The organism is Mucilaginibacter flavidus, assembly GCF_024055575.1.
In the GTDB taxonomy this organism is placed as follows: Bacteria; Bacteroidota; Bacteroidia; order Sphingobacteriales; family Sphingobacteriaceae; genus Mucilaginibacter; species Mucilaginibacter flavidus.
On sequence record NZ_JAMXOE010000007.1, the window covers coordinates 57,672 to 241,687 of the forward strand.

180 protein-coding genes, 2 tRNA genes and 1 pseudogene (1 of these 183 only partly in view) are annotated in these 184,016 nt (G+C 42.8%); 104 read left to right on the forward strand and 79 right to left on the reverse strand.

Annotation, left to right across the window (positions count from 1 at the left end; genetic code table 11):
* Window positions 1–1,205 carry the 5' portion of a ferredoxin-like domain-containing protein gene (locus tag NAF19_RS12760; protein WP_252790444.1) on the reverse strand. 889 nt of this gene lie to the left of the window's left edge, so only the first 1,205 of its 2,094 coding nucleotides appear in the window; it begins with the start codon at window positions 1,203–1,205; the stop codon falls past the left edge of the window.
* Window positions 1,206–1,680: 475 nt separating this feature from the next.
* Between NAF19_RS12760 and NAF19_RS12765 the strand changes: the two genes are divergently transcribed.
* A complete protein-coding gene (locus NAF19_RS12765; RefSeq protein WP_252790445.1) occupies window positions 1,681–4,455 on the forward strand; it encodes a TonB-dependent receptor in 2,775 nt (924 codons plus the stop codon).
* Between the two features lie 54 nt (window positions 4,456–4,509).
* On the opposite strand, the gene NAF19_RS12770 is transcribed toward NAF19_RS12765, so the two are convergent.
* Window positions 4,510–4,947 carry an RrF2 family transcriptional regulator gene (locus NAF19_RS12770; protein WP_252790446.1) on the reverse strand — a complete coding sequence of 146 codons (438 nt, stop codon included), beginning with the start codon at window positions 4,945–4,947 and terminating at the stop codon, window positions 4,510–4,512.
* 206 nt (window positions 4,948–5,153) lie between these two features.
* On the opposite strand from NAF19_RS12770, the gene NAF19_RS12775 reads away from it, so the two are divergent.
* A complete protein-coding gene (locus NAF19_RS12775) occupies window positions 5,154–6,449 on the forward strand; it encodes a beta propeller repeat protein (RefSeq protein WP_252790447.1) in 1,296 nt (431 codons plus the stop codon).
* A 43-nt stretch (window positions 6,450–6,492) separates the two neighbouring features.
* Here the strand turns inward: NAF19_RS12775 and NAF19_RS12780 are convergent, their stop codons facing one another.
* Window positions 6,493–7,320, reverse strand: coding sequence for an MOSC domain-containing protein (locus NAF19_RS12780; RefSeq protein WP_252790448.1), 828 nt, complete (start codon window positions 7,318–7,320; stop codon window positions 6,493–6,495).
* A 79-nt stretch (window positions 7,321–7,399) separates the two neighbouring features.
* Here NAF19_RS12780 and NAF19_RS12785 point away from each other — a divergent pair, with 79 nt between their 5' ends.
* The 3 genes from NAF19_RS12785 (at window position 7,400) to NAF19_RS12795 (ending at window position 10,548) form a co-directional block, all read left to right on the forward strand.
* On the forward strand, window positions 7,400–8,263 hold the full coding sequence (locus NAF19_RS12785) for a sugar phosphate isomerase/epimerase family protein (RefSeq protein WP_252790449.1): 864 nt from the start codon (window positions 7,400–7,402) through the stop codon (window positions 8,261–8,263).
* Between the two features lie 196 nt (window positions 8,264–8,459).
* Window positions 8,460–10,181, forward strand: coding sequence for a GMC oxidoreductase (locus NAF19_RS12790; protein ID WP_252790450.1), 1,722 nt, complete (start codon window positions 8,460–8,462; stop codon window positions 10,179–10,181).
* Window positions 10,182–10,227: 46 nt separating this feature from the next.
* Entirely contained in the window at window positions 10,228–10,548 is a 321-nt protein-coding gene (locus tag NAF19_RS12795; RefSeq protein ID WP_252790451.1) for a YbjQ family protein, read from the forward strand.
* Window positions 10,549–10,574: 26 nt separating this feature from the next.
* Here NAF19_RS12795 and NAF19_RS12800 read toward each other — a convergent pair whose 3' ends face one another.
* Complete coding sequence (locus NAF19_RS12800; protein ID WP_252790452.1) at window positions 10,575–11,156, reverse strand: winged helix-turn-helix domain-containing protein; 582 nt, start codon at window positions 11,154–11,156, stop codon at window positions 10,575–10,577.
* A 125-nt stretch (window positions 11,157–11,281) separates the two neighbouring features.
* On the opposite strand from NAF19_RS12800, the gene NAF19_RS12805 reads away from it, so the two are divergent.
* The 7 genes from NAF19_RS12805 to rpmA all read left to right on the forward strand — a co-directional run bounded on the left by NAF19_RS12805 (window position 11,282) and on the right by rpmA (window position 16,759).
* A complete protein-coding gene (locus NAF19_RS12805; protein ID WP_252790453.1) occupies window positions 11,282–11,743 on the forward strand; it encodes a hypothetical protein in 462 nt (153 codons plus the stop codon).
* A gap of 94 nt (window positions 11,744–11,837) precedes the next feature.
* Window positions 11,838–13,322, forward strand: a complete 1,485-nt coding sequence (locus tag NAF19_RS12810; protein WP_252790454.1) for a serine hydrolase domain-containing protein — start codon at window positions 11,838–11,840, stop codon at window positions 13,320–13,322.
* A 150-nt stretch (window positions 13,323–13,472) separates the two neighbouring features.
* The gene (locus tag NAF19_RS12815; RefSeq protein ID WP_252790455.1) at window positions 13,473–14,867 is read left to right on the forward strand and encodes a dicarboxylate/amino acid:cation symporter; all 1,395 of its coding nucleotides are present in this window, start codon (window positions 13,473–13,475) and stop codon (window positions 14,865–14,867) included.
* A gap of 43 nt (window positions 14,868–14,910) precedes the next feature.
* Window positions 14,911–15,291 (forward strand): four helix bundle protein, encoded by a 381-nt coding sequence (locus NAF19_RS12820; protein WP_252790456.1) that lies wholly within the window; start codon window positions 14,911–14,913, stop codon window positions 15,289–15,291.
* A gap of 154 nt (window positions 15,292–15,445) precedes the next feature.
* Window positions 15,446–15,865: a hypothetical protein gene (locus tag NAF19_RS12825; RefSeq protein ID WP_252790457.1), complete on the forward strand. Its 420-nt coding sequence runs from the start codon at window positions 15,446–15,448 to the stop codon at window positions 15,863–15,865.
* A gap of 72 nt (window positions 15,866–15,937) precedes the next feature.
* Entirely contained in the window at window positions 15,938–16,246 is a 309-nt protein-coding gene (gene rplU, locus NAF19_RS12830) for a 50S ribosomal protein L21 (protein ID WP_091374057.1), read from the forward strand.
* Window positions 16,247–16,297: 51 nt separating this feature from the next.
* A complete protein-coding gene (gene rpmA, locus NAF19_RS12835; protein ID WP_252790458.1) occupies window positions 16,298–16,759 on the forward strand; it encodes a 50S ribosomal protein L27 in 462 nt (153 codons plus the stop codon).
* A gap of 204 nt (window positions 16,760–16,963) precedes the next feature.
* Here the strand turns inward: rpmA and NAF19_RS12840 are convergent, their stop codons facing one another.
* The 5 genes from NAF19_RS12840 to NAF19_RS12860 all read right to left on the reverse strand — a co-directional run bounded on the left by NAF19_RS12840 (window position 16,964) and on the right by NAF19_RS12860 (window position 21,355).
* Window positions 16,964–18,637 carry a hypothetical protein gene (locus NAF19_RS12840; RefSeq protein WP_252790459.1) on the reverse strand — a complete coding sequence of 558 codons (1,674 nt, stop codon included), beginning with the start codon at window positions 18,635–18,637 and terminating at the stop codon, window positions 16,964–16,966.
* 70 nt (window positions 18,638–18,707) lie between these two features.
* A complete protein-coding gene (gene rsmD, locus NAF19_RS12845; RefSeq protein WP_252790460.1) occupies window positions 18,708–19,241 on the reverse strand; it encodes a 16S rRNA (guanine(966)-N(2))-methyltransferase RsmD in 534 nt (177 codons plus the stop codon).
* Entirely contained in the window at window positions 19,217–20,026 is an 810-nt protein-coding gene (locus NAF19_RS12850) for a DUF3822 family protein (protein ID WP_252790461.1), read from the reverse strand. The genes rsmD and NAF19_RS12850 overlap by 25 nt, the downstream gene beginning before the upstream one ends.
* Window positions 20,027–20,113: 87 nt before the next feature.
* Window positions 20,114–21,106 (reverse strand): hypothetical protein, encoded by a 993-nt coding sequence (locus tag NAF19_RS12855; RefSeq protein ID WP_252790462.1) that lies wholly within the window; start codon window positions 21,104–21,106, stop codon window positions 20,114–20,116.
* 102 nt (window positions 21,107–21,208) lie between these two features.
* On the reverse strand, window positions 21,209–21,355 hold the full coding sequence (locus tag NAF19_RS12860; protein ID WP_252790463.1) for a hypothetical protein: 147 nt from the start codon (window positions 21,353–21,355) through the stop codon (window positions 21,209–21,211).
* 213 nt (window positions 21,356–21,568) lie between these two features.
* Between NAF19_RS12860 and NAF19_RS12865 the strand changes: the two genes are divergently transcribed.
* The gene (locus NAF19_RS12865) at window positions 21,569–22,987 is read left to right on the forward strand and encodes an ATP-dependent DNA helicase (RefSeq protein WP_252790464.1); all 1,419 of its coding nucleotides are present in this window, start codon (window positions 21,569–21,571) and stop codon (window positions 22,985–22,987) included.
* A 272-nt stretch (window positions 22,988–23,259) separates the two neighbouring features.
* Here the strand turns inward: NAF19_RS12865 and NAF19_RS12870 are convergent, their stop codons facing one another.
* Both NAF19_RS12870 and NAF19_RS12875 read right to left on the reverse strand, forming a co-directional pair.
* Window positions 23,260–24,060, reverse strand: a complete 801-nt coding sequence (locus NAF19_RS12870) for a peptidoglycan recognition protein family protein (protein WP_252790465.1) — start codon at window positions 24,058–24,060, stop codon at window positions 23,260–23,262.
* A gap of 5 nt (window positions 24,061–24,065) precedes the next feature.
* Window positions 24,066–25,208, reverse strand: a complete 1,143-nt coding sequence (locus NAF19_RS12875) for a hypothetical protein (RefSeq protein WP_252790466.1) — start codon at window positions 25,206–25,208, stop codon at window positions 24,066–24,068.
* A gap of 240 nt (window positions 25,209–25,448) precedes the next feature.
* On the opposite strand from NAF19_RS12875, the gene NAF19_RS12880 reads away from it, so the two are divergent.
* The 5 genes from NAF19_RS12880 (at window position 25,449) to NAF19_RS30765 (ending at window position 30,042) form a co-directional block, all read left to right on the forward strand.
* Window positions 25,449–25,628 (forward strand): hypothetical protein, encoded by a 180-nt coding sequence (locus NAF19_RS12880; protein ID WP_252790467.1) that lies wholly within the window; start codon window positions 25,449–25,451, stop codon window positions 25,626–25,628.
* A 207-nt stretch (window positions 25,629–25,835) separates the two neighbouring features.
* Complete coding sequence (locus NAF19_RS12885) at window positions 25,836–28,403, forward strand: ligand-binding sensor domain-containing protein (RefSeq protein ID WP_252790468.1); 2,568 nt, start codon at window positions 25,836–25,838, stop codon at window positions 28,401–28,403.
* Window positions 28,404–28,405: 2 nt separating this feature from the next.
* Entirely contained in the window at window positions 28,406–29,035 is a 630-nt protein-coding gene (locus NAF19_RS12890) for a response regulator transcription factor (RefSeq protein WP_252790469.1), read from the forward strand.
* A gap of 158 nt (window positions 29,036–29,193) precedes the next feature.
* A complete protein-coding gene (locus NAF19_RS12895; RefSeq protein WP_252790470.1) occupies window positions 29,194–29,886 on the forward strand; it encodes an AraC family transcriptional regulator in 693 nt (230 codons plus the stop codon).
* Window positions 29,887–29,892: 6 nt separating this feature from the next.
* Window positions 29,893–30,042, forward strand: a complete 150-nt coding sequence (locus NAF19_RS30765; protein WP_370362878.1) for a helix-turn-helix domain-containing protein — start codon at window positions 29,893–29,895, stop codon at window positions 30,040–30,042.
* A gap of 69 nt (window positions 30,043–30,111) precedes the next feature.
* Here NAF19_RS30765 and NAF19_RS12900 read toward each other — a convergent pair whose 3' ends face one another.
* Entirely contained in the window at window positions 30,112–30,693 is a 582-nt protein-coding gene (locus NAF19_RS12900) for a nucleotidyltransferase family protein (protein WP_252790471.1), read from the reverse strand.
* 7 nt (window positions 30,694–30,700) lie between these two features.
* On the reverse strand, window positions 30,701–31,870 hold the full coding sequence (locus NAF19_RS12905) for an XdhC family protein (protein WP_252790472.1): 1,170 nt from the start codon (window positions 31,868–31,870) through the stop codon (window positions 30,701–30,703).
* A 208-nt stretch (window positions 31,871–32,078) separates the two neighbouring features.
* On the opposite strand from NAF19_RS12905, the gene moaA reads away from it, so the two are divergent.
* The 5 genes from moaA (at window position 32,079) to NAF19_RS12930 (ending at window position 37,092) form a co-directional block, all read left to right on the forward strand.
* Entirely contained in the window at window positions 32,079–33,068 is a 990-nt protein-coding gene (gene moaA / locus NAF19_RS12910) for a GTP 3',8-cyclase MoaA (protein ID WP_252790473.1), read from the forward strand.
* A 26-nt stretch (window positions 33,069–33,094) separates the two neighbouring features.
* Window positions 33,095–34,288: a molybdopterin molybdotransferase MoeA gene (locus NAF19_RS12915; RefSeq protein WP_252790474.1), complete on the forward strand. Its 1,194-nt coding sequence runs from the start codon at window positions 33,095–33,097 to the stop codon at window positions 34,286–34,288.
* Between the two features lie 131 nt (window positions 34,289–34,419).
* Complete coding sequence (gene moaC / locus NAF19_RS12920; RefSeq protein ID WP_252790475.1) at window positions 34,420–34,890, forward strand: cyclic pyranopterin monophosphate synthase MoaC; 471 nt, start codon at window positions 34,420–34,422, stop codon at window positions 34,888–34,890.
* Window positions 34,850–36,037 (forward strand): NTP transferase domain-containing protein, encoded by a 1,188-nt coding sequence (locus NAF19_RS12925; RefSeq protein WP_252790476.1) that lies wholly within the window; start codon window positions 34,850–34,852, stop codon window positions 36,035–36,037. Before moaC ends, NAF19_RS12925 begins: the two co-directional genes overlap by 41 nt.
* Window positions 36,034–37,092, forward strand: coding sequence for a HesA/MoeB/ThiF family protein (locus tag NAF19_RS12930; RefSeq protein WP_252790477.1), 1,059 nt, complete (start codon window positions 36,034–36,036; stop codon window positions 37,090–37,092). Before NAF19_RS12925 ends, NAF19_RS12930 begins: the two co-directional genes overlap by 4 nt.
* A 59-nt stretch (window positions 37,093–37,151) precedes the next feature.
* Here the strand turns inward: NAF19_RS12930 and NAF19_RS12935 are convergent, their stop codons facing one another.
* Together NAF19_RS12935 and NAF19_RS12940 are read right to left on the reverse strand one after the other, a co-directional pair.
* Window positions 37,152–37,571 (reverse strand): molybdenum cofactor biosynthesis protein MoaE, encoded by a 420-nt coding sequence (locus tag NAF19_RS12935; RefSeq protein WP_256484286.1) that lies wholly within the window; start codon window positions 37,569–37,571, stop codon window positions 37,152–37,154.
* Window positions 37,572–37,676: 105 nt separating this feature from the next.
* Window positions 37,677–37,919 carry a MoaD/ThiS family protein gene (locus NAF19_RS12940; RefSeq protein WP_252790479.1) on the reverse strand — a complete coding sequence of 81 codons (243 nt, stop codon included), beginning with the start codon at window positions 37,917–37,919 and terminating at the stop codon, window positions 37,677–37,679.
* Window positions 37,920–38,075: 156 nt separating this feature from the next.
* Here NAF19_RS12940 and fdhD point away from each other — a divergent pair, with 156 nt between their 5' ends.
* The 10 genes from fdhD to NAF19_RS12990 all read left to right on the forward strand — a co-directional run bounded on the left by fdhD (window position 38,076) and on the right by NAF19_RS12990 (window position 48,865).
* The gene (gene fdhD / locus NAF19_RS12945) at window positions 38,076–38,939 is read left to right on the forward strand and encodes a formate dehydrogenase accessory sulfurtransferase FdhD (protein ID WP_252790480.1); all 864 of its coding nucleotides are present in this window, start codon (window positions 38,076–38,078) and stop codon (window positions 38,937–38,939) included.
* Window positions 38,923–39,279, forward strand: coding sequence for a DUF7009 family protein (locus NAF19_RS12950; protein ID WP_252790481.1), 357 nt, complete (start codon window positions 38,923–38,925; stop codon window positions 39,277–39,279). Before fdhD ends, NAF19_RS12950 begins: the two co-directional genes overlap by 17 nt.
* Window positions 39,276–41,600 (forward strand): FdhF/YdeP family oxidoreductase, encoded by a 2,325-nt coding sequence (locus NAF19_RS12955; protein WP_252790482.1) that lies wholly within the window; start codon window positions 39,276–39,278, stop codon window positions 41,598–41,600. Before NAF19_RS12950 ends, NAF19_RS12955 begins: the two co-directional genes overlap by 4 nt.
* 32 nt (window positions 41,601–41,632) lie before the next feature.
* On the forward strand, window positions 41,633–42,187 hold the full coding sequence (locus tag NAF19_RS12960; protein WP_252790483.1) for a histidine phosphatase family protein: 555 nt from the start codon (window positions 41,633–41,635) through the stop codon (window positions 42,185–42,187).
* Between the two features lie 150 nt (window positions 42,188–42,337).
* The gene (locus NAF19_RS12965) at window positions 42,338–43,201 is read left to right on the forward strand and encodes a fumarylacetoacetate hydrolase family protein (protein ID WP_252790484.1); all 864 of its coding nucleotides are present in this window, start codon (window positions 42,338–42,340) and stop codon (window positions 43,199–43,201) included.
* 7 nt (window positions 43,202–43,208) lie between these two features.
* Complete coding sequence (locus NAF19_RS12970) at window positions 43,209–44,441, forward strand: DUF6786 family protein (RefSeq protein ID WP_252790485.1); 1,233 nt, start codon at window positions 43,209–43,211, stop codon at window positions 44,439–44,441.
* A gap of 69 nt (window positions 44,442–44,510) precedes the next feature.
* Entirely contained in the window at window positions 44,511–45,770 is a 1,260-nt protein-coding gene (gene fucP / locus NAF19_RS12975; RefSeq protein WP_252790486.1) for an L-fucose:H+ symporter permease, read from the forward strand.
* A gap of 230 nt (window positions 45,771–46,000) precedes the next feature.
* Complete coding sequence (locus NAF19_RS12980) at window positions 46,001–46,789, forward strand: SDR family oxidoreductase (protein WP_252790487.1); 789 nt, start codon at window positions 46,001–46,003, stop codon at window positions 46,787–46,789.
* Between the two features lie 73 nt (window positions 46,790–46,862).
* Window positions 46,863–47,693 (forward strand): amidohydrolase family protein, encoded by an 831-nt coding sequence (locus NAF19_RS12985; RefSeq protein WP_252790488.1) that lies wholly within the window; start codon window positions 46,863–46,865, stop codon window positions 47,691–47,693.
* Window positions 47,694–47,698: 5 nt separating this feature from the next.
* The gene (locus NAF19_RS12990) at window positions 47,699–48,865 is read left to right on the forward strand and encodes a glycoside hydrolase family 172 protein (protein ID WP_252790489.1); all 1,167 of its coding nucleotides are present in this window, start codon (window positions 47,699–47,701) and stop codon (window positions 48,863–48,865) included.
* Between the two features lie 87 nt (window positions 48,866–48,952).
* On the opposite strand, the gene NAF19_RS12995 is transcribed toward NAF19_RS12990, so the two are convergent.
* Window positions 48,953–50,185 (reverse strand): PDZ domain-containing protein, encoded by a 1,233-nt coding sequence (locus NAF19_RS12995; protein WP_252790490.1) that lies wholly within the window; start codon window positions 50,183–50,185, stop codon window positions 48,953–48,955.
* Between the two features lie 481 nt (window positions 50,186–50,666).
* Between NAF19_RS12995 and NAF19_RS13000 the strand changes: the two genes are divergently transcribed.
* Entirely contained in the window at window positions 50,667–52,022 is a 1,356-nt protein-coding gene (locus NAF19_RS13000) for a hypothetical protein (protein WP_252790491.1), read from the forward strand.
* A 56-nt stretch (window positions 52,023–52,078) separates the two neighbouring features.
* Here the strand turns inward: NAF19_RS13000 and NAF19_RS13005 are convergent, their stop codons facing one another.
* A complete protein-coding gene (locus tag NAF19_RS13005) occupies window positions 52,079–54,211 on the reverse strand; it encodes a tetratricopeptide repeat protein (protein ID WP_252790492.1) in 2,133 nt (710 codons plus the stop codon).
* 334 nt (window positions 54,212–54,545) lie between these two features.
* Here NAF19_RS13005 and NAF19_RS13010 point away from each other — a divergent pair, with 334 nt between their 5' ends.
* From NAF19_RS13010 to NAF19_RS13025, 4 genes are all read left to right on the forward strand, one after another.
* Entirely contained in the window at window positions 54,546–55,634 is a 1,089-nt protein-coding gene (locus NAF19_RS13010) for an aromatic ring-hydroxylating oxygenase subunit alpha (protein WP_252790493.1), read from the forward strand.
* Window positions 55,635–55,813: 179 nt separating this feature from the next.
* Window positions 55,814–56,350: a YceI family protein gene (locus NAF19_RS13015; protein WP_252790494.1), complete on the forward strand. Its 537-nt coding sequence runs from the start codon at window positions 55,814–55,816 to the stop codon at window positions 56,348–56,350.
* Window positions 56,351–56,490: 140 nt separating this feature from the next.
* Window positions 56,491–57,276: a hypothetical protein gene (locus tag NAF19_RS13020; RefSeq protein ID WP_252790495.1), complete on the forward strand. Its 786-nt coding sequence runs from the start codon at window positions 56,491–56,493 to the stop codon at window positions 57,274–57,276.
* 119 nt (window positions 57,277–57,395) lie between these two features.
* A complete protein-coding gene (locus tag NAF19_RS13025; RefSeq protein WP_252790496.1) occupies window positions 57,396–58,016 on the forward strand; it encodes an L-threonylcarbamoyladenylate synthase in 621 nt (206 codons plus the stop codon).
* A 97-nt stretch (window positions 58,017–58,113) separates the two neighbouring features.
* Here NAF19_RS13025 and trpA read toward each other — a convergent pair whose 3' ends face one another.
* The 4 genes from trpA to trpD all read right to left on the reverse strand — a co-directional run bounded on the left by trpA (window position 58,114) and on the right by trpD (window position 61,824).
* Entirely contained in the window at window positions 58,114–58,884 is a 771-nt protein-coding gene (gene trpA, locus NAF19_RS13030) for a tryptophan synthase subunit alpha (RefSeq protein WP_252790497.1), read from the reverse strand.
* Window positions 58,885–59,027: 143 nt separating this feature from the next.
* The gene (gene trpB, locus NAF19_RS13035; RefSeq protein WP_252790498.1) at window positions 59,028–60,209 is read right to left on the reverse strand and encodes a tryptophan synthase subunit beta; all 1,182 of its coding nucleotides are present in this window, start codon (window positions 60,207–60,209) and stop codon (window positions 59,028–59,030) included.
* Window positions 60,209–60,835: a phosphoribosylanthranilate isomerase gene (locus tag NAF19_RS13040; protein WP_252790499.1), complete on the reverse strand. Its 627-nt coding sequence runs from the start codon at window positions 60,833–60,835 to the stop codon at window positions 60,209–60,211. The genes trpB and NAF19_RS13040 overlap by 1 nt, the downstream gene beginning before the upstream one ends.
* Window positions 60,835–61,824, reverse strand: coding sequence for an anthranilate phosphoribosyltransferase (gene trpD / locus NAF19_RS13045; protein WP_252790500.1), 990 nt, complete (start codon window positions 61,822–61,824; stop codon window positions 60,835–60,837). The genes NAF19_RS13040 and trpD overlap by 1 nt, the downstream gene beginning before the upstream one ends.
* A gap of 311 nt (window positions 61,825–62,135) precedes the next feature.
* Between trpD and NAF19_RS13050 the strand changes: the two genes are divergently transcribed.
* Entirely contained in the window at window positions 62,136–63,101 is a 966-nt protein-coding gene (locus NAF19_RS13050) for an ion channel (RefSeq protein ID WP_252790501.1), read from the forward strand.
* A gap of 91 nt (window positions 63,102–63,192) precedes the next feature.
* Here NAF19_RS13050 and NAF19_RS13055 read toward each other — a convergent pair whose 3' ends face one another.
* The 3 genes from NAF19_RS13055 to recR all read right to left on the reverse strand — a co-directional run bounded on the left by NAF19_RS13055 (window position 63,193) and on the right by recR (window position 65,906).
* Complete coding sequence (locus NAF19_RS13055) at window positions 63,193–64,008, reverse strand: SDR family oxidoreductase (protein ID WP_252790502.1); 816 nt, start codon at window positions 64,006–64,008, stop codon at window positions 63,193–63,195.
* A gap of 196 nt (window positions 64,009–64,204) precedes the next feature.
* A complete protein-coding gene (locus NAF19_RS13060) occupies window positions 64,205–65,035 on the reverse strand; it encodes a glycosyltransferase family 2 protein (protein WP_252790503.1) in 831 nt (276 codons plus the stop codon).
* A 253-nt stretch (window positions 65,036–65,288) separates the two neighbouring features.
* Window positions 65,289–65,906: a recombination mediator RecR gene (recR, locus tag NAF19_RS13065; RefSeq protein ID WP_252790504.1), complete on the reverse strand. Its 618-nt coding sequence runs from the start codon at window positions 65,904–65,906 to the stop codon at window positions 65,289–65,291.
* A gap of 118 nt (window positions 65,907–66,024) precedes the next feature.
* On the opposite strand from recR, the gene NAF19_RS13070 reads away from it, so the two are divergent.
* From NAF19_RS13070 to NAF19_RS13085, 4 genes are all read left to right on the forward strand, one after another.
* Entirely contained in the window at window positions 66,025–67,521 is a 1,497-nt protein-coding gene (locus tag NAF19_RS13070) for a sodium:solute symporter (RefSeq protein ID WP_252790505.1), read from the forward strand.
* Between the two features lie 92 nt (window positions 67,522–67,613).
* Window positions 67,614–68,321 carry an LOG family protein gene (locus tag NAF19_RS13075; protein ID WP_252790506.1) on the forward strand — a complete coding sequence of 236 codons (708 nt, stop codon included), beginning with the start codon at window positions 67,614–67,616 and terminating at the stop codon, window positions 68,319–68,321.
* Between the two features lie 65 nt (window positions 68,322–68,386).
* Window positions 68,387–69,625 (forward strand): TCR/Tet family MFS transporter, encoded by a 1,239-nt coding sequence (locus NAF19_RS13080; RefSeq protein ID WP_252790507.1) that lies wholly within the window; start codon window positions 68,387–68,389, stop codon window positions 69,623–69,625.
* A gap of 106 nt (window positions 69,626–69,731) precedes the next feature.
* Window positions 69,732–70,961 (forward strand): TCR/Tet family MFS transporter, encoded by a 1,230-nt coding sequence (locus NAF19_RS13085; protein ID WP_252790508.1) that lies wholly within the window; start codon window positions 69,732–69,734, stop codon window positions 70,959–70,961.
* 87 nt (window positions 70,962–71,048) lie between these two features.
* Here the strand turns inward: NAF19_RS13085 and NAF19_RS13090 are convergent, their stop codons facing one another.
* The 15 genes from NAF19_RS13090 to NAF19_RS13160 form a co-directional block, all read right to left on the reverse strand.
* Window positions 71,049–71,729: a TIGR02117 family protein gene (locus tag NAF19_RS13090; RefSeq protein ID WP_252790509.1), complete on the reverse strand. Its 681-nt coding sequence runs from the start codon at window positions 71,727–71,729 to the stop codon at window positions 71,049–71,051.
* A 154-nt stretch (window positions 71,730–71,883) separates the two neighbouring features.
* Window positions 71,884–73,131 carry a glutamate-5-semialdehyde dehydrogenase gene (locus NAF19_RS13095; RefSeq protein WP_252790510.1) on the reverse strand — a complete coding sequence of 416 codons (1,248 nt, stop codon included), beginning with the start codon at window positions 73,129–73,131 and terminating at the stop codon, window positions 71,884–71,886.
* Window positions 73,125–74,204: a glutamate 5-kinase gene (gene proB / locus NAF19_RS13100; protein WP_252790511.1), complete on the reverse strand. Its 1,080-nt coding sequence runs from the start codon at window positions 74,202–74,204 to the stop codon at window positions 73,125–73,127. Before proB ends, NAF19_RS13095 begins: the two co-directional genes overlap by 7 nt.
* 237 nt (window positions 74,205–74,441) lie before the next feature.
* Entirely contained in the window at window positions 74,442–75,203 is a 762-nt protein-coding gene (locus NAF19_RS13105; protein ID WP_252790512.1) for a phosphate ABC transporter ATP-binding protein, read from the reverse strand.
* A gap of 1 nt (window position 75,204) precedes the next feature.
* Entirely contained in the window at window positions 75,205–76,050 is an 846-nt protein-coding gene (locus tag NAF19_RS13110; protein WP_252790513.1) for a PstA family ABC transporter permease, read from the reverse strand.
* Window positions 76,047–76,940, reverse strand: coding sequence for a phosphate ABC transporter permease subunit PstC (pstC, locus tag NAF19_RS13115; RefSeq protein WP_252790514.1), 894 nt, complete (start codon window positions 76,938–76,940; stop codon window positions 76,047–76,049). The genes NAF19_RS13110 and pstC overlap by 4 nt, the downstream gene beginning before the upstream one ends.
* Before the next feature lie 86 nt (window positions 76,941–77,026).
* Window positions 77,027–78,001, reverse strand: coding sequence for a PstS family phosphate ABC transporter substrate-binding protein (locus NAF19_RS13120; protein ID WP_252790516.1), 975 nt, complete (start codon window positions 77,999–78,001; stop codon window positions 77,027–77,029).
* 11 nt (window positions 78,002–78,012) lie between these two features.
* The gene (locus tag NAF19_RS13125; protein ID WP_252790517.1) at window positions 78,013–79,146 is read right to left on the reverse strand and encodes a porin; all 1,134 of its coding nucleotides are present in this window, start codon (window positions 79,144–79,146) and stop codon (window positions 78,013–78,015) included.
* Between the two features lie 355 nt (window positions 79,147–79,501).
* Entirely contained in the window at window positions 79,502–79,930 is a 429-nt protein-coding gene (locus NAF19_RS13130; RefSeq protein ID WP_252790518.1) for a MarR family winged helix-turn-helix transcriptional regulator, read from the reverse strand.
* A 1-nt stretch (window position 79,931) separates the two neighbouring features.
* Complete coding sequence (locus tag NAF19_RS13135; protein ID WP_252790519.1) at window positions 79,932–81,017, reverse strand: efflux RND transporter periplasmic adaptor subunit; 1,086 nt, start codon at window positions 81,015–81,017, stop codon at window positions 79,932–79,934.
* Between the two features lie 4 nt (window positions 81,018–81,021).
* On the reverse strand, window positions 81,022–84,261 hold the full coding sequence (locus NAF19_RS13140) for an efflux RND transporter permease subunit (RefSeq protein WP_252790520.1): 3,240 nt from the start codon (window positions 84,259–84,261) through the stop codon (window positions 81,022–81,024).
* A gap of 6 nt (window positions 84,262–84,267) precedes the next feature.
* A complete protein-coding gene (locus NAF19_RS13145) occupies window positions 84,268–85,602 on the reverse strand; it encodes a TolC family protein (protein ID WP_252790521.1) in 1,335 nt (444 codons plus the stop codon).
* A gap of 144 nt (window positions 85,603–85,746) precedes the next feature.
* The gene (locus NAF19_RS13150; protein ID WP_252790522.1) at window positions 85,747–86,115 is read right to left on the reverse strand and encodes a hypothetical protein; all 369 of its coding nucleotides are present in this window, start codon (window positions 86,113–86,115) and stop codon (window positions 85,747–85,749) included.
* Between the two features lie 118 nt (window positions 86,116–86,233).
* On the reverse strand, window positions 86,234–86,653 hold the full coding sequence (locus NAF19_RS13155) for a hypothetical protein (RefSeq protein WP_252790523.1): 420 nt from the start codon (window positions 86,651–86,653) through the stop codon (window positions 86,234–86,236).
* A 21-nt stretch (window positions 86,654–86,674) separates the two neighbouring features.
* Complete coding sequence (locus NAF19_RS13160; RefSeq protein WP_252790524.1) at window positions 86,675–87,286, reverse strand: WbqC family protein; 612 nt, start codon at window positions 87,284–87,286, stop codon at window positions 86,675–86,677.
* A gap of 36 nt (window positions 87,287–87,322) precedes the next feature.
* On the opposite strand from NAF19_RS13160, the gene NAF19_RS13165 reads away from it, so the two are divergent.
* Both NAF19_RS13165 and NAF19_RS13170 read left to right on the forward strand, forming a co-directional pair.
* The gene (locus NAF19_RS13165; protein WP_252790525.1) at window positions 87,323–88,222 is read left to right on the forward strand and encodes a lysophospholipid acyltransferase family protein; all 900 of its coding nucleotides are present in this window, start codon (window positions 87,323–87,325) and stop codon (window positions 88,220–88,222) included.
* 97 nt (window positions 88,223–88,319) lie between these two features.
* Window positions 88,320–89,360 carry a glycosyltransferase family 2 protein gene (locus NAF19_RS13170; RefSeq protein ID WP_252790526.1) on the forward strand — a complete coding sequence of 347 codons (1,041 nt, stop codon included), beginning with the start codon at window positions 88,320–88,322 and terminating at the stop codon, window positions 89,358–89,360.
* Here NAF19_RS13170 and NAF19_RS13175 read toward each other — a convergent pair.
* Window positions 89,329–91,857, reverse strand: coding sequence for a mechanosensitive ion channel family protein (locus NAF19_RS13175; RefSeq protein WP_252790527.1), 2,529 nt, complete (start codon window positions 91,855–91,857; stop codon window positions 89,329–89,331). The two genes, NAF19_RS13170 and NAF19_RS13175, sit on opposite strands and share 32 nt — an antisense overlap.
* A gap of 13 nt (window positions 91,858–91,870) precedes the next feature.
* Window positions 91,871–92,290, reverse strand: a complete 420-nt coding sequence (aroQ, locus tag NAF19_RS13180; RefSeq protein ID WP_252790528.1) for a type II 3-dehydroquinate dehydratase — start codon at window positions 92,288–92,290, stop codon at window positions 91,871–91,873.
* A 37-nt stretch (window positions 92,291–92,327) separates the two neighbouring features.
* On the opposite strand from aroQ, the gene xerD reads away from it, so the two are divergent.
* The gene (gene xerD / locus NAF19_RS13185) at window positions 92,328–93,227 is read left to right on the forward strand and encodes a site-specific tyrosine recombinase XerD (protein ID WP_252790529.1); all 900 of its coding nucleotides are present in this window, start codon (window positions 92,328–92,330) and stop codon (window positions 93,225–93,227) included.
* Between the two features lie 46 nt (window positions 93,228–93,273).
* Here xerD and prmC read toward each other — a convergent pair whose 3' ends face one another.
* Window positions 93,274–94,149 carry a peptide chain release factor N(5)-glutamine methyltransferase gene (gene prmC, locus NAF19_RS13190; RefSeq protein ID WP_252790530.1) on the reverse strand — a complete coding sequence of 292 codons (876 nt, stop codon included), beginning with the start codon at window positions 94,147–94,149 and terminating at the stop codon, window positions 93,274–93,276.
* A gap of 33 nt (window positions 94,150–94,182) precedes the next feature.
* Between prmC and ribD the strand changes: the two genes are divergently transcribed.
* From ribD to bioB, 5 genes are all read left to right on the forward strand, one after another.
* A complete protein-coding gene (gene ribD, locus NAF19_RS13195) occupies window positions 94,183–95,229 on the forward strand; it encodes a bifunctional diaminohydroxyphosphoribosylaminopyrimidine deaminase/5-amino-6-(5-phosphoribosylamino)uracil reductase RibD (protein ID WP_252790531.1) in 1,047 nt (348 codons plus the stop codon).
* A 59-nt stretch (window positions 95,230–95,288) separates the two neighbouring features.
* Entirely contained in the window at window positions 95,289–96,164 is an 876-nt protein-coding gene (locus tag NAF19_RS13200; RefSeq protein ID WP_252790532.1) for a DMT family transporter, read from the forward strand.
* Window positions 96,164–96,778 carry an IMPACT family protein gene (locus NAF19_RS13205; protein WP_252790533.1) on the forward strand — a complete coding sequence of 205 codons (615 nt, stop codon included), beginning with the start codon at window positions 96,164–96,166 and terminating at the stop codon, window positions 96,776–96,778. Before NAF19_RS13200 ends, NAF19_RS13205 begins: the two co-directional genes overlap by 1 nt.
* Before the next feature lie 74 nt (window positions 96,779–96,852).
* On the forward strand, window positions 96,853–98,199 hold the full coding sequence (gene mgtE / locus NAF19_RS13210; RefSeq protein WP_252790534.1) for a magnesium transporter: 1,347 nt from the start codon (window positions 96,853–96,855) through the stop codon (window positions 98,197–98,199).
* A 56-nt stretch (window positions 98,200–98,255) separates the two neighbouring features.
* The gene (bioB, locus tag NAF19_RS13215) at window positions 98,256–99,263 is read left to right on the forward strand and encodes a biotin synthase BioB (RefSeq protein WP_252790535.1); all 1,008 of its coding nucleotides are present in this window, start codon (window positions 98,256–98,258) and stop codon (window positions 99,261–99,263) included.
* 48 nt (window positions 99,264–99,311) lie between these two features.
* On the opposite strand, the gene NAF19_RS13220 is transcribed toward bioB, so the two are convergent.
* On the reverse strand, window positions 99,312–100,151 hold the full coding sequence (locus tag NAF19_RS13220) for a DNA/RNA non-specific endonuclease (RefSeq protein WP_252790536.1): 840 nt from the start codon (window positions 100,149–100,151) through the stop codon (window positions 99,312–99,314).
* A 251-nt stretch (window positions 100,152–100,402) separates the two neighbouring features.
* Between NAF19_RS13220 and NAF19_RS13225 the strand changes: the two genes are divergently transcribed.
* Window positions 100,403–101,332 (forward strand): sugar phosphate isomerase/epimerase family protein, encoded by a 930-nt coding sequence (locus NAF19_RS13225; protein ID WP_252790537.1) that lies wholly within the window; start codon window positions 100,403–100,405, stop codon window positions 101,330–101,332.
* A gap of 182 nt (window positions 101,333–101,514) precedes the next feature.
* On the opposite strand, the gene NAF19_RS13230 is transcribed toward NAF19_RS13225, so the two are convergent.
* Both NAF19_RS13230 and NAF19_RS13235 read right to left on the reverse strand, forming a co-directional pair.
* The gene (locus NAF19_RS13230; RefSeq protein WP_252790538.1) at window positions 101,515–101,865 is read right to left on the reverse strand and encodes a hypothetical protein; all 351 of its coding nucleotides are present in this window, start codon (window positions 101,863–101,865) and stop codon (window positions 101,515–101,517) included.
* 24 nt (window positions 101,866–101,889) lie between these two features.
* Window positions 101,890–102,168, reverse strand: coding sequence for a hypothetical protein (locus tag NAF19_RS13235; RefSeq protein WP_252790539.1), 279 nt, complete (start codon window positions 102,166–102,168; stop codon window positions 101,890–101,892).
* Between the two features lie 202 nt (window positions 102,169–102,370).
* Here NAF19_RS13235 and eat point away from each other — a divergent pair, with 202 nt between their 5' ends.
* Genes eat through eutC form a run of 3 tightly spaced genes read left to right on the forward strand, consistent with a single transcriptional unit; the run spans window position 102,371 to window position 105,859 of the window.
* The gene (gene eat / locus NAF19_RS13240; protein WP_252790540.1) at window positions 102,371–103,720 is read left to right on the forward strand and encodes an ethanolamine permease; all 1,350 of its coding nucleotides are present in this window, start codon (window positions 102,371–102,373) and stop codon (window positions 103,718–103,720) included.
* A 13-nt stretch (window positions 103,721–103,733) separates the two neighbouring features.
* Window positions 103,734–105,107, forward strand: a complete 1,374-nt coding sequence (locus tag NAF19_RS13245; RefSeq protein WP_252790541.1) for an ethanolamine ammonia-lyase subunit EutB — start codon at window positions 103,734–103,736, stop codon at window positions 105,105–105,107.
* A complete protein-coding gene (gene eutC / locus NAF19_RS13250; protein WP_252790542.1) occupies window positions 105,104–105,859 on the forward strand; it encodes an ethanolamine ammonia-lyase subunit EutC in 756 nt (251 codons plus the stop codon). Before NAF19_RS13245 ends, eutC begins: the two co-directional genes overlap by 4 nt.
* Window positions 105,860–105,965: 106 nt before the next feature.
* Here the strand turns inward: eutC and NAF19_RS13255 are convergent, their stop codons facing one another.
* The 6 genes from NAF19_RS13255 to NAF19_RS13280 form a co-directional block, all read right to left on the reverse strand.
* A complete protein-coding gene (locus tag NAF19_RS13255) occupies window positions 105,966–106,844 on the reverse strand; it encodes a diiron oxygenase (RefSeq protein WP_252790543.1) in 879 nt (292 codons plus the stop codon).
* Between the two features lie 186 nt (window positions 106,845–107,030).
* Entirely contained in the window at window positions 107,031–107,459 is a 429-nt protein-coding gene (locus tag NAF19_RS13260) for a VOC family protein (RefSeq protein WP_252790544.1), read from the reverse strand.
* A gap of 93 nt (window positions 107,460–107,552) precedes the next feature.
* A complete protein-coding gene (locus NAF19_RS13265) occupies window positions 107,553–110,273 on the reverse strand; it encodes a carboxypeptidase-like regulatory domain-containing protein (RefSeq protein ID WP_252790545.1) in 2,721 nt (906 codons plus the stop codon).
* A gap of 105 nt (window positions 110,274–110,378) precedes the next feature.
* The gene (locus NAF19_RS13270; RefSeq protein WP_252790546.1) at window positions 110,379–111,635 is read right to left on the reverse strand and encodes an aspartate kinase; all 1,257 of its coding nucleotides are present in this window, start codon (window positions 111,633–111,635) and stop codon (window positions 110,379–110,381) included.
* A gap of 80 nt (window positions 111,636–111,715) precedes the next feature.
* The gene (locus NAF19_RS13275; RefSeq protein ID WP_252790622.1) at window positions 111,716–112,144 is read right to left on the reverse strand and encodes a GNAT family N-acetyltransferase; all 429 of its coding nucleotides are present in this window, start codon (window positions 112,142–112,144) and stop codon (window positions 111,716–111,718) included.
* Between the two features lie 148 nt (window positions 112,145–112,292).
* Window positions 112,293–112,982: a YggS family pyridoxal phosphate-dependent enzyme gene (locus NAF19_RS13280; protein WP_252790547.1), complete on the reverse strand. Its 690-nt coding sequence runs from the start codon at window positions 112,980–112,982 to the stop codon at window positions 112,293–112,295.
* Between the two features lie 44 nt (window positions 112,983–113,026).
* Between NAF19_RS13280 and NAF19_RS13285 the strand changes: the two genes are divergently transcribed.
* Genes NAF19_RS13285 through NAF19_RS13295 form a run of 3 tightly spaced genes read left to right on the forward strand, consistent with a single transcriptional unit; the run spans window position 113,027 to window position 116,905 of the window.
* Window positions 113,027–113,425, forward strand: a complete 399-nt coding sequence (locus NAF19_RS13285) for a DUF4296 domain-containing protein (protein WP_252790548.1) — start codon at window positions 113,027–113,029, stop codon at window positions 113,423–113,425.
* Complete coding sequence (locus tag NAF19_RS13290) at window positions 113,425–115,785, forward strand: endonuclease MutS2 (RefSeq protein ID WP_252790549.1); 2,361 nt, start codon at window positions 113,425–113,427, stop codon at window positions 115,783–115,785. The genes NAF19_RS13285 and NAF19_RS13290 overlap by 1 nt, the downstream gene beginning before the upstream one ends.
* A gap of 43 nt (window positions 115,786–115,828) precedes the next feature.
* Window positions 115,829–116,905 carry a GDSL-type esterase/lipase family protein gene (locus NAF19_RS13295; protein WP_252790550.1) on the forward strand — a complete coding sequence of 359 codons (1,077 nt, stop codon included), beginning with the start codon at window positions 115,829–115,831 and terminating at the stop codon, window positions 116,903–116,905.
* A 137-nt stretch (window positions 116,906–117,042) separates the two neighbouring features.
* Here NAF19_RS13295 and NAF19_RS13300 read toward each other — a convergent pair whose 3' ends face one another.
* Window positions 117,043–117,663, reverse strand: coding sequence for a hypothetical protein (locus tag NAF19_RS13300; RefSeq protein ID WP_252790551.1), 621 nt, complete (start codon window positions 117,661–117,663; stop codon window positions 117,043–117,045).
* Window positions 117,664–117,790: 127 nt separating this feature from the next.
* Between NAF19_RS13300 and NAF19_RS13305 the strand changes: the two genes are divergently transcribed.
* Together NAF19_RS13305 and NAF19_RS13310 are read left to right on the forward strand one after the other, a co-directional pair.
* Window positions 117,791–118,489, forward strand: coding sequence for a CoA transferase subunit A (locus NAF19_RS13305; protein ID WP_252790552.1), 699 nt, complete (start codon window positions 117,791–117,793; stop codon window positions 118,487–118,489).
* Window positions 118,490–118,665: 176 nt separating this feature from the next.
* Window positions 118,666–119,322 (forward strand): 3-oxoacid CoA-transferase subunit B, encoded by a 657-nt coding sequence (locus NAF19_RS13310; RefSeq protein WP_252790553.1) that lies wholly within the window; start codon window positions 118,666–118,668, stop codon window positions 119,320–119,322.
* 80 nt (window positions 119,323–119,402) lie between these two features.
* Here the strand turns inward: NAF19_RS13310 and NAF19_RS13315 are convergent, their stop codons facing one another.
* Genes NAF19_RS13315 through NAF19_RS13325 form a run of 3 tightly spaced genes read right to left on the reverse strand, consistent with a single transcriptional unit; the run spans window position 119,403 to window position 121,932 of the window.
* Window positions 119,403–120,038: a uridine kinase family protein gene (locus NAF19_RS13315; protein ID WP_252790554.1), complete on the reverse strand. Its 636-nt coding sequence runs from the start codon at window positions 120,036–120,038 to the stop codon at window positions 119,403–119,405.
* Window positions 120,031–121,152, reverse strand: coding sequence for a LysM peptidoglycan-binding domain-containing protein (locus NAF19_RS13320; RefSeq protein ID WP_252790555.1), 1,122 nt, complete (start codon window positions 121,150–121,152; stop codon window positions 120,031–120,033). Before NAF19_RS13320 ends, NAF19_RS13315 begins: the two co-directional genes overlap by 8 nt.
* A 21-nt stretch (window positions 121,153–121,173) precedes the next feature.
* Window positions 121,174–121,932 (reverse strand): DUF4905 domain-containing protein, encoded by a 759-nt coding sequence (locus NAF19_RS13325; RefSeq protein WP_252790556.1) that lies wholly within the window; start codon window positions 121,930–121,932, stop codon window positions 121,174–121,176.
* Between the two features lie 229 nt (window positions 121,933–122,161).
* Between NAF19_RS13325 and proS the strand changes: the two genes are divergently transcribed.
* From proS to NAF19_RS13345, 4 genes are all read left to right on the forward strand, one after another.
* Complete coding sequence (proS, locus tag NAF19_RS13330; RefSeq protein WP_252790557.1) at window positions 122,162–123,634, forward strand: proline--tRNA ligase; 1,473 nt, start codon at window positions 122,162–122,164, stop codon at window positions 123,632–123,634.
* 203 nt (window positions 123,635–123,837) lie between these two features.
* Window positions 123,838–124,989: a cystathionine gamma-synthase gene (locus tag NAF19_RS13335; protein WP_252790558.1), complete on the forward strand. Its 1,152-nt coding sequence runs from the start codon at window positions 123,838–123,840 to the stop codon at window positions 124,987–124,989.
* Between the two features lie 19 nt (window positions 124,990–125,008).
* A complete protein-coding gene (locus tag NAF19_RS13340) occupies window positions 125,009–125,836 on the forward strand; it encodes a TIGR02757 family protein (RefSeq protein ID WP_252790559.1) in 828 nt (275 codons plus the stop codon).
* Between the two features lie 87 nt (window positions 125,837–125,923).
* Window positions 125,924–126,694 (forward strand): hypothetical protein, encoded by a 771-nt coding sequence (locus NAF19_RS13345; protein WP_252790560.1) that lies wholly within the window; start codon window positions 125,924–125,926, stop codon window positions 126,692–126,694.
* Between the two features lie 66 nt (window positions 126,695–126,760).
* On the opposite strand, the gene NAF19_RS13350 is transcribed toward NAF19_RS13345, so the two are convergent.
* Window positions 126,761–127,045 (reverse strand): hypothetical protein, encoded by a 285-nt coding sequence (locus NAF19_RS13350; RefSeq protein ID WP_252790561.1) that lies wholly within the window; start codon window positions 127,043–127,045, stop codon window positions 126,761–126,763.
* A gap of 236 nt (window positions 127,046–127,281) precedes the next feature.
* Between NAF19_RS13350 and NAF19_RS13355 the strand changes: the two genes are divergently transcribed.
* Window positions 127,282–127,437 (forward strand): hypothetical protein, encoded by a 156-nt coding sequence (locus NAF19_RS13355; RefSeq protein WP_252790562.1) that lies wholly within the window; start codon window positions 127,282–127,284, stop codon window positions 127,435–127,437.
* 121 nt (window positions 127,438–127,558) lie between these two features.
* Here NAF19_RS13355 and NAF19_RS13360 read toward each other — a convergent pair whose 3' ends face one another.
* Together NAF19_RS13360 and NAF19_RS13365 are read right to left on the reverse strand one after the other, a co-directional pair.
* On the reverse strand, window positions 127,559–128,218 hold the full coding sequence (locus tag NAF19_RS13360; RefSeq protein ID WP_252790563.1) for a hypothetical protein: 660 nt from the start codon (window positions 128,216–128,218) through the stop codon (window positions 127,559–127,561).
* 1 nt (window position 128,219) lies between these two features.
* Complete coding sequence (locus NAF19_RS13365) at window positions 128,220–128,732, reverse strand: RNA polymerase sigma factor (protein WP_252790564.1); 513 nt, start codon at window positions 128,730–128,732, stop codon at window positions 128,220–128,222.
* Window positions 128,733–129,087: 355 nt separating this feature from the next.
* Between NAF19_RS13365 and NAF19_RS13370 the strand changes: the two genes are divergently transcribed.
* From NAF19_RS13370 to NAF19_RS13395, 6 genes are all read left to right on the forward strand, one after another.
* Window positions 129,088–130,266, forward strand: a complete 1,179-nt coding sequence (locus tag NAF19_RS13370) for a metallophosphoesterase (protein ID WP_252790565.1) — start codon at window positions 129,088–129,090, stop codon at window positions 130,264–130,266.
* 31 nt (window positions 130,267–130,297) lie between these two features.
* On the forward strand, window positions 130,298–130,609 hold the full coding sequence (locus NAF19_RS13375; protein ID WP_252790566.1) for a hypothetical protein: 312 nt from the start codon (window positions 130,298–130,300) through the stop codon (window positions 130,607–130,609).
* 3 nt (window positions 130,610–130,612) lie between these two features.
* The gene (locus tag NAF19_RS13380; protein ID WP_252790567.1) at window positions 130,613–131,230 is read left to right on the forward strand and encodes a hypothetical protein; all 618 of its coding nucleotides are present in this window, start codon (window positions 130,613–130,615) and stop codon (window positions 131,228–131,230) included.
* A gap of 98 nt (window positions 131,231–131,328) precedes the next feature.
* A complete protein-coding gene (locus NAF19_RS13385; protein ID WP_252790568.1) occupies window positions 131,329–132,318 on the forward strand; it encodes a 3-keto-disaccharide hydrolase in 990 nt (329 codons plus the stop codon).
* A 21-nt stretch (window positions 132,319–132,339) separates the two neighbouring features.
* Window positions 132,340–132,705: a VOC family protein gene (locus tag NAF19_RS13390; protein WP_252790569.1), complete on the forward strand. Its 366-nt coding sequence runs from the start codon at window positions 132,340–132,342 to the stop codon at window positions 132,703–132,705.
* A gap of 187 nt (window positions 132,706–132,892) precedes the next feature.
* Complete coding sequence (locus NAF19_RS13395) at window positions 132,893–133,552, forward strand: class I SAM-dependent methyltransferase (protein WP_252790570.1); 660 nt, start codon at window positions 132,893–132,895, stop codon at window positions 133,550–133,552.
* Window positions 133,553–133,561: 9 nt separating this feature from the next.
* Here the strand turns inward: NAF19_RS13395 and NAF19_RS13400 are convergent, their stop codons facing one another.
* Window positions 133,562–134,296, reverse strand: a complete 735-nt coding sequence (locus tag NAF19_RS13400; protein WP_252790571.1) for an AAA family ATPase — start codon at window positions 134,294–134,296, stop codon at window positions 133,562–133,564.
* Window positions 134,297–134,707: 411 nt separating this feature from the next.
* On the opposite strand from NAF19_RS13400, the gene NAF19_RS13405 reads away from it, so the two are divergent.
* The gene (locus NAF19_RS13405; protein WP_252790572.1) at window positions 134,708–135,178 is read left to right on the forward strand and encodes a hypothetical protein; all 471 of its coding nucleotides are present in this window, start codon (window positions 134,708–134,710) and stop codon (window positions 135,176–135,178) included.
* Window positions 135,179–135,214: 36 nt separating this feature from the next.
* Here NAF19_RS13405 and NAF19_RS13410 read toward each other — a convergent pair.
* Window positions 135,215–135,298 (reverse strand) — tRNA-Leu (locus tag NAF19_RS13410).
* Window positions 135,299–135,321: 23 nt separating this feature from the next.
* Window positions 135,322–135,852: a Fe-S protein assembly co-chaperone HscB gene (gene hscB / locus NAF19_RS13415; protein WP_252790573.1), complete on the reverse strand. Its 531-nt coding sequence runs from the start codon at window positions 135,850–135,852 to the stop codon at window positions 135,322–135,324.
* Between the two features lie 188 nt (window positions 135,853–136,040).
* Here hscB and kdsA point away from each other — a divergent pair, with 188 nt between their 5' ends.
* The 6 genes from kdsA to NAF19_RS13440 all read left to right on the forward strand — a co-directional run bounded on the left by kdsA (window position 136,041) and on the right by NAF19_RS13440 (window position 140,259).
* Window positions 136,041–136,817 (forward strand): 3-deoxy-8-phosphooctulonate synthase, encoded by a 777-nt coding sequence (kdsA, locus tag NAF19_RS13420; protein WP_252790574.1) that lies wholly within the window; start codon window positions 136,041–136,043, stop codon window positions 136,815–136,817.
* Window position 136,818: 1 nt separating this feature from the next.
* The gene (locus NAF19_RS13425) at window positions 136,819–137,754 is read left to right on the forward strand and encodes a KpsF/GutQ family sugar-phosphate isomerase (RefSeq protein WP_252790575.1); all 936 of its coding nucleotides are present in this window, start codon (window positions 136,819–136,821) and stop codon (window positions 137,752–137,754) included.
* A 104-nt stretch (window positions 137,755–137,858) separates the two neighbouring features.
* On the forward strand, window positions 137,859–138,641 hold the full coding sequence (locus NAF19_RS13430; protein ID WP_252790576.1) for a helical backbone metal receptor: 783 nt from the start codon (window positions 137,859–137,861) through the stop codon (window positions 138,639–138,641).
* Window positions 138,642–138,680: 39 nt separating this feature from the next.
* Window positions 138,681–139,151 carry a hypothetical protein gene (locus NAF19_RS13435; RefSeq protein WP_252790577.1) on the forward strand — a complete coding sequence of 157 codons (471 nt, stop codon included), beginning with the start codon at window positions 138,681–138,683 and terminating at the stop codon, window positions 139,149–139,151.
* Between the two features lie 7 nt (window positions 139,152–139,158).
* Window positions 139,159–139,290, forward strand: a complete 132-nt coding sequence (locus NAF19_RS30575; RefSeq protein WP_256484291.1) for a Rossmann-fold NAD(P)-binding domain-containing protein — start codon at window positions 139,159–139,161, stop codon at window positions 139,288–139,290.
* A gap of 240 nt (window positions 139,291–139,530) precedes the next feature.
* Window positions 139,531–140,259, forward strand: coding sequence for a hypothetical protein (locus NAF19_RS13440; protein ID WP_252790578.1), 729 nt, complete (start codon window positions 139,531–139,533; stop codon window positions 140,257–140,259).
* A gap of 504 nt (window positions 140,260–140,763) precedes the next feature.
* Here NAF19_RS13440 and NAF19_RS13445 read toward each other — a convergent pair.
* From NAF19_RS13445 to NAF19_RS13455, 3 genes are all read right to left on the reverse strand, one after another.
* Window positions 140,764–140,845: transfer RNA gene (locus NAF19_RS13445), tRNA-Leu, on the reverse strand.
* Window positions 140,846–141,131: 286 nt separating this feature from the next.
* Window positions 141,132–141,587, reverse strand: a complete 456-nt coding sequence (locus tag NAF19_RS13450; RefSeq protein WP_252790579.1) for a carboxymuconolactone decarboxylase family protein — start codon at window positions 141,585–141,587, stop codon at window positions 141,132–141,134.
* A 70-nt stretch (window positions 141,588–141,657) separates the two neighbouring features.
* Window positions 141,658–142,230 carry a Crp/Fnr family transcriptional regulator gene (locus tag NAF19_RS13455; RefSeq protein WP_252790580.1) on the reverse strand — a complete coding sequence of 191 codons (573 nt, stop codon included), beginning with the start codon at window positions 142,228–142,230 and terminating at the stop codon, window positions 141,658–141,660.
* A 72-nt stretch (window positions 142,231–142,302) separates the two neighbouring features.
* On the opposite strand from NAF19_RS13455, the gene NAF19_RS13460 reads away from it, so the two are divergent.
* The 3 genes from NAF19_RS13460 (at window position 142,303) to NAF19_RS13470 (ending at window position 145,644) form a co-directional block, all read left to right on the forward strand.
* Window positions 142,303–143,298 carry a Gfo/Idh/MocA family protein gene (locus NAF19_RS13460; protein WP_252790581.1) on the forward strand — a complete coding sequence of 332 codons (996 nt, stop codon included), beginning with the start codon at window positions 142,303–142,305 and terminating at the stop codon, window positions 143,296–143,298.
* Between the two features lie 109 nt (window positions 143,299–143,407).
* Window positions 143,408–144,169: a hypothetical protein gene (locus NAF19_RS13465; RefSeq protein ID WP_252790582.1), complete on the forward strand. Its 762-nt coding sequence runs from the start codon at window positions 143,408–143,410 to the stop codon at window positions 144,167–144,169.
* Between the two features lie 71 nt (window positions 144,170–144,240).
* On the forward strand, window positions 144,241–145,644 hold the full coding sequence (locus NAF19_RS13470) for a serine hydrolase (RefSeq protein WP_252790583.1): 1,404 nt from the start codon (window positions 144,241–144,243) through the stop codon (window positions 145,642–145,644).
* Between the two features lie 171 nt (window positions 145,645–145,815).
* On the opposite strand, the gene NAF19_RS13475 is transcribed toward NAF19_RS13470, so the two are convergent.
* Entirely contained in the window at window positions 145,816–147,396 is a 1,581-nt protein-coding gene (locus NAF19_RS13475) for a carboxylesterase/lipase family protein (RefSeq protein ID WP_252790584.1), read from the reverse strand.
* 125 nt (window positions 147,397–147,521) lie between these two features.
* Between NAF19_RS13475 and NAF19_RS13480 the strand changes: the two genes are divergently transcribed.
* Both NAF19_RS13480 and NAF19_RS13485 read left to right on the forward strand, forming a co-directional pair.
* Window positions 147,522–148,271, forward strand: a complete 750-nt coding sequence (locus NAF19_RS13480; RefSeq protein WP_252790585.1) for an NUDIX hydrolase — start codon at window positions 147,522–147,524, stop codon at window positions 148,269–148,271.
* A 112-nt stretch (window positions 148,272–148,383) separates the two neighbouring features.
* Entirely contained in the window at window positions 148,384–149,385 is a 1,002-nt protein-coding gene (locus tag NAF19_RS13485; RefSeq protein ID WP_252790586.1) for a hypothetical protein, read from the forward strand.
* Window positions 149,386–149,387: 2 nt separating this feature from the next.
* Here NAF19_RS13485 and NAF19_RS13490 read toward each other — a convergent pair whose 3' ends face one another.
* Window positions 149,388–150,302 carry a cytochrome c gene (locus NAF19_RS13490; protein WP_252790587.1) on the reverse strand — a complete coding sequence of 305 codons (915 nt, stop codon included), beginning with the start codon at window positions 150,300–150,302 and terminating at the stop codon, window positions 149,388–149,390.
* A 237-nt stretch (window positions 150,303–150,539) separates the two neighbouring features.
* On the opposite strand from NAF19_RS13490, the gene NAF19_RS13495 reads away from it, so the two are divergent.
* The 4 genes from NAF19_RS13495 (at window position 150,540) to NAF19_RS13510 (ending at window position 154,254) form a co-directional block, all read left to right on the forward strand.
* A complete protein-coding gene (locus NAF19_RS13495; protein ID WP_252790588.1) occupies window positions 150,540–151,037 on the forward strand; it encodes a hypothetical protein in 498 nt (165 codons plus the stop codon).
* A gap of 27 nt (window positions 151,038–151,064) precedes the next feature.
* The gene (locus tag NAF19_RS13500; RefSeq protein WP_252790589.1) at window positions 151,065–152,366 is read left to right on the forward strand and encodes an MFS transporter; all 1,302 of its coding nucleotides are present in this window, start codon (window positions 151,065–151,067) and stop codon (window positions 152,364–152,366) included.
* Window positions 152,367–152,475: 109 nt separating this feature from the next.
* Window positions 152,476–153,456 carry a hypothetical protein gene (locus tag NAF19_RS13505; protein WP_252790590.1) on the forward strand — a complete coding sequence of 327 codons (981 nt, stop codon included), beginning with the start codon at window positions 152,476–152,478 and terminating at the stop codon, window positions 153,454–153,456.
* Window positions 153,457–153,525: 69 nt separating this feature from the next.
* Window positions 153,526–154,254, forward strand: a complete 729-nt coding sequence (locus NAF19_RS13510; protein WP_252790591.1) for a (Fe-S)-binding protein — start codon at window positions 153,526–153,528, stop codon at window positions 154,252–154,254.
* Window positions 154,255–154,274: 20 nt separating this feature from the next.
* On the opposite strand, the gene NAF19_RS13515 is transcribed toward NAF19_RS13510, so the two are convergent.
* Complete coding sequence (locus tag NAF19_RS13515; RefSeq protein ID WP_252790592.1) at window positions 154,275–154,685, reverse strand: hypothetical protein; 411 nt, start codon at window positions 154,683–154,685, stop codon at window positions 154,275–154,277.
* Window positions 154,686–155,171: 486 nt separating this feature from the next.
* Here NAF19_RS13515 and NAF19_RS13520 point away from each other — a divergent pair, with 486 nt between their 5' ends.
* From NAF19_RS13520 to NAF19_RS13565, 10 genes and pseudogenes are all read left to right on the forward strand, one after another.
* Window positions 155,172–156,935: a sensor histidine kinase gene (locus tag NAF19_RS13520; RefSeq protein ID WP_252790593.1), complete on the forward strand. Its 1,764-nt coding sequence runs from the start codon at window positions 155,172–155,174 to the stop codon at window positions 156,933–156,935.
* A gap of 14 nt (window positions 156,936–156,949) precedes the next feature.
* Window positions 156,950–157,390 carry a response regulator gene (locus NAF19_RS13525; RefSeq protein ID WP_252790594.1) on the forward strand — a complete coding sequence of 147 codons (441 nt, stop codon included), beginning with the start codon at window positions 156,950–156,952 and terminating at the stop codon, window positions 157,388–157,390.
* Between the two features lie 134 nt (window positions 157,391–157,524).
* Window positions 157,525–158,163, forward strand: a complete 639-nt coding sequence (locus tag NAF19_RS13530) for a response regulator (RefSeq protein WP_252790595.1) — start codon at window positions 157,525–157,527, stop codon at window positions 158,161–158,163.
* A gap of 282 nt (window positions 158,164–158,445) precedes the next feature.
* A complete protein-coding gene (thrS, locus tag NAF19_RS13535) occupies window positions 158,446–160,371 on the forward strand; it encodes a threonine--tRNA ligase (protein WP_252790596.1) in 1,926 nt (641 codons plus the stop codon).
* Between the two features lies 1 nt (window position 160,372).
* Complete coding sequence (infC, locus tag NAF19_RS13540) at window positions 160,373–160,939, forward strand: translation initiation factor IF-3 (protein WP_252790597.1); 567 nt, start codon at window positions 160,373–160,375, stop codon at window positions 160,937–160,939.
* A 112-nt stretch (window positions 160,940–161,051) separates the two neighbouring features.
* Entirely contained in the window at window positions 161,052–161,252 is a 201-nt protein-coding gene (rpmI, locus tag NAF19_RS13545; RefSeq protein WP_094570984.1) for a 50S ribosomal protein L35, read from the forward strand.
* 75 nt (window positions 161,253–161,327) lie between these two features.
* Window positions 161,328–161,672: a 50S ribosomal protein L20 gene (rplT, locus tag NAF19_RS13550; protein ID WP_252790598.1), complete on the forward strand. Its 345-nt coding sequence runs from the start codon at window positions 161,328–161,330 to the stop codon at window positions 161,670–161,672.
* 469 nt (window positions 161,673–162,141) lie between these two features.
* Window positions 162,142–165,234 (forward strand): annotated as a pseudogene (locus NAF19_RS13555) (SusC/RagA family TonB-linked outer membrane protein).
* Between the two features lie 16 nt (window positions 165,235–165,250).
* Entirely contained in the window at window positions 165,251–166,624 is a 1,374-nt protein-coding gene (locus NAF19_RS13560; protein ID WP_252790599.1) for a RagB/SusD family nutrient uptake outer membrane protein, read from the forward strand.
* A gap of 92 nt (window positions 166,625–166,716) precedes the next feature.
* Window positions 166,717–168,687: a S9 family peptidase gene (locus NAF19_RS13565; protein ID WP_252790600.1), complete on the forward strand. Its 1,971-nt coding sequence runs from the start codon at window positions 166,717–166,719 to the stop codon at window positions 168,685–168,687.
* A 64-nt stretch (window positions 168,688–168,751) separates the two neighbouring features.
* Here NAF19_RS13565 and NAF19_RS13570 read toward each other — a convergent pair whose 3' ends face one another.
* The 7 genes from NAF19_RS13570 to NAF19_RS13600 form a co-directional block, all read right to left on the reverse strand.
* Window positions 168,752–170,083 carry a zinc dependent phospholipase C family protein gene (locus NAF19_RS13570; protein ID WP_252790601.1) on the reverse strand — a complete coding sequence of 444 codons (1,332 nt, stop codon included), beginning with the start codon at window positions 170,081–170,083 and terminating at the stop codon, window positions 168,752–168,754.
* A 132-nt stretch (window positions 170,084–170,215) separates the two neighbouring features.
* Window positions 170,216–170,614: a DUF4890 domain-containing protein gene (locus NAF19_RS13575; protein ID WP_252790602.1), complete on the reverse strand. Its 399-nt coding sequence runs from the start codon at window positions 170,612–170,614 to the stop codon at window positions 170,216–170,218.
* An 18-nt stretch (window positions 170,615–170,632) separates the two neighbouring features.
* Window positions 170,633–171,367 carry a hypothetical protein gene (locus NAF19_RS13580; RefSeq protein ID WP_252790603.1) on the reverse strand — a complete coding sequence of 245 codons (735 nt, stop codon included), beginning with the start codon at window positions 171,365–171,367 and terminating at the stop codon, window positions 170,633–170,635.
* Window positions 171,368–171,476: 109 nt separating this feature from the next.
* Window positions 171,477–172,250, reverse strand: a complete 774-nt coding sequence (locus tag NAF19_RS13585; protein ID WP_252790604.1) for a sterol desaturase family protein — start codon at window positions 172,248–172,250, stop codon at window positions 171,477–171,479.
* A 143-nt stretch (window positions 172,251–172,393) separates the two neighbouring features.
* Window positions 172,394–173,173 carry a LytR/AlgR family response regulator transcription factor gene (locus tag NAF19_RS13590; protein WP_252790605.1) on the reverse strand — a complete coding sequence of 260 codons (780 nt, stop codon included), beginning with the start codon at window positions 173,171–173,173 and terminating at the stop codon, window positions 172,394–172,396.
* A complete protein-coding gene (locus NAF19_RS13595) occupies window positions 173,170–174,192 on the reverse strand; it encodes a sensor histidine kinase (protein ID WP_252790606.1) in 1,023 nt (340 codons plus the stop codon). The genes NAF19_RS13590 and NAF19_RS13595 overlap by 4 nt, the downstream gene beginning before the upstream one ends.
* 130 nt (window positions 174,193–174,322) lie before the next feature.
* The gene (locus NAF19_RS13600; protein ID WP_252790607.1) at window positions 174,323–175,474 is read right to left on the reverse strand and encodes a DUF6515 family protein; all 1,152 of its coding nucleotides are present in this window, start codon (window positions 175,472–175,474) and stop codon (window positions 174,323–174,325) included.
* Window positions 175,475–175,701: 227 nt separating this feature from the next.
* Here NAF19_RS13600 and NAF19_RS13605 point away from each other — a divergent pair, with 227 nt between their 5' ends.
* Genes NAF19_RS13605 through NAF19_RS13615 form a run of 3 tightly spaced genes read left to right on the forward strand, consistent with a single transcriptional unit; the run spans window position 175,702 to window position 177,970 of the window.
* Window positions 175,702–176,178 (forward strand): pyrophosphohydrolase domain-containing protein, encoded by a 477-nt coding sequence (locus NAF19_RS13605; RefSeq protein WP_252790608.1) that lies wholly within the window; start codon window positions 175,702–175,704, stop codon window positions 176,176–176,178.
* Between the two features lie 20 nt (window positions 176,179–176,198).
* Window positions 176,199–177,137 (forward strand): hypothetical protein, encoded by a 939-nt coding sequence (locus NAF19_RS13610; RefSeq protein WP_252790609.1) that lies wholly within the window; start codon window positions 176,199–176,201, stop codon window positions 177,135–177,137.
* Window positions 177,137–177,970: an SGNH/GDSL hydrolase family protein gene (locus NAF19_RS13615; protein WP_252790610.1), complete on the forward strand. Its 834-nt coding sequence runs from the start codon at window positions 177,137–177,139 to the stop codon at window positions 177,968–177,970. Before NAF19_RS13610 ends, NAF19_RS13615 begins: the two co-directional genes overlap by 1 nt.
* Before the next feature lie 151 nt (window positions 177,971–178,121).
* Here NAF19_RS13615 and NAF19_RS13620 read toward each other — a convergent pair whose 3' ends face one another.
* Complete coding sequence (locus NAF19_RS13620) at window positions 178,122–178,763, reverse strand: class I SAM-dependent methyltransferase (RefSeq protein ID WP_252790611.1); 642 nt, start codon at window positions 178,761–178,763, stop codon at window positions 178,122–178,124.
* A complete protein-coding gene (locus NAF19_RS13625; RefSeq protein WP_252790612.1) occupies window positions 178,763–179,038 on the reverse strand; it encodes a CHC2 zinc finger domain-containing protein in 276 nt (91 codons plus the stop codon). The genes NAF19_RS13620 and NAF19_RS13625 overlap by 1 nt, the downstream gene beginning before the upstream one ends.
* Before the next feature lie 121 nt (window positions 179,039–179,159).
* Between NAF19_RS13625 and NAF19_RS13630 the strand changes: the two genes are divergently transcribed.
* A complete protein-coding gene (locus NAF19_RS13630) occupies window positions 179,160–179,528 on the forward strand; it encodes a response regulator transcription factor (protein WP_252790613.1) in 369 nt (122 codons plus the stop codon).
* A gap of 5 nt (window positions 179,529–179,533) precedes the next feature.
* On the opposite strand, the gene NAF19_RS13635 is transcribed toward NAF19_RS13630, so the two are convergent.
* From NAF19_RS13635 to NAF19_RS13645, 3 genes are read right to left on the reverse strand one after another with little or no spacing between them, the layout of a single operon-like run.
* Window positions 179,534–179,902: a hypothetical protein gene (locus tag NAF19_RS13635; RefSeq protein WP_252790614.1), complete on the reverse strand. Its 369-nt coding sequence runs from the start codon at window positions 179,900–179,902 to the stop codon at window positions 179,534–179,536.
* 20 nt (window positions 179,903–179,922) lie between these two features.
* Window positions 179,923–180,117, reverse strand: a complete 195-nt coding sequence (locus NAF19_RS13640) for a hypothetical protein (protein ID WP_252790615.1) — start codon at window positions 180,115–180,117, stop codon at window positions 179,923–179,925.
* A 16-nt stretch (window positions 180,118–180,133) separates the two neighbouring features.
* The gene (locus NAF19_RS13645; RefSeq protein WP_252790616.1) at window positions 180,134–180,748 is read right to left on the reverse strand and encodes a hypothetical protein; all 615 of its coding nucleotides are present in this window, start codon (window positions 180,746–180,748) and stop codon (window positions 180,134–180,136) included.
* 53 nt (window positions 180,749–180,801) lie between these two features.
* Here NAF19_RS13645 and NAF19_RS13650 point away from each other — a divergent pair, with 53 nt between their 5' ends.
* From NAF19_RS13650 to NAF19_RS13660, 3 genes are all read left to right on the forward strand, one after another.
* Window positions 180,802–181,647, forward strand: coding sequence for an N-acyl homoserine lactonase family protein (locus NAF19_RS13650; protein ID WP_252790617.1), 846 nt, complete (start codon window positions 180,802–180,804; stop codon window positions 181,645–181,647).
* Between the two features lie 79 nt (window positions 181,648–181,726).
* Window positions 181,727–182,383, forward strand: coding sequence for a peptidylprolyl isomerase (locus NAF19_RS13655; protein ID WP_252790618.1), 657 nt, complete (start codon window positions 181,727–181,729; stop codon window positions 182,381–182,383).
* Between the two features lie 157 nt (window positions 182,384–182,540).
* Window positions 182,541–183,815: a CehA/McbA family metallohydrolase gene (locus NAF19_RS13660; protein WP_252790619.1), complete on the forward strand. Its 1,275-nt coding sequence runs from the start codon at window positions 182,541–182,543 to the stop codon at window positions 183,813–183,815.
* The last annotated feature ends 201 nt before the right edge of the window (window positions 183,816–184,016 follow it).

Below are 184,016 nucleotides of genomic sequence, written 5' to 3' on the forward strand. Positions count from 1 at the left end.
GTGGTTACATCTGCAAGGCTATCAAAACCTGGTGAAGATAAATCCAGTTCGGTTAGACCGTTATATAAAGCAGGCAACGCTTCCTTGCGTACAAACTTTAAGAGTAGTCCCTGGTTTTGGGTTACCCTTATTTCATCGGCAACCAAAGGCTGCAACACGGCTACCAGTTTGCGGGCTTTATCCGATGGGATATCGCCAACTGGGACCTTTATATATACGCCGTAAAAATCTTTTTGTTTTTGCTCAAATATGTTGGTTGCAAGCCATTGCTCGTAACGGAAAGGATTGGTTACCGCCACATCGGCAAATGTTTGTTCTGCAGGTAGTGCAGGGTCTTTTAAAGCATCGCGGTTTACTTTATATTTTTTAACTTTTAAAGCAGTGCGCTCTGCATCAGCAAGCAGCAACACTTCGGTTAACCCGATTTTTTGAATAAGATATTTAAGACGGGCTTTGTTGCGGTTGTTGCGTTCGCCATGGCGATCAAAAACGCGGATGATAGCTTCTATATAAGGTATAAGTTCATCCTCGGGTAAAAACTCTTCAACAATATTAGCAAGTAATGGCTGCGCGCCAAGGCCACCGCCCAACAGTACTTTAAAACCGCGCTCACCGGCAGCATTTACTTTCGGGATAACACCGATATCATGGATGTACGAAAACGCGGTATCGGCATCGCTCGATGAAAATGATATTTTAAACTTACGGCCCATTTCCTGGCAAACCGGGTTGCGCAAAAAATACTCGAACGTTGCATGCGCATAGGGCGATACATCGAAAGGCTCCAGCGGGTCTATCCCGGCAGCAGGAGAGGCGGTTACGTTTCTTACGGTGTTGCCACAGGCTTCGCGCAGGGTAATATCGTCCTGTTCCAGTTCAGCCCATAGTTGCGGCGTACGATCAAGACTTACGTAATGTATTTGTATATCCTGGCGGGTAGTAAGGTGCAGGTTACTGCTGGCGTACTTATCAGAGATATCAGCAATCCTTAATAACTGTTTAAAGGTTACCTTGCCAAAAGGCAGCTTAATGCGTATCATTTGCACGCCGGGCTGTCTTTGCCCGTATATACCCCTGGCCAAACGCAGGCTGCGGAACTTTTCGTCGTGAATTTTACCTTCACGAAAAGCCCTTATCTTTTTTTCAAGATCAATAATGTCTTTTTCAACTACCGGATTCTCCAACTCGGTCCTAAAGCTTTGCATAATTGTGCTGTTAGTTTGTACTATAAAAAGGCCCCTTCGGCTTAATGCTAAAGAGGCTTATGTTTTTATTTACGAATACCCGTTAAGCCTCCATCAATTGCCATGCATCTGGCAATTTATCATAACCCAACAGTAACTGTAAATTCTCGTTTTCATGTTATAGTGACAAATATATATATACTATACGGAACTTGTCGTATATATTTGAAAAAAGACAGATTTTACGTTTTGGTTACATTGTCTTGCTGATATTGAGGTATCCATTGTCGATCCTCAAAGCTTATAAATATTACGACGTTTGTCGATATTTTATTAATTATATGTAAAAAATATTTATTTGTAATTTTTATTTTAATAGATAACGAACTGTTTTCTTATAAAATACTCAATAAATTATCTGGAATAATGATAAATATATAATTACTTCTTATCTTAGAAAAAAAGAAAACCTTATTTTATTATTAAATTACCCCTTATGAAGAAACGTTTACTCACTATTATTGCATTATTCTTCCTTGTTTCGGAAATTGCAATAGCACAAAAATTAAGTGTTAAAGGCACCGTGACAGATGCCCTCAGCAAAGACGCAATCCCTGGCGTATCTATCAGGATAAAAGGCACTTCGCAAGGTACTACAACTGATGCGGCCGGGCAATTTACTATCGCTGCGGCAGCAACCGACCAACTGGTATTTTCATATACCGGGTACAAGCTTTTAACGATTACGATTGGTAACAATAGTTCCCTTGACGTGAAATTGGAAAAAGATGTTAATTCGCTTAACGAGGTTGTTTTGATAGGTACGCGGTCTGCGGGGCGTGTTAAACTTGAAACAGCAGTACCGGTTGATGTGGTGAATATTGCTAAAGCATCGCTCAGCACCGGCAGGCTTGATATAACCGACATCCTAAACTATTCTGCTCCCTCATTCAATTACAACAAACAATCGGGCTCTGACGGAGCCGATCACGTTGAACTGGGAACCCTGAGGGGATTAGGCCCAGACCAGACGCTTGTACTGATTAATGGTAAGCGCAGGCATCAAACGGCATTTGTTTCGGTATTCGGGACCCGTGGCCGCGGTAATTCGGGAACCGACCTAAGCTCAATTCCTGCAGCTGCTATTGAAAGAGTTGAAATCTTGAGAGACGGTGCATCTGCCCAATATGGCTCGGATGCTATTGCGGGGGTAATTAACCTGGTATTAAAGAAAAATGTAGGCGAGTTTACCATAAACGGTGGCTATTCGGGCTATTACGATCCTGAATTTAACAGCCGTAATGCACTGGCAAAAGGCCAGTACCCGCATGGTGGCGCAATTGACGGCAGTGCCGTTACGTTTGACGCAAACTATGGCATAGCAGTAGGTAAAAACAATGGTTTCATAAATCTGTCGGCCGATTATGCAAATAATGGTAAAACCTACAGGCAAACACACGACACGGCTTTTTCAAACCCCAAGGCCCTGCCGCTTAATAATGTAAGGCGTGCAAATGGCGACGGTTCGGCTAATAGTTTTGACTTGTTTTACAATAGCGAACTGCCAATAGCCGGGAGCCGGACAACCTTTTACAGTTTTGGTGGCTATAGCCGCAAAAACTCGGATGATTATGCCTTCACCAGGAATTTTTCGGGCTCGCCGGGGCGTTTTCCAACGGACGCCGGTGGAAATATGATAGCGGTGCCGGGAATTATTTTTAATACACCTGACGGCGATAGCTACTATAACCCCATTATACAAACCCATAATACCGATCTGTCAGTAGCTTTAGGGTTAAAAGGAACCATTGGAAAAGATGTGGATTGGGACCTGAGCAACAATATTGGTAATAACTCCTTTCATTTTTTTGGCGATAAAACCTTTAACGCATCCAAGGGTGCTGACAAAACCCATTTCGACGATGGCGGCTCGCAGTTTTTACAAAATACAACCAACTTAAACTTTAGCAAACATTTAAAGGATGTGTTTGCCGGTTTAAATATTGGTGCAGGTGCTGAATACAGGTACGAGCGTTACAAAATAAATGCAGGTGAGCCAGATTCTTATTCAAATTATAACGAAGACAAAGCTACCGGTTCGCAAGGTTTTCCAGGTTATCAACCATCTGATGCTGTGAACGCTCACCGCACGGTTGAGGGGATTTATTTAGACCTGGAAGCAGATATCACTAAAAAATGGCTAATCGACTATGCTAACAGGCTGGAGCATTACAGCGACTTTGGTTTTAATTACAGCACCAAATTTGCCACCCGCTATAAAATAACCGACAATTTTAATATTCGCGGTTCGGTTGGTACCGGCTTCAGGGCACCATCGTTGCAGCAGATAAATTATAGCTCATCCTACACTAATGTGCAGGGTGGCGTTATTTCTGAAGTGAAGATTGCACCAAATTACAGCCCTATCACCAAAGCAGCTGGTATTCCAAACCTTAAACAGGAAACATCAACAAACGCGGGCATCGGCTTCACCTTTAAACCCGTACCCGAACTGAGCATTACTACCGATGGCTATTTAATTAAGGTAAAAGACCGGGTTGTTCTATCAGGCCAGTTTAGTGCAAGTGATCAAACACTTGATCCTAGTTTCTTAGCCGCTCTTAATGCATTGCATGTTTCGGCTGCGCAGTTTTTTGCCAATGCGGTAAATACAACAAATACCGGTTTGGATGTTGTTATTGAATACAACAAGAAAATAGGTGATAGCCGTATCAGGGTGCTATTTGCAGGTAATTTTCAGCATATGAAAATCAACAACATCAATTATCCCGAAAAATTGAGCGGTACCGATTTGTTGAAACAAACTTTTTTGAGCGACCGCGAACAGAAGTTTATTTTAGCTTCGGCACCACCGCAAAAGCTTTCGCTAAACCCTGAGTATAGCTACAAGAAGTTTACCGCAGGCACACGTTTTACCTATTTTGGTAAGATCGTATTGCTTGGCTACGGTGAGAACTTCGACGGTATTCACCCGGTAGTTCCGTTAGATGCTGACGCCAATACCACAGTGCCGGATCAATATACCTACAGCGGGAAAGTAGTAAGCGACCTGTACTTTACCTACAAACTAAGTAAATCGGCACACATTTCAATTGGCAGTGATAATTTATTCAATATACACCCTGTACTTGGCGCAGTAATAGCTGCAAAAGGCTATGCCTACAACAATGAAACCGGCGGACCTTTTGATGCCGTACAAATGGGGCAAAATGGACGCAGGTTATTTGCAAGAATTGGATTTAATTTTTAACGAATACCTTATAAACAAAGAAACCGCTCCATTTTTGAGGCGGTTTCTTTGTTTTTAGACATTCAGCAGGAGCGAGCTCTCGCGGCTGATAACATCGGCTATGCTTGTTTCAGATAATATTTTTACGGTAGCGTCCCTTACCTCTATAAATACATCGCGTATGCCGCAGGTGGTTTCCTGGTGGCACTCGTCGCATCTATGGTAAAAGTTAAGGCTGGCGCAGGGCACCATGGCAATGGGGCCATCGGTGATGCGCATTATTTGCACCAGGTAAATATCTTTTGGGTCTTTATTTAAGCTGTAGCCGCCGCCTGCACCTTTTTTGCTGTAAAGGAAACCAGCGTTGCGCAGGTCGAGCAATATTTGTTCAAGAAATTTTTTGGGAATCCGTTCTTCCTCAGCAATTTTTGAAATTTGCATTGGCGGTTTATCTGCATTTTTCCCCAGCACTACCAGGGCCTTAATTGCATACTTTGTTTTTTTCGATAGCATATTTAAAAATAGCGCATACAAAGATAAGTAAAAGAATTTGTGTTAAGTCCAAACAGGCTTTTACAATAGATATCCTTAAAGTAAAGGTAATGTTTTATTTAGTGTTGTTTAAATATATGTATCAAAGCTATTACATAGTTCAATGACATTGGCACAATTATGTTTGTAGTTTTATGTTATTTTCGCTGGAATTAAACTTTATCTATATGAAGCCATATTTACTTTGGTCTATTTTAATTGTTTTATTTATTATAGGGTGTTCGAAAAGCAAATCGCCCGGGCCTGTAGATAATGGTTCGAGTAATCCTAAGTTGTCTATAGTTTCCGGCAATAATCAAACCGCAAAAGTGGGTTTTTTTCCGTCGGATACTATTAAAGTAAAACTCACGGGTAATGGCATAAATACAAACAATTATTCCGTCGAATTCAGGGGTTCGGGATGTAATGCAGATTTGCCAGTTACGAGCGGATTTGAGAATAATGGGACAACCATAGCCTACTACAGGTTGGCTGGAAATACCGGGGCTCAAACATTCCAGGCGACTTTGATAGAACAGGCATCGGGCAAAAGGATAGATTCAGTTATATTTAATTTTACAGGTACGCCTTTAACCACCGGTTTAAATTACAGCGCTTGCACCCCGTCTTATACTTCCAACACTACATTTTGTAAAACAGGTTCGGGCAGATTATTCGCCGCATTTGGAGCATCAAGTAAAAATGCGATGCGTTATTCTGATGATGAAGGGGCCAGTTGGTATCCTGTAAAGGCTCTTGGTGCAAATCATAGGTTTCAAGCTGTCAGGTCGGACGGCAAAAACCAGGTCATGGCCGACGGATTTGATGAAGGCATATATTACTCGGCAGATAACGGCGATACGTGGGTTCTGCGTTCAAATGTTCCTTTTAAAGGTAAGCAATATGGCTCGATGACTTATACGTCAACCGGGAAAATGCTTTACGCAGTAAAATATGCATCTTTATATTACTCAGAAGATAACGGTTTAACATGGAGTACATTAACCCTTCCAGCAGATAATTACTGGACTCCGCAAGAGGGACCCGGAGGCGAGTTTTATATTTTTGGCGAAGCTTTGGGTTTATATAAATCCACGGATAAAGGTCAACACTGGAATCTGTTACCTGGTGTAGTGAAAGCCGGTGGTCCACATGATGGCATGTTTGCTTTTTATGTTGATGATAAGACTGGATATGTTTACAAAAGCGCGCAACAGCCAACACAACTATTTTGGATATCAAAAGACGGGGGCGATACCTATCAAACTTACCTTAGTTCCATCTCGACATTGGCAAATTATATTTATAAATTTAACGACGTATTGTACTTTCAGTCAGTCGGAGGGATATACAAAATCGATGCTCCGAACCATGCGGTTAAACTTTTTAGCGATATACAGCCTTCATTTGATGGAAACTTTATGGTTTCAGACCATAATAATTTAATATTTCCAACCACGAATTTTATTTACGTTTTAAAATAAAAAAAGCCGCTAAGCATATTGGCGGCTTTTTTTTTATTCATCATTACACTAAAAATCGCTCTTCAATATTCTCCTGTAAAACCACCACTGCATCACCAATGACAATTTTACCATCACCTTTGTGAACAAGATTTTGCCCAAAAAGTATCTTATTATTTTTGAATCGATAGGATGCAAGTTCTTTTAATGGCTCTTTTCCTTTCTTCGCTGTCTCCTGGTCAATAGTTGTTAAAACACAGCGGGCGCATAGTTTTACGCCGTAAAAATTAATGTCGCCAATTGTAAAATGGCCGTAAAGGTCTTCGTCATACGGCTCGCCGCCGGTGAAAACTATATTAGGACGGAAGCGGTTCATTGGCAAAGTCTCCGCAAGCCGGTTATTCAAATCGTCCAGGGAAGCCTGCCCGATAATTAAAAACGGGTAGGCATCAGAAAACGATGTAACTGAATTTTCAGGGGCGTAACGTTGATCAACAATTCTCTGAGTGTCGTCGGGCATATAAACAAGCCGGCAATTCAACCCAAGCATTGCCGAGAACCAACGGTCGGCTTCATCACTTACAAATTCGGCTTCGCAGATATCGTCCCAAATGGTAACAGATACTTTGCTACCTGTTGACGGGTTGTTGATAGAAATAGAAAACGATTGCTTGTTTACTTTGTGGATTACCTTTAGCACATTGTTTTCTATAGCTTGCTGCAACAACGCCATTTGCGGATGTTCGCGTTGTGTTAAAAAGCGATTTTCGGAATCAACCAGCAGCCAACGCCGGTCGTTTTCAAAACCCCTGTCGGTTATTTTTGCGCTTTTTATCGCTATGCCCGATAGTGATTTTATAGGGTAGATATACAATTCGCTTATTTGCAGCATTGTCAAATTTATAAAAATGCGATTTTAAAATCCATCATAATAGGTTATTTAGTATGTTTATGGCCTATTTAAATATCATATGACAACTAATTTTATAAAACACATCAAATTTACCGCAGCAGCCTTCGTTTGTTTGCTGGCTGTGCAAAGCGGTTTTGCACAAAACTCAACACCAGAAAAGCCGGGTGTTGTTTCTTACACGTATCGCAAGGTTTTCGAAAAAGATCCTGCAGCAGCGCTTGACATGATTAAAGCGAACGGGTTTACAGATATCGAATTTTCGAGCCTGTTTGGAAAAACTGCTGCTGAACTTAAAGCGCTGATCGACGCGCGAGGCATCAAATGCTCTTCGTTCGGGGTAAGTTATGAAGACCTTGTTAATAAAACAGATGAAGTAGCTCAAAACGCTAAAACACTTGGTGCAAGTTTTGTTCGGGTGGCTGGTATACCGCATAAAGCAGCATTCACCGAGGAAGAGGCTCAAAAAGGTATTGATAATTTTAACAAGGTTGGAAAAATATTAAAAGATAAATACAGCCTTGCCCTGGTTTACCATAATCATGGCTTTGAGTTTGAGCCTTTCAGAAACGGTTCTTTGTTCGATTTCCTGGTTGAGCAAACCGACCCGGAGTATGTAAACTTCGAGATGGATGTCTTATGGACATTTTTCCCCGGACAAGACCCTGTCGAAATACTTGATAAGTACGCCAGCCGCTTTAAGCTGATGCATTTGAAAGACCTTAAAAAAGGTGTGGAAGGCAATTTATCCGGAACTACAGCGCCGGAAAATAGCGTTACTTTGGGAACCGGTCAAATTAACATCCCGGCCGTAATAAAAATGGCAAAAACAACGGGGATAGTTCATTACTATCTTGAAGACGAAAGCGATAACGTGGCAACTCAGGTTCCGGCAAGTCTTGTTTATTTAAGCGGATTGAAGTAATAAGGGAATTATTTATAATAATTTAAAATAGGGGCAATGTAAATTGCCCCTATTTTTTTTGCCCAGCGTTTTTGTCGCATTATTAAAAACAACAGTGAAGGTGCTTTTAGCAGCAATTTGAGTTTACGCTCGTTTTGAATGAGAAACTCCCAAAACTATTTTGTTATTTTAGCTAACCAATTAGTTCCCTGAGATTATGTCATCACCCGATTTTAACTACACCGCCAATAAGAATCATACCTACGACGCCATTGTTATCGGATCGGGCATTAGTGGGGGCTGGGCGGCTAAAGAACTTTGCGAAGGCGGCTTAAAAACGCTGGTTTTGGAACGGGGGAAAAATGTGGTGCATTTAAAGGATTATCCCACAGCTACGAAAAATCCATGGGACTTTAAACATCATGGCGAATTGCCAATAAAGTTAAAAGAAGAAAATCCGGTAGTTAACCGCTGCTATGCGTTTGACGAAAGCACCGAACACTTTTTTGTGAAAGATAAAGACCATCCATACATTCAGCAGAAACCTTTTGATTGGATACGGGGTTACCAGGTCGGCGGTAAATCGCTTTTATGGGCCCGGCAAACCCAACGCTGGAGCAAGTTTGACTTTGAAGGGCCCGCTCGTGATGGTTTTGCGGTAGATTGGCCAATAAGGTATGATGATTTGGCGCCCTGGTATAGCTATGTAGAAAGCTTTGCAGGCATCAGCGGTAACCACGACGGTTTGGAAACCCTGCCCGACGGTGAGTTTTTACCCCCGTGGGAGATGAACACCGTGGAGAAAGTTATGCAGCAACGCATAATGGCCAATTATAACGACCGGAATGTTATTATAGGCCGTTGTGCTCACCTAACCAAACCTAAAGAAGTACATTTGGCGCAGGGTCGCGGGCAGTGCCAGTCCCGTAATCTTTGCCAACGGGGATGCCCGTTTGGCGGGTATTTTAGCTCAAATTCGTCAACTTTGCCAACAGCGGCCAAAACCGGCAATCTCACCATTTTACCCGACTCGGTTGTGCATTCCATCATTTATGATGATAAAAAGCAAAAAGCTACAGGTGTGCGGGTGATTGATGCCCATACTAAACAGGCGACAGAATATTATGCTAAAATTATTTTTGTAAATGCTGCTGCGCTAAACACCAACCTGATATTGCTTAACTCAACCTCGTCACGTTTTCCTAACGGGTTGGGTAATGATAATGGCTTGCTGGGCAAATACATCGCGTTCCAAAATTACCGGGGCTCGTTATCGGCCCGGATGGAGGGGTATGAGGATACCTATTATTACGGCCGCCGCCCAACTGCCGTGATGATGCCGAATTTCAGGAATGTGCACAAGCAGGAGACTGATTTTCTACGCGGCTACATGGTGTTTTATTCGGCAACCCGGGGCGGCTGGGGACACTATACACCCGGTAACCAAATAGGGGCAGAATATAAAGATGCCATATCAGAAGCCGGCGACTGGGGTGTTTATATGATGATGCAGGGCGAAACCATCCCGAAGGAAACAAATCGTGTATATTTGAGCAAAGAGCAAAAAGACGAATGGGGGATACCCTTGCTCACCGTATCGGTTGATTATGACGATAACGACGAAAAATCGATGCGTGATTTTTTACAACAGGGGGCGGAGATGCTTGAAAAAGCAGGCTGCAAAAACATCAGCCCCAACGACAGCAAGCAAGCGCCGGGTCTCGATATACACGAGGTCGGCGGCGTACGCATGGGCCACGACCCTAAAACCTCGTTATTAAATAAATGGAATCAGTTGCACTCCTGCCCAAATGTATTTGTTACCGATGGCGCCTGTATGACATCGACAGGGACGCAAAACCCATCGCTAACTTTTATGGCGATTACTGCCCGGGCAGCCAACTACGCCGTTAATGAAATAAAAAAAGGTAATCTTTAGAAACAAATTCACTTTATCAGCATCAAATAAACAAAACTTAAAGATCATGTTAGTTACAACAAGCACAAGTTTAGAAGGCTACAAAATAACCCAGCATTTGGGAATTATCAGGGGTATCACGGTTCGCTCACGCGGACTCGGCGGCAATATTATGGGCGGATTGCAAACACTGGTGGGCGGTAAAAATTCCATCTATACTGAGTTATGCGAAACTGCCCGCGAGGAAGCCTACCAGTTAATGATGCAACATGCCCAGCAACATGGAGCAAATGCCGTTATCAATATGCGTTACGATGCCAACGAGGTAATGCAGGGTGTTACCGAGGTTTTGGCCTACGGAACGGCTGTGGTGGTAGAGAAGATATAGATAATTTATTAACCGGTTACGGCCGGTTATTTCTTAACATCAGGCGATGCGTTTGGATTTTTGGCTGTATCCGGTATTTTATCAGGATTGGTGGATGGAGTTTTGCCATCACCGGGATTGTTTTGGCGGGTATTTTCAATTACGTCCGCCGGTTGCCTGTTATTTTTGGCGGGTTTGAAGATAAAATAGCCGGATACGACGAGGATTACTATCAAAATGGCAGTAATTAAGTATACCTGTTGAATTTTGGCCTTTGGAATGACCGTTTCCTTTCGTTCGTGATGCACTGTAGTTTGAATTACCGCATTTAGGACATAACCCTTTTTAGGAACGGTTTCAATCAACGTTTTATCGTTATCATTAAAAATCTTACGCAGGTACGATACTGCCTGAGTAAGCCCTTCATCGGCATTGCCATAATTATCCCATACCTCTTTTGTAAGTAATTCACGGGTTACCAATTGCCTGTTATGCTCGACCAGTACACAAAGCAAATGCATCAGCCTCGGCTCAAGCCTCGACTCTTTTGGCTGGTTACCTTGCTTTACAAGGCCAAGCAGCGGGTTTACCAGGTACAGGTCGTTTATTAGAAATGGCTGTTCAATCATCTCTCAAAAATAGCAAAAACAAGGTTGACTTTTATCCCACAGAAAACCTGAACATTTTCTGAAGCTTTTCTATAGGCATGTTTGACCGGCGGCACAATAGTTTTGAGCCATCAAATAAAAATATCATGAACAAAATAAAATTAAACTTATGGATAGCCGCCGCTGGAGTTTTGATAGCACACAGTTCATTTAGCCAGGTTAAAAAAGGTGTTTCGGCCGATGGCCGCGAAACAACCTTTTCAGCGATCGATGGGAAAAACGAAGAAAGCCCGCTGAATACAGTTGCTTCAACGGGCCCGGATGGCACCCGTTTTAAATTGATACAGATTGGCGACCTGTTGCCGAGGCTTTACGTAAACGGCAAGTTAACCCCAACCAACCGGCTTAATGATTATGCGCCCTTGCTTGACAAGCTAAATCATTTGTTATGGGCACAACAAAAGAAAGCGGCCAGCCAAAACGAAGCAAGGAACAGCGCCCAACAACAGGCAATTGTAAACGACCTGGTAAAAGACGGGTTGGTAAAAAAGCGACAAAGATGTGGTTTCGTTCCGACTGACTTCAGGCGAATTCACGGTGAACGATAAAAAACAATCTTTCGCTGTGTTTAACCGCTACACCAAAAAATATATTAACAGTGATGATAAAATTTACCAGTTTAACTATTTATCAAAATAAAACATGAAAGTATTTAATGTGTTTTTTGCGCTGATGATTACGCTAATAACTGCAGATGCACAAACACTGAAACAGTACCCGACGGAAGTAAAAAAGCGAATGAACAAAGTAGAGAACAACCTGGGCGGCTGGGTAAAAATACAAGACAGCACTGGCTGGAATATTCGCGCCAGGATGGCCTACTACCATATAAATGGCTTGAGCATAGCCATAATAAATAATTATAAAATTGAATGGGTTAAGGGTTACGGCTGGGCCGATACAGCGTTAAAAATTCCTGTAACCTCAGCAACGCTTTTTCAACCCGCATCCGTAGGTAAGTCTATACACGCTGTGGGAACCATGAAGCTGGTGCAGGACGGAAAGCTAGACTTGAACCGTGATATAAACGATTATTTGAAGCGATGGAAGTTTCCATACGATTCGATAAGTCAAGGCAAAAAAATAACAACCCTGCAACTGCTTAGCCACACGGCCGGCTTATCGGTACATGGCTTTGATGGCTATAAATGGGGGCAACCGCTGCCAAATATCATACAGATACTTGATGGCCGGCCACCGGCAAACTCCCCGGCGGTGCGGTCGTTATTTGAACCCGGGACAAAATTTGAATATTCCGGTGGCGGGTATACTATTTCTGGTTTAATGGATGAAGATATTACCGGGCAGCCATATGCCGATTACATGGCCAAAACCGTTTTTAATCCCTTGGCTATGACCAACACTTTTTATTATTCTCAGCTAACAGCCAAACAGAAAACTAACCTGGCAACGGCATATCGGTCTGATGGAAAAGATATTGGATGCAAGTATCATATTTATCCTGAAGATGCATGCGGTGCATCGCTTTGGACTACACCAACCGACCTCGCAAAGTTTATTATAGAATTGCAGTTATCACTCGAAAATAAGAGCAACAAAATACTTTCGGCTGCAACTATCAGGCAAATGTTTAGCCCGCAGGTTGGGAAGGATAACGCCGCCGGTTTTTTTATCGAACAAAAAGGAAATGATAAATATTTTCATCACGACGGGTTGAACGAAGGGTTTGTGGCTGATTATTACGCATCGGTAAAGGATGGCAATGGTGTTGTAATTATGGCAAATACCGATTTGGCTGCCTATATCGACATCACCGAAGAAATTACTAATAGCGTGGCGACGGTTTATGGATGGAAAGGTTTTTACACACCTGTTTTAAAAAAGGAAATAAACGTGCCCGATAGCATTACAAACAAGTATTGCGGCAAATATAAATTTCGCGACGACTCGGAACAATCGGTGACCATTTTTAAAAAGAATGGCAAATTATGGTTCCATGACAGCAGCTCACCATCGCCATGGCTGATGCATTTCAGCAGTAATACTGATTTCTTTTTTTATGAGGTGGTGTTCAATATCCATTCTTTTACGACCAATGCAAAAGGAACCATCGATGGATTTATGATAAAGGCGCCCGACGGTTCATTTAAAGTAAAGAAAATATAAGTCCGAAAGTCCGGAAGTCAGAAAAGACCGAAAGAAATAGTTTGATAAGATATATTTCGGCTCACCAACTAATTGCAGCTTCTTCCGGACTTCCGGACTTTCCGACTTTCGGACCAAAAATTTATTACTTTTGCAGGCTAAATTAGCTGTATGCAAAAAAGCAGACTTACGCTGTATATTTTTATCGCGCTTATATTAGGCGTGCTGGCAGGGTACCTTTATAACATTTATGTTATAGATTCTGTCAACAGAAATTTAAGCGCCGCTGAGGCCAGCATTAAAAAACTGGATGCCCGGCTGGCGCTAACCGATAGTACTACTGCAGCGTTTAAACCGCTTAAGGCCCAACGCGCCGCCCAGGCCGATTTACGGAAAGCTGCTGACACGCTTCGCGAAGACAAGCTGGAAGGCTTCACCATTTTAACAACCATCTTCCTTAACCTTATAAAAATGATCGTGGGGCTGCTGGTGTTTTCAACGCTGGTAGTAGGTGTTGCCAAGGTTGGCGATATAAAAGCGGTTGGGCGTATTGGCGGCAAAACGCTGTTATGGTTTTTAAGCGCTACGCTGGTATCACTTTTATTGGGTATGCTGCTGGTTAACCTTTTTCAACCCGGTACCGAAATGCACTTACCATTGCCCGATAGCCATTTAGCCACAGGTATTAAAAAGTCGGGTATCTCGTTTAAAGATTTTATCGACCACGTATTCCCGAAAAGCTTTTTCGATGCAATGGCTAAAAACGAGATACTGCAAATTGTAGTCTTCTCGATATTTTTTGGCATAGCGACTGCCGCAATAGGCGAAAAAGGAGAGATACTAATAAAAGCGATGGATGCACTGGCCCATGTTGTTATGAAAATAACTGGCTACGTGATGATGCTGGCACCTTTGGCGGTGTTTGGCGGTATTACTGCAGTGGTTGCTAAACAGGGGCTTGGCGTTTTATCAACCTATGCCGTTTTTATAGGCGAGTTTTATTTTTCGCTTACCGTGCTTTGGGCAGTTATTATTTTTGCCGGTTTTGTGGTGCTCCGCAAACGGGTATTCAACCTGGTTGGTAAGATAAAGGACGCCATGCTTATAGCTTTCAGCACTTCGACCAGCGAGGCTGCTTATCCGAGAGTATTGGTGGAACTTGAACGTTTCGGCTGCAGCAACAAAATTGTGAGCTTTGTTTTACCGCTGGGTTATTCCTTCAACCTCGACGGTTCTATGATGTATATGACTTTCGCCTCCCTGTTCCTGGCACAGGCATACAATATGCATTTATCCATTGGGCAACAAGTTACCATGCTACTGATATTAATGCTTACCAGCAAAGGCATTGCAGGTGTACCGCGTGCATCGCTGGTGGTGATTGCCGGTACCTTACCTTTATTTAATATACCTGAAGCCGGGTTAGCGTTAATTCTTGGTATTGATCCTTTGCTTGATATGGGGCGTTCTGCAACGAATGTTTTAGGAAATGCAATGGCGACGGCAGTTGTGAGCAAATGGGAAAATGAATTAACAGAAGAAAGAATTAGTGAATTAGTGAATTAGTGATTGTATAAGCATCTGTTTTATATTAACAAATTAATACATTATGAATGAGAATAGTTCTAAAGTCGATTTTGCGGAAATATTGCGCAATCGCACTAAGAAATTTGTGGTTGATAATATTAAGTTCTTTCGCACTTTACCAAAGACCGAGGAAGCAAAAATCATTGGCAGACAATTATTGCGGTCTTCATCATCAGTAGGAGCGAACTACCGTGCAGCCTGTCGTGCAAGGTCACAAGCCGAATTTCATTCCAAGCTATCCATTGTAGTTGAGGAAGCCGATGAATCAGTATTTTGGATGGAAATTTTGGTCGAAGCGCAAGTTGTGAAATCATCGGAACTTAACTGTTTATCAGGTGAAGCAAACCAAATTCTACAAATTGCATCAGCATCAAGAAAAACTGTATCATCAAAAAATAGATAACTTTTCAATTCATGAATTATTTCATTAAATCACTAATTCACCAAATCACTAATTCACTAACTGCTTAAATATGTCTGACAAGGCGAAAAAAATATTCTTTACTTTAACAATTGTTGTTCCGTTCCTATTGTACTGCGTTTACTATTATAGCCATATGATAAAAAATGCGCCGTACAAGTTTAGCGAGTTTAAATCATTTGTGTTTAAATATGGCACCAGCGATAGTATGGTAAATACGTATAACTCTGCAACCGGCGATTATCAATACCTGAATCGTAAAGACTCGCTAGTAAAGACTAATTTGCCGCTGCATAGCAGCGATTTGCTTTACCTGCACCGAAAAGCGGCCGAGCTTGGCTTCTGGGATTTTCCGGTACAGGAACTGGGCGATAGCAGCAAAATTAAAGGGAAGCCGTTACGCTATTATATAGAATTTAACTATCAGCGCAAAAGTAAAAAGGTGTGGTTTGATGAATCATTTGACCGTGACCTGAAGCTGAAAGATGCCAATGAGACCTTTATTAAGGAAATACAGCGTGTTTTAGGCGAAGCAGAAGAAAAGAATAAAAAGTAATTGAGGTGTTGTTTATTGCGATATGAATTCCTATATTTGCACCTCGAATTTTAAAACAATAATTAACAAACAATGTACGCAATAGTAAGTATAGCCGGACAGCAATTTAAAGTTGCAAAAGACCAGCAGATCTTTGTACACAGATTACAGGGTGATGAGGGCGCTAGTATTGAATTTGACAACGTATTGTTAGCTGAAAACGAAGGTAAATTTAAATTAGGTTCTGATTTAAAAAGTGCTAAAGTTTCTGCTAAGATAGTGTCTCATTTAAAAGGTGATAAAGTAATTATCTTCAAAAAGAAAAGAAGGAAAGGTTACAAAAAGAAAAACGGTCACCGTCAGCAATTTACCAAGATAGAGATCACTGGTATAACATTATAATTAAAGTTTAATCGAATCCGCCAGCTGGTGGATCATAAAAAATATTAAGAAATGGCACACAAAAAAGGGGCCGGTAGTTCCAGAAACGGCCGCGAGTCACATAGCAAACGTTTAGGTATCAAGATATTTGGTGGTCAACCGGCAATTGCAGGTAACATCATCGTTCGTCAGCGTGGTACAAAACACAACCCAGGCCTGAATGTAGGTATTGGCAGAGACCACACCTTATTCGCTTTGGCTGAAGGTATTGTAACATTCAAAAAGAAAGCAGACAACCGTTCATACGTATCTGTATTGCCTTTGGAAGTTGCGCCTGTTGCAGAAGATGCAGCGCCCGCACCAAAAGTAAAAGCAGAGAAAAAAGTTGTTGAAGCAAAAGCACCAGTAGCAGAAGCTGCACCGGTTGAAGCAACTGTTGTTGAAGAAGCTCCCGTAGCTGAAGAAGCTCCGAAAAAGAAAGCAGCCCCAAAAAAGAAAGCTGCTGACGCTGAAGAAGCTCCTGCCGCCGAGTAATCAACGAACCGTAAACATATTTTAAAGCCCGGATTTAGTAATAAGTCCGGGCTTTTTGTATTTAACCTCGTAGAGACGCGATGTTTCGCGTCTTAAACGATGCAGTTCTGAGCGTGTTTTATTAAAGCGACGTTATCGGTTACCTGTCAACGGGAGACGCGAAGCATCGCGTCTCTACAAAGGAAATGTCAATATGTGGGGGTGTTATAATTTCGTTGATGTGCTATCTTTCTTCAGCCCGAACGACATTAGCGTAAACGAACTGTTTTTAAATATCACTTTGTTATCGGCAAAAGATGGCGCTTTAAACCTTGCATAGTCTTTATTGGTTAACAAAACTATGCTCACATTATAATGCTGGAATAACTTTGCAGCATTTGCCGGGGCAGATGTGCTCAAATAACTTAGCATAGCGTTTCTGTCGCTTTCTCGCTGATCATAACTGATGTATGGATTTGAGAAATAGGTTTCAACAGAAACCATTTTAATAGCCGTAGGCATCACCGGAAACAATGACAAATCGTGTTCACAGAGCAATACGTTATTAAGCGGTACATTTTTGCTGATAAAATTGTAGATCTCTATTTTGTCTTTTTCATTACCCTTATCGATAGCTGCCTGCCTTAGGTCTGAAAAATCGTACCGGTTGCTGTATACCGGGAAATAGATTACTGCAAATAACAGCGATATACCGATAAAAACATTAGTTGAAATTGTGCCACTATTTTTTGTTTTACCTGCGCCTATCACCCTTTTATAAACCAATTGCAATAAAAAGATAAACCCAAAAGCGAAGAAAACAGACTGCAGCGCCTTTAAGTAAAAAAAGTAATGAAATGCCGGAATAGTATCAGGAAGGTGAATAATATTTAAGCGGTTTAATGTGGGGATCACCGATTCATACAGGTACATTATCATCGTAATAGCCAGCCAGTTAAACAGTATTTTTCTAATAATTCCGTTTTCGAATTTTAAATAGAACCAAATAACACCAACAATCGCGACCAACAGACTGACGTTGAGGTTTGCTTTTAGCAGTGCTACCGATTGTTTTCTTTCAAAAATGCCGGGTGCACATTCCAGGATTGCACGGTTAACAAAATGGAAATCATATTTACCCCATACGAAATAAAGAAACGGAAATGCGCACAATAAAAATGGTATGGCTGTAATAACACCTTGTAAGATGTATCTTGTTACCTGGTTGTATTCTTTAGCTTTAAGAGCCGCAATTGTATTTTGTAATTGTAGTATTACCAGCAACAGGATAACGATAATGGTTGGCGCCGAATGGCCAAGAAAAGTTATACCAATGGAGGCCCCAAGCGCAATAAACCAGCCCATTTGCTGAGTGGAATACGCTTTGAAGCAAAGGATTATGTTTATGTAAAATAAAAACTGTACAAACGAATCGGATATGAGCCATGGGGAATAAGTGGCCGAACCCCAACATGGTAAATTGCCATTTGTAAAAAATAAGAAAGCAAGTAACCCTGCCAGCGCCACCCTGTAATCGAATAGCTTAATCATCATTACAAGGAAGGCAATCGGGCTCAGTATATTTATAAACGCACCCGCCCTTGCCACTACAACATTAATTGGCAAACCGGTAAGTTTTACAATAAGCGTTTCGGATAAAAATAATAGGGGGTTATACCACATGTACTGGCCGGCGTAATTAGCATCCTGCCCGTAGTTGCCATTTAGGGTTGTTCGGATATATGCGATGTCACGATCAAAATCGGGCTCGCTGGCCCAGTGCAAGTCGTGTATTGTTCTGTAGCATTGTACAAGTGCGGCAATAATCATAACAATGCATGCTAACCAGTACTTGGTATTATCTTTGGGTGGCATGCTGCTGGAATCGGCTCTAATCATTAGGGGGAATGATATTTAAATGTATTTAGTGTGTGTTCTTTATACTACTAAAATTGCCTTTAAGTTACACTTAATTGTTGAAAAACGAAAAAGAAGAATGCCCATATTTGCGCTGCTCACTAAACGCCGGGTGATTGCTTAAATTTTGCATTGATTGATGTTCAACAATCAATAAACCGCCAGGCGACAGCAAGTTTTTCTCGAAAACTATTTTGGGAATCTCCGGAATTTGGTTCATATCATAAGGGGGATCGGCAAATATTAAGTCGTACTGGTCGGTTTCCAGCTGCAGGTATTTAAAAACATCGTCCTTGAAAGTTTTAATATTAGTTAAACCGTGCTGGCGGGCAGTATCTTTAAGATAATGCACACATTGGATGCTTCTGTCAACAGATATCACCTGCGCAGCTCCCCGCGAGGCAAACTCCATTGATATGTTTCCGGTGCCGCTAAACAGGTCAAGCACGCGGATGTCTTCAAATTCAATTTTATTTTGGAGGATATTGAAAAGCGCTTCTTTGGCCAAATCAGTAGTTGGACGCACGGGCAGGTTTTTCGCCGGATTCAGCCTTAACCCCCTTAAACGGCCACCGATGATCCGCATAACGATAAAGCAGCCAGTGACAGCAATTTATGTGATTGAATTTGACCGGGAAGTTCGAGCACTTTTAATCCGTTACGTTCAATTTTTGGGAAAAAGTAAGCGAGGCGTATAAGGTTCTTATCGCCGGCGGCAACATCACCACTGATAACAAGCGTAATGTTTTGGGGTTTTAAGTTGAGTTCTTCGGTAACAAATGAAGCGAAATAGGCCAGTTCATCCTCACTTCTAAAATCAAAAGTGTTATAAAAACGAAGTGTTTTCAACGAAAAATAAAGCAATTGCACTTTATCTTTACTTACATCAAGGTATAAATTGTTATTTGGCGGGTTGCTGTTAGCGATAGCTTTTATCCACCCTTTAGCTGTATAAACCGCATTTTGAAGTCCAAATCTTTCAACTGCCGATATAAGGCCGGCGTCAGTTTTATAAATTATGGCGTTAATATCGTCGAGCGGTTGAGCGAAAACTTTTTCGTTTTCTTTAACATCAAGGAAACGTGCAAAGCCCGAAACCCTTTCCTCGCGGAACAGGCTGTTAGGAATAAGCGTCAGACCTGAAGCCGGCATACCGATGATGACCTTTTTGTAAGTGGCCGACAATAAATCGTTCAGGGCCATTGGCTGAAAAAGCTCCTGCAGATCGCAGTTTTGTGCCGAAACCAGCAAGTGCGTATCATTTACAACCGCATAGCTAAATGAGGTTGGCTCAACCTGTAGCAATAGGGTGTAGCTATAAGCCTGGTACAGGTTAAAAGTGTTATCGGTATAATTGTTAGTGTCGCTCATGCAGATAAGCAAAAGTAATTATTTTTTATCATTTGCTATCTGCAATATTAACGAGGGATCGCTTTATTAAATATTAGTGGTATTTAGTTATTGTGTGGCAACCGGCGGATTTACGCACAATGGAACTGAACTAACATTAGTGTAAACTTCGCTAGCGCCGCTAATTGCTGCGGTTTGTTTGTTTTTTGTGAAATAGCGGGTTATCACTGGCTGATACGAATTTTCGAGCACATAAGTTATTAAAAGAATAACAGGTAAACTAACCAGCAGATACACCGTTACGTTGTGAATGAGTATTGAAAAAACAAAAAGGACAGTATAATGGGTAATATACAACGGATAGGAATATTTCCCCATAAAGCTGCCCGATCTGTTGATGAAACCTACAACTTTGTCTTTTATTTTTAACACATCAATAAGATAACCTACACCCATATAAACATAGGCAAGCGTACTGTATACTATTGCGTTTTTTAAGGGCATATACCTGATTGTAAGCGCTATGATAACAAAAATGGTATGTGCAATCATCACATAACCCAGTTTGATTTTTTTTCCTGACGGTGGCAATTGCAAGCAGTACCTGAAGAACGGTATGCAGAATATTGAGAAGATAAAATATTTGAGCGGGTCGTAAAAATTTGGCGAAAATTGCATACGTGAAATTAACGGCAATATGCCCAGGCTAAAAAGCACGGTATATTTTTCCGCATAGAAATAGTCGCGGTATTGGTAAATATAATATCCAACAAGCCACACTGATGAAAATGCAAATACGGCTACAATGTGGGTAAACACATCGCGATCGGTCCTTAAAAAATAAATGGGTATAGCAATAAGCGACATAGCAAACCAGCACAGTAAAGCTTTCTTTTGATTGCGGCCAATAGTAAAGGCAAACAATACATAGAAGCCAACTTCGAATGATAATGACCAAACCGGGAGGTTACTTTGGATACTTGGAACCACGTAGCCCATGTAATCTTTCATGGTGCTCACGAAAAAGAAATTACCAATAGTGGTTTTTACAGAAGGAAAGGCAGTGCCTGTAATATACAGCGCCAAAAATGCGAGCAGCATACCCACAATAAACTGCGGGTAAATGCGGGTGAACCTGTTTTTTGCAAATGCCAGGGCAGACTTTGGCTTCCTGCTTTCGGTAAGATTAATTACAAGGCCTGATCACATGAAGAACATAATTAATGCATCGGTACCCCAGTAGGCGGTAAGGTGGGTAGGGTGTCCGGTTGGCGCAAGGAATGCAATATGCCAGCCTAAGATAAATACTGTTGAGATGCCCCTGAGAAATTCGAGGTAAATTTTTTTCATGTTTTTTGACAGGCAGGCTGTAATGGTAAACCGTAAATAGTCCACTCTCAACCAGCTACCCCCACTTTTACGAAATGAGGAACTATTTGTTACGCTTTTTAATTTTTTTGAACCGCAGGCGGCGAGCGCGCACGTGGTTTTATTTTAGCCCAAGGGGGAATTGTTGTACAAGCTCAATTATTCATAAATTTACCCCTGTCAACTCTCAACTTAATGTCTGCTCATATTCAAAACGCATTTCCGCATGATCCTACGCCACAGCAGTTAGAGCTTTTTGACAAATTGCATGCTTTTTTGCTGAGCGAAGATGGCGACGAGTGCTTTATTTTGAAGGGCTATGCCGGTACCGGGAAAACCACCATTTTAGGCGCGCTGACAAAGGCTTTACGGGCCTATAATTTTAAGTATGTGCTGCTGGCCCCAACGGGTAGGGCTGCTAAAGTAATTACGGCTTACTCGGGACGCAAGGCATTCACTATTCATAAAAAAATCTACCGGAAAAAAGCTGCTTTTAATGTTGATGAGGGATTTTCGATTGGGGAAAACATAGCTGAAAATACCTTATTTATTGTTGACGAGGCATCCATGATCTCGGATGATATTGGGGTGGGGAACAAGGCATCGTTGTTGTTCGACCTTGTGAACTATACCTACAACACTAAAAATTGCAAGTTAATGCTGGTTGGCGACACGGCCCAGTTGCCGCCGGTAGGCTCGGATGATAGCCCAGCCCTTAACCCCAAACTGATGAAGGATAGGTTTGGGCTTGATATTTACAGCTATGAACTAACTGATGTATTGCGCCAGCAAAAAGATTCAGGTATTTTGTTCAATGTAACCAAGGTGAGGGACATCATCAGGCGGGGAAAGGAAAAGATGCCGCAGATAATTACAAAGGGTTATAAAGATGTTTACCGGATGGGGGGCGAGATGCTGGAGGAAGGGCTTAACTACGCCTACAACAAATACGGTAACGATAATACGCTGGTTATTTGCCGGTCGAATAAAAACGCCAATGCCTACAACCGGCAGATTCGCAACCGTATTTTATATCGCGAAGAAGAGCTGACCGGCGGCGACCAGGTGATGGTTGTGAAAAACAATTATTTCTGGATGGCGGAAAAGGAGGACAGCAGTACCGGCTTTATTGCCAATGGTGACATTGCCCGCATAAAAAAGGTTCGCCGTTTTGAAGATATGTACGGGTTTAGATTTGCCGATGTGCAAATGGAGTTTATAGATTATGCCGAAGACCCTGTTATTGATTGCAAAATAATGCTCGACACGCTGTACACGGAAGCCCCAGCCTTATTACAGGATGAGCAAAAACGCTTTTATCTTGAAGTGATGAAAGATTACGACCATATACCTGCCAAACGCGATAAATGGAAGGAACTAAAAACTAATCCCTACTACAACGCGTTGCAAATAAAGTTTGCCTATGCGATAACCTGCCACAAAGCCCAGGGCGGCCAATGGGACGCCGTTTTTGTTGACCAGGGTTTTTTAACCGACGAAATGGTAAATACCGATTTTTTGCGCTGGTTTTATACCGCTTGTACCAGGGCAGTGAATGAATTGTACCTGGTTAATTTTAACAAGCAGTTTTTTGTAAAGGGAGAGGAGGATTAAGGATTAGTCCTGAGTCTTTTGTTCTTAACCTTGAAGCTCCAAGGACATTCATCCGGGTCCAAACCTTTAAAGCGTTCAATTTTTGCACGCGGAACACCCGGAACGCTATGGAACATGCTGAATATCAGAATGTTTAAATTTTTTAAAAAAGTCAGAATCTTAGTTTATCTATAAATGACGACGGGTACGCGGTTGAAAACTATTTGCTTTGAAAAAACAAAACCCGGGATAAACCGGGTTCTGCCAACATATATCTCATAACCGGTTTAATATCACGGATCAATCATAGCCCATGTTTTCGGGCCTACAATGCCATCGCCAACTGCGCCATGTTTAATTTGAAATGCCCGTATTGCCGCTTCGGTTTTTGGGCCGAAATCACCATCGGCAGTTAAGCCAAGTTTGGTTTGTACAATTTTTACAAGGGCGGGGTCATTAGCCAGGCCACGCCGCAGAGTTGCGCGTGCAGGCTTATCACCGGCTGCCGGTGTTTCTACCGGTATAAGCACAGGATTGGCAGCGGTACCATCTAATATTTTCCCGACTGCCGCACGAAATTCGTCCATATCAAAGTTAGGGTCGGTTTTGCGGCCTTTGGGTAGTGCATATTCTTTGTGCCCGGCGCAAAACTCGGGGCCTTTTCCAATATGTTTTAATATAGCTGCTACACCGCGATGATAGGCTTCGATCTGCACGGCTGGCCACGGTGAATCGTCGCGGCCGCCGGTATTTTCAGCTTCAATGCCTATAAAACTGCTGTTGCCGCTGGTTATGCCCTGCCAGGAGCCTTCGCCTGCGTGGTAGCACCTGCCGGCAGCAACAACGTAATAGGTGCCATCGCGCCCCAATCCCAGTTGCGACAATGGGCCCTGCAGATCTGGCCTGCCCTTTATTAGCGTGTTAAGGGTCGGCATATTACCGCTGTTTTTACCAGGTGTTGCCGTGTGGTGGCAAAGTACACCTTTAACAGAACCCATATCGCCGTGGCCCCGTGTTTCCCAGCCCGGTGATTCTGCTACTTTTAATCCTGCGTTTATCAAAACGTAGGGTAACCATGTTAATGAAAATGCCATATTTTTTACATTCCTCCTTTTGATGCGGGTAAATCTTCGTCGTTAGTTAATTGTATAGGGTCGGCTTCGCAGCCATCGGGTTCTGTTGTATTGGTCTCCGCGGGTATTACGCCGGTTGTCGGTTGTGGTGCTGGGTTTATGTATACTACCTGTGGCTGCGGTTTCTGCGGGTCGCGCGAAGCCTCTTCGCCGCTTTTTTCATGTGGCTTAACGGTTGAGCGGATAATCATCACCTTGTTTAACATATCAAACCAAAACGGCGCGCCCAAAGTAGCAGCAAAAGCGGTAAGCAACCACCCTAACAGCGGGCCTAAAAGGCCGTTCCAAAACCCAAAAGGTGCCTTGGAATTTAATTCAGCAGCGGCAAGGGAACCGTCCCACCCTATAGGCAGCTTTAAATCGTTAAGTTCGGTTTTTGCGCTGTTGTAATCTTTGTTTTTGAAGGTGCTGTCTTTCGAAATCACTGAGGCCCTTTCAACCACAATCTTCCGGGCTGTGTCATTCTGCGACAGATATTTGACAATGCTTATGGTATTTACATTAAGTAACACGGTTACTGCCAGCGCTATCCAAAAAATAATCCACTGGGTTGAGCGTTTGTACCAGCCCGACACCCTGTCCATGCCGCTATTAAACCAGTCCTCAATATTCTTTTGCGCTTTATTCAGGTCGCCTTGTGCATTGTCAATAGCGTTTAACAATATGCGCTGAACAGGCAGGTTATCCATAGCGGCTACATTGTTGCGCATTGTTTCGAGGTTTATTACCGCTGCGCCTGCCGAGGAGTTATTGGCATTGGTTGGGGCGCCGTTTGCGGCAATATCCATTAATGCCATTGCGAAGTTTTTTGCCGGGATATACGATGGCAGATCACCACCTTTCGACAGTAAATCAGGGTCGGTTGTCTGTTTGCCTGCTACATAACTTCCATTAAAAAGCCCGTTAATTAATGGGTGCTGGTAAAGGGAGGCAGCAAGGCCGTTGCCATCCAAATCGTGCAGTAGCTGGCGTATGCCTTGTTCGAGGTAAGCGGCGCGGGTTTTAAAACGCGACTCAATTCCTTCACGCACAGCCGTACAAATAGTGCTCACCAGGATGTATACAAATATTATCCCAATGGCAACCTCTAAAATGTTTGATCCGAACATATAGGTTTTATTAAGTGATTAGGAAGCGAGTTAGGTTGTTTTAATTATGGGACTATAAATATCAGATAAAATATAAATATTAACAAATATTAAAGTATTTTTTTGGGTGTTGCCCGCTTATCGTTTTTTGGACGGCTATATCATATATTAATCACCCTATTAGGGTGATTTGTTATTATATTAGTTTAGCGTAATTTGAACCTGGTTAAGGTAGCCCGTAACCGTTACTAAATAATTGACTTGAATAAGCTAATACACAATATATCCCGCTCAATAATTTACATTTTGGCGCCCTGGCTGATGCTTGCATGCGATAATGCTTCGGCGCAAAAGTATGCCTTTGCACACTACGATACGGGAGATGGGCTGATACAATCGCAGGTAAATAATTTTTACCAGGATAACAGCCACCGGCTATGAATAGCAACCCTGGGTGGCATTTGCCGGTTTGATGGCAGCGATTACTACACCATATCGAAAGCCAACGGCCTTGCAAATAATTTTGCCTTTGTTGTTTATGCCGATTCGAAGGGAACTGCCTGGGTTGGTACTAACAAAGGTCTGTCGTCAATTAAAAAACAAACCGTTTATAATTACCCGGTTCCTGCTCAGGCCAACAAAGCTTTTGTGAGCAACATTGCCGAAGAAAAAAGTGGAGCTATCTGGGTGATAATGAGCAACCATTTGTACAGGGTAAACGGCAGGAAATTAGAAACTGTTAATTTGCCTGATAGCCTGGACGTGCCGGTTAGTAGTATCACCACCGACAAAGCAGGCAGCCTGTACGCAGCCTTTGTGGGTAAAGGAATATACAAACTGGATAGTGACAAATGGAACCTGATCGCGCCTGTTAACGGCGACATAGGCAGGTCTCTTATATTTAAAATACAATTCGATAAGTTTAATGGTAAAAGGCTCTTCTTGCTTACGGTTAAGGGTTTATTTGTTGCTATGGACGGCGCTATAGCCCTATGCCCTGATTTTAATATCGATAAAAACGAAGGTCCATTTATTAGCTTTGAGCAGGACTACGAGAATAATTTATGGATAGGTACCCAACGGGGTGCCTGGTTTATCAGCAAACAAAAAACAATCCACTTTACAGCGGCGAACGGGTTGACTAATATCGCCGTATCAGATATTTATTGCGACGGAGAGCACAACCTTTGGCTGGGTACGCAGGGCAGTGGTATGTACAGATACGAAGGTGCTGGTCATGTTATGTACGACCAGCTGCAAAATGCAAACGCAACCCAGGTAGTAATGAGTATTGCCCGTGATAGGCAGCATAATATTTTATTAGGTACAGCGGGCAACGGCCTGATTAAGTACAGCAATGGCGTGCTGAGTAACTTTTGGATGCCTGCAACAAACGCCGGGACCGCAATTATACAAAGCCTATATACCGACAACGATAAAAACGTGTGGATTGGCACCGACCATCTTGGAATATGGAAATACGATGGCGCGGCTTTTAGCTTGATAAAAGGTACGGAAACAAGATCGATCAACTATATAACTACTGATGATGATAAAACCTTGTGGATAGCAACCCCGCAAGGGGTCTATTACTATCAAAACAACAGCATGACTTATTTACAGGATGTTTCGTCATTCACGTCGGCGATATTGCCATTGGGAAAAGATTCGGTTTTGGTGGGCACACAGGATGGGTTAAAGCTCGTTGTAAATAAAAAACTGGATACCCGGTTTAAACCGGGTGTTTTGCCCGAACTGTCAGTTATGTGTATGTTGCGTTACCAGGATAAAATATTACTTGGTACCGACGATGGCGGGCTATATGTTTGGGACAGGCAAAACGGGTTAGTTAAAAATTACACGATAAAAGATGGTTTTAATGCAAACACTATTTACAGCCTCACCGCCGATAACAGAGACGGTGTTTGGGTGGGGACAGGCCGTGGCATAAACAGGCTTACCTTTAAACCCGGCAGCATGGCATGTGTAATAAGCCATGCAGGTATATCAAAAGATTTAATGGTTGAAACCAACCAGAATGCCAGTTTTTACGATGCAGACAAGGTTTTTTTTGGTACTGTAAAAGGGCTGGCAGTTTTAAATACTAACGATGGTGTTGTACGCGAAAATGCGCCTCATATATTGATACAGGCTGTAAAACTATTGGTTGAAGGCGAGAAAGAAACACAATTAGTAAACAATAACCCCAATGACTATTTAAAACTATCGGCCGGCCAGAACCACCTTTTAATAACATTTAAGGGGGTATATTTAAAAAAGCCGGAGGGGGTAACTTATCAATACCGGCTCACTGGTCTGGAACAACAGTTTAGTACGCCGGTGAACAGTGATGTAGTGGATTACCCGTCGTTACCGCCAGGGAAATACACGTTTGAGGTTAAAGCCCTTAGCCCCGAAGAGAAAATCTCTTCGAACGTTGCAATGTTTAAGTTTGAAATTACCCCGCCGTTTTACCAGCAGCCGATATTCAGGGTGTTGGGCGTGCTGGTGTTGGTTTTAATTGGCTTTGCGCTTCAATACTTTGTGCATAGGGCTCAAACAAATAAAAAATTGGCTCATGAAGCATTAAAGCGAGAAGAAAAGCAAAAGCTACGGCAACAAACTGCTGAAGATTTTCATGACGACCTTGGCAACAAACTAACCCGCATTACTGTGCTTTCGGACGTATTGCACACCAAACTGGACGATAACAATACCGAGCAGAAAAACCTTGTGGAACAGATACAGCAAAATGCAGTAGCTTTATACAACGGTACTAAAGATATACTTTGGGCGCTTGACCCCAAAAGCGACAATTTGTATGAAACACTTGTGCACATAAGAGAGACCGGGGTCGAGATGTTCCAGGATGTAAACATTAACTTTAGTTTTGAGGGAATTGCCGACAACTTCAGTCAAATGCGGCTTCCGATGGAATATAGTCGTAATATTACTATGATTTTTAAGGAACTGTTAACCAACATACTTAAACATGCCGGCGCCCATAACGTTGTTATTACTGTTGAGCAACCGGTTAAAAACCGCCTCTCAATAAGAATTACTGATGACGGGAAAGGATTTGACGAACACAAATTAAAGCGCGGGCACGGCCTTGTAAACATAAAGGCAAGGGCAGCACGTATTGATGCGATGTTTTCTATAAAAGGCGATTCAGGCAACGGTGCTATCGCCGAATTACAAGTTAAACTGGTATAGTTATGACAAACAGGAATATATTGGTAAGCATAATTGAAGATGATGATACAATACGCAGCGGGTATTCATTTTTGATAGGAAATACCGAAGGGTATGAAGTAGTGTCGTCATACAGCTCATATGACGCCGCTGCACATAAAATTGCAAGTGATAAGCCCGATGTTATCTTGCTTGATATTGAAATGCCCGGTACTAACGGCGTCGACGCCATACCACGGTTAAAGAAACTTTTGCCGCATGCCCATGTATTGATATTAACGGTTTACGAGTCGGAGAAGCTGATATTTGAGGCGCTTGCAAATGGCGCATCAGGCTATTTGACCAAAAATACGCCGTCGGCTAAAATTATTGCCTCGATAAAAGAGGTTAAAGAAGGAGGAGGGCCAATGAGTATTAATATTGCTAAAATGGTAATCAGGTCGTTTCAGAAAAACCAGGAATCGCCACTCTCAAAACGTGAAACCCAAATACTTGAAGAAATAAGCGTGGGGAAAAGCCGCAGCCAGATAGCCAATGAATTGTTTATTGACCTGGAAACTGTGCGGAGCCATATCAAAAATATCTACCTTAAACTCAATGTAAACTCGCGTGCCGACGCCATAAAAACCGCCCGGGAAAACCGGCTCATTTAATCTACGTTGGGCTGTTGAAGTCTTATTCACACGGCGTGCAACCGCACTTTTTATAAAAATTCACCCTATTGGGGTGATACCATAGCATTTTTTATAAAGCTAAATTTGATATGTGCTGATAGCTGATATTACTGCTCTGCATGTTAGGCAAAAGTGTTATGGAATATTTAAAAGTTTTAAAAAATAACAATATCATATACAGCGGGACCCGCAATCACAAATGCCCGCAACAGCAAACGGCCGACTTTACTATGCGGTTTGTGTTTTCGGGCAATGAAAATTATAGCATAGGGCGCCGGAACCTTACAATTTATCCCGATTCGTTCCTGGTATTAAACAAGGGGACACAATATTCCAGCATAATTGATTGCCCGTTCCCGGTTCACGCATTTTCAATAAGTTTCGACAAGAAGTTTATCGACGGTTTTATAAACAACAATGAGCCGCTGGAGCCGTTTTACGGCAACAGCCAGGATTTTGAATTTAATGAAACCATATATCCATTAAAGGGTGATATGTTTTTCAATGTAAAACAGCTAAAATATCACCTGGATAACGGGATAGATGATGAAAACCTTATAAATGAATACCTCGGTCAATGCCTTATCAGCTATTTCAAAATTTATAATGAAGAAATATCCCAAAAAACCGGGCAGCTTAATTTTTTTCACGAAAGCACGCGGGTTGAAATATTGCGCCGGTTAAATCGGGCCAAAGAATACCTGTACACCAATTATAACCGCAATATTGGCCTTGATGAACTGGCCGAGTATTCGTGTTTGTCGGTTAATCACCTTTTACGCACTTTTAAACAGGCTTTTAATTTAACGCCACACCAATTTTTAATTTAACTACGGTTGCAACGCGCGCAGGTGTTGCTGCGAAATACAAACTATCCTGTAGGCGAAGTAGTAAACCTCATAGGGTTTGAGTGCCCCAGCTCCTTCATAAGGCTTTTTCGTGAGCATTTTCAAACCACCCCGCTTAAGTACAGGCAAACTGCCTGATTTAATAAGGAACGAAGCGCCTAGCTAAAAAACGATGCCAGCATTTGGTCGTTAGTAGTCGATTTTAACTCAGGAAAAGTCCTTCAGCCGCTCAAAATCTTCTTTTGTATCTATATCGATACTGCCCAACACAAATGGCACAGTGGTTATGTTCACCTCGTGTTTTAGCATCAGTTGTTTGGCACCTTCGTTACCTTTTAGTAAAAACAATTCCGGAAAGTAATGACTGTCGAAAAGTACCGGGGGGCCAACCGCTTTGTCATATGCGCAGGCCGTGATACTTTTAGGGCCGCTTACGGCAATAAGCTGTAGCAAAAGCTCTGTCGTTACGAACGGCTGGTCGCACAACATTAATATTATCGACGAAATTTTTGCATGGTTTGTTTGCAAATGGGCGATGCCAGCACGGATAGATGAGGACATGCCTTCACTCCAGGCTCTATTATAGGCTACTTCGACTGGCAGTTTTTCGATGGTCGGCAGGATTATATCACTATTTGCGCCCAAAACAACAATAACAGGTTGGCAACCGGTAGCCAAAGCGATTTCTATATTTCGCTGTAACAGGGTTTTGTTTTGATAAACTAAATTCTGTTTTGGTGTGCCAAACCTGCTTGACGAACCCGCCGCCAGGATAACGATCCCTGTCATTTTTTATTTAGTTTTTTGCTTCTTCGGCCGTAGCGGTTTGCTGCATAACCGGCTTAATGTGCCTGGTATGTACCGCCTTTTTATCTCTTAATGAGTTAATTGTTTTTTTGTTTAATACGGCCTGTATCTCTGCAATAATTGACAATGCAATTTCGTCCGAATTTTCAGAGCCGATATCAATTCCTGCCGGGCCGAAAATACTTTCCAATTGGTCGTTTGTCACATTAATCCCTTCTTCCTTCAATTCATCCAGCATTCTTTGCAATCTTTTTTTAGGGCCCAATGACGCCACGTAAGGCAATTTTAAAGGTAACAGCTGCCTTAGCATCGCCATGTCATAGTTGTAATTGTGGGTCATCAATATCATTGCGGTCCGGTCATCCAAAACAATATTTGCAAGTGTTTTGTCTGGCTTGGCGATAACGATTTTTTTTACCTGAGGAAAGCGCTCTGGCACTGCGTAATTCGCCCTTCCATCAACCAAAGTTACCTGCCAGCCTAACACCGAAGCAAACTGAACTACAGGAATAGCATCGTTGCCCGCCCCAAAAATCACCAGTGAAACAGTTGGCTGCAAAAGCTCAATAAAACAGGTATATCCATTGCCGTAAACATAGGTTTTAGTTACCGAGTTTCCATTTTTAAGCACGTCTACAGCATCTGCAAACACCGCATCTTTAATTTCTTCGTCAACAATATTCCCCTGCGTGGTTTCATCAGCTTTCATCAATAAACAGGTACCGGGCTGCGGGGCCTGCCTGTCGGCAAGTGAAAACATGGTAACCAGCACAACGGGCTCCCTTTTGCTCAAAAACCGTTTAAACAAGGTGATAGGGGAGTTTTCTTTAGCCGCGAATATAGGTTCAATAAGAATATGGATTATACCGTTACACCCCAGACCCACACCAAACTTGGCATCGTCGTCGTCGGTGGTATCATAAGTAACCAGCATGGGTTTGCTTTGCGCCATGGCCAGCCGCGCTTTTCGCAGGGCGTCACCTTCCAGACAGCCCCCGCTTATAGCACCCGTAAGCTGCCCGTCTTCGCTAACCAGCATGCGCGCGCCTGCCCGCCTGTACGACGAACCCTCAACCAGTACAACTGTTGCCAGCGCTGTTTGTCTGCTGGCTGCGTTTGCTTTATCGAATGCGTTAATAATATCGTTTAGTTCTTTCAATGCCGATGGTTAGATAAACAAATATAATGCAATGGGTTAAAATTAGTGTTATCGGCACTTTTAAATGTGCTTTTGTAAATAATATGTTATTTAACACATAAAAAGTACAATTAACAAACAATAGGCTAACTTGTATTATTTACCTTTACAAAAGCATCGTACAATAAAATATTGGCGAAGTTGTATTAACATTTTAAAACTTTATTGCTTGTTAACAGATAATCACGGACGGAAAATTAATTACCTGCGCCTTGCGGTGACAGACCGCTGCAACCTGCGCTGTTTTTATTGCATGCCCGAGGATGGTTTGAACTGGCTGTCGCGTGCGCAGTTAATGACGTACGAAGAAATGCTGCAAACCTGCGCGCTCTTAGTTGGAATGGGTATCGAAAAAATACGCATTACCGGGGGGGAACCATTTGTACGCAAGGATATAATGAAGCTTTTAACGGCTATATCAAAACTCGATGGATTAAAGGAGCTAACGCTTACAACCAACGGTGTTTTGACAGCGCCGCACGTAAGTGAGCTGAAGCAGATTGGCGTAAAATCGGTGAATTTAAGTTTGGATACGCTTGATGCCGGTCGTTTCTTTAGCATAACTAAGCGCGACGAATTTGCCAATGTGATGGCAACTATGGACGAACTGTTGAAGCATGATATAGAGGTGAAAATAAATGCAGTGGTGATGGATGGCAAAAATACACAGGATATTCTTCCTTTGGTTGAGCTGACAAAAGAACTGCCTGTAAGCGTCCGTTTTATTGAGGAGATGCCTTTTAATGGCAATGGCCATGTATACTCGGGTATTAAATGGGACTACGTGCGCATTTTGGACGAGATAAAAACTGCTTATCCTGGTATTGTTAAATTGGAAGACCCGGAATATTCAACTTCATATAATTACCAGGTTCCGGGCTATTTAGGAAGCGTTGGCATAATTGCCGCTTATTCACGTACCTTTTGCGGTACCTGCAACCGTATACGTATTACCCCGGAAGGTGAGCTAAAAACCTGCCTGTATGATAATGGCGTGTTGAATATCAAAGACCAGTTGCGTGCCGGAATTAGCGAAATTGACTTGAAAACTATGCTGCTTACTACATTTAATACCCGAGCCAAAGATGGCTGGGAAGCAGAGCAATTACGGACCGAAAACGTAAGAATACATGAATCAATGGCCACCATTGGTGGTTAATAGTTTAACATTACAAAGCCGGTGCTATGATAACTGTTGAGGAAGCCGAAAAAATAATACTTGCACAGGCAACGGATTATGGTGCTGAAATTATCCCGTTTGAGCTGGCCCTTGGCAGGGTATTGGCCGAAAATATAAAAGCCGACCGCGACCTGCCGCCATTTAACCGGGTAACCATGGATGGCATTGCTGTGAACTATGATGCTGTTGCAGATGGTATAAGCACTTTTAAGATAAAAGCCACCCAAGCCGCCGGAGATGAACCGGTTGAAATAGAAGAGAATGACGAGTGCGTAGAGATAATGACCGGGGCAATGCTGCCTGCATCGGCCGATACGATAATCCGCTATGAGGATCTGTCGCTTCGTGCCGGTTTGGCAACGCTTGTAACGCAGGAGATAAAACGCGGGCAGAATATCCACTATAAAGGCAAAGATAAAAAGCATAACGACCAGGTGGCCGGCATTGGCCAGGTAATAACCCCGGCGCTCATCAGTATGGTTGCCTCGGTGGGCGAGACCGAGTTAAGAGTGAAAAAGCTGCCCCGGGTAGTTATTATTTCTTCGGGCGATGAACTGGTTGAAGTTGATCAAATCCCGTCGCCATACCAAATACGGCGATCGAACAATTACACAGTAAAAGCAGTTTTAAAACAGCACAATATAGAGGCCAATATGCTGCATTTGCCGGATGATCCTGATGTTATAAAAAAACAATTAAAAACCTGCCTTGAAAATTATGATGTGTTGTTACTTAGCGGCGGCATATCAATGGGCAAGTTTGACTATATGCCAAAAGCGTTGGAAGAACTGCATGTGGAGTCTTTGTTTTATAAGGTGCAGCAACGCCCCGGAAAGCCGTTTTGGTTTGGCAAGCACAACAAAGGGCCGCTGGTTTTTGCGTTCCCCGGTAACCCTGTAGCTACGTTTATGTGCCTCCACCGCTATTTTTTGCCATGGTTAAATGCATCGGTAGGGAAGGAGCCGCAAATAACAATGCGGGCTGTATTAAATAACCGGGTAAGCTTTCATCACCCATTGAAATATTTTTTGCAGGTAAAACTACATCAAAACGAACACTGCCAGTTGGTAGCTACCCCGGTTGAAGGCAATGGCTCAGGCGATTTTGCTAACCTGACGGATACTGATGCGTTTATGGAGCTGCCTGCGCAGCGCAATGAGTTTAAAAAGGGAGAGGTTTTTAAGATATATACTTTTTAGTTTTGAACCTTGATTAAAGGATTTTAGAATTTCCCGATGCTTTAAAGTTAGTAAAGTTTAATCAAAGCAAATTAACATTCAGACAAAATCGGTGAAATCACAAAGTAATCGGTGCAATCAAAATATTAAAAATGCTAACGCACATAGATAATAAAGGCAACCCTACAATGGTAGATGTATCTGTTAAACAGGTTACACACCGCACAGCAACGGCGCGTAGTATTGTATCTCTTCCCGCTGAAGTGTTGGAGTATTTAGCCAATGATGATATACAAACCAAAAAGGGTTCCGTATTTCAGACGGCTATAATTGCCGGTATTATGGCGGCAAAAAAAACAGGTGATCTGATCCCGCTTTGCCATCCACTGGGTTTGGACAACTGTAAAATAGAGATCGGCTTTAATGAAAAACAAGAAGTGGTTATTGATTGTACTGCAAGCATCACTGCTAAAACCGGAGTAGAGATGGAAGCCCTGGTTGGCGCCTCAATAGCTGCTTTAACCGTTTACGATATGTGCAAGGCTATGAGCCATGATATAATAATAAAGGAAACGAAGCTAATTGAAAAATCAGGGGGGAAACGTGATTTCAAAAGAGCATAGCAAACATACGGCCCTTGTTAGGCCCGCATTCGGAACGTTTAACCGCAAAGAGTGGGCAATTGTTGGCGCACCCTGCACCAATATTAAATTATTGGCCGGCCAGGTTATCAGCGCCTTATCGGTGAATTACAAATGCGCTTATGTTGATACCACGCACAACGACCACGTTGTTCAATTACCGGGCAAACTGGCTTCGGGTGCTGTATTCGAATATACCGACGAAATTAATTACCGCCAACTGAATTACAGCGCTGACTTTAACAGCTTTACACTACGGGAAACATTTGCAGCAGCCGATTTGGTAATAGCAAATGGCAACCATCATCAATGCAAAGCGCAGGTGGTTATCATCAGCGAAAATAAAAGGGCATCGCTACAAAAAAGAATAGACCAGCTTACCAATGTACAACTATTGCTGCTGGCCGATGGTACCGATGATGTTTTCGACTTTATTAAAGATGCAATACCAAACTGGCAGCAACTGCCGCTTTACCAGGTTAGTGACATTGAAAACATCGTTGCTTTTTTTAACGCGCAAATGGAAAAAGCTAAGCCGGTGTTAAACGGATTGGTATTGGCGGGCGGCAAAAGCCAGCGCATGGGTTTTGATAAAGGCGAAGTTAACTGGCACGGCAAGGCCCAACGTTACCACATGGCCGACATGCTGAAAGCGTTTTGTAGCGATGTTTACATTTCATGCCGTGCAGACCAACAACAGGAAATTGACGCTTCTTATACGAGCCTCCCGGATACTTTTACGGGCCTTGGTCCCTATGGCGCTATATTATCTGCATTTAGAGAAAAACCAGACAGCGCCTGGTTGGTTATAGCATCAGATTTACCGCTGATGGACGAACCCGCATTACAATATTTGACAGATAACCGCAACCCTTCATCTGTTGCTACGGCTTACAACAGTCCGCAAATTGAGTTTCCTGAGCCATTGATAACTATTTGGGAGCCAAAGAGCTATCCAGTGCTGTTGTCTTTTTTGGCGCAGGGTTATTCGTGTCCCCGCAAGGTTTTGATAAATAACGATGTTACACTTTTAAACGCACAGAACCCAGACGTGCTTACCAATGTTAATACACCCGATGAACTGGAACGGATAAAAAAAGTTCTTCATCAAAAAATAGCTGCCGAATGAATCCCGAATTTTTACGATACAGCTGCCAGATAGCTTTGCCCGGTTTTAGCGAACAAAGCCAACATCAATTACAAAACGCCAGGGTACTGGTGGTTGGAGCAGGAGGACTTGGCTGCCCGGCTGCCCAATATTTAACAAGCGCTGGCATAGGCACCATCGGAATCGCCGATTTTGATATTGTATCAGAAAGTAACCTGCACCGCCAGGTATTATATGGCCCGGCGGATTTTGGCTTAAAAAAAGTTGCAGTGGCCTGCGAACGCTTACAAAAACAAAACCCGGATGTGAAATTAGTGCCACACGATGTAAGGATAACTTCGCAAAATGTAATGGAGCTGATTGCCGGGTACGATATAATAGTTGATGGAACTGATAATTTTGAAACACGTTACCTTTTGAATGATGCCGCAGTGCTAAGAGGGATACCTGTGGTTTATGGCGCTATTTACCAGTTTGAGGGCCAGGCAGCGGTTTGGAACTATAAATGCCCAAATGGCAAACTATCGCCCAATTACCGCGACCTTTTCCCTAGCGTAAACGCTGCCCAAATTCCCAATTGTGCTGAAGGCGGTGTAATACCCACCCTTGCCGGGATAATAGGTTGCATACAGGCAAACGAGGTAATTAAATATATTACCCAAACCGGCGAACTGCTGGCCGGGAAGATCCTGGTTTTTGACGCACAAACCATGCAAAGCCGGGTCATAAAAATTGGTGAGGCAACCCAAACCCATATAACAAAGCTGGTAGAAACGATGGTGATCCCAACGCTAACGTCTGATGAATTAAAAAATGATTTAGCGCAAAGTGCGGTCAAGCTAATTGATGTGAGAACAGAGGAGGAACGCGAAGAATTTAACATAGGCGGAGAACACATCCCCATAGCTGACGTTCTTGCTAATGTAGATGCTATTGCTCAAAACAATAAAACAGTTTTCTATTGCACAACAGGTAAACGCAGCACCGAAGCGGTGAAAATCGTCAAAAATAAATACCCGGATGCAAATGTGTTTTCGTTAGAGGGCGGAACACGATTGATAGATTGGAACGATTAGCAGGATAAAACATTCGAAAGATTAAAAATCTTGTAAATCCTCAGCATCCTTAAATCGTGTTAAGGATGCGCTGCCACCCAAACTTCGCCATCTTCAAAAATTTCTTTTTTCCAGATAGGCACAGTTTGTTTCAGGGTATCTATAATGTAACGGCATGCATCAAATGCGGCAGCGCGATGTGCGGCTGATACCGCAATAACCACAGGCACCTCGCCAACGTCCAATACTCCGGTACGGTGATGTATCAACACCTTTTGCACCGGCCATTTTTCAAAAGCCTGGTTGGCGATTTTCTCCATCTCGGCAATGGCCATTGGCTCATAGGCCTCGAACTCCAGCCGGATTACGTTTTTGCCTTTGGTGGCGTTACGTACAGTGCCAATGAATACATCAATGCCGCCCGATTCCGGGGACATTATCCAATCGATGGGGGATTGGATGTTGAGGGGGGAAGAAAATATTTGGATGTTTGTGTTCAATTTATTTAAGCATTTGTCAGAACCATGATTTTCTTGATTTTAGGATTACCGCGATTGTGCAGCCGTAAATCATCAAGTAAATCTTTTAATCCTATAAATCATGGTTTACCCTCCACTCACCGGTGGAATTATCGCAATTTCATCCCGCTCATGCAAGTTATCGCCGGGTAAAGCATATTCATTATTTACCGCCACCATGTACGATGCAAGCTGCTTTAAGCGCGGGTATTGTTGCTCCAAAATGTATTTTAAATTATAAACTGTAGCGTCATTTGCCAGTTCCAAATTAACGGACGTGCCCCCGAATATATCCTTTGCAATGCCAAACGCCAGAATTTTAATGTTCATGCCTCAAAATTAGATGAAAATACTTAGAAATAATGCTCATTCGCATTGAAATATTTGAACTTACATTTAAAGCAAAACAATCTTAAATTGCATTGGTTTTTATAATATGCAAAGCGCTGAGTTTATCTCACGTCTCAAATGCAACATCTCAAATCTATGTCTTCGATAAAAAAGGTAACAGTTACAAAAGTAAACGATGCCGAAGGTGCTGCCGCAACCTTCGATGTCCTGGCCGTTGAGGAACCGCTTGAAATACGGCTTGCCTACACTTTAAACGGAGAGCCCAAAACCCAAAACGTATCGGTTACCATGCGCACGCCTGGCAACGATGCTGAACTGGCTGCGGGGTTTTTATTTACTGAGGGTATTGTGAAAAATGCTGGTGAGATTGCTGATGTTGATTATTGCTTTATCGCTTGTGCAGAAAACAAGGAGAACGTAATTCAGGTTAAACTGCGTGATGGTGTTGTTCCGGATTTGAAGAACGCAGAGCGCAATTTTTACACTACTTCCAGCTGCGGAGTTTGTGGCAAAGGTTCTATCAGCGCTATTCGTACAGTTGGCAATTTTGTTCAGCAGGACAATGATATTGCTGTAGATTCTGACCTGCTACACCAGCTACCGGCGATTTTACGGGCACAGCAAGCGGTTTTTGAAGAGACAGGCGGGTTACATGCCTCTGCGCTATTTAATTTGGATGGCGAACTGCTTCTGTTAAGCGAAGACGTCGGTCGTCACAACGCTTTGGATAAATTGATTGGTGCTGCTCTCCGGCAAGGACTACTACCTTTAAATAATCATATTTTACTGTTAAGCGGCCGAGCCAGTTTCGAGCTGGTACAAAAAGCTGTAATGGCAGGCATTAGGATTATCGCAGCAGTTGGTGCCCCATCAAGCCTGGCAGTTGAGCTGGCGGCAGAATTTGATATAACCTTAGCCGGTTTTTTACGCAACCGGCGTTTTAATATTTACACTGCGGCGCGCCGCATACTAACCCCTATACATGAAACTTCGAATTAAAAGTAATTCCATTAGATACCGGCTTACACAGTCGGACGTTGCTGCTTTGGTTAAAAACAGGCAGTTGGAAGATAGTGTGGATTTTGGCGTTAACAAGTTGCTTTATACACTGCAAATTGTTGATGACTACCAACTTTCGGCAACATTTAATAATAACACAATCACACTATTTATACCTGCAGGCATGCTAACCGAGCTGGTGGAAACAGATAAAGTAGGATTTGAAAATATAAGGCACCTGCCGCATTTGCTGGTCGAAAAAGATTTTACATGCCTGGATAATGTTGCCGAAGATCAAAGCGATAATTACCCCAATCCTTCAGCGACAAAAATATTATGAGCAGAAAGACAGATATACCGTCAGAACAAAATCCGGAAGAACTGCTGGATTTAAAAGTTACTAAGCCAAAATCATGGGCGGCAGGTATACCCGCTGTTACTGAGGCATTAGCTGATGTGCTTAAAGAAGCCGGGCCGGTTAGGGGAATGGAGGCGCTGTTCCACATGAACAAAAAGGGCGGTTTTGATTGTTCCAGCTGTGCGTGGCCCGACCCGGACGACGATCGCTCGCCCATAGCCGAATATTGCGAAAATGGCGCCAAAGCCCTGGCCGAAGAAGCCACCACCAAAAAGCTAACCGGCGAGTTTTTTGCTCAAAATTCTGTCGCCGATCTTGCTAAACTGAACGATTACGAAATCGGTAAAAAGGGGAGAATAGCCCAGCCGGTTTACCTGCCAAAAGGCGGCACGCATTATACACCAATCGGCTGGGACCTGGCCTTTAAAATAATCGCTGACCATTTAAATGCACTTGCATCGCCAAATGAAGCAACTTTTTACACATCGGGGCGCACAAGTAACGAGGCGTCATTTACCTATCAGCTTTTTGTAAGGGAGTTTGGTACCAATAACATGCCCGATTGCTCAAATATGTGCCACGAGTCTACCGGGGTGGCTTTGGCCGAGTCAATTGGGATCGGCAAAGGAACAGTAACTTTGAACGATTTTTACGATACGGATGTAATTATCATTATGGGTCAAAATCCCGGTACCAACCACCCGCGTATGCTTACGGCACTGCAAAAAGCAAAAGATAACGGCTCGAAAATAATTGCCATTAACCCCTTATTCGAAGCTGGACTGATGGGTTTTAAAAACCCTCAAACTGTTAAAGGCCTGATGGGTATTACCACTCAATTAGCCGATTTATACCTGCAGGTAAAAATAAACGGCGACATGGCGTTGTTAAAAGCGATCGAAAAATTGCTGTACGCAGCTGAATTGGAAAAACCCGGGACGGTTTTCGATCATCAGCATATTAAAAACAATACGGTTGGCTATACCGAATTTTTGCGCCACCTGGATAAATATAAAGTTGAGGATTTGGCTACTGCTGCTGGTGTGCCTGTAAGGCAGATACAGGAAGCAGCAGATATGCTTAAAAATAAAAGCCGGATAATTGTATGCTGGGCCATGGGCATTACACAGCATACTAACGGAGTGGCTACCATCAAAGAAATTGTGAACCTGGCAATGCTGAAGGGCAGTATTGGCAAGCCTGGCGCCGGGCTTTGCCCTGTGCGCGGCCACAGTAATGTGCAGGGAAACCGCACCATGCTGATTTATGATAAGCCTTTTGAAAAGCAATTGGATAAGCTGAAAGAAGTTTACGGGTTTGAGCCACCAAGGGAGCACGGCTACGATGTGGTGGAAACTATTAATGCTATGAACGAAGGCAAACTAAAGGTATTTTTTGCCATGGGCGGCAACTTTCTTTCGGCAACGCCGGATACCGCGTACACAGCCGAAGGTTTGCGAAAAATGAAACTGACCGTTAACGTATCAACCAAGTTAAATCGCGGTCATTTGGTACATGGCGAAGAATCAATCATACTGCCCACACTCGCGCGCAGTGATAAAGATGTGGTTGGCGGTGAAGTACAGTTTATTACCTGCGAAAACTCGATGGGGGTAATCCAAAGTTCAAAAGGCGTATTGAGCCCTATATCGGATAACCTGATGAGCGAGAATAAGATTGTTTGTGAACTGGCTAAGGTAACATTAGGGAGTAAGTCTGTTGTCAATTGGGATAGGTTTGCCAAAAGCTACGATGCTGTAAGGGATGATATTGAAAAGGTTATACCCGGTTTCGACGATTATAACGAACGTGTGCGCAAGCCCGGTGGGTTTTATTTGCCTAACGCAGCCCGCGAGGGTAAGTTCGAAACCAAGGAGTTCGGCAATAAAGTGCCTTTCACCATTTCGGAATTGCCCGACCATAAACTGGCCGTTGATGAATATATAATGACCACCATCCGCAGCCACGACCAGTTTAATACTACCATTTACGGGCTCAACGACCGTTACCGGGGCATTCACAATGAACGCCGGATAATATTCATGAACCGCAACGATATTCAAAAGGCGGGCTTTAAGGAAGGGGAGAAAGTAGATTTGTTTAACTATCACGGTGACAAGGAAAGGGTAGCACGCTTATTTGTAATCATACCTTACAATATCCCCGAGGGCAATACGGCCACATATTACCCCGAAACAAATGTTTTGGTGCCTATTGATAGCGTCGCCGAAAAAAGCAATACACCAACATCAAAACTGGTTATTATAAAGATAAAAAAACACGTGCCGCAAAACTTAAATTAACAACGGGCGTTGTCAACACACATCTATATTATATGAAAAACTTTTTTTTAGCGCTGGCAGTAATTATTACTATCAGCAGTTGTTCCGGGGCCAATGCCCAACAAGCAGGAAATGTAAAAATTATTTTTGTTCGCCACGGCGAAAAAGAAGCTACCGGCGATAATTTAAATTGCCAGGGCTTAAACCGTGCCATGGAACTGCCAAAGGTTTTAGTAGGCAAATTCGGTACGCCGGCAAAGGTTTTTGTACCTGCTGTTAACTCAAAAAAATCAACGGGACATGCCAGGATGTTTCAAACCGCAAGCCCGCTGGCCATAAAGTATGGCCTGAAAATAAATAGTCAATTTGATGTGGAAGATTACCCCGGTCTTGCAGCTGGCCTCGAGTCTCAATCAGGCACTGTAGTGGTTATATGGGAGCACAAAGCTATGGACAATATTTTAAAGGCCCTGGGCGTAAAAATGCACGGCACCAAATGGGGCAATGATGATTTCGACAGCATTTGGATTGTAACCATAAAAAACGGAAAAGCTGATTTAACGATGGATAAAGAAGGGCTGCATCCGGCGGGTGGGTGTGCGTTTTGATGTTCCCGTGGATATGCGCAGGGCAATACCCCGCGCATATCCGCGGAAAATAATGTAACAAACCAATTACCTGCCAACTGCCTACTCACAACTGCCAACTTTCCTCACCCCATCATACACATTTAAAGAAAATTTTCTTTAAACTTGGTCATGAAATTGTACAACACAATTAAGGGCATACTGCTTGAACATGACGAAGGTGCGTTTATAATCGATGAACCGTGGGACACCCTGGTAAACAGAGATAAACTCGAAAAGTATCTGTCAACCAAAACAAAAAACGCGAAACAATTATCCGCTGCTGAAAAAGCACAATGGCTAACCAATGAAGCAATTTTGCCGCCAATAAGCCGGCAGGAGGTTTGGGCAGCGGGAGTCACGTATTTAAAAAGTCGTGATGCACGTATGGAAGAGTCGCAGGGTTCGGGTGCGGCAAGTTTGTACGATATGGTTTACGATGCACAGCGGCCGGAGCTCTTTTTTAAAGCAGCAGCCTCGCGTGTGGCCGGACATGGACAACAGGTTTATATCCGAAAAGATTCTGCCTGGAACGTACCTGAGCCGGAGCTTACTTTGTTCATTAATTCAAAAGGCAACATACAAGGATATGCTGTTGGTAACGATATGAGCAGCAGGAGCATTGAGGGTGAAAATGCGCTTTACCTGCCCCAGGCAAAAATCTATGAAAAAAGTGCAGCAATCGGCCCATGCCTGTTTGTGAGTTCAGAACATATCGGTGGCGAAACCGCTATCAAGCTTAATATCAAGCGTAATGGTGATGTAATTTATAACGATGAAACTACTGTATCACGCATAAAACGAACGTTTGACGAACTGGTGGGCTATTTATATGCGGAGTGCGATTTTGCCTACGGATGCTACCTTATGACCGGTACCTGCCTGGTGCCGCCCGGTGAATTTACGTTGCAGGTTGAAGATGAGGTGGAAATTTCGATCGATAAAATTGGTACACTTGTAAATACTATCGCCCTTAATCCCAAACATAAATCCTGAATTTAATATGAGCGTTGTAAAGTATTCATCCATTATGCTGGCTGCGTTGTGCTTAACTGCCTGTCAGCAAAATAAAGCCCCGGAACAAAAACAGGCTGAAAGCCCTTATGCGAAAGGAACATTTGGCTATGATCTGGACTTTTTAAAGAAAAAGGACAGCGTCATCGTTTTAAACAGTAAAGACGGGAGCGGGCAAATCATCGTTTCGCCAAAATACCAGGGCAAGGTATTCACCTCAACTGCCGACGGCGCCAATGGTAAAAGCTTTGGATGGATAAACTATAAAACGTTCGACCAGCCAAAACTTGATGAGCACATGAATGCCTACGGAGGTGAGGACAGATTATGGCTTGGCCCGGAAGGTGGTAAGTTTTCATTGTTTTTTAAACCTGGCACCAAAATGGAGTTTGCTAACTGGCACACCCCGGCAGCTGTTGATAACGAGAGCTGGAAGCTGGTATCGCATACCGATAAAAAAGCTTCGCTCAGCAAATCGGCATCGCTGCTTAATTACGCGGGCACCACGCTTAGCCTTTTAATAAACCGCGATATTGAGATGCTGGAGGCAGCAGATGTAAAGAAAACGCTGGGTATCGATGTAGATAGTAAGGTAAAATCGGTGGCCTTTCATACCACTACGACGCTGACAAATACGGGTGATAAAGCCTGGGACAAACAAACCGGTGCGCCTTGCATCTGGAATTTGGATATGTTTTCGCCGTCATCAAAAACAATTACGGTGGTGCCTTATAATGATGGCCCGGGAAAAATTGCCACAACCGACTATTTTGGCGAGATACCCAAAGAAAGGATTAAAATGAACAACGGCATCTTGTTATTTAAAGCTGATGGAAAGTCGCGAGGTAAACTTGGAATGCAGGCCGCCAGGGCTAAAACCATGGCGGGTAATTACGATGGTGAGAATAATGTGCTGACCATAGTGGTATTTGACACCGACCCGAAAGCAACCTACCTTAACCAGGAATGGCGCACAGATCGTGACCCATTTGTAGGCGATGCCGTTAATGCCTACAACGATGGCCCGCTGACCGATAAAACGCAGATGGGGCCGTTCTTTGAGTTGGAAAGCGTATCGTCGGCAGCATTTTTAAAGCCAAATGAAAAGTTATCACACAATCACAGCGTGTTTCATTTTACAGGGGATAAGGAAGAATTAAATACAATCGCCTTAAAAACTTTAGGAATTTCGCTGCAGGATATACAAGCTGCGTTTAAATAATTATATTCAGCCTTTTGAAGCTGAACGCTCTTTACAGAACCAATTATTAACCGATTTTAAACCTATTTCATGTCAAAAGACCAAAAGTTTATTGCACTGGCTTTAGTTACGTCCCTGTTTTTTATTTGGGGATTTGCACTGAACCTTAATCCAATATTAATTGCGCACTTAAAAAAAGCCTGCCAGCTAACCGATTTTCAATCGTCGTTTGTTGATTCCGCGTCTTATTTCGCGTACTTCCTTTTGCCAATACCGGCCGCAATGTTTATGTATAAATATGGTTATAAGGGTGGGATATTGCTTGGTCTGGTGCTTTTTGCCACAGGGGCCATCTTATTCTTTCCGGCTGCTGCAGTCAGAAGTTACCCCTTCTTTCTATTTTCGTTATTCATTATTTTCAGCGGGGCTGCTTTTTTAGAGACCGCTGCAAATCCCTATATAACTGTGTTGGGTGACCCGGCTACGGCCACGTGGAGAATAAACTTCGCACAATCATTTAACGGTCTTGCTGCCGTCCTTGGCCCGTTGGCTGGGGGAGTCTTCATTTTATCAGGTAAAACTTTAACCAAGGCTGAGGAGGCGGCGATGACGTCGGGCCAATTGAATGTTTACCTTAACAAGGAGGCATCCTCTGTTCAAATTCCTTATCTAATAATCGGGTTGGTTGTTTTGGTGGTTGCGTTCTTAATTTTTAAGACATCGATGCCAGAAATTGTAGAGGAGGAGGAAAAGGGTTCGTTGTTAAAAAAAATAGGCGCTTTGTTGAGGATAAGCAACTTACGGAAAGGTATCATTGCCCAATTTTTTTATGTGGGCGCACAGGCGGGGCTATTAGGCTTTTTCATCAGGTACAGCGAACGAATTGCGGGCCTGGATGAGAAACCCGCTTCGTTTTATTTAACTGCCGCTACGTTTTGCTTTATGCTGGGGCGGTTTAGCGGCTCATACCTTATGAAATTTATAAACCCGGTAAAATTGCTGGCATTTTATTGCGTGATAAACGTATTGCTGCTTGTAACAATTTTTTTCCTTCACGGTAAGTTCACGGTTTTTGCTTTGATGGGCGTTACATTCTTTATGTCGATCATGTTCCCAACGGTGTTCTCCCTGAGCATCAGGGGGCTTGGTTCACGAACAAAGCTGGGGTCGTCATTGGTAATAATGGGAATAGTAGGAGGGGCCACAATCCCGCCGATAATGGGTTTGATATCTGACTTGAGCAACATCAGATTTGCATACCTGGTGCCAATTGTAAGTTTCGTTTATATATTTTATTTTGCCCGGCGGAATTTGAATGTGAAAAATGTAGAAATGGTTGCGGGGCATTAAATTTTTTGGTTGACGTTTTTACAATGCGCCGTAGGTGCAAAATGTCGGTAGAAAACCAATTTTAAATGGTTTGGCGTGCCGTTAGGTACGCAACGTCGGCGAGGTTCCGTACCTACGGCACGGATTGGGTGACATTTTCTTTCTACCGACCTTTGACCCCGATGGGGTCAGGTAGCTGCACACGAGCACCGGAAGGTAAAAGAAATAAATTACATTTCTAATTTAACATTATGGATTTAGGACTAAAAAATAAGGTAATAGTAGTAACGGGCGGTGCAAAAGGCATTGGTGCAGGCATAGTAAAAGTATTGGCTGCCGAAGGCGCCATACCCGTTATAGTAGGCAGAAGTGAAGTGGATAATTTGATAACTGTAAAAGAGGTTGAAGCAGCGGGCAGACAAGTCCATCATGTAGTGGCCGAGCTTACCGATCCGGCTGCCTGCGAAAACGCAATAAATAAAGTTCTGCAACAATTTGGCCGTATCGAAGGTCTTGTTAACAATGCAGGGGTAAATGACGGTGTTGGGCTTGAGCATGGAAATTACGAAAAGTTTATGGCATCGCTGCATAAAAACGTGGTTCATTACTATTTGATGGCTCATTTTGCTTTACCTGCCTTGAAAAAATCGAAAGGGGCCATATTGAATATAACTTCAAAGACTGCTGCCACAGGGCAGGGAAATACATCTGGGTATGCTGCCGCAAATGGCGGACGCAACGCCCTGACACGTGAGTGGGCGGTTGAATTGCTTAAATATGGCATCAGGGTAAATGCTATTGTAGTTGCCGAATGCTGGACACCGTTATATGAAAACTGGATAAACACTTTGCCCGACCCAATAGCAAAACGCAAGGATATTGAATCCAAAATCCCGTTGGAAAATAGGATGACCACTGCCGAAGAAATAGCCAATACAACCGCATTTTTATTATCAGAACGATCGAGCCATACCACCGGTCAGTTGATTTATGTGGATGGCGGGTATGTGCATTTAGACAGGGCGCTGGCTAATGCGTAACGATAAATAATATAAATAGCGATGGGCTTTAAGTCAATCGCTATAATGAATAACCGTAAACTGATTTATACCATTGAGAATAGACTCCCATCAACATTTTTGGAAATTTGACCCGGTAAGAGATGCATGGATTAACGAACCTATGGCCGCTATACAGCGCGATTTCTATCCGGAAGACCTTAGCCCAATCTTAAAAACACACAGTATAGACGGTTGTGTAGCTGTACAGGCCGACCAATCGGAAACCGAAACTAATTTTTTGCTCGGTCTTGCCGAAAATAACGATTTTATAAAAGGCGTAGTAGGCTGGGTTGATTTTATGGACCCGCATGTGCGTGAACGAATCGCACATTACAGTGAAAATAAAAAGCTGAAAGGGATGCGCCATGTATTGCAGGGTGAGCCTGACAGGGCCTACATGCTTAATCCGCAATTTATGAAAGGCATCGCCGCCCTTAAAAATTACGATTTGGCTTATGATATCCTCATCTTCCCCGACCAGTTGGGCTACACCAACCAGTTTGTAAAAAATATCTCCGGCGTCCGTTTTGTTATCGACCACATTGCAAAGCCTGATATTAAAAACCAAAATATCGAAAAATGGGCCAACAACATGAAAATTATCGCACAGCATGAAAATGCCTCGTGCAAAATATCGGGTATGGTGACCGAGGCCGACTGGCAAAACTGGCAGCAAAGTGATTTTGAGCCGTACCTTGATGTGATATTTGAGGCATTTGGCGCTAACCGTGTAATGTTTGGCTCTGATTGGCCGGTTTGTAATGTGGCGGGCGGGTATGATAAAATGATATCGATAGTCGAAAGCTATGTTTCCAAACTATCAGACAGTGAGCAGGCCCGTTTTTGGGGACTTAACGCAATTGAATTTTATAAACTTAATTAATGATAATGATGAAAAAGTCAGCTTTAATTGTTTTGATGGGTGCTTTTGTATGTTTCTCAGCCGCGGCACAGGAAAAGTTTAATGGACTGGGTGTAAACATGGGAAACCTTTACCGCATGTCGGATGCGAAGACCCGCTCTATTAGCCCGGAGAATTTTAATGGTGAAAAAGGCAAAGGCGGCATGGCTACTACAGGTACAGGTGCGGGGCCGTCACGGGAGTTGGGCCAGGGCTGGAAAGTTAGTCCCAGCGTTGTGATAAAAAAACACACTACGTACACCGTTGCAGAAATAAATGAATCAGGGGCCATACAGCATATATGGATGACGCCTACGGGCAACTGGCGCTACTCCATCATCCGTTTTTATTGGGACGATGAAACCACGCCATCAGTAGAAACGCCGGTTGGCGACTTTTTCTGTATGGGCTGGGGCAGGTATGCCGCGGTAACTTCACTGGCTGTAGTGGTGAACCCGGGCAGCGGGCTAAATTGTTACTGGCCAATGCCTTTTCGCAAAAAATGCCGCATAACAATGGAGAATATTGCTGATGAAGATATGGTGCTGTACTACCAGGTTGATTATACCCTTACCGATGTGCCTAAAGATGCGGGCTATTTCCACGCACAGTTCCGCCGGGTAAATCCTTTGCCGTTTAAGCAGGACTATACAATAGTTGACGGAATTACCGGCAAAGGACAGTATGTGGGTACATACCTTGCTTATGGCTCAAATAAAAACGGCTGGTGGGGCGAAGGCGAAATAAAATTCTTTATGGATGGCGATACCAAATTCCCAACAATTGCGGGCACTGGTACCGAAGATTATTTTAACGGTGCCTATGATTTCGACAGCCAGCATAAAAAGGCTGATGGGGCTGAAACCAGCCAATACACCGAGTTTAGCGGTCCTTACACCGGCTTGCCACAGGTATTACGCGGCGATGGCCATTATGACATAGCACAACGCTTTGGCCTTTATCGCTGGCATATTGCCGACCCGGTACGTTTTGAAAAAGATTTGAAAGTTACCCTGCAGGATTTAGGCTGGCACCACGATGGTCGTTATATGCCCTTACAGGATGATTTAGCAACCGTAGCCTTCTGGTACCAAAGTGAACCGCACGGTGTTTTCCCGGTGTTCCCGTCGAAGGATGTGCTTGAGGTAAACTAAGATTTTTAAGATTAATTGGATTAAAGGATTTACATGTTGTATAGAGTTTTAAACATCGTGTAAATCCTAAAGTCCTTTAATCCCGGTTCAGATCCTTCTCTTCAACGTTATAATCACGTTATCATACTTTTTGTCATGATAAACCTCTAATAGCAAACTGCGGTCATCCTGCGATTTAAAAAGATTGTCAACCTCTTCCAGGCTCATATTGGCAATCAGTTTAAAGTTTATCGAAACAATTTCATCGTCTTTTTCAAGGCCAACTTTATCTGCAGCGGAGCCAGGCTCTACACGGCTGATGATTATCCGCCTGAAGCCATCACCATCGGCATAATATTCCAGGCCGCTCATATCCTGTTCAAAAGGCGCTTTAAAACTGGGGCCTGGCTTAAGGTACATGGCGCCACCTGCATAGTCAAACACTATAGTAAATTTTTTAATTAGTCCAATACCCAGGTTACCGTCCCGTTTTATGTTGATGTATTTTCTTAACGAATCGTCTTGCGGAAAAGAAGAAATGATATCCTTTATTTTGTATTTGCCCATCGCAATTTCGTTCACCCGGCTGATGTACCCATTTATCGGGCCGCTAAAGCCGACCCCCAGGTTTGCATGGATACATTTTTTGGTCAACTCTGTTTTGTCGGAAACATTTTCGAGCGAAAGTGGATGACCGGCACCAAGGTCGACAATAAGCTTACTCCTTTTAATTTCGCCGCTGGGCATCACAATATTTGTTTCAAAATATGGCTTGTGATCTTCTATGGTTATTGGCACCCGTTCACCTTTTGCAAATCGTTTAGTCTCGCTGGGGCGGTATACGGTGAGGGTTGAATCGCCAAAATTTACCTTTACGGCCAGGTTATTGAAAAATTCATAACCCAATAATCCGTGTATAGGCATTCCAGCGTAATTTGACAAGCCAAACTGGTCTTTTTTTAATATCGCGGCATTAACCCCATAGCTGGTAAGGCCGGGTATACCAATATTTAAAACAGACGATGCATACGCCTCGTACGATTCGTTTTCGCCAAAACCACGGAGCTTAAGAATGCGCCTTGATGACATATCAAGCGAGTCGATCAACAACGGATCGGTAATAATCATCAGGCCGACGCCCGTATCCATCACAAAATTATAGGGGCCCTTGTTATTGATCCGCAATTTGATAATAATCATATTACGTACCAGCCTGAACGGTATAGTTACTTTATTGCGGTTGCTATTTAAATCGAATGACTGGGAGTAGGCTGTGGTGAAAATAAAGCAATTTAAATACAACAGCCACATCATAAACCGGTGTGTATTTTTACTAAACATAACAAAAAAATTAATGTACGTTAAACACTGCCGGGTTTTGCGCCGGCTAATATAAAAGCACAGCCACCCAGGCTGGCTTCTTTAAATGTATCTGTAATATAGGCGCTTATGGGCGCTTGTTTTATAATTGGTGGAATTTCTATTAAAATTACGAATAAAAATATTAGTATTCCAAAGTAAATATGCAAGCCAATTTTGCCTGCTAATCAGTACCGGGAGCCAAGAACAAGAAGTAAAGCAATTAGCCAGCTGCTTGGTGTCATTACAGTTATAATCTCCCGGCGCTTATCTTCACCGGATGATTATCGCTCATTTCTTTTTGATTCATGATTCTTAGCTCCCGAATCTGATTTATTGTATAAATTTATGCAGATATTGATTCGAAAGCTATTCAGGGCTTATACAAGTTTGTACAAGTTTGTACAAGCCCAGCTATTCGGCAGGATGTGGTATTTTTGTCTTACTATACAGGATATTGACTATGCATAACGACGAGTTTTACATCGAAAAAGCCAAAAAGTTATTTGAAATAAATACCGGTTGGGGCGATAGCGGCGAATGGACAAACCAGGATTTCGTAATATTGAGTGAGAAAATACAGGAAAAAACCAATGTAGCATTAAGCCATGTAACACTTAAACGTGTTTGGGGGAAAGTGAAATATGAAAGTCTTCCTAATACCCATACTCTTGACACGCTTGTACAGTTTTTAGGTTATGAAAACTGGCGCAGCTTTAAATCGCAAAACGGAAATGGCGTGGTACCTGCGCAGCCGATAATCCAGCCTGCCGCAATTATTCCGGCGATTGAGGCGAAAATTTCAGCTACACAAAAAAGGCCAATTGTTGTTAAATTTGCATTATTCGGTGTTTGCGTTATAGCCGTAATTGTGTCGGTGTTTTCTGTAAAGAAAAAGCCGCCAGTAATTAACAACGGCGATTATAAATTCAGCAGTAGAACAGTAGTAACGGCCGGGCTGCCTAACTCTGTGATTTTTAACTACGATGCCACCAAGTCGCCCTATGATTCAGTTGTGATCCAGCAATCGTGGGACAAACACCGGCAGGATAGGGTATCAAAAGACGACCACCAGCATACCTCAATTTACTATTATCCCGATTACTATAAAGCCAGGCTCATTGTAGGCGGAAAATCGGTAAGCGTGCACAAACTATTGATAAGATCAAACGGCTGGTTGCCGATGGTAACGCAATTGCCGGTGCCGGTATATTTTACAAAGGAAGAGGCTATTGTAAACGGTAAAATGACTATGCCGATTGAAAAAATCCAGGCAAAAAATATAAAACTGCAGCCTGTTCCGCTTGATATGTTGTATGGTAACGTGCGCGATTTTGGTGAGATCTACAGCGATAATTTCACCTTTGAAACGTCCGTTAAAAACGACTACAGGGAAGGGGCGGCAATATGTCAATTAAGCAAAATCTACATCCTGTGCGAGGGCACGGCTATTTATATTCCTCTATGCAGTAAAGGCTGCATATCCTCGCTCGATTTATTGTTTACCAATTACTATACGTCAGGAAAGCAAAATGACCTGTCGGTATTCGGGGTTGACTTTAATTCGTTTGTAAAAGTGAAGATTGAAACGGTTGACCATAAGGCCAAAATATTTTTAAACGACAAATTGGTTTACAGTATAAACCAGGATATAGTTAAATCAAAAATAATCGGGTTTGCTTTTGCCTTCCAGGGCACAGGATCGGTTGATTACGTCAAACTATCCAACGGTAAAGTAAATTATCGGGATGACTTTAACGATACATCAGGAGGAACGCTGACTCAAGATTCAAGCGCCAAGAGTCAAGAATCAAGATAGGAAATCGCAATTTAGCAATAAGCTAATTCCTGACTCTTGGTTCTTGTCTCTCTTTTTTACTTACAAAGTTTTCGTTGTTCTTCAACCGCTTCTTTCGAGCCAAGTTCAATGGCCTTGTTTAAGTCCTGGCAGCCGCTTTTGTCGTTTTCCTGTAGTTTGGCAACTCCGCGGCTAAGCCATACATCGTAGTTGCGCGGGTTTAGTTCAATCGCAGTTGCAAAATCTTTCAGGCCGCCATCATAGTCGCGCAAAAACATTTTGGCTTTTGCCCGCTGTACAAAGTTTATTTCGTCTTTAGGGCTAAGCTTTATTGCCTGTTTAAAATCGGCATTCATGGCTACCGTATCTTTCATATGCGCTTCGGCCAGGCCGCGGTAAGCATAAGTTTTAATGTTGTCGGGGTTTATCAATAATACACTGATGTAATCATAAGCTGCACCTTCGTAGTTCTTCTGGATCATTTTCAAATTACCACGAATAAAATACGCATCGTCGTTATTCTGATCTTTTTCAAGAGCTTTGCTTATGTCGGTTGTAGCACCATCGTAATCTTTAAGCATCATTTTCAGGTTAGCCCTGCTGCTGTAAGCTTGTGATATGGCGTTTGAGTCAACGGCTATTGCGCGGTCAAAATCAATTAATGCGCCCCTGGTATCACCTGTACCGGCCATTGCGGTGCCCCGTAAAACCAGTATTTTACCATTCTTGGTATACGGAGTAACTGTTTTGTTAAATAGAAGCAAGGCCTCATTATACTGCCTGTCGTCAATCAATATTTTACCAAGCCTTATATAAGCCTGTTGGTTTTTAGGATCAAGCTCAACTTCTTTTTTAAAGTCGGCAATTGCGCCGGGTTTATCGCCCATACGACTTTTGGCTATACCACGGTTAAAATAGGCATCAGCATTTGACGGTGCCATATTGATTGCGGTTGTGAAATCGGCTATGGCGCCGGGATAATCGACCAGCATTATTTTCATCTCGCCGCGACCAAAATAGCCTTCTGTACTTTTTGGATTCAGGCGAATCGCTGAGTCATAATCAGCCAGTGCACCAGTTGTGTCCTGTAAGCCACGTTTTGCCTTGGCACGGGTTATATAAGCATAACCATCAGGATTTTTAGCATAATTAACAGCATTGTTTGCGTCATCAAGCGCGCCGTGGTAATCTTTTTGATCTATTTTTAAATCGGCACGGTTTTGAAATGCTTCTGCCAGGTGGGCATCAAGTTCAATGGATTTGTTATAATCGGCCGTAGCAGCATCTTTGTTATCGCTTTTGCTTTCTGATATGCCGCGATATAAATATAACTCAGGATTTTGCGGGTCAAGTGTTATTGCTTTATTAAAATAGTCGATGGCTGCTTTATTATCCGAGCTGTTGCTGATGGCTTTAGCCAGGTAATAATACAGGTTATGCAGGCCGGGGTTCATCTGGCTTGCTTTTTTGTAATCCTCAATAGCGCCTTTATAGTCGCGCAGGTTTGTTTTTACATTGCCGCGGTAAAATACTGCCTCGGCATTGTTGGGGTTCATCCGCAACGTAGTATTGTAATCGGCAACGGCGCCGTTATAATCCCCGATTGTACCTTTTGAATTTGCACGATAGTAGTAAACGTCGGCATTGTTGGGATTGAGCCTTATGGCAACATCGTAATCCTGTATAGCCCCTTTGCTGTCATTTATATTTGATTTAGCTACGCCACGGTACTCGTATAACTCAGCATTGTTGGGTGTAAGGTCAATTGCTTTTGTAAAGTCTTCAATGGCACCTACATAGTCGGCGGAGTTCAAGCGCGCGTTTGCGCGATAGTGGAACATATCGGAATTACGTAAGCCTAAGTCGATAGCTTTGGTATAATCATCAATAGCGCTTTTGTAGGCTTTAATATTACCGTTAGCATTTGCGCGGTAGTAATAGGCGTTTGCATTGCCTGGATCGATAGTTACAACCTTTGTATAGTCGTTAACTGCGTCGTCATATTGCTGGCTGTTACTATATGCATTTCCGCGATACAGGTAGGCTTTTACATTATTTCCATTAAGCTCAATAGCTTTGGTAAATTCAGGAATTGCTGCCTTATAGTTTTTTTGTGACGACAGGTCGTTTGCCATTTTCAGATGCTGGTCTGAGGTTTGGGCAAGGGCCAGGTAAGGTATAAATGAAATGATAACTAAAAGTCTTTTCATAATTGTGTTACATCAAATTGGCAATAAACAAGCCAAACATGGTTTTTGATTTAGACTGAATGATAAAACGTTTCCTGTATAAGGTATTTTAATGCCAGTTGTATACTTAAATATCTCCGAAAATTAAACCTACAAGCAAAAATACAACCAAATGTGTAATTTTTGCCCCTGAAATCGTCCGGTGCTGTAATACGCAAATTGGCTGCAAATGGTTATAGTTTTATGAATAGGGGATTAGTTGCTCACTTTGGGGATTTAAAATCCCTGCTTAATTTTAAATGGTTTAGGTAGATTGGGGTTGATTTCCTAATTTACCCGCCGAAACCAAATGACTATGACCAAATATTTTGTCGACCCGGATATTGCAAAAGCTAAAACATTGCATGCTGATTTCTACACAGATGGCGACGTTTTTGAGCAATGCAAAGAAAAAATATTTGCCCCGTCGTGGCAGTTTATTGGCGATGAAGACCTGGTTAAGGAAAAAGGGGACGTGCATCCGTTTTTACTTTTAGAAAACTACCTTAATGAACCCTTACTAATAGCCCGGGATAAAAACGGCGATGTAAACGTATTATCAAATGTTTGCACACATCGCGGGAATTTAGTGGCCGATAAGGCTTGCAAGGTTAATAACCTGCGCTGCCGCTACCACGGGCGTATGTTTAACCTTGAGGGCAGTTTTATTTCGATGCCCGAATTTAAGGAGGTGGAAAATTTTCCGACCGGGGATGACAACCTGACGAAACTGAACGTTTTTAAATGGAGCAATTGGTTATTTACATCACTGGATGCTAAATATCCACCCGACCTCTTTTTCCGGGATATGATGGAAAGGGTAAGCTGGATGCCGCTGGAGGATTTTAAATGTGAACCTTCATTATCGCGCGTGTTTAATGTAAAGGCCAACTGGGCATTATATTGCGAAAATTATCTTGAAGGCTTCCATATACCTTTTGTGCATGCAGGCTTAAATGCTGTTATCGATTTCGGTGAATATGCTACCGAATTGTTTTTTCCTTATTCCAGTCTTCAATTGGGCTTAGCTAAAACCGATAAGGATTGTTTTAATTTACCCGAATCATCGCCTGATTATGGAAAAAATGTGGCGGCCTATTATTTCTGGGTGTTTCCAAATATGATGTTTAATTTTTATCCATGGGGATTATCAATCAACGTAGTTGAACCCGTTTCCGTTGGTGAATGCCGGGTGAAGTTTTTCTCGTATGTGTGGGATACTTCAAAGCTCGATAAAGGGGCAGGTGCAGGTCTGGATAAAGTGGAGCAGGAAGATGAGGAAATTGTGGAGAACGTTCAAAAGGGCGTGCGTTCAAGATTTTACCAGCAGGGGCGGTACTCGGTAACCCGTGAACAAGGCACCCATCATTTTCACCGTATACTAGCCGAGTTTATGAATAAGTAATACACGTTTCTGTACTATTTGGTAATATAAATTAATCAATTACTTTATAACAAAAGCCCAATTTACGTGTTGTAAAACAGCATTGTAAACGCAATGTAATAATGGATATTAAAATTATATGTTTAAACATCTATTATTTATCTTTGACCTATTAAAACAATCATAAAAAAATTAAAGTCATGGCAACAATAACAAAATGGTCGATCGACCCAATGCACTCAGAAGTACAGTTTAAAGTAAAACACCTTGTAATATCAACAGTTAGCGGTTTCTTCAAAAGCTTTGAAGGCTCACTGGAAACAGAAGGAGATGATTTCGAAAATGCAGATATCACTTTCGCATTGAATATTGACAGCATTGATACTAACCAGACACAAAGGGACGAGCACTTAAAATCAGCAGAGTTTTTTGATGCTGCCCAATACCCACAAATAACTTTCAAATCAACATCGTTTACAAAAACAGATGATGAAGAATACGAATTGAAAGGTGATTTGACAGTTAAAGGCATTACCAAGCCGGTTACATTGTCTGCGGAATTCGGCGGATCGACTGATGATTTCTACGGTAATACAAAAGCTGGTTTTGAAGTAACCGGCAAAATTAACCGTAAGGAATTTGGCTTGACCTGGGATGGCGTTACCGAAGCAGGCTCAATTGTAGTAGGCGAGGATATTAAGCTGTTGATTAACGTTCAGTTTGCAAAACAGAAATAAGTTGTATTGTGTTGAGCGGGCTCGATTAAGTTAATTAGTTTGGCCCGGATAGTTAAAGCCATTTGTTAGCGCGAATGGCTTTTTGCTTTTGATAGCAATTGCGTTATTAATGATTACTTTAGTAACACAATATCAAACGGATGAAATACAGCTTATTAATTTTAGTATCGCTTGTCGCTTTAGGCTGTAAACAGCAATCAGCAAAAAAGGATCTGTCTAAAATTGACACCGGAGAGAATACCGCCAACCTTGCCAAATATGAGCATAAGCTTGACAGCATTGGCAAAGACAGCATTAATATCAGCGCCGATCCGGAAATGCCGATTTTTTATAAGGTTACAGAGTTAAAAGATTTCATAAAAAACCGGCCGGAGCTGATCAGCGAATATACGGAAGAGCCGTCGATTGAATATGCTAAGAAAAAGTTGAACCCCGACGAACTTAACGGGCATGACGGCCCCGATTATTCATTCAGCAGCGAGGTAGGGCAGGATGATTATTACAGTTTATATGCCTATTTCCTGAGATTTAGAAACGGTGACAAACCTTTTGCAACGCAACGGATTAAGCTGATAAAACTCTACGGAAATATCAATTCGATATTCGAAAAACTTAACGGCGGTACTTATTTTGGCCACCAGGAAACCAGGATATTGGGCGATGCTGAATACGCGGTATCATTGTACCCGAAAAATAAAGACGATTATTATGTAAAAACGTATAATATTGCAGCGCAAAAACGACTTTATATTGGTGCGCTAAAGCAACGAATTGATGATGAGTTAAGCGCTAATACCGATATCCCTGGAAAAGATAAGCCTGCCACAAAAGTCAGTTTGTATAAAACAGTAAATGATATTGACGGTTTAATAACGGAATACTTTTATTTAACAATGGCACAGCAGTTTCAGTATACAAATTATTAGAAGTATCCGAACCTGGATTAAACAGATTAATGGATTTATCGGATACAGGCTATAAAAATCCTGTGAGTCAAATAATCTGTTTAATCCAGGTTCAGAAAATTAAATCCGAAATCAAAAAAATGCTAATTAAAATATACCCCGAAAACCCCAACCCGAAAGCCATTGAACAAGTGGTGGAAGTGCTGCGTAAAGGCGGGTTAATAATTTACCCTACCGATACGGTTTACGGCTTGGGCTGCGATATATCCAATCACCGGGCAATTGAAGCTATCTGTAAAATAAGGAACATTAAGCCTGACAAGGCCAACTTCTCGTTTATTTGCTACGATTTAAGCCACATATCCGATTATATTAAGCCAATTGATAACCATACCTTCCGCGTGCTTAAAAAAGCCCTGCCGGGGCCGTTTACATTTATCTTTAATGCTAACCACAATGTGCCCAAGCTGCTAAGCTCTAACAAAAAAACGGTGGGTATCAGGGTACCGGATAATGATATTGCCCGTGAAATTGTTAAACAACTCGGCAACCCAATCCTGTCAACATCAATAAAAGACGACGACGAGATAATTGAATACTCCACCGACCCGGAATTAATCCACGAAAAGTATGAGGATTTGGTTGACCTGGTAATTGATGGCGGTTATGGCGAAAATATCCCTTCAACTGTAGTTGATTGTACAAGCGGAGACTTTGAGGTTATTCGTGAAGGTAAAGGGGAGTTGGAGTTGTATTTGTAGAGACGGAATATTTGCCGTCTCGTAACGATATGGTAAATGAATTGCATGTTTGTTACCTGTCAGCTGGAGTCGCAAGTATTGCGTCTCCACCGGGAAATTACGGCCTAATCCCCTTCACAAACCCCTCAATCTTTTCTAAATATCCTTCCGTCCCCAAAAGCTTTACAAATGCACTGCCCACAATTGCCCCGGCAGCATATTCACAGGCTTTGCTGAACGATTTATTATCTGAAATACCAAAGCCAATTATCGCGGGGTTTGTCAACTGCATGGCTTTAATTCGTTTATAATAGTCCTCGATATTAACCGATAGCTGTAAATTGCCGCCTGTAATTGACGATGAGGAAAGCAGGTAGATAAAACTGTTACTCAGTTCATCAATCTTGCGGATGCGGTCTTCTGAGGTTTGTGGCGTTACCAGGAAGATGTTGCTTAGTCCATAGGTTTTAAAATAACCAGCGTACAGGGTTTCATATTCATACATCGGCAAGTCGGGCACAATAACGCCGTCAACGCCAACTTCGGCTGCTTTCTTGCAGAAACGTTCCACGCCGTATTGTATCATCGGATTGGCATAGCCCATCAGCAGAATGGGGATGGTAACCCGTTTACGCAGATCAGCCAACTGCTCAAACAACAGGTTAAGGGTCATGCCATTTTCCAGTGCTTTTTCGGAGCTGTGCTGGATAGTGGGGCCGTCAGCCACAGGGTCGGAGTAGGGGAAACCAACTTCCAGGAAATCAACCCCGGCTTTTTCCAAAGCTTCGGCAATATCAAGCGTGGTATTAAGTTCCGGGTAGCCGGCTGTATAGTATATGGACAACAGGTTATCCTTTTTGGTTGAGAATAGTTTATTAAGACGGTTCATGTTTTAGTCGATAATCCATAGACCATAGTCCATGGAAGAAAAAGTTATTTAGTCGATAATGCATAGACCGTAGTCCATGAAAGAATTATTTACTTGTGTGCTATAATCTGCTATGGTCTATGGTCCATCGACCATGGACGTTCTCAGAATCCAAAATATTTAATATACGTATCCAAATCCTTGTCCCCCCGGCCTGATATGCAGATAACCACATTGTCGGCTTTGTCAAACTTCATCTTTTCAAGCTGTGCGAGGGCGTGGGCTGTTTCAATTGCGGGGATAATGCCCTCTAACTGGCTGCATAACAAGCCGGCCTGTAACGCTTCATCATCGGTAACGCTTACATATTGCGCGCGGTTTATTTTATAAAGATGTGCATGCTGGGGGCCAATGCCGGGATAATCTAATCCTGCAGATATTGAATAAGGCTCAACAACTTGTCCGTCATCTGTTTGCATCAATATAGTGCGGCTGCCGTGTAATACGCCTTCTTTTCCGAGGAACGTTGTGGCTGCAGAATGCCCGCTGTCGACTCCTTTACCGGCCGCTTCAACTGCTACCAGTTTTACCTGTTCATCATCCAGGAAATGATAAAACATACCCATCGCATTGCTGCCACCGCCTACACAGGCCATTACGTATTGTGGTGTCTCGTTGCCGGTGTGTTCCAGCAGTTGTTTTTTTGTTTCGAATGATATCACAGATTGAAAACGGGCCACCATATCCGGGTAAGGGTAGGGGCCTACCACCGAGCCAATGATATAATGCGTATCAACCGGGTTACCGATCCAATCGCGCAGGGCCTCGTTTGTGGCGTCTTTAAGTGTTTTACTGCCGGAAACTGCGGGTACAACCGTTGCGCCAAGCATTTTCATGCGCGACACATTTGGGGCCTGCCTTGCCATATCAATTTCGCCCATATAAACTACGCACTCAATGCCCATCAGCGCACAAACCGTAGCAGTGGCCACGCCGTGCTGCCCGGCACCGGTTTCGGCAATAATGCGTTTTTTGCCAAGGCGTTTGGCTAATAAAATCTGACCAATCGCATTGTTTATTTTGTGCGAGCCGGTGTGGTTTAAGTCCTCGCGCTTAAAAAATATGTTTGCGCCGTATTTTTCTGAATACCGTTTGGCGTGATACAATGGCGAAGGCCGTCCCACGTAATCCTTCAAAAGCTGGTTAAACTCGGCTTTAAATTCGTCGCCGTTAATAATGTTTAGATATTGCTGGCGCAGTTCTTCCACGTTAGGATAAAGCATTTCGGGGATATATGCCCCGCCGAAATCGCCATAGTAACCTTGTTCATTAACCCCGTATTTCATTAGTATGTGCTTTGTTTAATGATGCTGAATGCTTTTTCTAATTGATCAATGTCTTTTAATGCCGGCGAAATTTCAAATTTGCTGTTAAGATCGACCCCATAAAGCTTTGGGTGGTCAATTTTTAAAGCTTCTTCAATATTATCCGGGGCCAGGCCGCCACTCACAAAAAATGGAACTTCCAAATCGTATTTATCTAAAACATTCCAATCGAACGTTTGCCCGGAACCGCCGTGGCTTTCTGTTTTAGTATCAAATAAAAATAAGTCGACCTTGTTTTTGTATTTATCCAATTGCTTAAAATCGAATTCGCTGTTTAGCCCGAAAGCTTTGATTACGATGGCTTCGTTTCTGAGCGCTTTACATAAATCAGGGCTTTCATCGCCATGCAATTGTATAAAGTCGAAATTGTATTTATCAACCAGTTTAGTAATATTTTCAAGGCTTTCGTTTACAAAAACCGCTACTTTGTTTATGGTTGATGGAATATCTGCCAGCACTTCGGCCTGTAGGTTGCCCACAAAGCGCGGCGATTTGTCAAAAAATATAAAGCCAAGGTAGTCGGGGTTTAAAGCCGCTACTGCTTTTATATTATCTGCATCCCGCATCCCGCAAACTTTTATCTTCATTAGTTAGCTATTAGTGTTTTAAAGCTGTTTAAAGCTTTTTTGCTGATCAATGATTCTTCGGCCTCATAAAAACAATCGGCAAAGCTGGCTTGGGGCTTTATAGTGTTTATTGCAAGCGCAGCATTGCATAAAACCACGTTACTTTGTGCAGGTGTTGCTTCGTTATTGAGCACCTTCATAAAAATATCTGCCGATTCGCTAATTGTACTGCCACCTAAAATTTCACCTGGATTAAGCTTAGTGAAGCCAAGGCTTTCAATGCTGTTTATTTTTTCTCCCCCAGCCGAAAATGTTTTAAAATCGCAGGTGAGTGAGACCTCGTCGTATCCTTCCAGGGCATTTAGTATGGTGTACTTAACATCTGATTTTTGATATAGATATGCGTATATACGGGCCAACTCCAAATTAAAAACACCTACTAATTGATTTTGGGGTTTTGCCGGGTTAACCAGCGGGCCAAGCATATTGAAAAACGTTTTGACGCCTAATTCCCTGCGAATTGGTGCTACGGTCTTCATAGCCGGGTGAAACAATGGTGCGTGTAAGAAACAAATATTGGCTTTATCAATATTAGCCTTCAGCTTATCAGTGTCGTTTGTAAACACACTGCCCAAAAACTCCATCACGTTTGATGAGCCACAGCCCGACGACACGCCATAATTACCATGTTTGGCTACTTTGTAACCAGCACCAGCAACTACAAATGACGCCAGCGTTGAAATATTAAATGTATCCTTTCCATCGCCGCCGGTGCCGCAAAGATCGATTACTTCGCCCGTTTCCAAATCAACGGGTAAGCAGAGCTCCAGCATAGCATCCCGAAAGCCTTCCAGTTCGTTAACGGTAATACTGCGCATGCAATAGGCCGTCATAAATGCAGCCATTTGCGAGTTGTTGTATTTGCCCTGCGCAATAGCCGTCAAAATTTCCTTCGATTGCTCGCGGGTAAATGTTTTGTGTTCAAAAAGGTGATTTAATATCGCTTTCATGCCCCCTGGCCCCCTAAAGGGGGAATTTTTATGGTTATAAATTATTATTTTTTCTATCCCCCACTTGCAAACTGCTCCCCCTTTAGGGGGCCGGGGGGCTTAAACGGCAGAAGGGCCGCCGTGTATGGCAACCCTTCTGTATATTTTTTAAAAAACAAAAAATGGAATTGCCTTACGATTACCCGTTAAGCCACCACCAATTGTTGTTTAATATATTTGCTTTCATTTTGTGCCACAAATATGGAAATAGTTTTTACTAAAAGCAAGCAGAATGATATTTTTACAAAAGCTGAAAAATACTGCACACTATTATGGTTAAAAAAGAGCGCAAAATAAACCCTGAAGACGACCTTGGCTTTGGCCCTCAGCCGGTTATAAAAAACCAGCCGCTGATGAATAAAGATGGCTCGCCAAATGTACGGCGGGTAGGGCTGCCCTTGTTCAATACTGCAAATAATTATCATACGTTGATAACTATGAGTTGGAGACGCTTCTGGCTGCTGGTATTGAGCGGATATTTGATACTAAACATCATATTCGCTTTTATTTATATGTCGTTTGGGTCAAACAGCCTCGACGGGACTTCGGGACATACGCAATTTTCCCATTTTATGGATGCCTTCTTTTTCTCGGCACAAACCATATCAACTGTGGGGTATGGACATATTAGTCCGAAGGGAATGGCCGCAAACAGTGTAGCAGCTTTAGAGTCGATGATGGGACTCCTTGCTTTTGCATTAGCCACGGGTTTACTGTACGGACGCTTTTCAAGGCCGTCAGCACAAATTATTTATAGTAAAAATATTATCGTTGCGCCTTACGGAGATAAAGGTAAAGGCGTTATGTTTCGCCTGGCCAACTTGCGCCGCAATATGCTGATTGACTTAGAAATTGAGATTATTTTTTCGTATAATGAGACAGTTGATGGTAAAATAGTCCGCCGTTTCTTCCCGCTCGAACTGGAGCGCCGAAACGTAAGCGTGCTAACCCTAAACTGGACAATTGTGCACCCGTTGGATGAAAATAGCCCCATGGGCGATATGACAAAGGAGGATTTGATAAAATCGGAAGCGGGTTTTGCTATCCTGTTACGGGCATTTGATGATACTTTTTCGCAAACAATTCACTCGCGCACCCAATACCAGGCCCATGAAATTGTTTGGGGAGCCAAATTTAAACCAGTCTTTGACAGGGACGAGGATGGTCGTATTGTTTTGGATTTAAGCAAAATTAGTGAGCATGCGCCTTTTGAGTTGGAGAAGATGGGGGAGGATTGACCCTGATTCACCTGATTTAAAGATTACCGCGATGCCCGTCTGTCTGCATCAAGAAATTCTTTAGTCATGCAAATCATGATTCTTGCAAAAGCTATTTCAATAAAGAATTTCGCTCTTTCTTCATCTTATTATAAACCAGCTTATCCAGCAAACCCGGAAAAAACTTTCCGATCAGCACCGTTAATTTTCCTTCGCCGGTCATAATCAACGTACGGCTGCGGTTTTCAACGCCGCTGACTATGATTTGGGCCACTTCTTCGCTGGTCATCATGCTTTGCTCGTTGAGTGTGCTTTCTCCTTGCTCCTGGCCATTTTTATCCAAGGCTGTATTACGGATGTTTGATGCAGTAAAGCCGGGGCAGGCAGTCATCACATGTACGCCGGTTTTTAAGTTCTCAATCCTTAGGGCGTCCAAAAAACCATTCATGGCAAATTTTGAAGCCGAGTAACCTGTGCGGCCAGGTAAACCTTTGTAGCCGGCAATTGACGATACGCCAACTATACTGCCTTGTGTTTTTAGTATATGCGGCAGGGCGTATTTTGTACAATAAACAGTGCCCCAAAAGTTTACATCCATTACCGATTTGAGTACTTTAACGCTGGAATCGTTAAAAAGCGCCCGCATTGATATGCCGGCGTTATTAACCAGTACATCAATGTGGTTGAACGTAATAAGGGCTTGCTTTATCAATAAATCGCAATCTTCTTCAATAGTTACATCGCACTGCACAGCTATGGCTTTAACATTATATTGTTGTTCAATCTGTTGGGCAATTGTGCATAAATTAACAAAATGCCGCGCGCCTAACACCAGGTTTGCACCGCGTTTGGCAAATTCAATGGCAAGTGATTTACCGATGCCTGAGGAGGCGCCGGTTATTACGATAACTTTGTTGGCGAGATTCATGGCGCGAAGATAATTTATCCGCTGATTATTCAAATGTAAATTTAAACAATGCTATATTTCGCCTCAAATAAGATGTTTTTAATGTAGGGACGCAATATTTTGCGTCTCTGGACTTTCAGCACGAAAAAAATATTTCGCGTGTTTACCGGAATGCGGGCGACGCAAAATATTGCGTCTCTACAAATCGGACGGAGCATTAAACCTCATACCCCGACGGAACCATTTGCGGCACCCCTTTTACCTTAATGTCAGGCACTTTTATCAGGTATTTAAAGGCAAAAAGGAACATAGCCCCGTAAAAATACTTAATGTATTCCCAACTGAATGACGCTTGTTTTTGGCTCTCGAAGTTGATGATGTATGTTTTTGGATAGTAGTAGTTTTTATAGCCCGCAAGGCGTAACCTGTGCGACAAATCGATATTGGATCCGAACATGAAAAAGCGCTCGTCAAATAAACCAACTTCGTGTAAGGCCGATAGGCGGAGCATCATACATGCACCATTTAAAATATCAATTTCTGCTTCACGGAACTCTTCAACCCAGTCTTTGCGGTTACGATCGTAAAGCCTTGTTTTTGAAAGATGTTTGGCAAAGCCGATAAGCTTTAAAAATGTGCCCCAGGCAGGGGTAAGGCCATGGATAGATTCGGGTAAAAAACGACCCTGCGGGCTTAGCATCCTGATGCTCATACCGCCTGCATCGGCATGGGTATCCATAAACGCAATCATTTTCTCAACCGAGTCTTTGATTGCCAAAGTATCCGCACTGACTAATAAAATATACTCGCCGGTACAAAGCTGCAAAGCCTGGTTATTGGCTTTCGCTATGCCCTCATCTTCGCTGTTTGCTATAACCTTTATCTTCGGAAAGCTGGTTGTAAGCATCTCCAATGAATGATCGGTTGATGCATTATCAACTACAATTAATTCATAATCAATATGCTTGCAGGCCTCAATTAAGGAAGTAATTGACTGCTTCAGCAATATGCGCGTGTTATGATTAACAACAATTATGGATAGGTTCATACCGGTTCGACAGTTAAATTATTATAAGGATTAAGCAATGCGATATTTTTTTTACACACACTTTACCTTCAAAATAATTAGCACCAAAAGCTATGCCACAGGCAATCGGGATAAACGATATGTGGAAACTTTACCTTGTTGTGTAAATTATCAGGTGTTTTTTACTGTTTATCAGTATTTTATGGGTTGGATTTCTTCGCTTTAAGATGATTTATGGCGTTGACGCTGTATGGAATTTAAAACATGTGTCGCTTTATTTCGACAATGAGTTAATGTAGGGTACGCGCGTTGCTATTGAACGCCCGAGCGTGATTTCATCCACATACTCCAATTCGCCGCCAAAAGCTATGCCCCGCGCTATGGTTGAAATAGTTATATCGAAAGACTTTAACCTTTTGTCCAGGTAAAAAATGGTAGTATCACCTTCCATTGTGGCACTTAGCGCGAATATGATTTCTTTTACATCATTTTCTTTAAGGCGGTCAAGCAGCGAGTCTACTTCCAAATCCGAGGGGCCTATTCCGTCCATTGGGGATATAAGTCCCCCTAAAACATGATATACCCCATTATATTGATTGGTATTCTCAATAGCCATTACATCGCGGGTATCTTCCACAACGCATATAATGGTGTGGTCTCGTTTGTGCGATGCGCATATCTCGCATACCGGGTGGTCGGAAATGTTTAAGCAAACCCTGCAGAACTGTATTTCGTTACGCAGTTTGCTTACACTCTTGCTAAACTTTTCTACGTCCTCCTTATCCTGGTTAAGCAGGTGTAATACAAGGCGTAAGGCGGTTTTTTGGCCCACCCCCGGCAGTTTAGCAAATTCGGCAACAGCATCTTCCAGCAACTTCGATGAAAAGTTCATGTTGCTAAATTAAAAAATAATAGGTAAATCGCTTAGAGTTCATTGTTAATAGTTCATGGTTCATATAGAACAGATGTGAGCGGGCATGAACTATGAACCATCATCTATGAATTAATCCATGTCTCCCGGAATATTACTAACATTTATCATCGGCTATTTCCTGGTACTGCTCGTCATCTCCTGGCTGACTTCCCGCAAATCAGCTGATAACGATACATTTTTCGTGGCCAACCGTAATTCCAAATGGTACCTGGTGGCTTTTGGGATGATCGGCACCGCTTTAAGCGGCGTTACATTTATCTCCGTTCCCGGCAAAGTAGGCGCACCAACCGGCGACCAATTTGAATATTTCCAATTTGTTTTGGGTAATGCAGTGGGCTTTGTAGTTATAGCTACAGTTTTGTTACCATTGTATTACCGGCTGAAACTCACATCGATATATAGTTATATTGAAGGAGCACTTGGGGTGTGGAGCTACAAAACGGCTGCTGGGATCTTTTTAATCAGCCGGGTTATCGGTTCGTCGTTCAGGCTTTATTTGGTGGTAATAGTTTTACAAAAATTTATTTTCGATAGCTATGGTGTGCCGTTTGCTGTAACAGGGCTGATATGCCTGGTACTGATATGGAGCTACACATTTAAAGGCGGATTAAAAACCATTATAATTACCGATAGCCTGCAAACACTGTTTTTGGTGTCGTCGGTATTTTTGTCGATTTACTTTATTTGCAAGAGCCTGCACTATAATGTCTTTGAAGCCATAGATGCAGTTAAAAACAGCAGCTATTCTAAAATATTTTTCGTCAATGATTTTTTGACCAGCAAATTTCACTTTAGCAAAGCGTTTCTTGGCGGTTTGTTTATTACTGTTGCCATGACCGGCCTCGACCAGGACCTGATGCAAAAAAACCTGAGCCTGAAAAATATCCGCGAAGCGAAAAAAAACATGTTTAGCTTTACTGCTGTATTTGTGGTGATCAATATTTTCTTTTTGTGCGTAGGAGCCTTGCTTTATATCTATGCGGCTAAATATGGCATCAAGGTTGAAAAAACTGATTACCTGTACCCAACAATTGCGCTGAAATATCTCGGACTTATACCGGCAATGGTATTTATGCTGGGGTTAACAGCAGCTACCTTTGCAACAACAGATTCGGCCTTGACTGCGTTAACCACTTCGTTTTGCGTAGATTTTTTAGGGTTTAACAAACGGGGCGATGTAAACGGTAAGAAAATGGTGAGTACCCGTCACTATGTGCATATTGCATTTTCTGGGTTAATGCTGCTGACGATAATTATATTTAACGCTATAACCAATACCGCAGTTGTTAACGCCATATTTAAGGTGGCATCATATACGTACGGCCCACTGCTGGGGCTTTATTCTTTTGGACTATTTTTGGGTAAAAGGCAGGTGTTCGATAAACTGGTGCCGTTTATCTGCTTAATATCACCAGCGATTTGCTACTATTTAAGCATGAACTCTGCCCAACTATTAGGCGGCTACATTTTTGATAACGAGTTGATAATAGTGAACGGATTAATTACGTTTGTTGGGTTGTGGATTACATCGTCGAAGAAGACTGAAATGAATTTAAATTATAACGGGGGCTAAAACTTATCCATACTATTTATTGTACTATATAACTAATTACTTCTTCCGGGTTTTTCGGTCTTTACCGAATTCCCGGACTTCTAACTACTACTATGACAGGTGAAGAAAAAATAAGACAAGCATTTGAGAATAAAAACTGGCAGGAAATTAAGGTAACCGACTCGTGGCAGATATTTAAAATAATGGCCGAATTTGTTGACGGCTTTGAAAAACTGGCGAAAATCGGCCCATGCGTGTCCATATTTGGCTCGGCACGCACGCATAATGATAACCCATACTATAAGATAGCCGAAGATGCCGCCCGTATTTTAACTGAACGCGGCTACGGCGTGATATCAGGCGGTGGCCCGGGTATTATGGAGGCGGCAAACAAAGGCGCCTACGAGGCCGGCGGTAAGTCGGTAGGGTTAAACATCGAACTGCCATTCGAGCAGTTCCATAATAAATATATCGACAGGGACAAAATACTGGAGTTTGATTACTTTTTTATCCGAAAAGTAATGTTTATGAAATATTCGCAAGGCTTTATTGTATTGCCCGGCGGCTTTGGTACGATGGATGAATCTTTTGAGGCCATCACCCTGATACAAACCGGTAAAATAGCCCGCTTTCCGATCATATTTGTAGGGGTTGATTATTGGAAAGGCCTTTTTAACTGGGTTGAAGAAAAAATGCTTGCCCAGGAACATAACATACATCCCGACGATTTAATGCTTTACCGCGTAGTGGATACCGCCGAAGAAGCGACAGAACATATTTTCCGTTTTTACGATAAATATGTGTTGAAACCGAATTTCTAAGAATCATAGAACGCTGCTGATTTTTGTTGTGGGGTATACAGTTATAATTATTTATTTTGCACTCTATGCACAAACCTAAAAAGCAGGCGGCGCTTGGTTTTATATTCGCCACGCTATTTATTGATGTTATGGGCCTGGGTATTATTATACCCGTGATACCCAAGTTGATTGAACATTTAATTCACGGCGATGTAAGTGATGCATCATGGTATGGGGGCTGGCTTACAACAGCCTACGCAGGTATGCAGTTTCTGTTTGCCCCACTTATTGGGAACTTAAGCGACAGATTTGGTCGTAGACCAGTGTTGCTTTGTTCTCTTTTAGGTTTTAGTGTCGACTATGCATTTTCGGCGTTTGCGCCAACTATAGGCCTGTTGTTTGTAGGGCGGATAGTAGCAGGCATAACAGGCGCCAGCTTTACTACAGCTAATGCTTATATCGCAGATATTAGCGAACCTGAAAAACGGGCAGCTAACTTTGGCCTTGTTGGTGTTGCCTTTGGGCTTGGATTTATTGTAGGGCCCGTAATAGGTGGTATGTTGGGCAAATATGATGTACATTACCCTTTTATTGCAGCGGCTGCCCTGGCACTCTTGAATGCTATTTATGGATATTTTATTCTGCCCGAATCGTTAGCACCGGAAAACAGGCGTCCGCTGGATGTTAAAAAGATCAACCCATTTACGTCGATTTTTAAGCTTAAGAAATATAAGTCTGTTATCGGCCTGGCATTTTCATTATTCCTTGTGTACTTCGCAGTACAGGCCGTACAAAGTGTGTGGACCTTTTATACGATGCAAAAGTTTGCTTGGAACGAGGCCGCTATTGGCTGGTCGCTTGGATTTGTTGGGTTGATGGTTGCAACGGTTCAGGGTGGTTTAATAAGAATAATATTACCGAAGCTTGGACAGGAGCGGAGTATATGGATCGGTTTGCTTTTATACGCAATCGGGTTGGCATTATTTGCTTTTGCTACTAAAGGTTGGATGATGTATGCCATACTTGTACCTTATTGCCTTGGAGGAATTGCAGGCCCCGCTATACAGGGTTATATGAGTAACAGTGTTCCGGCTAACGAGCAGGGAAATCTGCAGGGCGGCTTAACGGGTTTAATGAGCTTTAGCTCCATATTCGGACCGTTGGTTATGACTGAATCATTTTACTATTTTACCAAGCCTAACTCGTTTTTTCAGTTCCCGGGCGCGCCGTATATTATTGGAGCGATATTGATGTTATTAAGCGCTATATTGGCAGTGAGAAGTTTCAGGCGGGGAAGGGAAAGACTAGCTAATGAGCCCGCGTAAAATTGCAGCGTCTCCCGGACTTTCGGACTTTTTCCGACTTTCCGGACTATTTTCACCAAATAAAAACTTTTACCCCGGTTCATCCTTTTCACATTGAACTAACAATATGGCAAAACCCAAAAAAAACGCAGCGCTTGGATTTATTTTTATAACCATTTTTATCGATGTGCTGGGTTTGGGCATCATTATACCCGTGTTGCCAAAGTTGCTGCAGGTGCTCGGGCATATCGATGTAAGCAAAGCATCGACCTATATTGGCTGGTTAACTTTCGTTTATGCATCTATGCAGTTTGCATTTGCCTCGGTAATGGGTAATCTTAGTGACAGGTACGGCCGCCGGCCAATTCTGCTGATTTCATTATTTGGTTTCGGTATTGATTACCTGGTTATGGCTTTCTCGCCCACTATATTGTGGCTATTTGTAGGCCGTACCATAGCGGGTATTTGCGGTGCAAGCACATCAACGGCTACGGCTTATATCGCCGATGTAAGCACCGGGAGTAAAAGGGCCGCAAACTTTGGCCTGGTGGGCGCGGCATCAGCCGTTGGGCTTATATTCGGGATAGCATTGGGCGCATACTTGAGCGGGATTAACTTAAGGCTGCCTTTTATGGCAGCCGCGGCCTTCGCTTTTGCTAATGGATTTTATGGCTTGTTTGTTTTACCCGAATCGCTTGCGCCAAAATATCGCCGGAAATTTGAGTGGGGGCGGGCTAATCCATTTTTATCGCTATTGCGGATATATAAAAAACGCCCTGCACTTGCCAGCCTGTTAACCGCCACAGCCATTGTCTATATAGCGCAAAAGGCTGTGGAGTATTTGTTGTCGACCTATCTTTATGAAAAGTTTAACTGGACACCAGCCAGCGTCGGTACACTGGGGATTTTTGTGGGATTGGTTTTGGTGGGTATACAGGGCGGTTTGATCCGGTACACTGTTCCTAAGTTTGGTCAGCAAAAAAATATTGTTTGGGGTTTAATTTTTTATGCGATTGGTTTGGCTCTTATAGCATTTGCATCCCAAGGATGGATGCTTTACCTGTTCATGATCCCTTATTGCCTGGGGGGCTTGTCGGGGCCGGCAATGCAGGCGATTGCCACAGATGAAGTAGCCAAAAATGAGCAAGGCGAATTACAGGGGGCCTTTGCCATATTAAACAGCATCAGCCTGATAGTGGGGCCTCTATTATTAAGCTATGTGTTTTTCTTCTTTACCAAAAGCCCAAAAACTATTCATTTTCCAGGAGCGCCGTATTTGCTGGCATCAATTTTAATGCTGATAAGTACTGTTATAGCCGTCAGAAGTTTTAAAAAATCGGAGAAGACTGCAAAATAAATTTCTTGTAGACACCAGTACGTTGCGTCTCCCGCCGATAGGTAACAAGCGGGGAGGCTCGCTGCATCTGGGAAGGAGCAAAAAGAATTACTTATACTGGTTAAAGATCCCTTTATCAAAAGGTGTCCATAAGCAAGCTTTTTGACCGCAGGCTTTCAATGCGTTGTTTGCCCAGGTATTACAGGTGTAAAACAGGTTGTATTTGCCCTTGGCTTCATAAAAGGCATCGTAATTATTGTAATTAGCGTTTGTTTTTATGTTGACAAAATTATTATTTGAATCGGTTTTAAAGCCGGAGCGGATATATTTTATCAGTCTTCTGTATTGTTCGTTGCTAATGAGTATTTTTTTGCAATCATCGCCCTCCTGCAGGTTTTTGTAAAATGTGGTATGCATGGCTGATGTGCTGAGTGCAAAGGCAGCTTTAAAAGCGACGCTGAATTTCAGTTGCGCCCAGGTTTGAGTATTTAAATAAAAGCCTTTATCGCCCCAACCAAAGGCAACAAGGGTTGCGGTGGTATCTTTACTGATGGTATTTTCGAACTTAATATCCTTGCGCCAGTCGCAAAGGTTGTTTGCGATAGGCAAAACCACATCGGTATGCACCCCATTAGTATGGATGTAAATGGTAATATCGGGCGAGCTATTGGCTTCTTTATCGACAACTATTTTGGGCAGGGTATAAGCTGCCAGCGCATACAACGCAATAAAGGCGATGACACCCAACAATATGCGACCAATGATTTTGAAGATTTTTTTGAAATTCATGTGAAGGTTAATTTGGTTTCCGTTGTAGAGACGCGACGCATCGCGTCTCCCGTTGACAGGTAGCCCACATTTTCTCTTTATACACCTATCTGGCAATAGGTAACCCAAACCTGCCGCTTTTATAAGACGCAAAATATTGCGTCTCTACGAAAAATCAGGGCCTTACTTGGCCGTTTCCGCGTACCACCCATTTATAGCTCGTTAATTCTTCCAGCCCCATCGGCCCGCGGGCATGCAGCTTTTGGGTGCTGATACCAATTTCGGCACCGAGGCCAAACTGTGCGCCATCGGTAAACGCTGTTGAGGCATTTACATATACTGCAGCAGCATCAACTTCGTTTAAAAATGTTTCTATATGTTCAGCATCTTCTGATATAATAGCCTCGCTGTGCTTTGATCCGTATTTTTTGATATGTTCCAGGGCTTCCCCGAAACTCTCTACAATTTTAAGTGACATACGCATCGCCAAAAACTCAGTGCCAAAATGTTCGGGTTTAGCGTGGTTTAAGCAGCCATCAGGATAATGGCCTTTTAATATGGTAAATGCGGTTTTATCCGCATAGATAGATACTTTTTTTTCGCCCAGTTGCTTTACAAGCGTCGGCAAATCCCGCAGTCGGGTGAAATGCACAATTAAACAATCAAGTGCGTTGCATACGCTTACCCGGCGGGTTTTAGCGTTGCATATAATATTGGCGCCTTTTTTAGCATCGCCAAATTCATCAAAATAAGTGTGTACTATACCCGCCCCGGTTTCAATTACAGGTACTTTGCTGTTATTACGCACGTGTTCAATTAACTGCTGGCTGCCACGCGGTATCAGTACATCAACGTAACCTGTTGCCTTTAACAGGGCATCGCTCGCTTCGCGTTCGGCCGGCAACAGAGTGGCCACATTAACGTCGATACTATGACTCAATAAAACATCTTTTATGATAGAAATGATAGCTTTGTTTGAATAATGCGCATCGCTGCCTCCTTTTAAAATACAAACATTCCCGGTTTTAAAGCATAACGAAAAGACGTCAAAAGTTACATTCGGCCGGGCCTCGTAAATTACGCCGACAACGCCAAGCGGTACACGCACCTTTGTAATATGCAGGCCATTCGGCATGGTTTTTTCTGAAAATACATGGCCAAGTGGCGTCTCCAGGGAAGCGACATTTTTTATTTCTATGGCTATTTCGGTAATACGATCAGCAGTGAGCGTCAAACGGTCGTATTTGGGGTCTTTACGGTCCATCCGGTCCAGATCCTTTTGATTTTCTGTCAGCAGGTATTCGGTTTTGGCAATAGCTGCAGCTGCAAGGTCGGTTAAAACCTGGTTAACAACAGTTGGAGCTATGATTTTGCCGCTTGCTGCTTTTGCGTTTTCGAAATAAGTAGCGTAGTTCTTCAACATTCTAAATAAAGGTAGTCATAATGTATCAATGCTTTTTGATTTTTTTGACCGATAAATTCAACCGCACGTTCGGAGCCATATTCGGCTATGCCCAGACCGATTGGTCTATCATTTTCGTCAATCAGCTTGATAATTTCTCCTTTTTTAAACGGGGAAATTATATTGATAACACCTACAGGCAGCAGGCTTGATGCCTTTGCAGATGTTAGCGCTGCCTTAGCGCCTGCATTTACCTGTACAATCCCTTTTGCGTAATTACCTGCATGGGCAATCCATTTCTTTTTGCCGGACGCTGACTTATTGGGAACAAAATAGGTATGGGCTATTTTATCAGCCAAAACATCCAGCAAAATATTTTCGCGGGTGCCATTGGCAATATGCACAGCAATACCCAGCTGTGCCACCTTTTGTGCCATGGTGGATTTGGTTATCATCCCCCCACGGCCAAACTGCGAACGGCTGCTGCTTACAAATGAAGCAAAGTCGATATTTTTGCCGTTGACCTCTTCAATCACTTTGGTACCATCAATATTGGGGTTACCGTCATAGATCCCGTCTACGTTCGTTAAAACAATTAATGCATGGGCGTTAAGCATCGAGGCAATCAAGCCGGCCAATTCGTCGTTGTCGGTAAACATTAGTTCAGTAACCGATACCACATCATTTTCGTTTACAACCGGGATAACATGGTGCTGCAGCAATATCTTCAGGCAGTTTTTCATGTTGAGGTAATGCAGCCTGTCGCGGAAGTCCTCTTTGGTTACCAGCACCTGCGAGCAAAGGATATTATATTTTTCAAACTGCTGGGCGTAGGTGTTGATCAGCTTAACCTGGCCGATTGAGGCGAATAATTGCCGGGTAGCTATAGCATCAAATTTTTCGGAAATGGAGATTAAACTTTTGCCGGAAGCAACGGCACCTGATGACACCAGCACCACTTCGATTCCCTGCCGTTTTATTTTTGCAATCTGTTCAACCAGGTGATTGATGCGGTTTAAATCGGGTAAACCATCCGGCTGGGTTAATACGTTCGAGCCAATTTTTATGATGATTCTTTGGTAATTATAGGTCATTTTGATAATAAATGGTGCAATATACGGCGAAAGTGTGGGAGGTGTTGTTGTTTTAGTGTGATTTTTATATAATTTATATGGTTTTTATATGTAATTGACTAATTTTTGTATTTTTTTGATTGAATTTATATTGGTTTTGTGCTTTTTTGATATGTTTTTCATTTGCGATGACGCGTGGTGGTGGCCCGGCATCAGCCTATTTAAACCTTGCAGGGTCAATAAATATTACTTACGAGCTCAACTAATATACCCTTTCACATATTCTTTCGTCAATTCTTCTTTCGGATTTAACAAAACTTCTTCGGTGGGGCCAAACTCAATTATCTTACCCATATAAACAAAGATGATATAATCGGAAACGCGGCGTGCCTGCCTTAGGATGTGAGTTACCAAAACAATGGAATATTTCTCTTTGAGGCTGATAAATAAATCTTCAATAATAGCAGTCGAAACCGGGTCGAGGGCTGAAGTAGATTCATCACCTAAAATAATTTCCGGGCCTACCGCAAGGCCGCGGGCCAGGCACAAACGCTGCTGCTGACCGATAGACAGGCGGGTTGCTGAAGCATTCAGCCTGTCCTTAACTTCGTTCCACAGGCCGGTTGCTTTTAATTGCTCTTCAACTAACTGATCGAGCACCTGTTTTTTGCGGATGCCGTGTATGCGCGGCCCGTAGGCCACGTTATCGTAAATAGACATCGGCAGGGGATAGGGTCGTTGCGAAAGCAAACCCATTTTTTTGCGGATGCGGGTTACTTCGGCATCGGGGGCATAAATGTCCTCGCCATCAACCAATACCTTGCCGGTGATTTTTACATCGGCCGTATTGTCCCAAAGCCGGTTGAAGGATTTTAGCAATGTGGTTTTTCCGCAACCCGATGGGCCGATGATAGAGGTTACTTTTTTATCAGGGATATTGATATTGATATCCTTTAAAATATGTTGCGCGCCAATGTGCACATCCAAATGTTGTACGCTTATATGCGGGGTCTTGGTCATTTTAAATTTTGTGTTTCGAGAATTTTTTAATTAGTATATCTGCCAATACGGTAATGATCAGTACGATGATAGTTAGTATCAAGGCAGAAGCATAGCCGCGCCCCTGCACTTCTTCCACAGGGCTGCCCAACTGGAAAAATATGGCCAGTGGAAGGGTAGCGGCTGGTTCATGTAAGGATGTGGGTATATTATCACTAAAACCCGCAGTAAACAATACAGAGGCAACATCTCCAATCGCCCTGCCGAAGGACAGCAATATCGCGGTAAATATTCCCGGCCTTATTTGCCGCAAAACAACCTTAGCGGTTTCCAAACGGGTTGCGCCAAGAGATAATGTAGCATCCCTTAGTTCAAACGGTACAGTGCGGATAACTTCATCAAGCGTACGCACCAATATTGGGATAACCAGCAGCGTAACAGCGATGATACCACCGAGCAACGAAGCCCTGATACCAAAGTAAACCATTATAAGGAAGCCGAACGCACCGTAAACTATTGATGGGATGCCAAACAGCACGTCAAACGCCATTCGGATGGTGTTCGACAGCAAACGCTTGCCATCCATATATAAATTAATGAATATAGCAACGGGGATACTGATGATAAGCCCTAGAACTGTAGCGCCACCGGCAACATAAAACGAGCCAATAATGGCGTTTAAAATACCCCCTTCTTTACCAATGTAAAAGCCGCCACCAGGTGTTTTGGTAATCATATCCCAATTCATGTAAGGAAGGCCTTTAAAAAATATGGTGCCAACTATCAGGAAAAAACTGCCTGATACAATGATGGTGGCCAATATCATCAGCACACGGAAAAATAGTTCTTCAAATTTTCGTTTTCTCATGCGGCCAGTCTCCTTTCGAGTCGGGCAAGTATCACCCTCGAGATAATATTAAACAGTAAAATAATAATGAAAAGCAGCAGGGCCGCAAACATCAGCGCCGAATCGTACGAGGGGATGGAAAGCATCTCGCCATAGTTATTGGCAATAAGTGCGGGCAATGGATAACCCGTATCGAAAACAGAATGTGGCACGATAGCATTATTACCACAAACCATTAAGACAGCTATGGTTTCGCCAAAGGCGCGCGATATGGCGAGCACCGTGGCTGCGACTATTCCTGGCAAAGCTTTCCGCAGTATCACCTTTTTTATGGTTTCCCACTTGGTGGCGCCAAGGGCAAGCGATGCATCTTTCAGTTCCTGGGGGATTGTACGCAACACTTCGCTAATAATGCTAACAATCAGCGGAAATATCATTACCGCCAAAACGATTCCACCTGCCAGCACGCTATAACCCGTTGAAAACTCAACAAAATGCGGGGCAATATGCACCTGGATAAGCGGGATGATAAACAACACGCCCCAAACGCCAAAAATAACCGGCGGTATGCCCGACAGTAAATTTACAAAAGGGGTGAGGATGCGTTTTATCCTGGCGGGGGCATATTCAACAATGTATAATGCCGTAAGCAGGCACAAAGGCAACGCTATGATGATGGCAATTGCAGTTACCCACAACGTTCCCATTATAAACGGGAAAAAGCCGAACAGGCCTTTCAATGGTTTCCATACACTTGTAGTTATCAGTTCGGTCCAGCCCAATCGCTGTATTATCGGGATGGATTTATAGTATAAGCCGATACCGATGACCAATAATAACGAAACTGATGCCAGCGTAAACACCAGCATCAGTTTCGAGAGGATCTTATCTTTGAGTAGTCGAAAATTCATTTTTAGTTGATTGAGTTGATTAAGTTGGATTAGGTTGATTAAGTTGAAAAAGCAGCAAAACTTAATCAACTCAATCAACCAGCCACCTAATCAACTTTCTTCAGTTCCTCCTGTATTTTGGTTTTTGAAAGGGCTATGTAGCCGTTGGCGTCAACATCTTTTTGGCCCTGGGTTAATACAAATTTTACAAACTCAACCAGTTCTTTTTTCTTTGGCTTGCCCTTAAATAAAAAGCCAAGATTGCGCGCTGGGGGCGAAGGGTATTTGCCGGCCGCTATAGCATCGGTCAAATGGTCAACCGTATCATAAAAATTTTCGTCGGCATCTATTTTACCGTTGCCGTTTACATCTATAGGCAGGGCATGTACACCATCAACCTGTTTGCGTGTTTTTAAATCGTACAGGTAGGCAATGTTGTTGTAGCCTATGGCGGTTACATCTTTTTTAACGGCCTGTGCAACTCCCGGGTCGCCATAAACGCCTACACCAAGCAAGTCTTCCTGCTTTTTGCCGAAGTACTTGGCCCAGGTTTCACCTGCACCGGCAGCATCCGAGCGATTGTAAACGTGGATGGGTACGGATACTTTCCCTGCAAGCTGGTTCCAGTTTTTGATGTTGCCGGTAACAAATACATTTAAAAACTGCTCGCGTTTAACGCCTTTGGCAAGCAACGCCGTAGCGTTGGGGTTTGCAGTATTAAACGTTGGCAGTACCGCATCTTTCGTTACATAAATGGTGTATGCGCCTTTTTTAACTTCAGCCGGGTCGATGTCCCTTGAAGCAAGGCCGATATCAACCAGGCCTGATAAAGCATCGGTAATGCCTTTGCCTGCACCACCCGCTGAAATATTAAACTTTACATTTGGGTGCAGTTTTTTAAACTCGTCTGCCCATTTTACAGTAATGGGATAAAGGGCAAATGCGCCTGATATGCTGATTGTTCCTTGCAGATCATCTGCCGGTTTTGCACTGCCGGGTATAAACGATGAGCCTCCTATGGTTACCGATAGTAAAGCTATAGCGACTATCAGTGTCTGCCTTGTGAATAATTTGTTTTTCATAATAATTTATTTTAGAAAACTATTTGCAACTGCGCGTTAAGTAAGTCGTTTTTAATTTGTGTTACCTGTTCCCTGCGAATGCTGTAGTCAATTGTTAATCTTGTCCAATCGTTAAAGTAATAATTGAAGCCGCCTATGTACCAGTTCGATTTGTCGGTTAATACCGATTTGTTAGGGTCATAAGTATCATATTTGGCAGCCAGCTGTAATTTTTTAGGGATTACATAGTATGCAACCTGTGCGTACCAGCCGCTTTTTTGGATAATGCCATCGGCGCCTTTATCGTATTCAGCGGTGAGCGACAGCCCGTTAAGCACATATCTTGCATCGAAACCGGTGCGGTTGCGTTTGTGGTCGGCTGCCGGGGTGCCGTAATTACCAATGCCACTATAGAAATTTGCAGATACCGCCAGGTTTTTAACCGGGTGAACAGTTAACCTGCCGCCAACATCTTTGTGGTTGTTATTATCGGTTGTAACATCGTAGCCTGCGCCATTAAACACCCCCAAAGAGTAGTCAAAAAGGTAATAGTCGTCGTTTTTTGCAAAGCTGCCGTTTACCTGGATGCCAATGTCGCGACCATTTGAGTTACCGATAACATCTTTGGTACGGGATACTAGCGACTCAACAACTTGCGAACGGTCGGAGAATTCAAGTTGTGAGTCTGATGTTAAGCTTTCAACAGAAAATGGTATCTTAAACTGACCGGCAGAAAATTTAAGGAAGTCGCCGACTTTGTAAGCTACAAATGCATCTACCAGTTTTACTCCTGTGCCTCCAAATTCCGTATACACATCATACGACCAATTGGGAGAAACTTCGCCCCTAAGGTCAAGACGTACACGTCTTAAGTCGAAGGCATTGTTAACTCCTTTTTGCGCAAAGCCCTGGTAGCGGGCCTGTACCAGGCCACTTATCTGTAGTGCCTTACCCAGGGATATCCCATGCTGGTTGGCCGCTTTGTCTTTTTTTGCCTGTTCTTTTATAGCCTGGTCGGCACGAATGGAGTCCGCCTCCTGCTGGCTGAGTAAATTCTTTTTTATTAAGAGATTTAAAAGGTCTTCATTTTGCTGCGCTTTAACATTAATGGCGCTGAAAAGCACACTCAATACAAGTGCAGTTGCAATTACGTAAGGTAATTTCATTTTAAGTTTTTCTCGGGAAAATTGTGATTAAAAAATATTAGTTATGTGTTTGAGGGACTTAGGATCAACAGCAACAACACATACAATATTGTGGGGTGTAATGATAATGACGAGTGAAAATAAAGGTTAGCAAATAATGCTTTAAAGTTTTCATTGTTTGTTTTAATTCTATAATGTCTACCTATTTAGTAGTGTAAAGATATAGCGAATATTTTATATCGCAAATATTTAACAAGAATTAATTCTTCTAAATTGTAATAAGTATTATAAATAATTGATTTATAGGTAAATAAAAAACCGACAAATGTTAACCATTTGCCGGTTTAAAGAGTTGTAGCGATGCTGTTTTACTTATTTATACCACATTGATAAGGCTTTTTTCGATAATTGACAATGTAAAAAGACAGCTTTCAAATTCATTTTCTTTGATGTTACTGCTGATTATTCTGTCGTTTTCAATCAATGCTTCATTAATACGCGGAATGCTTTTTGCACCTTTTGCCGATAGCTTTACAAAATGTTGCCGTCGGTCCTTAGGATTTTTCTCTATATCAACATATTGCTTCTGCTGCAAGTACCGGAGCATGGCCACTATGCGCGATTTATCGATATGCATACTTGCAGCAAGTTGTTTTTGTGTAACCGGCTGATTTTGCCGTGCTAAAATCAAAAGCACATCAAAATACTTATTAATATCAAAGTTGTTTAATAAGTTGGACAGTGATACGGTATATAGGCGTGCTATCCGCCGCAACTTTGTCGAAAAAGATTCAATATCCTCCATGTTATTCATTTAATGCTTCACCGTCTTTAATTTCGTCTGAAGCATGTAGTACAATTTTATCGCCAGGCTTCATTTTTCCAAAAACCTCGGTTGAATCGTGACTTGCAAGGCCCTCTTTAATATCAACAAGCGTTGCTTTGCCGCCGGCCACAGTCACTAAATACTCCCGTTCGGTAGAGCGCACAATAGCGGTATTGGGAACCAGCATTGATTTGGCACCTGATAGCATGGGTATTTTGACTTCGGCATACATGCCCGGTTTAAGTTGCTTGTTTTTGTTGATCACGTCGATTTCTATTGCCTCGCTTCGCATACTGCTTAATGCATTAGCCGAGCGGCTTATCCGGGCAGTTTGGGTTTGGCCGGGCATGGCATTGAAGGTAAAAGCTACCGGCTGTTTTAAATCAACTTTATCCACGTAATTTTCCGGGATAAAAACTTCCAGTCGCAGCTTGCTGATGTCCTGCAAAATAAGCATTGGTTGGTCGGTGGATTTGCCGGGGGCAACCAACGCGCCCGGAGATACGTTGCGCTGGATAATCATACCATCGAAGGGCGCATAAATATTTAAATAGCCCTGCATGGTTTTTACCGAGGCCACGTTTGAATGTTCCGATTCGGCCATGGCATCATCGGCTTTCATTTTTGCGATGGCGTTGTCCAAATCGAGGGGGGATACAGAACCGGGTTCACCTGCTGCTTCTTTTAGCCGCTGGTATTTTTCCTTGCTGGCCTGGGCATTTTCCTTTGCCTGTAAATAACGCGAATTAGCCGATTGTAACTGGGATTCCATTTCAGGCGCCTCGAGGGTAATTAATAGCTGACCTTTTTTTACTATCGAGCCACGGTCTACAAGTACTTTCTTAACAAAGCCATTGACTTTCGGGAACAGATTGACTTCATTATATGGATTTAACTGCCCCGGCAACCTTACCGTGGTTGACAAGGCTTTTTCGGCAATGGCGCCAAACTGGTATTTAGTGGCTGTTTTGCCAACTGCTGACGTTAGGTCGACTGGTTTTTGGTTGCCTGAACAGCCTGCAAATAATGAGGCTAAGCCGGCTAATATGATGAGTTTAATTTTCATGATTTTATAGAGTTGCTGGTTGTATTTCAGTTGATTCATCGGGCATTAACGATGGTGATTTATAAGTGGTTTTATTTTGTACCCATGCAAATACCATAGGCAATATAAACAGGGCGGCAATTGTTGAGGCGAATAAGCCGCCGATAACCGCCCGACCAAGCGGCGCCGTTTGTTCGCCAGCCTCGCCCATGCCTGATGCCATGGGCACCATGCCCGCCATCATGGCGAAGCTGGTCATTAATATGGGACGCAACCGTATGGATGCACTCGTTATAGCCGCGCGGGTAGCGTCGCGGTATTCCAGTCGCAGCGATTCGCCGTTGGTAACAATCAATATCGCGTTAGCAACAGATACACCGGTGCTCATAATCATACCCATGTACGATTGCAGGTTAAGTGTTGAACCGGTAAGCAGCAAGGCTGTTAATGAGCCTAATATTACCGCAGGAATGGTACAAAGTACAGTAAGCGATAGTTTAAACGACTGGTAATTAGCTGCCAGCAATAGGAATATTACCAGTACCGCAAATAATAATCCGTTTTGCAGGCTGCTGAAGGTATCGGTTAGCAAACTCGACATTCCTTTTACTTCAGCAATGGCCCCCTTTGGTGGTGCGCCAACCTCTTTCAAAATCTTTTGTACTGCGGTTGTGGCGGTGCCTAAATCCTTTTTATAGATGTTTGCGCTTACGGTTAAAAATCGGCGCGGGCCGGTTCGGTCATACTCGCCAGGGGCGTAGGTGACTTTAAAGTTGGCAACATCTGCAAGCGTTGGACTGCTTTTACCTTTCAGCAACGGGATTTCCTTTAGCTCGTCCATAGTATTCATTACGTATTCAGGTATTTGCACCTGCACCTGGTATGTATAAGCCTTGTCTTCGTCAAGCCATTGGTTCTTCTCGGTAAAACGGCTTGAGGTGGTGCTGGCTGTAACGGAGCGGCCAATTTCGGTAACATTCAGCCCAAACTGTGCTACCTTGAGCCTGTCGAGCGTAATAGCAATAACGGGCACCTTTAATGGCTGGGCTATTTGAACGTCGCGCATGTAATCAATTTTTTTAAGCCTGGTAACAACACGATTGGCATAATTTTCAATCGAATCCATATCCTTACCGGCAACCCGCACTTCAATCTGGGTAGACGCCCCCTGGCTCATTATTTTTTCGGTCATGTCAATGGGCTCAAAAGTTATGCGGAGATTGGGTAAGGCTGCTGTAATGTTTTTTCGCAAAGCATCTTTCAGCTCATCCATATTCATTTTATAGCTTTCATCTACTTGTACCTGCAGCACCGCCTCGTGGGTGCCTGTGTTAAAAATATAGAGGTTGCTGCTGCCATAACTGCTCGGGATCAATCCGACATAAGCTGATGATATATCAACGTGGTGCTTCACGGTTTTATCAATTATCTGCAGCACCTGTTTGGTTGCGTCTTCGGTTCGTTCAAGGCGGGTGCCGTCCGGCTCTTTAATTCGTATTTGAAACTGCCCGTTGTTCAACTTTGGCATCATGTCTTTCCCGATAATCACAAAACACAAACCCGCCAACGCAATAACGGCAATAAGATACACCGGTATAATTATACGTTTAGCCGGCATCCAGCGCTCTAAAATTTTTATAAACCGCAACTTAACTTTTTCAAAAAAGTCATTTTTCTCCGGCTCGTTTTTTTCGTTCTCGAGGTGCCTGTTAACCTGTAATTCTTCTGATCGGTCCATGGCCTCGCCGGCATGGGCGTGTACTTTTCCATGCTCATAATGCTGGTAACGCTCAGCTTTTATCATCCAGTTGCTTAATATAGGCACCAGGGTTTGTGCAAGCAGGTACGACACAATCATAGTTAAACCAATCGATAACGAAAGCGGTAAAAACATGGCTTTCGGCACGCCGTTCATCAGGAACGATGGGGCAAACACGGCCAGGATACATAACAAAATCAGCAACAATGGGAACGAAATCTCTTCGCAGGCATCATAAATAGCTTGTTTTTTTGATTTGCCCATTTCCAGGTGCTGGTGTATGTTTTCAATCGTAACTGTCGCCTGGTCGACCAATATGCCTATCGCAAGGGCAAGGCCGCTCAACGTCATGATGTTGATAGTTTGCCCGCAAAGGCTAAGCAACAAAACCCCGATTAATATGGATACGGGAATAGTTATTACCACAACCAAACTGCTGCGCAAATCGCGAAGGAAGAGCAAAACCATTAGGCCTGTAAGCAATGCACCCAGGCCGCCTTCGGTCATTAAGCTCTTCACCGCATTCACAACGAATATAGATTGATCAAATTCATAAGATATTTTTACATCATCGGGCAGCAGGCTTTGCATTTCCGGCAATTTCTTTTTCAGGCTTTGAACTACGGACCAAGTCGAAGCATCAGCGGTTTTTACGATTGGAATATAAACCGAGCGCTTCCCGTTAATGAGTGCATAGTCTACCGTAATATCTGACGCATCAGCTACCCGGGCTATATCTTTAACATAAATTGGCACGCCATTTTTTGTTTTTATGGGGATGTCGCCAAACTCCTCAGATTTTTTCACCAGGGTGTTAACAGTAGTTGTAAACATAATGTCATTTAGCCGCAGGTTACCTGATGGCGACATGGCGTTAAACTTCGATAACGCCTCAACCACTTCATCAGCTGTTAAATTATAGCTGCGCAGCTTAGCGGGATCGACACTCACGGTTATGGAGCGTGAGTTGGCGCCAAACGGGGGAGGTGCTGATAAACCGGGCACGGTTGAAAAGAGTGGCCTGATACGTGTTGCTGCCATGTCATAAATTTCTTTAAGACTGCGGCCCTTTGCGGACATCACCAACTGACCGACCGGAAGCGACGACGCATCAAAACGTATAACTTGAGGGGGAAGCGCACCTGGCGGGAAAAATTTCATAGCGCGGTTAACCTGTAAAGCAACTTGTGCGGAAGCTTCGGCCATATTGGTGCTTTCGTAAAAGCTTAATTTAAGCAGTGTTAACCCTTGTATATTTTTGCTGGTGATGGTTTTTACACCGTTTACATACAAAAACTGGTCTTGCATACGGGTTGAGAAAAAACCTTCCATCTGCTGCGGCGACATACCGCCGTACGACTCAATTACATATATAGTGGGCAGGTTTAACTGAGGAAATATATCGATAGGGATATTTATTGCACTTAGCACTGCAAAAATCAAAAGGCTCAGTGTAACCACCACTACGGTGATGGGCCTTTTAAGTGCGGATGTGACCATTGACATAGTTGATTATTTTAAAAAGTTTAAAACTGTATTTACCTGGTTTTGGGTAATGGCCTTCTGGAACAGCGCATTAGCGTACTCGTATTTCGCCTGCATAAAATCGGTTTCGGCGCGGTAGAGGATATTTAGAGCTGCGTTAAGCTCGATAATGTCCGTTAACCCACTTTTGTACAGCGATAGTTTTTGGCGATAACCATCGCTCGCTGCTTTTAGCTGTTTGGGAATTTCCTTAAGGCGTTCAAGTGCCGTTTCCATCTCGGCATCGGCTTGGCTGGCGCTAAGTGCGAGCGCTTGTTTTTGCTCCTCCAGGTTTTTCATAGCATAGCTGGTAGCGGCTTTTTGAGTGCTTAGCTTTAACTGCCTGCGCCGTAAATCAAACAAGTTATATGATATGCCCAGCCCGACCAGGTAATTACCCCTATCGAACCCGTAGCCGTTTGAGACGTTGTTGTACTGCCCGTTCCCGTTAATGCTTGATCCACGCTCCCAAGCCGCCGCGTTGAGCGAGATTTTAGGGTTATAAAGCTTTTTAACCAGGTTTTCGCGTTCAAGATTATCCTGGTAAACAGATTTATAGAAATTTATAAGCGGATGATTGGCGGTATCAGCTGCAAACAGGTAGGCCGTTGGCTGGTTAATCAGGCTTAATTCAACTGTAGTATCGGGCACAATAGACTGGTAGGGCAGTCCGCTTATTTCAGACACACGCAGTTGCAATTGTTTAAGTTGATTTTTTAACTCGATATAATTTAACCGTGCTTTTGATAGTTCGGCTTCGGCAATACTGGTATCGACGCCGGCACGAACGCCGCTTTTTGCAAGTGACTGTATGGAGCGCCGAATTTGTTCATTTCGCTGTATGTTGCGATACTGGATGTTTAAAAAGTCTTGTAAACGCAGCAGTTGCAAATAACTGCCGATGGTATAGGCCTGTAGCTGGTACTTAGACTCGGCAAATTGGTTTTGCTCAACCTTTATGTCAGAATTGGCCACTTTATTCTGGGCGCCATATTTGCCAAAATTGTATATTTCCCAATCGAACGCGGCAATACCGAGGTTGTCGCCAACAGCCGTGGTTACACGGGTATTGCGTACTCCGCCTGAACTCGAAGGGACAATGCCGAAGCCAAAGTAGGGGCCTGTGGTGTTATTGCTGGTGCCTACATCGGCCTGGTAATTCAGCTTCAAATTGGGCAGCCAGCTGTTTTTAACTTCGACGGCCTGCGCCTGCCTAATGAGTATCGCTGCCGAATCGGTAATCAGGGCAGGTGCCTTTTGGCTTACCTGGCTCAGCAGTTGTTTTAAAGTTATTGGAGATGTTTGCTGTGCCGTTGCAGCCATCGTCATAAAAGACATCGGCAAAATGCACAAACACTTTCTTAAACTTAACATGTTGAATTGAGAAATTATTTACGAATGAATAATGTATGCAATCGGCGGAAGCCAGAAGCATAAGGGTTTCACAGGATGATTAATTCCGGAATATCAAATAGTAAGGTTGCAGTTGAGCAGGTACGAGGGCTGTGCAGGAGAGAGGCTTAATTGCAGCCTTCGTAAAATACGGTTGGATGAATTTTGCACTGCAAACGCAAAAGGTAAAATTATACCTAACAGTACAGCAAAATGCAATAAAACAAAGCCGAGCGGCTCAGCCAATTTTTTCTGAACAAAAGTTGTATCAAAATTACCATCTTCCACATACTCCTGTTTGCGTTTTGTGAACGCCTTTACGCAGATAGTTAAATGTTTCAAGTGGTTAATGTTTGCAAGAGAATTAAAACCGATAAACGGCTTGGCAACCAACATCAGCACCGCGAAGCAGAAGAAAACAATAGCCGACTTAAACAATTGCATTTTTGTAACCACGTATTAGTAACCGCAAAAGTAGGTACAAAATTGTGCGGTTTTTGTTTATATATATTACCGTAACATTAATGTTGCATTAAGGGACGCTGTCCTAAATAAGCTATTTTTAATTTGGCGGTGTTCTAAAACCGCCTAATCTGCCTTTCCAAACCTGGTATAATACCCAGCCGAAAGGAAATAGCCAAATCAAATCGTTAAATACATTTACCCATAAAAAAGACGGGTTTAGCTCACCCAGCCAAACGTAATAAATGGACCCCGGCGGGCCTAAAAGCTTGCCTAAAAACCCAACAAAAATAAGCGGCCAATATCTCACCGGGTCTTTCGAGGCGAAATAATAGGCTACGCCGTAAACGCCCACCAGCATCCCGATGCATTTTAATAAAATAATGACAAAGGCTGATGATGGATTGCCAAACAGCAGTATTTGCGGATGAAACGAAATTAATGCACCCCAAAACAGGTTGTAAAGGGCCGCAAAAAATAGTATGATCTTCGCCCATTTTAGTTTTCGTTTGTTATCCATTATTGGTATTACGATGTTGATTTACAGGTAGTTTATAGAATGCGGTCCCTGGTTAAACAGCAAATCAACAATGCTTAAATTTTTGATAAAGCCTTTACGGTCTTCAAATACTTGGAAGTACGCCATTTGGTTGAAATCTGTTTCCCGTTTTGGGTTAATTGATTCGCGGTAGTCTATGAGTTCCGGGTAGTTAGTTTCGTAGCTATCAGTATATTTAAAGTCGATCTTCATTTTCATCGCCTTCAATACAAACTGTAAAAGCTGCTCGTTATAATCGAAAAGGTAATCAAACTTTTTTTCATAAAAAGGCGCCAGTTCGTCCTCATAATATTCAAAATAAGCCGAGCGACGGTAACAGGCCTGCAGGCTAAGCCAGTGCAGGCGCTGCCAGTTGAAGTCGTAGCTTATTTTTATGTCCTTAATTTTTGTGTGATTTTTTGAACCCTTTATTACAGGTACAGTAAGCCCCAGCACGCCATCTGGTGTATAAACATTGGCACGGTTGCGGTAAGTTTGCTTAGGGAAATGTTCTTCTTTTTCAATAAGGATATTGGCCCGATAAGTATTCAATTTTACAAAATACTCTACTGGCGGAAGATAAAACATAGGTAACACAGCGCCTTTTTCAATCATATATTTTATGTTTGTACCAAAAATCGGACGAAAATAATGATAAAAAAAGGGCTTTCAAGATTAGGTACATTCTTTTTATACCTGGTTTCGCTGCTTCCCTTTTGGTTTTTATACCTAATAGCCGACCTGCTTTACGTAATACTTTACTACATAACAGGCTACCGCCGCAAAGTTGTGCAGGAGAACCTCCGCAACTCGTTCCCCGAAAAAACGGAAACAGAGCGCAAAGCGATAGAAAAAAAATACTTTATGTATATGGCCGATTTGATGATTGAAAGCATCAAGTCGGTTAGCATGTCGCGGAAGTCGGTGGAGAAGAGGATGATATGTACCAACCCGGAAATGCTGGAGCATTATTTCGGACAGGGAAGAAGCATTATAGCCGCAGCGGGGCACTATGCTAATTGGGAGATGGCTTGCTTGAGCTTTGGGTTTTTAACCACCCGCAGGCGAATGATTGTTTACAAGCCGCAATCGAACGAGGTTTTTACTGACTTTTTTAACCGGACCCGCTCAAGGTTTGGCGCTACCATGATTTCCATGAGGCAAACGCTGCGCAAAATGATTGAGTTTAAAAACGAACTGACCATTACGGTACTGGCATCAGACCAAACACCTACGAGGGAGGATGCCAAATACTTTATTGAATTTTTGAACCAACCCACCGCGGTTTTTCTCGGTGTTGAAAAATTGACCAAAGTTGTAAACAGCGTGGTTATATTTTATAGGATAGATTTAGTAAAAAGAGGGCATTATACTTATACCTTTGTGCCTTTGGTTGAAGAACCCGAAAAAACCAAGCCTTACGAGATAACAGAAATACACGTAAGGTACCTTGAACAGTTAATTAGAGAAAAACCCGAATACTGGCTATGGTCTCACCGAAGGTGGAAAATTAAGCCGCCTGAGGGGTTCAATAGTTCATTGGTTCAATAGTTCATTGGTGCCTGTCTGTTTAAGACCTGGCAGCCTGTAAGCTAACGAACTATATCACTAATGAACTAATGAACTATTGAACGAATGAACTAAATAAATGAGTAATATACCCAAAGTTGCCGTAGTTATTTTAAACTGGAACGGTATTAAGCACCTTCGTGAATTCCTGCCTTCGGTATTAAGTTCTGTTTATCCTAACCTTGACATCATTGTGGGGGACAATGCCTCAACCGATGGTTCTGTCGAATTTATACGGCAGGAATACCCAACTATCCAGGTTATCCAAAACGATGACAACTATGGCTTTACAGGCGGCTACAACCGTGTGCTGGCTAAAGTTGAGGCTGACTATTACATTTTATTAAACTCCGATGTTGAAGTTTCGTCCGGGTGGATAACACCGGTTATCGAGCTTATGGAAAGCGACCCGCTGATTGCCGCAGCAGCGCCGAAAATAAGGGCTTATAATCAAAAAGAGTATTTCGAACATGCAGGCGCAGCGGGAGGATTTATCGACATCTACGGTTACCCGTTTTGTCAGGGGCGCATTTTTTACGAGATAGAACTGGATAACGGGCAATACCAGCAATCGGGCGAGGTGTTTTGGGCTACGGGAGCAGCTATGTTTGTAAAAAGTAAATGCTGGCGCGACGCGGGTGGTTTTGACGAACGTTTTTTTGCCCACATGGAAGAAATAGATTTGTGCTGGCGCTTAAAAAATATGGGTTACAAGGTTATTTATTGCGCCGAATCTGAAGTGTTTCACTTAGGTGGCGGTACGTTAAACGTTGAGAACCCGTTTAAAACCTATCTCAATTTCAGGAACAATTTATTACTGCTGGCCAATAACCTACCGTTTTGGCGCGCCACTTTTGTTATTATTATCCGGATATGGATGGACTTGTTGGCGCTGTTCCGTTTTTTAAGCGAAGGCAAGCGCAGGGATGCCTGGGCGGTAAGCCGGGCACACCAGAACTTTGTGCTTGGCTTATTTAAAAAGAATAAAACCAAACGCCCGGAAATTAGCCACAGTGCATCACCCAATAAAAAAGGCATGTACAAAGGCAGCCTGGTGTGGGCTTTTTTTGTGAAAAAGAAACGCCACTTTACTGAGCTTGACCGGGATCTGTTTTATTAGTATCCTTCTTCTTTTCTTCAGCATGTACCTTGCTAGCGATACTTAAAACGGGGACACCATCAGGGAAACGCAGGTTTACGTCTTTTTTATCGGATGGTATTTCAACACCTTTTTCGTCAAATGCACCGTAAATTTTGGCCATTAAATCGCTCTTCAACAAAAGGGCTTTGGTATTATCAGCAATAACCCAAAAAAGCATTTTGAAGTCAACCGATTCATCACTGAATTTATCAATGAAAATTAAGGGCGCTGGAGTTTGTATAACCTCCGCATGGGTACTTATAATATCCCTTAATATACTTTCAACCTTGTTAATATCCATCCCATGGGCAACGTTTATCACCAGGTCTATACGACGGTAATTATTGCTTAACGTCCAGTTTATAACGTGTTGCGATATAAGGTCTCCATTAGGTATTATTACCTCAGCGCCATCACTGGTCATTATTTTGCTCGACCGGATACCTATTTCCTTCATCCTGCCCGTTTTGTTATCCACCTCTATCAGATCCCCGATCTGGATAGGCTTTTCAAAGGCGAGAATAATACCCGATACCAGGTTGTTTACAATATTTTGCAAACCAAAACCAATACCTACGCCAAATGCACTGATGATGATGGTCAATTTCTCGAGTGGGAAACCCGAGGCTGCCACAGCCAGCAAAAAGCCAAGTGAAAATACGCCAATTCTGATCAGCAGGGCCGAGGTCTGGTTTTTCTTTTTGGCTATGGACAAGTCGCTTACGCGCTGCGACGAAACATCATAAAAATAACTTATCACTTTTGACACGATGGATGACAGCCAAACCACCAAAATAAAAGTAACGAAGCCCGAAAACGTAAAAGAAGCGCCCCCGACAGTGCGCTGCTGGCTTAACAAATCGCTAACCACATCGGCCATCCAGTCATCAATATTTAGGTTTTGAAGCAAAAAAAACAGCCAGAGCAGGGTTGCAAGCGTAATCAGTACTTTTCTGAACTTTTTCTGTAAGAGGGCATAATCCAGGTAGGCTATAATGCTTTTGCTGTCCTTTTTCACCTGGAACTGCAAAAACAACCCCTGGATGAGTATCTGAACAACAAAAAACAGGATTACTGCAAACCACAGGTTAAACACCGCGGTAATACCAATAATTTTGGCCAAACTGAACCTCCCTGTTAAATTAAGAACCAGGGAGATAATATGGAGGGCGATAAATATCCGCAATGCGTTGCACGTGTGAGGAATATGATCGCTGGCGGTCTTTTTTGCACTTTTAAAAATTATCCAGCCCGAAATGATCGATATTATACTCAATATTAAGATCACATATCTATCTATATTGGTAATTTGAATAAACAAGTTACTGGCACCGTAAATAAGACCCAACAAAAACAGTCCGCAAAGAAAATTAAATGTTTCCGGAAGGAAGTGTCTTTTAATCAGGATAAGCGTGCAAACCATCGAAACAAGGAATAACGTCTCCAAAAAAACGACCGGCGGGTGATCATAGAAATATGGCACTATCGCCACCGTAACGAGTAATGCAGAAACTAAAGGGTTGCGCCGGATGTAATTTGCTTGTCCCAGTATCTCATCAGGGTTTTCAATACTGCGCAATGTGCGCCTGCGAACGTAAAACACCCAGCCAAGCATTATCAATAATGAGAAGAGGCATATATAGTGAATGGTCGTATCCGACTTGATGAAATAATTGTACAATATGCCATTAAGCCGAACAGTGCCTTTTAGGGCAGTTTTAAAATCAGCAACTTGTAATGATGGCTTCAGTATATTATCAGCTTCGCCGGTAAAGGCACGGGCGGCAAAGTGTCGTATTTTGAGATCTATCTGATCGGTAGCATCAAGCACGCGTGTAAATGCTACTGTTATTTTATCCTGTAGCAGGTTTACCTTTACCAGGCTGGCCCTGTTTGTGGTGTCGGTTATATAATACAGGTGCCGGGTAATGCCCCGTTGTTCAAAATATGTACTCCTGATTACACTGTCGTACGGTACGATATTGAGCGATGTATCCTTGTCAAATTTTATAAGCTCATGCTGGTTGGCGATCAATTTGGCGCTTACAGCTTCCAGGTCTTCCTGCCACCCGGTAAGTTTGTCCTGCAGGTGGTCCAAATTATCCCGGAGCACAGCCAGGTATCGCAAGGTGCTCGACTTGTGGGTTTTTGTAAGGCTATCAATTTTATTGATCCGGCGCAAAACAGCAGGGAAGCCCGCGCTCACGTCGCCCGTGTCCAGTCCTTCGGATAAGCTGTTGTTTATCTGGTTGAAAGTAGATGTGTAATGCTCAACACGCTGCAGGAAGGCATTAATTGAGGTGTCGGCTCTGTTGAATGTGCGCAGTAGCGAATCCCGCGAACGCATACGATGCTTTTCAGCGTCTCTTTTAGACCGCTCCTGTTTTTTGGTTTTGTCCTGGCCAAGGGCGTTGCCGGAAAAAAGACCTGCCAGTAAAAATATAATTAGCGGGGTTAGTTTAATTATTTTACGCATCAGGTTGATATAATTAGGGATTGATCAAATTTTCAATAGCAAGGCGGTACGAATCCATGCCAAAACCGGCAATGACGCCACGGCAGCTGGCCGCCAGCATGGAGTGGTGCCTGAATTCCTCGCGTTTATAAACATTGGATATGTGAACCTCGATAACCGGCGATTTTATGGCCGCAATGGCATCCGCGATGGCAATTGAGGTGTGGGTATATGCGCCAGCGTTGATTACAATGCCATCGTTAACAAAACCAACCTCGTGAATCTTATTTATAATTTCGCCCTCAACATTACTCTGATAATAGTCAATTTCAACTGAAGGATATCGTTTGCGTAAATCGGCAAGGTAGCTTTCAAAATCGGTATTGCCGTAAATTGATTTTTCGCGAATACCAAGCAGGTTTAAATTGGGGCCGTTTATAATTTGTATCTTCATCACCTCAAACTTAATTAAAAACATTAAAAAAAATCAATTGGATTGGCGTTCGGCAATAAAAGGTTTTCAATCGTATTTAAAATTGGAGAAATCGCTCTCGGGCAATTCTATCGAGGCTTACAGCAGGGATATAGAAAAATTGCATCAATTTGCTGAAAGGGAAGGGTTTACACGCAGTCCGGAAAAGATTACTTTAGGTGATTTGCGCCTATTTATTGTTTGGGCCGCTGAACTAGGAATGATACCTTCAAGCCAGGCCCGCATCATGTCGGGCATCAAGGCATTTTACAAATACCTCCTGATGGAGGATATGATAAAAAGCGACCCTTCCGAATTGCTTGAATCGCCCAAAATACAACGCAAACTCCCCGACACATTAAGTATCGAAGATATCAATAAACTGATCGACGCCATCGATTTATCAAAACCCGAGGGAGGCCGCAACAAAGCCATATTGGAGGTTCTTTACGGCTGCGGCCTACGGGTATCGGAGCTTACAGAACTAAAGCTATCAAATTTATACCTCGATATTGAGTTTATTAAAGTAACAGGCAAGGGTAGCAAAGAGCGGCTTGTGCCCGTAGGTGGTTCTGCTGTAAAAGCTTTAAAAATCTGGATTGAAAACATCCGTGTGCACACCCCTATAAAAAAAGGGGAGGAAGACCTGGTATTTTTAAACCGCCGCGGGGCAAGGCTTAGCCGGGTGTATATATTTATGATCATTAAACAGTTAGCCCAGCTTACCGGAATTAATAAAACAATCAGTCCGCATACTTTCCGGCACTCATTTGCTACCCATCTGGTTGAAGGCGGAGCAGATTTGCGCGCCGTACAGGAAATGCTGGGGCATGAAAGTATTACTACTACCGAGATTTACACCCATTTGGATAGGGAGTATTTGAAAGGGACGATTATACAGTTTCATCCTAGGTCGTGAGTTAGCAGAAGTAGCAGGAATCGGTAGGTGTTTTTGTTTTTGACTGCTACTCACCACTGCCACTATTTACTGCCTTCACCATCCTATCCCGCCCGCTCATATCTTTCCGTAACTCGATTCCTTTAAAACCTTTATTTTTCAATAATTCAACCGTTTCATTACCATAGCTTTCATTTATCTCAAAAAACAAAAGTCCGTTTTGAGTTAAGTTCGTTATTGCAAAATTGGCAATGGCTTTATAGAACAACAATGGATCGTTTTCCGGAACAAATAAAGCGGAATGGGGTTCAAAATCGGTTACGTTGGTATGCATCTGGGTTTTGTCGTACAGTGTAACGTATGGGGGGTTGCTTATAATTATTTCGGATTTCGGAATCTTGATTTCGGATTTGATATTCAGGATATCATGCTTAATGAATTCAATATCAACATTGTTGAGCACGGCATTTGATGCTGCAGTTTGCAATGCCTCCCCGGAAATGTCAATGGCAGAAACTTTATAACCGGGTAGATTTTTCTTTAAGCTAACGGCGATGCAACCACTGCCTGTCCCTATATCCAAAATACTGCCAACTGCCGACTGCCGACTGCCAACTGACGCCAACGCCCATTCAACTAATTCCTCTGTCTCAGGGCGCGGGATAAGTACGGATGGATTTACATTAAACGGAAAACCGTAAAACTCCGTTTTGCCTAAAATGTATTGTACAGGCTTGCCTGTTTTCAGTTCTTCGAAAATATTATTTAGTTCATTGTTTTGCTCAAGCAGTATTTCAGTTTCGGGGAAAGCCTTTATTTTTGCTTTTGATAAATTGCATATTTCATTGATTACTAAAAGTGTTATTGCTTCTATTTCGTTAGCGTCATAGATGTCTTTTAACATCCTTTTGTAATTCTCAAAAACATCCTTTATAGTTTTCATTCAACAAAGTAACATAAAAGCTACTTTTGCAGCATGGTTCAACACGAAAAATATATGCACCGCTGCTTAGAACTGGCTGCGTTGGGTCTCGGCTTCGTTAGCCCAAACCCGATAGTTGGTGCTGTTGTTGTGCTGGATGACAAAATAATAGGTGAGGGGTATCACCAAAAGTATGGCGAAGCCCATGCTGAGGTTAATGCCATCAACCAGGTAATTAATAAGTTTCCAAATTCAGCCGAACTGCTACAACAGTCCACCATTTATGTTTCGCTGGAGCCCTGTGCACATTACGGCAAAACACCACCCTGTGCCGATTTAATAATTAAGCACCAAATACCAAACGTAGTTATCGGCTGCCGCGACCCTTTTGCGCAAGTGGACGGCAAAGGAATTGAAAAATTAGAAGCTGCAGGTATTAATGTGATTATCGGTGTTTTAGAGATTGAATGTAAATGGCTTAACCGCCGTTTTTTTGCGCGTGTACAAAAGCACCGCCCTTATATCATACTAAAATGGGCGCAGACCCTCGATGTTTTTTTTGCGCCTGTCGATAACAGCCAGTTTTGGATAACCGGCCCCGAAGCGCGTAAACTGGTACACCAATGGCGTACGGAAGAGGATGCCATATTGGTTGGCAAAAACACGGCGGTCATAGATAACCCGCAATTGAACGTGCGTTATGCACAAGGCAAGGCGCCAAAAAGAGTGGTTATAGACCGACGATTAGAACTAAATCCTGATTTGAATTTATTCGACCAATCTGTCGAGACCTTTATATTTAACGAGGTAAAAACTGATGTTGACGGCAAAAACAAGTATATTGCGCTCGAAGATTTTGAAAGGTACGTACCTCAGTACATTCTATTCCAATTATATCTGCAGGACATACAATCAGTAATTATTGAAGGCGGAGCTAAAACATTAAATAGTTTTATTGAGGCTGGATTATGGGACGAAGCACGTATTTTTACAGGTGAAAAGGAATTGAAGCAGGGAATAAAAGCACCCGCAATAAACGGACATATAACTGGCGAATACTTGGTGGGTAGGGATAAGCTAAAGATTGTTGTAAATCAATAATCGAACCTAACTTAATCAATTCAATCCAACGCTGTTAACTTAATCAATCTGAAAAATAAATGCTCTACGTTTTTATAAGTATTTGCTTTAGTGTAACGGTGTCAGTAATGTTTAAGCTGGCAAAACGCTATCATATCGACGTTTACCAGGCGATAACCTGGAACTACTCTATAGCTATAGTGCTTACCTGGCTGTTTTTAAAGCCGCAGCTAAACCATCTGTCAAATGCGCCCTTCGGGTTGCTCGGCCTGCTGGGTTTGTTGCTGCCGTTGTTATTTGTAATAATTGCTGCATCTGTTAAATCAAATGGCATAGTACGCACTGATGCCTCGCAGCGTTTATCGCTTTTTATTCCAATTGCCGCGGCCTTTTTACTGTTTAACGAAGTTGCTACCACTACCAGGCTGGTTGGCTTAATAGTCGGACTTGCAGCTGTGATTTGCCTTGTTCCATGGCAAAAACAAACACGCGACAGGAAAGTCGGTGCCAGTTCATGGGTTTATTTATTGGCGGTATTTATCGGTATGGGTATTATCGATGTTTTATTAAAACAGGTTTCACAACTAACAATAGGTACCTCGTTATTTATTGTATATACCCTTGCCTTTATATTGGCTTTAATTGGCTTGTTTTACCAGGTTTTTAAAAAAACCATGCGTTTTTCGTGGCCGCATATTTTAATCGGCTGGGTGCTGGGAATAGCCAATTTCGGTAATATCCTTTTCTACATAAAAGCGCACCAGTCCCTGGCTAAAAACCCGTCGATTGTTTTTGCGTCGATGAACGTTGGCGTTATCATTGTTGGCACACTGGTGGGCGTAATTATTTTTAAAGAGAAGCTAAGCCTTTTCAATAAAATTGGGCTGCTGTTAGCTATTCTCGCCATTTTTGTGATTTATTACCCCAACTTTTTTATTAAACTATTTGCCCATTAATGCTTTTTGACGATACCTACCGTACTATAGAAAAACCAGTCGAAGGCCTGTTTCGCGACCGCGGAAGTAAATTCCTGGCATTTGCATACCCGGTGAATAATGAAACCGAACTAAAAAACAACCTGACTCAATTAAAGGCGGAGCATTCCAAAGCAAATCACCACTGTTGGGCCATGCGTTTAACCCCCGATCGTTCCATCTTCCGCATCAATGACGATGGCGAACCGTCAGGCACCGCCGGCCGGCCTATACTGAATACGTTACTCTCACGAGACTTAACAAACCTTGCTGTTGTAGTAGTCCGTTATTTTGGCGGTACGTTGTTGGGCGTCCCTGGATTAATAAACGCCTACAAAGTAGCCACCGAAGAAGCATTGCAGCAGGCTGTCATCGTCGAAAAAACGGTTAACGACATTTATAGCATTGAATTTAATTACCTGCAAATGAATGACATTATGCGTTTAATTAAAGAAGACAACCTGGCTATAATTGAACAGTCATTCGATAATAATTGCAGTATCACTGTTTCCATCCGTAAAATGCAGGTAAACCAAACGCTGGCCAAGATAAGCAAGCTGAACGGCGTGCTTGCCAAATATGTGCATAGCTCATAAATGTTAATATTTTAGTAAAATCAGGGTGTTTTTATTCCCGGTTTTTGCGCCATAAATATGTAATTTAGTCGCGTATGCAATCTTTTGAAATAGATAAGTCGGACTTACTGCGCATTGAAACCGCACTTGAGGGTGATGATGCTGAGTTAGAACTGGTTCTGAAGGAATATCACGCTTCGGAGATTGCTTTGCTTTTTGAAAAACTTCCGCAAGAGGCAAAGGAGCGCATAATAAATATCCTGCCTACCGATGTTGCCTCGGAAGTAATATCCGAAATGCACGAGGAGCAGGACCCCGGTGAGCTGCTTATCGGCCTCCACCCGGAGAAACGTTCGGAGATTATTGAGGAGTTGGATTATGATGATGCCACGGATATTATCTCGCAGCTTGACGAAGACGAGCAGCAGGAAATATTAGAAGACCTCGACCAGGACGATGCTGACAGTATCCGTGCGCTGTTAAAGTACGATGAGGATACTGCGGGCGGACTAATGAACTCCGAGATTATTAAGGTGAATATTAACCTTGATAAGAAAGACGCGCTGGACGAGATTATCCGCCAATCGGAAGAGATGGAGGAGTTTTATACCATTTATGTGGTTGATGATGCCGATATTTTACAAGGGATTTTATCTGTAAAATCAATATTAAAAGCACGGCCTGATGCTCATGTGCGCGATTTGGTAAATACCGACTTTATCTACGTAAAAGCCGAACTCGACCAGGAAGATGTGGCCAGCCTGATTTCGCAATATAACCTTACAACCATACCTGTTGTTGACGATAACATGAAACTGCTTGGCCGAGTCACGGTCGATGATATCATGGACGTAATGGAACAGGAAAGCACCGAGGATATATTGAAAATCAGCGGTGTGTCTGAGGATGAGGAACTTAGCGGTAACTGGAAGGATGCGGTAAAAAGCCGTTTGCCATGGTTGGTTATCAACCTTGCTACCGCTTACCTTGCCGCCTCGGTAATCCGGCATTTTGACTCGACGGTTGAGCGCTTACCTGCAATTGCGGCCTATATGACTATTATTGCCGGAATGGGTGGCAATGCTGCTACACAAGCCCTTGCCGTAACCGTAAGACGTATTTCATTAAGCGACCTTAGTGATAAACAAGCTTATAATACAGTTTTAAAAGAATTTTTGGTAGGCATGCTAAACGGTGCAGCTAATGGATTAATTGTATTTTTTGTAGCAATGTTTTACGATGCAAGCCCAAAGTTGGGGTTAGTATTGTTTTTGGCGATGACTGGAAATCTTATAATCGCAGGTTTGACCGGAGCTTCAATTCCACTAGTATTAAAAAGAGTTGGAATAGACCCTGCGGTGGCATCATCCATCATCATAACTACTTTTACAGACTGCGCGGGATTTTTGCTCCCTTTATGGTTCGCAACAAAACTTTTATAACCTCGTTGAAAAAATTAAGATAATTATAAAAATAGATTCAATAAACAGAATATATAATGACCGAAGTAAGATATAACTGGACAAAAGAAGAAATAGCCGAAATATATCACAGGCCGCTATTGGACCTTGTTTACGAAGCTGCAACTGTGCACCGCGAAAATGCGGACTACTCAGAAGTGCAGATCAGCTCGTTGATATCAATAAAAACTGGCGGTTGCCCCGAGGATTGTGCCTATTGCCCGCAAGCTGCACGTTACAACACTGGTGTTGATGTGCATGCCATTATGCCTGTAAACGAAGTCATACTTGCGGCCCAAAAAGCAAAAGACGGTGGTGCCTCGCGCCTTTGCATGGGCGCTGCCTGGCGCGAGGTGCGCGATAACCGTGATTTTGATAAAGTGATAGATATGGTGAAAGCCGTAAACGAGCTGGATATGGAAGTTTGCTGCACGCTCGGTATGCTTAACGAGCACCAGGCGCAACGTTTGGCCGATGCCGGCCTGTATGCTTACAACCATAACCTCGACACATCTGAAGATGATTATAAGCGCATCATCACCACCCGTACTTACGATGACCGCCTGAAAACATTGGAACACGTGCGCAAAGCAAAACTAACCGTTTGCAGCGGCGGTATTATTGGCTTGGGCGAAACAGTGGAAGACAGGATATCAATGTTGAAAACATTATCAAATCTGCCTAAGCACCCGGAATCGGTTCCAATTAATGCTTTGGTACCTGTACAAGGCACCCCGCTTGCCGACCAACCACGTGTGTCTGTGTGGGATATGGTACGAATGATTGCTACCACCCGTATAATAATGCCAAAAACAGTTGTACGCTTGTCTGCGGGCCGTACGGAAATGAGTTTGGTTGAACAAGCGTTTTGCTTTATGGCGGGAGCAAACTCAATTTTTGCAGGTGAGAAGTTGTTAACCACACCAAACCCGTCTTTTGATACCGATATGGCCATGTTTGAGTTGCTTGGGTTAAAACCACGCAAAGCATTTAAAAACGGCCGGCCGGGTAAAGTTGAGAATGTTGAAGAGGTCGTAGAAAGCTAAATTATTTCCGCGCAGGAAATGTCCTGATATCCGGGACATTTCCTGTGTTTAATTCCCTCCTGTAAATTTTCTATTTTCTAAAGTTTGCTGAACAGTTTGTGGCAGCGCCGATAATAAATTATACCCGGTAGCAGCTTCAATGCTTTTTACAGTGCAGGTATAATTCATCCAGTTATTGGTAATATTATTATCGTTTGGTGTATCTATGGCTATTACCTGCGTGGTTTCATCAATGCGGTTTAAGTCATCATCGCCTTCTGGGATAATAACAACTACTTTCCATATGTGCGCAGGCACATTTATCCGTCCGTTATCAATCGTGGTTGCATAACCACTGCGCCCTGTGCCGCCACTACCGTAAACGCCCATTATAATGTAAACCTCGTTACCGTTTTTCACTTTGCTGCGGCAATAGCTTTCCAGGTGCTCCCAGGTATGCTCGTTGTTATTTGGCGCCTGCGGGATGATGTTATCCATTAAAAAAGTAGCTGAATTGGCATCAGTGGAGCTGGTCCTGTCACCGCTTGGGCAGTTGTGGCCTTTATCAAAGCCTGTTCGTTTGTAACTCGTATTGTCGGCCTCGTACCAGCCATCGGGTAAAGTTTCGTCGGGCCTGAAATTGTTTAGCCTGTCTGTTTGGCCTAAATCGCTGCTGCACAAATGCCAGCTTACCCAGTTAGGTTCGCCCTTGTCCCTGTTATAGCTTTCAATGTAGTATTTATGATCTATCAGATAATTGTCGGCATTTGACAGGGCATTGCTGGCACCGCTGGGGTTGCCAAGTGCCATGTTGTTGTTGTCTGTTTGCTGGTGGGCATGTTGTTTACAGCCGGTAATTGAAAATAATGCTATTGCTAATAGGCCAGTTATCAGTTTATTTTGACGCATCTCGAGACCGTGGGAACTTAAAATTAAAGGCAGAAAGATAAAGAATAAGGTATTACTTTTTACCTAGACTTATAAACATTTAGCCGCCAGTTTCCATTAGTGCCCGCGACAGCAAAACCATCAACTAATTGACTATTCTCTTATCATCACTCACCATTTGCCACAATGTGTAAAAATGACACAATAAATTTCTTTATCCCATTTTAATCATTTAGTTTTACTACACCACATTAAAAAACCAATTAAACAATATGAATTACAACAGGCGTAAGTTTTTGCAAAGCACAGGTACACTGGTACTTGGCGGTTTGGCTTTATCAGGTAAGGCCGGCTCACTTCTTTCGGGCATGGCCCCGCACCCGGTAGGGCTACAGCTTTTTACTTTCTTCGGTATTATTGATGACGATGTAAAAGGTACCTTAACCAAAATTGCGGCTGTTGGTTATAAAGAAATGGAATCGGCGTTCAGCAAAAAGGGTGGCTACTACGGCATGAAACCAAAGGACTTTAAAGCCATGGTGAATGATTTGGGCATGAAATGGAAATCGCACCACGTGTTGGGCGCGCCGTTCAAAATGCCTCCGGGTGCGAAAATGCCAAACGGACCGGATGGCAAACCAATGGTTATCCCGCCAATGAAAAATCTGCGCGACAATATGCAGGAACTTGTTGACGATGCTGCCGAGGGTGGTATACAATACCTGGTTTGCGCTAATGCCCCGACAGGTACAATTGAAGAAATAAAATCATCGATAGACATATTAAACAAAACCGGCGTTGCTTGTAAGAAAGCGGGCATCCTGTTTTGTTATCATAACCACGACATGGAATTTAAGGCAGTTGACGGCCAGGTGCCATACCACATGCTGTTAACAGAAACCGATGCCAAAAATGTTAAAATGGAACTCGACCTTGCCTGGGCGGTTAAAGGCGGACAAGACCCGGTTCAATTATTTAAAGACCATCCCGGCCGCTTCCCGTTGTGGCATGTGAAAGATTTGGATGCTACACGAAACACCATATTGCCAGTTGGAAGTGGTACGATAGATTTTAAGAGGATTTTTGCGAATAAAGCAGAATCTGGCATGCAACATTTTTTTGTTGAGCACGACGGCCCTAAAGATGCATTGGCCAGTATCAAAAGCAGCTACGAATATATTTCGGGTACGCTGAAAGCCTAATGTTAAGTCGATAGCCTTTAGTCGGAAGCCCTAAGTCGAATTTTGCTTTTTCTAATTTAGAACTCAAGACCAACGGCCAATTTTTGATTGACATGACTCTAATGATCATAAAACGCAAAAGCCGCCATTTATCCATGGCGGCTTTTGCGTTTTATGTTATTGCAATATTTAAAGTATACGTTTTACGATAGTGGCGATGGTTTAATAGCCGACCTTATTGTCTTAACCCAATTTTTCATCCACTGGTAAACTGTTGAGTACTCAAGGTAATTCCTGATTGAATCATCATTTCGGATAGTGGTAACCAAATCGCGCAGTACATTTTTTAATGGTGATGATTTGCTAACCCTTGTAACCATTTCTTCAAGCTGATCGGCATAAACAACAGCCTCGTACTCATTGTCAAAAATCAAAGAGGTTTCATTGTTCCTTTTCTCTTTAATGCCTTTTGATGGGATAGGCAACTGGTAGTTCTTAAAATCAGCAAAGGTTAACCTTGTTTTACCGGTGGGTGGAATGTTGATGCGTAACATAAGATTTATTATTTTAGTAGTTTTTTATCTTGTATAACTCTGTACAAATTCGTCGTTTCGGATAGCCATAATAATGTCGCTTATTGCCACATATTGTGGAGTGTTTTTATCATTTAGTTCGTTTGATAAGTTTTCAAGCTGTGCTGCATAAATAATTGCTTCTTCCTCGTCTTCAAACTTTAATATCAAATCATTATTAATCTCAGCATCGACACCACTAAGCGGAGCAGGCAATTGATATTGCTCAAACGCTGAGAAACTTAAATTTGTATTATCGTTTTGCGAAACAGTGATATTTATCATATTCTATTATTAAATTACGGTCATCCGGTAACTGTTCAACACTGTAAAGGTAAAGGTGTTTTAACAATTTTGCATTTAATTATTGTTAAGTTTATTACATTTTTATGCACAACTACTTAACTATAACATAATACGTACCATTTTGAAATAACGTTGTCTTTAACTATTTTGAAGCGGTAATAAATTTAGCCCCATCGCCACTATGACAGCTGCCAAAACCGAACAGTTAAAAAGAGTGTTAAAGCCCATCCACCTTTGGGCAATTGCGGTAAGTTTGGTTATATCGGGCGAGTATTTTGGCTGGAACCTCGGTTGGGCAGTTTCGGGCACGGTTGGCTTTTTAATAGCTACGGTTATCATCACCGTTATGTATATAACCTTCATTTTTAGCTATACCGAGCTTACTACATCAATACCGCATGCTGGCGGCGCATTTGCTTACGCGTACAGGGCAATGGGGCCTTTTGGCGGTTTGCTGGCAGGTTATGCCACACTTATCGATTTCCTTTTTGCAACGCCTGCAATTGCATTTGCCCTCGGCGCATACCTGCATTTTCTAGATCCTGATATCCACGTGTTGTACTCTGCCATGTTTTTTAACATAGTTTTTATTTTGATAAATATTTTAGGTGTAAAGGAGTCGGCAACGTTTTCATTAATAATCACGCTGCTTGCTGTGGCAGAATTGCTTCTATTTTTGGGAATAATTTCTCCACATTATAGAAGTGAGAATTTTTTAAGTCACCCCATGCCTTTCGGCTGGTCGGGTATTTTTGCGGCACTTCCTTACGCCGTTTGGTTTTACCTTGCCATTGAAGGCGTTGCCATGGTAGCAGAGGAAGTAAAAGACCCAAAAAGGAATATTCCCAGGGGGTATATTTCGGGCCTGGCCACTTTAATATTTTTAGCATTTAGCGTGATGATATTTACCGGCGGTATTACCGACTGGCGCAAGCTTAGTACGCTCGATTATCCATTGCCGGAGGCTATTAGTATTGTACTAGGCAAGGCCAACAGCTTAACAAAGATATTTGCCAGCATAGGCCTATTTGGGTTGATTGCTTCATTTCACGGAACTATACTAGCCTCATCCCGCCAGGTGTTTGCTATGGCGCGCAGCGGGTATTTACCGCGCGGTCTATCGGTTATTAATCACAAATTTAAAACGCCACATTGGTCTATTATAGCGGGCGGGGTTATCAGTTTCATAGCACTTAGTACCGGTAAAACTGATAAAGTGCTCATCATGTCGGCAATGGGCGCGATAGTGATGTATATGATGAGTATGATCAGCCTTTTTATGCTGCGCAAAAAAGAACCTCAACTGGAACGGCCATTTACGGCACCGTTTTTCCCGATGTTCCCGGCTATAGCATTGATCATATCCACCATTACGCTAATAGCTATTGTATACTTTTATCCCATATTAAGCCTGATATTTTTTGGCGGGCTCGCCGTTGCAATAGCGATATTTGTGGCGATGGGAAAACATAAATTACAGTTAATTGAAGATTTTATGGTTGCACCGGCCATAACTCCTATAAATCATTAAATCGTGTTTAATTGTGTATAGCTTCACCGTTCGAAACCGGGTTTACAGGTTTAAAGACCTTAAGACGTTGCTCGCGAAAGCATCGCCATACCGAACAGGTGATGTATTGGCAGGTGTATGCGCCGAAACCTACGAGGAGCGGGTTGCAGCGCAAATTGCCCTGGCCGATGTCCCGTTAAAAAACTTTTTGAATGAGGCGGTAATTCCTTATGAAAAAGATGAAGTTACGAGGCTGATAATTGACAGTCATGACGTTGCCGCTTTTGGTCTGATAAGCAGCTTTACGGTTGGTGAATTCAGAGACTGGCTTTTGGGAGACGAGATTGATAGCGCTCTATTGGAATCGATAACACCTGGCATCACACCCGAGATGGTAGCGGCTGTGTCAAAACTGATGCGCAACCAGGACCTTATCACGGTAGCAAAAAAATGCGAAGTTATTACCAGGTTTCGCAATACAATAGGCTTGAAAGGACATTTTTCGACCCGGCTGCAGCCCAACCATCCAACCGATGACCCGAAAGGGATTGCAGCCAGCATAGTTGATGGCCTGTTATATGGCAGCGGTGATGCCTGTATTGGGATAAACCCGGCTACTGACAGTCCGGCGGCTGTGTTGAACCTTTTGAATTTAATTGATACGCTACGGCAACAGTTTGATATCCCCACACAATCTTGTGTGCTTAGCCATATTACCACCACGCTGGACTTAGTGAACCAGGGTGCGCCGGTTGACTTATGTTTTCAATCCATCGGCGGTACGGAGCAGACCAATACTAGCTTCGGCGTAAGCCTGTCCTTGCTCGATGAGGCCTATGACGCTACCTTATCGCTTAAACGCGGAATTGTAGGACAAAATGTGATGTATTTCGAAACGGGGCAGGGGAGTTCGCTTTCGGCAAACGCGCACCATGGCGCAGACCAACAGACTTGTGAAGTACGCGCTTATGCCATTGCCCGCAGGTACAAGCCGCTGCTGGTTAACACAGTTGTAGGCTTCATAGGCCCTGAGTATTTATATGATGGCAAGCAAATTATCCGGGCTGCTTTAGAAGATCACTTTTGCGGAAAGCTACTGGGGTTGCCTATGGGTGTGGATGTTTGCTACACCAACCACGCCGAAGCCGACCAGGACGATATGGATAACCTGCTTACTTTATTAGGAGTGGCGGGTTGTAATTTTATAATGGGGATACCGGGTTCAGATGATATTATGCTTAATTATCAATCTACATCATTTCATGATGCTTTGTATTTAAGAAAAACTTTGGGGTTGAAGCCTGCACCAGAGTTTGAACAATGGCTGATAAAACAGGGAATTATTAATGGCGAAGGAGATTTACAGCCGGTTAATTCGTCGCACAAACTGTTATCGGGGATTTTATGAAAAATGAAATAGAAATCCCACAGCAATTATCAGCGCTGCGTGAATTTACGGCGGCACGAATAGCTATTGGAAGGACAGGCAACAGCATCCCTTTAAAACAATCGATGGAATTTAAGCTGGCACATGCACATACAAGGGATGCCGTTTATTCTACACTTGATATTGATGGATTATTTACAAGGTTAAAGGTGTTCGGGTTCCCGGTATTGCACCTGCACAGCCAGGCGGCCAATCGGCATAAATATTTGAAGCGCCCCGACCTTGGCCGGCTTTTGGATGATGATTACAAATATCAACTTAACGGTAATATCGCAAAGCCAGATATAGCAATTATTATTGCCGATGGTCTTTCGGCTGAAGCTGTTAACGGTAATGCCTATAGCTTGTTGAAAATATTGATTCCAAAATTGCTGGATGCAAAATTAACAATTGGCCCGATTTGCCTGGTTGAACAAGGGCGGGTGGCGATAGGCGATGATATTGCATCGGGGTTAAAAGCCCGGTTCAGCATATTATTGATAGGAGAGCGTCCCGGTTTAAGTGCGGCAGATAGTATGGGTGCGTATTTAACCTATAACCCCCAACCGGGGTTAACAGACGAATCGCGCAATTGCATTTCAAACATCAGGAAACACGGGTTAAGTTATAAGCACGCAGCAGACAAAATATTTTATTTGGTTAGCGAATCATTCAGAAGGAAACTGTCGGGGGTGGGATTGAAGGATAACGCCGGGTTATTGGGTGAAAGCTAGAGTCAAGAACCGAGAGTCAAGAGTCAAGAACCAAGAGTCAAGAACCAAGAGTCAAGAAAAAGCCGTTCCAGATAAACCTTACTGCAAACTGCTACTTCTGACTATTTCAAACCTTCGCTCCCAACACAGCACGCCAGGCCCAGCGCGTTAGCATGTTAAACCCTTTCCAGCTATCGACAAACTTAATGATGTCCTTTATACAGGTTTCGCTGAACTTCCTCTTAAAATTAGCAGAAGCAAGTTTATAGACCTGTTCGGGATTTTCCATACCAATGCGCTGGTATATTTCCTTTTTTACATACATGGTGCGCACAAAAAAGATGTTGAATAGGATTACATAGCTGTACAGTGTGCGTTTAATGTATCCGGCTTTAGCTGCGTATTCTTTCAATAAACTTTTGGTAAACAATATATGCCGGCCTTCCTCAATACTGTGCAGATCAAACATTTTCTTGAGTACAGGATAAAGATTTGGAGACTTGCGGGCATAGTTACCATAAACATCCGTTACCAACTCAACCGATACGCTGCCCATAAACAAATAATCAGCAGGCAGGTACTTATTGCTGAATTCGCCAAAAAACTTGTGCATTCCAGATTGCTTTATAGGGCTGCCGCCAATTTTTGCAATAGCCTGTCCAAACATTTCCTGGTGGCGGAATTCCTCAATCAACTCGCGCAGCAAAAAGCGGTGCTCAACATTATCCAGGGGCAGGGTGAGAATATGCCGGGTCATAAAAAGACAAAAAAGGCATTCGCCCCAGGCGTACGATGCAATTACCTGTACCAATTCGTGTCGGCCAAGGTCCAGTTTTTGGGAGGGAGTAAGTGAGTCGTAAATTTCAAGCCCTTGCAGCGAGGTAAGCATTTCGGGCAAAAAGATGTCCCCCGGCTGAGGTTCCAGTTGCCACGGAATATACTTCTCCGGCATCAGGGGATGTTCCTTGCTTATTTTTATCAGCCGTTCAACTTCCTTTGCATCCATAATGCGCTTATTTGTTAAAGAATCAAGAACCAAGAGTCAAGAACCAAAGAAAGCAAAAGACACAAAAAATCACGTTACTTAGCACATGAGACAAACAACTTCTTTTTTATCTTGGCTCTTGACTCTTGATTCTTGGCGCTCCCCCGTTCCTATAAAAGTATACCGTTATTAATGGCTCCCGGTTGCCTATGTAGCAAATAGCTGACCAAAATCTTTAAACGATTTAAACTCGAGCGCATTGCCGGATGGGTCGAGGAAGAATAATGTAGCCTGTTCGCCGGGGAGGCCCTTAAAACGAATGTATGGCTCAATAATGAATTTTATATTGTTATCGCGCAGTCGCTGTTCAAGTTTGTGCCACTCGTCCCATTCCAACACAACACCAAAATGTGGTACGGGTACATCGTGACCGTCGACCGGGTTAAAATGATGTTTAGCTTCTTCGGCCGGACGTGGTTTTAAATGGATCACAAACTGATGTCCATAAAGGTCGAAATCTGTCCAATGGTCTGAACTGCGGCCTTCGCTGCAACCAAGTACCTCGCGATAGAATTTTCGCGCCTCTTCAAGGTCATAAACTGGTACCGCTACGTGGAATGGGGTAAGTTTGCACATTTTTTTGTTATAAAGTTGAAATGTTGTAAGGTTGAAATGTTAGTCGATGCTTTATTAACTTTACAACGTTTCAACCTTGCAACGTCGCAACAATTACTTTACATTATACCTAAACAGTTGCCTGCCTACATTACCGTCTTTGTCTATGCCTTCAACAATAACACGATAGGTTCCAACACCATCGGCATTAAAATACTCCATGGATGCGGCACCGGTTGCATCGGTTACTATGTTTGGGTTCCAGTAAATTGTACTGCGGGTGTCTACCTGGTTGGTTTGGCTTCCGCGCGGGCCACTATAGCGGGGTAAATAAAACGACCGTTTTATAGCGTAGCCCTTGGGTGTAATTGTTACCTCGTTTTTAGAACCAATCAATGCTTTAAATTCAGCCAGTGATATTTTCTGGCCTTCAGGCGCTTTTTTCATATTCACAACAATCGCCCCATTTGTGCCATATGCACTGTTTACCAGTCCAAGTTCATCTTTCAAAAACACCTCGATCGATTCTATTCCTTCACCGTTCATATTTTCCAAATAATTCACATCAACAGGCATGCCCTTTACAAACACCTGCACCGGCGTGCGATTTCCGGACGCATAGTCGCGTTGTATGTAAAAATTATTATCCTGGAAAGTCATTCCAACCGCAAATACCTTTATACAATTCAACAGGTTATTACAGCCCTGCAGCTGATTTGGAGTTATCATATGGTCGGGCAACTGGCTTAAGCTGGATAGGTTGCTATAGTCTTTATGGCTAACAGTTTTTACGATCCGGGTATCCTTGATCACCACCTCTTTTAAAATATGCGAGTTGTTTGCCTGCGCTTTACTGTTTTTTAAGTAAGCGCTAAGTGTACTGTCGATATTCATTATTTCGTCGGGTGTACTGGGGTTAACGTTTATCTTTTGGTAAGGGTCGCCATCAACGCTCAATACAATATCGGCTGAGCGCGGGTTATTACGTGCGCTTATAAATACCTGTGTCGAATCTGAAAATACAAGGTTAGGGAACCTGAACCTGCCATCTACATCAGTCACGGTATTTGCTGAGTAATTTTTATCCTTAATTTGTAAGCGGATGTTCCCCCCGGGCAACCCCATGCCGTTATAAGCCCTCAATGTACCGGTAATAGTAATACCCTGTTCAGGTAAAAAGCTTATCGGCGGGTATTTGTCCGTCATTATGCCATCATACGAAAAACGACGATACCCCTGTGTTTGTAATAATACATCCAGGTCCGCCATCTTTTTTTCATCGGGATGATTAAAGTAATAGTTGGGTTTTTCAATATACCCGGGAATGTCTGCAGTTAACAAAAGGTAGCTTAATATGGTAGTTTCGGCATTATCATCAAATGGCACTTTTGCATCGTCAACAACAGTTAACGAAAAATGACCTTCGGCCGGGGCGCCGCCATTTTTGGCTGCGATACTTAATTTAACTTTCTGCCTGGTAGTATAATCCGGGTGGTCGCTGGCTACCGAAAGATTTAATTGGTCAGGACGCATTACGTAAGCTATTCTTTCGCTTAGGGGCTCGCCGTCATCAGCAAATAACGTTACCTGCACAATACCCGTAGGGAATTTGCTTTTAGGCACAAGGGCCGAATAAACCTGGTTTTGCAGCTTGGTTTGCGCAGCGAAATAAATAATACCGGCCGATTTAGCGATAATGAAGAATGTTTTCCCTTCGTTTTCCTTTACAAATGCAGCGTCCGACAATAGTTTTATTTTCAAATTATCAGGGTCCGAGCTTTCTATATTAATGGTAGTTGCATCAGCGAGTATTTTCGGCATTTCAGGTGTTGCTGTTGTTCCGTCGGCGAAGGTTACATTGGCGGTATAAGTTTTTCCATCCTCTGGCACCAACATAAAGTACCCCATACCCAGGTGTGTCGACGAAAAATCGGCTACAACCTTGCCGGTATTGTCGGTAATAGTGCCCTTAACGTCAATACCCAACCCATCCGGCTTCAGAGCTTTGAACGCAATTTTTGACGGCACACCACCTATCAGCTGCCCGCCTTCGGGAAAAAACTGCATGTCATTCGGTTCAGATACCGGTTTTAATGAGAATTTATTTGTGCCCTGTTTCCTGTCACCCCGGTCAATAACCGTAATTAACTGTGTCGAATCAAGTGTGACGTTTTTAGTGTTTAAAAACGTTATATCCACAAAACCTTTTTTATCGGTAACACCTTTACCTTTTGCTATTTCATCGTAGTCTTTTTCAATGGTCCAGCTTACTTTTTTATCGCTGTATGGATTGCCGTCATTGTCTTTATAGGATATTCCAGCAGTTATTTTCGTCAACTTACCGGTTACCGACCGCTTTAATGAAATGTTCGTCGACAAGTTATTATTTATCGCATCGCCTACAGTGATGTTTTTATTGAAGAAATAGGCTGGGCCTGCATTGTTCATCCAGTTGGTATAAGCTACCACGCGGTAATTCCCTTTCTTAAAGGCGAATTGCGACAGCGGGATATCCGCCCAAGCCACGCTGTTTTTAACAGGTAGCTTCAATGACGTTACCAGCGAATCCTTTGCAGTTAACAGGTCAACGTAAATTACCTTGCTTATGCCCGACGGCTGGTGCTGGTCCATAGTTAAATAGGCCTTAAACCATATAGTGTCGCCAATGGCATAATAAGGCTTATCAAAATGCAGGTAAACGCGCTCGACAGGCATATCTGCGTATAGTTTGGCGGTTTTGGTCATCACTTTATTTAATACCTGCGAATCCTGGGCGGCGGCAGTTAAACAAGCAGATGTAAGCAGGAGCAAAAGTAAATTTTTAAAAAACCTCATGAATATAGTTTAATCCGGATGACAGGGCTAATATAGCCCATTGCCCGCTAAATTAAACAAGATGGTAGCGGGTTTAACATATTTTTACATTTTTAAACAGGAATGTTACCTAACTACCATTTGTATGGTATTGCGGCTTAGTTGCTCCATCAATATGGTTTTGCCGGCTTTTAAGTCGTTTAACCAATCGGTGGAATAATGTCTAACTGTGATTAAGGTTAGCCCTTCGTTATATTTTACGTTAAAATCCTGCGTTAAAGCTTTCAATAGTTTTTTAAACCGTACTTCGTAAAAATCGATACAAACCGAGAAACTGAGCGCCGATGTTTGCATCATATTCACCTTTGCCTGCGTGCCTGCAAACATGCCGAAAATATCACTTAAATGATTTTCAGAAATAAAAGAATAGTCTTTAGCGGATAACGAAACCAACACCTGGTTGTGTTTTAGTATAATCACCGGCTTTAAGAACTGGTTGCGGCCATTTTCTTTAATCACTGTGCCCGGTTCGGTTGGATTGGTAAACGGTTTAACCAATAGCGGTATTTTGGCGTTTTGCAGCGGCTTGATGGTTTTCGGGTGGATAACCGTAGCGCCATAATAAGTCATTTCGATGGCCTCAGAATAGGAAAGCTCATCAAATTTAATCGTATCCTTAAAAAACTTAGGATCGGCATTTAGCACGCCTGGCACGTCCTTCCACGTCGTCACTGACTCGGCACCCAGGCACGACGCGAATATAGATGCTGTGTAATCCGACCCTTCCCGACCCAGGGTAGTGGTAAAGTTTTCAGATGTTCCGCCTAAAAATCCCTGCGTTACCACAATGCCTTTTTGCAATAAAACAGGTATAGCAGCTTTAATACTTTCCTTTGTTTTGCTCCATTGTACTACGCCTTCGCGGTAGGTATTATCAGTGTGGATATAGCCGCGCACATCAATCCATTGACTTTTTAAGCCGGCTTTATTTAAATAGGCATTAACTATGCGCGTTGAAACCAACTCGCCGATAGACACGATCTGGTCATAAATAAAGTCGTAATCATCGTGTGGTTCTTCCTCAATTATCCAGTCAATTTCAACAAATGTGTTGGCTACGTCATTAAATATATTGTCCTGTTTATCAAATAGTTGTTCGATAATATCGTAGTGATACTTTTTTATCTCATCAAAAATGGTGTGCATTTCATCATCGCCGTCAACGTAGGCTTTGGTAAGCTTTTCCAGCGCATTGGTAGTTTTACCCATCGCCGATACCACTATCAAAAGTTCATTCTCCTGGTATAGCTTAACTACGCTGGCCAGGTTAATAATATTATCTGCATCCTTTACCGATGCACCGCCGAATTTGAATACAAGCATTATTTATTGATATTTTGTTAGGGCCCTATTTGCCCGGAATAACTACGTGATCTCTTATGGGTATTAACAATGAGCGGTGTTTATAAATCAGTCGCCATTAATTGCTCTTTCGATAACGATGCATTCAACCAGCCCGCCTCAACAGCGGCGCCATATTTCTTTTGATAAAAGGTTATCGCCGGCTCGTTCCAGTCAAGCACCTGCCAGCTCATGCCGTTAAAGCCAAGTTCGTTAGCCTCCACGATCAACTTGTCAAAAAGTAATTTGCCAATGCCTTTTCCGCGAGCCGCCTCAGTCACTATTAAATCCTCCAGGTATAATCGTTGCCCTTTCCAGGTAGAATATCGGATATAATACACCGCGAAACCTAAAATTAGCCCATCGCTTTCGGCCACAAATGCCTTCCACACGGGGTTTTTGCCAAATCCGGCGTCTTCAAATTCCTGCAGGGTAACGGTAACTTCCTCTGGCGCGCGTTCAAAAAGGGCCAGTTCATTTACCAGTTCCATTAATCGGGGACAATCTTCTTTTTTAGCTATTCTTATTAACACGATTTATATGATTTTATTGATTTACACGATATTAACACGATTTACATGATTTTACGGATTTACACGATTCTTTAGTCCTGTAAATCTTTTAAATCTCTAAATCGTGTTAATTGTTTTTCCAGTGCTTTATCACTCTTTGCCCAAAAATGGTGCTACCCAGTCTTACCATGTTGCTGCCTTGTTCAATAGCAACTTTATAGTCGGAGGACATACCCATCGATAGGGTATCGAATGATTTATCTTTCCTGAAAAAGCTTTGTTTTATACCATCGAAGAATGTTTTCAACTCGTAGTACTCGTCCTTTATTTGCTTTTCGTTATCAGTATTTGTAGCAATGCCCATCAATCCGCGGATTTTTACGTTTTTTAAAGCAGTGAATTCTTCCGAGCGCAGCAGTTCAATCACCTCATCAAACCCAAGGCCGAATTTTGTTTCTTCGTCCGCAATATAAACCTGTAACAGGCAGTCGATAACGCGGTTGTGCTTTTCGGCGTGCTTATTAATTTCCTGCAGTAATTTAAGGCTGTCAACAGATTGTATCATGCTGATAAAAGGGGCAATATACTTAACCTTGTTACTTTGCAGGTGGCCAATCAGGTGCCATTCAATATCTTTTGGTAGCTGTTCGTACTTTTCTACCAGTTCCTGCACCATATTTTCGCCAAATAAGCGTTGTCCTGTGTTGTAAGCCTCCAGCACGTCTTCAACCGGTTTGGTTTTCGATACTGCTATCAGCGTTACGTTTATAAGTTCAGTTTCTTTTTTTAAGCTTTTGATGTTCTCTGCTATGCTCATTAATCCGTAAATTTGCCTAAATGTATACGCCGCTAAATTACAGAATGCATAAATATATCGCCTTGTTTTTTTCAGTATCGCTTTTATTATTTTCGTGCAATGGTGATAACACCCCTAAAGGAATTATAAAACATAAAGAAATGACCAGCCTTTTAACCGAGGTGCACCTGGTTGACGGGCGCATGTCGGGCATATTTCAATCAGCCGACAGCCTGACGAAATATGGTTCGGTTCGCTACGATGCCTTGTTCAAACGCTATCATACCGATTCGGTTACATTTAATAAAAGCCTTAAATATTATGCCAGCCAGCCGGCTGAAATGTCTAAAATGTACGACGATATATTGGCGAACCTGAAATTTAAAACCGATTCATTAAACAAAGCGCAGCGTAAAACCGATTCGCTGAGAAGATTACAAGAACAAAAAGTTAAACCACAATAATGCTTTACCCCGACAATAGTACTGATAAGCTTGGGTTTACCGAGGTAAAGGAACTGATAAAGGCACATTGCCTGAGCGACATGGGCCGCCAGATGGTGGACAAAATACAGGTAATGAATAACTACGAGCAAATACGTAAGTTTCTTTACCAGGCCAACGAGTTTAAAAACATCCTGCAAAATGATGCGCCTTTGCCCATCCATCATTTTTTTGATATAAAGTCGCTTGCTAACAAAGCTAAAATTGAAGGCGCTTTTTTAAGCGAAGAAGAATTTTACCAGGTACAGGCTTCACTGACCACGGTATTCGCAGTCATAGGTTATTTTAATGAGCGCGAAGGTCAATATCCAAACCTGGAAGCTTTGTTCGAGCATTTGCCGATTGAAAAGGCTATCCTCAAAAAGATAGATTTGATTATCGACCAAAAAGGGAAGATGCGTCCTAATGCCTCGCGCGATCTGCTGGACATCACCTCGGGCATTGCCAAAGCCGAACAGGAGGCACGCCGCAAAATAGACCAGATATTTAAAAGCGCCACGGCAAACAACTGGACCGCCGATGGCTCGTTAACCGTACGAGACGGGCGTTTATGTATTCCTTTGCTGGCCGAAAATAAGCGTAAGCTGAAGGGGTTTATTCATGATGAGTCGGCTTCCGGCCAAACTGTTTACATGGAGCCAGAGGAAGTATTTTCGCTCAATAATAAGATCCGTGACCTTGAATTTGAGCGCCGCCGCGAGATTGTTAAGATACTGACTGCCTTAACGGGCGAATTGAGGCCATATGTCCCGTTACTATTGTCGTACCACGGACTGCTGACAAAACTTGATTTTGTACGTGCCAAAGCACTGTTTGCCATTGATATTGAAGGCACCATGCCTGAGGTTGTGAATGAAGCCAGGCTTAAGCTTACAAATGCCCGCCATCCGTTGTTACTGCTGAACTTTAAAAAAGAAGGGAAAACAGTGGTGCCCTTAAACGTGCAGATTGACGAAGGCACACGCATCGTCGTGGTATCGGGGCCTAACGCCGGTGGTAAATCTGTATGTATGAAAACCGTTGGGCTGCTGCAAATGATGGTGCAGGCAGGGTTGCTGATTTCTGCGGCTGAAGGCAGTGTTGCCGGAGTGTTTAAGCAATTATTTGTCGATATCGGTGACGACCAGTCTATTGAGAGCGATTTGAGTACTTACAGCGCGCACCTGTCAAAAATGAAAAACTTTGTGGAGCAGGCCAATGGTAAGACACTGATACTAATTGATGAATTTGGTACAGGTACCGACCCACAGTTTGGTGGCCCGATTGCTGAGGCTGTGTTGGAATCATTAAACCAGAAAAAGGTACGGGGTATGGTGACTACCCACTACTCAAACCTTAAAATATTTGCAAGCCACACCGAAGGGATTGAAAACGCATCCATGTTGTTTAACAATGTTGAGATGAAACCCCTTTACATATTGGAAGTTGGCAAACCCGGCAGCTCGTATGCTTTTGAGATTGCACAAAAAATTGGTCTACCACAAAATGTGCTTAATCTTGCGAAAAACAAAATAAGTGCCGGTCAAAAAAAGGTAGATACCTTGCTGGTTGATTTGGAACGTGAAAAAAAAGAAATTTACGACAGCAAAATAAAACTCGAACGCCAGCAGCGCCAGGTAAATACGTTACTTGCCGAAAACGAGAAGCTGAAAAGCTATTTAGAGGAAAATAAAAAGGCGCTGATCAAGGATGCTAAAGACCAGGCAAAAAATATAATTTTAAATGCCAACAAGCTGGTTGAAAACACGATATCCGAAATTAAAAGCAGCAATGCCGATAAAGAGATAACAAAAAACTTACGCGAGAACTTAAGCCGGGAGTTGCAAAAAAATACAGTTAAACCGGTTGTAGTTAAACCAGCCCAAACTGAAGATGAAGAATTAAAGCCCGGCGACTGGGTAAAACTAACCGACAGCGAAACTACCGGCCAGGTAATAGAATTGATAAAGGATAACGTGGTGATTGCCATTGGCGATTTACGCACCGTGGCTAAAAGAAAGCGGGTGATGAAGGTGTCAAAATCTGCGGTGCCGAAGGAGATACGCAAGAGTTACAGTCAAACCAATGACATGGCCAGCTTTAGCCCAGAGATTGATGTGCGCGGCATGCGGACAGAGGATGCGCTGGGCAATATTGAGCGGCTGTTTGACCGTGCGGTAATGATGGGATTTGGCAACCTGAAGATAATTCATGGAAAGGGTGATGGCATCCTCCGTAAAATGATACGCCAATATTTAAAAAAATACGAACAGGTTGACCGTATGGAAGATGAGCATTTAGACAGGGGCGGAGATGGGATTACTTATGTATATTTGAAATAGAACCTGGATTAAGCAGATTTTTCGGATTTTTCTGATTTGAAATATGAACAGTAGATTTTTAATTTTTTTTAGTGCGATTTTAATAAGTTTAAGCTCCGCTGCACAAACCGCCATTAAATTTAACGACCCGCACATCCACTATATGGGCCGGATTGCCATGCGTGATAGTGCTGCGGAGCTTTCCTGGTCGGCGAATTCAATAAAAATTAACTTTAGCGGTACCGGTGTTAGCGCCACTTTAAGGGATGAACGCTCAGATAACAACTATAATGTGATTATTGACGGCAAAGTTGTCAGTAAGCTGCATCCTGAAAAGGATAAAAAGGATTATGTACTGGCATCAGGACTACCAGTCGGCAAGCACACGCTCGAACTGTTCAAACGCACCGAATGGGCAATGGGCAAAACCTGGTTTTACGGACTAACACTTGCCAAAGGAAGCAAAATATTAGCAGCCCCGGCCACCAAAAAACATAAAATAGAATACTTTGGCGATTCGATTAGCTGTGGCTATGCAGATGAGGATACAACAGGGCAGGACAGGGGCTCCAGCCCTTATGAAAATGGATATATCAGCTACTCTGCGATAACCGCCCGCCACTATAATGCAGAGTTTTACAATACCTCAAAAAGCGGTATAGGTATAACGGTGAGTTGGTTTCCCCTGGTTATGTCTGAAATGTACGACCGGCTGGATGCCACCAATCCCGACAGTAAATGGGATTTTTCAAAATATACGCCCGACCTGGTAATTATTAACCTGTTTCAAAATGACTCATGGATTGTTAAACTGACCGACAACGAGCAGTTTAAGGCAAAGTTTGGTACAACTGCCCCAACCAATGAATTTATTATAAACGCCTACCGCAGTTTCGTAAAAAGCGTACGGTCGAAATATCCTAAAGCAAAGATTGTGTGTATACTGGGCAGTATGGATGCTACCAAGGCAGGCTCGCCATGGCCCGGGTATATTGATAAAGCTGTGGCCGGTTTAAACGATAAAAATATTTACACTCATTTTATTCCCTACAAAAATACCAACGGACATCCCAGCGTCAAAGAACAGCAAGCAATGGCTGATGATTTGATTGGATATTTGGATGGTGTAGTTAAATGGTGAGTTGTAATAAAACTATGTAATGCTGAACTTGTTTCAGCACCCCATTTACTAAGTCTGATATGCATGGCGATGACCTTTATGATGAGGTGCCGAAATAAATTCGGCATGACGATAGTCGTTTAGCCTTTCGAACTAATTCACCTTTCTGTATGCTCTGCCTCATCTTCGCCAACCTTTTGCTGGTCGGGTACTTCGTTAGAGCCGGGGATATTGGGTTCGTTTTCGTTATCGGCAGTGCCTTCCTGATAGCCGGTTTCTTCGTGCGGACGGTCGTTCTCGCCATCGCCGCGTTCTTCCGGCTTTTCCGGCTTCGGTGTTTCATTGTGCCAGTTGGCATAAGGTTGAGCTTTGGCATAATCCGGCTCGCCGTCCTGGCTTTTTAATTTAAAGTTGGTATCCTCAGGGTGCTCTTCCGACGGCTCAGTGCGGGCAAAGTAGGCATTAGAGTATCCGGCGTTTTGCGATGGGTTATTCTTATCATCACCCGCCGGTGTTTTACTGTTTTTGCCAAAACTATGGCCGCCCATAGCCTGGCCTTCCTGTACCGGCTTCATATTGTTTTCGCTTTTGCCGTATAAATTCCGCTCGAGGTGTTCTTCAGTTAAATTTTTGTCATCATTAACACGCCATGCCTTTGGTTTATCAGCCGGCTTATTTGGAGAATTGTCCCAATCATCCAAATGCTTGTTGTTGTTAAATTCCATAGTTTGTTTGTTGATGTATAGATAATTACGATTGGGGAGGAGAATTGTTTTCATTAGTTGATAGTAGCTGCGGTTAGTGTTATAAATACAACTATTTCAGCTACTCTTTTTTTAGGCTATGAACCATGAACTATCAACCATGAACTAAAAAACACTAATTTTGCCACACCAATTATAAAACATGAATAAAACAGTTAGCAATGCTGATGAAGCCGTGAGCGATATTCAGGATGGCATGACCTTAATGATGGGCGGCTTCGGCATGAGTGGTCTGCCCGAAAAATGCATAGCAGCTTTAGTTAAAAAAGGAGTTAAGGACCTTACCTGCATTTCAAACAATGCAGGTGTCGACGATTTTGGCATTGGGCTGATGTTGAAACAGCGCCAGGTTAAAAAAATGATATCGTCGTATGTTGGCGAAAACGCTGAGTTTGAGCGCCAGTTGTTGAGCGGTGAGCTGGAGGTTGAACTGATACCACAAGGAACCCTTGCCACCCGTTGCATGGCAGCCGGCTACGGTATGCCTGCAATTTTTACGCCTGCAGGAATCGGTACTGAAGTAGCTATAGGTAAAGAAATCCGCAATTTCAATGGTAAAGAATACCTAATGGAGATGGCTTTTGAAGCCGATTTCGCCATCGTTAAAGCGTGGAAGGGCGATACTATGGGCAACCTGATATACCGCGCTACAGCCCGTAATTTTAATGCAGTTATGGCCATGGCGGGTAAAATCACTATTGCCGAAGTGGAAGAGCTTGTGGAACCTGGTGAGCTTGATCCCAATTTTATTCATACTCCGGGGATTTATGTGCATAGGATATTCCAGGGTGTGAATTATGAAAAGAGGATTGAACAACGCACGGTTCGCAAAAGGACATAACCAAGCGTCATCTGAACGTGCTAATCAGGCACCGATAAACTGCGTGGTGACCTGACGGAAGCTTTTAGGCTGCCACAAACTAAAGGTCCTTGAATGTCCTGCGTAGAGGTTGCTTCGTTCCTCGCAATGACGGATGGGAAATCGGTTGATAATAAATACTATAAGTAAAAAAGCAAATGCTTGACAAAGAAGGAATAGCAAAACGTATTGCTAAGGAAATTAAAGACGGTTACTATGTAAACCTGGGCATAGGTATACCAACGCTGGTGGCTAATTACATTCCGGAAAATATTGATGTGGTGCTGCAGTCGGAAAATGGGTTGCTGGGAATGGGGCCGTTCCCGTTTGAGGGGGAAGAGGATGCTGACATAATTAATGCAGGCAAGCAAACTATTACCATGTTGCCCGGTTCGGCAGTGTTTGATTCTGCTATGAGCTTTGGGATGATACGGGCGAAGAAAGTAAACCTTACGATTTTAGGCGCCATGGAAGTATCCGAAAACGGCGATATTGCCAACTGGAAAATTCCCGGCAAAATGGTGAAAGGCATGGGCGGTGCGATGGACTTGGTGGCATCGGCAGAAAATATAATTGTGGCCATGCAGCATGTAAACAAAGCAGGTGAATCAAAGCTGTTGCCAAATTGTACCTTACCCTTAACTGGCGTTAACTGCGTTAAAAAAATCGTTACTGAATTAGCAGTACTTGATGTATTGCCAGAAGGCGGCTTTAAATTGCTGGAACGTGCTCCTGGGGTGAGTGTTGAAGAAATTAGGAAGGCGACTGCGGGGAAATTAATTATTGAGGGGGATATTCCCGAGATGATAATTTGATTTGAAGATTTGATGGTGTGCTGATTTGAAGATGACGAATGAATACTTTTTGATTTTCAAATTTTCAAATCGGCACATCTTCAAATTAAAACACGCTGCCTTAAATCCCTCGATATCTCCTCCGTAACACAAATAATATCTTCAGCTTTGTGGCTGTTATTTACGATTATCTTATCGCATTCGCCTTTATAAGGCAGCAGGAACTCTTTGTACGCAGGTGTTACATGATTTGCCCATCTGTACATCACATCCTCGTGCGAATAGCCGCGTTCCAGTAAATCGCGCTTAAGGCGGCGTTGCAGGGCGATGTCATTATCAGCTTCGATGAAGATCTTTAGGTCAAGTGTTTCGGCGATCTTTTTAAAGTGAAGAATAAACAAGCCTTCAACAATAATGATGGGTGCAGATTTTATCTCCAGTATTTTAGGGATAGCATCAGGATTATTAAAAGTGTATTCTTTTTTAACTATGGTTTGGCCGTTAATCAGGCTGTCAATGTCTGCCTCAAAATGGTCATGATCGATAGTTGAAGGGAGATCGAAGTTATAGTACATATTTTCTTCCTTGGTCATGTGATGGGCCACAGGAAAATAGTAGTCATCCTGCGATACCAGGCAAACCTCATCCGCAGAAAAATGCTCTAAAAAACACTTCAAAAAAAAAGTCTTGCCGGAGCCACTTCCCCCGGCAATACCAATTATATATGGTTTATTCATTCGGACTACCGTAGCTGATGTTTACATGAAAGCGTTTATCTAAAGCGCCTAATGAGTCGGCAACATTTTTTGTCATTACTAAAATAACATCTTTTGTTGATTCATTGTCTGTAAAGCGGCCAACTACTTTTGCAAAAGTAGTGCGGTTAGTCATTGGGTTGGTGATTTTTATCACGGTGCCTATCGGCGCAGTGCGGTGCAGTACTAATTTTTTGTTGGGATCGAGGCTTGGGTCATCAATCCAGGTTGCAGCACCTTTTTCATTTTTCTCGTAGATGCCGAACTTATTGGCGTTTAAATGGCGGTCGGCGCTGTCCTTCAAAATGGCTGACGGCTGGGTCGAGTCGCGTATCGCTGTTGCTTGTTGTGCAATGGTATTTACAACAGTTTGCTGTGGTTGAGTTTGCGGTGACGCCGGCGGTTGTACCTGTTGTGGTGCACCTGCGTTGCTTATCAATAATACCTGGCCGGGTTGCAGGCTGGTTGACGTTAGGTTGTTAAACTTTGTAAGCTGATCTACAGTAGTCCCAAAACGTTTAGCAATAGAATACAGGGTTTCACCTGCGGAAACCTTGTATTGTGTAGGAGGTGTGGTATCCTGTTGAGGCTGTTGAGCCGGTTGCTGTACAATCTGCTGCTGAGCTGGTTGTGGCGCTACCTGTTGTTGCACAGGTTGCTGAACCGGCTGTGTTGCCTCAGCCGGAGCCGACTCCTGCTCAGTAGCCTGTTCCTTATGTTTGTGTTTTTTTGCTGCCTGGCGTTCTTCTTCAGCTTCGCGCGCCAGCCTGGCCTTTTTCTCTTTTTTGGTTTCTTTGGCAGGCTTCTTTTCAGCTATTTCTTTTTTGCCTTTTTTAAATGGCATATCAGTTGGCACATTTACAATTTTACCTAATGAAAGGGTTGCTTTTTTTGCGCCGTTAAATTTCATCAATACTTCGGGCTTAATGTTATAGCGGTGCCCGATGGAATAATAGGTATCGCCTGCTTTCACCTTAAACTGCACCATTTTTTTGCCATCGTTATTTTTTACGCCGATTGAATCGACTACAGGTTTGGCAAATAATTGGGAAAATGACAATAATGAAAGGGCCAAGAATAGAATCTTAAATTTCATAATTAACTTAGGGTCAGTAATTTATAGGGATAAAACCTTTAGTTCAGTTTTATTTTTTATGTAAATTAAACAATTATTATGCATTATAAACGCCTCCGGCTGGATTTTTTGTATATCAGCATTTAATAAATCTTCATACACCACGCTGCTTCCCTCAAATATGTAGAGTGTTTGTATCAGTTGCCCCGCCTTTAGCGCGTGCAAAGATACAATTCTAAAATTATTGTACTCAAGATAATGCACCCAATTTCCATATGGATGAATGGTAATTAAGCCAGGCGGCAAAAGTTCTGCCGGCAATTGTTCGGGTACAACGATATGATTTTCGGGCTCCGGGAAAATATAGGGTTCGTAAATACGGGTGGTTGTACCGGTTTTTATCTCCGCCAAAAATAATTTGCGCGGCTGCATGCGCGTATCATAAACAACGGGTCCCTTAGCTGTTAAATGGTCGAACGCATGGGTGAAATTGTTCCATAACGTTTGGCTGGTAATGGCATCAATGGCCAGCAGGCCTTTATGGGTTGGCCCGGTTTCTGATTGGTAGTAATGTATAAGTAACACGCCCCCCCAGGCGCATTCAATGCCTGTAAGCCACTGCTCGGACGTTGTTAAATCCTTAAAGTAAAGCTGGCCGCCTTTTAAATCTATCGACCCAAAAGAAACAGACCTGTCCTCATTGTTTCTTATTTCAACAAGCAGGATCTCATTTGCGGCATCAATTTCCATACGCCAGATAGTACCGGCAAATTGCTGATCGACGTGTGGCGATAGTGTCATATTACGTGCAAATATGAAGATAAATTGCGGTGTTACCAGTCCGTTGGTGATTGAAGGGGGAACGGTTCCTGGTTTCCGAGTTCGGAACCCTGATTGGTGAGCCGTTTTTTACAGGTGCATTGTTTTAGATAGCTTTTTGCATTAAAATCCAATAATCCTATAAATCTTATAAATCTTAGTTTAAATTTGGCCTCTTTATAAATTCAAACATCACAAACTATTAATTAATATGAGCAAAGGGGTTGTAAGTAAGGACGAAGATTATTCGCAATGGTATAACGACCTGGTGTTGAAAGCCGATATGGCTGAGTATTCGCCGGTTAAGGGTTGCATGATAATTAAGCCCTATGGTTATTCAATTTGGGAACGTATGCAGGCCGTTTTGGACGGCATGTTTAAAGAAACAGGCCACGTCAATGCCTATTTCCCGATGATGATACCGAAATCTTTTTTCTCGAAAGAGGCCAGTCACGTTGAGGGGTTTGCTAAAGAGTGCGCGGTTGTTACCCATTATCGCCTTAAAAACGATGGCAACGGCAATATAGTGGTTGATGAAACCGCCAAACTGGAAGAAGAACTGATATTACGCCCAACCTCTGAAACTATTATCTGGAACACTTATAAGGGCTGGATACAATCGTACCGCGACCTGCCGATATTGGTTAACCAATGGGCCAACGTGGTGCGCTGGGAAATGCGTACCCGCCTGTTTTTACGCACCACCGAGTTTTTATGGCAGGAAGGGCATACCGCCCATGCAACCCCCGAAGAAGCGATTGCCGAAACCGAACAAATGCTAAATGTATATGCCGATTTTGTAGAGAACTGGCTGGCATTACCTGTTGTGCGTGGTAAAAAAACTGCTAACGAGCGTTTTGCCGGGGCACTGGATACCTATTGCATTGAAGCATTGATGCAGGATGGCAAGGCTTTACAGGCAGGCACTTCGCATTTTTTAGGGCAGAATTTTGCCAAGGCTTTTGATGTGAAATTCACCAATAAAGAAAATAAGCTTGATTACGTGTGGGCAACCTCATGGGGAGTGTCAACCCGTTTGATCGGCGCGTTGATAATGGCCCATTCGGATGATGCCGGACTAGTATTGCCACCAAAACTGGCGCCGATACAGGTTGTTGTTGTGCCGATATATAAGCACCAGGAAGAACTGGACAATATCTCCATGTTTGTAAAAGAACTGACAAGAGAACTGAAAGCTAAAAACATCAGGGTTAAATTTGATAACCGTGATACACATCGCCCGGGAGCTAAGTTTGCCGAGTATGAGTTGAAAGGCGTTCCATTGCGCGTAGCTATAGGCAGTCGTGATATGCAAAACGGCACCGTTGAGCTTGCCCGTCGCGATACAAAAACCAAGGAAACGGTTAACCAGGAAGGTTTGACGGCGGTTATTGAAGTTTTACTGGAAGAAATACAAAGTAATATCTACCAAAAAGCATTAAACTTTAAAGCTGAAAATACCACCGAGGTTGACACGTACGACGAATTTAAACGTATGTTGGATGAGCAGCCGGGTTTCCTGTCAGCGCATTGGGATGGCACATCTGAAACGGAGCAACGGATAAAAGATGAAACTAAGGCTACAATCCGTTGCATACCTTTGGATAATAAGCAGGAGGAAGGAAAGTGTATACTTACCGGAAAGCCGTCGACACAGCGCGTACTGTTCGCCCGGGCTTATTAATTTGAATTTAAAACTCTTTGTCATTGCGAGCCACGAACGAGCGCGGCAATCGCGAACTTTACAGAGTTGCTCTGCGTAGTTCGCGATTGCTTCGTTCCTCGCAATGACAAAGTTTGAGAGAATTTGCATGCATGATTAATATTGGAGTTGATAAATCACGGCATCTTTTCTTTTATAATTTATTGACCGTTAACTCACCAATCATGAAATTCGCAACAAAAGCAATACATGCAGGGCAGGAGCCTGATCCGTCAACCGGAGCCGTAATGACTCCCATCTACCAAACATCAACTTACTGGCAAAAATCGCCGGGAGATAATAAAGGGTTTGAATATTCACGTGGTACCAACCCAACGCGTAAGGCTTTGGAAAGCTGTTTGGCTGCTTTGGAAAATGCAGAGTTCGGCCTGGCGTTTTCGAGCGGAATGGGCGCTACGGATGCAGTAATGAAATTGCTTGCTCCGGGCGATGAAGTTATTACCGGCAATGACCTGTATGGTGGTTCATACCGCATATTCACCAAAATATTCGCAAACTACGGCATCAAGTTCCATTTCCTGGATTTATCAAACCCGGAAATTGTTCGCGAATATGCCAATGATAAAACCAAGTTGGTTTGGATTGAAACACCAACCAATCCAACCATGCAAATTGTTGATATTGCAGCGATAGGTAAAATCACCAAAGAAAAAAATATCTTATTTGCGGTAGATAATACCTTTGCCTCGCCCTACCTTCAAAACCCGATTGATATGGGCGCGGATATTGTAATGCACTCAGTAACGAAATACATTGGTGGCCATAGCGATGTGGTGATGGGTGCTTTGATGCTGAACGATGAGGATTTGTATAAAAGGCTTTGGTTCATCTATAACGCCTGCGGTGCAACGCCCGGGCCGATGGATAGCTTTTTGGTGCTGCGTGGCATAAAAACCCTGCACCTGCGGATGAAGGCCCATTGCGAAAACGGCGCGAAAATTGCCGAATACCTGAAAACGCACCCGAAAGTTGAGAAAATATACTGGCCAGGCTTTACCGACCACCCTAACCACGAAGTTGCCAAAAAGCAAATGCGCGGTTTTGGGGGTATGATCTCCATTGTGCTGAAAGGTGCCGATTTGCAGGAAACTTACCGTATAGCCTCAAACTTTAAAGTATTCGCGCTGGCGGAATCACTGGGTGGGGTAGAATCATTAATTAATCACCCGGTAAGTATGACGCATGGTTCGATACCAAAAGCCGAGCGCGAGAAAGCGGGCGTGGTTGATAATTTGTTGCGGTTGAGCGTAGGGGTAGAGGATGTGGATGATTTGCTGGAGGATTTGAAGCAAGCGCTGAGCCCCCTAACCCCCTGAAGGGGAACGATAGTTCGATATGCTAAAGTACGATATTCAAAAGCTCCCCCTTCAGGGGGCTGGGGGGCTAAAAGCTTTCCTCGATTCAAAAGTAACCCGATACAACCGTCCCGAATTTATTCCGAACGACCCGGTTTCCATTCCGCACATGTTTACCCGAAGGCAGGATATCGAAATTATGGGGTTGTGGGCGGCTGTTTTGGCCTGGGGGCAACGGGTAACTATCGTCAATAAGTGTAAAGAACTAATCACCCTGATGGATGGTGCACCCTATGATTTTATCATGAATCACCAGGAAATTGATTTAAAAAAGCTGCTACATTTTAAACACCGCACTTTTAACGATATCGACACGCTTTATTTTATATCGTTTTTCAGGTATCATTATGAGAATTACGAATCGCTGGAGTCGGCGTTTTTGCCCCCTAGCCCCCTAAAGGGGGAACAGGAACTGGGCGGACAGGAACCTATTGAGAAATACTTGAATTATTTTAGGAACTACTTTTTTTCATTGCCTGATTTTCCGCACCGTACTAAAAAACATATTTCATCGCCATCGCAAAAATCAACCTGTAAGCGGTTGAACATGTTTTTACGCTGGATGGTGCGTAAGGATAATTGCGGGGTTGATTTTGGTATCTGGAAACATATTAAGCCGTCGGAACTGATAGTACCCTGCGATTTGCACGTTGACCGCGTTGCCCGTAAACTAAGCCTCATCAGCCGCAAACAAACCGACTGGCAAACTGCAGTTGAACTAACTCAACGATTAAGGCAATTTGATTCGGCTGATCCGGTTAAATACGATTTTGCGTTATTTGGGTTGGGCATAGAGGAGAAGTTTTAGACTGGGTGTCTTTTTCAAGATTTGACCGATATAATTCCTTGAACTTTTTTTAGTTTTATCGCAATTTAAAAACACGATATCTTTGTCATGAAAGCTCCGCTGCTATTTATAATTCTTTTTGGATTCTTTATTAATATTACCAAAGCTGAAGTAATTAATGGGCCTGCAAATGTTCGCGTGAGTCCAAATAAACAAATTCTTGTTTCTTTAAATGATGGGGTAGACATAGAATGTGGTCTATTGACTAACGGTTGGTTTAAAATCTCCTTCACAATCAAAATTACGAAGCAACAATATGATAAAGGATATGAAGTAAAAAAGGGTGACATTCTGATCGATCAAAAAAATAAAATTATCGGCGCTGCCTTTGGAGATATTCCTACCGGAATGGCTATTCCAGGAACCTATGGAGGTTTAAAAAGCCCCGCTGTTTATGAAATGGAAATTTTGGGTTACGTTCATCAATCCAATATAAAGCTAAACTCAATTCCTGAAAATGTAATAGATTCAACGTTTAAACGAGGCGCGTTCAGTTTTCAATATGAGTCTTTAAGAGGTTTTATGGGGGAAAATCACTTTAAGGCTCAGGGCATCATCAAAAGAACACTCCCTAATTGCGAGGAGTATTGCGTCTATGAAAGCACCGTTATCGATCCCTCTCCACGCTATAGAATAGGGCTAATTTTCGAAAATAGCGAATTAATTGCTATTGAACATTCGAGGGGTGTTAAAATAGGGGATTATAAGGAGCACGTCACTTCTGACGGCAACAAACTTATCATTTTTAGGTCGCCAAAAAACATGGATACTAAATCGTTCCTAAACAAAATAAATATGTCAAGGGCTGGTGCCGATTAAGTAAACATTCAATTCTAAAATCAGTTATATCTTTTAAATGAAAAGCGACTCACAGGCCGCTTTTTATTATTTATCGGTATGCCGGATCACGATATCAGCAGTATTGGGCCCTGTTACATCAATGCGCACTAATTTACCATCTTTAAAATAGTAGTACTTATCCCCGGTCGATTGGAACATCGAGTGGTCGTACTTTTTATAAACCGTTGTATGTTCCGTTTGCTCAATAAGATCAGCGCCTTTGTTGTGCGCCCTGAACTCTGCTTCGGATGTTCCGATAGAATAAATTTGTGTTTTGCAGCCGGTAATAATTGAGAGGGATAGTAAGCCGAAAAATAATAGCTTTTTCATAAATAATGTGATTAGATCTTTAGTAATAAACAAAGCTTTAGCTCTTTGTTGGTTTGACCTGCATCACAGAGAAAGGTTTATCTCTTAATATGTTTTTTGGAAGTATTACATTGGCTAATTTAACAACTGTTTGTTTTTCAGGAAATTAAAATTTCAGCGATTTGATATTATAAACCCTAATCAGGATTATTCACTTGAATTGCATGAGTTAAAATGTCAATGTATTGATAATTAGCATGTTTCATAGCGTTCGGGATGTTCCGCATGTGTGTAAATGGGACGCCTTGCCGGCGTGTAACCTGCTGGCAGGTATTCTCTTTAAACGGCCTGCATCAACTACAAGCCTGCAAAATGTGTGGAAGGAATTCCCCGATAATAACTTAATTGTTTGATAGTCAATACATTAATTATTGATAAAATTTAAGTAATTGATAATCAGTACGTTACATAGTGTTCGGGGTGTTCCGTGTGTAAAAATGGAACGCTTTGGACCGCATAAAGTGAAATTATAAGTTATGCAACAACAAGCTCCTTGTCCATTTTATAGTCTTCAATCTCGTTCATAAACTCCATCGCATTTATTAGCTTTTTGCCACCAAAACCTTCTATAAAAGCCTTTACCCACTTTATGTGGATATTTTTATAAGTGAGTTTATTATACAGGTACACTGATAAGCCGATAAAAAGCGCGACTACAGTAAGGTTGATGATCCAAAAAGTACTCCCGCCATGATCAACCAGTTGCTGGCTGTACCAAAAGGTGCACCAAAATGGTGTCTGCAATATCATTATTCTGCCCGAATTACTTAAGGACGCCTGTATGGTTGCCAGCTTTTGCTGTGCAAGGGTAATGTTATCGGCAACGTTTACCTTGTCGAGCAGGGCAAGGTGCCTGATATAAGTTGCCACTGCAAAAATATTAAACAGGGCAATAATACCCATCGAGCCGGCGAAGTAAATATTGCGGTAGCCGATTATCGTCCAGAATACTAAAAATAATACCCAAAGTATGCCAAACACTACCCCGGTCACCTGGTTGCGGCGGAAAGAGTTGATGTTGCTTTCTGCCTTTTGGGCCTGAAGTTCATTCATTATTTTTTGATTAAGCTGCAGCGATTTTTCAAGCTTTAAATCGTATTTATGCCATAGTTGTTTTATATCCAGTTCTTCCATTTCATTGGGTGTTTATTTTTGAAAACCTTTGTTTTAATTGTTCTTTTATCCTGTTTATTTTGGTGCGAATGTTTGTTTCGCTTAACCCCAATATTTCTGCCATTTCTTTACCGCTTTTTTCTTCAAGGTATAGCAGCATCAGTGCCCGGTCGAACTCTTTCAATTCGCTGATGAATTGGTGTAAAAGGCTGAGCTCATATTCTTTATCGCCTTTGTCGTTCTCATCAGCAAACGCAATAATGCTGTCAGGCATAGGGGTTATCAGCTCTTTTTTTCTTTTTTCCTGCCGATAGGAAGCTATCGCCACGTTCAACGCGACCCGGTACATCCAGGTAGAAAGTTTGCTTTTTTCATCGTAGCTGGCAAAAGAGCGCCACAACTGCAGGATGATTTCCTGCATAAGGTCTTTTTTATCATCCTCGTCCTTTTTAAACGAATTGGCAATTTTGTAAATGATGCCCTTGTGCTGCTCAATTATGGATAAAAATTGTTCGTTTTGCTCAGGCGTGCCCATTTGTTTGCATATACTTTTACTAATTTAATTGTTAATTACAGGTAATTAGTAGCGCGGGGGAAAAGAATGTCACAAATAGATTTAAAATTCTTTTAAATGCAGAAGCCCAGAATATGGACCGGTCTTTTATAACCCTAGGGGACATAAAGTATTGTGTCTCTACTGCTGGGAACACGTAACGCTCATGACCTTACCTGGCGGTGGCAAAATTGGCTTTAATGAAGCGCACCACGAACTGCCATAGGAATGTAAACTATAAAAGTTTCCTGTTTTTATTTAAAATATTTGCGTAGGCCGTTCGTCATGCTAATAAAGGCGACACCAAACAATTAACGCCTGCCGCAATTTAACATACATGAAAACACGACTTCCGTTTATTTTATTGGCATGGATAGCTGCCGATTTCTACTTTTTTAAAGCTGTTGAAACACTCACAAACAATCAATTTATTTTATGGGGATACTGGCTGGTTGATTTATTGCTTGCCTTAGGGTTTGCAGTTTTGATGAGCCGTGGTCGCGGTAACAGGTCGCCAGTCAATTTGATTGCCGCCCTGATGGCCGGCACACTACTTGCTTTTGTACCTAAAATTTTGGCAATGCCGGTTTTGTTGGGGGAGGACATTACGCGGATGTTCAGAAGCTTTCCGCCACGGAGTATTTGGGCAAGCGAACTTGCTGTATTTGTCGCCCTATTTGTTTTTATAAGTTTACTTTACGGCATGACCGGCGGGCGGCACCGTTATAAAGTCCACCGCGTAACCCTAAAGTTTGATGATTTGCCAAAGGAATTTGATGGCTTCACGATAACCCAATTATCTGACATCCACGCCGGCAGTTTCAGCAGTCGAAAAGGCGTTGAAAAAGGGGTTTCGTTGGTAAATAAACACAACAGTGATTTAATTTTATTTACCGGCGACCTGGTGAACAACAAAGCAAGTGAGATGGATCCATGGATGGATACTTTTGCTAAACTGGATGCCCCATTTGGTAAGTATTCAGTTTTGGGCAACCATGATTACGGCGATTATACCAGTTGGGAAAGCGAGGAGGCAAAAACGACTAACCTTGTAAGATTAAAACAAGTACATAAAGAAATTGGGTTTAATTTATTGCTGAACAATTCCGTTCAAATAAAAAAGAACGGCGCCGCTATAGCTTTAATAGGAGTGGAGAACTGGGGCAAGGGCGGTTTTCATAAATATGGCAGCTTAACCCGGGCAGCGGCAAATGTGGGCGACGATGAATTTAAGATCCTGATGTCGCACGACCCCTCACATTGGGAGGCAAAAACACTGGAACACGAAAAGCACATTAACCTTGCGCTCGCCGGGCATACGCATGGCATGCAGTTTGGCATCGAGTTGTTTGGTTTTCAGTGGAGCCCGGTAAAATATATGTACCCCCAGTGGGCGGGTCTTTACGAACGCAAGGGCAAATACCTGTATGTTAACCGCGGCTTTGGCTTTTTGGGTTTTAAGGGCAGGCTGGGCATTTGGCCGGAGATAACTGTAATAACATTGAAAAAGAAATAACACTTTGTTATCTTTCCGCAAAAAAAATAACATGAAAGTTGTTAGGGTTATGTACACGGTGCGGCCTGAATATGTCGCAGTCAACCAGGTCAATATCGCAGGTATCGTCGCGGAATTAAAACTACTCAATCATCCCGGCATAAAGAATGGTGCATGGTTGCTACCCGATGGTAAAACATTTATGCATTTCGACCAGTTAGAAAACGAGGCTGCGCATGAGGTGCTAACCTCACTCGAATCGTTTAAAAAATTTGCTACTGAACTGGAAGCAAGTGGGATGGAAGTTGAACCAACGCTGGAACTGCTTACGCTATCTGCGTCCACCGAAACGTATTTCGACTAACCTATGCTGCAAAACCGCGTAGACCCACAAGGAAATATCATCACCACCAGCGCACGCGGCGCCTGGCTCGGCAACCGTGGCCAATTGCACGGTAAAGGCAAAACTATATTACGGCCGTTTAAGCATAAGGCCTGGATTATTTGCGTGCTGCAATTTAAAAACAGGCACAGGCAGGTAATGTCGGCAGGACTATGGACGGAATTGTTTTTCTTGGATGAGGCTACGGCCTTTGCAGCAGGCCACCGGCCCTGTTTTGAATGCCGGCGCGAACACGCCAATCGTTTTAAGTCGGCCTGGCTTAAAGGTAATCCCGGCTACGGGTTCTATAAAAAAACATCTATTAATAAATTCGACGATATATTGCAGGGCGAAAGGATTGATGCAAATAACGAAAAAGTAACCTTTGAAGCAGATATTAACGATTTGCCGGATGGGACTTTTGTACAGCTTGACGACGAACCTTATCTGATTTCAAACCATTTAATCCATCATTGGACGCCGTTTGGCTACGATAAAACCGCATCTTTCCTTTCATTATCAAAAGTAACTGTGCTCACGCCAAAATCTACAGTCGCGGCGTTCAGGGCGGGGTACAGACCACAACTAAAAATTGACAGTTAGTAAAACTGTTTTGAATTTGTTGATGTTTTTATAAAACGAAATAAAAAGCTACCTTTCAAAATCAATAACACCCTATAAAATCAACCAAAAATATTAAAATGAAAAAATTATCGATGTTCGGCCGTAAGTATGTTCCCCGTTTTCTGCAGTCGCAAATTATGTTGCTGCTGGTGCTTTGTTCGGCCACCAGGATTTTTGCCCAGCATGCAGAAATGAAAAAAGACCCGGATGTAATTGGGCGTTGGGATTTAACGATTGACAAAGATGGCAAGGGCATACCATCGTGGCTGGAAGTGCAAAAATCGGGCACACATACGCTAATCGGTCGTTTTTGCTACGCTTTCGGTAGCGCCCGGCCTGTATCAGAGGTTAAAGACAATTTTGGCAAATACAGCTTTTCTATCCCGCCGCAGTGGGAAGACGGCAAAAGTAATATGGATTTCCAGTTCGAGGTAAAAGGCAACCAAATTAGCGGCACGATGGTTTATGTTGATGGTGCGACTTATAATTGGACAGGCGTACGCGCACCGGCTTTAATTCGCTCTAAAGCCCCGGTTTGGGGGCCGGCAGTGGCACTGTTTAACGGCAAAAACACCAAAGGCTGGCATGCTGACGGCGAAAAAAACCAGTGGATAGCTGAAAAAGGCATTTTGAGGAGCCCGCATTCAGGCGCGAACCTTTTAACTGATAAAACTTACAAAGATTTTAAACTACACATTGAATTCCGTTATCCGCAGGGAAGCAACAGCGGCGTTTACCTGCGCGGTCGCTACGAGTTACAGGTTATCGATACCAAAAGCGGTGAACCTGAGCCAATAAACTGCCAGTTCAGCGCCATTTACGGATTTTTGCCGCCAAACAAAATGATGGCGAAGAACCCGGGCGAATGGCAGTCGTACGACGTTACGTTGGTTGGCCGCATGGTAACTGTTGTAGCTAATGGAACAACAGTTATAAGCAACCAAATAATACCCGGCATAACAGGTGGCGCAATAGACAGCAAGGAAGGCGAACCCGGCCCGATATTTATACAAGGCGACCACGGCCCGATTGACTACAGGAATATAACGATCAGGGAAGGGAAATAAACCTTAGATCAATAACAAAAAATGCAACACAGAGGTAAGTCGATCCGCCCGTTTATTGGTGCCGAAAATTTTGAAATATCGCGCAGTTTTTATCGTGACCTCGGTTTTGAGGAAACGGTGCTGTTTCATAATATGTCGGTGTTTAAATCAGGCGGATTGGCTTTCTATTTGCAGGACGGTTATGTAAAAGACTGGGTAGACAATACCATGATTTTTATGGAAGTCGACGATGTTGATAAATTTTGGGACGACCTTGTGAAGTTAGATCTTCCCGGAAAATATAAGCGCGTAAAACTAACACCTGTTCGTGCGTTTGACTGGGGTAAGGAATGTTATGTACACGACCCTTCGGGGATATTGTGGCATTTCGGGGAGTTTAGTAAGTAAGGAGTAAGGCCAAGCGGCTTTATTTCGATATATGTCAATATCGGTTCAATTCGGATTTGTTGTATATTTATACATGTCAACCGACGATAAATCTGCACAATTTTATAGGCTGAGAGCAAAAGAATATGCTGCTCACGTTCGAAATCGGAAAGAATCCGTCTACCATGCGTATTACGAAAAGCCGGCAATGTACGCGCTATTACCCAATATTGAAGGTAAAACCGTACTAAGTGTGGGCTGCGGGAGCGGGGAAGATAGCATATACCTCAAAAAGCGTGGAGCGGCAAAATCGGTAGGTATTGATATGATCGATGAGATGATCAAGATCGCTGAGAATTCATATCCTGAATGCGAGTTCCATATCATGGATATGGAAGCAATCGACTTCCCGGACCATAGTTTTGATTTCGTATACTCAAGCCTTGCGATCCACTATGTAGAGGATTGGAGCAAAGTATTTGTACATATATATCGCATACTGAAACCAAATTCATCATTTCTTTTTTCATGCGGGCACCCGCTGCGGTTTGCAATGGACGATACCGGCAGCGAAGAATTCTTCACGCGGACATTACAGATAAACGAAAAGATAGACACCCGCGAAGTAACAATCACAGGAGATTACTTTGCAAAAAGAAAAACGATTGACGCCCTTGGCAAAAACACTGCGAACACCTGGACCATGCCAATTGGCGATATTTCCACGGCAGCTACGGACGCCGGCTTTCTTATCGAACGGTTGGTAGATCCCCGTCCGTTAGAAGAGCTCAAAGAGATAGACCCGCAGACTTACTACCGGCTACGTAAGATACCGGAGTTTTTGATATTTAAGTTGAGAAAAATGTGACGGATGCCTTCAACCGTCCATCAAATGCCTCAAATACGCCTCCGGGTTATCCAAAAACGATTTGGTGAGATAAAAGTGCTCCGTATTTTCGTAACTCGTCTCGCGCACACCACTTTCATCAAACTGGTAAATAGTGGCGCCCGGGTAACAAATTAGCATCGGCGAGTGGGTAGCTATTATAAATTGCGCCCGGCCGCTTCGGTCAAGTTCATGAATTACCGACATAAAGGCCAATATCCTTGCCGGCGACAAGGCGGCTTCAGGCTCATCAAGGATATAGATACCCGACTCGAACTGGTTATTAAATAAAGAAAGGAACGATTCCCCATGCGATTGTTCGTGGAGTGAACGACCTCCATAGGCCCGAAGCAAACGAGGATCGTCGGCAGCCAGCTCATCAATATAGGAAGCGAAATTGAAAAAACTTTCTGCTCTCATGAAGAAGCCTTCGTTTATCCTGCGCGGAGACCAAGCCAGCTGCAGGTACGGTGCCAGCGCCGATTCGTACCCTTCAAACCGGTGGCCTGTATTTAAATTGTGATTCCGGTTGCCGCCCTTGAGGCTAAATCCGCATTGCTCAGCAATAGCTTCCAGCAAGGTCGACTTTCCGGAGCCGTTCTCGCCCACAAAGAATGTTACGTTACTATCCAGGCAAAGCCTTAAGCCATTATTAAGGCTCGGGATATGCTGCAGGTAAGTGCCATCCAGCAGGGAAGGGTGGGATATGCGGGATAAAAATGGCATGGGTTATTTTTTAGCGCTTCAAAACAAACTTACGATTCTTATTTTATTTAAGGAACTGATAGTACGCCATCCAGTGATTTACGATGACCGGCTGGCTATCCCTAAGCATCGCAAAGTTTGTTAGCATGGTGAAATACGTCCGCAGGCCCGGCAAAATCCAACAACAGATCACCGGACATTACTACGATAGCGATTTTCTTTCTACCCATAAGTCAAAATTAAAACATTGTATTCCTGTCTCAAAGGACATAAAATATACAATTTAGGCCATAAAAATAAAACGCTCCCGATTCTCAGAATGGTTTTATATTCCAGTCCGTCGAAAAATCGAACAATTTTGGAGGATTGAAAAAGTTCGCATAATTACATTCATATTCTAATGATTAAATTAGCGACTCAATTACAATTGACGTGTCAAATATTATTCCGGCAATAACTAAAAGTATTTTTACCTATAAGCAACATAAGGACATTGCTGAAATTTTAAGCAGCCCGATCGTCATTCAAAAATTGCCGATTGTAGGGGAGAGCAAAATTTTCAAAAGTGCTGCGGAAAGGTACGGACACGTAATTATCAAGCTTAGTCTAGAAACAGACGAAAATATTATAAGTAGGGGCGGCGGATATTATAGTTATGAATGGATACCGGAAACAACTGATGTGAACGGAAGCGATGTAATCATTCCTTTAAATAATTCATTTGAAAAACATATAATAGATGAAATAAAAGTATTTGCAACCTTATTAGAAATCTTAAATAAAAACACTACGCATTTACGATTTAGCGTAATAGGCGGAAGTTACAGAATTACTGAAAAGACTTTTTTTGAAGTTGCTACGATAGAAGCAATGATACAAATATTTAAAAAGATGCGTCAATAATCAACAAAGCCCCAATACTTTCGTATCGAGGCTTTGTACCCAGAGCCGGGGTCGAACCGGCACGGCCTTGCGACCACAGGTGTTTGAGACCAGCGCGTCTACCGATTCCGCCATCTGGGCATTTTTGTTTCGGTAGTTTTCCGCTAAAAGCGGGATGCAAATGTATTTAAACTCTCCTTAATTCGCAACAGGTATTTTTGTCTAAAATATAAATCTGCAATTTTATTTAAACGGTCCTCTTTGGCAGTATCGTCCAGTTGTTCGTATCCTGCGGTTCGTGTCGCAATGCTTTCGTCAATATCTCCCTCAATAGCAAGTACTTCGGCGGTGATGTGGCCTAAGGCATCTGCATCGTCAACTTCCATCAGGCGTTCGTTAATGTCCATCATTTCCATTAAAAAATCTGATGGCAGCTGTGGTTTTGCGCCGTCTTCGAGCAAATTATGGGTGCGTAAAATGTATTCCAGGCGCTTGTATGGGTCGGAAAGAGTGTTATAAGCCTTGTTATTTATGGTAGATAGCTCCAGTATTTCCCGCTGTTTTTCGTCACTTTCGTTAGCATGAAAATCCGGGTGATACTTTTTGCTCAGCTCGTAAAATTTCTTCTTCAGCAAAGCGACGTCTGGTGTGAACGATTCAGGGATACCGTAAAATTCAAAATAATTCAAACTCATGGCACAAATTTGCACGAATTTTATCGAATTACACGAATTAAAAGAGGTAACATGAAATATCACAAATTTAGTGCGAGTGCATGCAAAGCGAATACAGTCGAATTATTGGAGTTATAAATTCGTGTAATTCGTTGCAATTCGTGACACTTCGTGTAATTCTTTATCTTTGCTCATTATATCCCACACTTATGTTATTTGAACAAATGCGGCAGAAGCCGTTTTTTATATTGGGCCCCTGTGTAATGGAAAACCAGGAGCTGCTTTACACAGTAGCTGAAAAGGTTGCAGAGGCGGGGCAGAAATACAATGTGCCGGTAATTTTTAAATCATCGTTTGATAAGGCTAACCGTACTTCGATACACTCGTACCGTGGCCCGGGCCTTGAAAAAGGCATGGAAATGATGCTGAAAGTTAAAGAACGCTTTAACCTTCCGCTGATTACTGATATACACGAAAGCTACCAGGCAGCCATTGCAGGGGAGGTGTTCGACATTTTACAAATTCCGGCATTTTTATGCCGCCAGACTGACTTATTGGTTGCTGCAGCTAAAACCGGCAAGATTGTTAATATTAAAAAAGCGCAGTTCCTTTCGGGGCAGGATATGTTTTACCCGGCACAAAAGGTGGCTGAAGCCGGGAATTCGCAGGTTATTTTAACCGAACGTGGAAATACATACGGCTACAATAATCTTGCAGTCGATTTCAGGAATATTTATGATATGAAGAAATTTGGTTACCCGGTTTGTATGGATTGTACCCACTCGGTACAACGTCCGGGCGGTGCTGGTGGTAAGACCGGAGGCGACCGTACTTTTGTGCCCATGATGGCGCTTGCTGCAAAAGCGTTTGGCGCCGATGGTTATTTTATGGAGATACACCCCGATCCGGACAACGCCCTAAGTGACGGGCCGAATATGGTTAAGTTACAGGATTTGGATAAGGTAATGGCGCCGTTAGTTAGCTAATATGAAAGATATCGCTAAAAGGGTTTTCGATACCGAGATAGAGTCGTTGCGTTTTGTGGCCGACGCCATTGACGACGAGTTTAACCGTGTAGTTGACGCCATATTAAATGCTACGGGTAAACTGATAGTAATTGGAATTGGCAAATCGGGTATTATCGGTAAAAAAATAGCAGCGACTTTTGCCAGCACGGGTACGCCTAGCTTTTTCCTGCATCCCGGCGAGGCATTTCATGGCGACCTGGGCATGGTTGGCGCCGACGACATGGTTATCCTGATATCATATTCGGGCGAAACCGATGAAGTGTTGAAGTTGATCCCATTTCTGGAATGGAACAAAAATGTGATCATTGGCATAACAGGCAATCCAAATTCAACCGTTGCTAAAAACAGTAAATACCATTTAAACATTTGTATCAAACAGGAGGCCTGCCCGCTAGCCCTCGCACCCACATCATCAACCACGGCAACTTTAGTTATGGGCGATGCATTGGCGATAGCGTTGATGGAATCGCGCCAGTTTCAGCATGAGGATTTTGCACGGTTTCATCCCGGAGGTAGCCTTGGGCGCAAATTACTGGTACGGGTGAAGGATTTAATGCGGACGGACAAACTGCCTTTTATCAATGTTGATGCATCGTTTACCGAACTCTTATTAAAAATGAGCGAGGGGAGGCTAGGTATGGTTATTGTTGGTGATATGGACAAAGTGGAAGGAATTGTGACCGACGGTGACCTTCGTCGTGCCCTTTTTAAAAACCCCGATACCAGCCAGCTTACCGTTGAAGGCATGATGACCCAAACACCGGTCTTTATCAGCGAGACTGAATTTATAAACCGCGCCGAGCAATTAATGATTGACAAAAAGATAACCACAGTTTTGGTGGGATCATCTCACGATAGGAAATTGAGTGGGATTTACCAGATATATAACCAGTAGTCCGAAAGTCCGCAAAGTCGGAAAAGACCGAAAGACGAAAGAGGAGCGCTGATGTCAATTGCCATTTTACAACCTCCACAACAACTACAACTTTTTAACCCAAAATGCCCCTTTACCACGATCAGTTAAACAGGGAAGTTAATTTGCCTGCACTGCCTAAGCGGATAATATCGGTGGTACCATCGCAAACGGAGTTATTGTTTTACATAGGTTTGGACAAAGAGGTTGTTGGCATCACAAAGTTTTGCATCCATCCAGCGGATAAATTTAAATCGACCACAAAAATTGGTGGCACCAAGCAGTTGGATATCGATAAAATTAAGTCCTTAAAACCTGACCTTATTATAGCCAACAAAGAGGAAAACGAACGCGGTCAGCTTGAGGAATTGATGCAGTATTTCCCGGTTTGGATTAGTGATATTTATGATCTGCCCGGCGCGCTTGATATGATTACCAGGGTAGGGGAATTGGTTGGACGAAAAGTTGAAACCGCGATATTGACCGATACTATCTTTCAAAAATTTTGTGAGCTGAAACCAGCACTGTCACCTTTGCGCGTTGCCTATTTCATCTGGCGCAAACCGTACATGGTTGCCGGGCCTGACACCTTTATCGACAAGATGCTGCAAAAATGTGGCTGGGCAAATGCTTTTAATTTGCCGCGATATCCCGAAATTGATGCGGGTATGCTCCGCGATGCCAGGCCCGATATAATTTTGCTTTCATCAGAGCCGTACCCGTTCAAAGAAAAAGACCTGGCCGAACTTAGGGCGTTAGTACCATTCGCAACTGTCAAACTGGTCGACGGAGAAATGTTTTCGTGGTATGGTAGCCGGCTATTGGAGGCGCCGGCGTATTTTAACGCGTTGATGGCCGAATTGATTTAGATTGTTGCTAATTTAGCAGTAACTAGCAAGCCGAGCCCCGTGAAGAAATTAAGAACCTTAACCGGAGTTATTATTGTTTCTTTTTTTGCGGCTTGTCAGCCAGGCGTACAAAAAGGTGCTGCCTTATCACGAATCTATATTAATTACATCAGGCGACTTGGGCTTTTAGCGGGCGACGAACATATCATCTTATTTGATTCCCAATACAAAATAAAAGTTTCGGGGAACTTCTTTACAAACCGGCGCATTGCAGCCTATTGGACAGATGAAAATGACCCGGCTAAAAGTTACATTAATTACGCTTTTTACCCGGATATCGATTCCATAAAAAGGCGATATTTCAAAGTGTCTGCCGATGTCTCCTACCTCGAGGTTTATAAATCCGACGGTGAAAAATTCAGGGTATTCGTAAAGGCCGACAGCGCTGCAACAAAGTGCTTTTTTAACAGCGCGGTGTTAATGTGGGAGAAAAGAAAGCTGGCAGCATTAAAATACACAATGCAACAATAAAAAGCATATGAAAATCATCATCATCGGTGCCACAGGCGCTATAGGCAAGCACATAATAGCGGCTTTGCAAAAAGACCACGAGTTTATAACTGCAGGTTCAAAAAGCGGCGATTTAAGGGTTGACATCTCGGCTGAATAACTACAAAACTGAGTTTCGGATAACACCGGTGCAAAAGAACTGAAAAAAAGAGCCGCTTCATAAGTAATTATTAAGCGGCTTCTTTTAAAGCCCTGATATCAACTTAAATCCAATAAAAAACTAAGCCAAATTGACCGGCTTTAGTTCGGTGCGAAACCTGTGCAGGAGTTAGAACACCTTGAAAGTATTTTGGGAAGTAATGGAGGAAATTATTAGCTTAGATATGAATTATAACGCTACATGAAAGCATTTTCAATATTAATCTTAGCATATTTATTATGCACCTTTAAAGCTACGGGCCAAGAATTTAATAAATCAATAAACAAGGATTCTCTTCTTAAAACCATAATAAAGGACATGTCTGAAAGCAATAAGAAAGAATTTCTTGAAGCATATAATTCAGGTAATGAACAATCAAAAGAATTTCTATTGTTTATGTACTCAATGCCTAAGAGTAGTAAAAAAGAATTAACCCAAAATATCGATTTGAACTATGAAAAAATCAACGCCTTAAAAACCCAATATACCAGATTGGTACCTGCTAATTATACAGTTTCAATAGAATTTAATCCTGAAAATAAAATTGTAAGCACTAAAGAAACTATAGATTTTAAAATAATTACTCTTAAAGATAAAGAGACCACCGTCACCCAAGAATGGAATTTAGAATATAATACTCCAAAGCTTAACTCGATGCTAGCTATGCTTAAATGGACTAATGAAACGTTAACCAGTATTAAAAAATTACTTAGAGCTGCTAATTGCGTTTCAATTGAAAACGGGCAAATAACAACGATAGGTTTTGCCAGGAGTGGCATGGGTAAATATTCATATTTACTATTTGATAATAATTTAACTGCTGCGCAGGTTAAGCAGTATAATGATGGTTGCAGCTATATCTATTACAAGAATAACATTGTCTTGGAATATGGAGGCGGTGCCGTAGGTCCGCAATGTTTTCCAAATTGAAAAAAGATTGTTGCACAAAGAAAGCTGCTAACTTATTCAGTTAACAGTTTTTCTATGCTGAAGAAGGGATTATGTTTAGAACACGTTGAGGGTATTTTGAAAATTATTAGTAATATTTCGCTTCAATAACAACTTAGACGATATGTTATCATACATCGATTTCAGCAAACGATTTGGTGCTTATTTATCTGATCCAGAGTTTCACTCATTTTTGGAAAGCACATTTACCGATTTAACAACTTATAATGTTTCACAAAGCGAGTATATGATTTCTGAGAATACGGGAATAGAATTAGGGTATGAATCAGGGAGATTTCTTAGGCACTCCCTTTTTAATTGATCATTACAAGCTTGATAAAACGGTTATTAGTATCGATTACTTTTTAAACTATTCGATTAAACATTTTCAAATCCGGGATAATGATTTACTTCTAAATTTAAAATTATAAGTAAACTTGATTTAAATAAAAAAGCCGCTAACTTTTTCAGTTAACGGCTTTTTTGTGCGGAAGAAGGGACTCGAACCCCCACGCCTCGCGGCGCCAGATCCTAAGTCTGGTGCGGCTACCAATTACGCCACTTCCGCAGTTAGGATTTTTATGAGGTCGCAAAGATAGACTAAAATACTTAATTAAGAAAAGTTTTTTGCTTTTCATTTTATCTGTTTAACATACAGGCCCTTAATTTTCATTCGGTCTGTCAATTCCTGGTTTTCAGTCCATGGGCCGGCTAAGATCCATTTTGGAGACTTGAAGCCGGATTAACCATTAAAGTATAAACTTTCCCCAGGACGTAAATCAGGAAGCATTTGATAATCAGTATGTTTCACAGCGTTCCGGGTGTTCCATGTGAAAAAATGGAACGCTATGCATCTATGCTGCTGGTTCTAAAATCAACACCGGCTCTAACCTGGTAGTCACCCCAATCCTGTTCCATGCATTAATGGTGATAATTGCCATTATCAGTTGCGCTAAGTAAGTTCTATCAAACAAGCCAGCTGCGTTGCTATAAGTTTCGTCGGATACTTTGCCACTTATAAGGGTTACTTCTTCGGTAAGGGCTAATATTGCGCGTTCCTGCTCGTCAAAAAAAGGTGTTTCGCGCCATGAAGTAAGGCCGTAGATACGTTGTTCTGTTTCGCCGGCTTTGCGGGCATCACGGGTGTGCATGTCGATACAGTAAGTACAGCCGTTAATCTGCGATGCACGGATTTTTATTAAATCCTTGTGTTTTGTGGTTAAACCGGTGCTTTCAATGTAGTTTTCCATCGCCAGCATGGCCTTGTATCCTGCCGGGTCGGCCTGGTTGATTTTGATTCTGTTGCTCATTTCTTTAATGTTTTGATAAAGCAAAGTTGCACATCAAACACCTCTCGAAAAATGAACTGTGGTTAAGAAATTAAGACTTTTTTGCCCGCAACCGGCTTGAAAATTGCGGCGTAAAGCCAAGATAGGATGCCAGCATATATTGCGGCACCCGCTGTACAAAATCGGGAAATTGGCTGGTAAAGCTGCGGTAGCGTTCTTCTTCAGTTTGGTTAAATATAAAACCTATACGGCGCTGTGCGGCCACATAAGCCTTTTGCATCATTATGCGAAAGTAGCTCTCAAGGTGAGGTATTTGTTCGCACAGTATTGCCCTGGTTTTTTCGCTCAGAAAAAGTAATTCAGATGCTTCTATGGCCTGTATATAACAGTTTGCTGGTCGACCGCTGGCTATACTGTCCTGGTCGGCTATCCACCAGTTTTCAATTCCAAATTGTAATATTTGCTCGCTTAGCTTGCTGTTAATGAAGTAGAGGCGCAGGCACCCATTTACCACAAAATAATTGCCCAAACAGTGTTTACCGGCTTCCAGCAAAAACTCCTTCTTTTTTAACTTTTTGGGTGCAAGGTTTTCACATAATAGTTTTTCTTCGGCAGCTGTGAGGCTTACGAATTTTTTTATATGTGTAAGGAGTTCGGAGTACATATTTATCGGGTGAAGATTTATGAAGTTTATAAAACTTCGTAAATCTGGTGGAAATCTTATTAATTTACAAACATGAAAACAATTCGCTGGGGAATATTAGGTGCGGGGAGAATAGCCCGCAAGTTTGCGGCAGATTTAAAGTTTGTTACTGACGCGGAACTAATCGCAATTGGTTCGCGTTCACAGGAAACCGCTGAGGAATTCGGTGATGAATTTGATGTAAAATATCGTCATGACAGTTATGAAGCCTTGGTTAAAAACCCGGAGGTTGATGTGATTTATATCGCTACGCCTCACAACCTGCATTATGAAAATACGTTACTTTGCCTGCAGCACAACAAAGCCGTATTATGCGAAAAGCCCTTTGCGATGAATGCACGACAGGCTAAAGCGATGATTGATTTGGCAAAAGAAAAAAGCCTGTTTTTAATGGAAGCCCGCTGGACGATGTTTCATCCGCATTACGAAAAAATGCATCAAATGATAGGACAGGGGCTGTTGGGTGATATTCGGTCAGTATTGATAAATTTCGGTTTTAAACCTGCCCCGCCAGTACCCGCCCGCCTTTTCGACCCTGCATTGGGTGGCGGCACGCTGATGGATATTGGTATCTACAATGTTTTTATGGCGATGAGCGTATTGGGCAAACCGGATGTTATTGAAGCGAGTATGACGCCATCCGCAACCGGCGTGGATGAGCAATGCGCAATCCTGTTTAAATATAAAAATGGTGCTATGGCACAGCTGTTTTCCAGTTTTTCGTCGAATATGGCAACAGAGGCCGATATTTCGGGGACTGAAGGCCGAATAAGGCTCACCTCGAGGTTTTATGAACCATCGGCCACGATTGAATATTACGCTAAATTTGTGGACAGTCGCGAAGTTATCCCGGTTGAAAAGGAGGCTGGATTTGGCTACCAGTATGAGGCCCGGCATGTGAATGATTGCTTAAAGCGCGGGTTGACGGAAAGCGATGTAATCCCGTTTGCCGATACCATGTCATTAATGGAAACCCTGGATAAAATTAGGGCGATAGCCGGGATTAAATACCAGGCAGATGCGGAATAAAATAAATTTTAACAACCGTGCGTTGTTTATTTACGTAATTTATTTAAAACAAGAATGATAATTTTTTATTCTTTAGTTAAAAGCACTTAAAGTACATATCAACAACTCCATGAAAAAATTTACTTACCTGGCGGCATTAGCCGCGTTGTTTTTTAGTTCGAACACCCTGATGGGCCAAACCACCGATACTGCTAAAACCCATGGCTGGATGTCGCACCACAACCCGGCCGGTGCAATGCAAATACAGGTCACTTATCGTAAAGGCGATATCAGCCAGCTGAACGGTGCGCTTAATGCCAACGGAATTCCGTCAATTAATCAATCGAATATCTGGATTAACGCTTCCATGAGCCATATATACAAAAACTGGCTGTTTGAAGATGGTATTGGTTTTACGCCAATTGCCAGTTCGACCGTTAACGACCTTAAGGTAAAGTATAATCAATACCAATTGTTTTGGCGCGCGGGATATAACATATCATCAAGTTCGTCATACAGGCTTTACCCGTTTGCCGGCATTAACTTTTCAGCGGCGATGTTAAAAGTCGAAGATAAGGCCCGTATCCAAAACACCAATAGTTTTACCGACGAGCTATTGAATAGTACTTCAAGCAAAACGTTCTGGCAGCCAAATTTTGGTATTGAACTAGGTGCCGGGTATGATTTTCTAATTAAAATGAAAACCAAAAAAATGGATTGCTTCGAAATTGAGCGGAACATCCCAATCGGCATTCGTGCAGGATATTACATCAATGCCTACGCCGGCGATTGGAAGATTGATAGCTATAAACTGCAAAATAGCCCTAATCAAAAGCAAAGCGCGGTATTTGTAACGTTTAATATCGGCCTTGGGTACAAAGTTAATAAGTAACCGCCGATATACCCCTCGCAATTGCAACAAGTTAATGCTGATGAGCGTCATATACAAAAACGCAAACCTGCATGAAACAGTTTATTACGTTCGGTTTATATTCGTTAATATCATTGTCGCATGTATTAGCACAGGATAAAAATAAAGCAGCCCGGTTAATGGAAATCAGCCGGGCTGTAAACCTTCCGGGCGTGCAACTTGTCTATACAAAAAACAATAAATCCGAAGTATATAACCTGGGGACTATTGAAAATGGCAATGCTCAAAAAGTTACCTCAAACACCATATTTGAGGCGGCATCCCTAAGCAAGTGCGTATTTGCTTATGCTGTATTGCGCCTGCACGACCGTGGCTTGATTGATTTGGACAAGCCCTTATTAAACTACATTGGCAAATACGATCATTTTGACCAAACCGACCCGCGCTACGGAAAAATTACTGCCCGTATTGTATTAAGCCATAAAACAGGGTTGCCAAACTGGAGCAGGTCGGGACCCGCTAATTTGATGTTCCCACCAGATAGTTGTTTTTCGTACTCGGGAGAGGGATTTGTGTTTTTGCAGCGTACCGTTGAGAAAATAACAGGCAAAACCTTAAATCAACTGGCTGATGAGGAAGTATTTGTACCATTAAAGATGACCAGCAGCAGTTATGAATGGACAAATAAGTTTGACACCGTGTCCGCGTTTGGCAATAGTGCTGGGGAGGTGAAGCGCCATTCCGACCAAAATGCAGCTTACAGCTTACTTACCAATGCCCATGACTATAGCCTCTTTTTGCAGGCAGTTGCTGGCGGCGAAGGTTTAAAACCGGCAACCCACCAATTAATGCTTGCCAAAGCCACCGCCGGAAATTGGTTTATGCGCAAACCCACTGAGGCGATGAACCATATATGGTGGGGATTGGGCGTTGGCCTGCAGGAAAATGAAAAAGGCAAAGCTTTTTGGCATTGGGGTGATAACGGCGCATTTAAGGCATTTTATATCGATTTCCCGGATAGGCAGGAAAGCCTGGTATATTTTACCCACGATTACCGGGGATTGTTTATTGTGCCAGGAGTGGTCGACTTATTTTTGGGTAAACAAACAACCTGGGCCGTTAAATGGATAGAGGAAGGATACAATTCACCTTATGCCGTAAAAGCTTACAGCGCCGAACTGGCAAAAAGAGGATTTGAGAATGCAGCCGGTATTTTAGAAGAGTTAAAGAAAAAAGACGCCGGTTTTAAAGTTGATGAGCACGATATGAATGAATTTGGGTTTATTTTGATGGAAAAGGGAAAATACAAGGAGGCTATCGCGATATTCAAACTCAATATAAACCGGTACCCTAATAGCGGGAACCTTTATGATAGCCTCGCCGAAGCCTATGTAAAAACCGGCGATAAAACGCTGGCGATGGAGAATTTTAAAAAGTGCATTGAGCTAAATCCTAAAAACGAATACGCGGCAGAGCAGTTAAAAAAGTTGGAGTAGGGGGAATAATTTCAAGCGAATTTTACGCTTATTATCGACTCTCTGATTGTCATTCTGAACACAGTGAAAAATCTTATCTCGCTGACAGGTTACCGACAAACCGATCTTGCGCTTTGCCAGCGCGTAGGTGATTCTTCACTGCATTCAGATTGAATTGACAAAAGAGTTTTTTTACTTCGTATAAATCTTATCCAAAAACAAATACCTTCCCCGGTCGCTTTCTGGCTGCAATTTAGTATTTACGTCGATATTCATGAACTTAACCGGGCTGCCTTTGGTATTCGGTTCCCATTTCGGCAGGCCTTTGCCGTTGGGGTTGCCGGTTTTTATAAAGTTGGCAAAGTAGCCTTGCATAGTTGTTGATACTTTGTAATCGTCAGGTGTCCAGGCATAAACCTTGTCGTACGGTAGATTGCCCATGGCAAACTCAATTTCGGATGCATGTGACGCGCCAACCATAACCGGTGGTAACGGGCTTTTATTTAGTGATGGTTTTACTTCGGGCGGGCGTGGCGTCGAAAACAAATAACGATAAACGGGACTGCCGCCGGTTTGGCTGTGCAGGTCGGCCCATTTCCAGGTGCTGTAGGCAATAAACCTGTCGCTGGCCAATGCAGTGGACGATTTTATTACTTCATCCTGCGTGGCGCCGGGATATAGCTTAAGCACCTCGTCGGCGTCATTCGGGTATTGTTGTTTTACCTTTTTTGCATAGTTTTCCGGCGTCGGCATATCGCCACCGGTAAATGCCTGGTAAGGTATCTCGGCAGAATTCCAGCCAACAAGCAACGGAACATGTGCCTGCTCGCCGGCGATAAAAATTTCAGCAGGCGATTTAGGGAGAAAATAACCGTCGATGGTAGCCGCCAAACGCCACGCACCAGGTTTTGACGCCGCATCAAGCAATTGCGAAGCGGTCATGGCCCTAAGGTCGGCTAATAATTTTGCGTTGTTTTTTTCGCCAAATGCCACACCGTTTTTTTCGCCATCGGCTTGTGGTATGGCTGGTAGTGTTGGGTTTATCATAGCTCCGCTTTCGCCGATAGCGCCTGCTATTAAATTGCGCGACAATGGCGATATCATTTGTGCGCTAACTGCTATCGAGCCGGCAGACTCGCCTGCTATGGTTATTTTATCAGGGTCGCCGCCAAAGGCTGCAACATTAGCTTTCGCCCATTTTAACGCGGCTGTTTGGTCTAACAGGCCATAGTTGCCGGATGCGTGGTGTGCCGATTCCGCAGTAAGGCCAGGATGCGAGAAAAAACCGAATATGCCCAACCTGTAGTTAATGGTTATGGTTACTATCCCTTTTTGCGCCATGCTTTCACCATCGTAACGCGCCTCCGAACCGTCGCCTGCCGAAAATCCTCCGCCATAAAAATACACCAGCACCGGTAGTTTTTCCTTGCCTGTTTTTGCAGGTGTCCAAACGTTAAGATACAGGCAGTCCTCGCTCATGGTATCGGCGCGGAAAATCATATCCGTGAACACCCGTTTTTGCATAGGCATATGGCTGAAATGGTCGGCATTGCGTATGCCTGTCCAGTTTGCGGGTGGTTGTGGCTCTTTCCAGCGCAGATCGCCAACGGGTGGCAGGGCATAGGGAATGCCTTTAAAGCTGTGTATATTGGTGGCGTTGTTAAATGTGCCTTGTAGCGTACCGTTTGCTACGGTTACTTTGTTAGTACCTGGTTGTGCAAATGCGTACGTGTAAAGCAGTGCCGTACACAGCAGTAAGATTTGACGTTTCATAAAAAGGAGATTTAGAGGTTAATTGGGGCCGAAACAAATGATTTTATTATTGTAACATTATGTTACAATAATAATCGCTTAATTTGAGATTATCAATATTATTTAATTTTTAATGCAATTGTTACATGACTAACATTCAGCGTGCAAAGGAGACTGAAGCAACAGGAGAGGGCTTTTTAAAAAGCATAGCCATTGATGCGGTTATATTTGGCTTTCATGATAACCAACTGAAGGTTTTGTTAATTGAATATAAACGCACTGGCTTGTTTGGTCTGCCGGGTGGCTTTGTCAGGGTTGATGAAGACTTGAACACGGCGGCATTGCGGGTAGCATCGGAGCGTACCGGGTTAACAGATATTTACCTGGAGCAATTTTATGTTTTTGGCGATTATAGCCGATACGATCCATCGCGTTTTAAAACAATTATGACCGCAAACGGGCAATCGCCAACCGAAGACCATTGGTTGCTCAAAAGGTTTGTTTCGGTAGGTTACTATGCCCTGGTTGATTTTACAAAAGTTAACCTCGCGCCCGCAGCAATTTTTGATAGCTGCAATTGGTACGATTTAAATGAGGTTCCAACCCTGATTCAGGATCATAACGGTATAATTAAAAAAGCCCTGGAGGCGCTCCGCCTAAGCTTGGATAATAAGCTTACCGGATTTAACCTTTTGCCCCGCGACTTTACCATGGGCAATTTACAAACGCTGTACGAAACCATCCTGGGCAGGAAGCTGTTGCGACCAGCATTTCAACGCAAAATGCTGGCTTTGGGCATATTGGAACGTGTGGCCAAAAAATGGACAGGCGGCGCGCATAAAGCGCCATATTTATATCGATTTGTGGCAGGCAAAACTATTAATAGCGAGATCTGACACCTTAAAAGTTGTCAAATCTAAAATCCTTCTTCAAACGCCATGCACAATCTATCATCGTAAAAAACGTTTTACCTTTGTTCTACCAAACAAGACCTTTGGGCTGCACCTTATGAAAAATAGAAGCTTCACCTTACTAATGCTGGCATTTTTGTGCACAGCCAGCTGTAGCAAAACGCAGAATACCAACCCGGCAACGGGTGATAAAACCACAACGGGGACAGGCGGCACATCAAACACCTGTAATGCAAAAATTGCCGACGTTGAAAATCTTTCTATTTTCCCGTCCAATAACTCCTGGAACAAGGACGTTTCTACAGCGCCTATTGACCCTTACAGCAACCAGATTATAGCGGCTATCAGTGCCTCGCACTTAAAAGCCGATTTTGGCAGCGGGCTATACAACGGTGTTTCGATAGGCATACCGTTTAATGTGGTTTGCGGCAGCCAGGCAAAAGTTAAGGTAACCTTTAAGGCGAATAGTTATGATGGCAACTACGGCAGTGAAAGCGATGCTGGGCCTTATCCTATACCAAGCAACGCACACATCGAGGCTGAAGGCAAGGGCGGCGACTCGCATGTGATTGTGGTTGATAGGGATAATGATATGTTGTACGAGCTTTATAACGCCAGTTTTGCTAACGGTAAATGGGGCGCATCAAGCGGGGCCATTTTTGATTTGAAAACGAACACCCTGCGCAAAGCGGGCTGGACCTCGGCTGACGCAGCTGGCCTGCCCATCTTTCCCGGTCTTGTGCGTTATGACGAAGTGCTGAAAGGAACCATTGACCATGCAATCCGTTTTACGCTACAATCAACGAACGTAAAGCCGGGATACATTGCGCCTGCCCGGCATAGTGTAAATAGTCATGGTGGAATTTACTCACTACCGTTTGGCGCCAAAATCAGGTTGAGGGCGGGTTTCAATATTACAGGTTACCCGGCGCATCTGCAGGTGATATTAAAAGCGATGAAAAAATATGGCTTAATCTTGGCTGATATTGGCAGCAATATGTACATCAGTGGTGCACCTGACAGCCGCTGGAGTAATGATGAACTGCAAAAATTCAGTGGTGTAAAAGCTTCGGATTTTGAGGTGGTAAAATTTAATTGACACTACATATGTTTCACCACGTTATACTTTGCCGGTATCGTCATAACATACACGTAAATGGCATCCACTTCTTTATCGGTTAAATATTTAAATTCTTCCATCGGCGGTTTCAATTTCCGGGTTGGTGATTGGCCTTCTTTTACTGCTTTGCGGAAATCTTCTTTGGTATAATTGCCTATGCCGGTATTTCTATCGGGGGTGATGTTTGGAGCCTGTATATCCATGCCATTTGCGCCTTTTAATGTTGCGCCACCGGCAAGGTACCCGTTAGTTTGTTCCGGGTTAACGGAATTTAATGATTTGAGGCTTTTTGAATGACAATGATAACAGCCTACATTATCAACCAAATAACGACCTAATGCTACTTCATCGTTCTCCGAGGGGCGTTTTACATCAGTACGGTAAGGGGCGGGGTTAGCTTTTAATCCGAGATATGTTTTGCCAATAAAGCTATAATGCGTTAACCCCACGGTAGTGTCGGCGGCGCTCACAGCCGGGTCATTTGAGCGGAGGAAGACGATGATGTCATTAATATCTTCATCGGCCATATTTGGGCGCAGCATGTATGCCATAAACCGTCCATCTTTTGAAATACCGGTTTTCAAGAGGTATTTAATTTCCGCATCCGTGTATTTCGGTGCAATACCATTGGTTTTTGATTGGGTAAGGTTTGCTGAAAATACTTTGCCGGCAATGCCGGGTACATCATGCATGGGGTTTCCGGCTAGTTTTTTAAGGCCCCGGTTATAATGGCAGCCGGCGCAAATACTGAACACCAGCGCTTTGCCATGTTCAAAATGTCCGGTGCCTGCAACAGCTTTATAGTTGATTTTAGTTGTTTCAAAGTGCGTTTTACAGCCGATGATGATAACGATAGCCAACAGTACGGCTATAATGGGGTAACTTTTGTTTTTCATAACGGGTGATTACTGTATATGAATACATATCAGCGGCTGCATTGTTTTGAAAAATGCGGCATGTTCAATTAGTAAACAACCCTAAACGGTAGAATTTAGGGTTGTTACAATAAATAGTTTACAGCTGAGATATTGGTTGCTTTATGGTTAAGATAAACCCATATTATGTCTGCTTATGTTTATCAACTTTCAAATATTGTTAATTCTTTATACTTTGGCTGACAATGTACTCTCATTATGAAAACTTTTGCATTTTTTGTGTTGCTTTTTTTATTGCCAACGAGAGATAGAATTATAAAAAATTCGCCCCTGCAATTTAGGTTTGACAAGGTAATGATGTATGATTTTGACGGGGGGTTAGGTTCGGATATGAGCATAGTCGATGCCAGGGGACATATAGCCAAGTCAATGACGAAGCAGGTTGTTCTTGATAAAGAGAGCGCGCTTAGTCTAACTAAAAAACTTGGAGAAAAGGAGTCATTCGGCGACGAAATGGCCATGTGCTTTGAACCTCATCTTGGTTTCGTTTATTATTGGAAAGGTAAAATTGTAGCACATATTACTATTTGCCTCGACTGCAATATTTTAGTTTCCAGTATTCCCCTCGATCCTCAAAGCCACGATAAATTTTGGGCCAACGATGGCTATTTAGCCGGCGGACCAACTAAACCATTGCGTGCCTTTTTAAACAGCCTCTTAAAAAAACACAACTTTTCACATCAACTACGCGGCTAATATATTTTTCCATACTTTTAGCGCACCATGGAACCTAAAAACAATAAAAAAACCATCCGTGCCTGGGCGTTTTTCGACTGGGCAAACTCTGCTTATAACCTTGTTATTACATCAACTATTTTTCCGGCTTATTATGTGGCGATAACAGCAAATGCCAAAACAGGCGACCGCGTTTCGTTTTTCGGGCACAGTTTTATCAACACCGCGTTATCAAACTACGCACTGGCTGCAGCTTACTTGGTAATGGTAATACTGTTGCCCATACTAACATCCATAGCCGATTACCGGGGCAACAAAAAAATATTCATGCGCGCTTTTACCTGGCTGGGCTCGCTGGCTTGCTGTGCATTGTTTCTATTCGATATTAATAACCTTGAATTTGGCATTATCTGCTTTGCCCTGGCGGCCATAGGCTACAGTGGTGGGTTTGTGTTTTACAACTCTTACCTCCCCGAAATTGCTACCTTCGATATGCAGGATAGCGTAAGTGCCAAAGGTTTTACTTACGGTTACATCGGGAGCGTTATTTTGCAGGTGATATGCCTGATTTTTGTATTGTCGCCCAAAACTTTTCATTTAACATCCGGCTCTGCCGCACAATTGTCGTTTTTATTGGTGGGTTTATGGTGGATAGGTTTTTCGCATATTCCGTTTAGTGTACTGCCAAAGGGGAGCCCCAATGCAGTGCCGCGCCACTCAAACATTATTAAAGGCGGCTTTATCGAGTTGGGGCATGTTTTTAATAAAGTAAAGGCCATGCCGCTGCTTAAACGTTTTTTGCCTGCTTTCTTTTTTTACTCTATGGGGGTGCAAACCATTATGCTGGTGGCAGCTGGTTTTGGCGCCAAGGTGTTGCATATGGATACCCCCGGGTTGATAACAATAATCCTGATCATCCAACTGGTAGCCATTGGTGGTGCTACGTTGATGTCGAAGCTATCGGGCATATATGGTAACATAACGGTATTGGCCGGAGTAGTGGTGATATGGATAGGGGCCTGTGTAGGCGCTTATTTTACCACCACGGTTACTGAGTTTTACATACTGGCCATTATTGTGGGTATAGTTATGGGCGGTATACAATCGCTTTCCCGTTCTACCTACTCCAAATACCTACCGCAAGATATCCCGGACACCGCCTCGTTTTTCAGCTTTTACGATGTTACCGAAAAACTGGCAATAGTAGGAGGGATGGCCAGCTTCGCCTATATTGAGGAATTAACCGGCAGCATGCGCAATTCGGCGCTTGCTTTATGCGGATTTTTTATTTTAGGATTGATTTTACTGCTTTCGTTGCTGAAGGCAGAGAAAAAAATGAGCGAACGGTAGCGTATAGTTAATTTTTTTATTGATAATGATCCGCAAGCCCTTTATTTTATCGTTAATCTTCGTCCTGTTTTTTCAATTTACTACGAACGCACAGGTAACCGATACAAATTTGATTAAAAAATTAAGTATCAACGATATCTGTTTATGCAATGTTACATTAACGGCTGTAACCAAAACTGGCGGCCAGCTTAAGAAGGTTGAAGTTGAAGAAATGGATTTAGGTAAAGGTTGTATCGGTCAGGACTCAAGATTCATTGCCTGCGTTGGATATTCGTCGTTAAAATATCCTGGAATGATATTTCAGCAAGATCAGGGTAGCGATCAAATAAGTAAGATACGTCTTAACAGACAATTTAAAGGAAAGCTGCCAGACGGAAAATTTGTTGATATGGATAAGCTTTTGCTTAAAGATTTACTTAAGATGTATCCAAAACTAAAGGACACCTGGGGTTCAAGAGGGTGTTCTGATTATTGGAACTTTTCAAATGATACGTTGTCATTTTACGTAAAAATCGATAAAAATAAAAAGCCTCAGTTTCCGGTAGATGAAAAGTACTATGCTGACAAGCCGGTGGAGGCTGCTGATCTTACTGTTTCGTGTTACAGCTTTGGAACGGAGAAATTGGATAATTTAATCCTGGCGGATGACCCTAATAGTCCCGTGTATTTCCTTGACAGCATAAGAGTTAACGAGGGTGTTTTGAAAAACTATAAACCGGAGGAATTTGCAAGTGTAACCGTTTATAAAGATGCCAATGCAGTAAGAATTGCCGGGCCAGCCGGAAAAAATGGCGTTGTGTATTTTGAGACGAAAGAATTTACCAAAAACATCTATTGGAATTATTTTAAATCAAAGTCACCCGAATATGGGCGGTTAATGGCAATACCCAAAAATGAGGATTTTGTTCAATACATATTAAACGGTAAAGTTTTGACAGACAATTATGAGGCAGCTTTAGCTGCAATAAATGACAAGACCTTTAAATCTATAACCATAATTGACAATAACCATCTTACAAAAGATTACGGTGTTACGAACAAGCGCTACGGTATCGTTGTTGTTGCTAATATATTAAGTCGGGAAAAGTAAATTGAAAATCACTTAATAACTCGATAATCAATACTTTTTATGAAATTAGCGACCTATTAATTTGAGCAGATGAAGGTTGAGTTATTTATCCCATGTTTTATTGACCAGTTGTTTCCCGAAACAGCTTTTAATACCATCAAGATATTAGAGAAAGCGGGTTGCGATGTTGGTTATAATCCCGAGCAAACCTGCTGTGGTCAGCCGGCATTTAATGCAGGCTTTTGGGATGATGCCAAAAAAGTGGGCAGCAAGTTTTTGCATGATTTTCCGGAGGATAGTGTAATCATCTCGCCATCGGCATCGTGTACCGGCATGGTGAAAAATTACTATAACGATCTTTTTACCAATACCACCCTGCACAATAAATGCCGGGCAATTCAGGGTAATATCTATGAGCTTTCTGATTTTTTGATCAATATCCTGCAGTTTGATTATTTCGGCGCCGAACTGGATGGCCGGGCCGTGTACCACGACAGCTGCAGCGGCCTGCGCGAATGCCATATAAAGGCAGAGCCACGACAACTACTATCAAAAGTGCTTGGTTTGGAGCTAGTCGACCTGAAAGATGGTGAAACCTGCTGTGGCTTTGGCGGCACCTTTGCCGTTAAGTTTGATGCCATATCAACAGCCATGGCACAGCAGAAAGTTGATAACGCTTTAGCCGCCGAAGCAGACTACATCATATCAACAGATGTTTCGTGTTTAATGCACCTGCAAAGCTATATCGACAAAAATAACATCCCGCTAAAGACCTATCATATTGCTGATGTACTGGCAATGGGATGGGGGAACATTTAACCGCTGATTTTATTTTTTTGTCATTTCCGGTCTATATCAACAATTTTATCGCTTTTGTTCATTTCTACCAGTTTGGGTATCGATATACCGTAAGTTGTTGATTCGTCGAACGCCTGGTCGCCTTTATCAGTAAGATCGCTTATGCCGCTTTCCTGGTTTGTTACGAATTTATTGGCGACGAAGTAAACGGTGTCGCGTTCTACTTTTTGTACTTTATAAAGTGTGTACTGGTCATCTTTTATTTTTATTTCGAAAACATCGTTCTTTTTGGGCGCCAGGATTAGCCTGCCTACCTTTTCAGCTTTTTGATTTTCGGAAACAACGCCAGCGACAATACCAGCGCCAATCAAAAAAACACCGATAAAAGTCCAAACAGGTATACGGGTATTCGATTTTATGTTTTCGTAGCTCAACTTTAACGATTCGGGCATTTGATTAAGCTTTAACACCTGGCTGCAACCTTTGCAGGCCGAAATGCCTGTTTTGCCGATCGGAAAAAATGGGATCCAAAATATATGGGCATACCGTTGATAAACATTAATCAACACACTATTAGCTGCGCGGCAATTTGGACACGCATCATAAATGTATTCAGTTTTTTGAAGGACCGCCCTTGTGCCGTATACAATCATTTGATTTGAGAAAGGTTAAGTTTTTTGTTACGATCAACGGGCGTAAATGTAAATAAATAATAGAATTTAAAGTCGGCATTTTTTTGTTACATCGTCTGTTTTGTCAAGGTGGCGTGTTGGCTGGGTGATTTTTTTTAATCTTTATAAGAATGAAGTAGGGATATCTTAATTATTAAAAATATTATTTTAAAATAAATATAAAAATTAACTACATATTTTGTATAGCTATTTAAAACAAAATAATATTTTATTTGTTAAGCCAAGAAACGACCTTACCACCGCGAGATGAACACGGATGAGAAAACTACTTCAAACGAGTTAATAATTGCTAACCTGCGGTTGGCGCAACAAAGCGAAGAAAAACGCAAACGTGCGGAAGAGCTGATTATCGCCAACAAAGAGCTGGCTTTTCAAACCGAAGAAAAAGGAAAGAGGGCGAAAGAGCTAATTATTGCCGACAAGGAACTGGCATTTCAAACTAAGGAAAAAGGTAAGCGCGCTGAAGAATTAATTATAGCTAATAAAGAGCTGGCTTTTCAAGCTGGAGAAAAAGAGAAGAGAGCCGAGGAATTACTAATTGCCGATAAAGAACTGGCTTTTCAAACTAAAGAAAAAGGTAAACGGGCCGAAGAATTAGTGATAGCTAACAAAGAGCTCGCCTTTCAAACTGAAGAAAAAGGAAAGCGGGCAAACGAGTTAATAATTGCTGACAAAGAACTGGCTTTTCAAACCAAGGAAAAAGGGAAACGCGCCGAAGAGCTAATTGTAGCTAATAAAGAACTGGCTTTTCAAAATAAAGAGAAGAAAAACAGGGCTGCTGAGCTAATTATTGCCAACAAAGAGCTCATCTTTCAGAATAAAGAAAAAGAAAAGCGCGCAGCCGAACTGATTGTTGCCAACGAGGAGCTGGCCTTTCAGAATACGGAGAAAGAACATCGCGCAGCCGAGCTAATTATCGCAAACAAAGAGCTCATCTTTCAGAATAAAGAAAAAGAAAAGCGCGCAGCCGAACTGATTGTTGCCAACGAGGAGCTGGCTTTTCAAAACACAGAGAAGGAACATCGTGCGGCCGAGTTGATTATAGCCAATAAAGAGCTCATCTTTCAGAATGGGGAAAAAGAGAAGCGCGCCGCTGAGTTAATTATAGCTAACAAAGAGCTGGCATTTCAAAATACTGAAAAGGAACACAGGGCAGCAGAATTGATTATAGCCAATAAGGAACTTGTGTTTCAGAACGAAGAGAAAGAAAAGCGGGCCGGCGAATTGATTGTAACCAATAAAGAACTTAAAAAAGCGGAAGAAGAGGTTAGAAAATTTAATGAAAAACTGGAAAAGAAAGTAGTTGAGCGCACTGCGCAACTGGAAGCTGCCAACAAAGAACTGGGTTCATTTTCATATTCGGTATCTCATGATTTGCGTGCTCCCATAAGGGCCATCAACGGTTACGCACGTATTTTGGAGGAAGACTACTCGGAAAAATTTGATGAAGAAGGAACGAAAGTGCTGCGCTCGATCATGCGAAATTCAAAAAAAATGGGGGAGCTGATCGACGACCTGCTGGCTTTTTCGAAATTGGGCCGGAAACAGGTGGCGGTTACGGATATTAATATGAATGCCTTGGTAACCACCGTAAAGGACGATTTTTTAGTTGAGGACAACGAAAAAAGGACAACGTTTAAAACGGCAGTGCTGCCGCCGGCAAAAGGCGACCCATCGTTAATTAAACAGGTTTGGATAAACCTTATTTCGAATGCAATAAAATATTCAAAATACAAAGATAAAACGTGTATTGAAATTGGCGCCTATGAGGAGGGAAACTTAATTGTTTACTACGTGAAGGATAACGGCGCTGGTTTTGATATGCAATACTACGACAAGCTTTTCGGGGTTTTTCAGCGCCTGCATTTGCAGGAAGTGTTTGAAGGAACCGGTATAGGACTGGCCATTGTGCAAAAAATTATTCAAAGGCACGGTGGCACGGTTTGGGCGAAATCAGTGATTAACCAGGGGGCCGAATTTTATTTTAGTCTGCCAAATATTAATGCTTAAAAATCAAAAAATATATGCCTTACAGCAACGTAGAAATTTTATTTGTTGAAGATAGCACAGACGATGCCATGCTAACCATCAGGGCCCTTAAAAAAAGTGGCTTTGCAAACAACCTGCATCATGTTAGCGATGGCGCCGAAGCGCTTGATTTTATTTATTGCCGGGGCGTTTACGCTTTGCGAAACATAAATGAGAACCCAAGACTAATATTGCTTGACCTTAAAATGCCCAAAATATCGGGTATGGAAGTGCTTGAAAAAATCAAATCAGATCCTGCTACCAGTTCAATCCCCGTAGTAATTCTAACATCATCAAAAGAAGACCCGGATATTCAAAGATGCTACGCCCTGGGCGCTAACAGCTACATAGCCAAACCCGTTGAAAGTGACAATTTTTTTAATACCATAAAGGAAATAGGCCTGTACTGGATGATACTGAGCCAATTGCCCAACTAAATAAACATAAATAATTTGAATACCAATAATACGCTGATTTTGCTAATCCTAATTTGCAGATGCCGAATAATTTTAAATGTTGGCAGGCATAACACATGCCTGCATAACAGAGCTGCTTCCCAAATTTAATTTTCATGATCAACACCTGTAAAATACTTATACTAGAAGATAATCAGAGCGACGTTGACCTGCTCTGGCGTGAATTAAAAAGGAACGGATTAAACTTTAGCAGTGAAGTTGTTCAAACCCGCGATTCGTTTGTAAGCGCGCTTGATAATTATATGCCTGACATAATACTTTCGGATTATACGCTACCTGCCTTTGATGGTGTTGCTGCTTTCAAAATAAAGCAAATAAAATCGCCTGATACCCCGTTCATAATCGTTTCGGGTTCAATTGGTGAAGAACGGTCGGTTGAGTTGATTAGGGATGGCGTAACCGATTACGCCCTGAAAGACAAGCTATTTTCTTTATGCCCCAAAATTAACCGCGCGCTGAAGGATGCCGAAGAAAAAAAGGTTAAACGAAACACCGATAAGGAGTTAAAAGCACAATACGAAAAATTATTAAAAATTGCGTTTTTACAATCGCACCAGGTTAGGGTACCTATAGCTAATATACTCGGATTACACAACTTGTTTAATTTTGATGATCCAACAGACCCTGTGAATGGCAAAGTGCTCAATATGCTGAAGCTTGTGGCTGAAAACCTGGATATAACCATCCACGAAATTGTGAAGAATACTAGTGAAATAAGGGAGATAATGAAGTGATTTTTGCTTGTTGACCCGTTGTAAATGTTTCTTTTTTTTTGCGTAAAACACAGTTTTGATATAGTAATCCGGCTATTTGGAGAAGATGGTGAATTGTTTCCCATAGCGTCCCGCCCATAATTCCAGCCATACATCAGCGAAATCAACGTAATCATTACAAATCAGCGGTTCAAATCTGTGTAATCCCCATAAATAATTATAAATTTGCCGCATAACTAACAAATCACTTTGTAGGTGATTAATAACAATTCAATTTTTATAAACTTTAAATCATAGTTGTAGATGATTAATATTACACTCCCTGATGGGTCCCTTCGTCAGTACGAAAAAGGAACATCATCCATGCAGATTGCACAGTCAATCTCCGAAGGATTAGCACGAAACGTATTAGCGGCCGAAGTTGATGGCCAGGTTTGGGATGCAGGCCGAGCCATTGAGCAGGATGCCCATGTAAAATTATTAACCTGGAACGATTTACAGGGTAAGGCTACGTTCTGGCACTCATCAGCTCACTTAATGGCCGAGGCTTTAGAAGCGCTTTATCCGGGCACTAAATTCGGCATAGGCCCAGCAATCGAAACAGGTTTTTATTATGATGTTGATTTTGGCGACCGCGTGTTCTCATCTGACGAGTTTAAGCAGATTGAAGACAAGATGCTGGAACTGGCCAGGACAAAAGAAGAATTTTCGCGCAAAGCAGTAAGCAAGGCCGATGCCATTGACTATTTCACCGAAAAAGGCGATGAGTACAAACTTGACCTGATAAAGGATTTGGCAGATGGCACCATCACTTTTTACACACAAGGTAATTTCACCGACTTATGTCGCGGGCCGCATATCCCCAACACAAGCTTTATAAAGGCTGTTAAGCTAATGAGCGTTGCCGGTGCCTACTGGCGTGGCGATGAAAGCCGCAAACAGCTTACCCGCATATACGCCGTTACCTTCCCTAAAGCCAGCGAACTAACCGAATACCTGCACATGCTGGAGGAGGCCAAAAAACGCGATCACCGCAAATTGGGTAAGGAAATGGAACTGTTTGCCTTCAGCGAAAAAGTGGGCATGGGCCTGCCTTTGTGGTTGCCTAAAGGTGCGGCTTTGCGTGAGCGCCTAACTAACTTTTTGCAAAAGGCACAGGTAAAAGCAGGGTATGAGCAGGTTATCACCCCACATATCGGGCATAAAAATCTGTATGTAACTTCCGGCCATTATGAAAAATACGGCGCAGATTCGTTCCAGCCTATAAAAACGCCGCAGGAAGGCGAGGAGTTCTTTTTAAAACCGATGAACTGCCCGCACCATTGCGAGATATACAAAACCAAACCGCGCTCCTATAAGGATCTCCCGGTACGATATGCCGAGTTTGGCACTGTTTATCGTTACGAGCAAAGTGGCGAATTGCACGGTTTAACCCGCGTGCGTGGCTTTACACAGGATGATGCCCATTTATTTTGCCGGCCTGACCAGGTGAAGGATGAGTTTAAAAAGGTCATTGACCTTGTATTATATGTATTCGGTGCTTTGGGTTTTGAGGACTATACCGCCCAGGTATCGCTTCGCGACCCTAACAATAAGGCCAAGTATATTGGTACCGATGAGAACTGGGCATTGGCCGAATCGTCAATTATAGAAGCGGCGGCGGAGAAAGGCTTGCGTACTGTGGTAGAATATGGGGAAGCGGCATTTTATGGACCGAAACTTGATTTTATGGTAAGGGATGCACTGGGCCGTAAATGGCAGCTGGGCACCATTCAGGTCGACTATAATTTACCTGAACGCTTCGAGCTGGAATACACCGGCAGTGATAACCAGAAACACCGCCCGGTGATGATTCACCGGGCTCCGTTTGGCTCACTGGAAAGGTTTGTAGCTGTGCTAATTGAGCATTGTGCTGGCAATTTCCCGTTATGGCTTTCGCCCGAACAATTTATTATTTTGCCTATCTCTGAAAAATATGAAGATTATGCAAAAAAACTTTCAGAATCGTTAAAAGATTCCGATATTTGCGGGCTTATTGATTTCAGGGACGAGAAGATTGGTCGGAAGATTAGGGACGCTGAAGTCAAAAAAATCCCTTACATGTTGATTGTGGGCGAAAAAGAAACTGCCGAAGGCTTGGTTTCTGTACGTAAACACGGCGAGGGAGATTTGGGAAGTATGAGCATTGAAGAATTTAAAAAACAAATAATTAAAGAAATAACAGTATAACTTGGCATTAAACAAACCTTTCAACAGAGGACCCAGGCTACCATTTAAGAAAAAGGAAGCCGAACACAACATTAATCAATTTATCAGGGCCCAGGAGGTCCGTTTGGTAGGCGACAACATTGAACAGGGGATTTACTCCCTGCGTGATGCGCTGGCTTTAGCTGAAGAGCAGGAATTGGATCTTGTTGAGATATCTCCAAACGCAGTACCTCCAGTTTGTAAAATAACTGACTACAATAAGTTTATTTACGAGCAGAAGAAAAAGCTGAAGGAGATTAAAAGTAACGCCAAACAAACCGTTATTAAAGAAATAAGGTTTGGACCGAATACTGATGACCATGACTTTGAATTTAAATTAAAGCATGCCATTAAGTTTTTGGAAGCTGGCGAAAAGGTGAGGGCTTACGTACACTTTAAAGGCCGTGCGATAGTTTACAAAGAGCAGGGCGAGATATTGCTGCTGCGCTTTGCACAGGCACTGGAAGATGTGGGTAAGGTTGAGCAATTGCCGAAACTTGAAGGAAAGCGAATGTTTTTGACCGTTACGCCGAAAGCAGCGAAAAAATAGATTCAAGACTATAAGAATCAAGAGGCAAGATAAGAAATTCTTGATTCCTGACTCTTTATTTCTTGTTTCTCGACTACGTAATTAATTAAAATAAATATATACAAACACGGTTATGCCAAAAATGAAAACCAATTCCAGTGCCAAAAAGCGCTTTAAGCTTACTGGAACAGGTAAAATCACAAGGAAGAACGCCTATAAAAGCCACATCTTAACCAAGATGTCGACAAAACGTAAGCGTAACTTAACTCACACCAGCTTAGTTTCTGATGCTGATATGGGTAACGTTAAACGTATGCTTTGCATAGGTAAGTAATTAACAATTTTTTTAACCAGGTATTAGAGTATTACAAGTTCATTAAATTGACACTCACTACCAAAAAACAACAACATGCCACGTTCAGTTAACGCAGTAGCGTCGAGAAGACGCCGGAAAAGAATCATGAACCTTGCAAAAGGTTATTGGGGTTCACGCAGCAAGGTTTACACTGTTGCAAAAAACACAGTAGAAAAAGGTTTACAGTACGCTTACCGCGACCGTAAGACCAAAAAAAGAGAATTCAGGGCTTTATGGATACAGCGTATTAACGCAGGTGCCCGTCAGCACGGAATTTCTTACTCACAATTAATGGGTAAATTAACAGCTAAAGAAATTGGCTTAAACCGTAAGGTACTTGCTGATTTAGCTATGAACCACCCAGATGCTTTTAAAGCAGTTGTGGATGCAGTGAAATAAAACTAAGATTCTTTGGATAAAAAGATTTTAGGATCAAAAGTTCTATATTGTAAAAGCCCGCTTAATGCGGGCTTTTTTGTTACCTCGGTTGTTGTCGTTAAAGTGTAATGTTGTCTACTGCTAATGTGTTGGGGCATACTGAAGCTTCGATCTTCTGCGGGGAGGGGCACCGCGCCTTTAGCCCATAAATATACCGCCTGGTTTTGCGCATTGTCCCTCAAAAGCTACTTAAAGCAGACTTACATCTTTGTAATTATCTCCTTGTCGGTAGGCTTAATTTACATCGTAAGCAAATATTTTTCATAAGCAACGTTTTACTTAATAGGCACGTGTTATATATAATAATAGTATGCAAAGTGCTATTTTTTTAATTTTCACGTAAATACTTTGTGACTTTTGTTGCATTAAAGGCAATTTTTTATTAATTTACCACTTGCTATACCGTTGAACAATAATTAATTAATCACATATGAAGAAAACTCTACTCTCGTTTTTTCTTTTATTTTCCTGTTTGTCACTCGCATTTGCTCAAAGTAAAGTGGTAAAGGGTAAAGTAACAGATGTAAAAGACGGATCGCCTTTACCCGGGGTAACGGTGATCGCCAAAGGTGCCAAATCAGCCGGCACGCAAACAGATTTAAATGGTTTATATTCGTTAAACGTTCCGGATGGAGCAACCGCGTTAACATTTAAATACATTGGTTATAAAGATGCTAATTTGCCCATAACCGGTGCCACAGTTGACGCGCAGATGGACGTTGACCCCAAACAGCTAACTGAGGTAGTTGTGGTTGGTTACGGTACACAAAAACGTGCCAGCATCACAGGTTCTATCGCAACAGTATCAGGTAAAGAAACGGAAAATACACCAGTAACCAGTTTTGAGCAGGCGTTACAGGGCAAAACCGCAGGTGTTAATATCCAGGCCAATAACGGTAAACTGGGGCAGGGTATCAAAATCAGCGTGCGCGGTACAGCTTCTATATCAGGCGGCACGCAACCATTGGTGGTAATTGATGGTATTATTGCCAATCAGATTGATTTGTCGAGCAATGGCGCCACAACCGACCCACTTGCCGACCTGAACTTTAACGATGTTGAATCGTTTCAGGTATTAAAAGATGCATCTGCATCAGCAATATATGGCGCCAGGGGGTCAAATGGTGTAATTATCATCACCACGAAAAAAGGAAAAATTGGCACTGCTAAAATAAGCTTTAATGCGCAATTTGGTTACAGCAAACCATCAGGGGAACGCAAGTTTTTAAATACCGACCAATGGTTAGCGCTCCAGGAACGCGCCGCGATAGGAGCGGCCACGCAGGACGTATTGCAAGGATTTGAGCCTGATTTGGCAACTGCTCAGGCTGATGAAAAAGCTTATATTGAAGGCAAGTTTACTACCCTTTCTGCAGGGAATACCAACTGGCGCACTTACAACACAGATTGGGGCAAGCAGGCCTTTCAAACCGCACCGCAACAACAGTATGACCTGAATTTTACGGGCGGCAGCGAAAAAACCACCTATTACATAGGCGGCCAGGCGCTAAACCAAACAGGTATTCTTAAAGGCAACCAGTTTCAACGCTACAGTGGCAGGGTAAATATCGACACTAAAATATTTAGCAATTTTAATATTGGTATGAATTTGAACTTTACACATACCTATAATAAACGAGTAGCTAACGATGACAATTTTAACACGCCGCTGCAAATTGTAGCGCTATCGCCCATAACACCGGTAATCGACCCGCGTTCGGGCTTAATAAGTGGTACGCCGCCGGGTTCGAGCAGTAGCTTCCCGCTTTATTATAACCCGTTGATAAGCGTCGATAACGAATATTTTCACACAAACGTTTATCGTACGCTGGGAAATGTTTTTGCTAACTGGGATATTTCAAAACACTTGAATTTCCGTTCGGAATTTGGCGTCGACCAGACCAACCAAAATTAGGATAGCTATGCCAACAGTTTAACTATCAGGAACACAGGTACCCCTCATGGTTTTGGCGAAAACAGAAATGCCGACGTGGTTAACTTTACAGTGAATAACTATTTAACTTATAAAAACGTTTTTGCGCAAAGCCATTCGCTTGATGTTACTGTTGGCAATAGCTATCAATACAGTCACGCCACTACTAACGACATCCAGGGCAAACAATTCCCGTCAGATTCCTATCGTGAGATAGCTTCGGCTGCCGAGAAATCCGGAGGTTCATCTACACAGGCCGAATTTAGTTTTGTATCTTATTTTGCAAGGGCCAATTATGCATACAAGGGCCGATACCTGCTTTCCGGAAGTGTTAGGACCGATGGCTCATCGAGATTTGGTGCAAACAACAGGTACGGGGTTTTCCCTTCAGGCTCGCTTGGTTGGGTGTTAACCGAGGAAGACTTCATGAAGAAATTCAACTCGTTAAGCAACTTAAAGTTGAGGGTTAGTTATGGTTTAACGGGTAATGCCGAAATTGGCAACTATGCCGCACTCGGTTTGTTTTCGGGTGATGCAGGGTACAACGGCGTTGCCGGTCAGCGTTTCTTCCAACTCGAAAATCCTAACCTGAAATGGGAGAAAACAACCCAAATCAATCTTGGTTTAGATTGGGGCTTTTTCAATAATCGGCTTTCGGGAAGCATCGATGTCTACCGGAAAAATACTTCCGATTTATTATTAAATGTTAACATACCCGAAACGCTTGGTTTAGGTTCGCAACTGCAAAACTTGGGTAAGCTTTACAACAAAGGTATCGAGCTGACTGTATCGGGCGATATTTTCGTAGGCAAGTTCAGATGGAACGCAAGCTTTAATGCCGCCTATAATAAAAACGTAGTAACCTATGTGCAGGGGCAGATAATTGATGATGGCGCCGATTTAAACCGCGTTATCGAAGGGCAGCCTATCGGTGTGTTTTATGGGCGTGAATTTGCTGGCGCCGACCCTGCTAACGGTGACGCATTATATTACCTGAATACCAAAAATGCAGATGGCACCATAAACCGCACTAAAACAAATGATTATAATACCGCCCAAAGCGTTCCCTTAGGTAACCCAACACCACCGTGGACGGGAGGTATTACCAACACATTTGGTTATAAAGGCTTCGACCTTACATTTTCAATTTACGGCTCGTTCGGCAACAAAATTTATAATGGCGGCGGCCAGTATATGAGTTCATCAGCAAGTAACGGCCTGGACAATCAAACTATTGACCAGTTGAATTATTGGAACAAACCAGGTGATATTACCATGGTGCCCGAACCCCGCTTATTTTATCCGAATGGTACCGACCCTTCCAGCAGGTATTTATCGGGCGGTTCATACGTACGTTTAAAAACAGCGTCAATCGGCTACACCTTCGCTTCAGACATGCTTAAAAAAATCAAAATTGATAAATTAAGGGTGTTTGTAAACGGCTATAACCTGTTTATCATAACAAAATACAAAGGATGGGATCCTGAAGTAAATACCGATTTCCTTGCGAGCAATATCAACCTTGGGAACGACTTCTACTCGGCCCCGCAGCCGCGTACCATTACTTTTGGAGTGAATGTTGGATTATAATTTAAAAAGTAAGGACATGAAAAAACTAAATAAAATATACATAGGGGCCTTAAGCACGGTGCTGATATTAAGTGCATGCAATAAACAACTTGATTTAAAACCCTTTCAGCAAATACAGCAAAGTCAGGCTATTTTGACTGCGCAGGATGTGCAAATAACATTGGTGGGGGCCTATAACCGCGCCGGTTTATCGGACCTTTATGGCGGCGGAGCATTACTGTACGCTGATTTAATGGCAACTCAGACGGTTTTAGACTGGCAAGGGACTTTCCAGGGTTTAACTCAAATGGTGAACCAAAACATCCCGATTGATAACGGTTTTGTAAACAGCACATGGGCCGATGGCTACCAGGTGATAAACCAGGCCAATAACGTGTTGGCTAACCTGAGCAAAGTCTCTTCTGCCAATGCGCCGCGAACGGAGGGTGAAGCCAAGTTTTTGCGAGGGCTAACTTACTTTGACCTTGTGCGACTTTACGGCAAAGCGTGGAACGATGGCGACCCTAATACCAATCTTGGCGTGCCGATTGTTTTAACACCAACCACGGTTATTACTTCAGCTTCCTCTGTATCACGATCAACTGTGGCACAGGTTTACCAGCAGGCTATTACCGATTTAACGGATGCTGAAAACAAGTTACCGGCAACCAATAGCTTTTATGCAAACAAATATTCGGCCTCGGCAATACTGGCGCGTTTGTATTTGCAAAAAGGCGATTATGTAAACGCAGCGACAGAAGCGAATAAAGTTATATCATCAGCCAAATTTAGTCTTAACGCTAATTATGCAGACGAGTTTCCATACCCTGGCGGGACAGCGGTCCATGTGGATAATACTTCGGAGGACGTTTTCGCAATACAAGTTACCGGGCAACAGGGTACAAATGCATTTAATACCTATTTTGCGTCGTCGGATAATGCAGGCCGTGGCGATATTATTATTAAGGATAGTTTTCTGGGTGATTTTGAGGATGCAGACACTCGTTTGGGTATCTACAACCCGGATAGTGACGGTAATTTGCGCTGCGATAAATTTGATAACGAGTTTGGAAATGTCCATATCATCAGGCTTGCCGAATTGTACCTGATAAGAGCAGAAGCAAACTTCCGTTTAGGAACTGCCACCGGTGCTGCACCAGTTGACGATGTCAATGTTATCAGAACGCGCGCCGGACTGGGCGACTTAGCTGAAGTAACTCTTGATGATATAATGTTGGAAAGAAGACATGAGTTGGCATTTGAAGGCGGTTTCTTTTTACATGATGCAAAAAGGCTGCAGCAGGATGTTGGCGCATTGCCATTCGGTTCGAATAAATTGGTGTTCCCAATTCCGTTGCAGGATATTAACGCCAATCCTAAACTGATTCAAAACCCGGGTTACGGCAACTAAATGCGATTTGATAATTTTTAAACCGGGGCGACATTGGTCCCGGTTTTTTTATACCATAAAGATTTGTAAATTACCACATCTATTAAATTACAATGAAAAAAGGAGCCCTTTTAGCAATCTCGTTTTGCTGCTTAACTTATGCTTATGCCCAGACAACAAAGACCCCGTTTAAACCCGCTGATTTTTTAAAAATCAAAAGCCAGAGCGACCCGCGGGTATCGCCCGATGATAAATGGGTGGCCTACAGCCTTTCGGAAGTGGATACCGCGAAAGATGGCCGCGTTTCGCACTTGTGGATGCAAAGCCTTACCGGTACCGAATCGATAGAGTTAACACATGGAGCGGATCCGGCGTCGAACCCGCGCTGGAGTCCCGATGGCAGGTACCTGGCTTTCCTTTCATCGCGCGAGTCGAAGAACGGTTCGCAGGTTTGGTTGCTCGACCGCAGGGGCGGGGAAGCGAAAAAACTAACTGATATTAAGGGTGATTTGGGCGACTATTCCTGGTCGCCTGATTCAAAGCAACTGTTGCTTAGTATTGAAGACCCCGAAAGTAAAGCAAAAGAAGAACCTAAAAATCCGTTGCCCATCAAAATAGATAGATATCATTTTAAACAGGATATCGAAGGATACCTGAAACACCAATACACGCATCTTTACCTGTTTAACGTCGATGCCAAAAAACTTGATACATTAACCAAGGGAAATACTGACGAGCGGGCGGCAGAATGGTCGCCGGATGGGAGCAAAGTTGTTTTTGTGAGCAACCGTACGCCCGACCCGGAAAGAAACGATAACGAAGATATTTTTACTATTGAAGCCAAGCCAAACGGGCAACTAAGCCAGCTTACAACCTGGAAAGGTCATGACATAAGCCCTAAATGGAGCCCGGACGGCAAATACATTGCTTACCTGCGCTCAACAGCAGGAGAGGAGTACACGATTTACGACCAGGAAATACTTTGTATTATGGATGCTGACGGTAAAAATAGCAAAACCATTACCGGGCAAATGGACAGGCCCGTGGCAAACCCAGCCTGGAGCAAAGACGGTAAGAGCGTTGCATTTTTAGTTAGCGATGACCGGCGGAATTACCTGGCCCGCTATGATACAGGCACGGAAAAAATAACAACTGTAAACAGTGGCGACTATGGCATTTTGAATATAGTGCCATATATGGCTAATAACTGGGTGGTTGAATTTAGCACCCCGTACGTACCCATTGAACTGTATGCGGTAGAAGATGGCAAACTGCGTAAATTAACCCACCACCAGGACTGGCTGGCGGATGTTAAGCTGGCGCATGTGGAAGGCTTTAAATCGAAAAGTAAAGACGGTACATCGGTTTCGGGACTGGTTTATACACCGGATAGTGTGCGGACAGGAAAATTGCCATTTATATTGTTCATCCACGGCGGCCCGGTTGACCAGGATGATTACACTTTTGATGCCAGCAGACAAATTCTGGCCAGCGCAGGCTATGCCGTAGCCGCTGTAAATTATCGGGGCAGTAATGGGCGCGGTTTAAAATATATTAACGCAATAAATGCCGACTGGGGTAACAAAGAAGTTGTTGATTTATTAGGTGCTGTAGATGAACTGGTGAAAAAAGGCATAGCCGACCCTGACCACCTGGGTATTGGTGGCTGGAGCTACGGCGGTATATTAACAGATTATACCATAGCTACCGATACCCGTTTTAAAGCAGGGGCAAGCGGCGCTGGCAGCGCGTTGCAAACTACCATGTACGGCAGCGATCAATATGTATTACAGTACGAACACGAACTTGGCCAGCCATGGAAAAGCCAGGACAAATGGATAAAACTTTCGTATCCGTTTTTTCATGCAGATAAAATAAAAACACCGGTTCTCTTTATGTCTGGGTTAAAGGATTTTAACGTTCCCACTGCGGGCAGCGAGCAAATGTACATGGCACTTAAATCGCAAAATATACCGACAGAGTTGATACTATATCCAAATCAATACCATGGCATAACTGTACCCAGCTACCAGGTTGACCGGCTACAGCGGTATATTGCATGGTTTGATAAATATTTAAAGTAGAAAGAAGTCCGAAAGTCAGTAAAGTCCGAAAGAAGAAATTAACTAAGGCGTAACGTTTAAGTGGTCACTGTTTAATTACTTCCGACGGTTCATTTAGTTTGTAGTATACACCCTTGGCCGTTTTTAAGCTATCGGGTATAACTGTGTTGGCTAATTTAAGTTCCTGCAGGCATTTGTAAGTTTTCTGCCAGTCTTTGGGGTATTCTTTGGCCATTGTCGCGGTGTCGACTTTACTGTAAAAATTAAGGATATTTTGTTTTAGCGGTTTGGTGAGGTTGTTAAACTTTGTTTCCTCCAGGTTTTCAACCAATTTAGCGTAAGTTTTGTCGGCCAGGTGATATTCGCCGATAGCGGTTGGTTTGCCGGTGTCATAGTCAACATCGGCCAGGTTTAACTTGCTGTGGTTTAATGTGGCAAGAGCGCCGCTGTAATGAACCAAAACAGTATCAAAACTTTTAACAAACAGTTCCTCCGCTTTTGGACCTGGGTCTTTAAATGTTAATGCTTTTAAAGGCCCCACTTTGGGTAGTATACGTATCAGGAAGCCAACAAATCGTTCACCAAAATTTCCTTTAGTTCGCGACGAACCAAATTCTTTAATGTAAGCTTTCTTTTTCATCTTATATTGAAAAGTGTGGCTGTTAGCGCTCGGGTTTGCTTTTAGTATTTCGTCTTTCCGCATCTTCCAGGCTGCGCGGGTAACAGTAGGCATCAGGCTTTTAACCGACCACCGGTAAGTTGATATAGCAAGGTCCAAATCGCCAAAAACACTGTTAATATCTTCGCCATAGGTTTTTAAAAATGCTCTTTCAAGTACAGGTTTTGCTACTTCAAATCCAATAAAATCGTGGTAAGCTTCTGCTGCGTAATTGCCCTTTGCGGTTTCCAGCACATCAAACGAAAGTTCAACTTTGCTGTGGGACGAATGATCTTCTTCGTAAGTTACCACCTTGCCGTATTTCTGGGCGATTTTGGGATAAACCAGCGGTACAGCATGATTGGTTCCTATAGAATGGCCATATTTATCTGCCATATAGTGACAAAGCGAACCAAGTGCAAATGCATATTCATTGATGTTTTGCGATTCACCTATTAAATTCTCTACAAAATCTCCGCTACGAACATAGTGCGACAGGTTGGTGAAGTACTTGCTGCCAAAGGGGAAGTAACCCATATCAGCCAGTAAACAGCCGCCGTAGGCATAGGCATGTGCTTTTTTCAATTCGTCATCCGTGGCATTTGGGAACTTTAGTTTTAATAATGGTTTGATACTTTTATTCCAGCTAGCGTCAATAAGCGCTTCATGGGTTAAAACTGAATACCCCTTTGATGATATGGGAATAAAAAAAATAAACAATGCAAGTATAAAAAACCTGCCGGGTCTGCGTATCTTCATTATAATTGGGACAGATTTAAGTATAAGTGTAAAAAGGTTAAAAAGGTTTTATTTAGCAAAGAATTTACAAAAAAAGCCTTGCCGTTATGGGCAAGGCTTTTGTGAATGTGTAGCTAAAAATTACACTGATTTTTATTTACCGTTTAACCGGCTCGTCATTTTGCTCTTCATTTCCTGCTCAAAGTCCTGGTATTGTTTGTACTGCTCTGTAGTGAAAACTTGTTTTAGTTCGGCGTCTTTTTGCTTTTGTAGCGACATCGCCTCTTTCATTTTTTTCATTCGTCCGTCGCTGCCTTTAATTATTGGCTCAAACTTATGTGCGTATTTTAAATTAATGGCCTGTACTTTTAAAACCTGGTTGGTATCAAGTTTTAATTTGCTTTTCATCATGCCTGTTTGCATTTGCGCCCGTTGCTCTGGCGTGGCATTCTTTAAGTCGCCAGGGTTGGCTTGCGCATGTAAAATCCCCGTGGCAAATGTGCTTATTGCGACAAAAAACAATGTGATATAAATTTCTCTAATCTTTTTCATGTGGCTTTTTTTAGGGGTTTACGACCATTGAATATTATAAGTTACACCGCTATTTAAAACTATGGTAGCTTTTTTGTTGCCAAGAAAGGTTACAGTACCGTTAAAGTTAAAAGTTTTACCAGAAGTTGATGTGGCTGCAATAGTTACAACAGCCGTTCCCGACACAATTTGCTGGGTAGTTTTATCTACAGCAATATTGCTGGATGTGATTTTTATATTGCTGGTGAAGGTGTACTGTCGTGCAATTTTAGAGGTTGTTGTACCGGTACGGGTATAAGTTGAAGAGAAAAGATATTGCGACGAAGCGGGAGGCAGCCCGGTAAGCGTAAATGCACCCTGGCTATTATCTTTTGATGATAATCGCGCCCCGTCATAGCTGCCGGTACCTGTGAAGTTAAAAGTTAGTTGGCTGGGTATAATTCCATTACAGGTAAGCATGTAATTCCAGTTTAAATTGTAACTGTATGAAGGCGAAGCCCCGGCTGCGCTCGATTTGATAATTGTCGAATCTTTGGATACTCCGCACGATAGTACAACTGTCTTTTCAATAGTGGTGGAACTGCTTAATTGAGCCGTCATGCCGCCGGTTTCGGGCGTTATGGCATCTGTGGTCAATTCAGCAGCATCGGCTTCTGTCACTGTCGCGGCAGTTGTGCTGGTACTGTCTTTTTTACATGACGCTACAGTAAAAGTTAGACCTGCGGCTATCAATACTGTAAACAGTAGTTTTGTGTTGACGATTTTCTTTTTCATGATTTTAATTGTTTAGTTATTTATGGTGATCTAATATTTTAATAGTTAAACGGGCATTGTTGGCGACGGTTTAAGCACTTATGGCGAACCGTCCAATTCGGGGGGTGAACTAACTTTTAAGCTTCATTTTTCCGGTAAACAGGTCAGCAAAGCCCTTAAAGACCAGCTTAAACGGGTTGTAACCCAGCGAGCCGTTAGTGAGTCCGTAATTCACTTTTTCGGTTTCGGGCTGGTAGGTTTTAAATAGCTTGTCCCAAGTAATAAGAACGCCGCCAAAATTCTTGTCGATATAGAGCGGGTTACTCCCATGGTGCACACGGTGAGCTGATGGGGTGTCAATTATGCCTTCCAGCCAGCCTATTTTGTCAACTGCTTCGGTGTGCAGAAAAAACTGGTAAACCAGGTTAAGCGCATAAGAAATTGCAATAAAATCGGCGGGCATACCCATTAGGGCAGCGGGGATAAAAAACAGCGGACTGATAATCGCCGACAGCCAGTTTAAACGATACGCCGCAGTTAAGTTCATGTGCATTGCGGAGTGGTGCACCATATGAAAGGCCCACAAAGGTTTCCATATGTGCGACAACCGGTGGAACCAATAGTAAATAAAATCAGTCGTTATGAATGTGAGTAAAAATACCCAGGCGTTGTTGGGGAAGGTAAACGGCGCTATTTCTGTAAAAAATCCAAGCACGGCCAGTTGATATCCTGTAAATAGAACCTTTGACAAGTGAAAGCCGGTTAGTACGGCCAGGTTCGAAAATGTCTCTTTTATCTCGTATGCCTTTTTATCGTTTCGCCAGCTCCAGGCTATTTCAGCCAGGATAAGCACTAATAAAATCCCAAGTATCCAAAATCTGTAAGGGCCAACTGTATGTTTCATTTTTTTTATTTTTTTAAGTCAGTTTGCGCTCAACTTCCACCACGACCGTGGAGTGGCTTTGTTGAATGATGTAAAATTGACTCAAAAAATTAGTAGGGTTGGCGATAAAACAGGCGAGGCTGTCAATACCGCAGGTGAAGCTGCTAGTTATTCATCCAGACCTTGAATTCGGGGACGCGGGCTTTGCTGATGATGATATTTTCAGGAGGGACAGGCTTGATTTTTACCGACAATCTGCCGTTAAAATAAAAATCGACTTCGGTAATTTGTTTGCGATTGATGATGAACTGGCGGTTTGCCCTGAAGAACGCGGCCGGGTCGAGCTGCTTTTCCAGTTGCTCCATCGTGAAATCGATAACATATTGGCGCGCATCGTCGGTTTGTGCGTAAACGAGTTCGTTTGCGGTATAAAACCAGGCGATTTTTGCGGTTTCGACAGGAATAAGTTTATCTCTGAAATGAACCAGGAACGATTTTTTATAGGACTTGGAAGCCTCGTTTAATTGTTCCATCAGCTGTGAAAGATTAATCGCTCCGGCGTCCGAAAGAGCACTGCCTAACAGGTTTTTAAATTTATTGAGCGCTTGCTCAACTTCCTGCTGGTCGAAAGGTTTCAATATATAATCAATGCCATTGTTCTTGAAGGCTTGTATAGCGTAATTGTTATAGGCCGTCACGAATATTACAGGCTTTGACAGGCTAACGCGTTTAAAAATGTCAAATGACAAACCGTCGGCCAGCCGGATGTCCATAAAAATAAGGTCGTAATTGTTATTGTTTAACAAGAACCAGTTTACGGAGTCGTCAACGCCCGTCAAAATAGCCATTATTTGCACCGATTCGTCAATTGATTGCAGCATAAAAGCGAGGTTACGGGCTGTTGCCGGTTCATCTTCAATTATCACTAACCTCAATTGTTTCATAACTTTAATGGTAATTTAATGATGAAATTTTCCGTGGTCTTTTCAATTATTAATTCCTGTTGCATTAATATTCTATAGCGGCTGGCTAAATTAACAAGCCCGATGCCAGTACTGCTTTCCGGGTTAGCCAAAACCTGTAGATTATTACGTATCACCAGCATGCTATCTTCAATAAATATTTGGACGGCAAGTGGACTTGATAGAGTTACTGAATTATGTTTGGCCGCATTTTCAACCAGGGGTTGTAAGCTTAAATGGGGGATTTTCTCACCGAGGAATTTTGCGTCGACATTGATATTTAGTTTAAACGCATCCTCGAATCGCATGATAAGTAGCTGTTCGTACGAGCGTACCATTTTTAGTTCTTCTTCAATGGTAGCCATTTGACCGCCGGATTGAGTTAACGCATACCTGAATATCTTAGACAAATGATTAATAAAATGCTGCGCTTTCACCGGATCTTCACGTACAACACCCGATAGTGTGCTTAATGAATTAAACAGGAAATGCGGATTTAGCTGCTCTTTTAACAATTCAAGCTCAGCTTCCAGGTACGCCGTTTTGAGCTGGTCATTTTCCGAATCCTTTTGTTTGCTTTCGCGGAGTAATAGCACGATTTTTATGATAATGGCAGCGAGCATACCGCTTAAAAAATATCTTGATATATAGCCCGACCAATAAATTTGAGGAAGTTGATGACTTAAAAATAACCGGTGCTGTATTGCCCCCGCAAAAATGCAACAGGTTAGTACCAAAACAAGATTCAAAAAAAGCGCAATGATATATCGTTTTTGGCTGCGATAATTGAAGAACGTATTGCTACGATGAAGATTTAGATGGAATAGCAGATAGCAAAAATACAGATTAAGCGCCACCTGTAAAATAAGCTCGGCAAGGTTAAAACGCCAATAGTGGGCAACAATACCGTTCTCGCGCAGGGCAAGCAACCGCGGGCTGCTAACCAACAATGCAATTAAAAGCGAACTGTACCAACAAATCCGTTTTTCGGTTTTATCCATCAGGTAAATTTAACGGCTTAAAGTACAAGTTATAAAAATATGCGGATGAAGCTGCAAAATTGAGGGGCGAACGAATAAAAAAAGGGTAACCCGCAATCCGGATTACCCTTTGTGTTAAAATTTATATCCCTTAGTTTTGAGGCTCGTCGGCAGGAGTGCTTACAACTTTGTAAACCCTGTTGCCACCTGTATCGGTTGTTTCCTGGTAATAAACATCATCTGGTGAAACGTATAGCGTTTGGCCGTTAACATGTATGGTTCTTGAACCTTGTGGCAAATCGTTGTAAATATCGCCTGTTTTAGGTAGGGGGGCACCCTGGCCGTTATCACCCTGATCTTGTCCACCCTGAACATTGGTTTCAAGCTGCCCGTCTTTACCGGCAATAACATAAACCTGTGAGCCGTCATCCTTGGTAACCGGCTGGTAATAAACACCATTCAATTCGTAGTATTGTTCGCCATTTATTGTAATGGCTTGTGCGTTAGCAGGTAACTGGCTTATTTCGGCACCCAAAGGTGGTTCAACTACTGTATATTGGTTGTTTTCGTGTTGGTAGTAAAACCCATTGCTGTAATAGTATTGTGAATCGCCCCAATAGAAAGGATAATATCCATAAGGTAAAAATCCTAAACTAAAACCAAGACTTGGATAATATAAACTGGCATAAAAGCCGCTGTGGTAAAAATATCCGCCGCGATAACCCCAGTAACTGCGACCGCCCCAATAGCTTGGGCCGTAATAATGTCCGCGGCCATAGTAGCCTCCGCGATATCCACCACGGTTGTAGTAGCCACCACGATATCCGCCACGAGCTCCTACGTAACCACGTGAGCCGTTATAGCCACGAGCGCCAACGTAGCCGCGCGAACCATTGTAACCACGGTTACCGCTGAAGCCACGATTGCCATTTACGCCAACCCTGCCACCATTAAAACGATTGTAACTTTGTGTAGATGGGCGTGCACCGCTAAAGCCGGGTCTTTGGCCGAAACCGCCTGAACGTGGGGGCGATACCGCTGAACGGTTGCCACCTGAGAAACTACGGCTTGAACCGCCAGAGAACCCTGAACGACCACCACCACCAGAAAAGCCACCGCTAACATGACCGCCGCCACCACCGCCACCGAAGTGACCGCCACCGCCGCCACCACCACCACCATGACTACCGCCACCGCCACCGCCGCTGCCGCCCCTGTGTTGTGCATTAGCCGGAAAAGCTAAAAACAAACACAATAGTCCGCTTAAGCTTGTGGATACTAAATATTTTAATGCCTTTTTCATAATTGATATTAATTGAAACAGTTTTTTGACGCTGTTTTTGTTTATAGACTCCTAATTTTACAAACGGTTTAACGCAGGTATAATTATTTTATTTCAACAATTATGCCCGCATTGATTTTACAGTTTTTTTTAAGTTTATTTTGACAAGTTCCATACAAAACTGCTAATGTTTATATATTAGCGTCGGCTGGAAAACAATGCCCTGGCCTAAAATTAAGCAAATAAATATGACTATTAAGGACACTAACTCATTGAACCAGGTTGCCGAGTTTCACTCAACCTTTAAACATCCGATTATCGGACAGCCCGCGATACCATCAAAGGAACGTTGTGCCTTGCGGATTTCCCTGCTTGCCGAAGAACTTAAGGAATTACAACAGGCTGTGGATGACAATGATTTGGTTGAAGTTGCCGACGCGCTTTGCGATTTGCAATATGTATTATCAGGCGCAATACTGGAGTTTGGCCTGGCAGAGAAATTTAAAGAATTGTTTGATGAAGTACACCGATCGAACATGAGCAAAGCCTGTAAGACGGTTGAAGAAGCCGAAAAAACTATCGACCATTATAAATCTACTGCTGAAACTGACTCATATCACAAGGAAATTGATGGCCTATTTTTAGTATATCGTACTGCTGATGATAAAACGCTAAAGTCGATTAATTATTCGCCGGCATCGCTTAAGGCGATATTGGATAAATAGAATTTGAGATTTAATGCTGTATGAGTAAAACCCGGAAAAATAAGGATGATCTGACGAAGGGGAAGCCTCCTGCGGACGGTCGAACGGGCGGGCGGAAGCCGGGAACGGTAGCCAAACCAACTGCCCGTAAACCATCGCAAAAAAAGCAGACTCAGCCGGAAGTACACCATCCGGTAATTATTACTGAACCCGCGAATACTCAAACCCCATCAACCGAAACGGCAATGGAAGTACACCACCACCCGCAACTTGAGCACAAACACAAACCCTGGAAAGAGTACCTGCTGGAAGGGTTTATGATATTTATTGCAGTAATGATGGGCTTTATCGCCGAAAATATAAGGGAAAATATCACCAATGGCGAGCATGCGGAGCAATTAACCTCGCAATTGGCGCAGGATTTAAGGGCAGATATTAAAAAGCTGGACCAGGTGTACAACGGCGAAATTAAGATAGTTAAAAGCAATGACACCCTGATAAGTCTGTTACAACAGCCTTTGAGTTCGGCGAACACCCAAAGGATTTTGTGGTTTGTATCAAGGTCACATAGTTTGTGGCCGTTTCACCCGGCTACCGGGGCCATTTTCGCTATAAAAAACGAACTGCACCTTAAACAATTTTCCAACTCAAAAATAATAAGATATATTGCCACTTACGAAAATGATACTGAGCTTTTACACCTGGTACAAGATATAACCCTACAGTATCAGCGCAGTTATTTCGAGCCGTTTTTGAATCAACATTTTTTTGCACCGGCAATTGATTCGGTCTTTCAGCATTTACCCGCTACAAAGGCACCTACACGTGATTTAACACAGGACGACTTGTCGAAATTGGCAGCGAGTATGGTGCTGATAAGGATTAATACCAACGAGCTATTGGATGATAACCGGCAGGCAAGAAATGATGCTGTTGAATTACTGCATTATATAATTAAACAATATAATCTGAAAGACTAATGAAAAAGTTAAGGGTATGCCTGTTGTTATTGCTAACGACTTTTAGTTTTTTATCAGTTACACCGGACGTAAAAAGCTGGACAGCAATTGGTGACTCTATCACTTACCTGAACGATCACCTCGACGAAACCGGCAACCGGGTTACCAAAGGCTATTTAACACGGGTAACTGAACAATTGCCAAACATCAAATATATTAACCAGGGCCATAACGGTTGGAGCATAGTTGGCATAGCCAGGGAAATTGAAAAGCTGGGCCTGCAGAAGTCGGATATCTACACCGTATTTTTAGGAACAAATGACTGGGGACAGGGCCTGCCGTTAGGTACTTTTGACGATTACAGAAACAATACAGGGTTGAAAACATCGTGCGGGGCTTACAGGATAATAATTGATAAAATAAAAAGCCTTAACCCCAACGCGCGGATTATATTGGTAACGCCGATGCAGCGTGAGGACTTTGTTTACATCGCTGATAAACATAATAATGCCACAGGTTCGTATGCCGCAAAAAATGGACAATGGCTGTCGCAGTTTGCCGACGCTGTAAAACAGATAGGGGAGTACGAGCATGTGAAAGTAATAGATCTTTATTACAAAAGAGGCTTGAAATTAAGCAACATGGTGAAGTTTAAGCGGCTAAAAGATCCGCAAACAGGTGAATATAAAAATTTCAGCTACCCCGATTTTCAAGGTATACCTTTTAATCCCGATACGGATGAGTACCCTTACCCAGTGGAGGCAATCGATAACACTTTCGACGGCTTGCACCCATCTGATAAAGGAAACCAGGTTATTGCCGATATGTTGGTTAGCGCGCTAAAAAAGCAATAAATTGTAGTAGGGCATATTACGCGCCGGCAAAGCGTTCCATTTTTGCACGCGGAACACCCCGAACGCTATGGAACATGCTGATTATGAGTGTTTTTACCTTTTGCTTAAATGTAAATAATTGACAATCAACTGTTATGCGATTTGCGTCTTTTTAATGCGGAACAGTCGACGCTAAAAATGCCGGTCTTTTTTGCTTGTACATATAGACAGTAAAATCGTTCGGATCATAGTCTTGTATCAATTTTACTTCCGGGCAGATTGATGAACAATAGCTAGTAATCTGCTCCGGAGTGTAGGCAACCAGCAGCCCGTTGGGGACGATGTAATTCAATAAGTTAAATGCAAAACCATAGTTGCAGGCTGTGTACAATTTATTAATCGCCTTAAAAATAAAATCCGGGTCGGTACTTCGGTAGTTTAGTGAGCCGCTTGCAAAGACGTAATCGACAGCCGGTAGCAAGGTTGTAGTAAAATTACCCTGGATAAAGTTTGCTGCGGGTGAGTGTCCATGGCGTACAATGGCTTCTTTTAAAAGCTCAGGAATTTGCTCCAAGCCTGTGTAAGTAAAACCATTATAGGAAGCCGAAAGATATGGCAGAAAGTCGCCGTAGCCGCAGCCCGCATCAAGTACAGAGCAATTACCCAAATCGCCAATATCTGCAAGGGCTTTAAAACGGATTTGCTGGCTTTCAACATCCTTCCAGCCGAGCGCAAAACTGCTTTCGCGGCCATGAGTGTTTATCATCCCCCGGTGGTAATTGAAAATGGCAATAGAATCGGTTAGTGAGCTCATTAATCGCCGGCAATACCCAGTGCTTGCGCCAGGCGCCTGGATGCCGCATCAAAGCTCACATTTTCAATCCACATTACAAACTCAACCGGACCGCCTTCTTTGCCGCACCCGAAACATTTGAATACGTTTTTTTCAGGCGAAACCATAAATGAATCCGATTGGTCGACGTGAAAAGGGCAGTTGCCTCTTAATGCCTTTCGCCCTTCGCGGAGTACAATGTGTTTAGAAATAATTTTGGCAAGGTCGGCCTTTGATTGGATAATCGATAGTGACATACGGCCGCAAAACTAACCATAGACAGGAGGCTAGCCAAGGCCGTATTGGGAATGTTGAAAATTTGAAGTTTGTTGGCAATTCAATATCAAATTTTGGCCTTTAAATTGTATACAATTGTTTATGAAGAAAACAGTACTGGTGATAGAGGACGAACCTATCATTGCCGAGATGATGAGTATATTATTGGAAGAAGACGGTTATAATGTTACAAGCCTTGCTGATACGGTAAGGGCGCGCCAGAAACTGCATGCCAATGAGATAGACCTGGTTATGCTCGACTTGGGTTTGAAAGGGGAGGACGGAGGATCGATGTGTGCCTACATTAAAGGGCAGGATGACCTGAAACATATACCCGTAATACTGGTGTCGGGCAACGTCGACCTTGAAAAAATAAAACATGAATGTGGCGCCGACGACCATATTGCAAAACCGTTCGACCTTGACCATTTTATGGGGAAGGTGCAGCAGTATTCGGCTGTAGTTAATTAATAAAATTAGAATTCATCAGCAGTGCTGCGGCTGTCTGCATAAGGCGAGCCGGAGAATGTTATAGTGCCGCTGTCAGTGTTAACAAGAAACGTCCATTCTGAAGTTTCATTATTTTTTTGAGTCACAAGGTCCTCACAACCAAAGGTATAAGTTATGTCCAGTAGCACCCGGAAACTTCCCTTTGACGTGGCGCTGTCATATTTTATCCGGTCGACAGTCATTCTCGTAACGTCCGGTGCACCGTTCGGCCTGAATTCACGTGCTATCGAGCTTTTCAATAACTCATAAGCCCTATTTCCGGGGTGAAACAAATCGGCCAGCAGGCTTTCCGGATTGTTGGCGGTATCTTCTGTTTTAATTTCGAAACTCTCCATATAATAGTTCACCAAAATACTCAAATATTGCCGGGATTCAATGGTGGTTCTTCCCGTGGTGTATTGTACGGCGGGAATTCATCAGGCACTATCTGCGGGTCTTCCGTTGGTACATCCGGCTCCTTTGGGTCTGATGGCCGTTTAATTTCCGGCGTTTCTTTAGGAACCGGCATTTCGGGTTGTTCGTTTGGAAATGTATCGTGTTGCTTCCCCATTTTATTAAATTTTATATTAAATTAACCCGTTTACCAGTTTTTGCCACTGTGCGCCCGACAATCCAACGCGGGCCATAAGGGCAATGGCAGTGTTGCGAATTTTGTCATGCAGGTCAACATCCTTGTTATTTGGCGTTTCGTTGCGCCCGTGGGCACCCGCACTAACAGTCCGGCCGTCCCGCCTTATGATGAAAGTACTTGTTAATATGTCGGTAAAAAAATGTGCTATCTCTAAATCTGCTTTTTTGGGATCAGGAACCGGCCTCACCGTCATGGCTAAGTATTGTTCTCCCGTTTCACTGCTGCCGTCGGCTGTTAGTTTCTCAATCATTACCCATTCCAGCCCGTCGCCGGCATCCGGGCCTGGTCCTGGCAGATCAATGCTGATGTAAAATCCTTCGGCTGCAAATCCGGACAATTCGTTACCCTGGTTATTACTAAGGGTGAATTTTGCTGATCCTTCACCAGTATATTCGTGCCAATTATTAACGCTAAGCAAGCGCCCTGCTGCAGATCTAAACTCCTTATTTGCTGACGTTAAATCGTCGAATGTCTTTTCGTGCGTAAAATTGGTTTGCCTGCCTGTTTCCTGGGCGGGTAATTGCGCTCCCGGCTGTTCCATAATCTTCATTTTTTAAGGATAACCCGTTGTCGGCATTCTTGTTTTAGGTTTATATTTGCCCTATGAAAAAAATCCTTCTGCTTTCGCTTTTAATTTTGAACGCCGGGTTTTATGCAAGTGCTCAGACACCAGGTTATAAGGTTTATGCCATTAAATTTGCCGGCACCTCGTACCCATTTACAGCAGCCGACTGGTCCAAAGGCGGCCCCAAAACGGACAGCGTTAAAATCAATTTTATGGTATGGCTGGTAAAAGGCAATGGCAGGAATGTTTTGGTAGATGCAGGTTTTCTGAACGATATTGAAGACGCAAAAGAATTTAAAGTAATTAATTATACACGCCCGGATAGTGCAGTAGCAAAACTCGGGCTAAAGCCGGGAGACATCACAGATATAATCTTCAGCCACCCACATTGGGATCACATAGATGGCGTCGGGTTGTTTCCCAATGCTCACATTTGGATACAAAAAGAAGATTTTAATTATTTTGTAAGCACCGCGTGGCAAAAAGGGCAAAACAACGGTGGCTTCAACAAACGGGACGTCCGAACGATGGTAGACCTGAATATGGCAGGCAGGGTAACTTTGGTTGATGGTGATGATAAAGAGATTATTCCCGGCATCAAAGTGTTTACAGGCTCGAGGCATACCTTTAATTCTCAATATGTGCAGGTTAACACAGGTGTCAATAATATAGTTCTCGCATCCGATAATATCTGGATTTATTATAGCCTCGACCACATGGTGCCTGCTTCGGACGGTGGCACGCTCGATCCTGCAGGCTATGTAAAAGCTATGCAACGGATGAAAACCATGGTAAAAGATGTGAAATACATTATACCTGGACATGATGCAAAAGTGTTTTCGAAATTTCCGGCAGTTGCAGATGGGGTGGCGGAAATTAAGTAACGTCAAAGGGAGTAATAAGCAGGAACAAATAAAGGACGGGATTTTATAGCTAAGTGTACGTTTTTTGATAACTTAGAAAATGAAACGCATAATAACACTACTTGCCATTGCGGTGCTGGCAATTACAAATGCATTTGCCCAGCAATTTGTAAAAATTGAAACCGCACAAGGTAGTTGCATCGTTAAACTTTACGATGAAACGCCTGTACACCGCGATAATTTTATCAGCCTGGTGAAAAGACATTATTTTGATGCAACTACGTTTAATCGGATACTGAAGGGCTTTGTTATACAGGGCGGCGACCCCGATTCTCTGTACGATAAAGGAAAAAAGCTGAACCCGGAACAAAAATGGATAAAACCTGAATTCAATACTGCGCTTTATCATAAAAGAGGTGTATTAGCCATGGGCAGGGACAATAATGCCGGAAAAGAATCCTTTACCACCCAGATTTATTTTGTCGACGGCAAAACATGGACCGATGCTCAGCTCGATGCCACTGAACAGAAACTGAATATTAGGTTCACCGATGCTCAGCGGACCACCTATAAAACCATAGGCGGTACGCCTTTTCTCGACCAAAATTATACCGTTTTTGGCGAAATTGTAAAAGGAATAGATTGGATCGATAAAGTAACTGCCGTAAAGGTTAATAAAGACGGGAACCCGGACAACGAAGTTTGGATGAAGGTGAGGGTTTTAACGCCGAAAGAGGTGAAGGGTGAATTAAAATAATTCCGGGCTTGATTATCCTGTTATTCCCATAAACCATGTCACGCTTTTTTTACCCCATTTCGGGGTGCTTAATAATTTGTTAATACCAAAATACGGTTTGAGTTGATTGTGCGCTTTTACTTTTGAAACCAAAAGAAAAGCACTTACATCAACTTACATGAAAGCAAAATCAGACCTGGAACGAAGTGGAAATTTCGATAGATCTTTAGCAAATAATGGTAAAATAGGAACGACTGCACGTACCATCTGTTCTTTATTAATGGTGATATCAACCGTTTGCACAAGTGGCGTTGCCTTGGCCCAGCCAGGGCATGTTAATCCGTGGGCGCCTGCGGAACTTGCCCCGCTGCCACCACCGGCCAGCCTTACAAATGGAATTTGGCTAAAAGGCGACCTGCACGTACATTCGCGGCACAGCAAAGAGTCGTCCAATAATCCCGTTGCAAAAATCATCTCCTTTTCCAAGTCTGTTGGTATCGATTTCCTGGCCATTACGGATCACGACAATCACGTCGACGGTGATGTTGCGCACAATACCTGGGCCGACCCGGATTTTAAATCAGACTCCGTATTGCTTTTATACGCTGCGGAATGGACAACAACACGCGGCCATGGCAACGCCTTTTCGGCCAGGCCATACGATCACCAGCGGCTATATGACGTACGCGATCAGCGCGATGTGGTGGTTGGTGCAGTGAAAAAAGAACTTGGTGTTCACCTTTCGGCTAACCATCCAAGCGGGAAAGACCATTTTGGGTACTCTTATGACATGATTGAATCCATCGAAGTTTGGAACTCTGCAGTATGGTCAAAAAATGCCAATGCCATTATGATTTGGGACGATATGCTTTCTTCAGGGCGCAAACTAACCGGCAGGGGTGGAAGTGATGCACACCATGGCACGCCGGAAACACCAGCACAGGAAACAAAGAATAGCTACCAGGCGAAAGCAAATTATGTGGGTACCCCAACCACCTGGGTATTCGTGACTGCAAGAACTTCACAGGCGGTAATAGACGCATTGACAAACGGCAGGGTTTCGGTAAGTGCAAACCCCTATGCACCCCGCGTAGAATTTTACGCTGACATTAACCATGACGGCAAAATGGACATGATGATGGGCGACAATGCCAAAGCAACCGGCAAACCCGTTAAATTTCGTGTGCAGTTAAGCGGGAATACCGTTCCGGACGCGGAGTATACTATCAGCATCGTAAAAAACGGCGACCCGTTCAATATCCTTAAAACAACGGGTAAAACACCCATGGTTGAATTTACCGACACGCCGGCAACAATTGGCCGCACTTATTACCGGGTAACAGTTGAGGGGCCGCCTACTGCATATCCGCAGGTTCCAGGGTCAATGGCGTTGAGCGGCAATATGGTTGGCTTGTCGAACCCGATCTATTTTAATTTTGATCCGAACTTTTAAAGTTAGTTCGATATAGGAATACGGTGCTTTGAGTTACGGGCGACACCATAATAGCTGGTAGTCGCCTCACCCTGCCCTCTCCAAAGAGTAATAGCCTATCATTAGACAGGGGCAATAATTGGTAAGGCACATTTATTAATTAATATGTCGAATATCGATTTGTTACCCCGGTAATTATATTTGAAAGTAAATTCATTTAAG

Coding starts and splice junctions, on each gene's coding strand:
- NAF19_RS13565 (WP_252790600.1), top strand. CDS start 166,717: ATGAAAAAAGGAGCCCTTTTAGCAATCTCGTTTTGCTGCTTAACTTAT.
- NAF19_RS13265 (WP_252790545.1), bottom strand. CDS start 110,273: ATGAGGTTTTTTAAAAATTTACTTTTGCTCCTGCTTACATCTGCTTGT.
- trpA (WP_252790497.1), bottom strand. CDS start 58,884: ATGAACCGTCTTAATAAACTATTCTCAACCAAAAAGGATAACCTGTTG.
- NAF19_RS13080 (WP_252790507.1), top strand. CDS start 68,387: ATGCACAAACCTAAAAAGCAGGCGGCGCTTGGTTTTATATTCGCCACG.
- NAF19_RS12890 (WP_252790469.1), top strand. CDS start 28,406: ATGACAAACAGGAATATATTGGTAAGCATAATTGAAGATGATGATACA.
- NAF19_RS12970 (WP_252790485.1), top strand. CDS start 43,209: ATGAGCGTTGTAAAGTATTCATCCATTATGCTGGCTGCGTTGTGCTTA.
- NAF19_RS13605 (WP_252790608.1), top strand. CDS start 175,702: ATGACTATTAAGGACACTAACTCATTGAACCAGGTTGCCGAGTTTCAC.
- NAF19_RS12955 (WP_252790482.1), top strand. CDS start 39,276: ATGAGCAGAAAGACAGATATACCGTCAGAACAAAATCCGGAAGAACTG.
- fucP (WP_252790486.1), top strand. CDS start 44,511: ATGTCAAAAGACCAAAAGTTTATTGCACTGGCTTTAGTTACGTCCCTG.
- NAF19_RS13335 (WP_252790558.1), top strand. CDS start 123,838: ATGAAATTCGCAACAAAAGCAATACATGCAGGGCAGGAGCCTGATCCG.
- NAF19_RS12825 (WP_252790457.1), top strand. CDS start 15,446: ATGATAAAAAATGCGCCGTACAAGTTTAGCGAGTTTAAATCATTTGTG.
- NAF19_RS13230 (WP_252790538.1), bottom strand. CDS start 101,865: ATGTTACGCATCAACATTCCACCCACCGGTAAAACAAGGTTAACCTTT.
- NAF19_RS13520 (WP_252790593.1), top strand. CDS start 155,172: ATGAACACGGATGAGAAAACTACTTCAAACGAGTTAATAATTGCTAAC.
- NAF19_RS13055 (WP_252790502.1), bottom strand. CDS start 64,008: ATGAATCTCGCCAACAAAGTTATCGTAATAACCGGCGCCTCCTCAGGC.
- NAF19_RS13060 (WP_252790503.1), bottom strand. CDS start 65,035: ATGAACCTATCCATAATTGTTGTTAATCATAACACGCGCATATTGCTG.
- NAF19_RS13455 (WP_252790580.1), bottom strand. CDS start 142,230: ATGTACTCCGAACTCCTTACACATATAAAAAAATTCGTAAGCCTCACA.
- NAF19_RS12785 (WP_252790449.1), top strand. CDS start 7,400: ATGACAACTAATTTTATAAAACACATCAAATTTACCGCAGCAGCCTTC.
- NAF19_RS13325 (WP_252790556.1), bottom strand. CDS start 121,932: ATGACACTATCGCCACACGTCGATCAGCAATTTGCCGGTACTATCTGG.
- NAF19_RS13575 (WP_252790602.1), bottom strand. CDS start 170,614: ATGAAAAAGATTAGAGAAATTTATATCACATTGTTTTTTGTCGCAATA.
- NAF19_RS12900 (WP_252790471.1), bottom strand. CDS start 30,693: ATGACAGGGATCGTTATCCTGGCGGCGGGTTCGTCAAGCAGGTTTGGC.
- trpD (WP_252790500.1), bottom strand. CDS start 61,824: ATGAAAGCGATATTAAATCACCTTTTTGAACACAAAACATTTACCCGC.
- moaC (WP_252790475.1), top strand. CDS start 34,420: ATGCTAACGCACATAGATAATAAAGGCAACCCTACAATGGTAGATGTA.
- NAF19_RS13345 (WP_252790560.1), top strand. CDS start 125,924: ATGAAAGCTCCGCTGCTATTTATAATTCTTTTTGGATTCTTTATTAAT.
- NAF19_RS13025 (WP_252790496.1), top strand. CDS start 57,396: ATGCTAATTAAAATATACCCCGAAAACCCCAACCCGAAAGCCATTGAA.
- NAF19_RS13650 (WP_252790617.1), top strand. CDS start 180,802: ATGAAAAAAATCCTTCTGCTTTCGCTTTTAATTTTGAACGCCGGGTTT.
- NAF19_RS13360 (WP_252790563.1), bottom strand. CDS start 128,218: ATGGAAGAACTGGATATAAAACAACTATGGCATAAATACGATTTAAAG.
- NAF19_RS13430 (WP_252790576.1), top strand. CDS start 137,859: ATGCCCCTTTACCACGATCAGTTAAACAGGGAAGTTAATTTGCCTGCA.
- NAF19_RS13170 (WP_252790526.1), top strand. CDS start 88,320: ATGAGTAATATACCCAAAGTTGCCGTAGTTATTTTAAACTGGAACGGT.
- NAF19_RS13610 (WP_252790609.1), top strand. CDS start 176,199: ATGAGTAAAACCCGGAAAAATAAGGATGATCTGACGAAGGGGAAGCCT.
- NAF19_RS13105 (WP_252790512.1), bottom strand. CDS start 75,203: ATGACCAAGACCCCGCATATAAGCGTACAACATTTGGATGTGCACATT.
- NAF19_RS13625 (WP_252790612.1), bottom strand. CDS start 179,038: ATGTCACTATCGATTATCCAATCAAAGGCCGACCTTGCCAAAATTATT.
- NAF19_RS13655 (WP_252790618.1), top strand. CDS start 181,727: ATGAAACGCATAATAACACTACTTGCCATTGCGGTGCTGGCAATTACA.
- NAF19_RS13585 (WP_252790604.1), bottom strand. CDS start 172,250: ATGAAACATACAGTTGGCCCTTACAGATTTTGGATACTTGGGATTTTA.
- NAF19_RS13370 (WP_252790565.1), top strand. CDS start 129,088: ATGAAAACACGACTTCCGTTTATTTTATTGGCATGGATAGCTGCCGAT.
- NAF19_RS13285 (WP_252790548.1), top strand. CDS start 113,027: ATGCATAAATATATCGCCTTGTTTTTTTCAGTATCGCTTTTATTATTT.
- NAF19_RS12770 (WP_252790446.1), bottom strand. CDS start 4,947: ATGCTATCGAAAAAAACAAAGTATGCAATTAAGGCCCTGGTAGTGCTG.
- NAF19_RS12780 (WP_252790448.1), bottom strand. CDS start 7,320: ATGCTGCAAATAAGCGAATTGTATATCTACCCTATAAAATCACTATCG.
- NAF19_RS13530 (WP_252790595.1), top strand. CDS start 157,525: ATGATCAACACCTGTAAAATACTTATACTAGAAGATAATCAGAGCGAC.
- NAF19_RS13305 (WP_252790552.1), top strand. CDS start 117,791: ATGAATAAAACAGTTAGCAATGCTGATGAAGCCGTGAGCGATATTCAG.
- NAF19_RS13000 (WP_252790491.1), top strand. CDS start 50,667: ATGCATAACGACGAGTTTTACATCGAAAAAGCCAAAAAGTTATTTGAA.
- NAF19_RS13280 (WP_252790547.1), bottom strand. CDS start 112,982: ATGAGCATAGCAGAGAACATCAAAAGCTTAAAAAAAGAAACTGAACTT.
- NAF19_RS13315 (WP_252790554.1), bottom strand. CDS start 120,038: ATGAATAAACCATATATAATTGGTATTGCCGGGGGAAGTGGCTCCGGC.
- hscB (WP_252790573.1), bottom strand. CDS start 135,852: ATGAGTTTGAATTATTTTGAATTTTACGGTATCCCTGAATCGTTCACA.
- NAF19_RS13500 (WP_252790589.1), top strand. CDS start 151,065: ATGGAACCTAAAAACAATAAAAAAACCATCCGTGCCTGGGCGTTTTTC.
- NAF19_RS13010 (WP_252790493.1), top strand. CDS start 54,546: ATGACCAAATATTTTGTCGACCCGGATATTGCAAAAGCTAAAACATTG.
- fdhD (WP_252790480.1), top strand. CDS start 38,076: ATGTCTTCGATAAAAAAGGTAACAGTTACAAAAGTAAACGATGCCGAA.
- NAF19_RS13110 (WP_252790513.1), bottom strand. CDS start 76,050: ATGAGAAAACGAAAATTTGAAGAACTATTTTTCCGTGTGCTGATGATA.
- NAF19_RS13155 (WP_252790523.1), bottom strand. CDS start 86,653: ATGGATAACAAACGAAAACTAAAATGGGCGAAGATCATACTATTTTTT.
- trpB (WP_252790498.1), bottom strand. CDS start 60,209: ATGAAATACGGGGTTAATGAACAAGGTTACTATGGCGATTTCGGCGGG.
- NAF19_RS13560 (WP_252790599.1), top strand. CDS start 165,251: ATGAAAAAACTAAATAAAATATACATAGGGGCCTTAAGCACGGTGCTG.
- NAF19_RS13475 (WP_252790584.1), bottom strand. CDS start 147,396: ATGAAACGTCAAATCTTACTGCTGTGTACGGCACTGCTTTACACGTAC.
- pstC (WP_252790514.1), bottom strand. CDS start 76,940: ATGAATTTTCGACTACTCAAAGATAAGATCCTCTCGAAACTGATGCTG.
- NAF19_RS13050 (WP_252790501.1), top strand. CDS start 62,136: ATGGTTAAAAAAGAGCGCAAAATAAACCCTGAAGACGACCTTGGCTTT.
- kdsA (WP_252790574.1), top strand. CDS start 136,041: ATGTTATTTGAACAAATGCGGCAGAAGCCGTTTTTTATATTGGGCCCC.
- NAF19_RS12810 (WP_252790454.1), top strand. CDS start 11,838: ATGAAAGTATTTAATGTGTTTTTTGCGCTGATGATTACGCTAATAACT.
- NAF19_RS13495 (WP_252790588.1), top strand. CDS start 150,540: ATGAAAACTTTTGCATTTTTTGTGTTGCTTTTTTTATTGCCAACGAGA.
- NAF19_RS13135 (WP_252790519.1), bottom strand. CDS start 81,017: ATGAAAATTAAACTCATCATATTAGCCGGCTTAGCCTCATTATTTGCA.
- NAF19_RS13620 (WP_252790611.1), bottom strand. CDS start 178,763: ATGAGCTCACTAACCGATTCTATTGCCATTTTCAATTACCACCGGGGG.
- NAF19_RS13310 (WP_252790553.1), top strand. CDS start 118,666: ATGCTTGACAAAGAAGGAATAGCAAAACGTATTGCTAAGGAAATTAAA.
- eat (WP_252790540.1), top strand. CDS start 102,371: ATGACAGCTGCCAAAACCGAACAGTTAAAAAGAGTGTTAAAGCCCATC.
- mgtE (WP_252790534.1), top strand. CDS start 96,853: ATGCAATCTTTTGAAATAGATAAGTCGGACTTACTGCGCATTGAAACC.
- NAF19_RS13510 (WP_252790591.1), top strand. CDS start 153,526: ATGAAGGTTGAGTTATTTATCCCATGTTTTATTGACCAGTTGTTTCCC.
- rplT (WP_252790598.1), top strand. CDS start 161,328: ATGCCACGTTCAGTTAACGCAGTAGCGTCGAGAAGACGCCGGAAAAGA.
- NAF19_RS13355 (WP_252790562.1), top strand. CDS start 127,282: ATGTTTCATAGCGTTCGGGATGTTCCGCATGTGTGTAAATGGGACGCC.
- NAF19_RS13635 (WP_252790614.1), bottom strand. CDS start 179,902: ATGGAGAGTTTCGAAATTAAAACAGAAGATACCGCCAACAATCCGGAA.
- NAF19_RS12775 (WP_252790447.1), top strand. CDS start 5,154: ATGAAGCCATATTTACTTTGGTCTATTTTAATTGTTTTATTTATTATA.
- NAF19_RS13090 (WP_252790509.1), bottom strand. CDS start 71,729: ATGAATTTCAAAAAAATCTTCAAAATCATTGGTCGCATATTGTTGGGT.
- NAF19_RS13480 (WP_252790585.1), top strand. CDS start 147,522: ATGACTAACATTCAGCGTGCAAAGGAGACTGAAGCAACAGGAGAGGGC.
- NAF19_RS13220 (WP_252790536.1), bottom strand. CDS start 100,151: ATGCGTCAAAATAAACTGATAACTGGCCTATTAGCAATAGCATTATTT.
- NAF19_RS13390 (WP_252790569.1), top strand. CDS start 132,340: ATGCAACACAGAGGTAAGTCGATCCGCCCGTTTATTGGTGCCGAAAAT.
- NAF19_RS13490 (WP_252790587.1), bottom strand. CDS start 150,302: ATGAAAAACAAAAGTTACCCCATTATAGCCGTACTGTTGGCTATCGTT.
- NAF19_RS13340 (WP_252790559.1), top strand. CDS start 125,009: ATGCTAAAGTACGATATTCAAAAGCTCCCCCTTCAGGGGGCTGGGGGG.
- NAF19_RS13300 (WP_252790551.1), bottom strand. CDS start 117,663: ATGAAAACAATTCTCCTCCCCAATCGTAATTATCTATACATCAACAAA.
- NAF19_RS13380 (WP_252790567.1), top strand. CDS start 130,613: ATGCTGCAAAACCGCGTAGACCCACAAGGAAATATCATCACCACCAGC.
- NAF19_RS13260 (WP_252790544.1), bottom strand. CDS start 107,459: ATGTGCAAACTTACCCCATTCCACGTAGCGGTACCAGTTTATGACCTT.
- NAF19_RS13645 (WP_252790616.1), bottom strand. CDS start 180,748: ATGAAGATTATGGAACAGCCGGGAGCGCAATTACCCGCCCAGGAAACA.
- NAF19_RS13590 (WP_252790605.1), bottom strand. CDS start 173,173: ATGAAACAATTGAGGTTAGTGATAATTGAAGATGAACCGGCAACAGCC.
- NAF19_RS13165 (WP_252790525.1), top strand. CDS start 87,323: ATGATAAAAAAAGGGCTTTCAAGATTAGGTACATTCTTTTTATACCTG.
- NAF19_RS12790 (WP_252790450.1), top strand. CDS start 8,460: ATGTCATCACCCGATTTTAACTACACCGCCAATAAGAATCATACCTAC.
- NAF19_RS13130 (WP_252790518.1), bottom strand. CDS start 79,930: ATGGAGGATATTGAATCTTTTTCGACAAAGTTGCGGCGGATAGCACGC.
- NAF19_RS13630 (WP_252790613.1), top strand. CDS start 179,160: ATGAAGAAAACAGTACTGGTGATAGAGGACGAACCTATCATTGCCGAG.
- NAF19_RS13175 (WP_252790527.1), bottom strand. CDS start 91,857: ATGCGTAAAATAATTAAACTAACCCCGCTAATTATATTTTTACTGGCA.
- NAF19_RS12860 (WP_252790463.1), bottom strand. CDS start 21,355: ATGAAAAAAATTTACCTCGAATTTCTCAGGGGCATCTCAACAGTATTT.
- NAF19_RS13440 (WP_252790578.1), top strand. CDS start 139,531: ATGAAAGCATTTTCAATATTAATCTTAGCATATTTATTATGCACCTTT.
- prmC (WP_252790530.1), bottom strand. CDS start 94,149: ATGAAAACTATAAAGGATGTTTTTGAGAATTACAAAAGGATGTTAAAA.
- NAF19_RS13205 (WP_252790533.1), top strand. CDS start 96,164: ATGCTTTTTGACGATACCTACCGTACTATAGAAAAACCAGTCGAAGGC.
- NAF19_RS13580 (WP_252790603.1), bottom strand. CDS start 171,367: ATGAAAAAGAAAATCGTCAACACAAAACTACTGTTTACAGTATTGATA.
- NAF19_RS13660 (WP_252790619.1), top strand. CDS start 182,541: ATGAAAGCAAAATCAGACCTGGAACGAAGTGGAAATTTCGATAGATCT.
- NAF19_RS13485 (WP_252790586.1), top strand. CDS start 148,384: ATGAAAAATAGAAGCTTCACCTTACTAATGCTGGCATTTTTGTGCACA.
- NAF19_RS13070 (WP_252790505.1), top strand. CDS start 66,025: ATGTCTCCCGGAATATTACTAACATTTATCATCGGCTATTTCCTGGTA.
- NAF19_RS12950 (WP_252790481.1), top strand. CDS start 38,923: ATGAAACTTCGAATTAAAAGTAATTCCATTAGATACCGGCTTACACAG.
- ribD (WP_252790531.1), top strand. CDS start 94,183: ATGGTTCAACACGAAAAATATATGCACCGCTGCTTAGAACTGGCTGCG.
- NAF19_RS12990 (WP_252790489.1), top strand. CDS start 47,699: ATGATGAAAAAGTCAGCTTTAATTGTTTTGATGGGTGCTTTTGTATGT.
- NAF19_RS13595 (WP_252790606.1), bottom strand. CDS start 174,192: ATGGATAAAACCGAAAAACGGATTTGTTGGTACAGTTCGCTTTTAATT.
- NAF19_RS12795 (WP_252790451.1), top strand. CDS start 10,228: ATGTTAGTTACAACAAGCACAAGTTTAGAAGGCTACAAAATAACCCAG.
- eutC (WP_252790542.1), top strand. CDS start 105,104: ATGAAAAATGAAATAGAAATCCCACAGCAATTATCAGCGCTGCGTGAA.
- NAF19_RS12805 (WP_252790453.1), top strand. CDS start 11,282: ATGAACAAAATAAAATTAAACTTATGGATAGCCGCCGCTGGAGTTTTG.
- NAF19_RS13085 (WP_252790508.1), top strand. CDS start 69,732: ATGGCAAAACCCAAAAAAAACGCAGCGCTTGGATTTATTTTTATAACC.
- NAF19_RS13400 (WP_252790571.1), bottom strand. CDS start 134,296: ATGCCATTTTTATCCCGCATATCCCACCCTTCCCTGCTGGATGGCACT.
- NAF19_RS12840 (WP_252790459.1), bottom strand. CDS start 18,637: ATGATTAGAGCCGATTCCAGCAGCATGCCACCCAAAGATAATACCAAG.
- NAF19_RS13020 (WP_252790495.1), top strand. CDS start 56,491: ATGAAATACAGCTTATTAATTTTAGTATCGCTTGTCGCTTTAGGCTGT.
- proB (WP_252790511.1), bottom strand. CDS start 74,204: ATGACCTATAATTACCAAAGAATCATCATAAAAATTGGCTCGAACGTA.
- rpmI (WP_094570984.1), top strand. CDS start 161,052: ATGCCAAAAATGAAAACCAATTCCAGTGCCAAAAAGCGCTTTAAGCTT.
- NAF19_RS12915 (WP_252790474.1), top strand. CDS start 33,095: ATGATAACTGTTGAGGAAGCCGAAAAAATAATACTTGCACAGGCAACG.
- rpmA (WP_252790458.1), top strand. CDS start 16,298: ATGGCACACAAAAAAGGGGCCGGTAGTTCCAGAAACGGCCGCGAGTCA.
- NAF19_RS12800 (WP_252790452.1), bottom strand. CDS start 11,156: ATGATTGAACAGCCATTTCTAATAAACGACCTGTACCTGGTAAACCCG.
- rplU (WP_091374057.1), top strand. CDS start 15,938: ATGTACGCAATAGTAAGTATAGCCGGACAGCAATTTAAAGTTGCAAAA.
- NAF19_RS13235 (WP_252790539.1), bottom strand. CDS start 102,168: ATGATAAATATCACTGTTTCGCAAAACGATAATACAAATTTAAGTTTC.
- NAF19_RS12965 (WP_252790484.1), top strand. CDS start 42,338: ATGAAATTGTACAACACAATTAAGGGCATACTGCTTGAACATGACGAA.
- NAF19_RS13075 (WP_252790506.1), top strand. CDS start 67,614: ATGACAGGTGAAGAAAAAATAAGACAAGCATTTGAGAATAAAAACTGG.
- NAF19_RS13275 (WP_252790622.1), bottom strand. CDS start 112,144: ATGGAACTGGTAAATGAACTGGCCCTTTTTGAACGCGCGCCAGAGGAA.
- NAF19_RS13350 (WP_252790561.1), bottom strand. CDS start 127,045: ATGAAAAAGCTATTATTTTTCGGCTTACTATCCCTCTCAATTATTACC.
- NAF19_RS13450 (WP_252790579.1), bottom strand. CDS start 141,587: ATGAGCAACAGAATCAAAATCAACCAGGCCGACCCGGCAGGATACAAG.
- NAF19_RS13040 (WP_252790499.1), bottom strand. CDS start 60,835: ATGAAGATAAAAGTTTGCGGGATGCGGGATGCAGATAATATAAAAGCA.
- NAF19_RS12820 (WP_252790456.1), top strand. CDS start 14,911: ATGAATGAGAATAGTTCTAAAGTCGATTTTGCGGAAATATTGCGCAAT.
- NAF19_RS13320 (WP_252790555.1), bottom strand. CDS start 121,152: ATGAAATTTAAGATTCTATTCTTGGCCCTTTCATTATTGTCATTTTCC.
- NAF19_RS13005 (WP_252790492.1), bottom strand. CDS start 54,211: ATGAAAAGACTTTTAGTTATCATTTCATTTATACCTTACCTGGCCCTT.
- recR (WP_252790504.1), bottom strand. CDS start 65,906: ATGAACTTTTCATCGAAGTTGCTGGAAGATGCTGTTGCCGAATTTGCT.
- NAF19_RS13255 (WP_252790543.1), bottom strand. CDS start 106,844: ATGGATGCAAAGGAAGTTGAACGGCTGATAAAAATAAGCAAGGAACAT.
- NAF19_RS13615 (WP_252790610.1), top strand. CDS start 177,137: ATGAAAAAGTTAAGGGTATGCCTGTTGTTATTGCTAACGACTTTTAGT.
- NAF19_RS13375 (WP_252790566.1), top strand. CDS start 130,298: ATGAAAGTTGTTAGGGTTATGTACACGGTGCGGCCTGAATATGTCGCA.
- NAF19_RS12980 (WP_252790487.1), top strand. CDS start 46,001: ATGGATTTAGGACTAAAAAATAAGGTAATAGTAGTAACGGGCGGTGCA.
- NAF19_RS13150 (WP_252790522.1), bottom strand. CDS start 86,115: ATGCAATTGTTTAAGTCGGCTATTGTTTTCTTCTGCTTCGCGGTGCTG.
- NAF19_RS13470 (WP_252790583.1), top strand. CDS start 144,241: ATGAAACAGTTTATTACGTTCGGTTTATATTCGTTAATATCATTGTCG.
- NAF19_RS13365 (WP_252790564.1), bottom strand. CDS start 128,732: ATGGGCACGCCTGAGCAAAACGAACAATTTTTATCCATAATTGAGCAG.
- NAF19_RS12850 (WP_252790461.1), bottom strand. CDS start 20,026: ATGAGCGACACTAACAATTATACCGATAACACTTTTAACCTGTACCAG.
- NAF19_RS13270 (WP_252790546.1), bottom strand. CDS start 111,635: ATGCTTGTATTCAAATTCGGCGGTGCATCGGTAAAGGATGCAGATAAT.
- NAF19_RS12960 (WP_252790483.1), top strand. CDS start 41,633: ATGAAAAACTTTTTTTTAGCGCTGGCAGTAATTATTACTATCAGCAGT.
- bioB (WP_252790535.1), top strand. CDS start 98,256: ATGACCGAAGTAAGATATAACTGGACAAAAGAAGAAATAGCCGAAATA.
- NAF19_RS13120 (WP_252790516.1), bottom strand. CDS start 78,001: ATGAAAAACAAATTATTCACAAGGCAGACACTGATAGTCGCTATAGCT.
- NAF19_RS13140 (WP_252790520.1), bottom strand. CDS start 84,261: ATGTCAATGGTCACATCCGCACTTAAAAGGCCCATCACCGTAGTGGTG.
- NAF19_RS12930 (WP_252790477.1), top strand. CDS start 36,034: ATGAATCCCGAATTTTTACGATACAGCTGCCAGATAGCTTTGCCCGGT.
- NAF19_RS12895 (WP_252790470.1), top strand. CDS start 29,194: ATGGAATATTTAAAAGTTTTAAAAAATAACAATATCATATACAGCGGG.
- aroQ (WP_252790528.1), bottom strand. CDS start 92,290: ATGAAGATACAAATTATAAACGGCCCCAATTTAAACCTGCTTGGTATT.
- NAF19_RS13290 (WP_252790549.1), top strand. CDS start 113,425: ATGCTTTACCCCGACAATAGTACTGATAAGCTTGGGTTTACCGAGGTA.
- NAF19_RS13570 (WP_252790601.1), bottom strand. CDS start 170,083: ATGAAGATACGCAGACCCGGCAGGTTTTTTATACTTGCATTGTTTATT.
- NAF19_RS13225 (WP_252790537.1), top strand. CDS start 100,403: ATGAATTACAACAGGCGTAAGTTTTTGCAAAGCACAGGTACACTGGTA.
- NAF19_RS13125 (WP_252790517.1), bottom strand. CDS start 79,146: ATGAAATTACCTTACGTAATTGCAACTGCACTTGTATTGAGTGTGCTT.
- NAF19_RS13200 (WP_252790532.1), top strand. CDS start 95,289: ATGCTCTACGTTTTTATAAGTATTTGCTTTAGTGTAACGGTGTCAGTA.
- NAF19_RS30575 (WP_256484291.1), top strand. CDS start 139,159: ATGAAAATCATCATCATCGGTGCCACAGGCGCTATAGGCAAGCACATA.
- NAF19_RS13385 (WP_252790568.1), top strand. CDS start 131,329: ATGAAAAAATTATCGATGTTCGGCCGTAAGTATGTTCCCCGTTTTCTG.
- NAF19_RS13465 (WP_252790582.1), top strand. CDS start 143,408: ATGAAAAAATTTACTTACCTGGCGGCATTAGCCGCGTTGTTTTTTAGT.
- NAF19_RS13515 (WP_252790592.1), bottom strand. CDS start 154,685: ATGCCCGAATCGTTAAAGTTGAGCTACGAAAACATAAAATCGAATACC.
- NAF19_RS13525 (WP_252790594.1), top strand. CDS start 156,950: ATGCCTTACAGCAACGTAGAAATTTTATTTGTTGAAGATAGCACAGAC.
- NAF19_RS12865 (WP_252790464.1), top strand. CDS start 21,569: ATGTCTGCTCATATTCAAAACGCATTTCCGCATGATCCTACGCCACAG.
- NAF19_RS13600 (WP_252790607.1), bottom strand. CDS start 175,474: ATGAAAAAGGCATTAAAATATTTAGTATCCACAAGCTTAAGCGGACTA.
- NAF19_RS13145 (WP_252790521.1), bottom strand. CDS start 85,602: ATGGCTGCAACGGCACAGCAAACATCTCCAATAACTTTAAAACAACTG.
- NAF19_RS12940 (WP_252790479.1), bottom strand. CDS start 37,919: ATGAACATTAAAATTCTGGCGTTTGGCATTGCAAAGGATATATTCGGG.
- NAF19_RS12995 (WP_252790490.1), bottom strand. CDS start 50,185: ATGTTTAGTAAAAATACACACCGGTTTATGATGTGGCTGTTGTATTTA.
- NAF19_RS12765 (WP_252790445.1), top strand. CDS start 1,681: ATGAAGAAACGTTTACTCACTATTATTGCATTATTCTTCCTTGTTTCG.
- NAF19_RS12875 (WP_252790466.1), bottom strand. CDS start 25,208: ATGTTCGGATCAAACATTTTAGAGGTTGCCATTGGGATAATATTTGTA.
- NAF19_RS12855 (WP_252790462.1), bottom strand. CDS start 21,106: ATGCTGCTCGCATTTTTGGCGCTGTATATTACAGGCACTGCCTTTCCT.
- NAF19_RS13425 (WP_252790575.1), top strand. CDS start 136,819: ATGAAAGATATCGCTAAAAGGGTTTTCGATACCGAGATAGAGTCGTTG.
- proS (WP_252790557.1), top strand. CDS start 122,162: ATGAGCAAAGGGGTTGTAAGTAAGGACGAAGATTATTCGCAATGGTAT.
- NAF19_RS13395 (WP_252790570.1), top strand. CDS start 132,893: ATGTACGCGCTATTACCCAATATTGAAGGTAAAACCGTACTAAGTGTG.
- thrS (WP_252790596.1), top strand. CDS start 158,446: ATGATTAATATTACACTCCCTGATGGGTCCCTTCGTCAGTACGAAAAA.
- NAF19_RS13295 (WP_252790550.1), top strand. CDS start 115,829: ATGAACAGTAGATTTTTAATTTTTTTTAGTGCGATTTTAATAAGTTTA.
- NAF19_RS13095 (WP_252790510.1), bottom strand. CDS start 73,131: ATGTTGAAGAACTACGCTACTTATTTCGAAAACGCAAAAGCAGCAAGC.
- rsmD (WP_252790460.1), bottom strand. CDS start 19,241: ATGCGGATCATCGGTGGCCGTTTAAGGGGGTTAAGGCTGAATCCGGCG.
- NAF19_RS12870 (WP_252790465.1), bottom strand. CDS start 24,060: ATGGCATTTTCATTAACATGGTTACCCTACGTTTTGATAAACGCAGGA.
- NAF19_RS13460 (WP_252790581.1), top strand. CDS start 142,303: ATGAAAACAATTCGCTGGGGAATATTAGGTGCGGGGAGAATAGCCCGC.
- NAF19_RS13160 (WP_252790524.1), bottom strand. CDS start 87,286: ATGATTGAAAAAGGCGCTGTGTTACCTATGTTTTATCTTCCGCCAGTA.
- NAF19_RS13015 (WP_252790494.1), top strand. CDS start 55,814: ATGGCAACAATAACAAAATGGTCGATCGACCCAATGCACTCAGAAGTA.
- NAF19_RS12815 (WP_252790455.1), top strand. CDS start 13,473: ATGCAAAAAAGCAGACTTACGCTGTATATTTTTATCGCGCTTATATTA.
- NAF19_RS13640 (WP_252790615.1), bottom strand. CDS start 180,117: ATGGGGAAGCAACACGATACATTTCCAAACGAACAACCCGAAATGCCG.